The following is a 230,686-nucleotide window of genomic DNA, read 5'->3' on the forward strand; positions in this document are numbered from 1 at the left end:
GGGTCTGTATAAAGCTGCGCTGCTGCCCGCAACGGGCGGAAACGCTGATATTACCCCAGCGGCGCGCGTTGCTGGCCAAGGCCAGCTGCGGGCGTGCGCAGGGCGGCCATTGCGCGGCAGGGGTGCGAACCCGTACCGTCACCGCGACCGGGCTAGCGCCGAACTGCGCCTTGATAAAACTGTCGATCTGCGCCGCCAGATCCTCGGCGCGTGCGTTGAAGCTAAACAGCAGCGCCATCAGCAACAGATATCCTCTCTTCATCCCGGCTCCTCGACGTTGATGACAGTGGCGTGCGCCATGTCCCAAGCGCGGTCGATTGTCTCCGTGCCAAGTGTACCCCGAGTGTTGGCCGGCTAAGCAGACAAATAGCGACGCATTTTGCCCTTATTCCCGCGATAGCGTGGCAAGGGGGGCGTTTATGCTGTCGGCTCCAAATTCCAACCTCGTGAGGGAGCATGCTCGACAAACTGGACGCTGCTCTGCGTTTTGGGCAGGAGGCGCTGAACCTGCGCGCCCAGCGGCAGGAAATTCTGGCGGGCAATATTGCCAACGCAGACACCCCCGGCTATCAGGCACGGGACATCGATTTTGCCAGCCAGTTGAACAAGGTGATGGCGCAAGGGCGCGCCAGCGGTAGCGGCGTGGCGCTTAGCCTGACGTCGGCGCGGCACATTCCGGCGCAAAACCTGCAGCCGCCGCAGCTGGATTTGCTGTTCCGCGTGCCGGATCAGCCATCGATCGACGGCAATACGGTGGATATGGATCGCGAACGTACCAATTTCGCCGATAACAGCCTGAAATACCAAACCGATCTGACGCTGCTCAACGGCCAGATCAAGGGAATGATGTCAGTGTTGCAATCAGGATAAAACCTATGTCGTTACTCAATATTTTTGATATTTCCGGCTCGGCGTTGTCAGCCCAATCGCAGCGTCTGAACGTCAGCGCCAGCAACATGGCCAACGCCGACAGCGTCAGTGGGCCGGATGGGCAACCTTACCGCGCCAAGCAGGTGGTGTTTGAGGTGGCCGCCGCGCCCGGCCAGTCAACCGGCGGCGTGCGCGTGGCCAGCATCGTCGACGATCCCGCGCCGGAGCGCCTGGTGTTTCAACCGGGCAACCCGCTGGCGGATGCCAAAGGTTATGTGCGTATGCCCAACGTCGACGTGGTGGGCGAAATGGTCAACACCATTTCCGCCTCGCGCAGCTATCAGGCCAACGTTGAAGTTCTCAACACCACCAAATCGATGATGATGAAAACCCTGACGCTGGGTCAATAACCGGAGCTCCCCATGGGCATTGCCGCAACCACCAATGAACCACTGGACAACACCGTCGCCGGCGTTAACGCCAACCGCAGCGTCGGCGGCAACACCAGCCAGGATCTGCACAACAGTTTCCTGACGCTGCTGGTGGCGCAGTTGAAAAATCAGGATCCCACCAACCCGATGCAGAACAATGAGCTGACCTCGCAATTGGCGCAGATCAATACCGTCAGCGGCATCGAAAAACTCAATACCACGCTCGGTGCCATTTCCGGCCAGATCAACAGCAACCAGTCGCTGCAGGCCAGTGCGCTGATCGGCCACGGAGTGATGGTGCCGGGGAAAGACATTCTGGTTGGCAGCAAAGAAGGCAAAGTCAGCACCACGCCGTTCGGCGTCGAGCTGGAACGGGCGGCGGACAGCGTCACTGCCACCATCAGTGACGCCAGCGGCAAGGTGGTACGCACCATCGAGGTCGGCGGGCTGACCGCCGGCGTGCATGCGTTCACCTGGGACGGCACGCTGGAAGACGGCAGCAACGCGCCGGACGGCGCCTATAGCGTGGCGCTGAACGCCAAGAGCAACGGCGAACAGTTGGTGGCAAACCCGTTGCGCTTTGCGATGGTGAACGGCGTTACCCGCAACGGCGACGGCGCCTTGCTGGATCTTGGTCTGGCGGGCAGCGCGTCGCTTGAAGACGTGCGACAGATCTTGTAAAGGGGCGGTATGCAGCCTCGACACGCAGTATTTCAGCTGCGGCTATTTCAATTGATATTCGTTTTGGAGACTACACATGGCCTTTTCTCAGGCGGTCAGCGGCTTAAATGCGGCGGCCACTAATCTGGACGTGATCGGTAACAATATTGCCAACTCGGCGACCGCCGGCTTCAAGTCCGGCAGCGTGTCCTTTGCCGACATGTTTGCCGGTTCACAGGTCGGGCTGGGCGTCAAAGTGGCTGGCATCACCCAGAACTTCAACGGTGGCACGACCACCAGCACCAACCGTGCACTGGACGTTGCCATCACCGAAAACGGCTTCTTCCGCATGCAGGACAGCGACGGCGGCATTTTCTACAGCCGCAATGGCCAGTTCAAGCTGGATGAAAACCGCAACCTGGTCAACATGCAGGGGCTGAATCTGACCGGTTATCCGGCGGCCGGTACACCACCGACCATTCAGCAGGGGGCGGATCCGGTGCCGCTGAGCATTCCGGAAGGCATGATGAACGCCAAATCGACTACCTCCGGCAGCATGGTCGCCAACCTGAAATCGACCCACAGCGTACCAGCCAACGGCACCTTCGATCCGAACAAATCGGATTCTTACAACTATGTAAACACCATTACTACCTACGACTCATTGGGCAATGCGCATAACGTGAACGCCTATTTTGTCAAAACCGCCGACAACAAATGGGATGTCTATACCCAGGACGGCAGCGTCACCGGCGCCCCGGCCGCCAAGGCCGGTAGCCTGAACTTCAATACAAGCGGCGCGCTGACCGAAACGCTGGATGCCAATGGTGTGGCAACCGCCGACTTCAATCTGACCATCCCGATGTCTGCCAAAGACGGTGCACCAGCACAGAACTTCACGCTCAGCTTTGCCGGCAGCATGCAGCAGAACGTTGGCAGCGACTCGGTGAGCAAAGTGGCGCAGAACGGCTATACCGCCGGGGAATACAACAACTTCCAGATCGAAAAAGACGGCACCGTGGTTGGCATTTACTCCAACCAGCAGAAACAGGTACTGGGTCAAATCGTGCTGGCCAATTTCTCCAACCCGGAAGGTCTGGCGTCGAAGGGCGATAACGTGTGGCAGGAAACCGGAGCATCCGGGCAGCCGCGGGTCGGCACTGCCGGCGGTGGCGGGTTCGGCAACCTGACCAGCGGCGCGCTGGAAGCTTCCAACGTCGATCTGAGCCAGGAACTGGTCAACATGATCGTCGCGCAGCGTAACTATCAGTCAAACGCGCAAACCATCAAAACCCAGGATTCGATCCTGCAAACGCTGGTCAGCCTGCGTTAATCGCGTCAAGGGGTAAGCAATGGACCACGCGATTTATACCGCCATGGGCGCGGCGCGGCAGACGTTAGATCAGCAGGCGATTACCGCCAATAACCTGGCCAACGCCTCGACGCCGGGCTTCCGCGCGCAGCTGGCGGCGCTGCGTGCGGTGCCGGTGGACGGCCCGAGCCTGCAAACGCGCACGCTGGTCACCGCCTCGACGCCGGGCGCCGACATGAGTCAGGGGGCGCTGAACTACACCGGACGCCCGCTCGACGTGGCGCTGCAACAGGATGGTTTCCTGGCCTTGCAGCAGGCGGATGGCAGCGAAGCCTATACCCGCAACGGTAATATCCAGATTTCGTCCACCGGGCAGCTGACGGTGCAGGGCGTGCCGTTGATGGGCGACGGCGGCCCGATTGAGGTGCCGCCGCAGGCAGAAATCACCATCGCCGCCGACGGCACCATTTCAGCGCTCAACCCTGGCGATCCACCCAACACCATTGCGCAAATCGGCCGGCTGAAGCTGGTCAGGGCCGACGCCACAGAAGTGATGCGCGGCGATGACGGCCTGTTCCATCTGACGCCGGCCACTCGCCAGCAACGCGGTAACCAGCTGCAAAACGATCCGCTGGTGCGGGTAATGCCGGGGGTGATTGAGGGCAGCAATGTCAAGCCGATGGAAACCATGGTCGACATGATCGCCAATGCCCGACGCTTTGAAATGCAGATGAAGGTCATCCACAGCGTGGATGAGAATGAACAACGCGCCAACTCATTGTTGTCAATGAGCTGAGCCAGGCTGTCATGCCGCCGTTCATGCGCCGTCCGAGGCTTGATGCGGCGGCGGTGATGCCTGAACGACCCGCTCCAGGAGAGCAGAATGATCCCATCATTATGGATTGCCAAAACCGGTCTCGATGCGCAGCAGACCAATATGGACGTGATTGCCAACAATCTGGCGAACGTCAGTACCAACGGTTTCAAGCGCCAGCGTGCGGTATTTGAAGATTTGCTGTATCAAACCATGCGTCAGCCAGGGGCGCAGTCCTCCGAGCAAACCACCTTGCCGTCCGGCCTGCAGATCGGCACCGGCGTGCGTCCGGTGGCCACCGAACGGCTGCACAGCCAGGGTAACCTGTCGCAGACCAATAACAGCAAAGACGTGGCTATCAAGGGGCAAGGCTATTTTCAGGTGATGTTGCCAGACGGCAGCCAGGCCTATACCCGCGACGGGTCGTTCCAGATCGATCAGAACGGCCAGTTGGTCACCGCCAGCGGTTTTCAGGTGCAACCGGCGATCACCATTCCCGCCAACGCCCTGAGCATTACCGTTGGGCGCGACGGTATCGTCAGCGTCACCCAGCAGGGCCAGACGGCGGCACAGCAGGTTGGTCAACTGACGCTGACCACCTTTATCAACGACAGCGGCCTGGAAAGCGTTGGCGAGAATCTGTATCAGGAAACCGAGAGCTCCGGCGCGCCGAATGAAAGCACCCCGGGTCTCAACGGCGCCGGGCTGCTGTATCAGGGGTATGTTGAAACCTCTAACGTCAACGTGGCGGAAGAGTTGGTCAATATGATCCAGGTGCAGCGCGCGTATGAAATCAACAGCAAGGCGGTTTCCACCTCCGATCAGATGCTGCAGAAACTGACGCAGCTGTAAGCGGCGCGGGCACTGGCGGCCTGGGGGCGCAGCATGCTGTGCCCGTTGTAACACCCCTGGTAAACAAAGGCGATATTTGTGGGCACCACACTTTTGACGGCTAACCTGCCGCAGCAGGCAACACGCGTTTTGGCAGGCATGCTGATGTTGACTATCGGCGGCTGCGCCTATATTCCGCATAAACCGCTGGTCGACGGTTCAACCAGCGCACAGCCGGCGCCGGCCAGCGCGCCGATGCCCAACGGTTCGATTTTCCAGACCGTGCAGCCGATGAACTACGGCTATCAGCCGCTGTTTGAGGATCGTCGGCCGCGTAACATCGGCGATACCCTGACTATCGTGCTGCAGGAAAATGTCAGCGCCAGCAAAAGTTCTTCGGCCAATGCCAGCCGCAATGGCAGCAGCAAGTTCGGCGTTGCCACCGCCCCGCGCTACCTTGACGGCCTGTTTGGCAACGCGCGCGCCGACATGGAAATGTCCGGTGACAACACGTTTGGTGGCAAGGGGGGCGCCAATGCCAACAATACCTTCAATGGCACCATTACCGTCACCGTCAATCAGGTATTGGCCAACGGCAATCTGCACGTGGTGGGGGAAAAACAGATCGCCATCAATCAGGGCACTGAATTCATCCGCTTCTCCGGCGTGGTCAATCCACGCACCATTAGCGGCAACAACTCGGTGACCTCGACCCAGGTGGCGGACGCTCGCATTGAATACGTCGGCAACGGCTATATCAATGAAGCGCAGACCATGGGGTGGTTACAACGCTTCTTCCTGAACCTGTCACCGTATTAAGGATTGCACGATGCTGAAAAATTTACTCATGGCGCTGCTGGCGGCGGCAATCAGCCTGCCAGTGGCGGCGGAACGCATTCGCGATCTGGTCACGGTGCAGGGCGTTCGCGACAACGCATTGATCGGCTATGGGCTGGTGGTGGGGCTGGACGGTTCCGGCGACCAGACCATGCAGACGCCGTTCACTACCCAGAGCCTGAGCAACATGCTGTCGCAGTTGGGGATCACCGTGCCGCCGGGAACCAATATGCAACTGAAAAACGTTGCCGCGGTGATGGTTACCGCCAAGCTGCCGCCGTTTGCCCGCAGCGGACAGAACATTGACGTGGTGGTGTCCTCGATGGGCAACGCCAAAAGCCTGCGCGGCGGCACTTTGCTGATGACGCCGCTAAAGGGGGCGGATAATCAGGTCTATGCGCTGGCGCAGGGTAACGTGCTGGTGGGCGGCGCCGGTGCGGCGGCCGGCGGCAGCAGCGTGCAGGTGAATCAGCTGAACGGCGGGCGCATCAGCAACGGGGCGGTAATTGAGCGTGAATTGCCGAGCACCTTTGGCCAGAGTGGTGAAATCAACCTGCAACTGAATGATGAAGACTTTACGCTGGCCCAGCAGATCAGCGACGCCATCAACCGTCAGCGCGGCTATGGCACCGCCACGCCGCTGGATGCGCGTACCGTCAAGGTGCTGGTGCCTGCTGGCAATAGTTCACAGGTGCGCTTCCTGGCGGATATTCAGAATATCAACGTCAACGTCAGCGCGATGGACGCCAAGGTGATCATCAATTCGCGCACCGGCTCGGTGGTGATGAATCGTGAAGTGATACTGGATTCCTGCGCGGTGGCGCAGGGTAATCTGTCAGTGGTGGTCGATCGGCAGAATACGGTCAGCCAGCCGAATACGCCGTTCGGCGGCGGGCAAACGGTGGTGACGCCAAATACCCAGATTTCCATGCAGCAGCAGGGCGGTTCGCTGCAAAAAATCAACGCCAGCGCCAATCTGAACAATGTGATCCGCGCCCTGAACGCGCTCGGGGCAACGCCGATCGATTTGATGTCGATTTTGCAGGCGATGCAGAGCGCCGGCTGTCTGCGAGCCAAATTGGAAATTATCTGATGAGTCGCGATCTGATGAGCCTGTCCGGGGCGGCGTACGACGCTCAGGCGCTGAATGGGCTAAAAACCGCCGCCGCCGCCGATCCGCACGGCAATCTGAAGCAGGTTGCCCAGCAGGTGGAAGGGATGTTCGTGCAGATGATGCTGAAAAGCATGCGTGCCGCGCTGCCGCAGGACGGTGCGCTGAGCAGCGATCAGACCCGGTTGTATACCTCGCTGTACGATCAGCAAATTGCCCAGCAGATGTCGCAAAAAGGCCTGGGGTTGGCGGAAATGATGGTGAAACAGCTGGGCAGCGCCGGCGCGCGACCGAGCGAAGCCGCCGGTACGCGGCCGATGGCGCTGGATAGCTTTACGCCGGCGCAGTTGACGTTTGACAGGCAGACGCTGCAAAGCTTGCCGAACCAGACGCTGGAGCAACTGGTGCGGCGCGCCATGCCGCAAACGCCGCCGACGGTGCCGTCGTTGACCAACGGCAACTTTGTGGCCCGACTGTCGATGCCGGCACGGGTGGCCAGTCAGCAAAGCGGTATTCCGCATCAGTTGATCGTCGCGCAGGCGGCGCTGGAATCCGGCTGGGGCCAGCGTGAGATCCCGACCGCCGACGGTTCGCCAAGCTACAACCTGTTCGGCATCAAGGCCGGCAGCAGTTGGGACGGGCCGGTGACGGAGATCGTTACCAGCGAATTCGAGCAGGGCGCGGCCAAGAAGATCAAGGCGCGTTTCCGGGTGTACGGCTCCTACGTCGAGGCGATAGCCGATTACGTCAAACTGCTGACCGGCAATCCGCGTTACGCCAGCGTTGCCGCCGCGCGCAGTCCGGAACAGGCGGCCTATGCGCTGCAACAGGCCGGTTACGCCACCGATCCGCAGTACGCCAAAAAGCTGGTCAGCGTGATCCAGCAAATAAAGAACGCCGGGGAACAGGTGGCAAAGGCCTATAGTCACGATCTGCAAGAACTGTTCTAGGCGTATTTTGCTCTCAAGTTCTGCGCTTTGCGGCCGATAACCCAGACAGGCTGAGCGCAGAGGTTCAGCAGCATGATTAAACCCTGTGGGCCAGCGACAAGGAACCCCAATGTCTAATAGCTTAATCAACACCGCGATGAGTGGTCTGAATGCGGCGCAGGTGGCGCTTAGCACCGTCAGCAACAATATTTCCAATTACAACGTTGCCGGCTACAACCGGCAGACGGCGATTCTGGCGCAAAACGGCGGGATGGGCACCATGTCCGGTTTTATCGGCAACGGCGTCACCGTGACCAGCGTCAACCGTGAATACAATCAGTTCATCACCAATCAGTTGCGCGGCGCGCAAAGCCAGGCTGGTGCGCACGATGCGTATTTCGAAAAGGTGTCGCAAATCGATAATCTGCTGGCGGATAAAACCAATACCTTGTCCACCAGCATGCAGGACTTCTTCAGCAATCTGCAAAACCTGGTCAGCAATGCCGGTGACGATGCGTCGCGCAATACCGTGCTGGGCAAGGCCAACGGCCTGGTGAACCAGTTTAACAACACCGATAAATACCTGCGCGACATGGAAAGCGGCGTCAATCAGCAACTGAGCGACAGTGCGGTACAAATCAACAACTACAGTCAGCAGATTGCCAAACTGAACCAGGACATCACGCGCTTGCGCGGCAGCGGCGGCGGTGAGCCGAACGCATTGCTCGATCAGCGCGACCAGCTGGTGAGCGAACTGAATCAGATAGTCGGCGTGCAGGTGACCCAGCAGGACGGCGATGCGTATAGCGTCTCTTTCGCCAATGGCCTGACGCTGGTGCAGGGCAACAACGCCTATCAGGTGGAGGCGATACCGTCCAGCCAGGATCCGTCGCGTTTGACGCTGGGCTATAACCGCGGCTCGGGCGCCAGCGAAATCCCGCAAGGGCAGATCGTCAGCGGCAGCGTCAGCGGCGTGTTGAAGTTCCGCAGCGAAGCGCTGGACAGCGCGCGTAACCAGCTTGGGCAGATTGCCCTGGCGATGGCGGACAATTTTAACCGGCAACACCGGGACGGTTTTGACATCAACGGCGACGCCGGTGGCGATTTCTTCAGCTTCAGCGGCGGCAGGGTGGTGGAAAACACCCGCAACGCTGGCGACGCCACCCTCGGCGTGTCCTATACCGACACCGGCAAGGTGAAAGCCAGCGATTACCGCGTGGAGTTCGACGGTAACAACTGGCAGGTCACGCGCCTGTCGGACAACACCCCGGTTACCGCCAGCGCCGGTACCGACGCCAGCGGCAAGCCGACGCTGGAATTTGAGGGGTTGCAGGTCAGCATTGACGGCAACGCGCAAAAGAATGACAGCTTTACCGTGAAACCGGTCAGCGACGTGGCGGGCAGCCTGAAGGTGGCCATCAGCGATGCCGGAAAAATTGCCGCCGCAGGTAGCGATGATGGCGGGCGTGGCGATAACGACAACGCCAAAAAACTGCTCGACCTGCAAACCCGGAAACTGGTGGATGGCAAGGCGACGCTGACCGGCGCTTACGCCAGTCTGGTGAGCAACGTCGGCAACCAGACCGCCACCGCCAAAAGCAACAGCGCGGCGCAGGGCAACATCGTCAAGCAGTTGACGGTACAGCAACAGTCGGTGTCCGGCGTCAACCTGGACGAAGAATACGGCGAACTGCTGCGTTTCCAGCAGTACTACATGGCTAACGCCCAGGTGATCCAAACCGCCAGTTCGCTGTTTGACGCCATCCTGTCCATTCGCTGATAGCAGAAGGAATCCACACCATGCGCATGAGTACCAGCATGATGTATCAACAAAACATGAGCGGCCTTACCGATAATCAATCGCTGTGGATGAAATCGGCGCAGCAGTTATCCAGCGGTAAAAAGGTGCTGACGCCGTCGGACGATCCTCTGGCGGCTTCGCAGGCGATTATGGTGTCGCAGGCGCAAGCGGAAAACGGCCAGTACGCCCTGGCGCGCACCTTCGCGCGGCAGAGCGTGTCGATGGAAGAAACCGTGCTGTCGAACGTCACCGGCGGTATCAAGGACATGAAGGCGCTGATCGTCAACGCCGGCGACGGCACGCTGAGCGATAACGATCGTGCTTCGCTGGCGACCCAGTTGCAGGGGATGAAGGATCAGTTGCTGAGCCAGGCCAACAGCACCGACGGCAATGGCCGCTACATGTTCGCCGGTTTTAAAAACGACCAGCCGCCGTTTGTGCAGCAGGCCGACGGTTCGGTCCGCTACCAGGGCGGTTCGACGCCGATCGAACAAAAGGTGGATGCCAATCGCACCATGACCGTTGGCCATACCGGTGACGCCATTTTCATGACGCTGACCAGCAATCCGAAGCCGGAGCCAGACGGTAGCACGCCGGTCGCCAACGTGTTTGACAGCATCGACACGGCGCTGGCGGCGTTGAAAACGCCGTTGCAGGGTGCGGATGACGCCACCCGCGAAAAAGTCAGCGCAGCGTTGGACAAGGCCAACCGCGGTCTGGACAACTCTTACAACAACGTGTTGAGCGTGCGCGCCGAGCTGGGCACGCAATTGCAGGAAATGGATACGCTGGACAGCATTGGCAAAGATCGCGATATGACCAATCAGGCGCAATTAAGCGCGCTGGTGGATGTGGATATGGTCGAGGCAATCTCGTCCTACTTTATGCAGCAGGCCGCGCTGCAAGCCTCCTATAAAACCTTCAGCGATATGCAGGGCATGTCGCTGTTCCAGATGAATCGCTAACCCCGTTCTATCCTGCCGACTACTTCGCGTCTCGGCAGGCTCCTTTTGGCGCGCTGAGAAGACGCTGCCGGCCAACGCGCCGCGTGGGGAATTCTTAAACCGGGCGCGCTGTTTGGCCCGTCGTTCTTTCTCCCACCAAGGCTTGAGCGACGGGCTTTTTTTATGTCGTCGTGGTAACCGGCCGCTCAAGCGGGCATAACCCGCGGTTCAGCTTGCCATACCGCCAATCACCGTTGCCAACCGATCAAACACTTCACCAAACAGGTGCTCGCAGAACGGTGCCAGCATCGGCATCATCAGGCCGAGGGTGAGAATGCCGATGGTCATGGTCACCGGGAAGCCGATGACAAACACTGACAGTTGCGGCGTTACACGGTTAAGCAGGCCGAGCGACAGGTTGAGCGTCAGCAGCAGACAGATCAGCGGCAATGCCAGCATCAGGCCATTGATGAAAATCAGCGAGCCGGCCTGTGTCAGCGCCAGAAAACCGTTACCGTTTAGCGGCTGTGCCTGGATCGGCAGCGTGTGGAAGCTGTCCGCCAGCAGTGAAATCAGCCATAAATGGCCGTCAAAAGCCAGAAACAGCAGCAGCGCCAACAGATTGAGCAAGCGCGCCAGTACCGGCATGTTCGGCCCGCCGGACGGATCGAAGAAGGTGGCGAACGACAGCCCCATCTGCATGCCGATCACCTCACCGGCGGTACGTACTGCGGCGAAGGCGAATTGCATGGTCAACCCGAGCGCGACGCCGATCAGTATCTGCTGTATGGCCAGCCACAGGCCGTCGACGGAAAAAATCGCTATGTTATTGGCGGGGAGGGTGGGCGCCACCAGCAGCACGATCAGGCCGCCGAGGCCGATCTTCACTTTTTTGCTGATTTGTTTTTCGCTGAACACTGGCGCGGTGGCGATCAGCGCTAACACGCGCAACAACGGCCAGAAATACTGGCTGAGCCAGACGCCGATTTGCCCGCTGTCGAAGGTCAGCATATTCAGCCAATCAGATTGGGCAGATTGCTGAACAGCATGCGCATATAATCCAGCAGTAAATTAAGCATCCACGGCCCGGCGATGATGATGGTGGCGACTACCGCCAGGATTTTGGGAATAAAAGACAGCGTCATTTCGTTGATCTGGGTGGCGGCCTGCAACAGGCTGACCACCAAACCGCTGATCAACGCTGCCAACAGCAGCGGCGCGGCCAGCGCCAGCGCAACTTTCATTGCCTCGGTGCCGAGCGCCATTACGGATTCAGGTGTCATTGCGCTCTCCGTTACGAATAAAAACTCTGTGCCAGCGAGCCGAGCAGCAATTGCCAGCCGTCCACCAGCACAAACAGCATCAGTTTGAACGGTAAGGAGATGGTGGCCGGGGGTACCATCATCATCCCCAGCGCCATCAGTACGCTGGCGACTACCAGGTCGATAATCAGGAACGGAATGAACACCGTGAAGCCAATCTGGAAGGCGGTTTTCAGTTCGCTGGTGACGTAGGCGGGCAGTAAAATGCGCATCGGCACCGCCTCCGGCCCGGCCAGCGGTGGCAGATTGGCCAGGCGAGCATATAACGCCAGGTCGGCTTCACGCGTCTGGCGCAGCATGAACTCGCGCAGCGGCTGCGCGCCCTGATCGATTGCCGTCTCCATGCTGATCTTATCCTGGCTGAACGGCAGATAAGCGTCCTGATACACCTTGTCGAACACCGGCGCCATAATGAAAAAGCTCAGAAACAGCGCCAGCCCCAGCATTACCTGATTGGGTGGCGCCGTTGGCGTACCCAGCGCGTTGCGCAGCAGACCGAGTACGATGATGATGCGCGTGAAGCTGGTCATCATCAACAGCATCGCCGGCAGGAAACTGAGGGAAGTCAGCAGCACCAGCGTTTGCACCGGCAGCGTCCAGCTTTGTCCACCGCCGGCCAGCGGCTGGCTGATCAGCCCCGGCAACTGCGCCATGGCCGACGGGCTTAACGCCAGCAGAACCAGGGCAAGCAGCGGGGCGAGAGCGCGGCTGCGCAGCGGCGTCGCAGGTGGGAGAGACCGAGTGTGGTTCATGCCGATTTTTCCGGGTGTTGCAGAATTTTGTGCATCAATTGGCGAAAGTCCGCCGCCGGCGCGGCTTTGGCCGCAGCGGGCGGCGTGCTTAGCGTATGCAACGGCGTGATACTTTGCGCGGTAACGCCCAGCACCAGCCAGGTATTATCCACTTCAACCACCACTACCCGCTCGCGCTGGCCGACCTGACAGCTGGCACGGAGGTTGAGCAACGCGGCGTTGCGCGCCTGCGGGGCAAATCCCAACCGGCGAAACAGCCAGCCGGCCAGCAGGATCAGCAGGAGGATCGCGCCGAGTGCGCTGCCCACCTGGGTCAATACCGAACCGGCCGGCAACGCCGGGGCGGCTGCCGGTTGCACGGTGTGCGTCTGCACGCTGGCGTTGGCGTTCATTAGCGGCTCAGGCGGCGCATACGTTCGGACGGCGTGATGATGTCGGTAATGCGTACGCCGAACTTGTCGGCGACCACCACCACTTCACCCTGTGCGATCAGGTAACCGTTAATCAGGATATCCAGCGGTTCGCCGGCCAGCCCGTCGAGCGCGACCACCGAACCTTGCGACAGACGCAATAGCTCTTTGATGGTCATTTTGGTACGGCCAAGCTCTACCGTCAGCTTGACCGGAATATCCAGGATCAGATCGATATCTTGCAGGCTGCCGATGGCGTCCTGCGCTTCCAGCGTTTTAAACACGCCCTCGGTGGCGGCACTCGCCTTCTCGGACGACTGCTGTTCGTCAAACGCGTCAGCCCACAGGGAGTCTACGGATTCCTTTCCTTCGCCAGACGGTTGCTTAGGATCACTCATTGGGCTGTTCCTCACTCAGAGCATTCAGGATTGGGTTAATCAAATGTTCAACACGCAGGGCATATTGCCCGTTCAGGGTGCCGTATTGGCTGGTCAGTACCGGCACGCCGTCGACGTGGGCTATCAGGCGTTCCGGCTTATCAATCGGTAACACGTCGCCCGGTTGCAGTTTCAGCACTTTCGACAGCCGCATCGGGATATCGACAAAATTGGCAGTAAGCGTAAGTTCGGAGTGCTGCACCTGATTTACCAGCGTCTCTCGCCAACGGCTGTCTTCCTGACGGGAGTTTTCCAGCGGCGGATTGGTCAGCAGCTCGCGCAGCGGCTCGATCATGGCGAACGGGATGCAGATATTGAATTCGCCACTCAGCGCGCCGATTTCCACCTGGAATGGCGTGGTGACCACGATGTCGTTCGGCGAGGTGGTGATATTGGTGAATTTCACCTGCATTTCGGCGCGCACGTATTCCACATCAATCTGGTAAATGGCGCTCCAGGCATCGCCATAGGCGTCCAGCGCCAAGCGCAGCATGCGCTTGATCACGCGCTGTTCGGTCGGGGTGAACTCGCGGCCTTCCACTTTGGTCGGGAAGCGGCCATCGCCGCCGAACAGGTTGTCGACTGCAATAAACACCAGGCTGGGTGCAAACACGAACAGTGCGGTACCGCGCAATGGGTTGAGATGCACCAGGTTCAGGTTGGTCGGCACCGGCAGATTGCGGGCGAATTCGTGGTACGGCTGGATCCTGATCGGCCCGACGGTGATGTCCGGGCTGCGGCGCAGCAGATTGAACAGTCCCATGCGGAACTGCCGGGCAAAACGTTCGTTGATGATTTCCAGCGCGTGCAGACGCTCGCGTACCACGCGGCGCTGGGTGGTAGGATCGTAAGGCTTGACGTCGCTGTCGTTACCGACAATCACCGCAGGCTCATCGCCTTCGGCTTCGCCGTTGAGCAAGGCATCAATCTCTGCCTGTGAAAGAATACTGTCGCCCATGGATAATTACCGCAGTATGAACGCGGTGAACAGCACATCGCTGACCACCTGCTTAGGTTGGCCTTTAACCAGCGGTGGACTGAGTACGTCCTTGATCTGCGCCACCAGTTGCTGTTTTCCTTGTTCGTTCGCCAATTGTGCGGCCTCCTGACGGGACAGCAGCATCAGCAGACGGCTGCGTACCTCCGGCAGGAAATCGTTCAATTGACGGCGGGTCGCTTCGTCCGGCAGACGCAGCGTCAGACCGATATACAGCACCCGATCCGGATTGTTGTCCGGCGTCAGCAGATTGACGGTAAAGGTATCGAGCGGCATGAATACCGGCGCCGCCGGCGGCTGCGGTTTGGCGGCGGCCGGAGCACCGTCATTGTTCTGCTGCAATAGCCACCAGCTGTAACCCGCGGCGCCACAGGCCGCGACGGTAATCAACAGCAGCAATATAACCAGTAGCGGGCGCTTTTTCGGTGCGGTTGCTAGGGTGTTCTGGGACATTAGCTAATCAAATTCCTGTTATTGACACGGGGAACGTCGCCCGTGAATACCCGCCATGGTTAACGCGCATCAGGTCGGGTATGACCCCCAAACCGTAAGGGGGAAACGATGGCCGTATTATCCCGTCAATTTGGCCGTGCAATGGCCTGAATAGACGGGAAAAAGCCTCTCAGCTTCAGCGTTAGCCGCGACTCAGGCGAAAATATCGACGCCGTCCACCGCCCGTGCCATGGCCTGCAGGCCGACCGGTGCGGCTACGCCGTCAGGAGGCGCATCGCTGTCGCCGTGCTGCGGCTGATAAGACGGCTGCCCGCTGCCATTGAACGCCTGCTGCTGCGGTTGTGACATCGATTCGCCGCCGACGCTGCTCTGACCCAGGTTGATACCGCTTTCCGCCAACGCATGACGCAGTTGCGGCATTGACGCCTCCACCGCTGCGCGCACCTGGCCGTGCGCCGAGGCGATATGCAGCTGCGCCTGGTTATCGTCAAGCTTCAGGGTAATCTGCAATGCGCCCAGCTCTTGCGGATGCAAACGCAGTTCTGCACTTTGCTGGCCGTTGCGGTGGAACATCAGCACCTGCTGACTCAGGGCCTGCTGCCATTCCGGGCTGCCGAGTTGTGCGTTCAACTGCGGCGGCGTCGGAGCGGCGACCAGTGCGCCTGGCTGGGGATTGGCGACGGCCGGGCTGGACACCGGCGGCATCATGGTCGGCGACAACGCGCTGTGGAATGAGGAGGGACTGTCAGTCGGCATGCGATGTCCAGCACCGTTGGCCGCTTCGCTAGCGGTGACTAACGCCGCATCCGTCTGTGACGCGGCGGCGCTCAATGCCAGCTCCGGCTGGCGATGGGGCGATGCGTTGGCCTGGCCGGACGGGGCTGGCGTCACGGCGGGGCGCAGGGAAGGCAATGCGCGCTCGGTGGTAGTGAGAGGCACCCTTGTCCCGCTGGCGTCGTCGGGCGGCGTTGGCGGGGGCTGCTGCGACGGCGGGCTGGCCGGCAGCATGGTGAGCAGCGCTTGCAGGGTGGCGGCGTCCAGCGTTTCTACCGCCTTCAGCGGCGAGCTGTCGCCGTGGTGCGATACCAGCAATGCGTCATCGGATATCGGGGTGACGCCCGTCAGCGTCGGGTCCGCGTCCGGCGGCGTCAGCGCCGACAGCAACGCCTCAAGCGACTGACGGGTCAGCGGCGACGCGGGTTGCTGTTCGGCTGGCAGGGGCTCGGCCGTCAATTGGCCAGCGCGGTTCGCCGTCGGCAGCAGCCGTACGCCGAGCAGTTGCGCGAAACCCGCAGGCCATTGCGTGGCCTCCAGCGGCAGCGCTGCCCGATCGGGCATGGTGCTATCAACGGCCGGTGTCAGGCCGGTCAACAGGGTCAGATTCATGGGGTGGTATTCCTATGTGAGCAACGTTGAGCGAACTCATCCATCAATTTTTGGTCACGTTTGTTATCCAGCAGCCGTTCGGCGTCAAGCGCGCGGGTGCGCAGCGTTTCGAAGGCATTTAATCGCTGCTGTTTGTCCTGCCATTGCTTGACCGCCTGGTCCACTTTTTGACTCCACTGCAACAATTGTTGCCGGTGTTGGCTTATCGCCTGCTCCAGGGTGGCGATAAATTGCTGATAATTTTGCCAACTGGCGGCACCCATGCCACCGCTCAGCGTGCTGTTCAACTTATGGCGATATTCGTCCTGATAATTGAGCAGCATCGACAGCTGCTGCTCTGCGGCCTGCTGCGCCTGGCGTAATTGACCGAGCTGCTGCGCCGCCTGTTGGACGGCATCTTGCGCCAAATCGCGCAACGTAATCAGCGGTGATGATGAATTCATGCTGCTCTCCGCCAGGTTAAACAATCAATTGCCGCAATTGCTCGCACGCGTCGTCATAGCCGCTGCGTTCGAAAATGCCCTGTTGCAGATAGGCCTCCATCTGCGGGTAGAGCGTCATCGCCTTGTCGAGCAACGGGTCGCTGCCGGCGACATAGGCACCGACGCTGATCAGATCGCGGTTGCGCTGATAGCTGGCCAGCATCTGCTTGAAATTGCGTACGCGCCGATAGTGCTCATCATCGATCAGGGCGGTCATCGCACGGCTGATCGACGCTTCGATGTCTATCGCCGGATAGTGACCGGCCTCGGCCAGGCGGCGTGACAGCACCACGTGGCCATCAAGAATGGCGCGTGCGGAATCGGCGATCGGATCCTGCTGATCGTCACCTTCGGTCAACACGGTATAAAACGCGGTGATTGAGCCGCCGCCGCTGATGCCGTTGCCGGCGCGTTCTACCAGCGCCGGCAGTTTGGCGAATACCGACGGCGGGTAGCCTTTGGTGGCCGGCGGTTCACCGATCGCCAGGGCGATTTCGCGCTGCGCCATGGCATAGCGGGTGAGGGAATCCATAATCAGCAGCACGTGCTGGCCGCGATCGCGGAAGTCTTCGGCGATGCGCGTGGCATAGGCGGCACCCTGCATGCGCAGCAGCGGCGACACGTCGGCCGGCGCGGCGATCACCACCGCACGCGCGCGACCCGCAGCACCGAGAATGTTTTCAATGAAGTCTTTGACTTCGCGACCGCGTTCGCCGATTAAACCGACCACAATCACATCGGCCTGGGTATAACGCGCCATCATGCCGAGCAGCACGCTTTTGCCAACGCCGGAACCGGCGAACAGCCCCATACGCTGGCCGCGGCCGACGGTGAGCAAGCCGTTGATGGTGCGCACGCCAACGTCCAGCACCTGCTCTATCGGGGTTCGTTGCAGCGGGTTGAACGGCGCGGTGGCAAGCGGCGCGCGGTAGCCGGTATCGGGAGCAGGCAGTCCGTCGAGCGGCTTGGCGCTGCCGTCCAATACGCGCCCGAGCAGTGCCGGCCCCAGTGGCAGCCGTTTGCCGGCATGTTGGCCTTCGGGAGTAACGCGGGCGTAGACGCGTGCGCCGGGCACAATGCCTTCGACATCTTCCAGCGGCATCAGAAACAGATGCTGGCCGTTAAAGCCGACCACTTCGCTTTCCACCTCTTGCACCTCGCCGGCGTGGTGCCGTTCGATCAGGCAGGTGGCACCGAGCGGCAGTTGCAACCCGGTGGCCTCCAGCACCAGGCCGGTGGCGCGGGTCAGGCGACCGTAACGGCGCACCGCCGGCGCCTGCGCGATGCGCTGTTCCAGCGTATCCAGGCTGGTTAGCCAGCGGTTGAGGCGCTGAGTCATTACAGCTCTCCCGGCGCGGCCAAACGGCACAGTTCATGCCAGCGGGTAGCCAGCGTGGCATCGAGGTCTCCGTCTTGTGCGCTGACCTTGCAACCGCCCGGGTGTAGCTGTCCATCCGCCAGCAATCGCCAACCGTGCAGGCTCAGCGTGACGCCAAGCTGTTGTTCGACACGCTCGTAGTCGTCCGGGTGCACGCGCAACTGCGGTTTACCGCTGAACATCGGCTCTTGTTGAATCAACTGCTGAATTTGCGCCAGCAGAGCGCTGCCGTCGCACACCGGCGGCTGGCCGAGCACCTGCCTGGCAGCGGTCAGCGCCAGCTGCATCAGGCGTGAGGCGATCACGCTGTCCAGCGCGTCCAGCGTATGCTGGAACTCGTTCACCAGGTTTTGCCAATGCTCGGTCAGCGGCTGCTGCTGTTGCTGTCCTTGCAGGATGCCCTGCTGGCGGCCTTCTTCCAGACCGGCCTGGAAACCGGCCTCGTAACCTTTTTGCTGACCCTCGGCATAGCCCAATTGCTGTCCCTGCTGTTGCGCCTGCAAACGCAGCGTTTCCAACTGCCGTTGCGGGTCAGCAGGTTCGTCAAGCGGCAACGGCTCCTGATCCGGCGTCGCCGGCAGCTGTGGTGATGCCACCGCTGCCGGCGACGCCAGGTCGTTGAGCGCCCACGGTTGCCAGGCCAGGCTGTTGATGCGATCAGACATAGGTGTCCTCGCCACCGCCAATGATCATTTCGCCGCTTTCCGCCAAACGACGCACGATCAGCAAAATCGCCTTCTGTTCGTTTTCCACCTGCGACATGCGCACCGGGCCGCGGTTGGCCAGATCGTCGCGCAGAATATCGGCGGCGCGCTGCGACATATTGCGCAGGAACTTCTCGCGCAGCGGTTGTTCGGCCCCTTTCAGCGCGATCAGCAGCGACTCGCCTTCCACTTCCTGCAACAGGCGCTGGATGCTGCGGTCGTCGACTTCGACCAGATTTTCGAACAGGAACATCTCGTCGATGATCTTCTGCGCCAGTTCGCCGTCGTATTCACGCATTGCGTCAATGACCGCTTCTTCCTGCTGGGTTTTCATCAGGTTGATGATCTCGGCGGCGGTGCGTACGCCGCCCATTTTGCTGCGTTTGAGGTTTTGGCCATCGAGCAGGTTGTTCAGTACCTCGGTCAACTCCGCCAGTGCGGCCGGCTGTACGCCGCCGAAGGTGGCGATACGCAACATGACATCGTTGCGCAGCCGTTCGTCGAACTGCGCCAGAATATCCGCCGCCTGCCCACGCTTCAGGTGCACCAGAATGGTGGCGATGATCTGCGGGTGTTCGTCGCGGATCAGATCGGCGGCGCTCTGTGGCTCCATAAAGTTGAGCGTTTCCATACCGGTCGTGGTTTCGCGCGACTCGAGAATATCCTCCAGCAGGCTGGCGGCACGTTCTTCGCCCAGCGCCTTGACCAGTACCGATCGCAGATAGTCGCTGGCATTGACGCTGAGCGCTGCGTACTGCTCGGCGTCGTCTTCGAACTCGCGCAGTATCTCGCTCAACTGCTTGTGTGATACCTGGCGCATGCTGGCCATGGTGCCGCTCAACTGCTGAACTTCACGCGATGAAAGGTGTTTGAACACCTCGGCGGCGCGATCCTCTCCCAGCGTCATCAGCAGAATGGCGCTCTTTTCTGTACCTGTCAGACTCATATCTCGTTACTCATCCATTGGCGGATTACCAGAGCGACCACGCGGGGATCCTTGTCCGCCAGATCGCGGATCCGCTGGCTCTGGACTTCGGCGCTGACGCGCTGTTGCGAACGCTTGTGCTGTACCAGTTCGTCATTGCTCGGCTTGCCGGCTTCGGCAGGGCGGGCGGTGGGCGCACTGGCGGCGGCAATGGCGGCCTGCTGCGCCGCCTGACGCTGTTGCAGCTGCGGGCGAACCAGCTTGCGCCACAGCAGCCAGGCCACCAGCAGGATCAGCAGATAACGGCCGGCGTTCAGCAACTGGTCGATAAACGCCTGCGTTTGCCAGAACGGCAGTTCGCCACCGGTCATTTCCATCTCGGTAAACGGGGAATTGACCACGTTCAGCGTGTCGCCGCGGGCGCTGGAATAGCCCATCGCTTCCCGTACCAGCGACTCAATCTGCGCCAGTTGCTGTTTGCTCATCGGTAGCGGCTTGCCGTCCTTGTCGCTACCGAGCGTGTTCAGCACCACTGCAACCGACAGGCGTTGCACCGCTCCTGATTTATGCTGGGTATGGCGAATGGTGCGATCCACTTCATAGTTGGTGGTTTCATCGCGGCGACTGTTTTGCGGCTGGCGGTTGCCGTTGTCGGTAGTTGCGCTGCTGGCGCTGGTTTGCCGCGCGGCAGGGGCGTTGTTGGCGGCGGTATTGGCCTTCGCCGTGGCGTCGGCCGCTGGCGTTTCAATTGGCGCGCTGGGCGCTGCGCTCGGCTGGTTGGATAATGCCCCTGGTACGCCGCCGATCGGCTGGCCGCCCACCTGATCGCTCAGGCTTAGCTGTCGTGAACGAATCGCGGCCTTTTCCGGCGTCGTGTTCGGCTGATACTGTTCGTCGGTCTGTTCGCGGGTGGAAAAATCTATTTGCGCGGTGACCTGCGCCCGCACGTTGGCGCTGCCGACGATTGGCGCCAGTATTGCTTCAATACGGCGTTGGTAGCGATTTTCGACTTCACTGGCGTATTTCAACTGGGTGGCGTTGAGATCGCGTCCGCTGCCGTCGGATTGGGTCAGCAAACGGCCGGCCTGATCGACCACCGTGACGTTGCCGGGTGGCAAACCGGCGACGCTGCTGGCAACCATATATACGATGGCGTTGATTTGGCCGTCATCGAGCGCACGGCCCGGCTGCAGGTTCAGGGTCACCGAGGCGGAAGGGGATTTTTGTTCACGCACGAACAGCGACGGCTTTGGCAGCGCCAGATGCACGCGGGCGTTTTGCACCGGGCCGAGGGATTCGATGGTGCGCGACAGTTCGCCTTCCAGGGCGCGCTGATAATTGATCTGTTCGCTGAACTGGCTGATGCCGAACTTTTCCTGATCCAGCAGTTCAAACCCGACCGCGCCGCCTTTCGGCAAGCCCTGTTGTGCCAGGCGCAGGCGGGTTTCATGCACTTTTTCTGCCGGGATCATCAGCGCCGCGCCGTTTTCGGCAAAACGGTAGGGAATGTTCATTTGCGTCAACTGCGTGACGATGGCACCGCCGTCACGGTCGTTAAGATTGCTGTACAGCACGCGATAATCCGGGCTTTTCGCCCATAACAACAATGCGACAACGATGGCTATCGCTGCCGAGGCCGCCACCAGCAACGGGATTTTGGGGTTGGCGCGCAGGCGATTCCACTGGGCCTGTAGGCCATTTTCACGATTTTCGCCGGCGGAGAGTGACGCGCTCATGCTTGCCCCTTGCCTGACAGATGAACGATATGGTTAGCGTTGTGTGGTGACAAAACTGGCTCCCTGATGCACATAACTTAACGGACTACGCCCTTTGTCTTTCAGCTGTTTGGTTGTTGGTTGCGCGTGGTCGCAGAGATACAACTCGAAATCCATTGGGTAGATAGCGTCCCCATTTTCGGGATGTCATCTTTGCATTTAACGCCAGGTTTGATGGCTCGATAAGCCGTGTTTTTTGCAGTTAATTAGCCGCTTTAGCGCCATTGGGGTGTGTTAGGGTGTGCAACATCGGAATTGTATCGGGTGCAAACCTGCCCGACAAAAAGCCAATCGGGGGAAGCGTGGCGATTCAAGGTATCGAAGGGGTATTACAACAACTACAGGCAACGGCTCTCCAGGCCAGCGGCGTCACCAACGCCCCTGCGGCGCAGGGAGTCGGCTTTGCCGGTGAACTGAAGGCGGCAATCGGCAAGATTAGCGGCATCCAGCAAACCGCGCGCCAGCAGGCGCAGAATTTTGAAATGGGCGTGTCGGGCATCAGCCTCAACGACGTCATGGTGGATCTGCAAAAGTCGTCGGTGTCGCTGCAAATGGGGATTCAGGTACGCAACAAGCTGGTTGCGGCCTATCAAGATGTAATGAATATGCAAGTGTAGTGCGCCAGCACGGGGATGAGGTTCATCCCCGCCACGGTTAATCAATCACGATATTCCGCTGGTAGATCAATAGGCTTTTTTCATTAACGGCAATCACCCTGACGGGATCGCCATAATGGCTTTTAATCAACTCTGCCATCTCCGGGCTATCCGCGATAAAAAAGTCGCCGCCGCGTGTATACCACCGTTCGTGAGACAACCATCTGCTGGCGGAAATTTTACGCGTATTTTGGTCTATCTCGACCGGCGCAATGGAAATATCACCGTCAATAGACACCGATGAAGCATACCAAAAAGTAGCATAGCCTCGTTGCAGGTGGTTATTTCTGATCGCATCTTTCAACTGATTGACAATTTCGACCGGATTGCTGCGCACGGGCTCAACCCGCCAGCTTCCTGCGGCGGCAATAATAAACACCGCCGTCAGCAAATATGACAACTTTGCGTTCATCTCGATGTTTCTGGCAATAAAGATGGCGCCAAAAATAAATACCGGCACCAAATAACGCACGGCAAAAACGTCGATGGGTCTGTTGCTGGTCAGATAGGCCGGGATCATGATCAATGCTGCCAGCCCCAGGGCGATATCCAACGGGGAAAGGCGCTTGATTTTCTTTGCGACCAGCGCAAGGTTCAGGAAAAAAAGCAGCATGCCAAACAGATTTATCAGGTAAAACACGGCTTGCTTGCTGGCCGGCGACTTGCCAAAGATATCCGCATTGAAATAGAGAATTATCCCCTTGGTGAACAGGTACAGGTTGTTGCCGATATCATCAAAATTGACGAAGGTGGGCGAGGGAATGCCGGGGAGATAAAATCCGCCCAGCGCATCAAACCCGGCAGCAATCATTTTGGCCAGCAGATAGGACAGGATCGCCATGGCCACGACGCCAGCATGCTTCGCTGATTTTCGCTGGTATGCCGCATAGCCGTAGGATAAACACAGTGGCACGACCGCCAGATAGCTGCTGATATCGTCGCTGAACAGGGTAACGGCAAGCAACGCGACCAACGCGGCCAGACAGCCGACGCCACCGCGATTGGCATATCTGTCGGCCAGCATAAAGCAACCGAGTATGTAGATATACGTTCCGATATGTATCACTGGCATCAGGGTGTTTAATGCGGCAAATGCGCCAGGGGCGGCGAAGCCGATAACGATCGGCCACAGATTTTTTTTGCCGTCTTTTACCGCTAGGTAAATTGCAAACACGCTCAATATTGCCAGCATTATTGATGGCAACAGCGAGGATTGCCAGCCACCATAGCCTGCCAGCAGCGTGGCTGTCGCATACCAGATGAGATCGGTAAAATAAAACGAAACGGTAGACAGACTCCAGCCACGGAGCAGAATATTGCCGGCGGCCAGATCCCGCCCCTCTAACAGACCAGACGCACCATCGGAGCTGGCAATAATCCCGCTGGTAATTTGCAGGTATATAAAGCAAAGCAGCACAAACAACGCGAGATACAATGCAGGCTTTTTAATCATTATGATTTTTCTTCCTTAAAATTTTTCTTTATATATCTGGGCCTTTTTTTTGCTTCGGTGTAAATCCTGCCGATATATTCGCCCAGTATGCCGATGCCTATCAGCTGAACGCCGCCGAGGAACAGAATTGATATCAATAATGAGGGGTAGCCGCGCACCGGATTACCAAAGGCCAGGGTATCGAGTATCATCCATGCGCCGTAAAAAAAAGAGATGCCGGCGATGACAAAGCCGATATAAGACCAGATGCGCAATGGAAAGGTCGAAAATGAGGTTATTCCTTCCAGCGCCAGATTCCACAGTTTCCAACCGTTAAATTTGCTGGCGCCGGCAATGCGAGCGTCGCGGGTGTATTCAACAATGGCAATCTTGCCGCCCACCCAGGATAAGACGCCTTTCATAAATAAGTTGCGCTCTGGCAACTGCTTTATATTGTCCACCGTTTCGCGCGACATCAGTCGAAAATCACCGACGTTTTCTTCTATTTTGGGGGTGCTTATTCTATTGTGCAGTCGATAAAACCATTCCGCCGTTTTCCGTTTCATTCGGCCATCGCAGGATCGATCGCTCCGCTTTGCCAATACCACGTCTGCGCCGCGTTGCCATTTTTCCAGCAATAAGGGAATAACGTCGAGCGGGTCTTGCAGATCGACGTCAATAGGGATGATGACCTCGCCGCAAGCCGCTTCCAGGCCGGCGAACAGCGCCGCCTCTTTGCCAAAGTTTCTGGTAAAGGAAATGATTTTCACCAGGGGATCGTCGGCGGCAAGACCGGCAATGAGGGTTTCGGTAGCATCTGTGCTGCCATCATTAATAAAAATGATTTCTACCGGTTGCCGGCTCAACGCTGTATGAGTCCGTACCGAACGATAGAATATAGGTACCGCTTCCTGCTCATTGAATACTGGTACTACCAGAGATATTTTCATTTTCTTTCCTTGAAAACGATATGTTTGGCATAGATATAGCCGCAAAACAGACTGATGCCAGAAAATGCAATAAGCGTTACCCATGGGGTAATGGTGAGTCTATCGGCGACGGCCCCGGTAGCGATGCTCAGCAAACCCATAAAGGCGACGTACATGACATATCTGGCGGTGGTCGCCGTAGCGTTAAACGTCAGCGTGCTATTGGCGAAAAACGAAAAGGTCACCGCCACGCAAAAAGCCACAAAATTACTCAGAGCCTGATCGGCCTTGACCAAGCTGAGCATGGCAAAAAATATTGCCCAATGTATTGCCGTGTTAACCACGCCGATGGCGACATACTTGAAAAAGGACTTGTCCATAAGATTACCCCTAAAGACTCCAGGGGCAGATCCTACCACCTGCCCGGGTTATGGCAACAATGGCCAATGCTTTTGCTGCCATGCTGTTGCCCGCGCATCCGTTTACCCGGCAAATCGGGATCGTTGGTGTAATGCGGGGCGAGCTGGATGAGGCAGGCACCCCTGCGCACGCGTTACGCCAGCCAGCCCCGCCGCGTATGAGATTCACACTGGCCAACATCGCGGTTAATCGCCATGACGCGCTGGCGGTGGCGGCTTATTCGGGGCGCTGATGGCCGCGAATGGCGGTAGGGACAAAGCCAAAGCGTTTGCGAAAACGTTCGGCAAAGCGGGAAGAACTTTCATAGCCGACGTGTTGTGCAATGAGCGAAATCGGCCAGTCGGTGGATTGCAACAATGCCAGTGCGCTGTTCATGCGCACGTCAATCATCAAATTGCGCAGCGCGGTATTTTCTGCCGACAGCTTGCGCCGCAGCATGACTTCACTCATCGACAGACTCTCGGCGACTTTGGCGGCGGTCCATATACTGTGTGGATCGGTTGCCAGGCAACGGCGTACGCGCTGGGTCAGATCCTTCACCTCATTGTGCACGAACTTGATGCCAAACTGCGTCAGCCATAACAGGATCTCCAGCACTTTATGCCGGGTGATCGCCAGCGGAAAGCTGTTGTTCAGCGCCAGTGCCAGATGGGTGGTTTCAAAACTGTGGATAAAGCCGCAGGGGAGATTGCGCAGTGTTTGCACGCCGGCGAAGGCATGGTCCGACATCGCAGGGCCGGGCGGTCTGGTGGCAGCGAACAGTAACGGATCGCAGGTCAGCAACTGGCAGCTGAATACGCCATCATCCGAAAGGCCATTAATGATATCAACGGTTTGGCCTCCGTCTATCATCATCAGCTCCCCAGGGTACGCCACCAGTTCCTGCTGTTGCCAGCGGATGCGCTTGTGGCCTTGTTGGATCAGATATAGATGCGGTTGCTCGAAATATACCGAAGAAAATAATAATTCAGTATGCTGAATAAGGTGCGCTGAAGCGCCAATTCCAGGGCAAAGATTAATTGTACGTTCCATCGATATTCGTTTCGCTGCCAGTCTCTAAGAATATCTTTACGCGTTGCGGTGCGTTGGAGCAACTGTTTTCCATGCGTTGGGCAGTACAACGCCATGTGTCAATGGTCAAAAATCAATTTCCTGCTGAACAGAAAACGTCCGTGTTGAAGTAATAAATATCCATAATATATATGCCAATACGCGCATCGCGATAATTACGCGGTGGGGAATAATTCAAACGCTAATGATATAAACCCCTTTAGGGTGATTGTGTCGCTACCCAATCCATTAGCCCCCTTGAGGGAGGACCATCAGCGGATCTGCGGCTCGCCTAACAGCAATGCGCGATCGTGAAATTGCCCGTAAGTGCTGTTAACGACATTTTGCCGCGTCGACTGGCCGATCAATTCACGTAGTTCGTCCATCCGCGCCTGTAGCAAGGCGCGCAATTGCGTTTCGTTGTCCAGGATCTGCTGCAATTTATTGCGCAGCAGTTCTTGCAAGGCGAGTGACGATTCCATCACGCCGGCGAAGTCGGCGGTTTTTTCCACCGAGGTCACATAGGTCAATTCCAGTTCCACCAACTGATCCCAGTGACCGGTTTTAGCCAGAGCGATCATTTGGCTGCTCAGGGTATATATTTGCTGATAGGCGGATAGCAGTTGCTGTTGACGTTCCATTAAACGGCGTCCTGAGAAGGTTGATAGTTGGGGCCAATCTGGCGCCAGGCGTCGGCAATATTGTCCAGCAGCTTGACCACCTCTTCAATAAGCTGTGGATCGTTATGCAGATTAGCCTGTAACAATCGACGTTTCATATAGTCATACAGCGCGGCAAGATTATCCGCTACCTCGCCGCCCCGCTGGTGATCGAGACTGTTTTTCAGACCATTGTCGATAATATTGATTGCCTTGGATATCGCCTGACCCTTGCCGGCAATATCGCCCTGATCCATCAGAATTCGTGCGCGAGACAGGGCGCTCTGCGCCCCGTCGAATAGCATTACGATTAACTGATGCGGGCTGGCACTCATTACGCCACTTTCCAGACTGACCTGTGCGTAGGCCTGCGTTCCGCTACGGTTGTACATGCTGTTTTTACCTGGTGAAAATCTATTTATTTGGATGAGAACTGTTGGGTTAAATACGTACTGGTGCCATTCAGTTTCGACATCATGGTATCGAGCTGAACGAACTGTTGTTTATACCGATCGATGGTGTCCTGAATACTTTCCGTCACGCGGGTAATTTGCGTATTCAACCGATCGAGATTGCTGTTAATGCTTTTGGTCGAGTTTTCTATTACGCCGCCGGCTTTGATATAAGTCTGAATTTCATTATGGATCTCGGTGGCCATACCGGTGTCTTTACCGTTGCCGGCAAAGAAATTTGCTACCTGCTCCGGCTTTTCATCCACCGCTTTTTTCAGCTTTTCATCATCGACTTCCAGTTTGCCGGTTTTGACGTTGGTGGTAATACCCAGGTTGCCAAGGCCTTTTAATTCCGGGTTATCCTGCGCCGCGCTTAACGCGCTTTTAATCGAAGACTGCACGCCACGCAGGGTGTTGTCGCCCAGCAACGCACCGTTTTTTGCCGATTGTTCTTCACCACTTTTTACCGGGGTGTATTTGCTGAGTGAGGTAAAGGTATCCAGCAGCGAGTTATAGCTGTCGACCCAGGCTTTGATTTTTTCGGTGGAGCCGTTTTTATCGGTGCCGATCACCAGATTTTGCGGTTCGCCGGGTTTGGTGGTGGTTTTCAGATCCAGCGTAACGCCCTGCAACGCATCGGCGATCGAATTAGTGCTGCGCTTGATTTTGGTGCCGTTGACGGTGATTTCAGCGTCCTGGCCGGCCACCGTCTCTTTCATCGCGCCGGTGCCGCTGGCGGAGTCGTAATTGAGAATGCCGCCGAGCTTGGCGTCGTTGTTGACCGTCAGGCTTACCTTATTGTTGGCACCGGTGGTGGTAGAGCTGATGGCCAGTTTGTACTCGTTGTCGCCAACGCGCATAATGCTGGCATTGACGCCGGCTTTGGCACCGTTGATTGCATCACGCATTTCGACCAGCGAGGTTTGATCGTCACCGAGCGGTATATTCACCTGTTTTGGTGGGTGGCCGGCGGTGATCGAAATCGAGCGATCGGCGGCACCGCTGCTACCGAGCGGGCTGGTCTGATCGGCAATGCTGGCCTGGGTGGTCAGCGTTTGCGGCTGTGCCAGTTTGTCGACGGTAATGGTGTAGTTGCCCGGTACCGTTTTGGCGTTGGTGGTGACGCCGAACTGGTCGTGTGCGCTTGCCGTGGTGTTGTTGAAAAACTCTGGTTTGGCCAGGTCCTTGCTCAGATTGTCAAACTTCTCCAGTGCACCCTTTAACGTGCCGTAGGCCGTCAGTTTGGCGTTGTAGCTGGTCTGTTGGCTGGTATACGGCGTCAGGCGCTGCTGTTCCGCTTTGCTCAGCTTGTCCAGCAGGCCGTTGAGGTCAAGTCCTGAGCCGATGCCTAATGAACTGATCGATGCCATTCGTAATTCTCCTAAGGTCAATGACTTTATTCGCTTTACGCGTTATCGGCCAGATGAGGGAAAAGTTTACGAGGAAAATCAAAAAACGATGGCGTAATAGAAGAGGGAAATCATGCGTTGTTTAGCGCATTGGCAGCGAGCAGAAAAATAAATAAAAAATTGCTAAAGGTTGCCGGGGCAGGGCCGATACCTGAGGGGACGGTGGTTGACGCCGTGGGCAAATGCCCGAACCTTTTAATTGTGAATGCGAATGTCGCAACTTCGTACTGATTCGTAAGGAAAGCACACTATGGCACAAGTAATTAATACCAACAGCCTGTCGCTGATGGCGCAGAACAACCTGAACAAATCTCAGTCTTCTTTGGGTACCGCGATTGAGCGTCTGTCTTCCGGTCTGCGTATCAACAGCGCCAAAGATGACGCTGCGGGTCAGGCGATCTCCAACCGCTTCACCGCCAACATCAAGGGGCTGACCCAGGCATCTCGTAATGCCAACGATGGTATCTCTCTGGCGCAGACCACTGAAGGCGCGCTGAACGAAGTGAATGACAACCTGCAAAATATTCGTCGTCTGACCGTTCAGTCCCAAAACGGCTCCAACTCATCCAGCGATCTGCAATCAATCCAGGACGAGATCTCCCAGCGTCTGTCTGAAATCAACCGCATCTCCGAGCAGACTGATTTCAACGGCGTTAAAGTGCTGAGCAGCGATCAGAAACTGACCATTCAGGTTGGCGCCAACGACAACGAAACCATCGATATCGAGCTGAAGGACATCAACGCCAAAACGCTGGGTCTGGAGAAGTTCAGCGTTGCCGACGCCCTGGACACCACCAAAGTGGGTACCACCGCGCTGACCGCCATTGACAAAATGGGTGCACCAACCATTGCCGCTGATACCAACACGACAACGCCAAAAACCTCTACCGACGGCAAAGTGTACTCCGACGGTACCGATTCCTACATCCAGACCGGCGCCAGCGAGTGGGTTAAAGGTACCGTAGGTGCCACCGGCGAGTTCACCTTCGACTCCGGTACCGCAGCCAACGTGGTCACCACCAAGCCTACCGGCCTGACTGAATCCACTCAGGTAAAAGTCGGCTCCACTACCGTTAGCGGTCTGAGCACCGGTGAAGAACTGCGTTCTTACACCGATCCCGCCGGCAAGGCCGGTTACGTCGTCAAAGGCAAAGATGCTGACGGTAACGACGCTTTCTTCAAGGCCTCCGTTGATGCGACCGGTAAAGTGACCAAGGGCGCACAGCAGTCTACCGAACCAAAAACTGCCGATCCGCTGGCAACTCTGGATAAGGCGCTGTCACAGGTTGATTCCCTGCGTTCTTCCCTGGGTGCGGTACAGAACCGTTTCGATTCTGTTATCAACAACCTGAACAGCACCGTGAACAACCTGTCTGCTTCCCAGTCACGTATTCAGGATGCCGATTACGCGACCGAAGTGTCTAACATGAGCCGAGCCAACATTCTGCAACAGGCGGGCACTTCGGTGCTGGCACAGGCTAACCAGTCTACCCAGAACGTGCTGTCGCTGCTGCGTTAATCGACTCTCTCCGATTAATCTGTTGCAAGAGAACCCCGCCAGCGCGGGGTTTTTTTATGCCTGCCTGATCCTCTGGCCGAGCGTGTCCACATCTGGCTTTGGTCGATGGTACGGCAATGAGCGAGAGGAATCAGCGGGCAAAACGGCAGACCGACCGGGCAGCAACCTTGATACAGCTGGCGCCCCGACGGGCTATCAGCGCCAAATGGCGACATGACGCAAATAAGGCCCGTTTTGTACGGCTGTTCTGTCGATTGGCATTGCTCCCCCTACGGATAATAGCGCTGACTCCCTTATCCGCAGGTTTTAGACATAGTGAGCGATCTGTATACCGCCGACGGCGTGATGGACAAACATTCTCTCTGGTTGCGTTATGTGCCGCTGGTGCGCCACGAAGCATTGCGCCTGCAGGTCAGGCTACCCGCCAGCGTGGAGCTTGACGATCTGCTGCAAGCCGGGGGAATCGGGTTGCTGAACGCGGTTGAGCGCTACGACGCCCTACAGGGGACCGCCTTCACCACCTATGCCGTGCAACGCATTCGCGGCGCCATGCTGGACGAACTGCGCAGCCGCGACTGGGTACCGCGCAGCGTACGGCGTCACGCCCGTGACGTGGCGCAGACCATGCAACGGCTTGAGCAGCAGTTGGGACGTCCGGCCGGCGAACTGGAAGTGGCACAGGCGATGAACATTTCCCTGGAAGACTATCGCCAAATCCTGATGGATACCAACAATAGTCAGTTGTTTTCCTATGACGAATGGCGCGAAGAGCAGGGGGAAAACGCCGAGCCGCTGCTGGAAGGACATGCAGAGGCCAATCCGCTGCATCAGTTGCTGGAGCAGAACCTGCGCCAGCGGGTGATCGATGCCATCGAAGCCCTGCCGGAACGAGAAAAGCTGGTGCTGACGCTGTATTACCAGGAAGAGTTGAATCTGAAAGAGATTGGCGCGGTGCTGGAGGTAGGCGAGTCGCGCGTCAGCCAATTACACAGCCAGGCCATCAAGCGCTTGCGCGCCCGTCTGGCGAACAATGCCTGATGTTTAACCCGATGTTGAGAACCGGATCGTACTATGCCAGCAACAATGATAAAAAAGCGGCCGTTGAGCCGCTATCTGAAAGATTTCAAACACAGTCAGAGCCATTGCTCGCAATGTGGCAAGCAGCTGGATCGCATGGCGCTGGTGTTTCGCGGCAAGATAATCAATAAAGAAGCAATAGCGCGCATGGACCAGCCGATCGACGATCAGGTATGGCAAACCGTGCAGACCGAACTGACGGCGCTGTGCCGCTTTTGCAGCGAGATCTCCTGCAACAGCCAGCCGAGCTATTTCGATATCATGTCGTTCAAGCAGTATCTGTTCGAGCAGACCGAAATGAGCCACAGTACGGTGCGCGAATACGTGGTACGTCTGCGGCGGCTGGATGAAATGCTGGTGGCGCGCAACTACCCGGCAGACCAGTTTGTCAACGGCATCAGTCCTCAGCGTATCATTGACGATCTGCCTGGCGCGGCGCATAACAATTATCGTATCGCGCTGCGCAAGTACGATCAGTATCTCGCCTGGCAAAACCGCTATTAGCCCGTAGCCCCGGCGGTGGCCGGGGTAAAACGCTTTTCCCTATCGTTAATAAAGGTGAATATTGCAGCCACATCTGCTAAATCTAACGGTTATCCGTTGCTACTCACCTCCAGGGAGACGCTGTGAATCTAAAACAGCAATTGGCGCAGTTTCCGCGCCTCGACTTTGTTGGCTCCGCCACACCGCTTGAAAAGCTGTCTCGCCTTTCTGATTACCTTGGCCGCGAAATTTACATTAAACGTGACGACGTCACGCCGATGGCGATGGGCGGTAACAAGCTAAGAAAACTAGAGTTTTTAGCCGCAGACGCTTTGCGTCAGGGAGCCGATACGCTGGTCACCGCCGGCGCCATCCAGTCCAATCACGTACGACAAACCGCCGCCGTGGCGGCAAAGCTTGGCTTGCATTGCGTCGCCTTGCTGGAAAACCCGATCGCCACCCAGGCAGAAAACTACCTGACCAACGGTAACCGCCTATTGCTGAATCTGTTCAATGTCGAGGTGCAGATGTGCGATGCGCTGGACGATCCGCAACGGCAGTTGGCCGATGTGGCGATACGGCTGGAAGCACAGGGATTTCGCCCTTATGTGGTGCCGGTCGGTGGCTCGAACGCGCTCGGGGCGCTGGGTTATGTCCAATGCGCGCTGGAAATTGCCGAGCAGGCGCGCGAAGTCGCGTTCGGTTCGGTGGTGGTGGCCTCTGGCAGCGCCGGCACCCATGCCGGACTGGCGGTTGGCCTGCAACAGCTGCTGCCCGAATGCGAACTGGTTGGGGTCACCGTGTCGCGTAAAGCGCCAGAGCAATTGCCCAAGGTCGAGCAGATCCAGCAGGAATTAACTGCCCTGTTGCACGTTGGCGAACCTTCACCGATCGTGCTGTGGGATGACTATTTTGCACCACAGTACGGTATGCCGAACGATGAAGGCACGGCGGCGGTGCAACTGTTGGCGCAGCAGGAAGGGATTTTGCTTGATCCGGTGTATACCGGCAAGGCGATGGCCGGACTGATCGACGGCATTGCGCAGCAGCGTTACCGTAATGCAGGTCCGATTCTGTTCGTGCATACCGGTGGGGCGCCGGCGTTATTTGCATATCACCCGCACGTCTAGTTATGTTATATAACTTTTTGAACTATATTTATTAAGTAATATTCCTGCAAGAAGTCAGCCGAGTTGTTAGTGTGCTGATATCAAAAAAGATAACGCCAAACAAGGGGTATTTATGATGTTTTCCAAAGTTCGACGCCAACTGCTTCTGGGTGTAATGGCGGTAACGCTCACCGCCGGTATCAATGCGCAAACCTTCGCCGCGCAAAATCTGCTGGATCAGGTCAAACAGCGCGGTACGCTGATCGTCGGTTTGGAAGGGACCTATCCGCCGTTCAGTTTCCAGGGTGAAGACGGCAAACTGACCGGTTTCGAAGTCGACTTCGCCAACGCTCTGGCACAGCACCTGGGCGTGAAAGCCAAGCTGAATCCGACCAAATGGGACGGCATGCTGGCCTCGTTGGAATCCAAGCGCATTGACGTGGTGATCAACCAGGTGACCATTTCCGATGAGCGTAAGAAAAAATACGATTTCTCTACCCCCTATACCGTTTCCGGCATTCAGGCGCTGGTGAAAAAAGGCAACGAAGCCAGCATCACCAAGCCGCAAGATCTGCAAGGCAAAAAGGTCGGCGTCGGCCTGGGTACCAACTATGAGCAATGGCTGCGCGAAAACGTGCAGGGCGTTGACGTACGCACCTACGATGACGACCCGACCAAATACCAGGATCTGCGCGTTGGCCGCATCAATGCCATTCTGGTCGATCGTCTGGCGGCGCTTGATCTGGTGAAGAAAACCGGTGATACGCTGGCGGTGGCCGGCCCGGCGTTCTCGCGTCAGGAATCGGGCGTAGCGCTGCGCAAAAACAACCCTGAACTGCTGAAAGCTGTCGATCAGGCGATCGCCAAGATGCAACAAGACGGTACTCTGGCAAAAATTTCTGATAAGTGGTTTGGCGCGGACGTAACTAAATAATGCAAGAAAGTATTCAACTGGCGCTGGACTCAGCGCCATTTTTATTGAAAGGCGCCATACTTACCCTCCAGCTCAGTCTGGGGGGGATGGCGTTGGGGCTGGTGTTGGGCTTCGTATTGGCGCTGATGCGCCTTTCGCGTTTTTGGCCGCTGTCATGGCTGTCGCGTATCTACGTGTCGCTGTTTCGCGGTACGCCGCTGATAGCCCAACTGTTCATGATCTACTACGGTCTGCCACAGTTCGGCATTGAGCTGGATCCGTTCCCGGCGGCGCTGATCGGCCTGTCGCTCAACACCGCGGCCTACACCTCCGAAACGCTGCGCGCGGCGATTGCCTCGATCGACAAAGGGCAGTGGGAGGCCGCCGCCAGTATCGGCATGACGCCGTGGCAAACCCTGCGGCGGGTGATCCTGCCGCAGGCGGCGCGTACCGCCTTGCCGCCGTTGGGCAACAGCTTTATCGGCCTGGTGAAGGACACCTCGCTGGCGGCGACCATTCAGGTACCGGAGCTGTTCCGTCAGGCACAGTTGATCACCTCGCGTACGCTGGAAGTTTTCACCATGTATCTGGCGGCCTCGCTGATTTACTGGGTGATGGCGACGCTGCTTTCCGCGCTGCAAAACCGCCTGGAAGCGCATGTAAACCGTCAGGATAAGGAATAACGCATGAGTGCCATCGAAGTGAAAGGCCTGGTCAAACAGTTTAACGGCCAGACGGTACTGCACGGTATTGACCTTGAAGTGAATGCTGGCGAAGTGGTGGCGATTATCGGGCCGAGCGGTTCGGGCAAAACCACGCTGTTGCGCAGTATCAACCTGCTGGAGGTCCCGGATGCAGGTACCATCCGCGTCGGCGATATCCAGATTGACGGTGCGCGCTCGCTAGGCAAGCAAAAAAACCAGGTGCGCGAGCTGCGTCAGCAGGTAGGTTTTGTCTTTCAGAGCTTTAACCTGTTTCCGCACCGTTCGGTGCTGGAAAACATCATTGAGGGGCCGGTGATCGTCAAGGGTGAAGAGCGCGGCGCGGCGGAACAACGTGCCCGCGCATTGTTGGCGAAGGTAGGGCTGAACGGCAAGGAAACGGCCTATCCGAAGCGTTTGTCCGGCGGGCAGCAGCAGCGCGTGGCGATTGCGCGCGCCTTGGCGATGCAGCCGCAGGTGATTCTGTTTGATGAACCGACCTCGGCTCTTGACCCGGAACTGGTTGGTGAGGTGCTGAATACCATTCGGGCGCTGGCGGAAGAAAAGCGCACCATGGTGATTGTCACCCATGAAATGAGCTTCGCCCGCGACGTCGCCGACCGGGCGATCTTTATGGATCACGGCCGCATCGTTGAGCAAGGGCCGGCCAGAGAGCTGTTCACCCATCCGCAGCATCAACGTACCCAGCAGTTCCTCGACAAATTCCTCAATCAGTGATGGCGGCCTAGCCGACAAGGGGCGATGCCGGCTGGCTCGTCCCATACGCTGAACATCACACACGCCTATTGAACTTAATGGCCCGCCAGGTGGTCAGGCTATCGCTCGCGCTACCGGGCCGTCGCGTTGCGTCGAGCCTCGTCGCCGTTGCCGATAAAAAATGCCGCCCGGGGTTAACCGGGCGGCATGTCGTGCAATGCGTCATCATCGCAGCCTGGGCTGCAAACGCAGTCTAGCCGATTGACATCAGGCTGGCGTTGCCACCGGCCGCGGCGGTGTTGACGCTCAACGAGCGTTCCACCAGCAGGCGTTCCAGCAGGATATTGGTTTCGCCGCGCGCGAAGCCCTGCACCGAGACAATGGCACCGCCGCGCTGGGCAATCTGTTCGCACAGGGTGCGCAACTGATCGGCATCACCATGGTAGATGGCCGCGTCAAATTCCAGCTTGTCGTTCTGCCAGTCCTTGCTAAAGCGGATGCATGCCTGGACTTCGGCCGGCAGGCGGCGATACAGCGTGCGTTGCAGCTCGGTATCGGCCCACAGCGCCTGACTGCCTACCGCCAGCACCGCCGCCAACTGCGTCAGCGCATCGGCCTCATTGTCAGCCAGGCACAGCACGCGTTCACGCGGCAGCAGGGCGTAGGTATTGCGCTCGCCGGTCGGGCCTGGCAGTGGGCGTACGGTACCGCCCTGGCCAAGCTCGGCATAACGTTGCGCCAGCGTTGCCAGATCGCGCAGGTTTTCCGCCGTTGCCCATTTTTCCAGTGCCTGATGCGGCATCAGCAACGCCGGGCGCGCGGTGGCTTCCAGCGGCCGTTCGGCGTCCTGACGGTTCAGCGTACGCTGCACCGCATCCTCTGGACGGTGCGCCAGCAGGCGGTAGAGATACAGCGGACCACCGGCCTTTGGCCCGGTACCGGACAGACCTTCGCCACCGAACGGTTGCACGCCGACCACTGCGCCGACCATATTGCGGTTCACGTACAGGTTGCCCACTTTGGCACGCTCGGTAACGCGTGCGATGGTTTCGTCAATACGGGTGTGAATGCCCAACGTCAGGCCATAGCCGGCAGCGTTGATCTGATCGACCAGCGCTTCCAGGTTGGCACGCTGGAAGCGCACCACGTGCAGCACCGGGCCAAAGATCTCTTTTTGCAGCTCGTCAAAGCTCTCCAGTTCGATTAGCGTCGGTTTGATAAAGGTGCCGCGTGGCCACTCTTTTTCGTCCTGCGCGTTGCTTTGCGCGGCCTGATACACTTTGCGGCCCTTGGCGCGCATTGCCTGAATATGACGTTCAATGCCGGTTTTGGCGTCGGCATCGATCACCGGGCCAATGTCGGTCGACAGACGCTCGGGGTTGCCCATGCGGCATTCGGCCATTGCGCCACGCAGCATCTGCAAGGTGTGTTCCGCCACGTCTTCCTGAATGCACAGGATGCGCAGCGCGGAACAGCGCTGCCCGGCGCTGTCGAAGGCCGACGCCACCACGTCGGTCACTACCTGCTCGGTCAGCGCCGACGAGTCGACGATCATGGCGTTCAGACCCCCGGTCTCAGCGATCAGCGGCGTTGGACGACCCTGCGGATCCAGACGACCGGCGATACTGCGTTGCAGAATGCCTGCCACGTCGGTCGAGCCGGTGAACATCACGCCGCGTACCCGCGCATCGTTGACCAGCCGAGCGCCAACCGATTCACCCTGGCCGGGCAGCAATTGCAGCACCCCTTGCGGAATGCCGGCTTCCAGCAGAATGCGCACCGCCTGCGCCGCCACCAGCGGAGTCTGTTCGGCCGGTTTCGCCAGTACGCTGTTACCGGCCGCCAGCGCGGCGGCAATCTGACCGGTGAAAATCGCCAGCGGGAAGTTCCACGGGCTGATGCACACCACCGGGCCGAGTGGGCGATGGCTGTCGTTGGCGAAGTCGTCGCGCACCTGGCCGGCGTAGTAATGCAGGAAATCAACCGCTTCGCGCACTTCGGCGATGGCGTTATTAAAGGTTTTGCCGGCTTCGCGCACCAGTATGCCCAGCAGGTTTTGCAACTGACTTTCCATTAGCTCGGCGGCGCGCTCCAGCACTGCGGCGCGCTGTTCCGGCGGGGTGGCGAACCAGATTGGCCCGGCGGCAGCGGCGGCGTCCAATGCACGGCTGACTTCGTCTTCTGTGGCTTCACGCACATGGCCGACGATGTCGCTCGGCTCGGCCGGGTTGATCACCGGCTGTTCGACGCCCTGATCCAGTTCGGCATCAATGATCGGTTCGGCACGCCATTGCTGAGCGGCGCTGGTGAGTAGCGCGCTGGAAAGCGAAGCCAGGCGCTGTTCGTTTGACAGGTCCAGCCCGCTGGAATTAACGCGCTTCTCGCCGTACAGTTCACGCGGCAGCGGAATGCGCGGGTGCGGCAGGCCAAGCTGGCCTTCGGTAGCAGCCAGCGCTTCGACCGCCAGCACCGGGTCGGCCACCAGCTCGTCCAGCGGCAGCGTGGCGTCGGCAATGCGGTTGACGAACGAGGTATTGGCGCCGTTTTCCAGCAGGCGGCGCACCAGATAGGCCAGCAGCGTTTCGTGGGTGCCCACCGGTGCGTAAATGCGGCATGGCCGGTTCAGTTTGCCGTCCGCCACTTTGCCCACGACCTGTTCATACAGCGGTTCGCCCATGCCGTGCAGGCACTGGAACTCGTATTGTCCCGGGTAATAGTTATTGCCCGCCATATGGTAGATGGCGCTCAGGGTGTGGGCGTTGTGGGTGGCGAACTGCGGATAAATCAGGTTCGGCACCGACAGCAGTTTGCGCGCGCAGGCCAGATACGAGACGTCGGTATACACTTTGCGGGTGTACACCGGGTAGCCTTCCAGCCCGTCAACCTGCGCACGTTTGATTTCGCTGTCCCAGTAGGCGCCTTTCACCAGGCGAATCATCAGGCGCCGACGGCTGCGCTGCGCCATGTCGATGACCGCGTCAATGGCAAACGGACAACGCTTCTGATAGGCCTGGATCACGAAACCGATGCCGTTCCAGCCGGCCAGTTGCGGTTCGAAGCACAGTTTTTCCAGCAGATCGAGCGAGATCTCCAGACGATCCGCTTCTTCGGCGTCAATATTGATGCCGATGTCATATTGGCGTGCTTGCAGCGTCAGCGACAGCAGGCGAGGATACAGCTCTTCCATTACCCGATCGTACTGCGCGCGGCTGTAACGCGGGTGCAGCGCGGACAGCTTGATGGAAATGCCGGGGCCTTCATAGATGCCACGGCCGTTGGAGGCTTTGCCGATAGCGTGGATGGCCTGCTGATAGGACACCAGATAGGCCTGCGCGTCGGCTTCGGTCAGCGCGGCTTCTCCCAGCATGTCGTAAGAGTAGCGGAAACCCTTGTCTTCCAGCTTGCGCGCGTTGGCCAGCGCTTCGGCGATGGTTTCGCCGGTAACGAACTGCTCGCCCATCAGGCGCATCGCCATATCCACGCCTTTACGGATCAGCGGTTCACCGCTCTTGCCGATAATGCGGTTCAGCGAGCGCGACAGATTGGCTTCATTATGGGTGGAAACCAGCTTGCCGGTGAACAGCAGACCCCAGGTAGCGGCGTTGACGAACAGCGAAGGGCTGCGACCCAGGTGCGAATGCCAGTTACCGTTGCTGATTTTGTCACGGATCAGCGCGTCGCGGGTCGGTTTGTCGGGAATACGCAACAACGCCTCCGCCAGACACATCAACGCCACGCCTTCCTGCGACGACAGCGAGAACTCTTGCAGCAGGCCTTGCACCATACCGGCGCGTCCATGTGCACTCTTTTGGTTGCGCAGCTTCTCGGCGATGCCATAGGCCATCTTGTGCGTGGCCTGTGCAAGATCGGCGGGTAAACGCGCCTGTTCGAGCAACATCGGCACTACTTCGCTCTCCGGACGACGATAGGCGGCGGTAATGGCGGCGCGATTGACCGACTGCGGCAGAATTTGTTCTGCAAAATCAAGGAACGGCTGGTGTGACTCTTCCTGCGGTTGCGGCATAATGTCGTCCGCGTCACTTTGGTTGGCGGCAGCCAGTGCTGGAATTTCGGGAATCTCGGAGCCGCTTTCAAGGCGTTCAAGGTAATTAAAAATGGCTTGCTTGATCAGCCAGTGCGGGGTGCGATCGATACGCTGTGCCGCGCTTTTGATGCGATCGCGTGTTGCCTCGTCAAGTTTCACGCCCATTGTGGTAGTGCCCATGCCAATCCAACTCCTGTGTGTTTAGAACCTATCCCATCAGGCTATTCAATTACCGGGCCAGCTTAGCCTGTTGGGATAGGTTCGTGAGATGTGTTGTGTGTGTCTTGAATGCTGACAATATCCTGCATGTTGCAACTTTGTGCAACCTTGTTAAATCAGGCCGGTGAGTGAAATGTGAGACACCTCGATTTTTTAACACCGCAGAGCGGCACGATTCTTGCTGCATAACTCAGGTGATAACCAGTGCAGCCGTCAGTGGCGGGGAAATAGGCGCTTGGAACGGAGGTGCTACCGGATTGGCGGGGTGCGAGTACAACCCGCAGGGCGGTTAAATGTGACGCAGGGTAAACTTTGTGTAACTTTGTTGTTAAAAGTGTTGTTGATTTCGGAAAGGGTCATCTAGGATAGCCAACGGTTTCGTATTACCAGGCAGAAACTATTTTACCCGCAGCACATGCGCATACCGCCTCGTTCCGGCGGTTTGGCAAATGATGATACATCGCGATTCTGCGCAAAAAGCGTGGAGCGAATAATAATGAGTGGAGAGTTTATGACAATGAGCACACCTATGCTGGTGACCTTCCTGGTGTACATTTTCGGGATGGTACTGATCGGCCTGCTTGCCTACCGGGCAACCAATAACTTTGACGATTATATCCTCGGTGGCCGCAGTCTGGGCAGCGTGGTGACCGCCTTGTCCGCCGGCGCCTCCGACATGAGCGGCTGGTTGCTGATGGGGTTGCCTGGGGCGATTTTCCTGTCTGGCATTTCCGAGAGCTGGATTGCCATCGGCCTGACCATCGGCGCCTATCTGAACTGGAAACTGGTGGCGGGGCGCCTGCGGGTGCACACCGAAGCCAACAACAATGCCCTGACGCTACCGGATTACTTCACCAGCCGTTTTGAAGACAACAGCAAACTGCTGCGGGTGATTTCCGCCATCGTCATTCTGGTGTTCTTCACCATCTACTGCGCTTCCGGCATTGTGGCCGGCGCGCGCCTGTTTGAAAGCACCTTCGGCATGAGTTATGAAACGGCGCTGTGGGCCGGTGCCGCAGCCACCATTCTGTATACCTTTATCGGTGGTTTTCTGGCGGTTAGCTGGACCGACACCGTACAGGCCAGCCTGATGATCTTTGCGCTGATCCTGACGCCGGTGTTCGTGATCCTGGCGGTGGGCGGCATTGACACCTCCATGATGGTGATCGAAGCCAAGAACCCGGCCAATATCGACATGTTCAAGGGGCTGAATCTGGTAGCCATCCTGTCGCTGCTGGGCTGGGGGCTGGGCTATTTCGGCCAGCCGCACATTCTGGCGCGCTTTATGGCGGCGGATTCGCACCGTACCATTCGCAGCGCCCGTCGCATCAGTATGGCCTGGATGATCCTCTGTCTGGTCGGTACCGTGGCGGTCGGTTTCTTCGGCATAGCCTATTTTGCCAATAACCCGGATCAGGCCGGCAATGTGTCGCAAAACGGCGAGCGGGTGTTTATCGAACTGGCCAGACTGCTGTTCAACCCATGGGTGGCCGGTATTCTGCTGTCGGCCATTCTGGCGGCGGTGATGAGTACCCTGAGCTGCCAGCTGCTGGTGTGTTCCAGTGCGATTACCGAAGACCTGTACAAGGCTTTCCTGCGCAAGGGGGCCAGCCAGCGTGAGCTGGTGTGGGTAGGGCGTCTGATGGTGCTGGTGGTGGCGTTGATCGCCATCGCGCTGGCGGCCAACCCGGACAACCGCGTGTTGGGTCTGGTGAGCTATGCCTGGGCCGGTTTTGGCGCGGCATTCGGTCCAGTGGTGCTGATTTCGGTGATGTGGTCGCGCATGACGCGCAACGGCGCGCTGGCCGGTATGCTGGTTGGAGCGGTGACGGTGCTGGTCTGGAAGCAGTATGGCTGGCTGGATCTGTACGAAATCATTCCCGGCTTCCTGTTCGCCAGCATCGCTATCGTGCTGGTCAGCCTGATGGGGCGTAAGCCGTCAGTCACCATCACCGAACGTTTCGATCAGGCGGAAGCGGAGTTCAAAACCGTTTAAGCTGCGCTCGACCCGAACTTGCAACGGCTCCCTGACGGAGCCGTTTTTCGTTTGGACTCTGGCCAGATATACCTGTCTGCAACACCCGTTTCCCAGCGGCGGCAAACACGAATCGTGGCCGTTGCGACGCCATGACGGCGCGCCGGAATATCGACTTTATGGTCGCAACGCTGTTTACGGATACCGCCAGCAAAGCGTGGGGCAACCGCCGAGACTCGCGCCAGCCCGGCGCGAGGTCGCTCATCCGCTATGGTTACAACTGGCGACAATTTGATAAGAAAAAATCACCCTTCGCGCACTTGTATTTCTTCTTGGGAGAATGATAATCACTATCGTTCTGGTTTACTTTTCTTTACATTAACGGCCGCCGAATTTCTCGCCGGCCAATCGACGATCGTCGTCATCTCAGAGGTTATCAACCTATGTTTGTACCCTTTCTTATCATGTTCCGTGAGGGCCTTGAGGCCGCGCTGATCGTCAGTCTGATCGCCAGCTACCTCAAGCGCACCCAGCGCGGGCAATGGCTCGGTGCCATGTGGATTGGGGTGGTGGCTGCTGCCGCACTGTGCCTGGCACTGGGGATCTTTATCAATGAAACCACCGGCGAGTTCCCGCAGAAACAGCAGGAACTGTTTGAGGGGTTGGTGGCGGTGGTGGCGGTGCTGATCCTGACCTACATGGTGTTTTGGATGCGTAAGGTATCCCGCTCGGTGAAGGTGCACCTGGAAGGGGCTATCGACAACGCGCTGGCTTCTGCCAGGGGACAGGGGTGGGCATTGATTGCCATGGTGTTCTTTGCGGTGGCGCGCGAAGGGCTGGAGTCGGTGTTCTTCCTGCTGGCGGCGTTCCAGCAGGACGTTGGCATCGGCGCGCCGGTTGGCGCCATGCTCGGTCTGGTCTGCGCCATCGCGCTGGGCATGATGATTTACTGGGGCGGCGTCAAGCTGCATCTGGCGAAATTCTTCAAATGGACCAGCCTGTTCATTCTGTTTGTCGCCGCCGGTCTGGCGGCCGGTGCGATCCGCGCTTTCCACGAAGCGGGACTGTGGAACCACTTCCAGGCCGTGGCATTCGATCTCAGCGCCACGCTTTCCACCCATTCGCTGTTTGGCACGCTGCTCGAGGGCATGTTCGGCTATCAGGAAGCGCCGTCGGTCAGCGAAGTGACGGTGTATTTCCTCTACCTGATCCCGGCACTGGTGTGCTTCGCGCTGCCGCCGCGTGCGGCCGCGGGTGCGGTAGCGACACAACGTAAAATCAACCATTAACTTTAACAGGGAATCTTGCATGACGACTCAATACCGCCGTAAGGCATTACATGCAGCACTACTGGCCGCACCGGCGTTGGCGTTCAGCGTCGGCGCGTCGGCGGCCGATGTACCGCAGGTGAAGATTAGCGTTAACGACAAGCAGTGCGAGCCGATGCAACTGAGCGTGCCGGCCGGCAAAACCCAGTTCGTGGTGCGTAACGCCAGCCAGAAAAACCTGGAATGGGAAATCCTCAAAGGCGTGATGGTGGTGGAAGAGCGTGAAAATATTGCGCCGGGGTTCACGCAAAAAATGACCGCCAATCTCGAGCCCGGCGAGTATGAGATGACCTGCGGTCTGCTCAGCAATCCTAAGGGTAAGCTGACGGTGACCACGGCTGCCGCTGCCGCCGGTGACGGCAAGCCGAACGTGCTGGATCTGGTGGGGCCGATTGCCGAATACAAGGTGTACGTCAGCCAAGAGGTCGATGGCCTGGTCAAACAGACCAAACGGTTTACCGATGCGATCAAGTCCGGCAACCTGGCAGAGGCGCGCAAACTGTATGCGCCGACGCGGCAGCATTATGAACGTATCGAGCCGATCGCCGAACTGTTCTCCGATCTGGACGGCAGCATTGACGCCCGTGAAGACGATTACGAGAAAAAAGCCGAAGATGCCAACTTCACCGGCTTCCACCGTTTGGAAAAGGCGCTGTTCGCTGATAACACCACCACCGGCATGAACGACTATGCCGATCGGTTGTACCGAGACACCGTCGAACTGCAAAAACGTATTACCGATCTGACGTTCCCCCCGAACAAGGTGGTGGGGGGGGCCGCGGGTCTGATCGAGGAAGTCGCCGCCAGTAAAATCAGTGGCGAAGAGGATCGTTACAGCCGTACCGATCTGTGGGATTTCCAGGCCAATGTCGATGGCGCCCAGAAGATAGTCAACCTGTTGCGTCCATTGCTGGTCAAGGCCAACGCGCCGCTGCTGGGCAAAATTGACGCCAACTTCAAAACCGTCGATGGCGTGCTGGCGAAATACAAAACCGAGGATGGGTACGCCTCTTACGAAAAACTGACCGATGCCGATCGCAACGCGTTGAAAGGACCTATTACCGCGCTGGCGGAAGATTTGTCGCAGTTGCGCGGCGTGTTGGGACTGGATTGAGGCAACGGGCGATGAGCAAGCAAATCGTCGGCCCGCAGGACGGGCCGCATTCGCAACCGCCGGAGGCACCGTCGCCGTCGCGCCGCCGTCTGCTGCTGGGGATGGGCATGGCGAGCGGCGCATTGGCGCTAGGGGGCAACCCGCTGGCGCGTGCCGCCGACCGCGCTGCCGCCAGCGCCGAACCCCGGGATGAACGCTGGCAAACGCAGCCGTTTTATGGCGAACATCAGGCCGGGGTACTGACGCCGCAGCAGGCGGCCATGATGCTGGTGGCGTTCGACGTCCTGGCCACCAACCGCCAGGATCTGGCGCGGTTATTCCGGTTGCTGACCGACCGCATTGCGTTTCTGACTCATGGTGGCAAGGCGCCGGAGGTGGACGCCAGGCTGCCGCCGCTGGATTCCGGCATCATGGGGTCGGAGATTTACCCGGATAACCTGACCATTACGGTATCGGTCGGCGCCTCGCTGTTTGATGCGCGTTTCGGGCTGGCGGCGCAAAAACCGTTGCGTTTGCAGCGCATGACGCGTTTCCCCAACGATTCGCTCGATGCCAGTCTGTGCCATGGCGATCTGCTGTTGCAGATTTGCGCCAATACCCATGAAACGGTGATCCACGCGTTGCGCGATATCATCAAGCATGCGCCGGATCTGCTCAGCGTACGCTGGAAACGCGAGGGATTTATTTCCACCCATGCGGCGCGCAGCAAGGGTAAGGAAACGCCGATCAATCTGCTGGGCTTCAAGGACGGCACTGCCAATCCCAAAACCAGTGACAAGCCGTTGATGGACAAGGTGGTGTGGGTGGGCGACGACGCCGGAGAACCCGCCTGGGCGGTGGGCGGCAGTTACCAGGCGGCGCGTATTATCCGCTTCCACGTCGAGTTTTGGGACCGTACGCCGTTACAGGAACAACAGACTATCTTCGGCCGTGACAAGCACAGTGGTGCGCCGCTGGGCATGCAACACGAGCATGACGAACCCGATTACGCCAACGATCCGCACGGCGAGATCATCCCGATGGATGCGCATATTCGGCTGGCCAACCCGCGCACGCCGGCAAGCCAGAGCAACCTGATGTTGCGCCGCGGATATAGCTATTCGCTTGGGGTGTCCAATTCCGGGCAACTGGAAATGGGGCTGCTGTTTGTGTGTTATCAGGCGGATCTGGAAAAGGGCTTTTTGACGGTGCAAAAACGCCTCAACGGCGAGGCGTTGGAAGAGTATGTCAAGCCGATTGGCGGCGGCTATTTCTTTGTCCTGCCTGGCGTTAAGCACCACCAGGACTCCCTCGGCAGCGCCCTGCTAGCGAGCTGATGGCGGCAATGTACTGTTAATACCGGGCTGCCGGTCGCTGATGCCGACCGGCAGCCGCAGCTCGGCACCACCGTCGCCGAGCGTCGCCTTTGGCGTTTTATGCGCCGCCACGGCACGACTTTTGCACGATCCTCTCCATTATCCCCAATCGGAAACTGCATCATGAGCCGTAATCCTGCTTTTCCGCCCAGCGCCGGCGATTTTCTGCTGGCATCAAAACGCTGTGAAATCATCGTGCTGCGACAGTTGTTGCAAATGGGGCAACTGGTGGGACGGATCAGTCAGTTGATCCACGTGCTGCAACGCGAGCGCGGTACGGTAAATATCTATCTGTGCTCCCACGGTGCACTGTTTGGCGAACGGTTGGCAGCCCGCACCCGCGACGTCGAACAGGCCGAGTTGGCGGTGCATCGCCAGTTGGCGCAACTGGACGCCAACACCGCACCGTTGGCCGGTGCCAGCCGGCTGTTCAACAGCATCGCCTGCGTGTTGCATAACCTGACCACGCTGTCGACGCTGCGTCGTCAGGTCCAGTTGCAACAGATTGCGCAACCGGATGCCATGCATACCTTTAACGGAATTATCCGCAGCCTGTTGGCGCTGGTGTTTGAAGCCGCTGACGCCTGCGTCGAGCCGGCGATTGCGCGCCGCTTGATCGCCATGTTCAGTTTTATGCAGGGCAAGGAGCTGGCCGGGCAGGAACGCGCCATCGGCGCCGCCGGGTTTGCCGCTCGGCAATTCAGCCTCGAGGCGCAGCAGAAATTATTGCAACTGATCGAGGCTCAGGAGCGCTGTTTTCAGAGTTTTATCGAATTTGCCGATCCGCAGTCGCTGGCCCAGTGGCAGCGTATGCAGCAACAGGGCGATCGGGAGTTTGAACGGCTGCGGCGCATTGCCTGCACTCAGACGCGGCCTGGTGATGGCAACGACACCAGTCTGCGCTGGTTCGATATCACCACCGCGCGTATCGATCTGATGAAGCAGATCGAGGATCGGCTGGAAGAGGCGCTGATGAGCGGTTGTCGCGACGCATTGACCGCGGCCAGCGACGCGCTGACGCAAGACGGTGGCGGGTTGCAAGGCCGCTTACAACCGCAGGCCGACGGCTACACGGTGTTTATCTCCGCCTCGCAGGACGAACCGATGCTCAGCGACGGTATCAACCCGCGCCTGGGACGCTCGATGGTCGAGATGATCCGCCAGCAATCCCAGCGACTGCAGGCGCTGTCGCAAGAACTGGCGGCAACGCGCGCCACCTTGCAGGAGCGTGGCGAAATCGAATGCGCCAAGGGGCTGCTGATTCAGCATCGCGGCATGACGGAAGACGGCGCACACCAGCTGCTGCGCAAAATGGCGATGGACCAGAACAAACGGCTGATCGATATAGCCCGCGCCATGCTGGCAGTAGCGGATATCCTGCCGGGAAAATAGCGTTACTCCCTAGGGAGTATATGCACACCACCAGTGCAGCTAATGCCTCCGGATTGTGCATGAGGTGGCAGCAGAGCCGGCCCAAGGCAGGGAAAACCCGTGCCAGTCCGTCATATGCAAACCTGGCACGCAAGCTGCATTAATCAGATTGTCTCTGAGCCAATGGCGGTTCAGTGAACAACGATACCCAGCAGCCAACGGGCCGCAGGTAGATTGGATAAAGGCGTCCTTTCAGCACGTTCACCCCAACGGTGGAACGTGCTGACTGGACGCCTTTTTGTTTTTATCGCAACGCGTGAAGGATTGGCTGATGACGCACACCAAACACTCCGGGATGAAACTGTCGCGCCGCCGTTTTCTGGTCGGCAGCGCAGCGCTGGGCGGCGGCATGATGCTGCCGGGCCTGATGAATGCAGCCTGGGCGGCAGGTTCCGATGCGCCGGAGAAAAAAGAAATCCGCGTCGGCTTCATCCCGCTTACCGACTGCGCCTCGGTGGTCATGGCGGCAGTGAACAAGTTTGATGAAAAGTACGGCATCAAAATCATCCCGAGCAAAGAGGCCAGTTGGGCAGCGGTGCGCGACAAGCTGCTGTCCGGCGAGCTGGACGCCGCGCACGCGCTGTACGGCATGATTTATGGGCTGCAACTGGGGGCTGCCGGGCCGCAGCATGATATGGCGGTGTTGATGACGCTCAACAACAACGGCCAGGCGATCACCTTATCCAACCAGTTCAGGCAGGCCGGCGTCACCGATGCGGCCACGCTGAAAAAACACATCGATGCCAGCGCCAAGGGCACCTATACCTTCGCGCAAACCTTCCCGACCGGCACCCATGCCATGTGGCTCTATTACTGGCTGGCAAACGCCGGTATTCACCCGTTCAACGACGTGCGCAACGTGGTGGTGCCGCCGCCGCAAATGGTGATGAACATGAAGATCGGCAACATGAGCGGCTTCTGCGTTGGCGAACCGTGGAACCAGCGGGCGATAGCCGAAGACATCGGTTTCACCGCGGTCACCACGCAGCAGATTTGGCCGGATCATCCGGAAAAAGTGCTGGGCACCCGCGCCGCCTGGGTCAGCGCCAACCCGAACAGCGCCAGGGCGTTGACCGCAGCGGTGCTGGATGCTGCGCGCTGGATCGACAGTTCCGACGCCAACCGCCAGCAAACCGCGCAGGTGGTGGCGGGGCGCGCCTATATCAACACCCGGCCCGAGATCATCACCGGCCGCATGCTTGGCAAGTATGACAACGGCCTGGGCAACAGCTGGCAGGACCCACACGGTATGCGCTTTTTCCATGACGGCGAAGTCAGCTTCCCGTATCTGTCCGACGGCATGTGGTTCTTGACCCAGCAGCAACGCTGGGGGCTGTTGAGCGCCGAACCGGACTATCTGGCGGTGGCGAAGCAGATCAACCGGATCGACGTGTATCGCCAGGCGGCAACCGCCGTTGGCGGCGTCAATCTGCCGGCCAGCGAAATGCGCGTCAGTACCCTGATCGACGGCAAGCGCTGGGACGGCAGTAACCCGGCGGAATATGCCAACAGTTTTGCTGTTAAACGTTGAGAGGTAGGCAATGAAGAATCTGGCACAACGAATTGAACCCGCGCAGCCGATAAGCGCACGGATTGTCCCGCTGAAGGAGGCCAAACCCGTGGCGTTGCCTACTTCGGCACCGCTCGGCAAACCGCGCGGCAGCCTGCGCTGGCAGCAGGCGTTTCGCCGTGCGGTGCCAGCGGCGCTGGGTATGGTGCTGGTGCTGGCGGTGTGGCAAATCGCCGCGCTCAACAGCCGGGGTTTTCCGACGCCGCTGGCCACCTGGCAGGCGGCGCTGACGCTGTTTGCCGATCCGTTTTATTCGGCCGGGCCAAACGACCAGGGCATCGGCTGGAACGTGCTCGCCTCCTTGCAGCGGGTGGCGACCGGGTTTGGTCTGGCGGCGTTGGTCGGCATTCCCGCCGGTTTTCTGCTGGGGCGCTTTGCGTTTCTGGCGCAGATGCTCAATCCGATCATTTCACTGTTGCGTCCGGTTAGCCCGCTGGCCTGGCTGCCGATCGGCCTGCTGCTGTTTCAGCGTGCTGAACCGGCGTCGACCTGGACCATCTTCATCTGTTCGATCTGGCCGATGATCCTCAACACTGCCGAAGGCGTAACGCGCATTCCGCAGGATTACCTCAACGTGGCGCGGGTGCTGAAACTGTCGGAGTGGACGGTGATGCGCAAGATCCTGTTCCCGGCGGTGCTGCCGTTTGTGCTGACCGGCGTGCGTCTGTCGATCGGCATTGCCTGGCTGGTGATTGTGGCGGCGGAAATGCTGACCGGTGGCGTTGGCATCGGTTTTTGGATCTGGAACGAGTGGAACAATCTCAACGTGGAAAACATCATCATCGCCATCGTGGTGATTGGCGTGGTCGGACTGTTGCTCGAGCAGGGGTTGATGCTGCTGGCCAAACGTTTCAACTATCAAAACCATTAAGGAGCGCGCCATGAAACCGATTATCCAGGTGCAGAACGTTAGCCAGCGGTTCAATACCCCGCAGGGTGAATTTATCGCGTTGCAACAGGTGAGTTTTGATATCCAGCCGGGGGAAACCGTCAGCCTGATTGGCCATTCCGGCTGCGGCAAATCGACGTTGCTCAACTTGATCGCTGGACTGACGCTGCCGAGCGACGGCGTGCTGTTGTGTGACAACCAGCAGATCGTCGGCCCCGGTCCCGAGCGTGGCGTGGTGTTTCAAAACCATTCGCTGCTGCCGTGGCTGACCACCTATGAAAATGTGGCGCTGGCGGTGCATCAGGTGTTCCGCCAGCAGATGAACAAAAGCGAAATGCGTGACTGGATCGAACACAACCTCGAACTGGTGCACATGGGGCATGCACTGCATAAACGGCCGCACGAAATTTCCGGCGGGATGAAACAGCGTGTCGGCATTGCCCGCGCGCTGGCGATGAAGCCGAAAGTGCTGCTGATGGACGAACCGTTTGGCGCGCTGGACGCCTTGACCCGAGCGCATTTGCAGGACGCGGTGATGGACATTCAACAGCGACTGCATACCACCATCGTGCTGATTACCCATGACGTTGACGAAGCGGTGCTGTTGTCCGATCGGGTGATGATGATGACCAACGGTCCGGCGGCCACCGTCGGTGAAATCCTGTCGGTGGAACTGCCGCGTCCACGTTCGCGCGTGGCATTGGCGGACGATGCGGCCTATCACCATTACCGTCAGCAGGTGTTGAAGTTCCTGTACGAAAAACACGCCAAGGCGGCATAGGCCGCGGTAAGGCGCAGAGGAGCGGCCCGATGAAGCAACAACGTTTGGTGGTGATAGGCAATGGCATGGCAGGCATGCGGCTGGTGGAAACCCTCTGCCAGCTGGCGCCGCAGCGCTACGCCATCACGGTGATCGGCGCAGAGCCGCGCGGTAACTACAACCGCATTCTACTTTCGCCGGTGCTGTCGGGCGAGAAGACGTTTGACGATACCGTGCTGCACCCCCTGTCCTGGTACGCCGAGCAGGGCGTACGGCTGCTGGCCGGGGAAGCGGCGCTGGCTGTCGACCGGCAGGCGAAACGGGTGACCACCGCACGCCGTTGCGTAGCCTATGACCTGCTGGTGTTGGCCACCGGTTCGCACCCCTGGCTGCCGCCGACGCCGGGGATCGATCTGCGTGGCATATACGGTTTTCGTACCCTGGACGACGTACAGGCGATGCTTGGCCACTGCCGTCCTGACGGCAGGGCACTGGTGGTCGGCGGTGGGGTGCTGGGCATCGAGGCAGCGGCAGCGCTGGCGGTGCGAGGCATGCACTGCACGGTGGTGCACCGTGGGCAGTACCTGATGGAACGTCAGTTGGACGCCAGGGCGGCGCTGATGTTGCAGCGCAATCTGGCGACGCGTGGCATCGATTGTCAGGTCGATTGCCAGGTCAGCGCCTTTCACGGTGCGGCGCAGGTGCAGGCCGCCAGTTTGAGTAACGGTGATCAACTGGTCTGCGATCTGGTGGTGATCGCCGCCGGAGTACAGCCGGCGGTGCGGCTGGCGCGTGAGGCCGGGCTAACCTGCCGGCGCGGCATTGTCGTCGACTCAGGCATGCGCACCAGTGACCCGGCGATTTACGCCGTCGGCGAATGCAGTCAACTGGGTGACACCACCTTTGGCCTGGTGGCGCCATGCTGGCAACAGGCGGCGTTACTGGCGCAGCGACTGGCGGGGCAGACGGTGGCACCGTACCAGCCTGCGCCATTGCATACCCGACTGAAGGTCAGCGGCATCGATATGCTGTGCGCTGGCGAGATTGAACCGAACAATGCGGCAGAGATTCATTATGCCGAGGATCCGCAGGCGCAACATTATCGCCGCCTGCTGGTGCGCGACGGCGTGCTGCACGGCGTGCTGCTGTATGGCGACGTCGGCGACAGTCAATTTTATTTGCGGCAGTTGGGCCAGCCGGTGAACGACCCGGCCGCGCTGCTGTTTGGCAGTATAGAACCCGAAGCCGCGCAGGCGGTGAGCGAGAGGACACCCGAAATGCACAAGCCCGTTTTGCTGGTTGCCGGTCACGGCATGGTTGGCCATCATTTTCTGGAACAGTTGGTGGCGCGCGAGCTGCACCTGCGCTACCACATAGTGGTGTTTGGCGAAGAATCGGTGGCGGCTTATGACCGCGTGCACCTGTCCGAATTCTTCTCCGGGCGCAGCGCGCAGTCATTGTCGATGGTGGAGGAGGGGTTCTTCGAGCGTAGCGGTATTGAGCTACGGCTTGGGCAGCCGGTGTGCGCCATCGATCGTCAACGCAAGTGCGTGATTGACGCTGCCGGCCGCGAAACCGCATACGATCTATTAGTGCTGGCTACCGGTTCTTATCCGTTTGTACCGCCGATTGCTGGCAATCAACGGCCGGGCTGTCTGGTTTACCGTACGCTGGACGACCTGGCGGCAATCGCCGACAGCGCCAAAGACGCTCAGGTGGGCGTGGTGGTCGGCGGCGGGTTGCTGGGGCTGGAAGCGGCCAATGCCTTGCAGCAGCTGGGGTTGAAAACCCATGTGGTGGAGTTTGCGCCACGGCTGATGGGAGTACAACTGGATGACGGCGGTGCCGCCATGCTGCGTAAAAAGATTGAAGCGTTGGGCGTCAGCGTGCATACCGGCAAGGAAACCCGGGCGATAAAAGACGGTTTGTTACACCGTCACAGTCTCGATTTTGCCGACGGTGAGCGGCTGGAGGCGGACGTGATCCTGTTCTCCGCCGGCATTCGCCCGCGCGATAATCTGGCGCGCGACGCCGACCTGACGTTGGGTCCCCGTGGCGGTATCGTGATCGACGACCAGTGCCGTACCAGCGACGAGGCCATTTTTGCCATAGGCGAATGCGCCTTGTGGAACGGGCAAATTTTTGGCCTGGTGGCGCCGGGCTATCAGATGGCACGCACGCTGGCGGATACGCTGGCCGGACGCGAAAGCGCGTTCTGCGGCGCGGATATGAGCACCAAACTGAAGCTGCTGGGGGTGGAGGTGGCCTCGATCGGTGACGCGCATGGTCGCACCGCCGACAGCCAAAGCTACAGCTGGGTCGACGGCCCGGCCGAGGTGTACAAAAAGCTGGTGGTGTCCGGCGACGGCAAACGTCTGCTGGGGGCGGTGCTGGTGGGAGACAGCGCTGAATACGGCACGCTGTTGCAACTGATGCTGAACGCGCTGCCGCTGCCGTCTGCGCCGGAAAGCCTGATCCTGCCGGCCACCGGCGGCGCAGCGCCGAAAGCGCTTGGCGTGGCCGCCTTGCCGGCCAGCGCACAGATTTGCTCCTGCCATAACGTCAGCAAGGGCGATATCAGTACGGCGGTAGAGCACGGCTGTGCCGATCTGGCGGCGGTGAAATCCTGCACCCGGGCGGCAACCGGCTGCGGCGGTTGCGCGGCGTTGGTAAAGCAGGTGATGGAGCATGAGCTGGTTGCGCGTGGCGTGACGGTGAAAAAAGACCTTTGCGAACACTTTGCCTATACGCGTCAGGAACTGTATCACCTGGTACGGGTCGGCGACATTCGCACTTTCGAACAGCTGGTGGCCAGGTACGGTCACGGTCACGGCTGCGAGGTGTGCAAGCCGCTGGTCGGCTCGATTCTGGCATCGTGCTGGAACGAATATCTGCTCAAACCGCAGCATTTGCCTTTGCAGGACACCAACGACCGATTTTTCGCCAATATTCAAAAAGACGGTACCTATTCGGTAGTTCCGCGGGTGCCGGCTGGTGAAATCACGCCACAGGGACTGATCGCCATTGGCCAGATTGCGCAACGTTATCAGCTGTACACCAAAATAACCGGCGGTCAGCGGGTGGATATGTTCGGCGCCCGTCTGGAACAGTTGCCGGAAATCTGGCAACAGCTGGTGGACGCCGGGTTTGAAACCGGCCACGCCTACGGCAAATCGCTGCGCACGGTGAAATCCTGCGTCGGCTCCAGTTGGTGCCGCTACGGCGTGCAGGATTCCACCGGTTTGGCCATTGCGCTGGAGAATCGTTACAAGGGCCTGCGTTCACCGCACAAAATCAAAATGGCGGTTTCCGGCTGCACGCGTGAATGCGCCGAAGCGCAGAGCAAGGACGTCGGCGTGATCGCCACCGACAAAGGCTGGAACCTGTACCTGTGCGGCAATGGCGGCATGAAGCCGCGTCACGCGGATCTGTTCGCCAGCGATCTGGACACTGAAACGCTGATCCGTACCGTCGATCGTTTCCTGATGTTTTACATACGCACTGCCGATCGACTGCAACGCACCAGCACCTGGATGGAGAATCTCGAAGGCGGGCTGGATTACCTGCGCGAAGTGGTGCTGGCAGACAGTCTCGGCATCGCCGCTGAACTGGAAAGCGAGATGCAGGCGGTGGTAACCAGTTACCAGTGTGAATGGCAAACCACCCTGGCAAGTCCGGAACGTTTGCAGCTGTTCCGCGCCTTTGTTAACAGCAAACAGCCGGACGAGGCGGTGGTCTGGCAAGCGGAACGCGGGCAACGCCGCCCGGCCGGCGCAGAAGAACGTGCTCAGGCGATCGAGGTACAACCGGCGTGGCCGCGCGAGGGGCAGTGGGAAGACATCTGTGCGTTGGACGACATTCCACCGCACGGCGGCATGGCGGCGCGGATCGGCGGGCAGCAGATTGCCCTGTTTCATCTGCCGGGCAGCGGCGTCTATGCGCTGGCCAACCGTGAGCCGGGCAGTGACGCCAACGTGCTGGCGCGTGGCCTGCTGGGCGACGTGGCGGGTGAACCGGTGGTGATTTCACCGTTGTACAAGCAGCGTTTTCGCCTGCGTGACGGCGTTGGCGTCGACGATCTCTCATTGCGTATTGCCGCCTGGCCGGTGCGGGTGGAACAGGGACGGGTGCGGGTATACAGCCAGCCGATGCAGGCGGCGGTTGCCGAGCCGGAAACGGCGGGGGCGACATCGTGAACGCGGCACACTGCACCACCTGCCCGTACTGCGGCGTTGGTTGCGGCGTGGCGATCGCCGAGCAAAACGGTACGCTAACCGTTACCGGCGATCAACATCACCCGGCCAATCAGGGGCGGCTGTGCGTCAAGGGCAGCGCGCTGGCGGAAACGCTTGATCTCGACGGTCGCCTGCTGCACCCGCAGCTGGACGGTCAGACCGTCGGTTGGTCACAGGCGCTGGACGCGGTAGCCGAACGATTCAGCCACATCATCGCGCAACATGGCCCGCAGGCGGTGGCGTTTTATGCCTCGGGCCAATTGCTGACTGAGGATTACTACGTCGCCAACAAGCTGATGAAAGGCTATATCGGCGCCGCCAATATCGATACCAATTCCCGCCTGTGCATGGCGTCGGCGGTGGTGGGCTATAAGCGGGCGTTTGGCGGTGACGCGGTGCCGTGCAGCTATCAGGATATCGAATTGGCCGATCTGGTGATCCTGTGCGGATCGAATGCCGCCTGGGCGCACCCGGTGGCCTACCAGCGGCTGACCGCTGCTCGCCGGCTGCGACCGCAGATGAAAGTGGTGGTGATCGACCCGCGTGAAACTGCGACCTGCGAGGATGCCGATTTGCATTTGCCGCTGCGCCCCGGCAGCGATGCCGCATTGTTCAACGGGGCGCTGCAGTGGCTGGCGCAACGGCAGCGACTGGATCAGGGGTTCTTGCAGCGTCATACCCGCGGTGCGTCCGATACGCTGGCTGCCGCTGCATCATGGACGCCATCACGGGTGGCCGAGTTCTGCGGTTTGCCGCTTGGCGCGGTGCTGGCCTTTTATCGCCTGCTGGCCGGGACGGAAAACTGGTTGACGCTGTATTCGATGGGCGTCAACCAGTCTTCCAGCGGGGCAGATAAATGCAATGCCATCATCAACCTGCATCTGGCTGGCGGGCGCATCGGCAAGCCGGGCTGTGGGCCGTTTTCGATTACCGGTCAGCCGAATGCCATGGGGGGGCGTGAAGTGGGCGGGCTGGCCAACCAGTTGGCCGCGCACATGGGGTTCAGTGAGGCAGACACCGACCGGGTACAGCGTTTTTGGCGCTCGCCGCAAATGGCCCGCCAGCCCGGCTTTAACGCGGTAGACTTGTTCCGCGCGGTGGCTACCGGGCAGGTAAAGGCGGTGTGGATCATGGGCACCAATCCGGTGGTATCGCTGCCGGATGCAGACGTGGTGCGGCAGGGGTTAAAAAACTGCCCGTTGGTGGTGGTGTCTGACGTGATGGCCGCCACCGACACCGCTGCACTGGCGCATATTCGCCTGCCGGCGCTGGCCTGGGGAGAAAAGGAAGGCAGCGTCAGCAATTCCGAGCGCTGCATTTCACGCCAGCGTGCCTTTTTGCCTGCGCCTGGCGAAGCAAAGGCCGACTGGTGGATCATTAGCCAGGTTGCGGCGCGCATGGGGTTTGCCGAGGCGTTTGCCTATCAGCATCCGGCTGATATTTTCCGTGAGCATGCGGCGCTGTCCGGCTTTGAAAATCACGGCAGCCGCGCTTTTGATATCAGCGGATTGGCAGCATACAGCCGCCAGCAATGGTATCAGATGCCACCGATGCAGTGGCCGATCAACGCGCTGCACCCGCAGGGCTGTCAGCGGTTATTCGCCGATGGCCACTTTTTGCATGCGGACGGCAAGGCGCGCTTATTGCCGATCACCCCGCGGTTGCCGCTTTCTGCGCCGTCGCCGCAGTATCCGCTGGTGCTCAATACCGGGCGCATTCGCGATCAGTGGCACACCATGACGCGTACCGGCAAGGCCGCGCGGCTGATGCGTCACATCAGTGAGCCGTTTTGCGAGATCCATCCGCAGGATGCTGCGCCTTTGGGCATTGACGACGGCCATCTGGTGCGCCTGAGTTCGCCACATGGCTGGATGATCGCGCGCGCGCAGCTCAGCGCTGGCCAACGGCGCGGCAGCCTGTTTGTGCCAATGCACTGGAACGCACAATTCACCGCGCAGGGGCGGGTGGACAGTCTGATCCCGCCAGTGGTGGACGCCGAGTCTGGCCAGCCGGAAAGCAAACATGCGCCGGTACGCGTCAGTCGCTGGCACAGCCGCTGGCAGGCCGAAATTTTCCTGCGCGGCGGCGCGGCGCCGCCGCACGGGGTGTATTGGAGCCGCGTGACGCAGCAGTCGGTCAACCATTTCATCATGGCTGGTCAACGGCAGGTCGACGACTGGCCAGCATGGTTGCAACAGCACTTTGGGCTGGATGGCCTGACGCTGCAAACCGCCATTTTTTCGCAGCATGGCTTCCATGCGATCGGTTGGCGCCAGGGGGAAGTGCAGTTGGCCTTTTATACCCGACGCCATGCGCCGACGCTGGATCGCAACGCGATCCTGGCGGCGTTTGATCGTGCACCGAACGCTGGTCCGCAGCGGCTTGCGCTGTTAGGCGGCCGTAGCGCCCCGGGGCAGACGGCGCCCGGGGCTACGGTGTGCAGCTGCTTTGGCGTAGGGGAGAACCGCATCATTGCGGCGATACGCCAAGGCTGTCACAGCACGGCGGCGCTGGGCGAACAACTTCAATGCGGTACCAACTGCGGTTCCTGCTTGCCGGAACTGAAAAAACTGATTCAACAGCATGCGACCCAGCGGGTGGCGTAGCGGAGGGTAAGTCGATGAAAGCGATTGATATGCTGATCGAATGCGCGCAGCAGCGCCAGCCGGTGGTTGGCGGCGAGGTGTGGCTGGTCGGTGCCGGGCCAGGCGATGCCGAACTGTTGACCATCAAGGCGTTGCGGGTGATCAGCCAGGCCGATGTGCTGGTGTTTGACCGCCTGGTGTCGCCGGCGGTAATGGCGCTGGTGCCACAGCAGGCACTGCGCATCGACGTGGGCAAATCCACCCGTTGCCACACGCTGTCGCAGTCGGAGATCAATTCGTTGCTGGTGGAGCTGGCGCAGGCCGGTAACCGTGTCGTGCGGCTGAAGGGCGGTGACCCGTTTATCTTCGGTCGCGGCGGTGAGGAAATGGCGGCGTTGCAGCGCTGCGGCATCCCCTGTCATATCGTGCCGGGCATTACTGCCGCCAGCGGTTGCGCCGCAGCGACCGGCATTCCGCTGACCCACCGTGACCATGCGCAGTCGGTGCGCTTTGTCACCGGCCATTGCCGTGACGGCGAACCCGATCTGGATTGGCGCGCGTTGGTCAGCGACGGGCAGACGCTGGTGTTTTATATGGGGCTGGCGTTCGGTGGCACTATTGCCAAGCAACTGATGCGTCACGGTATGGGTGGCGAGACGCCGCTGGTGATTATCGAACGAGGCACTCAGCCGCAGCAGCGGGTATTGACTGCCACGTTGGCCGAACTGCCCGCGCTGCTGGCGCGGGAACGCCCGCAGCCACCCAGTTTATTGGTGATTGGCGCAGTGGCGGGCCTGTACCGCACCGGCCATTGGCCGGCGCAGAACGTTATGCCGGCGATGGCGGTTTAAGCTGCCGGTGGGCGCTGTTGTTCCAACAGCGCGATAAATCGCAGCGTCAGCGCGTTCAGGCGTAGCAGCGCTACCGGCGGTTCCACACCGGCCGGCGGCTCTTGTTCCAGCTGCTGGCAGACGGTGACACCGCTTTGGTAGCCTGCCAGCGCAAAACTGCCTTTCTGCCGGTGCAGCACCGCGGCGAATGCCTCCGGTTGCCCGGCGCTGGCAAGCAGTTGCTGTCGGTCGGCTTCACTACTGCGTTGCAGTTCATCGATCAGCGTTGACAGCACCTGCGGCTGCCCGTCACTCATCGCCCGTATTTCCTGCATGTTCAAACGAATCGCCTGCTGTTCCTGCAGCAGATTGCGCAAGTCTGTTTGGGTAAGCGGTTTGATCAATACCGCGTCCATGCCGGCGGCCAGACAGCGGCGCTGCTCATCGTTAAAGGCATTGGCGGTGCAGCCAACGATCGGCTGGTAGCGCCGCCGGCCGTGCTCGCGTTGGCGCTGGGCCTGGGCCAGTTGGTAGCCGCTGAGGGTCGGCATCTGGCAATCGGTCAACACCAGATCGGCGTGTTGTTGTTCCAGCCACTGCAACGCCAGCATGCCGTTATCACAGGTGATGACGTGGTGGCCGAGCTTTTCCAGTTGCAGCTTCATCACCGTCAGGTTGGCCGGCAGATCGTCCACTACTAGGATACGCAGCGCGGGATCAGTCGCGCTGGCTGCCAACGGGGGCGCTGGTTCGGTATGGGCGACGCTGCGCGGCAGGTTCAGCGTAAAGGAGAAACACGAGCCGTGCTGCGGCGCAGAATCAATCTGCAGTTCTCCGCCCAGCAATTGCACCAGCTGGGTACAGATTGCCAGGCCGAGCCCGGTGCTGGCTGGAGTATTGGGATCGCCCTGGACATATGGCTGCAACATCTTTTGCTGCACTTGCGGGGCAATGCCGATGCCGCTGTCGCTGATGCCGAACGTGACGCGATCGTGTTGCGCATCCTGTGGCTGAACGCTTACCTGCAACGCCACGAAACCGCGTTCGGTATATTTGATGGCGTTGCTCAGCAGGTTATTGAGCACCTGCGTCAGCTTTGCACCGTCCAGCAGGTAATGACACTGCCAGGCGGCTTCAATGTCACTGTCCAGCCGCAGCGCTTTTTGCGCCGCCAGCGTAGCGTAGGTTTCCAGCACCTGGGTCAGCAACGAATACAGCGCGGTGGGCTGCGGTTGAAGATGCAGTTCTCCAGCTTCGATTTTCGAGATGTCCAGCACGTCGCCGACGATTTGCAACAGCTGTCGTGAAGCGGCATAGGCAATCGGTAGCGAAGAATCTGTTGCGTCTTGGCGCTGGCTTTCCAGTTCCAGAATGCCGAGGATGGCGTTCATCGGTGAACGGATCTCATGGCTCATACGCGCCAGAAAATCACTTTTTTCGCGGCTGGCGTTGGTGGCCTGTTGCAATGCGTCGGCCAGATCGCGCTCCAGCCGCTTGCGTTCGCTGATGTCATACCAGCCTAGCAGCAGCCCCTGAGGCGTCATGCGGCTGTCGCTGTAGGCCGCCAGCCATTGGGCGATTTCCCGTTGTTCGCCGCGTATCACCATGGCACGGTCGGAAAACTGCGGTTGCATGCTGCCAATGGCGGCAATACGTTCTCGGTGGCCGATCGGTGGGGTGATAGGATGTTGCTCGGTGAATTGCTCCAGCGTACTGCCAATAACCTTTTGATGGGGCAGCGCCAGCGACGTTAACAATGCCTGATTGCAATGGGTAATCTTGCCGAGTGGGTCGCACACCAGCAGCGGGGTAGGAATACTGTTCAGCAGGGTTTGCCAATATTTGAGCGCATCGCGCAACCCGCGTTCCGCCCGGCGCCGGCGGAAGATCTCGCTGAGCAGGAAGCCGATCAGGAATAGCGACAGCGCGGCGCTGACCACCGCCAGCGGCGTCAGCCAATGGCGGCTACCGGCAGGAACGAGCTGCATGCCGTTGAGTGCCGCGTTGAGCAGCCAGCGTTGGTTGATAGACTGCGCCATACCCTCGGGCAGGGCGTCGATCGCCTGATTGATACGGCCGAGCAACGCCTGCTGGTCAGCAGCCAGCCACAGGCGCTGGGTGCTGACGATCGTCGGCAGCGGGCGCACCTGCAACTGGCCGGGATAAAGATTGCTGGCTAGCAGTGCCGCCTGGGTAGCATCGCAAACGATGCCCTGAGCGGCACCGGCATTCAACAGTCTGAGTGCTTCATGCAGGGTTGCCGCTTCGCCGAGTGCCACGCCGGGGTACGCCGTCAGCAAGGCGGCCTTCACCGGACTGTGTCGCAAGGACAGCAAACGCTGATGGCGCAGATCCGGCATCAACTGATGCTGCAACGGCAGGCTATCCTGGCGCACCACCAGCGCCCAATGCTGTTGCCATAGCGGTTTGGAAACCAGGATGCCGGTCGGTGGCGGTGAACTTTGCGGCGGCGGCAGACCCAGTTGGATATGCTGCTGGTTGAGCATTTGCGCCAGTTGGCCGTTGCTGGATGCTGCCTGGGCGCTGAAGCGCAGCCCGCTCTGGGCCGACAGTGCGTTCAGCAGGTCGCTGGCGGCGCCCTGCGGTTGGCGTTGGGAGTCCAGATCGCTATAGGGCAGGCGATCGCGCAACAGGCCGATCTGTATCTGTTCTGCCGACCATCCCCAGAGCGGCAGAAACAGCAACACCAACAGCCAGCGTGTGCGATTCATAGTCCAGATTCGCGCAGATATTCAAACAGTTCAGCGTCGGAACTGACGCCGATCTTCAACATGGCGCTTTTCTTTTGTGCGCTGATGGTCTGCTTGGTACGACTAAGCATGGCGGCGATGTCATTAACGCTATGTCCCTGCGTCAGCAGGCGTACCACCTCAAGTTCACGCGGGCTCATGGCTGCCATGCTGGGCGGTGCTGCGTTGGGTGCTGCGCTTACGCTGGTGGGGTGTCGCCCTTGCTGTAATGCTTTCAGGCAGGCGGTCAGTTCGCTGGTCAGACTCTGCTTATTGATCACCGCCCGCGCGCCGGCGGCTAGAATGGTCTTCACCAATCCGGGGTTGGTCATCATGGTGATCACCACGATCGGCAACTGCGGATATTTACGCCGCAACGTTTCAATCAACCTCAAGCCATCGCTTTGTCGATCGCCGGGCATGTTGAAGTCGGTGAGCAGCACGTCCGGCTGTTTTTCCGCCAGCAGGGTCAGCAATTGATCTACCGTTTGCGCTTCGCCACTGATGACAAAATCATCACCGAAGCTGGTAGTGACCACGGTGCGTAGCCCAATCAGGAACACCGGATGATCGTCGGCTATTACCACGGTTTTTTGCATGCAACGCTCCTTGAAACAACAATAAAGACGGCAGGATTAATTGGCCGTTACCAATGCCAGTACGCCGCTTATCCCGTGTTGCGGATGAGCTAACAGCCGGCATTCAATCTGATGATAAGCCGCATCGGGCAACAGCAACCGCAAAGCGCAGCATTGTACCGGCTGCGCCGAGGCGGCCGGATGACGCAGCAGGTTGGCCAACGACTCGCGATCGTCGGGGTGTACATGCGCCAGCAGCAGTGTCAGGTTGGCCAACTGACGCGGCGGTATGCCGAAAATCGCTTTATGCGGCTGCCAGTCGAGGCTTTCCGCCCCAGGCGTCAGGCAAAAAAAGGTCGGCTGCCGCGCCTGTAGCAAGCTGCCCAGTAGTTGCAAGCGCTGCTGGCCCTGTTGGCTAAGCGTTCGGTGTTGCTGCTCGCGTGTGGCGATCAGCAGTCCGAGTGAAATAATCACCAATAAATATAGCTGCGACGCTTCGACCGCCCGGATGCCCGACAGCGTAGCGGCAAAGGGGCCGTAACCGTAAAGCGTCGCCAGGCTGACCAGCAGCGTCAACAGGATAAAGTACAGCGCCAGCGGCAGCAGCGGCCACAACGCGGCCAATAGCAAGGACAATGTCAGCGCCATATACAGCAAGGCATGGTTCAACAACGCATGATGTAACAGGTTGGCCGGCAGGCAAAATATCGCTGCCACCAGTGGTAACACCCAGGCTGCGGTATACGCCTGTTGGCGGGTTAGCCAACGACCGCGGTTGAGGCGATGAATGATAAACAGTGGGGCGATTGCCAGGCAGCCGGTAGCGTTGGAAATGCTCCAGATAACGAAATGCGACACTACGATCGGGTAACCGAGGGCCTTGAGCAACAGATCGCTTATCAACCCGCCGACGGCGCTGCCGAGATACACGCTGCCCAGCAGCAGCAGCGTTTCCCCGCGATAAGACAGATCGTTTGCATAGCGATGCATGCTGTTCCAGATAAGGGCTAGCGGGCACAGTATCAGTGGATCGGCCAGCGCGAAAGCCAGTGCAATATCCACCGGGCGATCGTGCAGCAAACTGACCGAAAAATGCATCACGCCGGCGCTGATGACCCACATCGGCCATTGGGCCGGTTGCCGAATACATAAAATCCCTAGTAGCAGGCCAGCTGGCAGCCAGACGGCGCTGGACAAGCTCCAGGGGTCACGCGTTGCAAGACTGATGGTCGCGAGCAGAAAGTAAACCGCGATAAAAATAAGCCAATGTAATAGACCGTAACGAAAAGACGTACGCCCGGCATCCATGTGTTTCTCCCTTGTCGCTGCCGTGGTGAATAATAATAGCAATCTTCTGCGTTTAGCAGTGGTTTGCTTTTCTGATTAGTCAAATATCCGCCGTCAGGTCGTGTCTTTATACTTCGTTTCACGTTACGGCATCCGCTGGACGCTCAAGGGTTATCACTTAATTCACGAGGTTTTGTCGGCTATGAAAAATATTAAATTGCTTGGTGGTATTGCTGTGGTTTTCGCAACGTCATTGGTGCTGTTCTGCTCCCTGGGCTCGGTCGGCCATAGCGCACGTCTCAGCGGGCCGGTAGTGGTGATGAAAGAAGGAACGGTATTGTTCGCGCTGAATGCATCGATGCAACAAAACCGTCAGCTGGACGGCCAATACCAACATGCACGTGGCCTGATTCATCAGGTGGGCGGCAAATTGCATGGCGGTATGGAACACCTGATCGGCAGCGGCTATTTTGCCTGATGACACGCGACCTGCTCATTGATTAAACGCGAGGATACAAAAATGAAATTAGTCATCTGTTCCGGTGCGGTATTGGGCCTGATCTGTCTGTTGAGCGGCTGCGTGTCTCCTGAACAGCAGGCGGCGATGGACCGGGCGCAGTGCAGCGGTTACGGTTTTAAAGCCGATAGCGTCGAATTTGCCCAATGTATGCAAAAAATCGATATTCATCGTGATGAGATGCTGGCGGCTGAAAATGCGCAGTGGCAGCAGCGCATGGCGCTGGAAGAGAGAAAAAAAGCGCGGCAAGACGACAAACGCAATAGCACCAATACCGTGGTGGTGATCCACCGTGACACTGAAGAAACTCTGGATAAAACGCCGGCCTTTGACAGGCAGGGCAATCCGAATTTTGATGCCGACGGCAATTATCAAGGGCCGCATGGCATTGGTGCGCTGGTCGGTCCGGAAGACAATCCGGATTTGAACCCCAACCTCGGCGGTTAACTGAGGTGAGATATTTTCGCTACCCGCTGGTGTGGTCATTGGGAATATCCACCCGCTGACAGCGCCAGCGTCAGTCCACCAGCCAGCGCCAGAAAGCAGCCGAACGGCATCGGCGTTTGGCCGCTTGGGCGTTGCGCGCCAGAGCGGGGCAACCAGAACGCCAGAGCACACAGCGAGGCCAGCAGCAACATGCCGGGGAGCAATGGCCAGCCGCCCCAGGCCCCCAGTGCCGCCAGCAGCTTGAAGTCGCCCTGACCGATCCCCTGACGTTGGCGATAAACCATATACAGTCGATTGGTACTCCATAACAACAGATAGCCACCCGCCGCGCCCAAAACGCTGTCGGCAAGGGGGACTAACGCCCCATGCAGATTGACCAGTAAACCCGCCCACAGCAGCGGCAGGGTTAAACTGTCCGGTAGCCAGAGAGAGCGATAGTCAATGAAAGCGAGTGCGATCAGCAGGGTGGCCATTGCCATCAGTATCAGGAGCCGACCGCCGGTTGCCGGGCCCAGGGCAATCAGCAGGGCGGCGCAGCTGCAGCAGCCGACCATGACAACCCACCTTACCGGCGGCACCGTTGCGGTGCGCACATCATGCCAGCGCCAACGCAGCAGTGCCGGTGACCGCCATATCAGCTGCTGCGCCAGCCACGATGCCGGTAATACCGACAGCCACAACAGCGGTAACCATGCGTCATCCATCCGCGTTTCCCTCTTCCCGAATGCGCAGAAGATAACCTTTCATATCAGCTTCGCCGAGCGGTTTTTAGCACATCTTGGCAAGCTTGCGAGCGGCTGCGCAGCATCGGTACCGAGCCATCCCCGCGCGATGAAAATCGTGCAATCTGACCAATTGTGACGTCGTCACCTAATTTTTTGAGTTTTATCTGATTGTTTACCCTGGCAAATAATCTAACCTGGGTGGTTAAAATGGCTCCGATGAATACGTGCGGGGCCGCGCTGGGGAATGATGGGCAGCAGCGCTGTGCTATAGTGAGCGAAAGTGAGGTTGTCTGTCGTCGGGAGTGGCTGCAGCAGGAAAAGGTGGTAGGTCGTGTCCCGCGGATGGGGTCAGGGCGCCAGTCTGATGACAGAAGTGATTCAAATTATCCGCAGTAGAGTAACCGTTCAAACGGGTAAAACAGCTCGGCAGCGCTGGCCGTTGTTGCTGTGGCCGTTAGCCCTGGCATTTGCGGCACAGGCGGAATCACCGCCGGCGCCGGACTCGCTGACCAGCTCTGCGCCAGACGGCTCCAGCGCGTTGCCCGACCTGGGCAGCAGCGCGGTGAACGATCAACAGCGTGAAAAAGAGTGGGCCACCATGGCCAAGCAACTGGGCGAACGCAATCTGAATGAGGTCTCTGGTCAACAGGTGCGTACACGCGCCGAGAGCTACGTTATCGGCCAGGCAACCAGCCTGTTGCAACAGCAGGCGCAAGATCTGCTGTCGCCGTTGGGCACCGCTACGCTGTCGTTGACGGTATCGCCGGAAGGCGACTTTTCCGGCAGTCGCGGCCAGTTATTCAGCCCGCTGTATGATGTCGACGGTCTGCTGACCTATAGCCAGGTCAGCGTGCTGCAACAGACCGACAGTTCGTTGGCCAACCTGGGGCTGGGTCAGCGCTGGGTAGCAGGTGACTGGCTGTTGGGCTACAACACGGTGTTTGACAGCGATATCGGCAATCAGCGCAACCGTGGCAGCATTGGCGCGGAAGCCTGGGGCGATTACCTGCGTTTTTCTGCCAATTATTATCATCCGTTGTCAGCCATGTCGGCGCGGCAAGACGAAGCGGTGTTCCGCAGCCGTCCGGCGCGCGGCTATGACATCAGCACGCAGGGCTATTTGCCGTTTTACCGCCAGTTGGGCGCTTCGTTGAGTTTTGAACAATACCGTGGCAATGATGTGGATCTGTTCGGCAGCGGCAACAAGCAGGACGATCCGCGCGCCATGCAACTGGGGTTGAGCTATACGCCGGTGCCGCTGGTAACGTTGAAGGCGCAGCATAAACTGGGCGAGGGCGGCGAAACGCAAGACACGGTGGAACTGGGGTTGAGCTATCGGCTGGGCGTACCGTTGGTGAAGCAGATTTCGCCGGAGTACGTGGCGCAGGCCAAGTCGCTGCGCGGTAGCCGCTACGATAATATCGAGCGCAGAAACGTACCGGTGCTGGAATTCCAGCAACGCAAGACGTTGCAGGTGTTCCTGGCGACGCCACCGTGGAGTCTACATGCCGGCGAAACTCTGCCGCTGATGCTGGAAATCAAAACCGGCAATAAAATCACCCGCGTCAGTTGGCAAGGAGACACTCAGGCGCTGAGCCTGACGCCACCGCACAATAACAACGATCCGCATGGTTGGAGCGTGATCATGCCAGCATGGGATAGCAGTCCAGGTGCGGAAAATCGCTACCGGCTGTCGGTAACGCTGGAAGATGACCAGCAGCAGCGGGTGACCTCGAACTGGATCACGCTGCAGGTGACGCCGCCGCTGTCGTTGTCGGGCGGTGAGGAATCATCAATGCCGGCAGTGCAGACGCTGCAAACCCCGGCGGTGCCTGCCGCTACCGGACCGTTTGGCGGTTAGACGTTCTTGCCTTGCAGCACCCAGACCGCGGCTTCGACACGTGATTTCAGCTTCAGCTTCTTCAACAGATGCTTGACGTGCACTTTCACCGTGCTTTCGGTGATCGTCAGCTTGCGGGCGATCAGTTTATTCGGCAGCCCCTGGGCGATCAGCTTGAGGATATCGCGTTCGCGCGGCGTCAACTGCTGGATGTCACGTTCGGCTGCCGGGCGGCTTTCGCGCAGGCTGGCCGCCAGTATCGGCGTCAGCGTGTCGCTGAGCACCATTTGCCCGGCGGCGGCCTGATGCAGCGCTTTCAGTAATTCTTCCGGTTCCATATCCTTCAGTAAATAGCCGTCGGCGCCGCGTTTGAGCGCGCTCACCACATCGTCTTCGTGATTGGAAACGCTGAATACCACCACGCGCCCCGACAGCGCGGTCAAACGCAGGCGGTCGAGCGTTTCCAGACCGTTCATGCCCGGCATATTGAGATCGAGCAGGATCAGGTCGGGATCGAGCTGTTCCGCCAGCTCAACGCCACGCTCGCCATTGCTGGCTTCGGCAATCACCTGCAGTCGTGAATCCATGCTAATCAATTGTTTCACGCCGTTGCGCAGCATCGGGTGGTCGTCAATCAGCAAAATGGTGGCGGCCTCTTCGGTAGTCATACTGTCTCCTATTAATCGATGGCGTGGTTATCCGGGCGGAAGGCCACCCGGACTTCGGTGCCGCCGCCGCTGCGCGTGATGATGTCGCAGCGGCCATGCAGACTTTTTGCGCGATCGCGCATGATAATCAGGCCGTAATGATCCGGCCGCTCACAGTGCTCAGGCAGACCACGGCCGTTGTCGCTGACCGACAGGGTGACTTCACCCTGCTGATTGGTTACCTGAATCCGTACCTGGCTGGCCTGAGCGTGTTTATGGATATTGCTCAATGCCTCGCGGCTAATCTGCAACAGGTGGATGGCCTGATAGGCCGGTACGGTACGCGGCCCCAACTGGTAATCCAGCTCAATGGCAATCCCCAGCCGGGCATTGAATTCCTGTACCGTAGACTGCAATGCCGCCAATAGCCCCGGTTCGCTTAACCGCAACCGGAAGGTGGTCAGCAGTTCGCGTAACTGTCGATAGGCGGTGTTAAGCTCTTCGCGCATTTGCTGCACCAGCGTCAGGCTGGCGGCCGGCAGCGCATTGCCCTGCATTTGCAGGCAACTGGCCTGCATCTTCAGACATGATAGCGATTGTGCAATGGAATCATGCAGTTCACGGGCGATGGCCGCGCGCTCTTCCATCAGCATCAGTTGCTGCTGATGGTCAACCTGGCGCTCTATTGCCAACACGCTGGTCAACTGTTCGACCAGGGTATCTATCAACTGGTGGTGATCGTCATTCAGCGGTTGTTGACACTGCGCCATCAACACGCCGTAGTTGCCCAGTTTATCGCTCAGACTCCAGCTTAGCGACGGGCGCTGATGCGCCGGGTAGCGCTCTTCGTTCAAACAGGCGCTGCACGCCAGGTTGTTGCAATATTCCGGCCGCAGCGGCTGATTGTTGCTCAACAGCAAAAACTGTTCCTGGCTGTTGTTTTCGTACAGCCGCAGCTGGATCGCCCGCAGCGGGGTGAGAGCCTGCAATTGGCTCAGCACCGGCGTCAGGCGGCTACACAACGGTTCGCTGGTGTGCAACTGGCGGCTGGTATGGTACAGAAAACCCAACACCTGATTTTTCTGTTGCAGATCGGCGGTTTTATCCGCAACCCGCTGCTCCAGTCCGCTATACATGGCGGAAAGTTCGTCCGACATGGTATTTAGCGCGCCGCCGAGCGAGGCCATTTCATCCTGATGCCCGCGCTGCGCGAAACGTCGGCTGAAATCACCGTGCCCGACCGCCTGCGCCATCGCCACCAACTGGCGCCATGGGTGCAGCAAACGGCGGCGCAGGTAGCATATGGTGCCGATCAGCAGCAACAGCGTCAGCGCAATGAACACCCATTGCACCAGCATTACCGTCAACAGGCGGCGTTCGGTATGGCGATCGATGTCGGATACCAGCTTGTCCAGCAGTTTGACGAAGTGCGCAACCTGCGGCGCGGCGTCGGCCGGTCGTTGCGCCTGCCACAGCCGTGGTTGCAGCGTCTGCTGCCAGTAGGCGCGCAGCGCCTGAAATTGCGGCGTCAAGCCTTCCTGCTCCACCGCCCGCTGTAAATCGCTGCTGTTTTCATCGGCGGCCAGCTCGTCGAGCAGCGCCTCGCTTTGTTCTCCGAGCGGCACCTGCGCCAACAGGCGATAACTCTGCATGCGCAAAGATCCGGCTTTGTTGATGGCATGCGCATTGCCTTGAATGCTTTGCGACATCCAGGCCGAGGTGCTCATGCCGGCAATCCCCAACAGGCCCAGCAGCAGCATCAGCGCGGCAACCTGATTAACGATCGACAGCGGGGCCAGTAATCGTTTCATAAAGGCAAATCCCTGAAGGTATAACACGTTGGCAGCAAGAAACACGGGGCGTCAGCAGGTGGTTCCAGTAACGATTCAGCCTTATTTTTCATTATCCCCAGGAATAACCCCATACCCCTAACGAAGTACCCATTAGTTTCCCGCGTGGCGGCATGCCGTCGCCACTGTGATTAACCTGGCGATTAGTTTTTTGATTTGTATATGGTTTATTTAATGCGCTGGCTTACTCCTTAGGGGATGTAGGGTTGTTTTGACCGTATTGCTACCTGCGGCTGCGTTGATTTGCATCAACTTTGGCGTGCGGAGGGATCTCTAGGGTGAGCGAAGTTATCACCGTGTGTCAGAGGTTTTTATGTCGCAAACTGCAACGCCATCATTAAAGAAAAATACGGGCGCGGTTATTCAGGATTGGCAACCCGAGAATACTGAATTCTGGCAACGCCGGGGCCACCGTATCGCCAGTCGCAATCTGTGGATCTCCGTTCCCTGTCTATTATTGGCTTTCTGCGTCTGGATGCTGTTCAGCGCCGTTGCCGTGAATCTCAACAAGGTCGGTTTTGATTTTTCAACCGACCAACTGTTCCTGCTCACCGCATTACCTTCGGTTTCCGGTGCGATTTTACGCGTGCCGTACTCGTTCGTGATCCCGATATTCGGCGGTCGTCGCTGGACGGCGATCAGCACCGGCTTGCTGATTGTTCCCTGTCTGTGGCTGGGCTATGCGGTACAGGATACCAGCACCGCCTTCAATACCTTCGTCGTTATCTCGCTGTTGTGCGGTTTTGCCGGCGCCAACTTTGCTTCCAGCATGGCCAATATCAGCTTCTTCTTCCCAAAGGCCAAACAGGGCGGGGCGCTGGGCGTTAACGGCGGGCTCGGCAATCTGGGCGTGAGCGTAATGCAGCTGATTGCGCCGCTGGCGATTGCCATAGGCATGTTTGGCATCTTTGGCGGCAATGGCCACCCACAGGCGGATGGCAGCCAGCTTTGGCTGGAAAACGCCGCCTGGATCTGGGTACCGTTCTTGGTCATCGCTACGCTGGCTGCCTGGTTCGGCATGAACGATCTGGCAGCGTCCAAAGCGTCGCTCAGCCAGCAACTGCCGGTATTGAAACGTGGCCACCTCTGGATCCTCAGCCTGCTGTATCTGGCGACCTTCGGCTCGTTTATCGGTTTTTCCGCCGGCTTCGCCATGCTGTCCAAAACCCAGTTTCCGGACGTGGTGATTCTGCACTATGCCTTCTTTGGTCCGTTCCTCGGCGCGTTGGCGCGCCCGGCCGGCGGGGCATTGTCCGACCGCTTTGGCGGCATCCGCGTCACGCTGATCAACTTTGTGTTGATGGCGGTGTTTGCCGGCCTGCTGTTCCTGACCTTGCCGGGGGAAAGTTCGCAGGGGTCATTCATCGCCTTTTATAGCGTCTTTATGTTGCTGTTCCTGACTGCTGGCCTTGGCAGCGGCTCGACCTTCCAGATGATTGCGGTTATCTTCCGTAAAATCACCATCGATCGGGTCAAGGCGCAGGGCGGTTCGGATGAACTGGCGCAACGCGAGGCGGTGACCGACTCTGCTGCGGCGCTGGGCTTTATTTCTGCCATTGGTGCCATTGGTGGCTTCTTTATTCCAAAAGCGTTCGGTACCTCACTGGCGATGACCGGATCGCCGGCTGGAGCGATGAAGCTGTTCCTGGTGTTTTATATTGTCTGCGTTGCCATTACCTGGCTGGTGTACGGCCGTAAGGCTCGCTGATCGCTATTTGCGGGTATCTTGCCAAAGAGAGATACCCGCAATCTATATTCGCTCCCTGGCCTTATTTTCTTCATTTCACTTCCCGCCGTTGCCGCCGATTTTCCAGCTGCGCTTGCCATCGCCAACCCTGAAGCCGATTCGCGAAGCGTTAATCGCGCTTATCTCTGTAAAATAATCGAATAAGATAAATCTCATTCTTTTCTGTCAGTCTTTTTATGCTTTTATTTACAATAGGAATAAACGGAAAGTGCTGCGCAAATGCCGTGGTGAAGGGGAAATTTCACAAGTTTATAAATATAACACTCCGCTAACAAATTGTTTTTTGTTTGTATTTCATGCGGTTAAAGTTATTGTGGCGTTGTTTTCAGTAACGGTGAAATCCACACGCGGTTAATGGTTAATCGGTGATTGGCGCTCTGGCAGGGGAAAATATGCCGTATCCCAAAAAATGAAATCGGTTTTTTTTATATTTATCTTTGGCAAATATAACAACCCGTTGAGTTTACATTTAATTTCTTGAACATTTTTTCATATTTCTATACAAAGTGTGCAGGACAGGCACGTTAAGGAAATTAAAAGTGGATCTTGATAAAAGAATAAAGATTAGGAATCTGGATGTTTTAATCCCTTCCAGGAAAAAATCTCGCCTGCGCTGGAAAGAGTATCAGATACTTTCACTGCTGGTTGCCCGTTCGCCTGAATTGGTTAGCCGTGCGGAAATTATAGAAAATATTTGGAAAGGAACCTATTGCTCGGATTCGACGATAAATCAAACCATTAAATCAATTAGGCAGAAAATCGGCGATAAGGAGCACCTGCTTATCAGAACCATTCCCCGGCTGGGTTATAAAGTTGAAAATAGCGGGGCGTTCCATTTTATCAACGAAGAAACCGATAACGACGCTGATGATATTTACCCTGAAGGAACGGTGGATAAGGATAATATTCAAGCAGAAATGTCTGAAAAAGAAAGTCACTTGCAGACGGTGAACCAGGATAAAGTGAGCACCGTGGCTGATAACATGGCACAGACGGAAACAAACACGGCCAGCCCCTTGCGGAGAAATAGCGATTCAGCGCAAGAAAGCAGGCGCAGTCGTGGTTTTTTTTCTCTGCCGACGGCGAGAGTGGTGACCTATCTGTCGGTGTTGGCTTCATTGCTGGTTATTTCACATCTTGCATTCTTGCTGGGGAATCAGGTGCGACCGCCGATCGTCAATGACATACAAAACAATACACGTGTCATGCTGGCCCTGACGCTGAACGATCCGCACGCCAAAGCGCCGCAGACGTTGTTGTGTCTGTATCAGGGAGAACGGCAGACGCTGGCGACGCTGGAATGCATCGATCCCAGGCGTGGTCAGTTTCGCCAGCCGGTGAAATATGATGCCGAAAACGCATTTGATGGCGGCTTACTCAAACTTATCTTGCCCGATAGTAACCTGGAATATCGAGTGGCGTACGATGTTAAAAATTAAGATTGTCTGAAATTTTATATTAGCCATAATTTCACATGCTGTGGAAATTACTATTTCATTATTTGTTATTTGAATAGTCACTATCATTTGTCCAGTCTGTTAATCATCACCTAACGCGTATTTGCGATCCGATCGCTGATGCGACAGGAATAATGGAAACAGGCTGAGTGACAAATTATGGACAAGCGTAAAGTAGCGATTATTGGCGGCTCGGGTTTTATTGGCACGCGGTTGGTTCAACGCCTGCAATCCCGCAGCGATCTGGCGTTGACCATTATCGACAAGCGGCCAAGCGAGGCGTTTGCCCAGCTTTATCAGTTCGGTGACATCACCGAGCCGCAGAGCTTGCAGTCGGCCCTGGCCGGCTGTGACGCGGTGATTAATCTGGCGGCCGAGCATCAGGATAATGTCGAACCGATCTCGTTGTATTACCAGGTCAACGTGGAGGGGGCGCGCAATCTCTGCAAGCTCGCGTCGATGCTTAATATCCGCCAGCTGGTGTTTACCTCTTCGGTGGCGGTTTATGGTTTTGTCAAACAGGAAACCGGCGAAGATGGAGCATTTGCACCGTTTAATCATTACGGAAAATCCAAGCTGGAAGCGGAATACGTTTATGAGGCCTGGCGCAAGGCGAACGAGGCAAATCGCTTGACCATTATCCGGCCAACGGTGGTATTCGGCGAAGGCAACCGTGGCAATGTCTATAATCTGTTTCGGCAAATTGCCAGCGGCCGTTTCGTAATGATTGGTAGCGGCAATAACATGAAGTCGATGGCCTATGTCGAAAATATCGCCGCCAGGCTCGAGTACGCACTGGATCAGCAATTACATTATCAGGTCAGCAACTACGCCGATAAACCTGATTTCACCATGAACCAACTGGTCGGCGTTATTTCCTCTTCGCTGGGCCGTAATAATATGACCGTGCGGATCCCTTATGCCGTCGGGGTGTGCGCTGCGAGCGTATTCGACCTGCTGGCAAAAATAACCCGCCGTAAATTCCCCATTAGCCGAGTACGGGTGCAAAAATTTTGTGCCAGAACACAATTTACCTCCAACCAGCAAAACGATTTTATTGCACCGGTTGATTTGAACTCGGCGATCGAAAAAACCGTTCGGCATGAATTTATTGGCAATTGACTACCGCCGACGGTAATACGTTTTGCTTGATGGCGGCCAGGTCGCTGAATCGACAATAAGCAGGAATAACCCATGCTGATCTATATTCTGGCAGCATAGACTTTATTTTTGTTAATAGCGCATTGGGAGCTGTAACTCAAGGGCGGTAGCGTGCTTAATCGCTGGAGGAGTCATGTTATATCAACTGAGCGTGATATTTATTTTGGCGTTGGTATTACTGGTGGTCAGCCGACGTTTGGCTCTGGCCATCGGGCTGGTGGATAAACCCAGCGTGCGTAAACGCCACCATGGGCATATTCCGCTGGTTGGCGGCATTGCCATTTATCTGACCCTGGCGCTGCTGTACTGCTGGCGTCCGGGGTTGCTAGCGCACGGTGACATCTATTTCGCCTGCGTGACGGCGTTGCTGTTGTTGGGGGTAATGGACGACCGCTTCGACTTGCCGGTGACGCCGCGTGTGGCAGTGCAGGGCGCGGTAGCGCTGGCAATGATGCTGATGGCGGATCTGCAGCTTGCTTCGCTGGGTCAGCTATGGGGACAGGATACGCTGTTGTTGGGCAACGGCGCGCTGTGGCTGACGCCGCTGGCGGTATGGGCTGCAATCAATGCCTACAACATGATCGACGGCATCGACGGTCAATTGGGGACGCTTTCCTGCGTGACCTTCGCCGCATTGGCGCTGCTGTTTACCCTTGGTGGCCGAGTTGCCGCCGCGCTGTGGTGTCTGAGTCTGATCGCGGCACTGGCCGCCTACCTGTTATTCAATCTCGGCGTCTTTGGCAGGCGCAACAAAATCTTTATGGGCGATGCCGGCAGCATGGTGATTGGCTTTAGCGTGCTGTGGCTGTTGCTCAGCGCTTCCCAGGGCGCCGCGCCGGTTATGCGACCGGTGACCGCCTTATGGCTGATCGCCATTCCGTTGATGGACATGGTGTCGGTGATGGCTGGTCGATTGTTACGCGGCCAAAATCCGTTTCGCGCCGGGCGTGACCATCTGCATCACATGCTGATGCGCCGCGGTTTGAGTGCGCGTCAGGCGCTGGGCATGAGTAGCCTGCTGGCAGTGGCGCTGGCCTGCCTTGGCGTGCTCGGCGAGATGCTGTGGCTGCCGGAAAACCTGATGCTGCTGGCTTTTGTCCTCTGTTTTGGCGGTTACCTGCTGCTGCTGCGTCAACCGCGCGAGCCGGCGGCACTGACCGACTCACCCTCTGCCGATCGTTAACCGTCAACAGGCCGTAACCGGCCATCGCCCGCAGGGCATCAAGGATAGACAATGAACAATCATGCATTGCCAGCGGCGCTGGCCGATCGCGATGAAAACCTCGACTGGGAGCGGTTGATCGGCCCGCTGTGGGACAATCGTTGGCGCATTATGCTGGTCACCGGCCTGGTCGCGGCGTTGGGCATCGGCTATGCACTGCTGGCAACGCCGGTGTATCAGGCCACCACCTTGATCCAGGTAGATCAGCCGAGCAGCGGTGCATCGTTGTTGCAGGCGACGCTGGAAAGTTCCATTGGCCAGAATTCCGCCATCCAGGATGAGGTGGCGCTGGTCAACTCGCGCCAGGTGCTGGGGAAAACGGTCGACGACCAGCGACTGACGGTGCGCATCAGCGCCGACTATTTCCCGCTGCTGGGCAAGGGGATCGCCCGTTTGCGTGGTGCAACCGTTCCCAGCCTAACCCTCGCCGAACTGGCGGTGCCAGACGTGATGTTGGGGGAGACGCTGACGCTCAGCGTGCTGGAAAACCGGCGGGTCAGCCTGCGCCATGGACAGCACACCGTGCTGGTGGGGGCTAGCGACCAACCGCTGAGCCAGGGAGCATGGCGCCTGCAAATCGATGCGCTGAACGCCCCGGCTGGCACCAGCTTCACCGTCAGCAAGGTGGCGCGGCAGCAGGCGATCGACGATTTGCGCGACAGCCTGAACATTGCGCTGGCCGGCAAGGACAGCGGCATCATGACCTTTCGGCTGGAAAGCGAGGATCCCCAACGTGCCCAGCGCGTATTGCGCAGTATCAGCGAAAACTACCAGCAACAGAACGTCGATCGCAAAACCGAAGAGGCGCAGCGAATGCTGGCGTTTCTTGCAGAGCAATTGCCGCAGACCCAGGCGGCGTTGACCAATGCCGAAAACCAGCTCAACCGGTTTCGTCAGCAAAACGACTCGGTGGATCTGTCGCTCGAGGCCAAATCGGTGTTGGATACGCAGGTACAACTGGAGGCACAGCTCAACGAACTGACGTTTAAAGAGTCGGAAATTTCCAAGTTATATACCCGAGCTCACCCGGCGTATCGCGCGCTACTGGAAAAGCGCGCCACCCTGGAGGAGGAGAGGGCGCGGTTGGGCAAGCAGGTGCAGGCGCTGCCGAAAACCCAGCAGGAAATCTTGCGTCTGACCCGTGACGTGCAGGTGGATCAGCAGGTTTATATTCAACTGATGAATAAACAGCAGGAACTGAGCATCAGCAAGGCCGGCACGGTGGGCAACATTCGTATTATCGACCCAGCGGAAACCGGGTTGAAACCGGTAAAACCGCAAAAAATGCTGATCGTTATCCTGGCGGTACTGATGGGCGGGCTGCTGTCTTGTTCCGTGGTGCTGTTGCGTGCTGCCTTCCATCGTGGCGTCAATAATACCGATGCGCTGGAAAGACGCGGCATCAGCGTTTACGCCACGGTGCCGCTGTCGCCATGGCAGATCAAGCGCAACCGCGGGCAGCGGCAGCTATTGGCGAAACCCGCTGCGGCGCGGCTGCCGATCCTGGCGCAGGCACGGCCGGAGGATCTGTCGGTTGAAGCGATCCGCAGTCTGCGAACCAGTCTGCATTTCGCCATGATGGAGGCCAAGAACAACGTTCTGATGATATCCGGCGCCAGTCCGGCCAGTGGCAAGAGCTTCACCAGTTCCAATCTGGCGGTAGTGATAGCGCAGGCCGGACAGCGTGTGCTGCTGATCGATGCCGATATGCGCAAGGGCTTTTTGCATCGCTGGTTGAGCGACAGTCCGTATCAGGGGTTATCGGATATGCTGGCTGGCAAGATAACGCCGGCGCAGACGGTGAAATCGACCGACATTGCCAACCTGGACTTCGTGCCGCGCGGCCAGGTGCCGCCCAACCCTTCCGAGTTATTGATGCACCCGCGTTTTGCCGATTTCCTGCACTGGGCTGGGCCGCGCTATGACCTGATATTGATCGATACGCCGCCGGTACTGGCGGTAACCGATGCGGCGATCGTCGGCCATCATGCAGGAACTGCGCTGATGGTGGTGCGTTTTGAGGTCAACACCGTCAAGCAAATCGAAACCAGCCTGCGTCGATTTGAACAAAACGGCGTGTCGATCAAAGGCGTAATTCTCAACGGCGTGGTGAAGAAAACCGCCGACGTCGCCGGTTATTACGCATTTGCCTACCCGAGCCACCAGGACGATGCGGCAACGGCGACGGGTAACTGAGTGATGAAAACCATTGTAGTCAACGCGCTGTGGCTGATGCTGGAACGCGTGTCGCTGAGCCTGTCGGGGATTTTCGTCTCGATATACGTGGCGCGCTATCTGGGGCCGGCGCAGTTTGGCACGCTGAATTACCTGTTGGCGACTATCGCTATCGTGGTGCCGGTGGCGCAGCTTGGTGCAGACAGCGTGGTCTTCAATCGTCTTGCGCGTCGGCAGGCCAGTGGCATACGGCTAATGATGGCGTCGCGGCGATTACGTCGGCGGGTGTTTCTGCTGGTGGCGTTGCCGCTGTTGGTCTGGGGGCAGTTCGGCCAGCCGCCGGCACAACGGTTGATGACGCTGCTATTGCTGACGAGCGCCTATTTTTCGGTGCAGGACGTGTACAAGATTTACTACGACGCGCGGCTGCAATCGAAGCGCAACACGCTGATCAATAATCTGGCGCTGCTGCTGTCGATCGGCATGCGGCTGGCGCTGGTGAGCGCAGCGCTGCCGCTGGCGTGGTTTGCCTTGCCGTATATCGTCAGCAGCGCATTGCCGTATGGCGTACGCCGTCTGCTGTTTCACCGTGAACTGCGTCAGTTACCGCGCGTGGCGTTGCGACCATCGCGTCGCTATGACCGTTATCTGTTGCGGGTCGGCATGCCGTTGGCGCTCGCCAGCCTGTCGATCGTGATCTATACCCGCATCGATCAGATCATGCTAGGTGCGCTGATTGGCGAACAGGCGGTGGGCTGGTACAGCGCTGCGACCACGCTGAGCCAGGGATGGCTATTTGTGCCGTTGGCGCTGATCACCTCGCTGATGCCGGGCATCGTCGGCTGCCGCAGGCTGGCGGAACAGGAATATCGCATTCGCCTGCTGTACCTGGCGGTGCTGGCCATGGCGCTGCCGGTGCTGCTGTGGCTGTACCTGTTTGCGACACCGCTGATTGATTGGCTGTATGGCGCGGCGTTTCAACCCGCGGCTACCGTGCTTGGCCTGTGTGGCCTGACCTCGCTGTTTTCGGTACTGGGCACGGTGTCGTACCGCAGCATGGTGCTGTTTGCCGGCTATCGCTTCATCGCAATAAAAATGCCGTTGGTGGCGTTGGCCAACGTGGCGATGAACCTGTTGCTGATACCTCGCTTCGGGCTGGTTGGCGCCGCAGTGTCGACGCTGTTGGCCGAATTCTTCTCATTCTTTGTCTTGAACCGTTTTTTCCGTGGCGGAAAAATTACCCGTTTGCAACTCGGCTGCTTCCAGGCGGCGCCACGGTTTATCAGCACGCTAAGGAGACAGCATGTTAAACGCCCTGATTAAGGGAATTTCCCGCCGTTTGCCGGATGCATGGCATCATAAAATAAAATATGTCATGTATTTCAAAAGGTTGCCTAGCCTTGCCCACCCGCGCGGTTTCAGCGAAAAGATCATGCGGCGCAAGGTATATCCACGCAGCATCTACAGCACGCTGTCGGACAAGTACAAGGTGCGCGAGTTCATTGCCGGTCTGTGGGGAGAGGACTACCTGATAGAGTTGTATGCCGAGGGGCGTGAACTGAGCTATGGCATGTTCCAGCGGCTGCCGCAGGCGTTTGTTCTCAAGGCCAATCACGGCAGCGGCTATAACCGACTGGTGTTTGACAAGCAACGGGTCAGCTACGCCGAACTGTACGATTTGTCCCGCCGTTGGTTGCGCAGCAACTTTTATCAACAAAGCCGCGAAAGGCACTATCAGGAGATCGAACCGCGCATCATGGTGGAGCGGCTGTTGCTGGATAACGGCGAGGTACCGAACGATCTCAAGTTTCACTGTTTCAACCGCGATGGCGAAATACGCATATTCATTCAGGTGGATTATCAGCGCTTTGGCCAGCACCGGCGTGACCTGTTCGATGAACGCTGGAACCGCACCGAAATCCGCATTTGTCTGCCCAATGCCGAGCAGCCTGCGCCACGGCCGAGCCGGCTCGATGACATGCTACGCCTGGCCCGGCTTACCGCGCAGCAGTTTTCCTACCTGCGGGTGGATATGTATCAGGTTGGCGAGCGGGTGTACTTCGGCGAGTTGACGTTTACCCCGGGTGCCGGACTTAGCCGGCTGATGCCAAAAAATATCGAGCAGGAATGGGGCAGTTATTTCACCGAGTGAAGCCGATGCACAAGTCAATTTCCGCCGCACAGCGGCAATGCGCCGACCGGGCAGGGGGATCGCAACGGGTTATCGACCAGACGGTAATGTTGACCTTTTTGCTGATCTTCTTTTGCAAAACCTTTTTAACCTCCGGTGCGTTTGATAAGGCGCCGATCGCTCAGGCGGTGAGCCTGCTGAACGGCATCATGCTGCTGTACGTCGGCTATGCGTTCACCGTCGCCACGCGCCGGGAACGGGGCCTGCTGGGCGGTTTTATACTGCTTTTCATCCTGAATCTGGCAACCGGACATGGGGATTACCTGTTCGGCGTGGTGTTCAGCATTACCTTTCTGATCCTGTCACGTGTCGATCTGCCACGCGCCGGAGCAATTTTTGTCATCGCCTACCTCGGCAGCGCGGCGCTGGTGGCGTTGCCATATCTGTTATACACCGACAGCTCCGTTTACCTGGACGAACGCTACGGCAATCGCCTGACGCTGGGATTTGATAATCCCAATACGCTGGCGTATTACCTGTTCGCGCTGTTGGCGATGCTGTTATGCCTGCTGGATCGCGCTGCGCTCAGCCGTGGCATCAAGAACCTGGCCGCCTTGTTGCTGGCGCTGTTGCTGTTGCCGATCCTGATGTACTCCTATTCGCGCACCTATTTGCTGCTGGCGCTGTTGCTGGTGGTGCTGTTCTGGCTGGCGCCGCTGTGGCGCCTGGCGCCTGGCCGCAAGTTCTGCAGCGTATTGCTGTTGACGCTGTTGCTGATCCAGTTTGCCAGCGTACTGCGCTGGGGAGCCAACCCGGCGCTGGATGCGCTGCTTAATCAGGCCTTGACCGGGCGCATCTGGTTTTCCTGGCAGATGTTCCAGGCGTTAGGGCTGCCCAATCCGCTATTTGGCCAGAATATTGACGCCTACAAGCCGGTCGATTTCTTCTATTTTGCACTGTTTTATTCCGCTGGTGCTCTCGCCTCGCTGTGGTTGCTGTGGGTTTACTGCCGTCTGCTGGGCAGTTTGGCTTTTCTAAGCCGTTTTATGCGCTGGGTGGTCGCAGTGTTTTTATTGACCACCTTTACTGAAACCTATTTTTTGGTCCCGGTATTCAATATTTCCCTGTTGCTGTTGTACCGGGCGAAAAAAGATTCCCCTCCCTTAACGTTGAGGTAAGAAATGGACTTCTCAATTGTTATTCCCATCTATAACAGCGCCGGTTATTTACCGACCACGCTGACACGGATTTTCAACGCCTGCCAGGGGTTCGATTACCAGATCGTATTGGTGGATGACTGCTCGGATGCCGAAGATATCGCGCAGGTGCGGCAACTGGCGGCGGCCAACAGTCAGGTGATGCTGCACGAAAAGACGCAAAAAAGTAATGCCGCGGTTTCGCGCAATCTGGGGGTGCAACTGGCGCAGGCCGAGGTGGTGTTTTTCCTCGACTCGGATGATTATTTCACCACCAATTATATTATCCGCCGCCTCAAGCGCCACGAGGATGTCAGCATCGACATCATTTTTGGCAACTATGCCGAAGTGCGCGGCGAGTCGATACGCGACTACGCCTACCAGTATAAAAGCGGTTCGGCCGGAGAGGACTTTCTGTTTCTGGAGATGGGCGATATCCGTTCGTCGACCATCAGCATGCGCATACACGGCGACCGCCGTTTCCCGTTTCCGGAGTTCCTTTATAAACACCAGGACTGGGGATTTCTGGTCAACGCCACCAACCTCGGCGCCAATGTGGTGCACGATGCCGGCAGCGGGGTATTTCTGAATGTCGGGCGCAGCGGACGCATGACCGGCACGTTGAACCTGGACGCCAGCGACCGTTTTATCGATACCTTTTTACGCCCCAGCGATCGCCACATCAGCGGCTTTGCCTGCAAGCACCTGCTGGCGTCACTGTACAGCGAAAATCAGCAGGCGTTCACCTATTACTCATCGCGTATCGTGCGCCATACCCTGAGCGGCAAATTCAAGATGATAAAACTGTATGGCGACTGGCTGGCGCGGCTGGGGCTGTTCCCGATCGGCGGTCGACTGTTGCGCAACGCGCGTAATGGCTTCAGGAGGTGATATGCCGCAGCGAAACATTGCCATAGTGATTGAAAACATGGCGGGCAAGGGGGGCACTGAACGGGTCGCCAGCGGGCTGGCCAATGCGCTGGCACAGCAGACCGGGCAGCGGGTGACGCTGTTTTCCCTCAGCGGCGATCGCGCCTTTTTTCCGTTGGAGGATGCGGTATCGCTGCGCTTTATGGCCGGTCGCACGCCACTCTGGCCGTGGCGGCTGGCCTGGACGCTGCGGCGCGGGCGCTTTGACGTCATCATCGTTGTTTCCATGGGCCGTCTGTCGGCGATTAGCGTGCCGTACCTGCGTCTGCTGTGCCCGCACAGCCGGTTGGTGTTGAGCGAACACGTCAGTTTCCACCAATACCCCTGGCCGATGAAGTGGCTGAAGTTGCTGGTTTACCGCCTGAGCGACCAGGTGGTTTTCCTTACCCGGCAAGATCGCGACGCTATCGCCCGGCGCATCGGCGGCGCCAAATGTCAGGTGATCGAGAACGTGTCGCCGTTTGCGACACAGCCGCCAGATTTCGCACAGCGAGGCAAGGTGGCGTTGGCGATGGGCCGGCTCAGCCCGCAGAAGGGCTTCGATCGGCTGATTGACATTTGGTACAGCGTGGCGCAGCAGGCACCGGACTGGCAGTTGCTGATTGTCGGCGACGGGCCGGATCGCGCCGCGCTGCAACGGCAGATTATCGAAAGCGGCCTGCAACGACAGGTGCATCTGCTGCCGGCAACCCTGGATGTGGCTGCGTATTACCGCCGCGCCAGCCTGGCGCTGATGACCTCGCGCTACGAAGGTCTGCCAATGGTATTGATTGAATCGATGAGTTTCGGGCTGCCGCTGGTGGCCTATGACTGTCCGACCGGGCCGGCGCAGCTGATCGAGCCTGACGTCAACGGCTACCTGGTGCCGGAGGGCGATCGGCAACAGTTTTGCCAACGCGTGCTGACGCTGATCGACGATGAAACACTGCGCCGGCGGTTTTCTGCCGCGTCACTGGCCAAGGCGCCGCGTTTTGCGCCAGAACGTATTTATCCCCAATGGCAGCACATCATTACGTGAGGAAAACATGGAAAAAGTGTCAATCATCATGCCGGCCTATAATGCTGCGGCCTCGATCAATGCGTCGATACTCGGCGTGCTCAACCAGCGCTTTGACGATTATCACCTGTACGTGATTGATGATGCCTCTACCGACAACACCGCCGAGATGGTCAAACCGTATATTCACGATCGGTTGACCTATATTCGCAATCGGCAGAACTACGGAGTCGCGGAGACGCGTAATATTGGCATAGAGGCGGCGCGCGGCGATTATCTGGCCTTTTGCGACAGTGATGATGTCTGGCACGGCAGCAAACTGGCGCGTCAGGTTGAAATACTGCAATCCGAGCGTTATGACGTGGTGTGTTCGCATTATTACACCTTTGAAAACGATCCGCAGTGCGTCAAGAATTATCGCGGCGCAGAAGAGATCATCGGCTATCAGGATATGTTGAAGAGCAACTGGATCGGCAATCTGACCGGTATTTATAACCAGCGCCGCACCGGCAAGGTGTATCAGCAAAACCTGGGGCATGAAGACTATTTGATGTGGCTGGCGATTCTGCGCAAGGCGCGCAACAGCCTGGCTTATTGCATTCCCGAACCGCTGGCGTTTTATCGGCTTTCCAGCCAGTCGCTGTCAGGCAATAAAATCAGGGCGGCGGACTGGCAGTGGAAAATCTATCGCCACCATCTGGGTCTGTCGTATCAAAAATCCTGCCTGCTGTTCTTTGCCTATCTGTTCAATGCAGCGATGAAAAGACAATGAGCGCCTGCAATCCGTATCGCGTGCTGCTGGCCTGCTGCTGGCTGGCCGGGGGGGCACAGGCAAATCCCTGCGCGCCGAACCTGCTGGTCAATCCCGGCTTTGAACAGGGTACGCAAGGTTGGCGCAGCGCAGGGGCGCGGGTTGTGGCAGCCGGGCGCGGCGGTGGCGCGGCGCTGTATTATCGGCATTCGCCAACCGAGCCTTACCGCACCTTTAGTCAGCGGCTGTCGGTGCAGCCGGGGCAGGCGATCGACTTTGGTGCCTGGATCCGCGTGCATAACGTGCGCGGAGCCTCGGGTGACAACGGCGCCAGCGTCTATCTGCAAAGCTTCGATGCGCAGGGGCGGTTTCTGGAGGGGAGCTACCCGCGGGGCGTTAGCGGCAGTACCGACTGGCAGCCTATCCGCGCCCGTTATACCGTGCCGGCGCAGGCGGCTCGGGTTACGCTGGGAGTCTACCTGCGCCGGCATACCAGCGGTGAGGCGTGGTTTGACGATCTGTATGCCTGCGTGCGGCCGTCCCAACCGGTGCTGTATCCGCTGGGGATCGGGCAAAACGGTAACCCGCAGACGCTGATCGAGGTCGCGTCGGCGCAGCGCGTACGGCTGGACAGTCGATTGCTTGACCGCCAGGGACATACGGTCAAAAGCAGTTCGCAGCAGTTGCAGATAGATCAACGGCATCGGTTGCAGTTTGAGCTGCCGCCGGCGCTGCCCGCCGGGGAGTATCGTCTGCGTCAGCACGTTACGGCGACGATGGCGCCGCAGGGGCAAAGCAGCGAAATACCGCTTGAACTGGGCCAGCCGTTGGCGGCGGTGAGCATCGACGCCGACGGGTTTACCCGCAAGGCCGGGCAGCGCATTTTCCCGTTGGGCATCTATGCCGACATAACCAGCGAGCGGCATCTGGCGCGTATCGCCGCCGCCGGGTTCAATAGCGTGCTGAATTACAACTATGGCAACGGCAAAGACCCCTATGGTTTTTTCCGTCGCGCACGGCGCCAGGGGTTGCAGGTGATCTATTCGCTGAAAGATCTGTATCCCGGCAGCCGCTTTGCACCGCCGACGCGCTCAGGCTATCCGGCGTTGGCCGCCTGGCAGGTGAGGCGGCTGAAAGACCAGCCCAACCTGCTGGCCTGGTATATCAACGATGAATTGGGGCCGGAATACCTAGGGCAGATTGTTGCCAGGCAGCGGCAAATTCGCCGCCTGGACCGCGACCATCCGACCTTCCAGGTGTTGAACAAGACCGCGGATCTGGACGCCTATTTCAATGGTGCAGATATCCTGGCGACCGATCCGTACCCGGTGGGCGTGGATGACGATCTGACCCGTACCACACGCTATACTGCGTTGACGGTGCAGGCTGCAAGGCAGGTCAAGGGAGCCTGGGTGGTGATTCAAATCATGGATCATGCCGCCTATGATCCACGCCGCCGGCCACACCAACCCAATGAAGACGAGATCCGCAGTCAGGCCTGGCAGGCGCTGATCGGCGGTGCCAACGGCCTGCTGTTTTACTCCTATACCGACCTGTTCTATCGGCGCCAGGGCGGTCGTCTCTATCCACAGGCGCAGACCGACAGCTGGCGCGGCGTGGCGGCGGTGGCGTTGCAGATCAGGAGTTTTACCCCGTATCTGCTTAGCGGTCAGCGTTTAGCGCCGATCGGCAGCAACCCGGCGATCCCGGCGCGCATTTTTGTCGACCAGCGGCGCGCCTTGCTGTTGGTAACCAACCCGTTTTATCACCCGGTTACGCTGCGGCTGCAATTGCCGGCGGGCTGGTATCATCAGGGGACGACGACGCTGACCCTGTCGCTGCCGGCGGTCGGTTCCCGCAGCCTGTGGCTGAACCGTTAAGCAACCGTTCAGACGCGCGATGTCACCGACGGCATAGCGCGTCTACCCCCAAATATCCCTCCCCATTACGTTACCCGCCACCTGGCAAGGATATGCTTATCATCCTGTTGTTAATCAACAGATAAGGTCATTTTGTGGCGTTAATCCCTTGGTGGTATTTCCTGTTTTCCGCCGCCTTTTCACCGGTATTCCCTTGATCACAATCAAATTGTTGGCACTGAGGCAAAAGTAGGCTGGCCGCAGAGTGAGCAATGTCGATACCCGTCGTTTGCACCCTGTCAGATATTGGTTGAGCGCCCGGGTATACCTACAACGAGAGAGCCTTCAGGAGAACTCCGGATGAGCAAGTTTTTAGACCGGTTCCGCTATTTCAAGCAGTTGGCCGAGCCGTTTTCCGGCGAGCATGGCCAGACGCTGAACGCCAACCGCGACTGGGAAGACGGCTATCGCAGCCGCTGGCAGCACGATAAAGTGGTGCGTTCCACCCATGGCGTAAACTGTACCGGCTCGTGCAGCTGGAAAATTTACGTGAAGAATGGCCTGGTCACCTGGGAAACCCAGCAGACCGATTATCCGCGTACCCGTCCCGATCTGCCCAACCACGAGCCGCGCGGCTGCCCGCGTGGCGCCAGCTATTCGTGGTATCTGTACAGTGCCAACCGTCTGAAGTATCCGCTGATGCGCAAACGCCTGATGAAACTGTGGCGCGAAGCCAAAGCACAGCACAGCGATCCGGTCGATGCCTGGGGCTCGATCGTTGCCGACCCGGAAAAAGCCAAAAGCTATAAAGTGGCGCGTGGACGCGGTGGTTTTGTGCGTTCCAGCTGGCAAGAGGTCAACGAACTGATCGCCGCGTCTAACGTCTACACCGCCAAAACCTTTGGTCCGGACCGGATTATCGGCTTTTCGCCAATTCCGGCGATGTCGATGGTGTCCTATGCCGCCGGGGCGCGTTATCTGTCGCTGATTGGCGGGACCTGCCTGAGTTTCTACGATTGGTACTGCGATTTGCCACCGGCCTCGCCGATGACCTGGGGTGAACAGACCGACGTGCCGGAATCCGCTGACTGGTACAATTCGTCTTATATCATTGCCTGGGGTTCCAACGTGCCACAGACGCGTACCCCGGATGCGCACTTCTTTACCGAAGTGCGTTACAAAGGCACCAAAACCGTGGCGGTCACGCCAGACTATGCGGAAGTTGCCAAGCTGTGCGACCACTGGCTGAACCCGAAGCAGGGCACCGACAGCGCCATGGCGCTGGCGATGGGCCACGTGATGCTGAAGGAGTTTCACCTCGATCGTCAGGTCGGTTATTTCCGCGACTATCTGCGCCGTTACACCGATATGCCGATGCTGGTGCTGCTGGAGCCGCGCGAAGCTGGCCACTATGCCGCCGGCCGCATGCTGCGTGCCAGCGATCTGGTCGACGCCCTGGGGCAGGACAACAATCCGGAATGGAAAACCATTGCGCTCGATCGGCACACCGGCGAACTGGTAGCGCCGCAAGGCTCTATCGGTTTCCGTTGGGGCGAGCAGGGCAAATGGAATCTTGAACAGCGTGAAGGTCAGCATCAGCAAGAGGTCGAACTGCAACTGAGCCTGCTGGATGCGCATGATGAGGTGGTCGAGGTCGGCTTCCCGTATTTTGGCGGTGCGGAAAGCGAACATTTCAACAGCGTGGCGCTGCAACAGATCCTGCTGCATAAGCTACCGGTCAAGCGTCTGCAACTGGCGGACGGCAGCGAGGCGCTGGTTACCAGCGTATACGATCTGACGCTGGCCAACTACGGTCTCGAGCGCGGGCTGAACGACGACAACTGCGCGGCAGACTACGACGATATCAAGGCCTATTCCCCCGCCTGGGCGGAGCAAATCACCGGCGTTTCTCGCCAGAACATTATTCGAATTGCTCGCGAATTTGCCGAAAACGCCGAAAAAACCCACGGCCGTTCGATGATCATCGTCGGTGCCGGCATGAACCACTGGTATCACATGGACATGAACTACCGTGGGCTGATCAATATGCTGATCTTCTGCGGCTGCGTTGGCCAGAGTGGCGGCGGTTGGGCGCACTACGTCGGCCAGGAAAAACTGCGCCCGCAGACCGGCTGGCTACCGCTGGCGTTCGGACTGGACTGGCAGCGGCCGCCGCGCCAGATGAACGGCACCTCGTTCTTCTACAACCACTCCAGTCAGTGGCGCTACGAAACCGTCGGCACCGAAGAACTGTTGTCGCCGCTGGCGGATAAATCGCGCTTCGGCGGCAGTCTGATTGACCTCAACGTGCGCGCCGAGCGCATGGGCTGGTTGCCGTCGGCACCGCAGCTGGACGTCAACCCGCTGCATATCGCCGCGCAGGCCAAGGCCGCCGGGCAGTCGCCGCTGGATTACACCGTCGACAGCCTTAAACGGGGGACGCTGCGCTTTGCCGCCGAACAGCCGGACAATCCGCAGAACTTCCCGCGTAACCTGTTTGTCTGGCGCTCCAATCTGTTGGGCTCCTCCGGCAAGGGTCACGAATACATGCTGAAGTACCTGCTGGGGACGGAAAACGGCATTCAAGGTCAGGATCTGGGCCAGCAGGGCGGTGTGAAACCGCAAGAGGTGGAATGGCAGGATAACGGCGGCGAAGGCAAACTGGATCTGGTGGTGACGCTTGATTTCCGCATGTCCAGCACCTGCCTGTATTCCGATATCGTGTTGCCAACCGCCACCTGGTATGAAAAGGACGACATGAATACTTCGGATATGCATCCGTTTATTCACCCGCTGTCGGCGGCGGTCGATCCGGCCTGGGAATCGAAAAGCGACTGGGAGATCTACAAAGGCATTGCCAAAACCTTTTCTGAGCTGTGCGTCGGCCATCTGGGACAGGAAACCGACGTGGTGACCTTGCCTATCCAGCATGATTCCGCCGCCGAATTGGCGCAGCCGTTTGGCGTGCAGGACTGGAAACGCGGTGAATGCGATCTGATCCCGGGGAAAACTGCGCCGCACATCATGCTGGTGGAGCGTGACTATCCGGCCACCTACCAGCGTTTTACCTCGCTTGGCCCGCTGCTGGATCGGCTCGGCAACGGCGGTAAAGGCATCGGCTGGAATACCCAGACCGAAGTCGATTTCCTGAAAAAACTCAATTACGTCAAGACCGACGGCCCGGCTATCGGACGGCCGAAGATCGAAAGCGCCATAGACGCCGCCGAGGTGATCCTGTCGCTGGCGCCAGAAACCAACGGCCAGGTCGCGGTCAAGGCCTGGCAGGCGCTGAGCAAGGTTACCGGCCGTGACCATAGTCACCTGGCGCTGAACAAGGAAGACGAAAAAATTCGCTTCCGCGATATCCAGGCCCAACCGCGCAAGATTATTTCCAGCCCGACCTGGTCTGGCCTGGAAGATGAACACGTGTCGTACAACGCCTGCTACACCAACGTACACGAGCTGATCCCCTGGCGCACTCTCAGCGGCCGCCAACAGATTTATCAGGATCACGAATGGATGCGCGCCTTCGGCGAAAGCCTGTTGGTTTACCGCCCGCCGATCGATACCCGAGCCGCGCAGCCGCTGCTGAACCGTAAGCCGAACGGCAATAAAGAGAAGGCGCTCAACTTCCTGACGCCGCACCAGAAGTGGGGCATTCACTCCACCTACAGCGACAACCTGTTAATGCTGACGCTGTCGCGTGGTGGACCGATCGTCTGGCTGAGCGAGGATGACGCCAAAGATCTGGGCATTGCCGATAACGACTGGATCGAAGCGTTCAACGCCAACGGCGCGCTGACTGCGCGAGCGGTGGTCAGCCAGCGTATTCCGGCCGGCATGACCATGATGTATCACGCCCAGGAACGCATCGTGAATATTCCGGGCTCTGAAATCACCAGCCAGCGCGGTGGTATTCACAACTCGGTGACCCGGGTTTGCCCGAAACCGACCCATATGATCGGTGGCTACGCACAGCTGAGCTATGGCTTCAACTATTACGGCACCGTCGGCTCCAATCGCGATGAGTTCGTGGTAGTGCGCAAAATGAACCGCATCGATTGGCTGGACGGGGAAGGTAACGACGATATGCAGGGCAGCCAGCAGGAGAAAACCCAATGAAAATACGTTCGCAAGTCGGCATGGTGCTGAATCTGGACAAATGCATCGGCTGCCACACCTGTTCGGTGACCTGTAAAAATGTCTGGACCAGCCGGGAAGGCGTGGAGTATGCCTGGTTCAACAACGTCGAAAGCAAGCCGGGCGTCGGTTACCCGCACGCCTGGGAAGATCAGGAAAAATGGCGTGGCGGCTGGATCCGTAAAATCAACGGTAAACTGGAACCGCGCATGGGAGGGCGGGTGGGTCTGTTGTCGAAGATTTTCGCCAACCCGGACGTGCCGGCGCTGGATGACTACTACGAGCCGTTCGACTACGACTACCAGAATTTGCACACCGCGCCTCAGGGCAAGCATCAGCCGATCGCCCGCCCGCGTTCGCTGATTACCGGTCAGCGGATGAAAAAGATCGAAAACGGCCCGAACTGGGAAGAGATCCTCGGCGGTGAGTTCGACAAACGTTCGAAGGATAAAAACTTCGACAATATGCAAAAGGCGATGTACGGCCAGTTCGAAAATACCTTCATGATGTATTTGCCGCGCCTGTGTGAGCATTGCCTCAATCCGGCGTGCGTGGCGACCTGCCCAAGCGGCGCTATCTATAAGCGCGGCGAGGACGGTATTGTGCTGATCGATCAGGACAAATGCCGGGGTTGGCGGATGTGTCTGACCGGGTGCCCGTACAAGAAAATCTATTTCAACTGGAAGAGCGGCAAGTCTGAAAAATGCATTTTCTGCTATCCGCGCATTGAAGCGGGGCAACCGACCGTGTGTTCCGAAACCTGCGTTGGTCGCATTCGCTACCTCGGCGTGCTGCTGTATGACGCCGACCGCATTGAGCAGGCGGCGGCAGCGGAGAACGAGCAGGATCTGTACCAGCGTCAACTGGATATCTTCCTCGATCCAAACGACCCGGCGGTGATTGCCCAGGCGTTGGCGGACGGCATTCCGCAGAGCGTCATCGACGCGGCCCAGCAATCGCCGGTCTACAAGATGGCCATGGACTGGAAGCTGGCGCTGCCGCTGCACCCGGAATACCGTACTTTGCCAATGGTGTGGTACGTGCCGCCATTATCGCCGATTCAGTCGGCGGCGGATGCCGGCGAACTGGCACACAGCGGCGTGCTGCCGGAGGTCGAAAGCCTGCGTATTCCGGTACAGTACCTGGCCAATCTGCTGACCGCCGGCGATACCGCGCCGGTGCTGCTGGCGCTCAAGCGCATGCTGGCAATGCGCCACTACAAACGTGCCGAAACCGTCGACGGCGTGGTGGATACCCGTGCACTGGAGCAGGTCGGTCTGAGCGAAGCGCAGGCGCAGGAAATGTACCGTTATCTGGCGATTGCCAATTACGAAGACCGCTTCGTGGTGCCCTCCAGCCACCGTGAGCTGGCGCGTGAAGCCTTCCCGGAAAGCAAGGGCTGCGGTTTCAGTTTCGGTGACGGTTGCCACGGCAGCGACGGCAAGTTCAATCTGTTCAACAGCCGTCGTATCGACGCTATCGATATCAGCCCGAAAACGACGCGCAGGGAGGAGATGTGATGATTGCTCTACGCATAATTGCACGCCTGCTGGATTATCCCGACCGTCAACTTTGGGATCATCATCCGGAGCTGCTGGCAGCGCTGGAGTCGGCCAACGAGCTGGATTTGCACCATAGCGCCCAGTTGATTGGCTTTATCCACGCGTTCTGTTCGCGGCCATTGCTCGATGTGCAGGCGGAGTACTGCGAGCTGTTCGATCGCGGTCGCGCCACTTCGCTGCTGCTGTTTGAGCACGTGCACGGCGAGTCCCGCGATCGCGGCCAGGCGATGGTTGATCTGATGGCGCAGTACCGCGCCGAGGGTCTGGAGATCGACAGCCGCGAACTGCCGGATTTCCTGCCGCTGTACCTTGAATACCTCTCCGGCCGGGATAGCGGCCAGGCGCGCGATGGTCTGCTGGACATTGCACCGATTCTGGCACTGCTGGGTGCCCGTTTGCACCAGCGGCAAAGTCCGTATGGCGTGCTGTTCGATGTGCTGCTGGCACTGTCCGGCAGCAGCGTGCAAACGCAGGCGCTAACAACGCAGGTGGCACAAGAAGCGCGCGACGACACGCCGCAGGCGTTGGATGCGGTATGGGAAGAGGAGCAAATCCGCTTCCTTGGCGAACAGCCAGGCTGCGGTTCCGAACAGCAGAGCGCGCACCAGCGGCGTTTCGCCGGTGCGGTAGCGCCGCAATATCTGGATCTGGCGGCAACGGCAACCAAAGGAAGATAACCATGCAATATTTGAATCAGTTTTTCTTTGATATTTATCCATATCTGGCAGGGGCGGTTTTCCTGATCGGCAGTTGGTTGCGTTACGATTATGGCCAATACAGCTGGCGTGCCGGCTCCAGCCAGATGCTGGACAAAAAAGGCATGCGTCTGGCGTCCAACCTGTTTCACATTGGCATTATCGGCATCTTTGCCGGGCACCTGTTTGGCATGCTGACGCCGCACTGGATGTATGCGTCTTTCTTGCCGATTGATGTGAAACAGAAACTGGCGATGATCGCCGGTGGAGCCTGCGGCGTGATGACGCTGATCGGTGGCGGACTGTTGCTGAAACGTCGGCTGACCAACCCGCGGGTGCGTGCCACCAGCAGCACCGGTGACATTCTGATCCTGACGCTGCTGGTGATACAAGTCTGTCTGGGTTTGCTGACTATTCCGTTCTCGGCACAGCATATGGACGGCAGCGAGATGATGAAGCTGGTAGGTTGGGCGCAGGCGGTGGTGACCTTCCACGCAGGGGCATCGCAGCATCTGGTCGGGGTGGCGCCGATCTTCAAACTGCACATGGTGTTGGGCATGACGCTGTTCGTACTGTTCCCGTTCTGCCGCCTGGTGCATATCTGGAGCGCGCCGGTGGAATACCTGACGCGCCGCTACCAACTGGTGCGCAATCGCCGCTAAACCTTCGTATGATATGTTGAAATATAAGCCGTATGATATGCTCATACGGCTTTTTTACTTTTAGCGTCGAAGCATTCCAGATATTCTTGTGATTGTTGTTTGAATTACTCCATTACGCTGCATTTAACGCTTTGCCTTAGGTGAACCTGATATTTGGCAAGATGGGATTCTGTGGGCTGAAAATCATTCTAATTAACATAAAAGAGACGCTATGTTCAGTAAATCATTTCTGGTGTTGTTAGCCATTTCGCTCACGGGGTGTTCCGCAAAATACAGCGAAAATGTGCTTGATAAGGCCGAGGTCCGTTTAGTAAAAGATACAGGTATTATCATTGCTGAGCCGACCCCTGGATTTTATGGCAGTATCCAATATCCTGATTCTGGAAGAATGACTGCCGATGCCGTTAAGGCTGCGTTCTCCCATTATTCGGATAAGGTTTCAGTTGCGGCAAATTGCAGCAGTTTATCGTGCCTGGCTCAGTCGAAAGCAACTTTGAATGGTTACTACGTTGTACCGGAGATCCTTCACTGGGAAGATCGGGCGACAGAATGGTCAGGTATACCGGATAAATTGGATATAAAGCTTACCCTGTATGACGGATTAAGCCAAAAGAGAATTGCATCCACCATTCTTTCGGGAAAAAGTAAATGGATGACTTTTGGTGGCGATCATCCTCAAGATCTACTCGCAGAACCTATCAATAACTATGTTAATTCGTTATATCAATAGCTAATTATTATCAGACTATGCGTGTGGCCTTGAAAATGTTTTGCACTATTTTTTCGGTTGTGCATCAGCTTGAAATGTTATTGTGATAGTCGATATTACCAGAGTTACTTGATCAACTACGCAAGTTCTTAATGTCAGAATTCTATCGCGGAGCAGTCAACGAGATAATGCGATGTTGATTCACTCGCAGTGGATACAGGGGCCGTAACAGGCCCCTGCATTGAGGCTCGATCAGTGCGATTTCATGCCCGCAGCGCCCATCAGCAGGCGGAACAGCGAGGCGACAACGAACAGGCCCAAGACGCTGGCACTCCAGATAATCACCAGCCAGCCGAGTCGTTTCCACCACGGGGTGGCGTTGTTGTTATCCTTCATGGTGGCCTCCTTGCTCAATGATAGCCGTGCTCATGGCTGACCTTGCCGCGAAACACGTAGTAGCTCCAGAAGGTGTAAACCAGAATAATCGGGATGATAAACAGCGCGCCAATCAGCATAAAGCCCAGGCTCTGCGGCGGCGAAGCCGCTTCCCACAGGCTGATTGATGGCGGGATCAGCAGCGGCCAGATACTAATGCCCAACCCGCTCAAACCGAGGAATACCAGCAATAGCGTCAGCATAAACGGCGAATAATGGGCGTTGCGCTGTACGCCGCGGCGGATCCCCCAGGCGCTGAGCAATACCAGCAACGGTACCGGCAGCAGCCAGAACAGGTTTGGCAGGCTGAACCAGCGCTGGGCAATTTCCTCGTGTGCGATGGGCGTCCAGATGCTGACGCCGGCCAGGATCGCCAACAGGATCAGTAGCAGCGGGACTGCCAGCTGATACATGCGTGCCTGCAGTTCGCCGGCGGTTTTCATCACCAGCCAGGTGCAGCCGAGCAGGGCGTAGGCTATCACCAGCCCCAGACCGCAAAACAGCGCGAACGGCGTCAGCCAGTCGAGCGCGCCGCCGGCGTAACCGCGGTTTTCCACCGGGAAACCGTTAAGTATTGCGCCAACGACCATCCCCTGGCAGAAAGTCGCCAGCAATGAGCCGCTGATAAACGCCTTGTCCCAGATGTGCCGGCGATTTTCGCTGGCCTTGAAGCGAAACTCGAACGCCACGCCGCGGAAAATCAGGCCGATCAGCATCAGGGTCAGCGGGATTGCCAAGGCGTCAAGGATCACCGCGTAGGCCAATGGGAAAGCGCCAAACAGTCCGGCACCGCCCAGCACCAGCCAGGTTTCGTTACCATCCCACACCGGCGCGACGGTGTTCATCATCACATCACGGTCGCGGCTGGCTTTTACCCAGGGGAACAGGATGCCGATCCCCAAATCGAAACCGTCCATCACCACGTACATCATGATGCTGAACACGATAATCAAAAACCAGATAAGCGGAAGATCGATACCCATGTTCAGCTCCTGTCGTCCAGATTTTCTTTTACGGCGGACAGCGGGCGCGCCGGTCGGCCGTCGGTGTCGTCGGGCTGATGGCCCTCGTGGGTTTGCGGCCCCTTGCGAATCAGCCTCATCATGTAAACGTAACCGACGCCGAACACCGAGCAATAGACCACGATAAACGCCAACAGGCTGATGCTCATGTGCAGTTCGCCGTGGGCGGAGACCGCATCCCTGGTACGCAGCAATCCGTAAACCACCCAGGGTTGACGGCCGATTTCAGTGGTGAACCAACCGGCAAGCAGGGCGATCAGGCCTGATGGCCCCATCCACAAAATGAAGTGCAGGAACGGTCTGGAATGATACAGCCCACCGCGCCAGCGTAACCACAGGCTCCAGACGCCGGCCAGGATCATCAGCATGCCCATGCCGACCATGATGCGGAAAGTCCAGAACACGATGGTGGAATTGGGCCGGTCTTCAGGCGGAAAGGACTTCAGCGCCGGAATTTGCTCGGTCAGGCTATGTGTCAGGATCAGGCTGCCGAGTACCGGTATTTCCAGTTTGTAACGGGTTTCTTCCCGCTGCATATCCGGCCAGCCAACCAGGATCAGCGGCGTGGCCTCTCCCGGTGGATTCTCCCAGTGTCCCTCGATCGCCGCGATTTTTGCCGGTTGGTGTTTGAGGGTGTTCAAACCGTGGGCGTCGCCGATAAACGCCTGTATCGGGGCGACAATCAGCGCCATCCACATCGCCATCGACAGCATGGTGCGCATTGCCGGTGTATCGCGGCCGCGTAGCAGGTGCCAGGCGGCAGAGGCACCGACAAAGAATGCCGACGACAGAAACGCGGCGGTAGACATATGCAGCAAACGGTAAGGGAACGACGGGTTGAAGATCACTTTCAGCCAGTCAACCGGGACGACCTGACCGTTGATGATTTCATGGCCCTGGGGCGTTTGCATCCAGCTGTTGGAGGCCAGGATCCAGAAGGTGGAAATCAGCGTGCCGAGCGCCACCATACAGGTGGCGAAAAAGTGCAGGCCCGGACCAACGCGGTTCCAGCCAAACAGCATAACGCCGAGGAAACCGGCCTCCAGGAAAAAGGCGGTCAGGACTTCATAGGTCAGCAGCGGGCCGGTGATGCTGCCGGCAAATTCGGAGAAGAAGCTCCAGTTGGTGCCGAACTGATAGGCCATGACCAAGCCTGAAACTACGCCCATGCCAAAGTTGACCGCGAATATTTTCGACCAGAAATGGTACAGATCGCGATAGGCTTCATTGTGCGTCTTCAACCATAACCCTTCCAGCACCGCCAGATAACTGGCTAAGCCAATGGTGATGGCCGGGAATAGGATATGGAAGGACACGGTAAAGGCGAACTGTATTCTGGCAAGCTCTAGTGCATCAAGACCCAGCATGGCGCCCCCTTGGTTTGAACATAATTTAACCTCTTCAGTATAGCGTTAATTTTAATAGGGAAAGCTTGGCGCCAAGTTAAGCATGGAGTACAGTGACTATAATAGTGACAGTTATTTCACTTTTACCTATAACAGTTTCTGGGTGACGCGATATGACAAGATATGAACAACTGGCGCAGCAGATCCGCGAGCAGATCCAGAATCGGGTATGGCGCGCCGGTGACAAATTGCCGTCGTTGCGTGAGAGTGGCAAACGCGCCGGGTTGAGTTTGATGACGGTAGTTCAGTCTTATCAACTACTGGAAAGTCAGGGATGGATCGTGGCGCGCCCGCAGTCGGGCTACTATGTGGCAGCGCGGCCACAGCCGTTGCCGCAGGCCGAACGCGGCGAAAAACTGCTGTTGAGTGAACAGGTCGATATTAACGCCTTTATCTTCGATGTGCTGCAGGCATGCAAGGATCCCGATATCGTGCCCTTCGGCTCGGCTTTCCCGGATGCCACGCTGTTTGTGCAACCCAAACTGGCGCGCGCATTGAGTAGCGTTGCGCGCAAGTTTACCCCGCACAGTTCGCTGGCCAACCTGCCGCCGGGCAATGATGCGCTGCGACGGAATATCGCACAGCGCTATGCCTTGAGCGGTATGCAGGTATCGCCGGACGAAATCGTGATTACCGCCGGCGCCATGGAATCGCTGAGCCTCAGTTTGCAGGCGGTAACGCAGCCCGGAGATTATGTGGCGATCGAGTCGCCGGCGTTCTATGGTGCGCTGCAAGCGCTGGAGCGGCTGCGACTGAAGGCGGTGGCGATTGCCACGCATCCGCAGTACGGCATTGATTTGGTCTCGCTTGAGCAGGCGTTGGCGCAATACCCGATCAAGGCCTGTTGGCTGATGACCCAGTTCCAGAATCCGCAGGGCGCCAGCATGCCGGCAGCCAACAAACAGCGGCTGGTGACGATGCTGCGCCAGCGGCAGATTGCGCTGATTGAAGATGACGTCTACGGCGAACTGTATTTCAGCGCCGAACGGCCATTGCCGGCCAAGGCGCTGGATAGCGACGGGCATATTTTACACTGTTCATCATTTTCCAAATGTCTGGCGCCAGGGTTTCGCGTGGGCTGGGTGGCAGCAGGACAGCACGCGCCGCAGATTCAGCGTTTGCAATTGATGAGCACCGTGTCGGCCAGCGTACCGACCCAGTTGGCCATCGCCGACTATCTGCTGCACGGGGGGTACGATACCCATCTGCGGCGCCTGCGTCGGCTGCTGGCGCAGCGTCAAAGCGCCATGCGGCAGGCGATCGCCCAATATTTTCCGCCAACGGTCAAAGTCAGTCAGCCGGACGGCGGCTATTTTCTCTGGCTGGAGCTGGAGCCTTCGCTGTCGGCGATGGAGCTGTATCAGCGTGCGTTGGCATTGGGGGTCAGCATCGCGCCTGGCCGGATGTTTACTACCGGCAGCCACTTTAATCACTGTTTTCGTCTTAATGCCTCGTTCGAATGGAACGACAGGCTGGATGCGGCGATCGCCACGCTGGCCACGCTGATCCTTGCATTGAAACCGCAGTCGACCAGCTCAACGTAGATAGTGTTTCAATGCCTGCCCGGCCTGGTGCAGCGCCGAATGTACCGCAGGCAGATGCGCCAGCGGGTTGAGCAGGCCGTAATCATGGATCAGCCCATTGTAGCGGGTGGCGGTTACCTCGACGCCAGCGGCGTTAAGTCGGCGGGCATAGGCTTCGCCTTCATCGCGCAGCACGTCCAGCTCTGCCGTCTGTATCAGCGCCGGCGGCAGGCCGGCAAGCTGGTGCAGGTTGGCATTGAGCGGCGAGGCATGGATCTCAGTGCGCTGCGCCTTGTCCGGCAGGTAACGCTGCCAAAATCCCTTCATCATGCTGCGCGTCAGAAAATGCCCGTCGGCAAACTCTCGGTAGGAGTCGCTGTCGACATCGGCCCGTGTTGCCGGCCATAGCAAAATCTGGCAGCGCAGTGCCGGAAAGCCTTTCTCTTTTGCCATCAGACAGACGGCGGTGGCCAGGGTGCCGCCGACGTCGTTACCGACCACCGCCAACCGATTACCGTCAACGTTGATTTTTTCGCCGTATTCGGCCACCCATTCGGTGGCGGCGTAAGCCTGATGAAGAGCGAGCGGATAATGGGCTTCGGGCGTGCGGGTGTAATTAACGAACACCGCCGCCGCGCCGGCGCTGTACACCAGATCGCGAACCAATCGCTCGTGCGTGGCAAAGTCACCCAACATCCAGCCGCCGCCGTGGAAGAACATAAATACGGGCAATCTGCTGCCGTTTTGCGCCGGCCGCACGATATGCAGCAGCAGGCTCTGGCCGGCGACATGCAGCGTTTTTTCACTGATTTCTACCTCGCGCAGCGGAACCTCGACGCTTTTTTGCAGTTCCTCCAGTGAGTTACGCGCCTCTTTTGGCTTGAGAGGATCGATGGGCCTGACGCCGCCGTCATGCAGGGTCTGCAAAAAAGCGGCCACCTCGCGGTCAGCGTGAGCCTGTACTGGCGTAGATTTTTTGGTCATTGTTTTCTCCCTCAGGGGCGCTGTTATACGCCGTCAGCCGGGTGTCGGCCCGCAGTGCAAGTGTAGCCTGTAGCTGAGGGATGAGCGCGTCGGGCAACCGCCGTTGCGCACTGCAACAGCGCGCGGCTGCACCGGGATGGAGCAAAAGTAGGATTTTAGCCTGATGGAGCGAATTATTTTTTTGCGATCGCGATCAGAAAAAACGAAACTTTTTGTCAATGAATAGGATTTCGCAGCCAATGATGATTTTAGGCGCTATTTTTGCGTTTATTCATTATGAATGCATAAAAAATGAATATTTATGCATTATAACTTGTTGTTTTAACGAAAAAAAATGAGAAATGGCTCCCAAATCCCGCGTTGGCATGATAGCTGCTCTACACTCTTTATCAAACGGCATGTATTTTAACTACCCGTTAACATTTATTCCCCGTTACTGAGGTCGTCAGGCGGCAGATATAGCGGAAAAGCGCATATATGTAACAGATTTGTGTTTAAACGTCGGTAGATAAGGAGAATTATCATCGGCACAACGATACGGATCGTAATGCGGTTTTTTGTCTGGTTGTCGCCGTTACGGCGCAGGATCGGCCCTTACAGTCAAAATTCAGCCTTTGCTGAAGTGATGAGGTCACTATGGAACAGCCAATCGCAGTTACCCGCCGGTCTTTTGATGACTGGATGATCCCGGTTTATGCTCCCGCTGATTTTATTTTGGTGCGCGGTGAAGGCTCACACGTCTGGGATCAGCAGGGGAAACAGTATATCGATTTTGCCGGCGGTATTGCGGTGAATGCGTTGGGACATGCCCACCCGGTGGTGAAGGCGGCGCTGGTCGAGCAGGCCGGCAAATTGTGGCATCTCGGCAACGGCTATACCAATGAACCGGTGCTGCGTTTGGCAAAACAGCTGATCGACGCCACCTTTGCAGACAAGGTGTTTTTCTGTAATTCCGGTGCCGAGGCTAACGAAGCGGCACTGAAGCTGGCGCGTAAATATGCGCTGGATAACTACGGCAGCGAGAAAAATCGCATTGTGGCGTTCAATAATGCCTTCCATGGCCGCACGCTGTTCACCGTTTCTGCTGGCGGACAGCCAAAGTATTCTCAGGACTTTGCGCCGTTGCCAGGCGGCATCACCCATACCGCCTACAACGACCTTGCCGCCGCTGCGCAGGCGATCAATGACCAAACCTGTGCGGTCATCGTTGAGCCGATTCAGGGCGAAGGCGGCGTGCTGCCGGCGGACGGCGAATTCCTGCAGGGGTTGCGTGAGCTGTGTGACCGCCATAACGCATTGCTGATCTTCGATGAAGTGCAAACCGGCGTCGGGCGCACTGGCGCTCTGTACGCCTACATGCAATACGGCGTCGTGCCCGATGTGCTGACCACCGCCAAGGCGCTGGGCGGCGGCTTCCCGATTGGCGCGATGCTGACCACCGACGCGTTGGCCAGCACGCTGGGCGTCGGTACCCATGGCACTACCTACGGCGGCAACCCGTTGGCAACGGCGGTGGCGGGGGCGGTATTGTCGCTGATCAATACGCCAGAGGTGCTCAACGGCGTCAAACAGCGCCATTTGTGGTTTATCGAACAGTTGAATGCGATTAACCAGCGTTATCCGATTTTCTCGGAGATCCGCGGTGGTGGCCTGCTGATTGGTTGCGTACTGAACCAGGATTTCGCCGGCAAGGCCAAGCAAATCACGCAATATGCCAATGAGGAGGGGGTTATCGCGTTGATCGCCGGGCCGAACGTGGTGCGATTCACGCCTTCCCTGATCGTGCCTGAAGCGGATATCAACGAGGGGCTGGCGCGTTTTGCGCGAGCGGTGGCGCGTATTTGCAGCTGATACCACGGTGGCGCTCGCAAGGGCGCCACCGGATGACTTAGAGGTTCGCATTATGATGATTATTCGCCCGATAGAGCGTCGCGATCTGGCCGATTTACTGACGCTTGCCGGTAAATCCGGCATTGGTCTCACCTCCTTGCCGCAAAATGAAGACACCTTGTCGGCACGCATTGAGCGGGCGCTGAAAACCTGGCAAGGCGAACTTCCACCGAGCGACCAGTGTTATCTGTTTGTGCTGGAGGACAGTGAGCGCCAGCAGGTAGTTGGCGTCAGCGCCATTGAAGTGGCGGTTGGCCTGACAGAGCCATGGTACAGCTTCCGCGTTGGCACGCAGGTGCATGCCTCGAAGCAGCTTGGGGTGTACAAGTCAGTGCCGACGCTGTTCCTCAGTAACGATCACACCGGCCATTCCGAGCTATGTACGCTGTTTCTCGACCCGGACTACCGCCACGGTGAAAACGGCAAGCTGCTTTCCAAGGTGCGCTTTTTGTTCATCGCCGCTTTCCGTGAACACTTCTCCCGCAAGGTGATCGCCGAAATGCGCGGCTTTTCGGATGAAAACGGCCGTTCGCCGTTTTGGGAAAGCGTGGGGCGGCACTTCTTTTCTATTGAATTCGCCAAGGCCGACTACCTGAGTGGCACGGGCCAGAAAGCGTTTATCGCCGAACTGATGCCCAAACACCCGCTGTACGTCGACTTTCTGGCAGAAGACGCGCAGAAAGTGATTGGCGAAGTGCATCCGCAGACCGCGCCGGCGCGGCGTCTGCTGGAGGCCGAAGGCTTGCGCTATCAGGGCTACGTCGACATTTTCGACGGCGGGCCGACGCTGGAGGCGGAAATCGACGAGATCCGCGCCATCAAACGCAGCCAACTGGTCAAGGTGGTGCTTGATGCGACGCCGATGCGCGCCGACGCGCCGCTGTATCTGGTGGCCAACGATAACTATCAACATTACCGCGCACTGCTGATGCCCGCCGATCTGTATGACGGCCGGTTACATCTTGATGCCGATACGGCGACGGCGCTGGGCGTCGAGCAAGGTAGCCCGGTGCGAGTTACCCCTCTTACTGGACAGGAGAACGTCTGATGTCACATCCTGCACTGCTTATTAATGGCGCATGGCGGCCGGGCCGCGGCGTCGCATTCAGCAAACACGATCCGATTGACAACCAGCCGCTGTGGCAGGCCAACGCCGCCGACGGCCGGGATGTGGCCGATGCCTGCGACGCTGCGCGTAGCGCTTTCCCGACCTGGGCGCGCACGCCGTTCGTCGAGCGTGAACAATTGGTGAAGCGCTTTGCCGCGCTGTTGGAAGAAAATAAAGCGCGACTGGCGGAAACCATCAGTCGCGAGACCGGTAAGCCACGTTGGGAAACGCTGACCGAAGTACAGGCGATGATCGGCAAAGTGGCCATTTCGTTGCAGGCCTATCAGGCACGTACCGGCGAGAGCCACAGCGCAATGGCCGACGGCGCTTCGGTGTTGCGTCACCGTCCGCATGGCGTACTGGCGATATTTGGCCCGTATAACTTCCCCGGTCACCTGCCGAATGGCCATATCGTGCCAGCGTTGCTGGCAGGCAACAGCGTGGTTTTCAAACCGAGCGAACTGACGCCGTTGACGGCGGAGGTTACGCTGCGGCTGTGGCTTGACGCCGGACTGCCGAACGGCGTAATCAATCTGGTTCAAGGCGGGCGGGCCACCGGCGAGGCGCTGGCGTCCAGTCAGGCTATCGATGGGCTGCTGTTCACCGGCAGCGCTGCTACCGGTTACCAGTTGCATCGTCAGTTGGCCGGTCAGCCAGAGAAAATACTGGCTCTGGAAATGGGCGGCAATAACGCGCTGATCGTCGAACAGATCGATGATTGCGACGCGGCGGTCAACCTGGCGATCCAGTCGGCATTTATCTCCGCCGGCCAGCGCTGTACCTGCTCGCGCCGTATTCTGGTCAAGCGCGGTCAGCAGGGCGATGCGTTTATCGAACGGTTGGTACAGGTGGCTGGCGCATTGCGCATTGGCCGCTGGGATGCCGAACCTCAGCCGTTTATGGGGGGGGTGATCTCGTCGTCGGCGGCGGAAAACATGCTGGCGGCGCAGCAGAAGCTGCTCACATTGGGTGGCAAGGCCCTGCTGACCATGCGGCAACTGGAAAGCGGCAGTACGCTGCTCAGCCCCGGCATCATCGATGTCACCGGCGTGGCGGGGGTACCCGACGAAGAGTACTTTGGTCCTTTGACCACCGTTATTCGCTATGACGATTTCGACCAGGCGTTGCAGATCGCCAACCAGACGCGCTACGGCCTGTCGGTGGGGCTGGTGTCACCGCAGCGGGCGCAGTTCGAACGACTGCTGCTGGAAGCGCGTGCCGGTATCGTCAATTGGAACAAACCGCTGACCGGTGCGTCGAGCGCGGCACCGTTTGGCGGCGTCGGCGCCTCGGGCAACCATCGCCCAAGCGCCTATTACGCAGCGGATTACTGCGCCTGGCCGATGGCGTCGCTGGAAAGCGAAAGTTTGACGCTGCCGGCCAGTCTGTCTCCGGGGTTGTCGTTCAATTAATCGTCAGGGCCGGCTTGCCGCCGGCCAGGAGAGCCGCATGGCGGGATATGAAGTCAATTTCGACGGACTGGTGGGGTTAACCCACCATTACGCCGGATTATCATTTGGTAATGAAGCCTCCACCCTGTATCAAAATCGCGTTTCCAACCCGAAACTGGCGGCCAAGCAGGGACTGTTGAAAATGAAGGCGCTGGCGGACCTTGGCTTCCAGCAGGGCGTGTTGCCACCGCAAGAACGGCCGCATTTGCCAATGCTGCGGCGGTTGGGGTTTAGCGGCAGCGACGAAGCGGTGCTGGCTCAGGTACGGCGTAGTGCGCCGCGGCTGTTGTCCGCATTGGGTTCTGCTTCGTCAATGTGGACGGCCAATGCCGCGACCGTTTCGCCGTCGGCAGACAGCGCTGACGGCAAGGTACATTTCACCGCCGCCAACCTGAACAATAAATTTCACCGCGCGATCGAGGCACCGACCACCAGCGCGGCGTTGCAGGCGATCTTCAACGATGAGCGCCATTTTATGCACCACCCGGCCTTGCCGCAGGTGGCGCTATTTGGTGATGAAGGCGCGGCCAACCATAACCGACTGGGGGGCGATTATGACACGCGCAGCGTGCAGGTGTTCGTCTACGGCCGCCAGGAGTTCGGCGGCGAAGCCGGTCCGACGCGCTATCCGGCACGCCAGACGCGCGAAGCCAGCGAAGCCATCGCCCGGTTGCATCAACTGGATGAGCGCCACACGGTGTTCATTCAGCAGCACCCGGCGGTAATCGATCAGGGGGTGTTCCATAATGACGTGATTGCGGTGAGCAATCAGCAGGTGCTGTTCCATCATCAACAGGCCTTTTTGCATCAGCAGTCGGCATTGGATGAGTTGCGGCGCAAAATGGCCGGGCTGGATGCGGAGCTGGTGGCGATAGAAGTGCCCTCGGCGCGTGTTTCGGTGGCAGATGCCGTGGCGACCTATTTATTCAACAGTCAAATACTGACTAAACCCGATGGCAAAATGATGATCGTGGTACCGGAAGAGTCGCGTCAGCACCCCGGAGTATGGGGATATCTGAACGAGATGATCACCAGCGGTGGCCCGATCGATAAAATCAGTGTGTTCGATTTGCGCGAAAGCATGCGCAACGGTGGTGGCCCGGCCTGTTTGCGGCTGCGAGTGGCGCTGAACGGTGATGAGCTGCGCGCGGTCAACCCACGGGCAATGATGAACGATACGTTGTTCACCACGCTTAATGCCTGGGTCGATCGCTACTATCGCGACCGGTTGACCGCAGATGATTTGGCCGATCCGCAATTGCTGCGCGAAGGGCGTGAAGCGCTGGATGCATTGACGTCAATCATGGGGCTGGGGTCTATTTACCCGTTCCAGCAATAACAGAGGATGGCATGGTGGACTTATTGGCACTGACGCTGGCGGGGCAGGTGCCCGCCAACCAGCAGGGCGAAAACGCGCAGTTGCGCTGGCGCTGGCTGGGAGAAGGGTTGCTGGAAATAACGCCGCAGCAGGGCTACCAACGCGCGGTGGTGCTGTCGGCAGGTATTCATGGCAATGAAACGGCACCGATTGAGCTGCTCAATCGGCTGGTTATCGATCTGCTGGCCGGCAGCCGCCATCTGGCGGTACGTCTCCTGGTGATTTTGGGGAACCCGGCGGCGATGCGCGCCGGCAAACGTTACCTGCACAGCGATATGAATCGTATGTTCGGCGGCCGCCATCGTGACTTCCCGGCCAGTGGCGAAACGGCGCGAGCCTTGCAGCTGGAGCAACTGGTGGCCAGCTTCTTCGAACGGGAGTCGGCAGCGCGTGACCATTACGATCTGCATACGGCAATCCGCGAATCACGCTTGCCGCGCTTTGGCATTTTGCCGTATCAGACGAGGGCATATGATCCTTCGCAGTTGGCATTGCTGGATGCCGCCGAGCTGGACGCGCTGGTGATACACCGGGCTCCGGGAGGCACTTTCAGCCATTTTTCCAGCGAGCAGGCCATGGCGTCCAGTTGCACGCTGGAGCTGGGCAAGGCGCGACCGTTTGGCGACAACGATTTACAGCAGTTTGCCGCCATTAATCGCGCCTTGCAGCGTCTGGTCAGCGGTGGGGAATTGCCCGTGCGTAGCGGTGCGGCGATGCGTATTTTCCAGGTCGAAAAATCGCTGATCAAACGTAGTGAAGATTTCCGGCTTCATGTGGCTGATGATGCGGCCAATTTTACCGTGCTGCCGCAGGGAACGCTGGTGTGTGAACAGGCGGGGGAGCAATACCGCGTGCAGCATGCGCAGGAATGGATATTATTCCCCAATCCCCAGGTAGCCATTGGCCTGCGTGCCGGTATGCTGTTGACCGAAGTCCCCCGAGATTCCTTATTTTAAGCTGTTTTCTGCAACCGCCGATATTACCGCGGCGGTTCATCCTACCTTGCTTCACGTTAAAATTAACAACGTCGTTTATCGGTGAAAGTATTTTAATTATTGATGGAATAACCCCTCGTGATTTATTTTATCAATGCTTCCATTGTATGACTGCTGCTATTAAGCGTGACGATGCATCACTTTACCGCCAAAGTCGGTAAATCACTTTAGTAAGTTAAAAATGTGAAATAAATAACGCCATTAATAACCATGCTAATTTTCATGTTAATTTTTAATCGGTCAATAAATGGACGATAAAGCATGCCACTGCACCAAGTTGGTGCGTTGCATCCTGGCATGGATAAGAGTTTCCTTATAAGATAAATAGAATCAATGATTTGTGATGATTTTTGTTTGAATCATTTTGTTACAATTAAACATGGATTATCAACGTTGTTTTATGAACTTTTTTATTTGCACTTTGGAATCATGGTGCTAATGTCACATGGCCCTTTATTGGGCAGCTCATAAAGATTAAATGATAAAGGTCACAGCCCAAAAGATAAATTGGGCGTGATGGGCAGTCTTTAATTAAAATATCTAGGAAAATAAATGATGAAACGCAGTGTAATAGCTTTGGCGGTAGCGCTTGGCGCAATCTCCTCTTTTGCCAACGCGGCAGAAATTTATAATAAGGATGGCAATAAGCTCGATCTTTATGGCCGAGTGAATGCCAAACATTACTTTGTCCACAACAGCACTTCCGACGGCGACAAATCCTACGTGCGTTTAGGCTTCAAAGGGGAAACCCAGATCAACGATAGCCTGACCGGGTTTGGCCAGTGGGAGTACAACATTCAGGCAAACAACTCGGAAGGCGCAGATGCAACGGCGAACACCAAAACGCGTCTGGGCTTTGCCGGCCTGAAATTTGGCGATTACGGCTCCTTTGACTATGGCCGCAACTACGGTGTGGTTTACGACGCGGAAGCCTATACCGATATGCTGCCGGAATTCGGCGGTGACTCATATAGCAAAGCCGACAACTTTATGACCGGCCGTTCCACCGGTTTGGCGACATACCGCAACCGTGACTTCTTTGGCCTGGTTGAGGGGCTGAACGTTGCAATTCAGTATCAGGGTAAAAACGAAGGCCGCGAGCTGACGCGTCAGAACGGCGACGGCTACGGCCTGTCACTCGACTACCAGGATATCGGCGGTAGCGGCATTGGTTTCGCTGCGGCGTATTCTGATTCCAATCGTACCAGCGCGCAAAAGCAGGCGGCCTATGGCAGAGGCGACAGTGCCAGCGCCTGGACCACCGCGCTTAAATACGATGCAAATCAGGTTTATCTGGCCGCGATGTATGCTGAAACGCGTAACATGACGCCGATCACCGTCAACAGCGTGAAAGGTTTCGCCAATAAAACGCAAAACTTTGAACTGGTTGCGCAGTATCAGTTCGAAAACGGCCTGCGTCCGTCATTGGGGTATGTGCAGTCGGAAGGTAAAGATATCGAAGGTATCGGTGATGCCGATCTGGTGAAATACGTGGATATCGGTGCCACCTATTACTTCAACAAAAACATGTACACCTATGTTGATTATCAGATCAACCAGTTGAGCGACGATAACAAGCTGAAACTGAGCAATGACGACATCGTGGCCGTCAGTCTGACCTACCGCTTCTAAGCGGTTGGGGTTGGTCGATTACTCTCTGTCCTGTGTCGGGAAGAGGGAGGCAGCAGGCAGGGCACGCGCCCTGCCTGTTTGTTATCGTCGGCGAACAGCAGCGCATATGCGCCCGGACGTGTCAAAACGGCGCATATTCACTGGCGGGTAGCCAGAAACCATCAATAAAATCCTCTACCGGATAGCAGCCGGCGTGACGGAGATTCTGTTCCTTCATCGCCACCAGACATTGTTGTTCATCGCGCAGGATGTCCACCATGATATCGACGCAGCCTCCGTCCAGATAACAAACAAACATCACCAATGCATACATAAAATCAGCATCCTCCACGGCCATTGCTTGCCCGGTCAGTGTAGCCATTCTGGCACGATTTTCCGCGTTAATCTTCTTTAGGCCGTCTGCCGGCAACTGAACGTGACAGTTCCGGCGGACGGCAATGACTCAATTCTGCCGACCAATTGAATATCTGCCCGACGCTGCTAAGCTTAACAGGACTTATCAACACAAGTGGTTACCTTTCATATACAAGCATCAAACGGGAGTGAATATGGGATTGTTTAACTTCGTCAAAGAAGCGGGCGAAAAACTGTGGGACGCAGTGGCTGGCAACGCGAATGCTGCCGAGCAAAGCGCCAAATTGAAAGAGCACCTCAACAAAACCGGTTTGCCAGACACCGATAAAGTGGACGTGCAGGTGGTTGATGGCAAAGCGGTCGTCACCGGAGACGGTATTAGCCAGGAGCTGAAAGAGAAAATTCTGGTGGCGGTTGGCAACGTTGCCGGCATCAGCGGCGTTGAAGATAAAGTCACCGTAGCGCAGGGCGGTACCGAGAGCAAATTCCATACCGTGAAAAAGGGCGATACGCTGAGCGCCATTTCCAAAGAAGTGTACGGCGACGCCAATCAGTACAACAAAATTTTTGAGGCTAACAAGCCAATGTTGTCCAGCCCGGATAAAATTTACCCGGGGCAGGTGTTGCGTATACCGCAATAATTTCTCCTTTCTGACTGAGGCCCGGTTTGCTACCGGGCTTTTTTATTGTTGAATATAAGTTACTCTAATTTCAGCTGGATTTTCATAATACTTATGAATGTTTTATACTGGCATCGGTTCTCTGGCCAGCCTGATGTTGACCCTATGTGTGAAAGTTGATAGCGTCAGCGACATTCGAGGTTTACATGGTTGTTTCTGCAGAATCTTCAGTCCGTTGCGCCATGGCGGTAATCATCCAGTACGGCAACTTTCAGACCTGATGAACTAAGACAGATTTTGTGAAAGAACAGCGTAATACCTCGCACGATAAAAAATACCGTGAAACCCTCGGAGATGCACAGTTCGCCATTTTGGTGTTGGCGATCGCGTCGGGTTCATTGCTATTCTTTACGCTTGCGGTCACGTTGTGGCTGATGTGACCCCTAAACAACAGGAGAGAAAATGGAGCATAATCTCCACCATGAAACCAAACTGATTGCCATCATCGGCCTGCTGGTTTCGGCGCTACTGGTGGTATCGGTACTGTTTGGCGTAACCTATCTTTCCGATCTTAAACACGCTAACGATCCGGTCGATACAAAAAACTGTTACTTCAAGACGCCTTAGTGCGACGCTCCGCCTTCGTGGCGATGAACCCCTGGTCGCTGCTGTGCTAAGCTGGGCATCAAGTGGGTAAAATTCATCGTCTGGAGGCGTCTCTATGCAAGATTCCGATTCGTTCGATAGCTCTTCCTCTGATTCATCCCGTAGCCATCCAATCCAACGCATTGCAGTGCGTCACGCCGACGTTGGCGGTATTGCCATTCAACGTGCCTTGCCAACCCGTGAGCGTCGTACGGTTGGTGCCTGGTGTTTTCTCGACCATGCCGGACCGGCGGTGTTCAATGGTCCCTCGGAAGGCATGGATGTCGGGCCGCACCCGCATATTGGCCTGCAAACGTTCACCTGGATGATCGAAGGGGAAGTGCTGCATCGCGATAGCCTCGGCAGCGAACAGATTATCCGCCCCGGGCAGGTGAATCTGATGACCGCCGGCCATGGCATTGCCCATACTGAGCAGACCACCGGTGAGCCGCGCCAATTACACGCTGCGCAGTTATGGATTGCTTTGCCAGCAGAATATGCGCAAATGGCTCCGCGTTTTGACCATTACCCCGATCTCCCACGCTGGGAAAAAGGCGTGGTAACTCAGACATTACTAATTGGAGAATTTGAGCAATACCGTTCACCGGTATTTACCGTCTCACCACTCATCGCACTGGATTTACAATGGGACGACGATGGTCATTTGGAATTACCATTGCGCAACGATTTTGAAATGGGTCTTTTGCCCCTTATTGGTGCATTTGAGGTTAATGATGAAAAAATTTCATCGGGTGAGTTTGCCTATTTGGGAATGAATCTTAATACGCTGAGGTTAACGGCAGAAAAGGGCAGCAAGGCATTATTGATTGGCGGCGAGCCGATTAAACAACCGATAACCATCTGGTGGAATTTTGTTGCTCATAGCAAGCAAGAGATCGTGATGGCACAGCGAGATTGGCAGCAAGGAAACGCGCGTTTTCCTGAGGTCAAAGGCTATGACGGTCCGCGGATGACCGCGCCAGACCTGCCTTGGCGGACAGATTGATATCTGAAGGCTATATCATTTGTCATTTTTTTAAAAAATTGCTCTATTAAGGTTTAATTAATGTGATCAAAACTCCATGTTTTTGATTGAATATAGCTTCGGCAAAAAAAAGTGATCCAAAGCAAATTATTAATGGCGGGTAAAAGTTATTATCTTTCCTATAGAAATACTGTAACTCCCGTTAGTAAGAAGCAAGAGAGGTCATCATGAGCCAAATACTCTATCGTGCAAGATTATCCCATGTTGTTATTGCAACGGCGGCGTTTTGGGTCTCAATAGCAGTCCTGTTGTTCGTTGCTTTCATCTAACCTCAGGCCTAGGTCACTATCATAAAACCCGCATCGCGGGTTTTTTTATATCAATAAATTGTCGAACGTCGGTTGCGGTATATACTTAATTACCTTTCGCTGCCATTAACCACATAAAATATGATGGTAATTATTGCTGATATTTTATTGCTCACCATCGCCGTGCTGCATATTTATATTCTGCTGCTGGAAATGTTCCTCTGGCAGCGCCCTGCCGGCTTGCGCGCGTTTGGTACTACGCGGGAGTTTGCCAGCGCCACGCGTACGTTGGCGGCCAACCAGGGGCTGTATAACGGTTTTCTCGCCGCCGGGCTGATATGGAGTTGGTGGCTGTCGCAGCCGGCATGGCAGCTGTTCTTCCTGGGCTGCGTGCTGATCGCCGGGCTGTTTGGCGGGCTGACCGCCAACCGTAAAATCCTGTGGGTGCAAGCTCTGCCGGCGTTGATTGCCATGGTAGCGGTATTGGCCGCGCATTGAGCCGCTCACTCCAGCGGGGGATGTGTCAGGCGAGCTTTTGGTGGATGATGTGCAGCGGCGGGTCGATATGCAAGTCTACGCTCAGATCCTGCCGGAAATCATAAGGCGTTATATTGAATCGCTTGCGGAACATATAAGTAAAGTGGGACTGTGAGCCAAAGCCAAAATCCAGCGCGATGTCAAAAATCGAGGCATCGCTACTGCGCAATTGGTAAACCGCGCCCGCCAGCCGGCGTTCGCGAATGTATTTGCCGAGCGAGATCCCTGTCGCTTCCTTGAATAGCTTCTGCATGTGCCAGAGGGAGTAACCGGAATACTCGGCCAGCTCCTCCAGATGGATCACGCGCCCGAGATGAGTTTCAACCCATTTGCTGAGGGCGCAAACCAATGAGAGGTGATGTTCTTGTATCATCAGTGCATCTGTGTGAGAACGACATAGTGCGAAGTATACACAACTTGCCGTCTTCGACAAAAACCACCGTGCAGCAGTGCATTTTAATCAATCACGCAGCTTGTCAGCCGCAGGTCAAAACGGCTAATCTGCATACTGCCGCTAACATCAGGGCATTCAAACCGTGCAACACACAAACGACCGAGAATCCGCCGTAGCAACGTGACGTTGATGAGGTGATCGCATGTTAATGACAGTGATTATTACTCTGGTTGTCGTCGTGGGGGTTGCCGTATTTATGGCCGTCCCGGCGATGAGGGTGAATAAAGCGGAAAGTGTGGGAGGTGAAGACCAGTGAGAGCGGTATCCATTGCGCATTGAAGCACCGGCGAAAAAGCCTGGGTTTCGCACCCGGGCTTTTTGTTTTCCGGCTGCTTAGACGTTTTTACGTTCCACCATTTCTTCGCCCCAATACAGCTGGTCGGCCTCGGTTTTGGCAAAGGCCATTTGCAGCGCTTCGTCACTGCCTTCCTCCCAGATTTTCTGCGCCAGCGCCTCATCGTTCCCTGCAAGTTCAAAGATTGCCTCGGCTATCTCGACGGAGGTTTCACGTACCGTCGCCCAAGATTTAACGTTGTGATTGGCCATAACTCATCTCCTGTCCGGTTTTGGCTGGGGTTAACACCAGTATAGGCCAAATGTGCAGGTGGTTTTAACCTCGCATGCCCAATAGCGCCGTAAATTCAGCGCGATCGCCGTTAGCAAGCGGCAAAGCGTCTGACGGCGTGATATTCTGTGCGGCGTTTGAATAAAGAGGAAATGATTATGTCCAATGCATTAAGCAACGATCAGGAACTGGTTTCCGATCTGGTGGCCTGCCAACTGGTGATCAAACAGATTCTGGATGTTATTGATGTGATTGCGCCGACCGAGGTGCGAGACAAAATGGCCAGTCAACTGAAGAATATTGATTTTTCAACGCATCCTGCGGGTGCCGACCCGGTCACCAAGCGGGCGATTGAAAAAGCGATAGCGCTGATCGAGCTGAAGTTCAGCCGCGATTAAGCGAGGCCGCCGCTGCCGGCGGCCAGACGGTGGTGCGGTTAATCCACCACCGTTTCAATCTTTTTGAACAGCGGGCAGTTAGAGATACCGATAACGCCATTGTCACCATGAATATACTGCGCCGTAACCACGTTGCGTGCCGTCAGGTATTTGCACTGCAATCCCAGCCCGCCAACGTTTTGGTCACTGCCAATCAATACGCCGTAACCTGAAAAAAGCAGCACGCCATACACCACGGCGACCACCACTACCAATTTGATTAACTTACCCATTTTATTCCCTCGTAGCATCCTGTTGCTGCAATCTAGCCATGATGCCGCACTTAGGCAACGCCATTATTCTGAAAACGGCGTCGCGGACAGAAATCTAAACGACCGGTTAAAGTTTGTTTATGTTTCGTGTGATAATCTATAGTTCGATTAACAAGGTAACAATGAGGCAGCTAAGTTTGTTGCGAAACAAAATCCTGGTGATCGTTGCGACCGTGGTGGCATGCCTGATTTTTTATCTGCTTGCTCTCGACAGTTATTGCGATCAGGGCGAGAGCTTTGCGTTGGGGATCTGTTCGATCACGCGCTTTGTTCCGTGGTGACGAAGGGGGCAATGAGCTACAAGGATGTTCGTGCCCATCTCAGGGGTGTTAAGATGGGGACCCGTTTTGGCAGTGAGTAGGATAGTTCATGTTTGATTCAGTTTTTGGCTCGTCGGGGTCGTTGGTGCTGGTCGCGGTGCCGATTGCACTGGTGGTAGGCCTGTGGGTATGGTTTTTGATCAATCGCGCTAGCGTGCGTGCTAACGAACAGGTGCGCCTGTTGCAGGAAATTGCCGATCAGCAGCGCCAGCAAACCGCGTTGTTGCAACGTCTGGCTGGTAACGCACGCGGCGACCAGACGCCGTTGGGCGACGATGACGAGCTTAACCCGGCGCTGGATTTCAAAGGATTTATTCCCGAACGCTAGTCACGCTTCGATAGGGTGAAAGGGCCACGGATTGGCTGGTTATCACACGCGTGGTTTCTCACGCCTTGTCTTCAAAAAACGCCATGCCCTGATACGGCGTAGCTCGACAGGCTGCCAAGCGGCTGGCCAAGTCGCCGCAATGAATCTCCAACTGATGTCCGTCCGGATCGAGAAAATACAGTGATTCACCTTCGCTGCGGTTGCTTTTCCACTGGCGAACGCCGGCCTGTTGCAGGTGCGCTGTCATCGCAGGAAAGTCTGCCGGGGTGATGCTAAACGCATAGTGGGTATAGTCGCGTGGTGCGCACGCTGCGCGCGTATCGTCCAACGACAGGCATAACCACAGCTCCCCCAGCGTCAGATAGGCACCTTGTTGCCAGCACGCATGCAGACTAAAGCCCAACGTTTGCCGATAAAATTCGATACTGCGTTCTACGTCGCGCACCGCGAGCGTCAGATGATTAAGTCCGCTGAGCATGAAGACTCCAAAATGGCGACGATAAAAGTGCAGCGTAACCGGTCGATGTGTAAAGGTAACACGATAAAACATTAGTACAGATAATATAAAAACCGCTCTGGTCGTCATAAAACTGTCGTATTAGCATCGTAATGTAGCGCGAACGTAACGAAAGATGGATAGAGCCGATGATTAAATGGTATGAAGAAAGCGACGCCGAAGTAAACCGCAATATTGCCCTGATTACCGGAGAAAACCCGGACAAGTGGTATCCTTACGGCGGCGTTAAGGGTAAAGATTATTGCAAGAACCCCTCCGATGCCTGGCCGATTATCTGCGCCCATAAAATCAGTCTGAACCCAGATAGCCACGGCGACAGCCCGCAGTGGCAAGCACGGATCTGCTCTGCGGACGGCGAATGGCTGGCCGACAGCAGCAGCCCGTTGCGTGCAGCGATGATCTGTTTTCTGCTCAGTCAGCAAAATCAGGAGATCACGCGTTAAGTGCCCATTACTGATGACCGATTAATGTTTTCCATAATCTGACAACGGAACTGTCTTTGGCGGAGCCTGTTTATGAAGCGCATTATCAAAGGTGACAAAAACCTCTCTCATCTGGTGGTTGCCCATGCGGCAATTGACCGACACGCCGAAAGTTTCGGTCAGCGCCGGCAGGGCTGGCCCTCAACCTATCTGGTTAAATATCAAAATGACCGCGTGGCGGTTGAAGTAGTGACCCGCCGCCAGTCTTATGTGGCAACCCTGATGATAGGTGCGCGCAATCTGAGCAAACTGTGCGATCTGCCTGGCTGATAGCCGCTCAAAGTTTCCGCAATTCCTGCCCATACCTGCGCCGGGAGCATAGCCTGTCCGGCGCTAACCCTTGATGCTCACGGGGTTAAGTGTTAAAAAGCCGCCCGCAGATACTTTTTTTGACTGGCGAAATCTTGTGCAGTGATGGCAAGGCCTTTTGCCATATGAGGACAAGATGGGCGACCAGCAGCAGGATACCCCGCTAAAACGCGGCTTGAAAAACAGACATATACAACTCATCGCCTTGGGGGGTGCCATTGGTACCGGGCTATTTCTCGGTATTGCCCAGACCATTAAAATGGCGGGGCCTTCGGTATTGCTTGGTTATGCCATTGGCGGCTTTATTGCCTTTTTGATCATGCGTCAGTTGGGGGAAATGGTAGTGGAAGAGCCGGTCGCCGGTTCATTCAGCCATTTTGCCTATAAATACTGGGGTGACTTTGCCGGTTTCCTGTCAGGCTGGAACTACTGGGCGATGTTTATCCTGGTCGGTATGGCGGAACTGACGGCGGTGGGGATCTATATTCAGTACTGGTGGCCGGAAATTCCAACCTGGGCGTCGGCTGCGGCGTTCTTTGTGCTGATCAATCTGATCAATCTGGTCAACGTGCGCATTTATGGCGAAACCGAATTCTGGTTTGCCATTATCAAGGTGGCGGCCATCATGGGCATGATTGTGTTCGGCGCCTATCTGCTGGCCAGCGGCAGCGGTGGTCCGGAAGCCGATATCAGTAATCTGTGGGCGCAAGGTGGGTTCTTTCCGCATGGGGTCATGGGGTTGGTCATGGCGATGGCGGTGATCATGTTTTCGTTCGGCGGGTTGGAAATGGTGGGCATTACCGCCGCCGAAGCTGCCGATCCGCGCCATAGCATCCCCAAAGCCACCAATCAGGTGGTGTACCGCATACTGATCTTCTATATTGGCTCGCTGACCGTGCTGCTGTCGCTGTATCCCTGGGGCAAGGTGGTGGAGGGTGGCAGCCCGTTCGTGATGATTTTCCACGCGCTGAATAGCAATCTGGTGGCGACCCTGCTCAACGTGGTGGTGCTGACGGCGGCTCTGTCGGTTTACAATAGCGGGGTGTATGCCAATAGCCGTATGCTGTTCGGCCTGGCGACACAAGGCAATGCGCCAAAGGTGCTGACGCGTGTCAACCCACGCGGCGTACCGGTCTTGTCAATTGCGCTATCGGCGCTGGTGACTTCGATTGGCGTGCTGATCAACTATGTGATGCCCGGCAAGGCGTTTGAATTGCTGATGGCGTTGGTGGTTTCAACGCTGGTGATCAATTGGGTGATGATCTGTCTGGCGCACCTGAAGTTCCGTGCGGCCAAGAATCGGCAGGGCGTTATTCCACATTTCAAGGCTTTCTGGTATCCGTTCGGCAACTATCTGTGCCTGACGTTTTTGGCGATGATCCTGGTTATCATGTATCTCACCGACGGTATCCGTATTTCGGTGTTACTGATCCCGGTGTGGATCGGGCTGTTGTGGCTCGGGTTCACGCTGACGCGGCGCAAAACCGGCAACCGGCCACAGCGTAGGCGTTAATGCCGTATCAGGGAGGCGCGGCAGCGCCTCCTTGTTGATCTAGCCGCGCGGCATAAAGGCGTTGCCGGTATCCGCTCGATCGCGGCCCAGCATCTTCCTGCACAGCAGCAACAGGGTAGTGATGATGTCAATGGCTACTACGCTGAGCATCAGCAACCCCAGAACAAAAAAGCTCACCATCGCTGCGAACAGTACCGCCAGTGGCGCCGGTATGCGCAGGCGTCGCAGCTTCATCGTAGCGTACATTTTCCAATACTGGACTTGCGCCAGCATCGCGCTGCGAATTCGGCTCATACGGACGCGCGATTTGCGTGATGTAGAACGGCCCATAACTTCTCCTTTATTGATTGTCCTGACAAGTAAAACATAAAGTTCTTAAGAGATGCTTAACAGGCTCTTGGCGGCCGTTGCTTTCTCACAGCAACTCAGACAACGGGATAAGCGAAAAGGTCAGCGCGGCTGAGCACTGTTTTCCACGCGTCAAAACGACTAACTTGATAGGGTGAGAATCGTTTCCCTGTGAGGTTGCTCAAACAGCATGAACAAGAACACCAATCGTTATTATGATGCCAGCAAGGCGCACCATACGCCGCAGGGTTTTCGCAATCCGGAACCGTCGCAGCGTCAGGAGGGCGATCTGCGCCGCTGGCAGGATGAGCGGAAAAAACTGGGTCTGCCAAAGCCCCCGAGCGAGGGCTATCAGCAGTTCACCGCCAACTGGTGGCAGCAAGCCGATCTCGGCGGCGAACAGGATTGTATCTGGTGGTTGGGGCACGCCAGCATATTGTTGCGTCTGGGCGGGCGTTATGTGCTGATAGATCCGGTGCTGTCGCCACGCGCCTCACCGCTGAGCTTCTATGGCCCCAAACGCCGCACCCCGCCGCCGCTGACGGTCCGGCAATTGCCGGCGGTGGATGTGGTGCTGATATCGCATAACCACTATGACCATCTGGACCGCCGCACGGTACGTCAGCTGGCCCGGCGTTTTCCGCAGGCGACGTTCATTGTGCCACTGGGGCTGAAAGACTGGTTTCGCCGCTATCGCTTCGCGCGGGTAGAGGAACTGGATTGGTGGGATAGTCTGTCAGTGGGTGAAATGACATTTCACGCTACGCCGGCACGCCACTGGAGCATGCGTTCGCTTTGGGATCGTAATCGTTCATTATGGTGTGGTTGGGTGATCCATCATCCGTCACTGCGGTTTTATTTCTCCGGTGACAGTGGCTATTCCGAGCGGTTGGCAGAGATTGGTGACCGGTTGGGGCCATTCGAGGTGGCAGCGCTGCCGATTGGCGCTTATGCACCACGCTGGTTCATGCAAGAGCAACATATGGATCCACAACAATCGGTAAAACTGTATCAGCAATTAAAACAGCCGCGGGTTATTCCTATTCATTGGGGCGTATTTGAATTAGCTGATGAATCGCTGGATGATCCTCCACGGCAACTGGCATTGGCATTGAGCGACGCCGGCCTACGGCAGCATCAGTTTGAGCCGCTGAAGATTGGCCAGCGTATTGAGCTGACGCGTTAATCACCAGGCGTGAAACAGGGCGGTGGTCAAGCGCCGCCGCTCGATAAACAAGGGCTTCGACGCCAACGTGCGAGGCGCTGGCTCGCCAGGTCAATGGCTGGTTTCGACGCTGTCGGCCGGCTGTTGCGTCAAAATCTGCGCGCTAACGATAATATCCGCTAGCCCACAATATTGTGCCGGATTAATAATATCGTTTTTATTCAAAAATAAGCAGAAATATATTTTTGACCCCTAATGGGATTAATTAAATCCCGCGCTTCGCTGCGTTGCCGATATTCCACGTTGCCTGCGCCGTGATGGTGCAATCTTTCGTCAGCTGGTCGCCGACTGCACCAGAATGCAGCGAGTAGGCCTTTGGCAAAACGGCTGTCATGCCCATGCAACACGCTTGTAGCATCAATGTGATAGTTCATCGGCTGAGCGGTTCTGATTTTTCTTACCCGTTCATCGTTATACAAATGATGCATATGAAATTTCATATGGCTTCAAAAATTTTAACGGTTCAGGCGCCGAAGGGCGCTATATGCCACCGCTGATAAGTCTCGAGTGGTTGAAAGTTTTGTTAAATTTCAGGCAGGGCGCGGAGTGTAGCGCGGCGTCTTTACAAAGCAGAAAATAGAGAGAGCTTCAATAGATTTTAGTCTATTTATGCGCTTGTTGCTCTCGACCGTTTCAATTATGTGCGACACGTCCACCGGTGATTAAAAATGGCTTGCCATTGAATACAGAGTATGTGATAACGCATCTGGGTAAAACGAGGTACAGTTCTGTATATGTGTGGCATTTTCAGTAAAGAAGTTCTGAGTAAAGACGTTAGCGTTGAATACCGCTTCTCTGCCGATCCTTATCTTAGTGCCTCAAGCAGTAACGACTCTAGTTTGTCTATGTAACGCCTCCGGGCGGTTTAAACAATCCAAAGGAAATACTCAAGATGGCAAAGATCAAAGGTCAAGTTAAGTGGTTCAACGAGTCTAAAGGTTTCGGTTTCATCACCCCGGCTGACGGCAGCAAAGACGTGTTCGTACACTTCTCTGCAATCCAGGGTAACGGCTTCAAAACCCTGGCTGAAGGCCAGAACGTTGAGTTCGAAATCCAAGATGGCCAGAAAGGTCCATCAGCAGTAAACGTTACTGCTATCTAATCAGCGTCAGCTGTACAAAAAGCCCGCCTCCGTGCGGGCTTTTTCGTTTTTACTCAGTTGGTAATGATAATTCCGGCGTATTGATTACGCCCCTTGATGCCTGGATGCGCTGGGTCCTGCGCTCTACGATGGCTGTTACGGCGAAAACTGGTGTATTTGAAGCGCTGTGGCTGCTGTGGATCGTGATTTAACGTACAAATGGTACAACTGCCTGCATTGTCGACTGCGGCGAACCCCAGGTTGCGCAATTTGTATTGGGCTATTGCTGTCAAATCAAGGTGGCGTGTCTGCGGGCTGATTAATTTTGCCGGCAAGGACAAGCGCTGCTGAAACAGTTCAACCAGTTCCTGATTGACTTGATAACAACAGGCGCCGGCCGCCGGACCAATCGCCGCCACCCAGGCGCTGGTCGAATCGTCCTGCTCGATACGTGCCGCCATGTGCTCGAGAATACCATCAAGCAATCCTCGCCAACCGGCATGTACAACGCCAATGGCGCTGCCGTCGCGCCGGCTGAAGATCACCGGCAGGCAATCGGCGGTAAGCACGCTGAGCAGAATGCCCGGCTGAGCGGTATATAAGCCGTCGGCGTCGCCACAGGCTTGGGCTGGCTGGTTAACATCAACGATGCGAGTGCCATGCACCTGCCTTTTTTCCGGCTGCGTGTCACGGTAGTGTTGCAAGTCCGTCGGCAGTAGGGCGCTTTTATTGCCAAAACCGTGCCGAATGGCAGGAATGGCGCTGAGTAACGCAGAATAGTCAGTCATAACTGATGATTAACCTGTGTTGAGGCGAAGCTGACAGTGTATACCCTGCGATTGCCGCTGACACGGCTCTTGCCGGTGATTGGATGATTTATTGGTGTCGTCCGACGCTGCACGGCCTGTGTCGCTGTTGCTGCGCAGAGCGGCGTTGGGATGCGCCTTGCATCGACTCGCCGGCTTATTTAGACTAGCCGCGCCGCATTTCTCTGGAACTCAATACATGTCTTATCTTTGCCCCTTATGCCATCACGTTCTCCATTTCACCGCCCCGCAGTGGCGCTGTGAGAATAACCATCAGTTCGATTGCGCAAGGGAAGGTTACGTTAATCTATTGCCGGTGCAGCATAAGCGGTCGAAACAGCCTGGAGACAGCGTTGAAATGATGCAGGCGCGCCGCGCGTTTCTCGACGGCGGTTTTTATCAGCCCTTGCAGCAGCGGGTCGCCGAACTGCTGGATAACGCGCTCGGCAGCGATGCGCAGGCCTTGCTGGATATCGGCTGTGGCGAAGGCTATTACACCGCGGCGGTGGCGCAGAGGCTCAATCAGGCGCGAGCAATGCGTATCTATGGCCTGGACGTGGCGAAGGTGGCGGTCCGTTATGCTGCCAAACGCTATCCGACGGTGTCGTTCTGCGTGGCCTCCAGCCATCGGCTACCTTTCGCCGACGCGTCGCTGGATGCGGTGTTGCGCATCTACGCTCCTTGCAAAGGGCAGGAACTGGCCAGGGTGGTGCGGCCGGGTGGGGTGGTTGTGACGGTGTCACCAGGGCCGCGGCACCTATATCAGTTAAAAGAGATTATTTATCAAGAGGTTCAATTACATGCTGAACAGGATGAGCAACTGCCCGGTTTTGACACGGTGCGCAATGAGTCACTAGCCTATCCGATGCAGTTATCGGGCGCACAGGCGGCAAATCTACTGCAAATGACGCCTTTCGCCTGGCGAGCCTCGCTAGAGACGCAACGGCAACTGGCGGCCAGCGCCAGCTTCGCCTGTGAGACCGATTTTGCCATCAGCGTGTATCGCCGTCACGCCTGAGATAAAAAAAAACCTGCCAGCGGCAGGTTTTTTTGCCCACAGTACGCACTAGGCGAGGTAGCCAAGGTGCTCAAGCAGAATATTGCCGCCGATGCCAATCAGCACTACGCCGCCGATAATCTCCGCCCGCTTGCCCAGCAGCGGGCCGATAAAGCGGCCAAGCATCATGCCGAGGGTGGCCATGATCATCGTTGCGCAGCCAATCGCCATAGCGGTATGAACAATATTGACCTGCAGGAAGGCCAGGCCAACGCCGATGGCCATCGCGTCCAGGCTGGTGGCAATGGCGGTGGCAACCAGTAGCCAGAAACCGTGCTGTTTCACCTTGACGGTTTCCTGTTGACGGTTACGAACCCCTTCAATAATCATACGCATGCCGAGAATGAACAGCAGGCTGAAGGCAACCCAGTGATCCCATTCCATGATGTACTGACTGGCAAACAGGCCCAGCGCCCAGCCGATGAGCGGGGTAATGGCTTCGATAACGCCAAAAATGAGTCCGGTGCGGAGTGCTTCGCGAAAACGCGGTTGATGCAGGCTGGCACCTTTGCCGATTGACGCAGCAAACGCGTCCATAGACATGCCAAAAGCCAGAATGAGTGTTGCGGAAAGATTCATGTGAAATAGCCTCGGCCGGGCGGCTCCATATACACGTAACCCACCCCCAACCAAACGACGGAGTTACGTGTCTATGGTCTCGCCAACCTTACCTGGCTGCCCGCACCACGTTTCGGACTGCAAAACGAGTATGTTGATACGGGCGTTTCTGACAAATACTATTCAGAAACCGGCTACTCCCCAATGACGGGCGCAACCTTAGCATATTATTTTTCCCGGATACAACCATTAATTGCAATGCACTGGCTTTAATGAAAGTGAGAATTGTTTTCATTGCTATTGGTGCGTCAAAAATATAAGCGGTAGTGGCAATCTTATTGTGGAAATAATAAACAAAAAAAGGCAGCGTTACTAATGGATTAAACTACCTCGCTGCCATCAGGAAGGTTGCTTCTCGATGGGCTAGCTTTTTATTGATTGATTTTCAACAAAAAAATTATAAATACGTTCCAGGTCGTCTAGCTGGGTAACCTGTATCAATAAGCGACGTTTCTCCAAATCGATGGCTAAAACGCCATCCTCGGACAAATTCATGGCTTTAATTCGCCGATATTGAATAAAGGCATTGGCATAATAAAAACCCTGCGTTTTGAATAACAATTTGGGCCAGCGAATATAGGAAATATAAACGGCAACCAACGCCAGAGATATTAATAACCATGTCGTCAGCGGTTCACCGTGGTCGACGATATTGCGGTACACCAGAATGCCCAGCAGCACGACAAAAATCAGACAGTCGATGCGGTTGCTACGCTTGAGTTGAACCTTGAGCAGCGTCGCGCCGCGCATTTTGTCCATGCCGAACTCGTCATACAGCGCATACAGCAGCAACAGCACGATAAACACCATGATGGCAATGTCCGTCAGCGACATCTTACAGCTCCACAGATTAAAAAGCCGGGGGAGAGGCCCCCCGGCGGTCAAACGACGTTACACGCCCAGCAGGCCAATCCAGTAACCAAAAATACCGATCACGAAGAAGCCCAGAATAATCCACAGCGCGTTGACTTTACGACGCAACAGCCACATACAGCCGAAGGTCAGCAACAGCGGGATCAGCCCCGGCATCAGTTGGTCAAGAATGGTTTGCACCGTCGTGACCGTGGTATGGCCAGTCTGGTCGGTAATTTTCGATACCACCAACGGGATATTGACGTGGGTCCACTTGTTAACCAGTGCCCCCATGACAAACAGGCCGAGAATCGACGCCCCTTCCGTCAGTTTTTGCAGGAAGCCACCGCCCATATCGTTGACGATATCGGCCCCTTTGCGATAGCCATAGGCCACGCCATAGTAGCGCACCAGCAGGCGCACCAGGTTAAACAGCACAAAGAACAGAATCGGTCCGAGCAGGCTGCCGGTCAGGGCTATGCCGGCACCCAGCGCGGCAAATACCGGGCGCATGGTTCCCCAGAAAATCGGGTCGCCCACGCCGGCCAGTGGCCCCATCAGACCAACCTTGATGCCGTTGATCGCCGCATCGTCAATCGGCGCGCCGTTGGCACGTTGTTCTTCCATCGCCAGGGTGACGCCAAGGATCGGCGCGGCGACATAAGGGTGGGTATTGAAGAATTCTAGGTGGCGCTTGATCGCCTGTTTGCGATCGTCGTTGTTTTCCGGATAAAGGCGGCGGATCGCCGGCACCATCGAAAAACAGAAACCCAGCGCCTGCATACGTTCGAAGTTCCAGGAACCCTGGAACAGGTTCGAGCGCAGGAACACGCCGCGGATATCAGCCGGCGTCAGTTTCTTTTGAGCAGCAGTTGTATCAACCATTTCTCTCACCTATTCCTAGTCCAGTTCGTTATCAAGATCGTTTGGTTGAGCAGGGCCACCCTGAACAACCTGCGGCTTGTTGTATTTCGGGCTGAGCTGGATATACAGCACGGCCATAACGACGCCAATCACCCCCAATGCCACCAGGTTGAAGTTGGTGAAGGCGGCGGTAACGAAACCGGCATAGAAGAACGGCATCAGGTAACCGGCACGCATCATGTTGATGACCATGGCGTAACCGACCACCACGATCATGCCGCCGGCGATGTTCAGACCGGTGGTAACCACTTCAGGAATGGAGTTCAACAACGCGTGTACGCCGGCTGTGCCCACCGAAACGGCAACGATAACGGCTGGAATGGCAATACGCATTGCCTGCAACAGCAGGGCAGAAACGTGCAGCCAGGTGATGGCACGCAGGCTGCCGCGTTCGGCCGCGCTGTCTGCCGCGTGCTGGAAGGCCACGGTCAGGGTACGAACGATAATGGTCAGCACCTGACCGGCTGCGGCCAACGGAATGGCCAGTGCGATACCGGCACCGACGCTCTGGCCGCCGGCTACCACCAGAATGGTGGAAATGATCGACGCCAGAGCGGCGTCTGGTGCAACGGCAGCACCGATATTCATCCAGCCGAGGGCGATCATTTCCAGCGTACCGCCGATAATGATGCCGGTCTTGATATCACCGAGGATAAAGCCGATCAACGTACAGGCGACCAACGGGCGGTGGAACTGGAACTCGTCCAGAACGGAACCCATCCCGGCAATACATGCGACGATAAATATCAGCACAATCTGAAGAGTGGTAATCTCCATTGTACTTCTCCTATGACCAAGAGCTCTGAGTAAGAATAATTATTGGCAACCGCCATTAATTAAGTTTGTTTATCAGGTCCATCATTTTTAAACGGGTGTCGGACGAGACTTTGCGAACTTCCAATTCGATACCGCGATCGTTTAATTTCTTAAACGCTTCGATGTCTTTTGCGTCAACGGAGACCGCGTTGTTGACCTGGGTTTTACCCTGTCGGAATGCCATGCCGCCGATATTCACCGATTTGATTTCCACGCCGGCCTCCACCAGACGCCAGACATCGGTTGGATTGGTGAACAGCAGCATGACTCGGTCATTGGCATACTTCGGGTTGTTCCACACGCGAATCGCCTTGGCGACATCAACCACGTGGGCTGTGACACCCGGTGGTGCAACCTGCGTCAGCAGAGTCTTACGCAGATTGTCGGCTGCAACTTCGTCACTGATGACGATGATGCGGCTGACGTTGGTTTCCTTGGTCCAGCGAGTGGCGACCTGGCCGTGAATCAATCGGTCATCGATACGCGCCAAGCCGATCTTCATATGATCGTCTGGGCCAAGCGGCGCTTGTGGAGCAACGGCAGCCGGAGCAGGCGCACTTTTGGCCGCGGGTTTGACGGGCTCATCCTCGGGTTTGTTCAGTGCTCTGACGCCTTCACGGCCGGTTTCCAGCGCCAGCGCGACCAGTTCGCCAAAGGCGGGGTCGTCGTCACGCGCCATGAAGGTCTCTACCAGCATCGGAATGTTGACGCCGGTGATCACTTCATAATCCGCCTTGTCGAGCGCCAGGCGGCTGGCTGCGTTGAACGGGCTGCCGCCCCAGGTGTCGACCAGGAACAGGACGCCGCCACTGGTGTCTAATTCACTGATTTTTAGTTTATATTTCTCAATTAATGTTTCGGCGTTTTCTCCGGGAACGAAATCGATAAAGGCGACGTTATCCTGCTCGCCCAATAGCATTTCCGCGGTTTTCAGCAACTGTTCCGCTGCGCTCCCGTGTGTGCCGATGATAATAGCTATTGCCACTCGCTACCTCCTCATTAAACCTCTGACACGGAATGTGTCATTGCTCGCTGCCTTCCTGGCGGTCACTCTCGATGTTCAGATCCATTATGGTAGAAATTAACCAATGCACCCGGAACCTTTGTCACGCAGTATCAAAAGCCTGGATGCGGCAATGCACGTTTTCGCCATTTATTTTAGTGAGTGAAAAAATAAATTATGTGACGTCGCTCAGCTATTACGCGTTAAACGTTCACGCAATACGCGTTTGAGGAATTAAACAGCAACCGCGCGACCAATGGTCTTGCCGGTAAAAAAGCGCGTTGACGGTAATAAAATTCCTGATAAAGTAATTTGTTCTTTCATAACCAAGGAGTGAAGGGCCTCAGCCCACCCTATGGACTGTCACCGAAGTTACTGTTTTCCTCGGATTTACCCGCCACCTGCTGGCGTTAATGCTTTCTCACGGCCGCTCGGCCATCCCCCGGTAGTATCATCCCGATCTCTTGCTGTGTTTGTTATCTCACGCCCTGCGTGTGATGCACTTCGCCTGCGCGCGACTCAGCGAACCTGTCTTTTTTCCGGAGTCTGATAATGGAATTTTTAATGGACCCCTCAATCTGGGCCGGGTTATTGACGTTAGTGGTGCTGGAGATCGTACTGGGCATCGACAACCTGGTGTTTATCGCCATCCTGGCCGATAAACTGCCGCCGAAACAGCGTGACAAAGCGCGCATTCTCGGTCTGTCGCTGGCGCTGATCATGCGCCTGGGACTGTTGTCGGTGATCTCGTGGATGGTAACGCTGACCACGCCGCTGTTTAGCGTAGGGGAGTTCAGCTTTTCGGGCCGAGATTTGATTTTGCTGTTTGGTGGCGTATTCCTGCTGTTCAAGGCCACCATGGAGCTGCACGAACGACTGGAAGGGCAAACCCACCAGGAGGGCGGTAACCGCGGCTATGCCAAGTTCTGGGCGGTAGTGGTGCAGATTGTCATCCTTGATGCGGTGTTCTCCCTCGACGCGGTAATTACCGCCGTTGGCATGGTGAACGATCTGCCGGTAATGATGACGGCGGTAGTGATCGCCATGGTAGTGATGCTACTGGCCTCCAAGCCGTTAACCAACTTCGTCAATGCCCACCCAACCATTGTGGTGCTGTGCCTGAGCTTCCTGCTGATGATCGGCCTGAGCCTGATTGCCGAAGGATTTGGTCTGCATATTCCGAAGGGCTACCTGTATGCGGCGATTGGCTTCTCGATCCTGATCGAGCTGTTCAACCAGATCGCACGACGCAACTTTATCAAGCATCAGGCGCGGCGCCCGATGCGTGAACGTACTGCCGAAGCGATCATGCGTCTGATGGGCCAGCAGCGTGCACAACAACAGACGGCGGAAGATTCACCGCAGCCGGTGGATGAAACCTTTGCCGAGGAAGAGCGCTATATGATCAGCGGCGTATTGACGCTGGCATCTCGTTCGATTCGCAGCGTGATGACGCCGCGCACCGAGATCTCGTGGGTCGATTGCGATCGCTCGTTGGATGAGGTACGCGCCCAGTTGCTGGACACGCCGCACAGCCTGTTCCCGGTTTGCCGGGATGAGCTGGATGAAATCGTCGGCGTAGTGCGTGCCAAAGATCTGTTGATTGCGCTGGAGCAGGGTGAGGACATCGCCGAATTTGCTGCGCGCACGCCGCCGATCGTAGTGCCGGACACCATGGACGTGATTAATCTGCTGCCGGTGCTGCGCCGTGCCAAGGGGCGCCTGGTCGTGGTGTCCAACGAGTTTGGCGTGGTGCAGGGGCTGGTTACGCCGCTGGACGTGCTGGAAGCGATTGCCGGTGAATTCCCTGACGAAGATGAAACGCCGGACATTGTGGCGGATGGCGATAGCTGGTTGGTGCAGGGCGGGGCCGATGTGCATTCGCTTGAGCAGGCGCTGAACTGTGACGATCTGGTGAGCCCTACTGCGGACTACGCCTCGCTGGCGGGGTTCCTGTTGGCGCATTATGGTCAAATGCCGACGGTGGGCGCGGTAGTAGAACTCAATCATCTGCGCTTTGAAATTCTCGAAGCGTCGGATTATCGCATCGAACTGGTGCGTATCAGTAAAGTGCCGCCATCCTTCGACCAGCAGTAACGCCGGAGCCGGGGGCTTATGCCTCCGGCTTATTCCCACTTTTTTGTTGTTCCTCTTGCTGATGCAATACTCGCTGGCGTGTCTCATAACGCGCTAACCATAGCGGAAAAACGTTTATTGGCATTGGTTTGGCAAAGTAATAGCCCTGCATGGCATTCACCTGGCGCGAGCACAGATAGGCTGCCTGTTCGGCGCTTTCAACCCCCTCGGCCACCAGTTTCAACTTCAGACGATGCGCCAGCGTAATAATGGTGTCAGTCACGGTGGCGTTAATCGCATCGGTACCAATGGCGGCGGTAAAACCCCGATCGATTTTCAGTACATCGGGACTGAGGGTTTTCAGATAACTCAACGAGCTGTGGCCGGTGCCGAAATCATCGATCGCCAGCATGATGCCCAAGGCTTTCAGCGCCTTGATCTGATCGTTTTGAATGTCAGACAGTGCCGAGCGCTCCGTGAGTTCGAGCATTAGGGAAGGCATTGGATTGGCCGGCAGCCAAATACGCCGGATATCATCAATAATACATTGCGAATTGAAATGCTCGGCTGCGACGTTAATGCTGATGTAAAACGAGGGGCGTGGCGGGAACAGCCGCAGGTTATCGACCACCGTGGTCATCAAAAATCGGGTCAGCGTAACGATCAGGCCATGCTGTTCCGCCAGGGGGATAAACACGTCCGGCGATACCCAGCCTTGTCGCTTGTTCTTCCAGCGTAGCAGGGTTTCAACCCCCACACAGCGCCCGGTTTCCCCGTTGATGATCGGCTGGCAATACACGCGGAATTCACGATGGTTGATGGCATGGCTAATATGATACGCCAGACTCATGCGGCTGGCGGTCATTAGATATACGACATAGGCAGCCAACAAGCTTATCAGCAGCGCCAACGGCACGTGGCCCGGCAGAGTGGCTAACGCCAGCGAGGTGCTGTCTGGGCTAAACAGCGAAATGGAGAACGGATAGCGATCTGACGCGGCGGTATAGCGCAAGTCTTGCGTCAGCGCTTCGGTACGGACGATTTCGCGGTCGCCGTAGCCCAGACTGTTGCCGTTGACGTTCAGCACCACCCGTTGGGCGTAGGGCATCTGTGGTTCGAGCAGGAAGCTGGCCAGCATTTCGATATTGTAGACGTACAGCACTCCGCTGACCTGAGCGTCGGGCTGGGGCAACCACAGCACCAGCGACGGCAGCCCGCGCGAGACGGCGATCGAAGGGCGCAAGGCCAGTTGCGGACCGGCATGGACATCAATATGTGGGAAAATGGCGCTGAACTGATAATTGCGCTGGCCAAACAGACTGGAACAATAAATATTGCCATTTTGCACCAGTAATAATGAACGTAACGCCTGATTTTGCGCCATACGATAACGTAGCGTAGGGATCGATTTTTCACACGTCTGACCAATCAGCGGCGTAATGTGCAGCGCCTGCCGTGTTGCGGGATTCAGCAGATTATCAAGCTTGTGGACAATGCGCGCTGCAAAGACCTGTTGATCACGCTCGATACTTTTAACTTGTTGATAATAGCGAATGCACAGCGACACCATCAGCACCGCCAACCCAACCGCGCCGGCGAGCAGCCAGCGGTAATGGCGGTATTTCGTGACGGCAAGTTGAGACATCAACATCGGCTAAATCCTTGTTCGCTAAGCCAGCCCGATGCCACCATCAGACTCTTTTCCCCTTAATGATCTTTGGCTAATTCTAGCCTGTCACGGGTTAACAATTGATGATAACGCAATAATATATTTCAGTTTACCGGAACAGAAGGGTATTTCGGTGGTTTAATGACGGATAAAGCGAGGCCAAAACGGCTAGGTGATAAGTGACGACGTCACTGATTTGTAGTTTATGCTGTTGATTTTTTAAATAAAAACCCCGCCTGGAGGCGGGGTTGGGGGATCAGTCGCACTGTACCTTGATAGCCAGCCCGCCGCGTGAGGTTTCGCGGTATTTGGCATTCATGTCCTTGCCGGTTTCGTACATGGTTTCAATCACCTTATCCAGCGATACGCGTGGTTCACTGGTGCGGCGCAGTGCCATACGTGCGGAGTTGATCGCCTTGACCGAGGCAATGGCGTTACGTTCGATGCACGGCACCTGAACCTGGCCGGCCACCGGATCGCAGGTTAGACCCAGGTTGTGTTCCATGCCGATTTCCGCCGCTACGCACACCTGTTCCGGACTGCCGCCCAACAGTTCTGCCAGACCGGCCGCCGCCATTGAACAGGCCACGCCGACCTCACCCTGACAGCCGACTTCCGCGCCGGAAATCGACGCGTTCATCTTGTACAGTGCACCGATGGCACCGGATGCCAGGAAGTAACGAATGTAGATATCCGGGCTAACCGATTCGATAAAGTGATCGTAATAGGCCAGCACCGCCGGCACGATGCCGCAGGCACCATTGGTCGGTGCGGTGACTACGCGGCCACCGGCGGCGTTTTCTTCGTTGACCGCCAGCGCGAACATGTTAACCCAGTCAATCACGTTCATCGGATCGCTGGACAGCTTGTCGGATGACACCAGCATGCGTCGCAGCGCGGAAGCACGGCGTGGTACGCGTAGCGGACCAGGCAGTACGCCCTCGGTATTCAGGCCCCGATCGATACAGGCGCGCATGGTTTGCCAGATATCGCCAAAATAGGCTTCGATCTCTGGTTTGCTATGCAGCGCCAGTTCATTTTGCATCACCATGCCGGACAACGACATGCCGGTGTCACGGCAGTGATCGAGCATTTCGCGAGCGGAATGGAATGGATACGGCACGATGACTTCGTTGGCGTCAGCCTTGCCGAAGTGTTCTTCGTCGACGATAAAGCCGCCGCCGATCGAGTAATAGGTTTTGCTGTACACCGGCTTTTCACCGGCGTAGGCGTGGATTTGCATGCCGTTTTCATGCAGCGGCAGGTTGTCGCTGCGAAACACCATGCCGCCGTCACGCGGGAAATCGACTTCATGCAGGCCACTGGCCAGCATCAGGCGTTGACGTTGTTCTACATCGCGAATAAATCCGGGAATGCTGTCGATATCCACGGTATCCGGCATATTGCCGGCCAGGCCGAGGATAATGGCAATATCGGTATGGTGACCTTTACCGGTCAATGAGAGTGAGCCGTAAACATCTACGGCAACACGCGTGATAGAAGGCATCAAGCCTTTATTTACCAGATCGTCGACAAACTGTTTGCCGGCTTTCATCGGTCCAACCGTATGAGAGCTGGACGGGCCGATGCCGATCTTAAACATGTCGAAAACGCTAATCACGCTAAAACTCCTTAAAGAGGCATATTGTTATGGCTGCAGCGGTCAAAAACCACGCAGGGAACAGCGATATTGTAAAAGGGCCGTACGGGTTCGGTTGCCTTTTTCGCATGAAATAAAATAATCCTTGGTGTTACTTTTTTTGCTGTCGGTTGCCGTCGGCGTAGACCCTGCTTTTGCAGTGGTTTATACCGGTCAGGCGTATTTTACAGTTATTTCGTAAGGTTGAAGAGAGGGTTTACAGTTTTTTTAAAACCCTGATAGCGTGGAAGGTAGTCGAAAAAGCAAACCGATGAAGTGATGGCGATCGCTTTACCGTTGAAAGTCGCCAAATAACCCCGACAGGATGTGACCGAGGTCACTGGTTGACGGCCTCAGAGGCTCACTTGCTGCGCCAGGCGGCGGATGATGGCGGCGGTGAGTCCCCAGACAAACTGGCTCTGATACCAGGACAGATAGACCCGGTGCGCACGTCCGGCGCGGTGAATATCCAGCGGATAGTAGCGCGATAGCGTCAACGCTTCATGCAACGGCATCTCGAACACGTCGGCCACTTCGTCTTCATTGGCATGAAACTGCACGTCTGGCGCGATCAGGCCAACGATTGGCGTGACCTGAAAGCCGGTGCTGCTGTCGAGCGGTGCCATTTGGCCGAGTACGGTGACCGCCGCCGGAGGAATGGCTACCTCTTCATGCGCTTCGCGCAGCGCGGTGAAGATGGCTGAAATGTCGCTGGCATCGGTTTTGCCGCCGGGGAAGGCTACCTGGCCGGCATGTTTGCGCAAGGTGTCGGCACGGCGGGTCAACAGCAGCGTCGGTTCCGGCCGACAGATAATCGGGACTAATACCGCCGCCGGGCGCACATTATGCGAAACCCGCGACGCCTGCGGCAACTGCAATTGGAAGCGGCTGATAAAATCGCCCAGCGAGGACGGATAGGTCGGTTGGCTCACGAAACGGTAAACTCCCCCAGTTGCGGCAAGATGCGACCCAGTTTATCAAAGGTTTCCTGATATTCCGCCTGTTCCTGACTGTCGGCAACGATCCCGCCGCCGGCCGAACAATACAGCCGACCCTGTTCGGCGATCAGCGTGCGGATGGCAATATTGGTATCCATGGTTCCGCAGGCGCTGAGATAGCCGATGCTGCCGCAGTAGGCATTACGCCGCTGTGGTTCCAGTTCTTCAATGATCTGCATTGCCCGTACCTTGGGGGCGCCGGTGATCGAACCGCCGGGGAAACAGGCGCGCAACAGTGCGCTGGCCGGCGTTGTGCTGGGCAGCGTTGCGGTCACGGTACTTACCAGGTGGTGTACTGCCGGGAACGGTTCAACCACGAACAGCTCTGGCACCCGTACGCTACCGGGTTGCGCCACGCGGCCGATATCGTTACGCAGCAGATCGACGATCATCAGGTTTTCGGCCCGATCTTTCGCCGAGGTTGCCAGCCGTTGTGCCTGAGCGGCGTCCTGTTCGGTATCGGCCAGCCGCGGCAGCGTGCCTTTGATCGGCCGGGTTTGAATCTGGCTGTTTTCCAGCCAGAGGAAGCGCTCGGGTGAAACGCTCAATACCGCGCTGTCTGGCAGCCGCAGGAAGGCTGAAAATGGCGCGCAATTGCTGGCGCTCAGCTGCAGGAATGCTTGCCATTCATCGCCTTGATACGAAGCAGAAAACCGCTGAGCCAAATTGATTTGATAACAATCGCCGCTGCGTAGGTAATGCTGGATCTGGCGAAACTTCTCGCCGTACTGCGCTCGGGTCATGTTTGCCTGCCACTGGCTGGTCAGGGTAAACGGTTTGGCTACTGGCGCTGGCTGCTGCGTTAGCCACTGCCAGCGTTGTTCTACATCGTCATGGCTCAGCAAGGTCAAGGTTTGCAGATGATGGTCGGCAATCAGCGCCCAGTCATAGATTCCTACCGCCATGTCCGGCAGCGCGATATCGGCCTGTGCCACCTGCGGCAGGGTTTCTACCCGCCGGCCCAGATCATAGCCAAACAGGCCCAGCGCGCCGCCTTGAAACGGCAGTTCGGCCCGTGCCTCTGGCGCAAACGCCAGGGAGGCCAGCTGCTGCTGCAGCAAGGCAAAGGGATCTTCTGGCGACTCAACGACGCTGGAACCCTCGATAATCTGCGTTCGTTCGCCATGAGTGGTCAGGGTAACGCGAGGATCGGCGACCAAAATATCAAATCGATTGTGCGAATGCTCGGCGAACCCCGAATGCAGCAGCATGGCCCATGGTTGAGACGCTAGAGGAGCAAATCGTTCCAGCACCGCTTGGCGATGATACGGCAACGATTTGAGGTTTGGCACTGATTGAGTCATGGATTGCTATAAACCTGGCTTACGGGGCGGCTGTTCCTGAGGGATATTCTGCCATATTCCCTGCATCGGTGCATGCGAACTCGTTTAATGTGATAAATCAATGATAAGCAAGCTAAGCATTTTTTGCGACTTTCGTTGTATATAAACATGCAAAAATTAGATTTCTTTTACGCAACCTTGTTAAACGCGATCGTCGTGGGCTTTCGGCCGTCATTATTCCGGCGTTTCGCTGATTAGCAATATGTGCCTTTTTTCACATTCTTTTCCTGGCAACGGGTAAGGGAAGCGCAAATTATGCCTTTAATGTTGAGCGTGATCGTCCCAATGCACAATGCGGGCGAATTATTGGAGCCATTTTTACAATCGCTGCTGGCACAAAATGAACGTCGGTTAGAAGTGATTGTTATTAATGATGGTTCGACCGATGGTTCAGCCGAAATTGCCCGCAGTTACGCTGAGCGTTATTCTCATATTACGGTGATCGACCAGACTAACGCCGGTGTTTCGGTGGCCCGCAACGCCGGGCTGGCGGTGGCGCGCGGCAAATATGTCGCCTTTCCCGACGCCGACGATCTGCTGGCGCCGGAGATGTATTCCACGCTGATCGAAATGGCCGAGAATAATCAGCTGGATGTCATGCAGTGCAACGGGGAGCGTTATTTTACCCAGCAGAATGAATTAAAAGAAATTATTCCCACCGCTCGCCTGTCATCGACCGGGGTAATTAGCGGCGTGCAATGGCTTGAGCGCGCCTTGAAGACACGAAGATTTATTCATGTGGTATGGCTGGCAATATATCGGCTTGATTTTATTAAACAGCATCGACTTTATTTTGAACCCGGCCTGCACCATCAAGATATTCCCTGGACTACTGAAGTGATGTTTAATGCCCAGCGGGTACAATATCTCAGCACGCCGTTGTATCGGCAGCGAGTACATGACCGCTCGATCAGCAATCGGCGCCGTACCGGCGTGGCCAACGTTGAATATCAGCGTCATTATATGAAGATCGTCGAAATGCTGGTGGCGCTCAACCGCCGCTATGCTGACAAGATTAGGCTGCGTCCGGCGTTTCACTGGCAGATTGCCCGCGAAGCGCTGGGCATTTGTCACAGTATTCGTCGTGAGCCGGATCCGCTGGCGCAACAGCAGATTACCCGCGAGTTCTACCGTCGCGGTATCGACCGATTGATGACCGCCAACGCGCGCGGCCTGAAACAGGCCTGGCACGTCCTGTTATGGCGCTCACGGCTGAAACAGTGGCACCTTGACGCTCACAGTACCGAACCGGTCGCGCAATAATAACCGGGCGGCGTGGTTGCGGCGTACCGCAGGCAGGGTATAATCCTCCTCCAATCAGCTGGAGATAAACACATGCTTGCAGGTATGCCGTCACTGAATCATCTGGAGCAGCAGGAAGCTGCGGATCGCATCCGTCAATTGATGGAGCAGGGCATGAGCAGCGGTGAAGCGATTGCCGTGGTAGCGCAGCAGATCCGCGAACAGCATCAAGGTGCCCGGGTTGCCGTCATGTTTGACGATGAAGACGAGGATGCGCCGAGTGTGCCATCGGATGTCGAACCGCAAGATGACGAAGACGAAGACGATTATTGAGCCTTGAACAGACGGGAGCTTGTTCATCGGACCAAAGCCCGGGGTAACCGGGCTTTGGCTATTTTAGCCGCCAATTATCCTTGAACCGTTACCGCCGCGGCAGCCTGCGTGGCGATGTCAACCGCCTGTTCGGTAGTCGGTGCACAGGCCAGCGCCACGCCCAGACGGCGTTTGCCGCTGATTTCAGGCTTGGCGAACAGCCGCAGTTGATTGTGGCCCTGCAATGCCTGCTCCAAACCGCCAAAGCGCAGATCGCTGCCGGTCATTTCCGGCAGGATAACCGCCGATGCCGCCGGTCCGAACTGGCGAATAGCGCCGATCGGCAGACCCAGGAACGCGCGAACGTGCAGGGCAAACTCTGACAGATCCTGTGAAATCAGCGTCACCATGCCGGTATCGTGCGGGCGAGGGGAGACTTCGCTGAAAATGACCTCATCGCCGCAAACGAACAGTTCAACGCCAAACAGCCCGTAGCCGCCGAGTGCCGTGACCACACGTTCGGCAATCGCCTGGGCGCGTTGCAACGCCAGCGGCGACATGCATTGCGGCTGCCAGGATTCGCGGTAATCGCCATCTTCCTGACGGTGGCCGATAGGCGCGCAAAAATGTACCCCATCCACCGCGCTGATGGTCAGCAAAGTGATTTCAAAATCAAACTTGACCAGCCCTTCGACAATCACCCGTCCACCACCGGCGCGACCGCCCTGTTGCGCATATTCCCAGTCTGCCGCCAACTGTGAGGCGTCACGGATCAGGCTCTGGCCCTTGCCGGATGAGCTCATCACCGGTTTGATAATGCAGGGGTAGCCGATGTCGTCGACCGCGTGATAAAAGGCGTCCTGGCTATCGGCAAAGCGGTAGCTGGAGGTCGGCAGGGCGAGGCTTTCAGCCGCCAGACGGCGAATGCCTTCACGGTTCATGGTCAGGCGAGTGGCTTCGGCACAGGGCACGACGTGGTGTCCCTGCTGTTCCAGCTGCACCAGCATGTCGGTGGCGATGGCTTCAATTTCCGGCACGATGTAGTCAGGACGCTCCTGCTCGATCAGGGTCTTCAACGCCTGACCGTCCAGCATGTTAATCACGTGGCTGCGATGCGCGACGTGCATGGCCGGGGCATTGGCATAGCGATCGACGGCTATCACTTCCAGCCCAAGGCGCTGGCATTCGATTGCCACCTCTTTACCCAGTTCGCCGGAGCCGAGCAGCATGACACGGGTGGCGGAAGGGCGCAGTGCGGTTCCAATAGTTAACATAGTCTGGTACCTGATGTGTAAATTGACGGTGCTCAAAACAGGCGCGCAGTATATACGAAAACGATTGCGCTGGCATCTCTGCGGCGAAAGCGCGCAGAGAGTTTTGCCAAACGAGCCCTGTAACCTGCTGTTTTAATAAGGAACGAAAAAATTTGCCCTGTCTGGACGATTATGCGTTAATAATTGGCGGCGAAAGAAGACCTACAGAACGCAGGGCCTTCGCGCCGCAAGTGCCGTCAAGGCAGGTTTATCAAGTAAAGGAAAGTCAAATGACTAAGATCACCGGTCACGTAAAATGGTTCAACGAAAGCAAAGGCTTCGGCTTTATCACCCCAGCCGATGGCTCTAAAGATGTTTTCGTGCATTTTTCCGCTATCGTCAGCGATGGTTTCAAAACTCTGGCAGAAGGCCAGCAGGTTGAATTCTCCATTCAGGACAGCCAACGTGGCCCAGCCGCAGCCAACGTTGTTGCCATCTAACGCAACGTCGCTGCCAAAAAACCCGCTTCCGGCGGGTTTTTTTATGGCCGCAATCCAGAAAGGTCGCTATCTCTGCTATCATCACGCCTTATTACGGTGCCGGCCAGTCGGTCGCGCCGCCTTTCCATCTGCCATATAAGAGTTATCGCCGTGAGCACAGTTTCCTTTTCTTCCCTGCCGCTGCCAGCCGAACAGTTGGCCAACCTCAATGAACTGGGGTATGCCGAAATGACACCGGTACAGGCTGCCGCGCTGCCAGCCATCCTTAACGGGCAAGACGTGCGCGCCAAGGCAAAAACCGGCAGCGGCAAGACGGCGGCGTTCGGTATTGGCCTGCTGGACAAAATCAACGTCAGCCAGGTAGCGACGCAGGCGCTGATTTTGTGCCCAACGCGTGAATTGGCCGATCAGGTCAGCAAAGAGCTGCGCCGCTTGGCGCGTTTCACGCAAAACATCAAAATCCTTACCCTGTGCGGTGGCCAGCCGATGGGCGCTCAGCTGGATTCGCTGGTGCATGCGCCGCATATCGTGGTGGGAACGCCGGGCCGCATCCAGGAACACCTGCGTAAGAAGACCCTGGTGCTGGATCAGGTGAAAGTGCTGGTGCTGGACGAAGCCGACCGCATGCTGGACATGGGCTTTGCCGACGATATTGATCAGGTTATCGGCTATACGCCGTCACAGCGCCAAACGCTGCTGTTTTCCGCGACTTACCCCGCTGGCATCGAGCGCATCAGCGACCGGGTGCAACGCGCGCCATTGAGCGTGGAAGTTGACGACGGCGACGCGCCAACCACTATCGCGCAGCGTTTTTACGAAACCACCCGCGATCAGCGTCCGGCGTTGCTGGTGGCCGCCATTCGCCATTTTCAACCAACGTCTTGCGTGGTGTTCTGCAATACCAAGCGCGATTGTCAGAGCGTATTTGAAGCGTTGGAGGCGCGCGGCATCAGCGTGCTGGCACTGCATGGCGATCTGGAGCAGCGCGATCGCGATCAGGTCCTGGTGCGGTTTGCCAACCGCAGCTGTCGCGTGCTGGTAGCGACCGACGTCGCCGCACGCGGTCTGGATATCAAGGATCTTGAACTGGTGGTCAATTACGAACTGTCGTTCGACCCGGAAGTGCATGTGCACCGCATTGGCCGTACCGGCCGTGCCGGCATGAGCGGGCTGGCCATCAGCCTGTGTGCGCCGCAGGAAATGACACGCGCTCACGCGCTGGAAGAGTACCTGGACTGCAAGTTGCAATGGGCGTCAGTCAGTGAACTGAGCGGTGCGTCAACGGCGCCGCTGGAGGCGGAAATGGCCACGCTGTGCATTGATGGCGGCCGCAAGGCGAAGATTCGCCCCGGTGATATTCTCGGGGCATTGACTGGAGATGCGGGACTGACCGCGGCCGAGGTCGGAAAAATCGATATGTTCCCGGTGCACGCCTACGTGGCTATCCGCAAGGCCAGCGCGCGCAAGGCGTTGCAACAATTGCAGCAGGGCAAGATCAAAGGCAAAAGCTGCAAGGCGCGGCTGCTGAAATAATAACAGGCGGGGGCGCTTGAACCCCCGCACCATAACGCCTTATACTGTATATAAATACAGTGTTTAAACCTTTGAGGAATACACAGATGGCAGTTGAAGTAAAATACCTGGTGGTCAGAAACGGTGAGGAAAAAATGACGTTCGCAAGCAAGAAAGAAGCCGATGCCTACGACAAAATGCTCGATCTGGCCGACAGCCTTGGCGAGTGGCTACAACAGGCGCCACTAACGTTGGAGGAAGATCAACGCGAAGCCCTGAGCTTCTATCTGGCAGAACATAAAGAAGCGCTGACGCAAATTCTGCGTGGTGCAGCGCCGCAGGCGGTGAGCCAAAAACCGGCCAAGGCCAAGGGCGACAAGCCGGCCGCGAGCAAGGATCCCCAGTCGCGCACAGAAAAGCAGGCGGCGTAGCGGTTTATGTTGCAGCATTGTAATGAAAAAGAGTCTAGAATGAGCCGCGGAATAACTTTCTTCAGCCGCTTTGAGCAGGATATCGTGGCTGGGCGCAAAACCATCACTCTACGGGACGCCAGTGAATCGCACTTCCAGCCTGGGGAGGTCTTGCGCGTCAGCCGTCATGAGGACGGCGTGTTTTTCTGTCTGATTGAAGTGCTGTCGGTGACGCCAATCCGTCTGGACGCGTTGACCGAACAACACGCTAAACAGGAAAACATGCCGCTTGGCGAGCTGAAGCAGGTTATCAAGGAAATCTATCCGGGGTTGGACGAACTGTTTGTGATTGCCTTTATCAAACGCTAGCCCATGGCTTGACCCGTTGTTCGCTGCGGGGCTGCCCCCGGATGGTGATAACCACAACGGGAGGTCATATGAACAAAACGAAATGGTCATGGATGGTCGCGCTGGTGGCGGTAGCTGGATTGACCGGTACGGCACAGGCGCAACAACTGCGTAGCGCCAAGGTTGCGCAATGCAGCGGCCTGCAGGCGGCGGACGTAGCTGCACAGGTAAAACGCGATTTCTTGCAAAATCGCATTACGCGCTGGGATGCTGACAAAAAGCAACTGGGCACCGCAACACCGATTGTCTGGGTCAGTCCGGACGCCATCGTCGGCAAAGACAATGTCTGGCAGGTACCGCTAACGGTGCGTGGCAGCAAGATGGACAAAATCTACAACGTAACGCTCAACTGCAACCAGGGCGAAATCGCTTACAGCGTCGCGGAGTAACTTCCTGCGATTACCGTAACCGCTATGCCAAGGGCGCCTGCGCGCCCTGATTATGACCGCACTTACTCCTCAGTGGAGCCGATCTCCGCCTGCGCAACACAAGTTTTCATCCCCATACGTAAGTTGACAAAAGATCCCCTAATCTGGTGGCTAACTGCGCGTGGCCTGGCAATGCCGTTACGCGCCGACATACTGGTGAGGAGCGACAATGAAAAACAACTGGATGCAGCAGATTCAATCGATGTTGGGGCAGAAAGCCGGGGCAGCAGGCGGAAGTGAAGGCATCGGCAAGCTGTTGGCGCCCACCGCGCTGGGTGGTTTGGTCGGCGTACTGCTAGCCAACAAGTCGTCACGCAAACTGGTGGGCAAATTTGGCAAAAACGCGCTGATTATCGGTGGTAGCGCCGCGGTGGGTGCAGTGATTTGGAACAAATACAAGGCGCGGGTCAAGGAAAGCCATCAGGATGAGCCGCAATACGGCAGCCAGATTACACCGGTTGACCAACGCGCCAGGCGGTTGGTTCAGGCATTGGTGTTTGCTGCCAAGAGTGATGGCCATATTGATGCTGAAGAACGCCGCGCCATCGACCATAGCCTGGAACAGCTGCAGGTAGGCGAAGAAGCGCAGGCCTGGGTGCAACAGGCGATCGATCAGCCGCTGAATCCGGATTTGATCGCGCAAAGCGTCAAAAACGAAGACGAAGCGCTGGAGGTGTACTACCTGAGTTGCATGGTTATCGACGTCGATCATTTTATGGAGCGCGGCTATCTGGATGCGCTGGCGCAGTCGCTGAAAATCCCGGCGGACGTCAAGCAGGGCATCGAAAGCGACGTGAACCAGAAAAAGCGCGAATTGGTCTAACCGTACCGCTTTTTATCCTAAAGAAAACGTGCCACCCTTACAGTAATGTTTGTAAGCGGATGATTTAGTAATGATGACACCTCCAAAAGCCGAGAAACGACCGTATCCTATCACCACGCACGGCGATACCCGTGTTGACGATTATTATTGGCTACGCGATGACGAACGCACCGATTCGCAGGTGCTGGACTACTTGCGGGCGGAGAATGCGTTCACCGAGGCCGCGTTGCAACCGCAGCAGGCGTTGCGCGAAGCGCTGTTTGAGGAAATGGTGGCACGTATTCCACAGCAAGAGCATTCGGTGCCGCACGTCCGCCATGGCTATCGTTACCAGACCCGTTACGAGCCGGGCAATGAATATGCGTTATACGTGCGCCAGCCAGCGGCTGAAACCGAGCAGTGGGAGATGCTGCTTGACTGCAATCAGCGGGCTGAAGGGCGGGAGTTTTATACCCTCGGCGGGCTGGAAGTCAGCCCGAACAATCAAGTCATGGCGCTGGCGGAGGACTTTTTGTCTCGTCGCCAGTACGATATTCGATTCAAGTACCTGCAAGAACAGCGTTGGGCCGAGGAAGTGTTGGAAAATACCTCCGGCAGCTTTGAATGGGCCAACGATTCCGCCAGCGTCTATTACGTGCGCAAACATGCCAAAACGCTGCTGCCGTATCAGGTCTATCGCCATGTGATCGGCACCGACCCGTTGCTGGACGTGCTGATTTACGAAGAAACCGACGACACTTTCTATGTCAGTCTGGAGAAGACTACCTCTGAACGCTATATCCTGATCCACCTCAGCAGTACTACCACCTCAGAAATACTGCTGCTGGACGCCGACAGCGCTGAAACCATGCCGCAGCTGTTCGTGCCGCGCCGCAAGGATCATGAATACGGTCTCGATCACTATCATCAGCATTTTTATATTCGTTCCAATAAGGACGGCAAGAACTTTGGCCTGTATCAAAGCATTCAGCCAGACGAAGCGCAGTGGCAAACGCTGATCGCGCCGCGTGACGAGGTAATGCTGGAAGGCTTCAACCTGTTCCGCGACTGGCTGGTGGTTGAGGAGCGTGCAGCCGGCTTGACCCAACTGCGACAGATTCATTGGAACAGCGGCGAAGAAAAACGCATTGCGTTCGACGACCCCACGTATGTCACCTGGCTGGCTTACAATCCGGAACCGGAAACCGCGCTGCTGCGCTATGGCTATTCGTCGATGACCACGCCGACCACCTTATATCAGCTGGATCTCGACAGCGGCGAACGGGTGATGCTCAAACAGCAGGAAGTGAAGAACTTCACGCCGGAAAACTACCGCAGCGAGCGGGTATGGGTAAAGGCGCGCGACGGGGTTGAGGTACCGGTATCGCTGGTGTACCGCGCAGACCGGTTTACACGTGCGGGCAATCCGCTGCTGGTTTATGGCTACGGCTCGTACGGCAGTAGCATGGACCCGGCATTCAGCGGCAGTCGCCTGAGCTTGCTGGATCGCGGTTTTGTCTTTGCGCTGGCGCACATTCGCGGCGGCGGCGAACTGGGGCAGCTATGGTATGAAGATGGCAAGCTGTTCAACAAGCAGAACACCTTTAATGATTTTATCGACGTCACCCACAGCCTGATAGAGCAGGGTTATGGCAATGCCGAACGGGTGTTTGCCATGGGCGGCAGCGCCGGTGGCCTGCTGATGGGTGCGGTGATCAACCAGGCGCCGACGCTATACCATGGTATCGTGGCGCAGGTTCCCTTCGTTGACGTGGTGACCACTATGCTTGATGAGTCCATTCCGCTGACCACCGGCGAATACGACGAATGGGGCAACCCCAACGAACAGCCCTATTACGATTACATCAAACAGTACAGCCCGTACGATCGGGTCAGCGCACAGGATTACCCGCATATGCTGGTAACCACCGGTTTGCATGATTCACAGGTGCAGTATTGGGAGCCGGCCAAGTGGGTAGCAAAACTGCGCGATCTGAAAACCGATAACCACCAGTTATTGCTGCACACCGACATGGATTCCGGGCATGGCGGTAAATCAGGCCGTTTCAAAGCCTACGAAGACATTGCGCTGGAGTACGCTTTCATCCTGTCGTTGGCAGAATAACGCCAACGCTGGCAGCATGCGTTGGCCGCGCTTTTACCCCACCAGGTAGTACTTCAGCGTGTGCTTCATGTCTGGGCTGAGGTCGGCAATCGACTTCAGCATCCAGCGCAGATAGCCAGGATCTTCCTGGGCAATGCGATCGATGGGCTGGCCGCGATACTTACCGAACTTGAAGGTCTTCAACAGCACCGGCTGTTCGGTAATATTGGCCATTTCTTCCGCTGACCAGCCTGAATCCTTGATGATGCGCTGCAACAGTGCGGCGGTGACGTAGCAGTCGTACAGTGCGCGATGCGGATACAGGGTGGTGTCCTGTGGCAGTTGCACCTCGAGATTTAGCGCATAACGCAAATATTGGTTGCCGTATTTGATACCAGGGTAGAGTGTGCGTGCCAGCTTGACGGTACAGATCCAGCGGCCGTTCATTTCCGGCAAAACGCCGCGATCGAAAGCGGCATTGTGCGCCACGTAATATTCGCTCCCCATATAACGGCCGATAGCGACGGCGATGCGCGGCTTGTCTTCCACCATCGCCTCGGTGATATGGTGTATTGCCATCGCCTCGATGCCAATCGGACGGTCTGGGCAAACCAGATCGCTCATCGGATTGGCGAGCTGGCCATCAATGATATCTATCGAGGCTACCTCGACAATACCGCCATCCAACCCGCAGGTTTCGGTATCTATTACTCGTAACGTCATGCTGTCCTCGCGAAATTTTCCCCATTAGCTTAACGGCAGCCAGCAGCGCTGCCAATCACCTTTTACCGCGTCGGAGCATCACGCAGTGGCGTAAAGTAAAGCAAGTCGTATTGATTTTAAGCAATCGAACGCGCCGGGTCTGCTATCGGTGGGAGTTTTGCGGTTTTGCCGTTGACCTGATGCAGCGCTTGGGCTTTGATGGAGGCATAACTCACCAAGAGACGGAAGCGCCATGGAACAATTACGAGGTTTGTACCCACCGTTGGCAGCGTATGACAGCGGTTGGCTGGATACTGGGGATGGCCACCGGATCTACTGGGAATTAAGCGGTAATCCAAATGGCAAGCCGGCGGTGTTTATCCACGGCGGCCCGGGCGGTGGCATCTCTCCCCATCATCGTCAGCTGTTCGATCCGCAACGTTATAAAGTGCTGCTGTTCGATCAGCGTGGCTGCGGCCGTTCCCGCCCTCATGCCAGCCTGGACAACAACACCACCTGGCACCTGGTGGCAGATATCGAGCGTCTGCGTGAAATGGCCGGCGTGGAACAGTGGCTGGTGTTCGGTGGTTCATGGGGGTCAACCCTGGCGCTGGCCTATGCCCAACGGCATCCGCAGCGCGTCAGCGAAATGGTGCTGCGCGGCATCTTCACGCTGCGTCGCCAAGAGCTGCTGTGGTACTACCAGGACGGAGCGTCACGTTTTTTCCCGGAAAAATGGGAGCGGGTGCTGTCGATCTTGTCCGAGGAAGAACGCAAGGACGTGATCGCCGCCTACCGTCAACGGTTGACCTCATCGGATCCTGAGGTGCAGTTGGAGGCCGCCAAACTGTGGAGTGTATGGGAAGGGGAAACCGTGACGTTGCTGCCAAGCAAGGAGTCGGCATCGTTTGGCGAGGACGATTTTGCACTGGCATTTGCACGCATCGAAAATCACTATTTCACCCATCTTGGTTTCCTCGACGCTGACGATCAGCTGCTGCGCGACGTGTCACTGATTCGCCACATTCCGGCGGTGATTGTCCATGGGCGCTATGATATGGCCTGTCAGGTGCAAAACGCCTGGGATCTGGCCAAAGCCTGGCCAGAGGCGCAACTGCACATTGTCGAAGGCGCGGGTCACTCATTTGATGAGCCGGGCATATTGCATCAGTTGATGCTGGCAACCGACAACTTTGCCGGCAACTGATGCCAGCCCACAGGCGGTGAAGCAACGGGTGTCGTATAGCGCGCCCGTCATTTACCGCTATTTCATTTTCGGTTCATAGGGTAGACGAGAAAACTTGTGTGACTCCATGCGATAGTGCGTCACGCGTTCGCGGAAGTAATCGCGCAAATGTGACGGCTGCTCGCGTTCCACCACCTCAGGGATCACCGGCATATTGTAGCGTTCTTTAAATGCTACGCCAGAGGCGGCCAAATCCACGTTTACCTTATCCATTTCATCTTTGGAAAGCTCTGCCAGATTGTATCCCACGCTGTTCTCCTTACTGTTACCGCATGCAAACAGCGCAGAAGGTAATCCACTCCAGGGCGCTTGGCAAGTCTGGAAAAGCACGAAGAATAGCGGCATTCATACACGGCCGTTATCCTTGTCATCATATTGCCGCAATTTATTTATTAATTTAAATAAGAATGATTCGTTTTTAATTAAATTCGGAGATGTAAATGGTTATCATATTTATTAGCATAATTGTCGGTTGGTTTATTTTATCTTTTTGATATTTAAAGTATTAAAAATTAATTCACCAGGAATGTAAATCAACTGTTTTTATTCTGTTCTTCTCAAGGCATAATGCGGAAAATTTAAAGAATGACCTGCAAAAATAAAAGGAAAACGTATGCTGACGCAAGAAATGGCAAAACAGTTAAATGAACAGCTCAACCTGGAATTTTATTCTGCCAACCTGTATCTGCAAATGAGCGCATGGTGCAGCGACAAAGGTTTCGAGGGCGCTGCGGCCTTTTTGAAGGAACACTCTCAGGAAGAGATGCAGCATATGCAGCGTCTGTTTGATTACCTGAGCGATACCGGTTCGCTGCCGTTGCTGGGCACCATTGCGGCACCACCAATCGAGTTTGCATCGCTGGCCGACGTGTTCCAGCAAACCTATGAGCATGAACAGCTGATCACCCGTCAGATCAACGAACTGGCGCATGTGGCAATGACCACCCGTGACTACTCTACCTTCAACTTCCTGCAATGGTACGTCGCCGAACAGCACGAAGAAGAGAAACTGTTCAAATCGGTGCTGGATAAACTGGCTCTGGTTGGTAACAGCGGTAAGGCATTGTTCTTCATCGATAAAGACTTGAAGAAAATGGGTGCCGCAGCCGAAGGCAATCACGGCCAGGCCTGATCGGGCGGCCAGTCAAAAAAAACCGCGTTTCTGTTCGCAGAGCGCGGTTTTTTTATACCCTGCATTTAGCCGGGTTACCCAGCGATACGTGCTACGAGATCGTAAAATGGCAGTGATGCGCTCGACTTGCTGCGGGGGCGTGGTTATCATTTGTCCCGCTATGTTACAGGGATGGCCTCGATTCTGACCCTGTTTACCTCATCATTTACATTAAGGACGCCGTTATGATCGGTAAAATTCGTTCCTCTTATCGCCTGCTTTCCACGCTGTTGGTGTTGTTTGTCGGCCTGTCATCGCAGCAGGCATTGGCTCATGCGCATCTGAAAGTGCAGACGCCGGCCGCAGACGCCGCCGTCAGCCCGGCGCCACAGGCGCTAACCCTCAGTTTCTCTGAAGGCATTGAACCCAACTTCAGCGGTGTGAAAATCACCGGGCCAGATAACGGTGAAGTGAAAACCGGTAAACTGAATCTTGATCCCAACAATAATACCCAGCTTAACGTGCCAATCGAAGGCCAGTTGCCGGCCGGAAAATATCAGGTTAACTGGCACGTGGTGTCGGTTGATGGCCACAAAACCAAAGGTCAATACAGCTTCACCGTAAAATAACCAATGACATTAGCGACTCTGTTTGTCCTGTGTCGCTTGGTGCACTTTGTGGCGGTGATGCTGATGTTTGGCATCAGCCTGTTCACCGCCTTGTTGTCGCCACAGCGCCTTGCTCCATTACTTTCCCGCGATGCACGCCCACTACTGATCGTCTCGACGCTCACTGCCGCGCTTTCGGCGCTGGCGATGGTGGCGGTACAGGCCGGGCAGATGGGCGACGGTTGGGCAGATACCTACCGGCCCGAGATTTGGTTAGCGGTGCTTGGCACCACGTTCGGCGACATATGGCGCTGGCATATCGGCTTGGCATTGCTGTCGCTGCTGGCGCTGTGGTTGCCGGCCAGGTGGCGCAATGTGGCCTGCGCAATCCTCAGTCTGTTGCTGTTGGCCAGCATGGCGTTGATTGGCCACGCCGCGATGCATGACGGTGCGCTAGGGGTATTGCATCGTTCCAATCATGTACTGCATTTGTTGGCGGCCGGTTATTGGTTTGGGAGCCTGTTGCCGCTATTGCTGTGCCTGCGTTATTTGCAACAACCGCAATGGCGGGCCGACGCCATCATCACCCTGATTCGCTTTTCCCGCTGGGGACACCTCGCGGTAATAGTGGTGGTCGTCACCGGCGTGATCAACAGCCTGATTATTCTTGGCGGTTGGCCGCTTAATCTGGCATTGCCGTATCAGCGCCTGCTGCTGTTTAAAATTGCGCTGGTGGCGCTGATGGTGGTAGTCGCGCTGGCCAATCGTTATGCGGTGGTGCCGGCGATGGGTCGCATGCCAAAGCTGGCGCAGCGCGGTTTGCTACTGGCCTGCTGGATCGAGATTGTCTTGGGGGCTGTGGTGCTGTGGCTGGTCAGTTTGTTTGCAACCTATGCGCCGAAATGAGACTGCCGCTTGCGGCAGGCCCCCGAATTGCGGGAAAATTGCCTCAAGGCATCACCTTAGGGTCATATTATGAAACGTGCATTACTTGGCATCATGCTGCTGGGCAGCGTTACCGGCGCGTTGGCGTCAGAAGGGCTGGAAAACGTCACCAAGCTGGAGTTCGGCAAACAGTGGGCGTTTACCAAAGAAGAAGTGACATTGCAGTGCCGCAAGGGTGGGGCGCTATTTGTTCTCAACAACAGCACGTTGATGCAGTATCCACTCAACGATGTGGCAGAGGCACAGGTGAAATCAGGCCAGCAACGCGCACAGCCGCTGGAGATGATATTGCTGGATGACGCTGCCAACCCTGGTCACAAGATGAGCGTGGCACCTTTTCGTGCTCGCGCAGAAACGCTCTGTGCCCGATGATCCGCGTTAAGCGTCCATCTAATCAACAGGTTAACCCGTGAAGGCAGCAGGCAAAGAAATGGTTTCTGCCGTGAACTATCACTTGCCGTGTGCATGGCTGGCAAAAATAGCGCTGTAAGCTACTCTTAAAGTGCATGGCTCAACAAGCCCTGCATTAAATGCCAACTTTTAGCGCACGGCTCTCTCCCAAGAGCCATTTCCCTAGACCGAATATAGGAATCGTATTCGGTCTTTTTTTATCTTGTTGATTTTTAAGGTTTTATTTTCGATTGTCCGAAGATGTCCGAATTTCGTCCGAATTTCTGTATTCGGTCTTTTATAACATCACGTACTCTTTCCCCCGTGAATCCAGGTATTTTCCCGTCATTGCTTCGGATTTATGTCCTAATAGCTTCTGAGCAAATTCCTTTCCTTTTTCCCGCTCATACAGCCGGCCGGCAAGGCTCCGGATCTCATGGAACGTTGGCGGGCTATCTGCAAACTCAATCCCGGCAGTCCGCCGCGCCGTGACAAATTTTTTCGTCAACCCATCAGGGTGAAGCGAGCCATCAGGGCTGTTTTTGCGAATGCCGGCGCTGATCATGAAATCGGTGGTACTGGCCAGTCGGCAACGGTCTATCACCGCGCGCAGTTGCAGGCCGGTGGCCGCGAGTTCAAGATCCAGTGGTAGCGACAACCTGGCGCCGCCTTTCCCCTGCTCGAGCTGCAGACGTCCCTCGGTGACGTTGTCGAACCGCATTAGAGCGACGTCCGTAACAATGATAACTCTGGCCTGCAGATTTACTGCACTGGCAAGGGCATCAAGGAAAGCCTGTTGTATCAGCGCGTTCTGTTGCTTTTCTGTGGGAACTATCCAGCTTAACAAGGGGATTGAGCGGCCGTCGCAAATCAGACTGGCGCGAAGTACATGATGCTCCTGAGATGGATAGTGGCATGTTCAGAGAGAGTCAGGCAGTGTTGTAGCCACTCGGCAGGCAGATGTTCCGCAAACATCTGAGCTGAAGGTGGTGGCATAAGGGGATGGTCGCTGAACTCGAGCAGGTCATTGAGAAGTGGCATAAGAAAACGGCTCCCTGTAGTGGAAGCCGTTATAGTGCCGCAGTTTAAGGATCGGTCAACCGATCTTTAACCGATCGGCATTGCGCGCGCAGCGGGCTTTTATGGTTCAGTTGGATGATAGTTCGTGCCGCGCAGCCTCGGCAATAAAGTGGCTGCGATCGCGATATGCTGTCGGATTTTCTTTAACCCGATTATCAATACGGCGGATCAGAGTATCCGGCAACGCGATGTTTATGCGTTGTTGCTTACCCTCGAATTCAGATAAATCAATATCGATAACAAACCAGCTATCGAAATCTGCATATTCAGGGTTTGCAGCATAGACCAGGTGCCCGGCATCTTTTATCTGGTCAACTGACCATTTACCGCTGGAAACCATATCCTCAACGGTCAACAGGATCGCCTCTCTCACCATCGAGGCGATTTGCTCCTGTGTATCAGCTGCTGAGAAACACCCATAATCGTAAGCTGAAAATGCAGGAACAATCAGGCCGTATGCTGTGTTTTCATCTTTTGGCGTTTCGACGCCTACTGAGAAGAACATGTTCACCTCCAAAGTCGGCGGGGATTAGATCCCCGCCATTTTCTTGATGGATTTGACAGTGCCGAGGGGTAAATCTTTTTTCGGATGCGGAACCGGGAAAGTTTTTCCGGTTATTGGTGACCACCATATCTGATGGCTTCCCCCGTTATGCCGTTTAAGTTCACACCCGGCAGCAGACAATTCCTTTATCAGGTCAGTCGATTTCATAATTCCTCCTAACCTGGAATTTATTATACACACATATACACACAAAACAAGAGGTGTGTGTATTTATGTCCATAGAAGCTTTTACTTGGCGAGTGCTGGGGCAGCCGGAGGGGAACCCGAAGCAACGGGTGCGAACGGCGCAATTTGGTGACGGTTACAAACAGGTCTCCGGCGACGGGATTAACCCTGAAACCCAAACTTGATCGATGGCGTTTACCGTGTCTCTGGCATGCTCGGTTTTAACGCTGACGCGCAACAAATAGCCACCAATCTGGGTTGATTATGAGGTGGAGCCGAGCGGCGACCTGCTGATCAAAATCTACCACCGCACACACCCGACTGCGCCAGCGTTCGCCTGCAATGAAATTCTGGGTTATGACGAAGGGATGCCAATCAATATCCCTGCCGGACGCTGGGTAGATCTACGCGTTGAGATGCCGGCACGTGAGAAAATGGAGGCGACACCAGCGAATGTGCTCACAGAGCCTGTTGGTGAAACGTAATATAAAATGCCGGGGAAACCCGGCTTAATACAACCAGCGCCCAGTTTTGGCTGATTCTATTAGCATTCCTGCTGTTAGTTTTGGTGGTGGCTCTGCTTTGGCCACACCAAAGAGGCGGAGGAGCGGGCGCAGCGGTTGCTGTTTTGGGTAATAGGTTATCAATTCATATTTACCCGGTTCGATGTGGAATTTTTCGAAATACTCCCCCATCATATCGTTGATATCGCCTGTTAACGTTGGGAGAGGGAATGGTAATCGCTGGGGTAAGTTACGTCTAAAGCATAAAGATGCCCTGGATGTTCCGGCTGTTGCTCCCCGAGGCTTTCCGGGAACGGGGATGCTGTTGCGTCCGGAGATAATTGCCGCTACAGCTACTGCTACTGCATCATCAACTCCTAATTGTGTCATGGTTTCATCAACCATTACCCAGAAGAACAGCTCTTTGGTCGATAGGTTACGCAGCCCCCATAAAAATACGTCCCGCCTAATTCCTCAACAGTATCCATCAATTTTCCTTGTCAATCGGCATTGTCGTAACATAACGGACCTAGGGGATGTTTCAATATTTGACTGACATGATAGTTTGTTCAAAAATCACACATCAAAGGTTATGGTATGGAAATTGATGATGAAAGAGCGATGTTTATCGCAAATGAAATCGGCGCTGCTGTCATTGAGTTAATCTCAAATGGCATGTAAGTGAATCGCCAAAACACCGTGGATAACATGGAACGGAAACGTAGGCTTGTCGGTAACACAATCCACAAAGGGGTTTTGAGAGATGCTGCCACTCTGGTACGCGAGAAAAAATAACGATGGTCGGTTTTTTCTTGTTGATTTGTAAGTGAATTCCTCATCCGCGTTACTAACGTAAGCCATCAGTTTCCTCCAGCCGCGCGAGCCTGACTTTGGTGGTTTAGATGCCGCTCTCTTGGCAACAGCTGGCCGTTGCTCCGCCCGGCCTCAACGTATTCTATAATGCCGGCTTTGGCCTTTGGCGTCCTAAGCGAGATTTGTTATCATTTGGCAAATTACTGCCTATAAGGATATAGCGATGCCAAAGACACTATTGATTGTCCTGAGCGTGATTGCGCTTGCCGGCTGTGGGAGCCATAACGATAACTATACGCTGGACGAGGAGTCTACTGCCGACACGTCGGCCGATAAACAGTGGAAAGAGTTCGTTGCCCCTTTGTCGGTCAAAACGCAGTCGCCGAATGACCGCATGATCAAGCGCGCTGAAAGGCAGCGCTAAGCGAACAGGCCCAGCGCAGTGGGCTTGTTGCTTATGCTGCCAACCGATTATTTTTTCAACGTTTGTATAATGTCATACACCGCGGTCACGCGTTGATCGTTGGGGAATGATTTGTTGGCCAGCATCACCACCGCAATCTTCTGTGCGGGAATAAATACCGCATAGGTCGAGAAGCCGTTGGTGGAGCCGGTTTTGTTATACCATGCCTGCTGTACCGGCGGCTGTGGCGGGGTAATCGCAAGCGCCGGCACGCCGTTCAGGATCACCTTGCCATCATTGCCAGCCAGCAGTTTTTCCAGCGTGACCGGATAGGGATAACTTTCCCACATCATGTTCTGTGTGAACTCGCTGGCGCGGTAATAGCCTTTGTGGCTGTCGTTAAGCGCCTGCTGCCAGCTCGGATCGATCTTACCCAACCCCATGTTGGCATTCAGATAGCGGATCAGATCGCCGGAGCTGGACTTCAAGCCGTATGACTCGGCGTCAAGCGGGCCCGGCGTCACGCGCACCGGTTGGTCTTCTTTGTTATAACCCTGGGCGTAATCCGCCATCGCGCGCGGCGGCACGTTGACAAAGCTGTGCTTCATGCCCAATCCAGCCAACAGGCGTTGCTCCATTGCGTCGGCAAACGGCTGATTCAGGCTTTTGGCTGTGATCATGCCCAGCATGCCAATGCCCAGGTTGGAATAGACGCGGTAGCTACCTACCGTATGCGTCGGCGTCCAGTTTTTGTAATAGTCCATCAACTGCGTGGTATTGGTGACGTTATCTGGTACAAACAGCGGCAGGCCGGAGGTGTGGGTCGCCAGGTTTTGCAACGTCACCCGATCAAATGCGCTGCCGCGCAGCTGTGGCAAATAGCGGCTGGCGGGATCGGCCAGCGAAAATTTTCCGGCGTTTTGCGCGTAAGCCGCCAGCGTAGCGGTGAAAGTCTTGCTTAATGAGCCGATTTCGAACAGCGTCTGGTTGGTAATGGGCTGCTTGTTCTGTTTTGAGGCTACGCCGTAGTTATAAAAATGCGTCTTACCGTCTACCGATACGGCGATCGCCATCCCGGGCACGGCATATTTTTGCATCAAGGGCTGCACGATTTGGTCGATTTTAAGGTTATCACTGGCATCAGCCAAAGCGGGCAGCGCCGTCAGGCACAGCGAAAGTAAAGCCAGGCGTTTAATTAGCATACATATCTCATCCGGTTAGCGTCGTTAGGGTCAATGACGGGGTTCGCCAACAGTTTTATTAAGGGATAAGGGCGCGAGCAAAACTACCATCATCCCTGAACTTAACCTCATGCGGCGGTTTTTTTGCTTTCCTACAATTCAGGTGCGCAATTTATCGTTATTATATTCACACTGACAATCGATAAATTTTTCATCGAGCATAAAGAAAAACTAATGGCTAAAATCCATGCGTGACTGGTTACCCCTCAACGCGCTGCGGGCGTTTGAATCTTCCGCTCGCCACCTTAATTTTACTCGTGCCGCGCGCGAACTGAACGTTACGCAGGCGGCGGTCAGTCAGCAGGTGCGCATGCTGGAGGAGCGGTTAAGTATTCGGCTGTTCAAGCGGCTGCCTCGCGGGCTGGATCTCACCGATGAAGGGCTGGCCTTGCTGCCGGTGCTGACCGAGTCGTTTGATCGTATTGAATCGGTGTTGCAGCAGTTTGACGGCGGGCATTTTCACGAAGCGTTGACAGTGGCGGCGGTGGGGACCTTTGCCGTTGGTTGGCTGATACCGCGTCTGGGCGAATTCCATCGCAAGCATCCATTTATCGACCTGCGGGTGATGACCCACAACAATGTGATCAATCTGGCGGCAGAAGGGCTGGATTTCGCCATCTGTTTCGGTGACGGTGCCTGGCCTGCCACGCGCAGCGTCAAACTGCTGGATGCACCGCTAACGGCGTTGTGCCCACCGCAGTTGGCAGCCCGGCTCACCACGCCGGCATCGTTGCGGCATCAGCGGTTGCTGCGTTCTTACCGCCGCGATGAATGGGATCGTTGGCTGGCGGCGGCGGGAGTGACTCCGTGGCGCATCAATGGCCCGGTGTTTGACTCGTCACAACTGATGGTGGAGGCCGCGATTTATGGCGGTGGCGTGGCGTTGGCTCCGGCGGCGATGTTTAGCCAGGCGTTGCAGGAGGCACGACTGGTGCGTCCGTTTGATGTTGAAGTGAATCTTGGTGCTTATTGGCTCACCAGCCTGAAGTCGCGAGCGATGACGCCGGCAATGAAAGCGTTTGAACACTGGCTGCTGCAAGAAAGCGCTGACAGAGGTTAGGGCGCTGGCCCATCGCGCAGCCTGCTTGCAGCATGTCGATCAATAATTGGCGGCTTCGTCAATCAGTGCCACGATGTCATCGGCGTGGCTGGCCAGCGAGGCATGGCTGGCGTCCAGCACCAGGGTTTTTTTCGGTTGCATGCGTTCGGCAAACCAGCGCTGGGTCTCCGGCGGGATCATGCGATCCTGGGCAGAAATCTGATACCAGCTGGGTTTGTTTTTCCACGCTGCCGGGCCGGATTTATCGGTAAAGCAGCGCGCGGCGATCGGCTTTTGCGTCGCGGCCAAAATTGCGGATTCCTGTTTGTCCACGTCCTGGCAAAATGCTTCATGGTACATCGCGTTATCCAACCACAGAAAACCATGACCATCGGGGTGAATTGCCGCAGCGCCCGATGGCGCCTCGCGCAGAGCGAACAGCCCGGCCGGATCTTCGCCTTCGTCTGGCGCAAAGGCGGCGATATATACCAGCCCGATCACGTTCTCCACATTGCCGGCCCCGGTAATCACCATACCGCCGTAGGAATGTCCGACCAGCAGCGTCGGGCCTTTCAGATCGCCGGCAACTTGCACCGTGCGCCGGATATCGTCTTCCAATGACGTCAGCGGGTTTTGCACCGCAATCACCGGATAGCCTTTGGCCTGCAGTTTGGCAATCACCTGACGCCAATGTGAGCCGTCGGCCCAGGCCCCATGAACCAATACGATATTTGGCTTGTTCATTATGCTCTCCATAGTGAATAGGCGTGAAATCCATGCCGTAACAGCAGCACGGACATGCCAAGTATAGCGGGAATGGCGCAGGGAGCAGGGAGAGCGAGGTAAACAGCCGGCCGCGGGGGCGACCGGTATGGGGGGAACGACGTCAGGAGGCCAGCGCTTTTTCTACAAAGAAATAGTCGTTTAGCACGTTGCTGACGCATTGTGCAGCGGGGCGGCTTTCCATATCAAGGAAATGACCAGCTTCCGGCACGGTAATAAAGTCGCAATCGCGAATATAATTGCCGATTTCGCGAATATCTTGTGCGGTAGTGTATTCATCCCGTTCGCCATTAACAAACATGATCGGCGTTTCTATCTTGCGGAAAATTTCAACGTAATCTTCATGACGCAATGATGAAATTTGTCCTATATGGAAACTGGCCTGGCGATAGGTTTCATGATCGAGGTTTTTAATGTGTTCGTGGTTGGCCTGCTTGAGCAAACTAGGCAAATATTTGCCAACCTCGTCATTGAGCAATGTGGCGACGTCGTGATTACGTCCTGCATCAAGTAGCACTTTGGCTCGCTCGATATAATTGTGCATTGCTGGCGTAATGCGGGTCGAAAAAGAGGCAACAACCGCTTTGCGGATTGACGAAGGGCGCGTTGACAGCGCCATCAGCGCGGCCAGGCCTCCCCAGGAGACCGAAAGAATATACGATGGCTGATATTGTTCGATCAGGGTTTGCAAAATCACCACCTCTTCGCTTTTTGGCAAAGGACGGCTCAGTCGGTTGTGCGGTCTTGATTTACCGATGAACGGCAAGTCAAACAAGATAACGTTGACGCGGTTCTTAAAGTTTTTTACGCAGTTACGAAAGGCTAACGTTGTCGATAATGCACCGTTGACGCAGATTACCGATTCGCTTACGCCAGGGTAAATATAACGCTCGACGTAAACCTGCCATTCACCGACGCGAACAATTGCTGTTTCCGGTTTCATTTCCCACCCCCATAAAAACAAAGTAAATAACGCTGACTAACAAACATGGCAAAGCGAATCCCTGGCGAAGATATTCTATTGCTATCCAATTGTTGTATTACTGCCAGCCAGGCCAGCAGGGAGGTATTATTTAATTGGCATTAAGCAACGTGATGCACGGCAGCATCGGCAGCATCGGCAGCGCCGGCAACGCCGTTGACTTCTACCGCCACCGGGGCTGCGGCTGTCTGAGCGTCGCCGCCGGTATGTTGCAGGGCTGCGATCAACGCGTCGGTGGCGTCGGTCACGGTGTCGGTTGCGCCATCGGTGACATGGTCAACCACATCGGTTACGTCGCCGATTTTGTCCAGTACGCCGGTGACAAAATCGGTGACGTTGCCGGCCAGATCGCTAACACCGCCGCTAATATCACTGACCAGGCCCAGTACCGATTTGGCCAGATTGCCTGCCAGATCGCCGACGCTGCCCGCAATGCCGGTCAACACACCCCAAAAGCCGCCGGTACCGGAAGTCACTGCGTCAACTACGCCACCGATTGCTTCAGTGCCGCTGTCTACGGTGGAATCGACAAAATCGCTCACGCTGCCCACTACGTCTTTCACGATATTATTAGCCATATTTACTCCTGAAATATTGCCAGATTATTGAAGTTACAGAGTGTGCTTCCCTGCCCAAGAGATTCATCCTTCGCCAATAAAGTTAGAACCTGATCACGGTTATAATCAAAGTTTAATTAAGTATCAAATCCACGCACATAAAGCGGATAATAAATAGAATTTAAATTTAATTAATTAAAATCAATTGGATGAATTGGATTGCAACTTGTCCGATGAGAGATTTTTTTAGGATTAGTTCTATATGCACACTGTTTTTAGTTTTATAAATCTAATTGATTATGGCAAAAAAACTAAATGGTCATAAATTCTGTAATTTATAGTTATGGCGTTACTTATGGCTGGAGGTGCGCTTTTTGGCAGGGTTATGCGTGATGTAGGGCTTTGGCCGGGGTCGGCAAAGAAGACGCTTTGCCGACAGGAAAAAGAACTAACGACAATAGGCTTGCAGCAGCGCACGGGCATCCGCTTTGAGCTGATATAAATACACCGGACGTCCGGTTGTGCCGTAGAGAATACGTGTCGCAAGGATGTCACTTTCTGCTAAGTAAATCAGGTATTTGCGGCATGAAACCCGTGAAATTCCAATGGCATTGGCCAGGTTGTCGGTGGAAAACTCGCCGTCATGCTGTTGATCGATCCACTCACATACCGTGCTGAGGGTGATGTTGGTCAACCCCTTTGGCAATTTCTTGCTTTCAACGCTGTCAGGTTGGCGGCGCAGCAGATTATCAACGTCCGCCTGGGCACAGAATTCACGCTGCGCCAAAATCTGCGATTGCTGCTGATAATTGCTCAGCGCCTGTTTGAAACGGGTGAATTGAAAGGGTTTAATCAGGTAATCCACCACGCCGTAATGCAGCGCTTTTTGCACGGTATCCACATCGCTGGCGGAGGAGATGATGATGACGTCGGTTTTTTCGCCCAGCTCTCGCAGGGCTGGCAGTAAATCCAGCCCGTTTTCCTGCTGCATATAGATGTCCAGCAGCACCAGATCAATGCTGGTGCTGGCGTCAGTCAGTAATGCGCGTGCCTGCGCCAGCGTGGCCACCGTAGCCTGGCAATGAAAGCCGCTCACCTGGCTCAGGTAATATTTATTCAGTTCCGCCACCATCGGGTCGTCATCGACAATCAATACGTTAATCATGTGTTCAGCTCTTGGCCTGATAGGGAATGCGTACATAAAACTGGGTCATTTCACCCGGTTCAGAGTCAAAATCAATGCTGCCGCCGAGTTTTTCCAGGCGACTGCGGATCAGCGCCAGCCCAATACCACGGCCTGACCCTTTGGTTGAAAATCCCTGTTCGAATATCCGCGTACCGATCGCTGGGTCGATACCGGGGCCGTCATCGCTGACGATACAGTGTAAGTGATTATCATGATGATGAAAGCTTAGGGTAATTTCATGCCCTTCGGCACCGTCGATGGCGTCGAAGGCATTTTCTATCAAATTGCCCAGTACGCTGATCAACACATGGGTGGCTTCGGCATCGTCGGTTTCCGGCAGCATGCTGGTTTCGTCGAGAGTCAACGCAATACCGGCCTCGTGGGCGCGGTTAATTTTGGCAATGAAAAAACCGGCCACTTCGGGTGATTTAATCATCCGCAGTAGCGCGCCGATTTCTTGCTGGTAGTTACTGGCGGTATTGATGACGTAGTTTTCCAGTTGTTGGTAGGCTTTCATGTGCAGCATGCCCAGGATCACGTGCAGCTTGTTCATAAATTCATGCGATTGTACCCGTAGCGCGTCAGCATATTGCGCCATTCCGCTCAAACGCTGCAGCAGGCGGCTGACTTCGGTCTTGTCACGGAAAGTGGCAATCGCGCCAATAACCTGGCCGTTGACGATCACCGGTACGGTATTGGTCAGCAGTTCACTGCCGTTGAAGGTAATTTGCCGATCGCGCAGCGGTTTGCCACTGGCCAGCACTTCGGCCAGATGCAGCTGCGCCGGCCAATGCTTGCTGGCGGCATCCTGCAATAGGTTCTCAAAAGGCCCGCTTTGCCGCAGCAGGCGCTTCGCTTCGTCATTGACGATGGTAATGCGCGATTGGCCGTCAACGGCGATTACCCCTTCCTTGATTGATTGCAACATGGCGTTGCGCTGTTCAAACAGGTTGGAAATTTCATAAGGCTCAAAGCCGAGCATGATACGCTTGAGCGCTTTCACCAGGAAAAAGGTTCCCAGTGTGCCGACCAGCGCGGCAAAGGCCAGCGTCCAGTAAATAATCCAGCGGCTTTCGCCAATCACCCGTTGCACGGTATCCAGCGCTATGCCAAGCGCGACGACGCCGATCTGTTGCTGTTGCGCATCGTACACCGGCACAAACACCCGCAGTGCAGGTGCCAGCGCGCCGCGATTAATCGCGCTGTTCGATTTGCCCAGCAATGCCGGCGCCAGATCGTTGCCGATAAAATGTTTACCGATCAGCCACGGCTTGGGGTGGGAATAACGAATACCTTTCATATCCAGCACCACCACGAACAGCAGTTCGTTTTTACTGCGTACCCGTTCGGCAAATTGCTGGATAACCCCACTGCGATCCTGATGCTGCAAACCGTCGATCACCGTGTTTGACAGCGCCAGCGTCTCGGCTATCGCCATGGCTTTTTGACGCAGTTGATCCTGCCCCTCGTGGTTCATCTGCACGAAGAATAGCGCGTAAACCACCAGCAACACCGAGGCAATGATGGCGGAAACCATCAGGATAAGTGAAGTGCTGAGCTTTAGCGGCAGCCGTTGTCTGGGCATCAGGGTTCTCCGGATGGGGTTATGGTAACGCGCTAGTCGAACGAGGAACTCGGGGATGGGGCACCGGCAGCAGATTACCACATGCCGCTGCCGGTTTTGCGGCTTACTTTAGTTACAAAAGCCCGGTTTACTCCTGCTGATAAATCGCCAGCGCCTGTTCGCCGCTGGCACCGGCATGGATGATTGCCATCAATGCGCTGACCACCCGTGAGGGATTGGCATGCTGATAAACGTTACGGCCATACACCATACCACTGGCGCCTTGCGCCATTAGCGCGGCTGATTTTTCCAGCACTGCGCCCAGCTCGCCTTTGCCACCGCCGCGTACCAGGGTCGGGCAGCGTGCGGTTTCTACGATGCGGTGAAAATCGGCAATATGTTCGGTGGGATCGGCCTTGATGATATCCGCGCCCAGCTCACGCGCCAGCCGCACCAGTGGCACCATTTTTTCTACGTCGCCCAACGAGCCGTAGGCCGCACCTTGCCCGGCTGGCGCCATCACCAGCGGCTCAATCATCAACGGCATGGCGTATTTATCACAGGCGTGGCGCAAGCGACCGATGTTTTCCACGCACTGTCGAAAAATACCGGGTTCGTTCGGGATCATATACAGATTTACCACCACCGCGGCGGCGTCCATTTGCAGCGCCCCGAGGATGGGTGCCTCCGGATTGTGCAGCACCGCCCACATTTCGCGATGACGCTCGGCATTATAGGCATTGCCGACGTCGGTGCGCATCACCAGCGCAGGCTTGTCGCGTCGCGTACTTCGTTGCAGCAGATCGGCCTGGCCATAATTGACCTGAATTGCGTCCGGTTGTGCATCGATAAGGTTGTGCATTACCCGTTCGATATCTTCCAGCCCGTGCAGAAAATCCGGCTCATTGGCGATGCCGTGATCGATGGCCACGTCCAGGCATTTGCCGTGGTTAAACAATCGGTTCATCCGTACTTTGGCGCTGTTATGCATGCCGTCGCTCCCGTCAGAAAGTTATCCTAACAGTATTGGCGACGATGGGCGGGGCAACAAGGCGAAACGCCGCACGAAACGTCCCGGGCTGCTGGTGCATTTTTCGTCATTTGTTAGATCCGTGTCATGTTTCTGTAAATCAGTCATTCCAAAACGCATGTTCCGCTTGTTTGGATGTAAAAGTTTCAATAATCTAAATTTTGAAATAAACATTTAATAAACGCCGCGAGCATTTTGAGTGTAAGGCGAGGGTTTATTTCAATGCATTGTTTTAGCTCTATTTTGAGACCTTGATCAATCTTTTTAATGCCCAGAAATACTGTCCGAAAAACGGTAATTCAGTGGTTTCAAAGAAATAACACCGGACGGATTGTTGTTTGAATGTAAAAATTATTTTTCATTAGCTGTCAAATCAACAGGCCTCTTCATTCTAACGATTAAAGGGTACAGAACATGAAGCTGAAGAAACTGATCGTCTCGTCGCTGTTAGTGTGCATGTTGCCGGCCAGTGCCTTGGCCAAGGACATAAAAATCGGCGTTTCCATGGCTTATTTTGATGACAACTTCCTTACTATCCTCCGCCAGTCGATGCAGAACAAAATGAAACAGGATGGCAACGTCAGCGGCCAGTTCGAAGACGCCAAAGGGGATATCGCGCAACAGGTACAACAGGTTGAAAACTTCGTTAGCCAGGGGGTGGATGCCATCATCCTTAACCCGGTCGATACCCAGGGCGTCAAGCCGATGATCAAGCTGGCGGAAAGCGCCAAGATCCCGCTGGTGTTTGTTAACCGTCGCCCGGAAGTGACGTTGCCGGCCGGCATGGCTTATGTCGGTTCCGACTCCAAGCTGGCTGGCAAATTGCAAATGGAAGAACTGGCCAAGCTGATGAACGGCAAAGGCAACGTGATGATCCTGATGGGAGAGTTGTCCAGCGAGGCGACGCGCGACCGTACCCGTGGTGTGGAAGAGGTTGCAGCCAGATTTCCGGACATCAAGATTATCGACAAGCAAACCGCCAAGTTCTTCCGCAAGGAGGCGGTTGACGTCACCACCGACTGGATCCTGTCCGGCCAGCAAATTGACGCCATCGCCTCCAATAACGATGAAATGGCGATTGGCGCGATCCTGGCGCTGAAACAATCGAAGAAAAGCGGGGTGCTGGTGGCAGGCATTGACGGCACGCCAGACGCGCTGGAGTTCATCAAGAAGGGCGATTTGAACGTCAGCGTGTTCCAGGACGCCAAGGGACAGGGCGAAGGAGCGGTACAGGCGGCAATCCAACTGGTGAAAGGGGAAAAGGTCGAGAGCAGCGTGCTGATCCCTTATCAGCTGATTACCAAGGATAACTATCAGCAGTTTGCCGATAAGAACAAAAAGTAAACATAGCGTCATCGAAGGCCTGACGTCGTGCTTGCGCCGGCGCCAGGCCGCAGGACGGCAGCGGAGGTTATCAGTATGTATCCCTATGTTCTTGAGGCCGAAGGCATCAGCAAGCAGTTCCCCGGCGTCAAAGCGCTGGATAACGTGTCGATTAAAATCAGGCCGGGCAGCGTACATGCCTTGATGGGGGAAAACGGTGCCGGCAAGTCAACCCTGATGAAATGCCTGATAGGCATTTACCACCCGGATCGCGGCTCGATCAAAATCAAAGGCCAGTCGGTGAAATTCGCCGATACGCTCGAAGCGCTGCATGCCGGTATTTCGATGATTCACCAGGAGTTGAATCTGGTGCCGCATATGACGGTAGCGGAAAATATCTGGCTAGGGCGGGAGCCGGCCCGGCTGGGGTTCGTTAACCATGACGCGCTGAATAAACAAACTCAGGCCTTGTTGACGCGACTCAATATCAAATTGCAACCGGGCATGATGGTCGGGGAATTAAGTATCGCCAGCCAGCAAATGGTGGAAATTGCCAAGGCGGTGTCCTACAACGCCGATGTGCTGATTATGGATGAACCCACATCGGCATTGACCGAAGCCGAGGTAGGCCACCTGTTCGCCATTATTCGTGAACTGCGTGACCAGGGTAAGGGCATTATTTATATCAGCCATAAGATGGATGAAATATTTGCCATTACCGATGAGGTGAGTATTTTCCGCGACGGCAAGTTTATCGCCAGCGACAACACCGGCAATCTGACCAAACAGTCGTTGATCACCATGATGGTCGGGCGTGAATTGACGCAGATGTTTCCCAAGTTCAACAACAATATCGGCGAAGAAGTGCTGCGCGTCGCCGGGTTGCGGCGCGAGGGGTGGTTTGATGACATTTCATTCAGCCTGAAACGCGGTGAAATCCTCGGCGTCGCCGGGCTGGTGGGCGCCGGACGCAGTGAGGTGATGGAAAGCCTGTTCGGCATGCACCCGGCTGACGGCGGTGAAATATATGTCGAAGGTCTGCCGGTGCGGGTCGACTCTCCCTCCAGAGCGATCGAGCATGGCCTGGCCTTTTTAACCGAAGATCGCAAGAAATCCGGTTTGTTCCTGGTGTTGTCGGTGGTGGAAAACATGAGCATTGTCAATCTCACCAATTACATCGGCAAAAATGGTTTCGTCAGTCATGTGCAAATGGCCAAGGACTGTATGGAGCAAATCAAAAAACTGAACATCAAAACGCCGACCATGGATCAGATTATTAATAATCTTAGCGGCGGTAATCAGCAGAAAGTATTAATTGCCCGCTGGCTGCTGGCGCAGCCAAAAATATTGATCCTTGATGAGCCCACGCGCGGTATTGATGTCGGCGCCAAGGCGGAGATCTACCGTTTGATTAGCGAACTTGCCAATCGTGGTGTGGCCATCATTTTAGTGTCTTCGGAATTACCGGAAATTCTCGGTATGAGCGACCGGATAATGGTGATGCACGGTGGGCGCATCACCGGCATTCTGGATAAAGACGACGCCGATCAGGAAAAAATCATGGCGCTGGCCTCTGAATAACGCAAAGGTGAACCCAATGAGTAACGTAAAAATTGAGAAGACGCTCAGCGGCGAGCAGACGCGCAAAGGCCTGCTGTTTTCCGGCCTGAGCGGCAAAATGCCCAAAGACGTGGGGATTTTTATCGTCATGCTGGGCATTGCCTTGATCTTTGAACTGCTTGGCTGGTATATCCGCGACCAGTCGTTTCTGATGAACCCGAGCCGTCTGCTACTGATTGTGTTGCAGGTGGCTATCATCGGCATTATCGCCGTCGGCGTCACTCAGGTAATCATTACTACCGGCATCGATCTGTCTTCCGGTTCGCTGATCGCGCTGAGCGCAGTGGTGGCGGCCAGCCTGGCACAAACCGCCGACAGTATTTCGCCAATGTATCCCGGCCTGCTGGACTTGCCGGCGGCAGTACCGATTGGCGCCGGGATTGGCATTGGCATACTGTGCGGGTTTATCAACGGTTTCTTGATTACGCGCACTGGCATCCCGCCGTTTATTGCCACTTTGGGCATGATGGTGTCGGCTCGCGGACTGGCGCAGTATTACACCAAAGGCAACCCGATCAGTTTCCTGTCGGATGATTTTACCGCCATCGGTCAGGGCGCGATGCCGGTGATTATCTTCCTGGTGATTGCGGCGGTGTTCCACATCGCGCTCAAGCACACCCGCTACGGTAAATATGTCTATGCCATCGGCGGCAACATGGTGTCGGCGAAAGTGTCCGGCATCAACGTCAATAAATACCTGGTGATCGTGTATACCATTGCCGGCGGGCTGGCTGGATTGGCGGGCGTGGTATTGGCGGCGCGCGTCAGCAGCGGCCAGTCGAGCATGGGGATGTCTTACGAACTGGATGCCATCGCCGCGGCGGTTATCGGTGGCAGTAGCCTGATGGGCGGCGTTGGCCGGATCACCGGTACGCTGATTGGTGCGGTGATCCTGGGTCTGATCAAGAGCGGTTTCACCTTTATCGGCGTCGACTCTTACATCCAGGACATTATCAAGGGCATCATTATCGTTGCCGCGGTGGCGATCGATATGCGCCGCAACCGCAAGAAAAGCTGATTTTGCCGTGAATTTCCGCCGGTGCCGTTTGGCCGGCGGTTTTTTTTAGCTTGGGGAAACCATCATGAAATCGTTGAAAATCCTGTTGCTGGTTGCCGGATTAGGCTGTTCTACGCCGCTACTGGCGGAAACCATCGGTGTCTCGATGGCCTATTTTGATCAGAACTTCCTGACCATTATTCGCCATTCGATTGATAAAGAGGCCAAGGCGCGCGGCATCACCGTGCAATTCGAAGACGCGCGCGGTGACGTCGGGCGTCAGACCGATCAAGTGCAGAATTTTATCAGCGCCGGCGTTGATGCGATTATCGTCGATCCGGTCAACTCTGCCAGCACCCCGGCGATCAGCAAGATGGTGACGCGTGCGGCAATACCCTTGGTGTATGTGAACCGTACTCCCGGTGACAGCCAGTTACCGCCCGGCGTGGTGTTTGTCGGCTCGGATGAAAAAGAGTCCGGCACCTTGCAGATGGAGGAACTGGCTCGATTGGCCAATTACCAGGGCAATGTGGCGGTGATGATCGGCAACCTGACGGATGCCGGTGCGCTACAACGCACCCGCGATGTTGAACGGATAGTGGCCAAGTATCCAAAGATGAAAATAGTGCAGAAACAGAGCGCCAACTATTCACGCAGCGAAGGCATGGATCTGATGATGAACTGGCTCACCAACGGCGAGTCGATCGACATCGTGGCGGCCAATAATGATGAAATGGCCATTGGCGCCATTATGGCGCTGCAACAGGCCGGTAAAAAGGATGACAAGGTATTGATTGGCGGTATCGATGCCACCCCGGATGGTCTGCAAGCCATGGCGTCCGGCAAATTGCAGGTGACGGTGTTCCAGGATGCCGTCGGCCAGGGCAAGGCGGCAGTGGCGGTGGCGCAGCGTATGATCAAAGGCGAGAAACTGGAGCCTTATTACTGGATCCCGTTTGAGCTGGTGACCCCGGCCAATCGGCAGCAGTATGCGGCGAAGCCATGACGGCCACTGACACCCGTTAACGCTAAATGCCATTCGGCTCTTGCCGAATGGCATCGCATGCCGCGTGTATCGGCGATGCCGTTCGTCGTTACAGCGCCGACAGGTGCTGGCGCACGATTTCTCGGCCGATTTCCAGTGAGGCGGTGGCCGCCGGGGAGGGGGCGTTGCAGACATGCAGCGAGCGGCTGCCTTTGACAAAATGGAAGTCATCCACCAATTTGCCGTCGACGGTCAGCGCCTGGGCGCGCACGCCGGCAGGCCCGGGGAGCAAGTCACTCGCCTGCAACGCCGGGATCAGGCGCTGCGCGTTTTCGGTAAACAGCCGGCGTGACAGCGAGCGGCGGATCTCGGCAACCCCTTCGCCGAGATAATTGCCGGCAATCTTCCAAAAACCGCGATAGCTCAATACCTCGGCCAGGTCTTTCAGGTTGATGTCACGTTTGCGATACCCTTCGCGTTTGAATGCCAATACCGCATTGGGGCCTACATCACGCTTGCCGTTATGCATGCGGGTAAAATGCACTCCGAGGAACGGAAAGTCCGGGTTGGGAACCGGATACACCAGATGGTTGACCAGGTGATTCTTGTCGCTGTTCAACACATAATACTCGCCGCGAAACGGCACGATTTTCATACCGGTGTCGTAGCCCGCCAGTTTGGCGATGCGGTCGCTGAACAAGCCGGCGCAGTTCACCAGCCATTTCCCCCGGTAGCTGGCGTTCGCTGTGCGCACCTCGACTCTGTCGGTGTATTCGTCGATGGCCTCGACTCGTTGACGGTAGGCTATCTCTCCGCCGCGCTGCTGGATGAGTTCTGCCAGTTTGGCGGCTACCTGCGCGTAGTTGACGATGCCGGCGTCCGGCACCAGCAACGCCTCCAGCCCGTTGACGTGCGGCTCGCGCTGTTTAAGTTCCGCCTGGCTCAGGCGTGAAACCGCCAGGCCGTTTTCCAGCCCGCGCCGATAAATGTTTTCCAGCGCATCCAGTTCGTTCAGCTGGGTGGCGACAATCACTTTGCCGCACTGGTCGTAATACAGGTCGTGTTGGCGACAGAAGTCAAACAGGGTTTTATTGCCCTGCTTGGCCAACCGAGCCTTCAGACTGCCAGGGGTATAGTAAATACCGGAGTGCACTACATTACTGTTGTGGCCGCTCTGATGCGCCGCCGGCCCGGCTTCTTTGTCAATAATCAGAATGCGCCGCTGCGGGTCGCTTTCCTGCAGCGCGTTCGCCACGCCGAGCCCAACCAGCCCGGCGCCAATCACGATAACGTCATACATGCTTTATTCCATATTTTCGTTTTCAAGTCGGCGCAGTTTGCCGCGTACGTTGCTCAGGTGGCGTTGCATGCAGCGAATGGCCGCAGCCGGATCGCCGGCCTTGATCGCCAACAACACCTGGCGATGCTCCTCGATTACCCGTTGCCGTTCCGCCAGGCGACCACGGTTCTTGCGGAGGGAATAAATCAGCACGCCCAGATACAGTTCGTGCATGTTGTCGAGTATCTGCACGAAAAACGGATTGTGTGACGCCTGCATGATGGCGCGGTGAAACAGATAGTCCTGTTGGTAACCGAGCTGCTGTTCATGCAGCGTGGCGTCACGAAACGCGATAAACGCCTGTTCGATGGCCTGTAGTTCCTCTGCGCTACGGCGTTCGGCGGCCATGCCGGCAGCCTGCTGTTCGATGACTTCACGCATTTCCAGCAGCGCTTCGACTTCGTCGCGGTTGGCTATCTCCATCATTAACGGTTCGTACTTGCTCAGCAGCGAATGCTGCTCAACCCGATGCCCACCGCCCTGGCGCGAGGAGATAATGCCGCTGACTTCGAGCACGCCTAGGGCTTCGCGCACCGGCACCCGGCTGACGCCAAAGGCGTCGGCCAGGATATTTTCCGACGGCAATTTTTCGCCCACCGGAAAAGTGCCGTCACTAATTCCGGCTTTTAACTGCGCCAAAACCTGATGCGATGCTTTCTGGCGCGTGACCTTGTGAATCATTCATTGCTCTCCGGCAGGTTGGCGGCCAGCGGGGCGCGTTGTTTATAGCGCAGCAGGTGCATCACGCCAGCGCTGACAATCAGCGCGGCACCGGCCAGGTCGGTCAACAGGCCGGGCTTGATCAGCATGATGGCGGCAACGATAAACAGTAGCCGCTCCAGCCAGTGGGTTTTCATCAGCCAGAAATTGGCGCTGGCAATTGACAGCGCATAGATGCCAACCAGCGCGGTGACGATCATGTGAATCATGGAAAAGACGTTCATATCCTCGCCCTGCATCAGCAGCGCCGGGTTATAAACCAGAATGAACGGAATGATAAAGCCCGGCAGCGCCAGCCGCACCGCATCCCACGAGGTCTGCATCGGATCGGCGCGGGCGATGCTGGCTGCGGTATAGCTTGCCAGCGCCACCGGCGGGGTAATGTTCGACAGCGCGCCAAACCAGAACACGAAGAAGTGCGCGGCCAACGGCATCACGCCGGCCTTGATCAGGATCGGCGATACGGTAACCGCCACCACGATATACAACGCGGTCGAGGGCAGTCCCATGCTCAGCACAATACACACCAGCATCACCACCAGCAGTATCATCCACAAGGTATTGTTGGTCATTGAAACGATATTGAACGCCAGCGTAGAACCGATACCGGTCATGGTTACCACGCAGATAATGACGCCAATGGCGGCACAGGCGATGGTTACCTGAATGGAACCGCGTGCCGCTTCATTCAGCGCTTCGGCGATTTTCTTCGGCGTCATGCGCACCGTGCTGTCCGGCGTGATCCAGCTGGCGACGATAATGGCAACAATGCCCAGGAAGCCGGCATAAATCGGCGTTTTGCCCATCAGCAGAGTGCCGATGACGATCACCAGCGGCAGCAGTAATAACCCACGCGCCTTCAGCACCGCTTTGACCTGCGGAATATGCTCTTTGCTGAGGCCTTTCAGGCCCTGTTTTTTCGCTTCCAGATCGATGGCCATGATCAGCGCCGCGTAGTAAAGCAGTGCCGGCACGATGGCTGCAATCACGATGGTGGTATAAGAAATGCCAAGGAAACCGGCCATAATGAATGCGGCTGCGCCCATAATCGGCGGCATGATCATGCCACCGGTCGACGCGGTGGCTTCAACCGCACCGGCGAAACGCGGCGACAGGCCGATGCTTTTCATCAGCGGAATGGTGAAGGTGCCGGTAGTGGCAACGTTGGCCACCGCGCTACCGCTCAGCGAGCCGGTCAACGCCGATGAGATCACCGCCACCTGCGCCGGTCCGCCACGACGACGACCGGCCATCGCCAGCGCCAAATCGTTAAACAGTTGGGTGGCGCCGCTGACGCTGAGAAACGCGCCGAACAGGATAAAGACCACGATGGCGGTTGAGGCGGTAGACAGGGTAATGCCAAATATCCCTTCGCTGGTCATAAACAGCCGGTACAGCAAGCGCTCAACCGAAAAACCGCCGTGGCCGAATATACCCATGAAATATTGCCCGAACAGGGCATAGACGATGGCAAAGGTCGCCAGACCGGGGATGAAATAGCCGGTTGTACGCCGTGCGGCTTCGAATAATACCGCAATGCCCAATGCCGCCATCAGGTAATCGGTAGTATTGGGAATGCTTTTGCGTACCACGTGCAGATCGACGTAGTTAAAGTAAAAATAGCCGTAACTCACCAGCGTCAGCGTGATGAATAAGTAATCCCAGCGGTTGAACGCGCTGGTGGCGTGTTTTTTGGAGAACGGGAACAGGATGAATCCCAGGATCAGGATCCCGCTCAGAAAGGTGGTGTTGCGATAGAATTCCTGGGTATTGGCCAATGCATTGGAATAAATGGCATATAGCGAAATGGCCATCGCCAGTAGCGTAGCCAGTCGCAAGGTGATGCCGGCCAGCGGGCGACTACCCGTGCCGGCTTCTTTATCCAGATCGACCACCGGCGGTGGCGTCAGTTTTTCAGCGTTCATAACGCCTCCGTTTTTTTAGACGCATCGTCTGCGCTAGCCGCTTCTGGCGGCACCAGATAATCAGGTACGTTGATGCCGACTTCGCGGAAATAGCGATAGGCGCCCAAATGCAGCGGCACAGAAACGCCCTTTAGCGCATTTTCCAACGAAATGTATTTGGCAGAACTGTGCACCTGATGCACTTCCGGCAGGTTTTCGAACATGGTTTTGGTCAGGTCATAAACGATCTTTTCATCTATTTGCCGGATGGAAACCAGAATGTTTGGCTGGGCGATGGTGGTGACCGCCTTGCTCTGCCGCGGATAGGTATTCGGCTTTATTTCAAAGCGGAACCAGGCATTGGCAATGGCGTTGATACTGGCCAGTTGCTGGTCGGTAACGTCCAGAATGCGCGCCGGAACGCCGCTGGCGTACATATCGGTGACCGCGGCGGCCGGTACGCCAGCGGGTAATGCGCCGCCATCAAGTCGGCCATCACGCATCGCCGAAACGGTATCTCCATAGCCGAGGTACTCAGGTGAAATGGATTTTTTGCTCAACTTGATGCCTTGCAGGATCACCACCGTGGATTGTTCGGTGCCGCTGGCCTGCGGGCCTACCGAAAAACGGCTGCCGGCAATGTCGTTTAAGGTGCCGTCTTTCACCTTGCTTTCCAGCATCACGAAGTGTTCCACGTTGGGCCATAGCATCGAAATGGAGCGCAGGTCTTTATAGGCTCGCCGGTCGAAATTGCGCACCCCTTCATAGGCTTCGGTGGCAATCAGACTTTGCAGAATGGCCAGCTGCGCCTCATCTTTCTGCAATAAATCGATGTTTTCTATCGAACCGGCCGAGGACTGTCCGGTGACCTGGATACCGTCCTGCTTCAGCAGATTGCTCCAGACGTTAGCCAGTCCGACGCCCATCGGGTAGTAAGTGCCGCCGGTAGAGGCGGTAGCTACTGACAAAAAGGTCTTGTCGGCATTCTCCGCCTTGCCGGCGATAGCTAGCGCCACCACGGCGATGGCCGCAGTGATACCTGCTAATAGCTTGATTTTTCTATTTTTCATAGTAAGTACCAGAGGTTGAAACAAATGGATAACATTTGCTGCAACTTGTATACAACATGGCAGATTGGTTGGCCTAATGGCAGCGACGGGATTTGTGATCGTGTTGGGCAAAAAATGGCCGATATATGTTGCAGAATGTGACGCAGGTTAAAACAAATGCATTAGCCGCGGCGTTGCTGCCGCGGCGAAGGGACAGGATGGGGGCGAGGTATAACTAAGGTAAAAAGTCTTCGCGCTGCGGGGTGAAGGTATCCAGCAAGGTACCGGGTTCCAGGCAGACGCAACCGTGTACCACGTTGGGTTGCTTATACAGCGTATCGCCTGCCGCCACCTGATGGGTTTCGTCACCGATGGTGAATTCAAAGCGGCCGGACAGCACATAGGTGAGCTGTTCGTGTGGATGGCTGTGCAGGGGGCCTACCGCCCCTGCGCTGAAGTTGACCTCCACCGCCATCATGGTGCCGCCGTGGGCCAGAATGCGCCGTGACACACCGCCGCCAAGATCCTCCAGACGGGTATCTTGTTTGAACGTGAACATACTGAAACCTCGTAGTGAACAGGATGAGTTTAAAATTGAAACATTGTTTTATTTATCTGGAAATATAATGTCGTTGACTGCATTTGTCGAGCGCTATAAACCTATCAACGTGCTCAGCAGGCGGTGTAATTTATTGCGCCAATGGTGCCATCGGTTTGCCGGAGGGCGTTTGTGCCGAACGTATGTGCGTAAAACCTGCCTCAGGTATCTGGTAAATTGCGGATTAGCTGCTAATTTTTAGCTGAACTCATTTGATTTAGCCAAGTAAGTGATTTTCTGCATCTTATCGTGCGCGCCAGTGAGGTTGATGTCGTTCAGTCAGTAGCTTATCCGTCGTCTGCCACCTGGCAGTCGTCAGTAAAATGATAAGGGGTTAATCATAGTGTCATTTCTTCGCAATAAAATCGGCGTGCTGCTCGCGGCGATGATCTTTGGCTTGACCTATGGCCTGAGTGCACCGCTGATTGCCATCAAGCTGGCGAACATGAATTACAGCGAAGCCTTTATCGGCGTCAATGCGGCACTGCATGCGGTTGGCGTGTTTATTGTCGCGCCACTGTTGCCCCGGCTGTGCCGGCGCTACTCCGCCAAAGCGCTGATGTTGAGTGCGTTGCTGATTTCAGCGTTGGTGCTGTGTCTGTTTCCCTATACGCCGATCGCCATCTGGTTTTTGCTGCGGCTATTGCTGGGGGCAATGAGCGAAATCATGCTGGTGGTGACTGAGACCTGGCTGAACTTTATGGCGGAAGAAACGGTACGTGCACGGGTGCTAGCCGCCTATACCGCCAGTCTGTCCTGCGGTTTTGCACTGGGACCGTTGATTCTGGCCGGCGTTGGCAGCAGTGGTGCTATCGCCTTCTTTATTGGCGCGGTGATTGCGCTACTGGCGGCGAGCGTAGTGGCCTGTTCGGCGATCAAACCCCTGCCGGCGGAATCCCATCAGTCCAAACCGGCAATGCTGTATCTGCGCCTGGCGCCGGTTGCCGTTGCGGCGACGGTATTGAACGCCGGGCTGGAGTCGGCTGGCATGAACCTGCTTTCTGTCTACGCGATGAATTTGGGCTGGAATGAACCGTCAGCCACCTCGCTGATTTCAGTATTAATGATTGGCGCTATCCTGCTGCAATTGCCCATTGGCTGGCTGGCCGACCGTTTCAACCGCCAGCGATTGATCGTGGTGCTGGCGGCGCTGTCAACGCTGGGCGCGTTGCTGTGGCCGATGTCGCTCAATTATCCGTGGCTGGCGTATACGCTGCTGTTCGTTTGGGGTGGGGTGTTTGTCGGTATTTACACCGTGATGATTACCCTGGTTGGGGAGCGTTTCAACGGTGGCGAGCTGGTGGGGATTTACTCGCTGCTGTCGGTGGCATGGGGGCTGGGCGCGCTGCTTGGCCCGACGCTGGGCGGCGTCGCGATGGCCTTCAATACTCACGGGCTGCCGTTGATGGCAGCGTTGATGTGTGCGGTGTTTACGCTGTTTGCCCTCAAAAATAAGCGTCGTGGCGTTTAACGCAACGCTAACGATCATTTTTAACGTGGAGGATGCTGGGCGATGGTTCAGTTAGTGATGATTCTGTTGGGGGTTGATTATCTGCGCGCGCGCTGGCGTGGTCTGATGGTGATCGGCTGGCTGGGAATACTGGCCGGCCTGGTGATCTTCATCGACGCGCTGGACAATGCGCTCTATTTTCCGCTCAACCCGTTTGCCTGGCTACTGCTGGCGGAAGGGATAGCAACGCTGATGGTGGCGCACACCGGCATTGGCGGGCAGCGCACGCTGCGCTACGTCAAGGGTGGGGCCTTTGTGCTGGCGGCGCTGCTGATTCTGGCCGGTCATCATCATGGCCATTTTGTGCTGTCGATGATCTTTGGCACGCTGTTTTTGGCCGATGGCCTGTTGCAAACCATCAGCGCCACGGTGGTGCGTTACAAAAACTGGAGGTTGGCGGTGGTGGGCGGTGTGATAGAGATAGCACTGGCGATCTTTTTCTACCAGCCATATCCGACGCATTACGTTGGCACCGTACCCTATTGCCTCGGCCTGGGGCTGATCTTTGGCGGCTGGAACATGTTGATGCTGGCGATGCGTGTCAAGCGCATGGACATCAACCCGGCGGTACAGGGCAACGAGGCGGCTGAAGAGTCCAGCAGTGCGGATACCCGGCCCCAACTGACCCTCTGGGAAGGGCCGCCGGCCGATGATGAGCCGGCGCTGACGGTACACGTCTGGACGCCGGTGGGATCGTCAAAAAACGCCACGGTGCCGCACCCGGTGATCGACCGATATATTGCCGCGGTAGATAAAGACGGGGTGATCTCCACCGGTCACGCCGCGCTGGAAGCGCCTGAAGGCGTGTATATCAGTCTGTATCCGGCCGAAGACATTGACCGTTCCCCGGAGCAGTTTACCCGCCTGTTGCGCGCCACCGAGGAAAACAATGTCGCCGGGGTGTTCCAACCTGATTACATGACCGAATCCAGCGAATGGTGCCCGTCAACGGTGCGGGTGCGTATTCGTAATTACGACGCCGCCCGGCTGCAACGTTTTTGGCAGGTATACCGCCAGGACAAAACCTACAACCTGACGCATCGAAATTGCTCCAGCAGCGTGGCGCTGGCGCTGGAAGCTGCATTGGAGGGGGTGGCCGGCAAAATTTGGGGCCGGCACGGTCACTGGCGCGCCTTGACCAAGATTTTGACCACTCCGGAGCTTTGGGTTGCGGTGCAGATCCGCAAGCGGGCAAAAACCATGGCCTGGACACCAGGCCTGACGCTGGATTATGCCCGCGCACTCAGCATGCTGGCGGATCCACGGCCTACCGGTTGGCTGACCACGGCGCAGCGTGCGGTGCGTAAAATCTTCTCGCTACGTAAACAGTGGCGGGAAGACAAGCCAAACGCCTCGGCGGTGCAGGCTGAGGTGGACGGCAAAGGCGTTTCGCAATAATGGCTCCGTTGCGCTGGCCGGCGTCAAAGCCGAGCAACGAACGCGACTGGCTGACGGAATATGCCAGATTGCCGACGGTGGAGTGGGGTGTGCAGGGCAAGGTGACATTGCGTAACGTGCGTAATTTCACCTATCGCACCCGTGATGATTATTCCCCGGATTGGTACGACGCCGAATACGATCTTAATCAGGCTGCAACCGTGGATGTCATCGCATCCTATTGGTCGGGAAAATCAATTGCGCACCTTTTTTTGAGCTTTGGCTTTCAGGATGGCCGCCATCTGGCGATTTCCATCGAAACCCGCCGTAGCCGTGGCCAGTTTTTTTCCACCTGGCGCGGCTTTTTCAACTATTACATGCTGACTTATGTGGTTGCCGATGAACGTGACCTGATCGGCGTAAGAACCGACGTTCGCCGCGAGCAGGTGTATCTCTACCCGGTGCAGATCGCGGCGCCAACCGTGCGCCAGCTGTTGCTGGAGTATCTGCGGCGTATCGATCAACTTAGCCAGCGGCCCGAGTTTTATCACACGCTGTACAACAATTGCACCAGCAATATCCTGCGGCATGCCGCCGCCGTTTCTCCGGCCATTCGTTACCACTGGCGGGTGCTGGTTAGCGGCTATGCCGACCGCTATGTCTACGATCTCGGCCTGTTGAACAATGACCTGCCGTTTGAGCAACTCAAGCAACGCAGTCTGATCGTGCGCCCGCCTGACGCGGTAATTGATGCGGACTTTTCACGACAGATCCGCCGCTCTAGGGCCTGATGAAGGTAACCAGACCCGCAGGATCGGGCGGCACGCAATGCCGACGCTGCGCGTTTTGCCTTATCGCCGGTTGTCATACCAAGGCAAAATGGTCGCTTGACAAGCGCTGCCGCCAGTCAACGCGGTGATAACCCATATCCTGTTCAGCACTGGCGCACGAAACATGGCCAAATAGGTAACTGATAATAACGCCGTGGAAAAGCCCTGAGCCGTAGCCATTCCATGGCGGTAATAACCAATGGCAAAAACAATTAATCCGCTGCGCCAGCGTTAAACTGTTTAAAATTAAATTTCATCTGCTATAAGAACAAACGAAAGCGCTGGACAACGCTGAGCAATAAATTTAATTATAATAAACAGAGTAAACCAGATATTCCTGAGGAACCGTGATGATTATGCAACCCGTTCGGCCTGAAGCGTCGATCCAGCGTTTGCTTGATGCGTTGGAACCCCTGGCGAAGCCAATGAGCGTGATGCCGCGTAAGCGCCTGAACTGGGAATACAAGGGTGAGCCGCAGTTTTACATTGTCAAGAGTGGTGAGCTGTCGATACTGCGGGTGTCTGACGGTTTGCTGATCGCTACAGCCTATGAACAAACGCTGTTTGGCCTGGCCGAAAGTATTCAGCCGCTGCGCTGCCATATTTTGCGGGTGGAGACGCCGTCAACCCTGCTGCGGTTGAACGCCAGTGACGCCAAGGCGGTGTTTACCGCGCAAGGCCTTTGGCAGGACGCCACGGTGTTGCTCTCCTATTACACCAGCTATCTCTTTTACCGCGATGCGCTGCTGGTGCAGCAGCGAACCTATTTGATCATCCGCGATCATCTGCTTGAGCTGATTAAGTTGCCGTTGGATACGCGCTTGAGGACGTCAATCTTGGAATATATGCAGGAAAGAACGTTGCTTTCGCGCAGCAGTATATTGAACGTTATTGCTGAACTGAAAAACAATAATCACATCGAGATAAAGCGCGGTGGCTATCTGTTGAGCATCACTACCTTGCCTGACCGGTGTTGAGCCATCATTATTGCGCCAAGTTCAGGGGCTAGCCTCTTTATTTTTTAATAATTTAAAATTAAACCATAAAATAATAGAGGCGTCCCAACGCTTGTTTTATTATTTCCGCTAACAATCCACCTTGCCGTCAATATTTCATCGACGGCGAGTGTAATTATAGCCAGGGAATATTATGAAAAAAACACTTGTCGCGCTCATTGTATTAAATGCTTGCGCTGTGTCTCAAGCCTTCGCCGCCGCAGATACCGGTACCTGGTACGGTGGCGCGAAACTTGGTTGGTCGCATTATTTTGATGCCAGCGCGGATAAAGACTTTAGCGATAACCTGGATCATGCCACCGATTTTGACTTTAACAAAGACAACACCGCCGGCGGCGTATTTGCCGGTTATCAGATTAACTCGTGGTTGGCTGTTGAAGGCGGCTATGATTATCTCGGCAATATGCAGATCAACGGCAATAACGGCGTCGCCGGCACAAAATTGGCCAGCCAGGGGTTACAATTATCAATGAAAGCCAGTTACGGCCTGACCGATAACTGGGATCTCTATGGCCGTGCCGGCGCTATGGCCTACCGGGCAGAAACCGACCATGCCGGCCACAGCGAGTTCGAAACCGGCGTTCGACCGCTGGCTGCGGTGGGCACCGAGTATGCCTTTAACGATAACTGGGCGGGACGCGTTGAATATCAGTGGGTAAGCAACGTTGGTAACGTCAATCAGATTGGTGCCAGCGCCGACGTCAGCTCCCTGACCGCGGGCGTGGTGTATCGCTTCGGTCAACATGCGGCCCCGGTCGCCGCAGTGGTCGTCGCGCCGGTGGCCGGGCCGGTTGAACCCGAGCGTTTCAATCTGAAGTCGGACGTCATGTTCGGCTACAACTCCGCCGAACTGTCGCCGCAGGGGCAGGCCGCGGTGCGTGACCTGTATAACCGTCCGGAAATCCAGTCAGCCAAAGATCAGACCACCATGGTGATTGGTTACAGCGACCGCATCGGTTCCGCCGACTATAACCAGCAACTGTCGTCCCGTCGGGCCCAGGCGGTAGCCGATGAGCTGGTTCGTTTGGGTATGCCAGCGGCCAATGTGCAAGCTCAGGGACGTGGTGCCAGCGAATCGGTAACCGGAACCCAGTGTGATGGTATCAGCGCGCGCAGCCAACGTATCGACTGCCTGGCGCCAGACCGCCGGGTAGTGGTTGAAATCGCCGGGCAACACGCACCTCAGGCGTAAGCCACACCTCAGATAAAACTTTTGATGTATTGCCCGAGCTTTCCGTCGGGCTTTTTTTGCGTTCGTAACAGGCATTTTGCCAACGGTGGGGATAAGTATGAAGTGGATAAAAACCGGGTGTTTACTGGGGGGAGTGTTAATGTCGGCGTCGGCGTTGGCCGTTGGTGTGCACGGTGAGGCCGGCGAAAACTGGACTGACGTTAGCGTTGATTTCGGTAGTCGCGATCCCGGGTTGACCTTCAGTGGGAACTGGGCGCACAGCGATGACGATGGCGACGTCGCGGGACTCGGAATGGGGCTGAATTTACCCTTGGGGCCGGTGTTGTTCACCATGGGCGGCAAGGCGTTGTACCTCAATCCCGACGACGGCGATGAAGGCTATGCACTGGCGGTTGGCGGCGGCGCACAGCTGCCGCTGGGTGAGCACTTTACCGTCTTCGGCGATGCCTATTATTCTCCGGATTCGCTGTCCAGCGGCGTGGAGGAGTACGTAGAAAGCAATGCCGGAGTGCGTTGGCAGGTGATTCCGCTGATGGCGGTAGAGGCCGGGTATCGTTATATCGATCTGAAGGGCAAAAATGGTCATCGCAATAACACCTTGGCGGATGGCATTTATACCTCGGTGAGCCTGGTGTTCTAAACGGGGATCATCCCGGTGAATGCCGGGAGGTCGACGGTTGGGTTATGTGCCATCACGATCCCCCGGTACCCATCATGGCGGGCGTTGGGGGATCGTTGCAGGTTACGAAAGGTGGGCTGTCAGCGGTTTTAATGCCGTATTGATTTGTGCCAATCCGTCTCTATTCTGCTGTTTAAGAAACATCTCGTTCAGTTCACCAAACTGTTCAAGTTTGGTCAGCGCGTTGAAGGCGGGGCGTGCCTGACTGCGTATATTCAATACTTCCGCCTGGCTAATGGGATCGATACAGGCTTTTCTTATCTGATTGCTGAATTGGTCAATAATGCGTTTATTGTCGCGGTACAGGGGCTGCAAGCTGGCAGCATCGCCGTTGTTGCTGGCTGCTTCGAGGTTTGCCGGGAAGGAGATGGCATTGACTTCACTGACTACCGGGTTATCGTTGCTGGCGCACCCTGCCAGCAACAGCGTGGCAATCAGCACTTTTTTGATATGGGGGGTATTAACGACTGCGAACATGAGGAAAGTATCCATAAAGTAAAACTGTGGGAAACTTACCTTCACAGCCAGCTGCGTTGCCAGCATAGAACTGTTTATTTATAAATTTTACCTTATGTCTGGCGTGCACATCCCCGATGTTCGCCTGGCTGAACACTTGCAACCGCTACGGCTCTGGTACATGCTGCGTAGGCCGTAGCAGGTTGATAATACGGCTTTATATCTCATCAGCACCAAAAGGAACCGTCGGCAATGTCCCGCGAACAACGCAAAGCGAGCGCTTCAACTCTGCCCGTCTGGGGCAGCAGGGCAGAAATGGTCAGCCAGGCGCTTGCGCGCAGTATGCCCTGGTTTGCCTTCGTCAATATCAGTTTTGCGTTGATTATCATCTTCCGTAATGTGTTGTTCTATCACTTTGATCAAACGTTGGCGACGCGCAGCGACATGTTGCACGAGATCGATATGTTGATGCTGGCGATCGTGGCTATTTCGCTGGGCATGTTAAGCAGCCTGTTGCGCACCGAAGCCAGGCTATCGCCTGGCTGGCAAACGCTGCTGGCGCTATTGTTGTTCGCCTTGAGCTGTCTGTGGTCTTTTTGCTGTTTCTACTTCGTCACCGTGTGGCGTCTGCCGTTTTCTTATCCATTGACCATTATTTTAATGCTGACGGCGCTCGGCGCGCTGTATTTTTACCCCAAGGGATTGTTGCTGTTTCTGTTGCCAATCTGGCTGACCTGCCTGATGGCCAGCGTAAGGCTCAACGCCGGGCTGAATATGCGGTTTGTAATTATCTGGCTGTTGCTGGCGTTCATTTTGCTGTACGGGCGTTACATTCTGCTGCACTGGTTTAATGAAAACTGGCAGCGATATCAGGATAACCGGCTGTTGATTTCCCGTCTGGAAACCATGGCCAATCAGGATGCATTGACCGAAACCGCCAATCGACGCGCAATGGAACACCATCTTGCCGTTGCCGCCGACCGCCAGCGTCCCTTTGCGCTAATCATGATCGACGTCGATTTTTTCAAGCGTTACAACGATCGTTACGGCCACCCTGCCGGTGACCGCTGCTTGCGTGATATTGCCGCGATCTTGAAATCGTCGGTGCGCTCACCGGAAGACGTGGTTGCACGTTACGGTGGCGAGGAGTTCTTGCTGTTGCTGTTCGATGCGTCGCTCGCCGGTGCACAGGTGGTGGCAGAGCGCATCCAGCAGCGTATCCGCCGCCAGGCATTGCCACACGCCGCGTCGGAGGTTAGCGAGGTGGTCAGCGTCAGCATGGGGCTTGCTGCCTCGGCGGGGAACAAAAGCGACGCGCAACTGCTGTTAGAAGCCGATGCGGCGCTATACCGCGCCAAGCAGGGCGGCCGAGACCGTTGGCAAGCCTAACCCGCCAGCCTGTCATGGCTGCGCCGGCGGGCTGTACCAGTGTTCCTTTTTCACCAGTACCGGCAGTTCAGGCTGGCTGACAAAGTTCGGTGACATAATCTGCACGTCAAACTCGTTGAATACATCCTGAATATGCGCGTGCAGCTCGCTACGTACTCCGGCCAGGGATTCACCTGCCAGCAGTCTGACCTGAAGTTCATAGGCGATGTACCAGTCCATCAGACTGAGCTGGCGTACGATCGGTGGCTGGCTGTTATCCAATCCGTGGGTACGGCTGGCGGCCAGTTCCAGCATCGCATGTACCTGGCGCCACGGCGTATCATAACCAATAGTAACGCTGGTGGTCATGTTGACGCCGGGGGGGCCGTCGTGGATGCTGAGATTGATGATTCTGCCGCTGACCACCACCGCGTTGGGGACGGTGACCTCGTAGTTTTCCCGCGTGACGATCTTGGTGGCCAGCATACCGACCTCGCTGACCACCCCTTCATTATCGGCAACGCGAATAATGTCGCCTTTACGCAACGCGCGTGAATAGGTCAGTACCAGGCCACTCATGGCGTGGTTCATGACGCCGGCAGAACCGAGCGTCAACATCAGGCCGAAAAACACGCTGATGCCCTTGAAGGCCAGCGAATTGGCGCCGGGTAAAAACGGGTAGGCCGCAGACAGGGCAAACAGCCAGACTGCCACGCTGATCAATTTCCGCGTGACGCCGACGGTTTGTGGATGCAGGCCGGGAATATGCAGCATGCCGCGTTCCACTCGCAGTAACACCACTTTAATCAGTTTGACAATAAAACCGGTGATGACAAAAATGGCGATCACCACGCATAAACCGGGCAGGGCAGACAGGATCACCAGACCAATGCGCTGGAACAGCTGCAGGGTGTATTGGCCCAGTTCCATCCCCCATATCCGCGTATACGGGAAGAGCCGCAATACCCAGCTAATCCATAGATAAAACCCCAGCACGCACAGGATACCCATCAGCCAGGCGTAGAGCCGCACCTCAAACTGCCCGAGGAAACTGCGTAACTGCGGGAATAGACCGGGTTTGTTTTGTTGTTTTCTGGCGGCGTAATACCGTCTTACATACGCCAGCGAGCGGTAGGCGAACCAGCACACCGTCACTAACGCGGCGGCTCCCGCCACGCTTTTCAGCGCAGACAGCAGGAGATAATGCGGGGAATACTGTTCGATTAATGCGTGACGGAGGTTTTCCAGCCGTTGCAGTACCAACCGGCTGGCCTGCGCCAGATTGAGATCGTCTCCCTCGTCGAGATCGCCCTGCGCCAATAGCATAAACGGCTTTTTATTGATCGAAAACACCACCGCCTGTTGCTGATAGCGGGTGATGGTAGCGATCTCAACCGGCTGTTGCAGATCCTGCTGGTTGAGCGCGCGCAGGTTGCGCACGATGCGCTGCACGCGCTCTTCCGGCGTCGTCAGGCCGAATTTGGCTTGCAGCATCACCACCGGCTGGTTAAGCAGCGTCAGGGTGCGCGCCTGTTCCGCCGCGCTGGGGGTCTGGCGTGGTTCAGCGCTCCACAACAGGCTGGAATAGCACAACAGTATGCAGCACAACAAGTATGAAAGTTTTTTGGTCATCACTATTCGCACCATCCACATAGAACGATTGATACCCTGTCATCAAAACCGATAAACGCCGTGAAATACCAAGGCAAGCCGCATCCTGAGGCGTCGCTGGGTGCGCTCATTACAGTGTAGTGATAGTTAGCCGTTTCGATACGTGGCAAGTGGTTATTTTAATTGCCTGAAAGCGAAGGGGTTATGGATCGTAAATAACATTACCGAACGTTGGCCATCACAGCAAGGTGGTTGCAGAGAGCTGGCACCGAGGTACATGCCAGGAGCGGGAGAGTGCCCGTGCCGTAGTGCCAGGCAGCTCTTTATGATGCGCAACTTATTATAAGCTAATTGTATATGGGACATTTTTATTTGTTCTGCATTATTTCTAATAGGATGGTTCCACGGGTATGAGTTATGTGTCCGAGTGGCTATTATGGCGTTCGATACGTTATTTTCAGGGATGGTTTTCTGATAATTTCATAGCTAACAATAGACATGATTAGCCCGCTTCTATCACTATAATGAAAAATTACTGATTAATTACCATCGTCGACTGATATGCCATGAGGGTGTAATCAAGTTATGTTTAGAGTCTGACATCAACGGGTAACATACATCAAGGAGAATGACGTTACTGTATTGCGCATCTCTAGGCCGGTTACTTTATAAAAAAACAGCCAACGGTATTTTCTGATTTTTATCATGGTGCGCAGATTAATTTAATTTTTTCAGGCTGTTAGTATCTCTCTCGCAACGCCAACGGCCGTGGCGTATCAGAGGAGTCTTTTCATGGACAATCATTTTTTTATTCAACGGCGAGTTATTCTCAACGCCGGCGATGTCATCTGCATTCACTGTTCTCACCCGGTGGTGATTTTACTGCGCAGAAATCGTAGGGAATATAAAACTTATGCTGTTGGACAAGAGGGACGCTTCAATCATGGGTGTTTTACCCATTTTCCGGTAAATCTGCGAATTCCGCAGGCTGGAGTTTGGGATATCCTGTTAGAGCCGATGCCAGTTTATCGAGAGCGTTTCAAGTATGCGCTGAACTTTATTGGCCATCAGGAACTGTCCGCTCCGGCGCTGTTAAAGAAAAACTTGATGCTGGTGGACGTGTGTGACTGAAGGGAAAAGGGGGGACATCCCCCCTCTATTAACGATATTGCAACTGATATTTAAAGCGTTGGGTTGGTTCGAGTGTTATAGAAGAAGCTGATTGCGCCAGCATTGGTCTGTTTGCCTTTTTCTGAAAATATATTGTCGACGAAGGCAGAGCCTACAGCCAGATCGTTTCTGCCGTTACCATTGAAGTCGCCGACGGCAATGGAAGTACCGAACTTGCCGTTAGGCACTTCTCCCCAATAAACCTCGGCCAGCGGATCTTTCCCATTTAATTTTTTGGCTGCCAGCAGATCCTGAATATTGACCTTGCCATTCTGTTTAATCACTTTTGCATCCACCAGATCTGCTTGGCCACCATAGACGACATATACCGCACCAACCGGGGTTTGCTCTGCGTCACGTATGGCGTTGGGATCGCTGATCACCAGATCCATTATGCCGTCGCCGTCCATATCGACGTTGCCGATGATATTCTGGCCAAAGCCGTCCAGTTTTCCGCCAACGTTGCCGACGCGGTTGGAGTGGATGACGAACCCTTTGTCTTTAGTGAAATCTTTGGCGGTGGTGCTGGCTGAATCCAGGAACAAGCTGCCGGAATTGCCGTTCAACCCGCCATGTTGACCCTTGATCACCCACACCAGACCCGAGTGTTCGTTCGGATTGCCATTGTCTGAAGGAGAGCTGATGGCGAGCGAGTCTGTTTTGCCAAAGAAGTTGCCCAGGGCACTGATGGTGCCATTGTTGCTGGTCGTTTCGAGGTGATTGTGGAAGCTCTTATCATTGCTCCAGAAGTAGGTGGCCCCGCCCAGGAATGCCCCCGGCATGCCGTGAATGCGAGTGGCCTCTTTACTATTCAAGTCGGCCAGCCTCAGCAGTTTATTGCTACTGTAGTCATCGCCGTAAATCAGATAGCCAGTGCCGGCGTTGCCGCCTTTGCTGTTCTGCGCCACAGAATCGATAATCAAAAAGTCTTCTTTGCCATCGCCGTTGATATCGCCAACGCGGCTGACTTGTCCACCGAGATTGACGTTGTTGGAGTGCAGCGGCGACAGAATACCGGCCTCTGGACGGATATAGGCGCCCATGCCTTCACCGGTCCATTGATTGTTTTTGAACTCCAGATCGATATTTTTCCAGGTTTTTGGCGTGCCGGCTTTAGCGCCGTAAATCACTACTACGCCGCCTCGTCCATCCGTGGCATGGATGTCGCCAATAGCCAGGTCAACGGCACCGTCCTGATTGTAGTCGATAGCGCCGACCGTAGTGCCGAACCAGCCACCGATGTTCGGAGTACCGTTGGAGAAGGCTGCGCGGATACGGATGCCGATGTCACTGTTGCCGTTATCAATATCGTTCAGATCGATGGTGCGGGAAAGACGCGTATGGTTTGAACGATGTTGCGGACCGCCCCAGATAACATAAACCTGATCGAACAAATGAGAAGCGATTACCAGGTCGTCATGGCCATCACCATTCAGATCGCCAATTTTACGCACTGACCATCCCATCAGCTTGGTGCCAATGGAGTTGGAGGGTCTGCTATGGAAGATCTTGATGGCGTTGCTGCGGCTGAATTGGCCGATATCTTGCACGTTTTCAAAATCCTGGCCGTAATGCGTACCCAGAATAACGTATGCCACGCCTTTGTCCGCTTCAGCAAAGGGAGCCGTTACCACAATATCTTCGGTGCCATCATCGGAGAAGTTACCGATATTGGTCATGCTCCAACCCAGAAAATTATTGGTAGCCTCACCAAAGATGGTATGGTCAGACACGGCATAAGGTTTAACACCGGTATTTTCAGCTGCGTTGGCTCCGACACAACAACTGAACAGGGCGGTAACTAACAGGGCGATTTTGGTTTTATTCATGATCTTCATATCTACTTCCTTGATTACTGTTTAGGGTAAAAAGCTTTATGGTGAAATATTCCGTTTCTTTTATTTTTATCCATAAAATACCGTGTGGATGAGCAGAAACATCTCTCATCGCTAAAGAACGTATTCCTGGTGGCTCAGTATTTTGCGATTAATTCATTTCAATGTTGAGAGTTGCTGTAGCGGTGAAATCAGCAATTGCCGGTTTCTCCTCTCCTGATTGCGTCGGCGTGGCGTATATTGTGGCTTCGCCATGGTTAAGCAATATCTCGCTGTCTCCCTTTAACTGAGAGTTTCCTTGTTCCAGTTTGATACCCAGATTCCGATCGTTGGTGGCGATCAGATCGTTTTTAAAATCGGTTGGTTTAAACGTGATTTTGGCGTTGGCAACATCCTCCGAGTTTTTACAGGTGACTTTTAGTGGCACGCTTTGCGTGCCTGTTCCTTTGCCCTTGGCGAAATCGGCGGCAGCTAGCTTGCCAAAGTCGACGGTAATTATGCCCGGCTCCAGCTGACACTGCGCCGGAATTGACAGGTCGATCGCAAAACTCACCGTTGCCAGTAATTTACTATAATCAAAGTTTGCCGCACTTTTTGTTTTGGCAAAAATGGAGAGTACCTCATTAAAAGTTTGTGTGTACCTTCCGGTAATAGGTTTGCCAAAATACAAATGCATCATGCCATGATTACCGGTTCCCCATCCTTGCGGGTTACCCTCATCATAACAATCTTTTACGGTGGCCTGATGGTTGTCCACCACAAAATCGGGATCGGAAAATATAAGTGGTTCGGTCGATCCTGCTCCTCCCATAACGTTGACGTCAAAGGCGGAGTAAATCTCTTTGTTGGCATCTAATAATAAATATTCTTTACTGTTTGAGGGGCCTGCGGGATTTTGCTGCTGATATTTTGACTTGAATTTAAAAACGATTGATTCATTATGGGTATCCATTGAGCAATTGCAACGTGCCACGAACGTTGTAGGGGTACTCCATGCGATAGATGTCTCTTTTTCTGGCATATCTCCTGTAATGGATGCGAGGTGGCGGTTATTTCCATTAAGGTAATAACAGATACCATCCAGATCGCCCGGATCGGCGTGCGCCGTTGCCGATATAATCATTGCACCGCTCCCCAGCAGCAACGCCAGTAATTTCTTGTTCATGAACATTCCCTCGAATCGCTAGTGAATTAAATGCACTGCTGTGTTAGCTGAACGATGCCGCTGGCTGCATGGTCCTGTTCGCTCAGTTGATAGTCGACCTGGCATTGTTGATCCGGCTGTTTACCCCATTGCACCAGCAACTTTCCTCGCGGTTCCATACCTGTAAGGAATACTTCCCCCCGATCGCCGACAATGCTGCCTTTGTCGGTTCTGGCATCAGGCACGTTGACAATGGCGCCAAACGGCACCGGCTCGCCTTGCTGGCGGGTCAAAGTCATCAGTAGTCGTTTACCTACCGCCGGCGCAAAGCTGGCGCGCACTACGGCACCACGTGTTGGCACCAGTGTCTGGCTGTTGATTTCCAGTTCGACATTCTCTGGCAGGGTATCTGGCCGCAGGCGTAAGGTGTTCTCGCGGTATGGCGTCAGATAAGGCACTACGGTATAGCCGCGGAAGTCGGTGGCGACGCCGGTTTGGTTGCTGACCTGCACCCCACCGGCTTTTGGCGCGGCGATCAGTGCCGTTGTTTCGCCCAGCGGTTGCGACAGCGTCAGGCCGTTGGCATGGACCAGCATGCCGCCTTGCAGGTTGTAGCTCAGGCGACGGTTGTCGCGGCTGTAGCCGTAACCGGCACCGATTTGGCCGTAACCGCCACGGTAGCTGAGCGAGGCGTCGCTGCCATTGCTATTGCCCTGGCTGTCTAGACTCTGTTGCAGACTCCAGTTCAGGTTGTTGTCCGCCAGCGCCGTACCGTTCAGGCCCACGGAGTGAGTGGCATGCTGGTGATCGCCCACGCTGCTGCGATAGCTGGCCCAGCTACCAGCCAGCCATTTATTTAACGGAACGCTGAGGCTGAAGCTGAACAGGTTGTCATTGTTGTACCTGCGGCTGCCGCTGCCATCATAATCACTGGTGTTTCGATTGAGGCTATAGCTCAGGTTGTAGCTGATATTGTTCCAGCTATTGCCGTAGCTCAAGCTGGCGGAGGTGGTGGTGCGCTCGCTGTTCCAATAGTCTTCGTTGATCAGGCTGGCCGTCAGATAGCCCCGCGTTTTGCCCAGATTCTGGTTTACCCGCAACTCGGTACGGTTACGGCGCCGCTCCGGCAGATGATTACCATTGCCATTACGGTAGCTACTCAAGGTTTCTCCGAGGGTGTAAAAGCCAGTGGTGGAATAGCGATAGCCAGCTACCGCAACGTTGGTACCGGTGGTCAGCATGTTTTTGTTGTAGCGCAGCCTCAGCGACTGGCCACGGCTTTTGGACTGCTCCTCCAGGCGAGCCCAGCTCTGGGTGGCATCGGCGGAGAGCGCGCCAATATTGCCGAGGTTTTTACCCATCCCCAGCAGTAATGACTGATATTTGCTGGCGGTCTGCATGCCTCCATACAATGTCATGTCCCATGGCAGCCCATAGATCAGACTGCCCTGGCTGAACGGCGTTGACTCGACATTGCTGTTGTAGGAACGGTAGCTACCACTGGTCGCTTCGTACTTAAACTGACCTTCACGCTGCATCACAGCCACTGAGGCATAGGGCACCAATGAAACCTGCTTACTGCCGTCGGCCTCAAGGATTGTTACCTTCAGCTCTCCGCTGCTGCTGGGATACAGGTCGTCAATAACGAACTCGCCGGGCGGTACGTAGCTATGGTAAATGGTAAAGTCGTTTTGAGTGATGGTGACCTGTGCGTTGGTGCGTGCCACGCCGCGGATAATCGGTGCATAACCGCGCAGGCTGTCCGGCAGCATCTGGTCATCGGTACTGAGTTGTGCACCACGAAACGGTACGCTGTCAAACAGGTCGGGGGAAGTGCTGCTGTCACCCAGAACCAGTTGGCTACGCAACGCGGCGATATCCCGCTGTAGGTAGGTATAGGCAGATTGCCATTTGCCGCCGTCATTACTCCAGGTGGAGTAGTTTCGCAGCCGCCAAGCACCTAGGTTGAAACCGGGACGCAGATTGAGATAATTGCTGTTGCTGCTTTTACCATGATGATCCCGGCTGGTGGCACCGCTATAGCTGTAGTTTAACAGTAGGGCAGTAATGCCCTGGTCCCAGCGTTCCGGCGCGACAAAACCGCGCGCCTGGCTGTTCATTGCCGCCAGCGGAATGCTCAGCATCAACCGCTGCTGGCTGAAGTCAAATTCGGCGCTGGCCTGTGGAATCACCGCCAGGTTGGCGCATCCGTGTATGCTGTTTTGCAGCATTGGGAAGGCGGCGGTTTTTACGCCTAGGGAGTCAAGTGTGCCAATGTCCAGGCAGGGCTGTAGATGTGCGCCCGTTACGTTATCCTGTTGCAAGAAGAAATCAAAATCATAGGAGCCGGCGAACTGCTTGTTGACATAGAGATCGACGCGATAAGTACCGGGCGTTTGGCTGCCTTCATTTTCAAAGACGGAAAGATCGGCCTGTATTTGTTGCGCATTATTGCCATCCAAAAAGGCCGGATTAAAATAGTCGCGCGCCTGCAATGGAGAAGCAAACAGGCTTAGCAGGCAAAAAGCCGGGCAGGCCACCAGCTTCAGGCGTGCTGGTGCGGAGACTCCCTGGAAAATAGTCATAATAGTGATGTCCGTATGTCTGCGGGCGCCAGAAGATAGATAACGCCCTGGTATCGGCGTGATTAATTTAATTTTTTCTGTATCAGTGCGCTGCCGCCGCCATAGTCGTTAATAATTTTCCAACTTATTTCACCGCTGGTTTTTATGGCTTTATTTAATTTGAATATGCTGGTGCTTTTCGGCGGTGCCATAGTGGCGGCGTCAATATTCTGCCCGTTAATTTTCACACTTTGGAAGTTAATATAATAAGGAGAATCATTGACGACTTTCAGTTGATCGTTTTCCAGTTGCCAGTTCAGCGCTTTTGCTGCTTCGTCCAGGGTACCGGGCAAATTTTTGGGGCGGTACAGCAATTTTATCTGGGTATTGACGGCAATTTGCAGCGTATTGGCGTCGATATCCGTAGATTTGGGGATCGCCTTGACATTTAACCAGAACAGCGATTCGCGATCCTGTGGCAAATCTCCTCCGGTATTGATAATACGCAGGACATTCTCTTTTTTACCGTCCAGGCGGAACAGGGGCGGAGTGACGATAAAGGGGGCCTTGGCGCCGGTGTGTTCGTCGTTTTTTACCCAGCTTTGTACCAGAAATGGGGTTTTTGTCGGGTTCTTGACGTTGATATTACTCTCTTTTTTACCTGCGTCATAAATTACACGAGTGCCGCCCAATACCACGCTGCCTTGTGCCAGACTGGAAACCATCATTAATGCGATCAGGGTTAGACTTCGGGTTCTGCTCATGGTTTGTCCTTATACAGGCTGCACCGGGTGCAGCCTGGGAATGGCAGGGTTTAGTTATACACGATGGTGTAATCGGCAACGGCGTTGGCTGTACCGACACTGGCAGCACCCGTCGCTTTATAGCGGGCAAAGTACAGCAGGGTTGCTTCACCATTGTTGATGCTTTCGCTGTATTGAGGGGCGGCGCCCAGCGGTAATGGCTGATTGTTTTTCTCGGTAAATTCGATAGCGACGTTTTTAGCAGTGGTGTCCGCATCCGGGGATGTCAATTGCAGTAATGTATTATCCGCAGTATCAACTGCGCCTGCGAACCGAGCGCTTACTGTTGTTGGACTCTCGTTTTCCGTCGGGCAATCAGTCAGTTTTATCTCAATACGATGGGCTGCTGACGTTGCACCGGCCGTTGCCAATGTTGCTTTATCGATCTTCCCTAAAATAATGGTAGGATTTGTGCCTTGGCCGTTGATATTTACGGTACAGGTATTTTCGATGATTGCTCCCTGAAATTGAATTGTACCGGTCGCCGCCAGCGTGACCGACGAATAAGTTGTACAAGCGGTCATAATCATGCCCATGGCGATAAGTGTTTTTTTCATAGCAATAATTCCTTATGTATGTGATTGCATTTTTTAATGTGTAGCGCTTTGCTTTGCTGCCATTCCATTTCTACACATATCCAATTGTGTCGCGATGTAACTCTCAGTAAACGTCGCCAGAATAGTTGCATTGTTATGGTCTGAACAATGCTCTCAATGTGATGAATTGATAAAGTGATCGTGATTTTTATATGAATGATGGCTTGTTTTAAAAACTGATGTATATTGTGAGGAGTAATGAGAATACTGTTGCAAGTGATATCCATCTTCTATTTTTAAATTAAACGATTAGTCGAATTTTCGGTTTTTTCAGAATAAAAAGCCAGAATGGCTGAGGGGAGGGGAAGGTCACAATGTTACATGAAATGAACCCCAAATTGTTCGGCCTGGCTCGGCGAGGGGCGTGAGCCAGGGAGGCCTAAGCCTTTATTTCCTGCTATGTTCAGAGGTTGGCATACGGTTATTGCACAGGTTATCAATAACCATGCTCAGATACACGTTAGTGGCAGATAATATGGTCTGTATTAAACGGTTCGTTTAATTTCTGGTGTTCATGGCGAAGCCGATCCACTCGCAATGGCCTAATCACGTTGTCTCTTTAGCCGGGTTCGGTGCGACACTCGGAAAGTATGCCATTCTGGTGAAACTGCGCATCTTTCCGTCAGACGTCGACGGCAGATGACTTGCGGCGCCTGCTGTTCTAAGCGTCTAGCTCGGTGTCGAGCTGTCCCGCCGCCATAGCTTGCGCGAACAGCGTGTGACACATCTTCCTGCCACTGAGCGGTTGACGCAGGCGGTAGTTGACCATAGTGGGGCAGCGTTGTAGCAATATGCCAGCCAGATCAGGGCGTCGAGACGCACGCTGAGATTGCATTTTTCTAATCGCAGCGCTGCGCTGTGGCACCAGTACCGCATTCCATCCCCACCATCCCCGCCACGCCCGGCAGGCGAGCTTTATCATCGCCCTTGTCGCCGCTCAATTCAGCCAATGAATCGACACCCAGACTGGCGTGGCATCAGCCCTCCATTTGTCTCAGTAGCCGGGTACCCGCTCGCCATTACCGCCACGATAGTCACTGGTGTGTAATTTGCCGCTGCTAACTGGATAAAGGCTCAGAGGGTGTTTCATTGGCTGTTTTCGCATAATTCTGTCAGCGGCAATAAGACTTTAGGAACTGATGATTGCCTCGCGGTTATCTTGAGGCTGGGCAGTGGAAAGTAAAATAATGTCCGAATGCTACGTTCTGAAATCGTCTGAAGAATGCTTGGAGTGTTGAGAATGAGAGCGGTCGAACGAAGGAAATTCCTCTGGATTTGAGTGAAAATCTGATTTCTATTATGAATTAATCATAAATTGTTTGGATCTGCATTCGTAAGGTTGGGATATTCTGTGCTACGGCGGCATATGAAAAACAGGTAAAGCAGGACGTTGTATTTCCCTACTTTCAATATGCCCTCTTCGAGACACGGTTCTCTACGCCAGCGGGAGCATTTTTTCATGTCATGAATGTTTGTTAGGTAGTTAATAGATGCTTGTCGCGTGAATCAGGCTATGAGAAATCTCTATGCCAATCAGGAATTATAAGGATGCGTTTTATGGATGAAATCATTCCCTTGAGTGAGGAGGTTTTTTATAACCCTGCACATTCTAGCCTGGAAATGGTATCTGGCGCGGAGAGTATACATCTTACGCCCAACGAGAAAAAACTACTGGAGCTGGTACTGGAAAATCGCGGTCGCAAAGAAACCATCATTGACGAAATATGGACTCGACAAGGGGTCGTCGTCAGTGAGTCCAGCTATCACCAATTGGTAAAAATGCTACGCAGAAAATTCCAAGACGCTTCTTTATCTCCCTTGTCCCTGAAGACCATTCCACGATACGGCATTGTGCTGGTTACCTGTAAGAAAGAGGGGGGAACTTCCGCAGCCGACGATCGGGCAGAAACGCAGCATAACGAAGTGGCTATTGCGGTGTCGGAACCGGCTGTTGCGCCAGAATTGTGGCCGGAATTGCAACAACGACAGGACGACTCGGCGGTGCCACTTGACCATTCAACGGTGCCGCTGTCGACAATTCTGACGGCGCGATGTCCCATTTGGCTGTTTGCCGTGTTGGCTTCAGTGATGATTTTCGCGCCAGCGGTCTGGGTTTATGTACAGAATGACAGTACGTTATTTGCCCACCGTCTGGTTAAAAACAATGTGACCTACCACGCCACCTCATCCGCCTATTTTGGCAAAGGCGCGATGACCCGGATTGCTCGTGATTTGGACAATACCACCAAAGAGATTTATATATCCGGCAATGGGCCGAAAATATGGGTGGCGTATTGTCAGAATAAAATAGATAAGGAAGATGCCAGATGCGCGTATACACATTTTTCGGCCTACTGATGCTTTCGCTGGCGTTGGGCGGTGCCGGAGCCGTAGCGATGAAAAAATTGCTTTCATGGCGCATGTTGCCTTCGGCTCCTTGTTCCAGCGTAATCGAAAACGGTGATTTTATCGGTGATGATATGCAGCGTTATGCGTTTAATGGCACGGTGACTTTTTGGCTAGATGAGCGGATGATCTCTATTTTCGGCGTAACGGAATCTGCCCAGCAGGGAAAAAAGAAGCTGCGGCGCGTACTGCATATGAGCCAGGTCAGTAGCAGCGGACCTGTGGTTACAGGAAAAGTCGTTGAAATCAAAGTGTCACCCAGTGACGACGTTGGCGGTAGCTCGACGCTATTCAGCGCTAGAGACGAGTCGATCAACCTTGTGTTCAGGCGCCTTCGCGCCCAAATGTATCTGGTAACGGTTAATGACAATTGGATCATGATGTGCGAAGAGAAGTAATCCCGCCGCCGGCCTATGGTAGCGCTTTATTAAAAGGTAATACCGACCAGCCGGTTCTTGGTCAGTAAGTCGTTAGACATCGCGTGGCAAGCCAATGATGTCAATTGATTGCTACGCGACGACCAGGCTGGATATTTAATGAGTATTCAAGGCAAAGTGATTTTACACTATTTTCCGCAAGAGGAGCTATCAGCACTGACGGCGTTTCTTATGACTCGGCAGTCATGGTGGTGTAATGAGCCTAACTCGCCTCCTTAAGCGGAAGTCACATGTTAATCTGGTTGAGTTTCTCAAAGCATAAACTTGTTGTGCTGTTAAAAAACATCAGAAAGCACGCCATTAATTTGTTGTTGTCTATTTATTGATAATCGCATTGCTTCTAGCTGCCATACTTTCTGATTGGTCAGATTCTAATCATCCTGCGCATAGGATTACAGTTATTCCCTTGTCAAATATTTTCATCTTCAGATACCGGGAAATTTTACGCCATGAAGTCGGGTTTTAGGAAAATAGATACTTTTCTGGCCGTGGTCGAAACGGGCAGTTTCGAGGGGGCGGCAAAAAAACTCTTTATTACCTCTTCTGCCGTTTCCCTTCGTATTAGTACGCTTGAAAGCGAAATGGGAACGCTGTTGCTGTTGCGTCGCCGGCCTTGCGTACTTACGCCGCAAGGCCACATTTTTTACCGTCATGCCAACCAGCTTCACCAGGTCAAACAGTTGATGGAAAACGAATTGGCGTCATGTTGCAAAAAGGATAGCTGATAGGCAGCGTGGCACCCTGCATGGTGAGCTCCGGTGGCCTACACTGGTGGAAACGATTACGATCTGATGCATTCAGCGCGGTGAGTGGCATTGTGCGGGCAGAGGTGCACCGGCATCTTCTTCTACTTTGAATTGCCAGTCGGTATAGCTTTTGGCTTTTTTGAAGCGTTCCTCATACAGCGGCGCAAAGCCGCTTTTTTTCAGCGGCTGACCCTTCCCCTGACTGTAAACGCCAATCCAGCGTTGTTGTGCGTCATAAATCATTCCCCATTCCTGTCGGCCGGTGAGTGGATCTCGGTATAGCCGGCGTAAGTGATATTCTGAGCGACCGCTGCGCCTATCGTCCAATAGCTGCTGAAAATTCAAAGGGAAACAGGTTCCGGCGCTGCTTTTTTTTCGGTAGCTTGCAATAGCTGCGCGGATTTGGTCACCGCTGAACAGTAATTGGTCCTCCTTCTCTTGTCGCCACTGGACTTGCCGATACTCTTCACTGCGCAACATCATGAGAGCCAGTACGCTCAACCAGGCCAATAGTAGCAGGTAACTGAAGCCGCCTTCTCGACTACCATTCGGCATAGGCGGTGCCTTCCAACGATTTTTCGGTTGCCCCACTGTGTACGTTGATGATTTGTCCCTGTTCATCAGCGTCAACCTTCCAGCTATCGTTTCTATGCGTCATTGGATCCAGCGGCAGCTGCCGCAGATAACCTTTATCGACCAAATCATACAGACTTTCCGGCCCGTCGATACGATCGCGGCGATATTGGTCCAGCGACAGGCGCAGCGTATTCAGGTTGTGCTTCAATACCACTTCTCGGGCGCGCTCGGTTTGCTGGAAATAGCGTGGCGCTACCAGCGTCATCAGGGTGGCAATGATTGCCATTACGACCAGCAGTTCGATCAGGGTAAAACCGTTTTCACCATTGCGCATAGGGTACTCCGTTCAGGCCTGTAGCCCTGCTTGATGAGGCTACGTCATACACATCCTTTCCGCCGCTAAAATCCCCGGGGGGGGCGGTGGAACTGCGGGTAAGCCAGGTTTCGGCGTCTGGCGTGCCAACGCAGTCGCACATTGGATCTCGCGGAATGCGGCGCAGGAAATAGATCTTGCGTCTATTAGGCGATTTTTTATCGCTGACGCCTTCCACCAGGACGTGCAGATTTTTGGGGTAGCCGAGCGTATCGGCATCCTTTTCAATCCTGCCGTCAACCCCGGCCTGTTGGTAACGATCCAGCGCCTCGCGGATTTGGCGCAGCGCCAGCCGCAGTTCATCTTCTTTCTGGCGTTGGCCATATTTTTCCACCAGCGGCAATGCGGCGGCGGTCAGGCAGGCCAGCAGGCTGAGCGTCACCATCATTTCTACTAGCGTAAAACCCCGTTGGCGTTTCATCCTGGTGTCTGTTCCCGTGGGGCTTCATTGAGCGATACCGGCGGTGGAAGTTCTCCCCGCACCTCAGGAATACTGGTCGGAGGTGCCAAAGGCGGTACGTTCGGATCTTCGCTACCGAGTCGAATCTTGCCGGCCGAATGAAGGGTGGTGTTTTGCTCCCCCGGCATATCGTCGGTACCGGCTGGAATGGTGCTGATGTGCCCCCCCGGCAGATCGAGATTGCGTTCGATATGCGGGGTGATCAGCAGGATCACCTCGGTACGTTTGGCATCATTTGAGGAACTGCGGAACAGACCACCAATCAAGGGAATATCACTAAGCCAGGGCAGACCACTTTTTTCCTGCTTGCTGTCCTGGTTTATCAGCCCGGCCAACATCTGGGTTTCCCCATCTCGGCTGCTGAGTATGGTCTTGGCCGTACGGTTATTGGTACCGTAATATTTCAGTCCTTTATCACTGGTTTCTGGCTGACCCAGGCTGCTGAGGGTAAAGTCGACGTCCATGCCGATTTCGCCGTCCAGGCTGATGTCCGGCGTAACTTCGAGCTTTAGACCAACGTCCTGATATGTAACCTGTTCGGAGGTCTGTTCGCCATTGAGTACAGCGGTGATGACCGGCAGTTTTTCGCCGATCTCAATCAGCGCTTTTTTATTGTTTTTTACACGGATGCGTGGATTGGCCAGCACCTGTGCGTGGCTGCGAACTTTTTTGATATCAATAGTGACAGCATTTCCTGCGCCAAGATTGACGAACAGGTTGTCTTTGCGGAACGTGTCGAGTGGCATCCTGTCTCCTTTCTCCAACGGTTGGAAGCCGACACCGACGCTTTGCGGGTAACTGATACCGAGTTTTTCCGCATCGTTGCTTTTTATCTCCAGCACTTCCACTTCCAGCATCACTTCGGCCTCAGGCCGATCCAGCGTCATTAGCAATCGTTCGGCCATGTCTACGCTCTCGCGTGGGCCGCGTACCGTGATGGTATTGGTGCGTTCGTCGACATGAATGTCTTTCAATTTAAGCATGTTGCGGATGGCGACATTCACTTCTTTCGCTTTGGCGTAGCCAAGGAAAAAGGTTCTAACCACGATGTCGCGATAGGTTCTTTCCTTGGCCTGGCCGGCCGGGTAGACCAGCAGCGTATTGCCGTTCAGCACTTTCTTGCGCAGCTGGTTAGACATCAATAACAGATTGATGGCATCTTCCGCCGTGGTGTTATCCGCCATGATGCTGGCAGTGATGTCTTTGGGTACGTCGTTATCGAAGATAAAGCTGACACCGGTCATCTGTGAAATGGTGTTGAAAATCTGGATGAGATTGTGTGATCGAAAGTGCAGTGACACCGGTTTTTGCAGCTCGGCGTTTAACACATCGAACGGCTGTTTGCTGGCGGATAACTTGCGCAATAGCTGGTCACGCAACGCAACGGCCTGCGGCCAACCAGGCTCCTCTTGCAGCACCAGATTGATTTTCTGTAGCGCCTGAGCAGGTTGGTTGGCGGCCAGGTTACTGGCCTGGAGAAACAGGGCGTCAAGTGAACGGTAGGTATTGATGCGTCGCAGCCCTTGCCGTGCACGCAAATTTCCAGGTTGATAGCGCAGGGCGGCGCGCCAGAGACGCGCGGCTTCCTGATAATCATTGCGTGTTGCAGCGGCGTCAGCCTGTTTGAGGTAACTATTTACCAACAGGGTGCTTTCCAACTGTTCGCGGCTTTTCAGCTTCAGATCCTGTGGAGCGGCGCGCCGCTGCTGCGCCAGCTCGTCCAGCGAGCGGATCAGCTGCTGTTGTTCATTGAGTTCGGCTTGTGGCGCGGTGTCGGCACAGCCAGCCAGCAGCATTGCGCCAATGGTCAGTGCAAGTATGTTTTTTTTCAGCATCATTAGAATTTCGGTTTGAAAGTCATGTCACCCAGCGCCAGGCGCTGGTCGTGACGTTGTGGCAACCAGCGGATGGTCAGAAAGTCGGCACCAACCTCTACCAACTGCCAGTTGTGCTCCAGGATATCGCCGGTCCAAATTTTGTCGCGCGCCCGGCACTGGCGGCAGATGACCCATTGCCGTTCGCCGTTGGTCAGCACTAGCGCACGCTGTTGCCGCTCCCACCATGCCCCGCTGATCTGGAACGGTAACGGTGGCGCGCTAGTCATAGCCACTTCTGGTGCTGGGGACGACGCGGCTCGCTGTGGCGGTTCGACCGTGAGCCCCTGGAAGGGGAATAGGTTAACCGAGTTTGTCACGGCGGTAGTGGTGCGGGTATGGGAAGAGGAAGCAACGATGGCCGGGCGACCCTGTACCAGCAACCTTTCCTCTTGGGGCTGGGGTTCCGGCGTCGAAAAAACGCTCCATAGGCAAAGCAGAACGCTTGCTGCGAGAGCAATTTGCAGATAGCGCGGCAATTTCATGGCTGGCCCTCCGCCAGTGTCACGCGCAGTAATATCGTCAACTGTACGTTGTCGGGTGCAATGCGGCTGATCTTCAGGGTATCCACCTGTAGTGGCATCGCAGCGCCCAGTTCTTGCAGCGCCGCGTACAGCTGGGTATATTCGCCGAGCAGCGGGATCTCCAGTGCCAACTGGTCGGCTGCGGAATTTTTGCTATCGGCCAGCAGTTGATAGCGACTCTCTTTAGCCTGTAATCGGTGTTTTTCCAGAATGGCGAACAGCGCTTTTACTTGCTGGTATTCAGTGGCGTTGAGCTTTTGCTCCGCGTCTGCGTTTTCCGGCGCGATGACGGGCAGAGGAATACTGAGTTGTCGTTGAATTTCCTGCTGTTGCAGGCGCATATCCGCCAAATCCGGACGCAACACCACACACCAGTAAATCACCAGCATCAGCCAGACGGCGCCAATCAACAACGGCAGCAAGCCGAGCCGTTCATACAGTCGGCTGGTGTGCCAGCGTACTTGGTTGCCCAACAGGTGCGGTTGACGTAACAGCCTGGAGTTAAGACGCATGATCATACTCCAAATTCAGCGTGGCGCGGATCTGCCACGGCGCTGGTAATGCCCGTTCGCGGGTATGATTTTCCAGTTCGACTTTTGCCGGGGTTCGCTGTAGACGAGAGACGAAATCCAGCAGTGAACTCAAAGATCGGCTGGTCAGCTCAAGATGCATACGTTGCTGACGGGTATCTAAATCCAGCGAAAGCAGCGCGATGTCGTCTGACAATGCATCGGCCAGTTTTGCCAGCACCCACAGGCGTGCGGAGGAAGGCTGTGGAATCGTTGGCGCCGTGCTGAATGCCCGCTGTCGGGCGCGTATGGCTTCTGCCGCTTGTTGATGAGCCAGCAATTGTCGCTGTTGATCGGCCAATTGGCTCGACAGCGTACGTTGGCGCTGGTATTCGGTCTGAATGCCCAGCAGTACCGGCGCCATCAGCGCTAACAATAGCAGGCTGAATTTGACGGTGAGTGGCGGCAAGGCGTAAAAATGATGGTTGTTCATGGCGATCACTCTGTACCCGTCGGCGGCAGGCCATGCTTTAGGGTTACCGGTCCTGGCATGTTTTGCTGCATATGCATCACGTATCGCTCCAGTGGCGGTAGGCCTGCCAATCGGTTGGCAATATCCAGCTGCCGGCTACTTTCTTCTGGCGGCAGGCTCAGGCTGAAAACGCTGTGCCAACGGCCTTGATAGCGTGCAGCGAAGTTGCTTTCATGCTCGCTGATGCAGGCGAATAGCGCGTCGCTTGGCAACCTGCGGCCAAAAGCGTTCAACATGCGGCTGAATGGGGTGTTGCAGCCTCGAAAACGCAAACGATACTTTTTGGCAATGGTCTTCAATTCGATGAACAAGGCGTCATTCAACACGGCGGCAAAGACATTTGCTCCGTATTCGGTACCGAAGAAGCTGACCTGGCTCTTATTTGGTGATTCGCCGCTCTGTTCTGCCAGCAGCATACGTGCATATTGCCGCAACTCTGCCGGGGTGGTGACGCCTTGCGGCCAGGGCACCAGCAGGTAGTGCACATGGGGGGCATCAAGTTCGAATCCTATGCTGTCCAGCCAAGGACACTTACCGCGCAGTGGGGAGAGCAAGCGATCAAGTTGTTCAGCCAGCGGAATGCTGGGTTGCCATATCTGCTGGCTATGCAGCTCTTCGCCTTGGCAAAGCTGAATATGGCGGCGTTGCAATTGACAGCACCACTGCTCAGCGCGTGGAAATAACACGTTTGACCTCCTGCAAGGTGGTAAAACCGTTGCTGGCGGCGTTGACAGCAATTTGCTGCAAACAGACAAAACCCTCCTGCTGAGCGCATTCGCGCAGTTGTCGCAGCGGTGCTCGTGCCAGCAGCGCTTCCTTCATGGCGTCGCTGAAATGCAGTACTTCAGCCAGCGCCAAGCGTCCGTGATAACCGCTGTTACGACAGTGTGCACAGCCTTTACCGACGGCCCAGTCCCCTTGCGTGATTTGCTCGGACGTCAACTGCCATAGTTCTGCATCTTGTTGCTCCGGTGTACTAGGTTCGCGGCAATGTGGGCAAATCTGCCTGACCAGGCGCTGTGCCACTACGCCGTTGAGGGCAGAAATCAGGCTGCCTGGCTCTACCTGCATGTACATAAATCGCTCCAGTACGCTGAATACGCTATTGGCATGCACAGATGAAAGTACCAGGTGGCCGGTCAGTGCAGCCTGTACGGCGATGCCGGCCGTTTCTCCATCGCGAATTTCCCCCACCAGAATAATGTCGGGGTCGTGACGCAGAATGGCACGCAGCCCACGGGCAAAGGTCAGGCCTTTCTTGTCGTTAACCGGGATTTGCAGCACACCTTCCAATTGATATTCCACCGGATCTTCGATGGTAATGATTTTGCTTGTGCCGCTGTTGAGTTCGCTGAGAACCGAATACAGAGTGGTGGATTTGCCGCTGCCGGTTGGGCCGGTGACCAGTACCATGCCATGCGGAATTTGTGTCAGTTGACGTATGGCGAGCAGGGTGTGGGCATCAAACCCCAGCGTTTCCAGACGTAATTTTTGTTCATGCGATTTGTCGAGAACGCGCAGCACGGCGTCTTCGCCGTGAATACTGGGCATTATAGACACCCGAAAATCCACGTTGCGCTGTTGGATATGCGCCTTGAAGCGCCCGTCCTGTGGGATACGCCGCTCAGAAATATCCATGCTTCCCAGCACCTTCAGGCGGGATATCACCTGTTCTGCGGTATGGCTGCCATTACAGCGCGTGATGGGATGCAATACGCCGTCGATGCGGTATTTCACTACCAGCCCGTCTGGTATGCTTTCTAGATGAATGTCGCTGGCGCGGCTTTGCAACGCGTCGTACAGCGTGGCGTTAACCAGCTTGATAACCGGGCTCTGTTCCTGGGAAATACCGACCATCGAGATCTCTAGCGTCGTATCTTCTGCCGTGCCGTCAAAGTCTTGCGTGTTGACCTGATCCATGGTTCGCTGCTGGCGTGCAAGAATATCCAGTTGTTCATGTAACCAGCCTGGCAATCCGAGCGCCAGACGCTCGGCGTGTTTTTGCGCCCACTGTCGCTGCGGTAGCGAAAACGGGTCTGCCAGCAGCAAATAAGCATGGCCGTCGATCTCGAGCGGCAACAGGCGGCGTGACAGTGCCTGAGGTAGCGTGACATGGGCGAAATTCAGTTTGCCCCGCAACAGCTGTTCCACGGTGAGCGGGTACAGTCCAAGATCGGCAGCCAGCGCCGGCAGGCATTGCGGATGCTGAGTCAGCATGTTGTCCAGCCATTCAACTCGCGCGTCAGGCGGTAGACTCTGCCATTCGGTGACGGCACTCAAGGGGGATGATGTCATTGTGTCAATCCTCCGGCCATTTCAAAGATTGGCATGTAAAGCAGGAATACCACTAACCCAACCAAACCGCCGACGATCAACATCAGTAGTGGCTCGAAGATCTTGCTGAAGGTTTCGATGGCGCGCTCGAGGCTTTCGTCATAAAACGCCGCGATACGTTCACACAGTGCGGGCAGATCTCCGCTGCGTTCACCCACCGCCAGTAACCGACTGGCGACGGGGGTAGTAAGTTGTTGCGATTCGAGGCTGGATGACAGGGTTTTGCCGGCCTGTATATCAGCCAAAGCCTGTTGCAAGTTCGGTTGATAGCGCGGGGGGAGCAGGCTGCCGGTCAACGTCAGGGCATTTACGGCTGGCATGCCACCTTGCAACAACAAGCCAAGGGTGCGATAGAAGCGCACCAGAATGGCTAACTGATGCTGATGTTGTAATTGCGGGATACGCAGCAGTTGTTCCAACAGTATTTGTCGCACCTTTTTATTGCTACTGCCGTTGACCAGCAGTATGACACCGAACACCGTCATCGCCAGTAGCAACGGGCCATGACTGTGTGTCAGATGGCCCCACCAGACGATAAATCTTGCACTGCCGTTCAGGTCTCTCATGCCTTCGAAAACTATGGCGAAGCGCGGAATGATAAATCCCAGCAGGAAAAACAGAATCAGGCAGCCGATGCTTATCACCACCGAGGGATAGAGCAACGTGTTGCGGATGCGCTTGCGCAGCGCTTCCATGCGTTTTTCGTAGTGCAGAAAACGCCCGAGCGCGGTAGCTAATTGTCCCGTTTGTTCGGAGGATGCGACGGTGCTGACCAGTAGAGGGGGAAACAGTGCAGGTAGCGCTGCCAGAGCTTGAGAAAGCTGCTGCCCGCGGTAAAGCGTTTTCAGCAGCGCATCAAGCACGCGGCGTTGCTCGGTATCTCGGCTGCTTTCGCTGAGCGCTTCGATTGCCTCGACGATCACCAACCCGGCCTCCAGCAGGGCAATAAGTTCCTGGATGAATAGCGTCAGCGGAAAGGGTTTGGCACGGCGTGCCAGGCGGCTACGGGGTTTTACTTTCAGCACCAGAGCGCCTGTGAGCTCGGCCTGCATGCGAGCCTGTTCAGCACTGTCTGCCTGGAACCTCTGCGTGCTGCGTACGCCGTGGCGCAGCAAGATAATGTCGAAACTTTTCATTATTGCGTCATTCTTTCTGGCGCAGGATGTTGCTGCAGCCGTTGATAGTGTGTTTGCACGCGTCGGGCGTAGTGCTGACGCAGAGCGTTGCGCTTTGGTGCGCTGCCCGCATTGTAGGCTCCGACCGCTTCCCAGCTATAACCATGCCGACGCATAAAGCCGGCCAGGATCCACGCGCCGGTCATTACGCTCAGGCAAGGGTCATTCAATAAACGGCGCTGCGATATTTGATATTTTTTCAGCGCCGGTAAGTTGTTGCTGTTGATCTGCATCAGGCCAATGTCATAGCTGCCGTCTTTGTTTTGGTTTATCGCGGCAGGATCCAGACTGGATTCGGTGATGGCGATTGCCTGTAACAGGGTCGGCTCGATGCCATATCGCTCACCGGCCTGCTTCCAACAGGTAGCGTCGACCGTTGCTGTCAACAGCAATAGGGTAAATAAAACGGCGCGCATTATCAGAATCCGTAGCTCACGGCCTTGCCGCCGTTACCGGTGGCGAGCAGCTCAACTTCATAAACTGCATTTTTGTTACGGGTCGGATTGTGCCATTGATACGGGTTGCCCCAGGGATCATTGGGCACGCCTTTGCTCAGATATGGGCCATGCCAATTGTTAACCCCACTCGGGCGTTCCGTCAGCGCTTGCAGCCCCTGAGCCTCGCTGGGATATTGGCCGACGTCCAGTCGGTACTGGCTCAATGCATCGGACAGACTCTTCATTTGGCTCAGCGCCGTTTTATCTTTGGCTTGGTCGATCTGTGAAAATAGTCGGGGACCGACAAAACCGGCCAGAAGTGCAATAATCATCAACACAACCAGTAATTCAAGCAGTGTAAAACCTTGCTGCTGGCGGTAATGTATTAATAATGTTCTTCTCATAAAATACTCATATGTTAAATTGCTGGCGCTATTACGGCTTATGCTATTCTCCATATTTAGAGGTGAATAAATCTTATCCACATCTATTTTTATGGGAATGCAATTGTAATAATGTTTTTTTGTTTTATCGTGAAGGCGATATATGCCAGTTGATACGGCGCATTATATTTACCTAAGTGCTGAGGCTTTGTAAACTTTAATATTGCCCACCTATAAAATTAATAAGGTACCCATCAGGTTATTATCATGACGATGATGTTTATATCATCATGAATTAATCAATCTCCTCGAATTTCATAGTCTGCGAGTTTTACATGCATGTGATATTTTCTTTTATTTTGGGAGCCATTATCGGCAGCTTTCTTAATGTGGTGATTTATCGTCTGCCATCGATCATGATTGGCGAACGGATAACGCTAAGCTATCCGGCTTCGTTTTGCCCGCATTGTGGCGCGGGCATTCGCTGGCGTCATAATCTGCCGCTGCTCGGTTGGCTATCCCTGGGCGGACGCTGCGCCGATTGCCGAAATCCCATTCCCTGGCGTTATCCATTGGTAGAGCTATTGACTGCACTATTGTTTGCTCTGCTGACTCAGCGGTACGGGTTGTCGTTGCAGGGGGGATTTATATTAGCAGCAGCTTGCCTGCTGGTGACGTTGGCCGGGATTGATCTGCGCACCATGCTGTTGCCAGACAGATTGACATTGCCATTGTGGGCACTCGGTGCTTGTGCGGCCTTTATGGATGCTGGCAGGGTGAGTGGCATGGAGGCCATGACGGCATCCGCATTGGGATTCATGCTTCCCTGGTTGCTGGATCGCCTGTTTTATCTATGGCGTCGTCAGCCGGGAATGGGGATGGGAGATATGAAACTGTTTGCCGCGCTGGGGGCGTGGTTCGGTGTAGAAACGTTATGGCGCATCATGGCTATATCCCCACTGTTGGCGATGTTTAGCGCGCTGTTGGTATTGCGGACCAAACTGGGAGAACGATTCCCTTTCGGACCTTATCCGATCGCCGTAGCATTGGTGTTTATGATCTGGAGATAGCAAGGCTTGAGCCGGGGGAGGCTCAAGTCAAAAACGGTGAGGTATCAAATAGATCTCAATTACGGACGCACGTTAATCATCTAGGTTGCTCGTGGTTGCATATTTTCCGCCCTGCGTATCACTGGCGCGTTCTGTTGCATGTCAGCACGGACGGTAGTTTTCATGTCGTCATCTTTTTGTTTCATTATTAGACGATACGCTGCCTCACCGGTTTCCTGCCTGCTGCATCGGGGCTGCTGAGCCTGCATACTGTGGTGATATGCGGCATCACACCGTTGCAAAAACAGTTATCCGCATGCTCCAATACTTTGAGCCATTATCGAGGAGGCAGAGGAAGGTGATAGAATCATTTTATTATCATGCTTTGCTGATAACTTTTATTATCTTATAAAAGGTGATTTTGCTTAAATAATGATTTCTACTTTGGTCAAGAAAATGGGCACTCGGCGCTGGAACATGGCAGATTCAAACATTAAGGTGGTTATGAATGAACTCCGAGTGCCCGTGTCTTCTGTGAAGACATGGCTATAATAGCAGGCAGCAAGCTGTTTGTGTCTGAGTAATTATTAACATTGTTCATCTTTTAAACTAAGGGTGCAGTATGATGCCGCGCTTTGGTGGCCTTGTTTCAGGCGATGTCTCTTCATCGCATAACCTCCTATAAAATGCCGGATGTTGCCTAGTTCCACCATCGGCAGATTACTACTTGCGGGATAATCCGGGGGGCAGGTGGTGTTATACCGTCGCCCGGCTTCGTTGCCCGATGAAGTTCACCGGGCATTAGCAGGCGGCAAGCCTCAATCCAGACAGGATTGACCCGCTACGGTTATTGCGTAACGCCGACGACCTGTAGTTCGTAGATCATGGTCGCACCGGGCGGTATGGACGGTGGGCTGCCACTATCGCCATAGGCCAGCTCCGGCGGAACCACGATGGTGATGGCCCCCTGTTTGCCGATCAACGACAGCGCGTCCTGAAACAGTGGCGGGTAATCGCCAAATCGCTGCGAAATGACGGCACCGGAGCGGATCATGTCATTAATTACCGTGCCATTGGTTAGGCTCTCCTTCACTTGAATGTCCACATGCGCTTGGGCGGGGATTTTTCCACCTCCCCGGCGATTCACGCGATAATAAAAACCGGCTGGCGCCCGGTGCGCGCCAGGACGTTTAATAAATTGCTCGACGTATTTTGCCCCTTCCTGACGATGTCGATGGGCATAGGCTTCCGTTGCCTCCTGCAAAGCAGAATCTATTTCTTCCAGCAAACTGTTCCCTTCGCTTTCAGACAAAAGGCTGGCGTTATTGAGATAATCGTTTATGCCAGCCAACACCGTGTTGTTATCCATCTTGATATTCAGAGCCTGGTTTCGTTGCTGCATCAGTAAAATGTTTTTACCTAACAGCATGCCGGTGGCGTAATCGACCTTTTGTTCTTCACGCAAAGGAGTTTTCGGCGTCGCCCTGGCGTTGGGGATGGAAATGCCCAGGCTGCGGGCGAGGCTGCCGGGCATTGGCGAAAGCAGTGCTACCGCAGTGCTTAACGCTGGGCCAATGGGGAACAGTGTGGGGTTACGCTGCGATTGAACGCGCCGCGCGTTAGCATCCTGTAGTTGAGTAATTTGCTGTTGCAATTTTTTCGCTTGCCGCCTGCTGTTGTTTTGTTCTTGAATCAGCTTTTTCTTTAGCTGCGAGATCTGGCGGTTTTTGCTTTCCAATTGCTTTGCCAGCGAATCTTCGTAGCGGTGATGAGCAGGTTTTTCCGATGGCGGTGTCGGGGCGGAGAAAAAGCGTGCAGTGTCAGCGTGGTTGTGCTGAGCAGGGGTGCCGGTATGGGCCCAGGAATAGCCGTCGGATTGGGCGACGCAAGGAATGAAGGCCAGAATGAGTAACGACAGTCTTCCTTTTAATACCATCGGAGACACTCCCTGATAGTAGCAGCGTAATAAAACATATGCGCATTCCCTTTTATTAGTTAAAAAACAGTATGCAGTTAAAAATTAACTTTTCTATTATTCTGAATGTGTTTTTATTTTGCAATTATACGTAAGTTAGCTAATACACTGTCTTTTATTGTATTAATTGATGGGAATTTAATATTTTCCGAAATGTTAATCAGTTGGTGGTAATAACTTATTTCTTAATTGGAAATTTCATTGCCCCTTTTGCCGCAATATTATAGCAGAGCCTCCTGAGAACGTTCTTTTACCGAATGCCCACCCGTCATTCGGGGTTCTCGGGAGGTAAACAGTAAATTCTGACTAATATGAGACTATGAAAATGCGAATGAAAATAATGGCGGCGGCGCTGCTGGCCGCAGGTATCAGCGTTTCGGTGGCACAGGCGGCAACTGATGGCGGCGGCGGCAATTTGACGATCAGCGGTTCGATCGTTCAACCGCCATGCAGTATTCATCCTAGTTCGGTTGACCAACTGGTAGAACTGGGGGCGGTAAGCAGCAGTACCATCAATGGAGGTAAGGTCGGAAGAAAAGTCCCATTTGAAATCAAATTGCAGGATTGCGATGCGCCCTCAACCGTCAGGGTTTCCATCTGGGGCGTAGAGGATAAGTACGATAGTACGTTATTGCACCTTGGGAGCGGTACCGCGACGGGGGCGGGCATAGCCTTCTTCGATTCCACCGAGAGTCAAATCAAGCTGGGCGAAAACTCCAGAGATATTCAGGTGCCTATTGGTGACTTCACATTGGCCTTGTCCGCAGCCCTGAAGGGCAACTCGACCGATTCCGTGGCAGAGCCAGGTCCTTTCAGCAGCACCGCGACTTTCAAGCTGGAATATAACTGATTATTGCCAGTGTTAAACCCTCTCGATTGAGTGATGGTTACATCACTCAATTTTGCCCTGAAAAGGTGAGTGAAATGCGAAAGACATGGCAATTCTGTCTGGGGATGGCAGTACTACTGTTGTCATCAATCGCACAGGCTGAGGATCGGCAGGGCCAGGTGCAGGTTAACGGGATCATTCATGAGGGTGCCTGTGGTATCGATAGCGATAGCCTTGAACAGACCGTAGATTTTGGTCAGCTACCCTTAAGGCTAGATGGTACAGGGCGCAACGGCAACATAGTCAACGGCCAAAGGCAGTTTTCCATTCGATTGGTTAACTGCGAGCCGCTAGTGGCGCGCAAGCATGATTTTGAGATCTTGCTGCAAGGGGTGCCAAGCAGTCTTGACCCCCGTTTTCTACAAGCAGGCGGCACGGCCAAAGGTGTGGCTATCGAGCTGACCAATAATCGCGGACGCCTAATACCGTTAGAGACCTGGGTAACTCTCGATGAGTTGATGGCGGAACGCGGGTTGCTGATATTTCATGCGGCCCTGCGTGGTTTTGGCTACCGTCTTGGCGCCGGCGAGATCAACGGCATGGCGCAATTGACCCTGAGATATTTTTGACCTCCAAGCTTGCCGTATTTCGCGATGGCAATATGGCGAACGGGCGGCCCTGTGCGTAGCGTCTGATTTTGAGATAAGCGAATATTCCTTATGATGTCCTTGAATGCGAAAAAGAAATTACTTGCCGTGTGCATCAGCCTGCCGTTTTGTAAAAGCGATCCCGTTGAGGCGGTCACCGAATTCAATACCGATGTGCTGGATGTCAATGAGCGTAGCCGTATCGATCTGAGCAATTTCGCCAATGACGGCTATGTGTTGCCCGGCGACTATCTGCTGGACGTTAAAATAAACAATACCACCCTGAATCAGCGCACCATCCGTTATTTATCCGATCCCCAAAGCAAAAATGATTCGCGGCTTTGTCTGCCACCCGATCTGATCAAAATGATGGCCTTGAAAAAAGAAGCCAGCGATAAGGTCAGCTATTGGCACAATCGGCAATGTGCGGATATTAGCGGTATTGAAGGGGCGTCGGTTTCCAACCGCATCGGTCAGGGGGTACTGCAAGTGACAGTGCCGCAGGCATGGATGAAGTACTCCGATCCGAACTGGATACCGCCGGAGCAGTGGGATCAGGGCATTCCCGGGTTGCTGCTGGATTACAATGTCACCGGTCAGATCGGCAAGCGGTATGGTCATGGAGAAACCCACAGCTCTTACAATAGCCTCAGTAGTTACGGCACTCTGGGAGCCAATGCCGGCGCCTGGCGCTTGCGCGCAGATTACCAGGCTTATTCGGCGCGTAATCGGCTACAGGATAAAGGCGGGTTCACCTGGAACCAGATTTACGGTTTCCGTCCAATGCCGGAACAGGGCGCACGCTTGGCGGCTGGTGAACTGTTTCTGGATTCCAGCGTGTTCAGCAACTTCCGGATGACCGGGATAAACCTGCGCAGCGACGAACGTATGTTGCCGCCCAGTCTACAGGGATATGCGCCAGAAGTGCGCGGCGTGGCCAACAGTAATGCCAAGGTCAGCATCTTGCAGGAAGGGCGGGTACTGTATGAAACCACGGTGCCTGCCGGTCCCTTCGTTATCCAGGATCTCAGTAATGCGGTACGCGGCAAGTTACAGGTGCGAATCGAGGAAGAAAACGGTCGAATCAGCAACTTTGAGGTCAATACCGCATCGGTGCCGTACCTGACGCGGCCAGGGCAGATACGCTACAACGCGGCGCTGGGGATGCCGTCGAACCTCAACCATCGGGTATATGGTCAGGGCGTCGCTATGACGGACTTTTCCTGGGGGTTGAACAATACCTGGTCGCTGTATGGTGGGGCGATGCTGGCCGGTAATTACAATGCGCTCAATGCCGGTGCCGGGGTCAACCTGAACTCGCTGGGGGCGATGTCGTTGGACGTCACCCAGTCCCGCGCCAAGTTGCCGGGGCGTCGCACCGACAACGGCATGTCGCTCAAACTCCAATATGCCAAACGTTTTGACCGGTACAACAGCCAGATTACCTTCGCGGGCTACCGTTTCTCCCAACGCAAATATATGGATATGTCGCAATATCTGGACGTGCGTTACGGCGATAAGTTTGATGATTATGGTCGTCGGGAAAAACAGAGTTATACCCTGACCGCGAATAAAACATTCTGGGTGAACGAACCGGCAAAAACCTTCACTGCTTATTTGAGCTATAACCATCAGGAATATTGGAACAGCAACACGCGGCAGAGAATGGATCTTTCTCTGAGCAAGATGGTTAACCTCGGCGCGATGAAGGACATATCAGTTTCACTGAGCGCCTACCAGTCGAAATATAACCGCGTCGACGATTACGGCGGTGCGTTGAATATTTCCCTGCCGTTTGGCAATGGGCGGCGCGGCGGCTACAACCTACAGATGGCCGAGCGTAGCATTACGCAGACCGCCTCCTATAGCGACTATTCGGATCCGAACAACAACTGGCAGCTCACCGCCGGAGCCAATCAGCGTGGCAAAGCGGTAGCGAGTGGTGTTTACACCCATGAATCACCCTATGCTTCGCTGGGCTTGAGCAGTTCTTACCAACAGGACAGCTATACCTCTTTGAGCGGCACTCTGCGGGGTGGTATGACCGCCACTGCGCGTGGTGCAGCGTTGCACCGCAATGGCTTTAGCGGGGGAAGCCGCATTATGGTCAGCGCCGGCGATATCGCCGGGGTGCCGATCGACGGCGGACAGGTGGTCACCAACCGGTTTGGAGTGGCGGTGGTGCCAGACGTGTCCAGCTACTATGACACCACCACGCGTATCGATGTCAACAATCTGGCCGATGACGTAGAAGCAACGCGTGCAGTGGTACAAGGCACGCTAACGGAGGGAGCCATCGGTTACCGCAGTTTCGGTGTGGTGCAGGGTGCCAAAATGTTTGCCGCGTTGCGCACCGTTGACGGCATGGCACCGCCGTTTGGTGCAGTCGTAATGAACGGCAATGGCCGCGAAGTGTCGGTGGTCAACGACGACGGCAGCGTTTATCTCACCGGAGTGCAGAAAGAAGAAATATTGGATGTCGCCTGGGGGGGCCGCAAACAGTGTCGAATTAAAGTGCCAGGCGATTATCAGAGCCTGTCGCAGCTTCTTTTACCTTGTGAATAATCGGAAATATGAGCTCATTATGATAAATGCTTTCAGTAAGGCGGGATTATTGCTGGCGCTCTCTGTCGCTAGCGTTACCGCGCAAGCCGCGCTGACTCTGGATCGGACCCGGGTTATTTATAATGCCGATCAGAAATCCATTAGTCTGAATATATACAACGACAATAAGAAATTGCCGTTTCTGGCTCAGGCCTGGATTGAAGACAGCGAAAACCGCAAGGTGACCTCACCGCTGGTCGTCATGCCACCATTGCAGCGCGTCAACGCCGGTGAACGCAGTCTGGTGCGCATTGCCAAGTCTCAGGCGACGGCGTCGTTACCCGCCGATCGTGAAACACTGTTTTATTTTAACCTGCGCGAGATCCCGCCACGGCCGGAGAAGAGCAATGTAATGCAGATAGCGTTGCAGTCACAGATCAAACTGTTCTATCGCCCGGCAGCGTTGGTGACTGAAAAAAACGTGGTCTGGCAGGACAAGCTGGTATTCAACAAGCTTGCAAGTGGACTGCGTATCGAAAATCCGACGCCTTATTACGTGACTCTCAGCAGTATGAAACGCAAGACACGCAAGGAGGGGGGCGGCGAGATCCGCGGATTCAAGCCGACGATGATCGCGCCTAAATCCAGTGTTTCCGTCACCTTGGAAACTCAGCTCCCAGACAGCTTTGTTGTTACTTATATCAATGATTATGGCGGACAGCCTGAGCTTAAATTCGGCTGCCGGGGCGGCATGGTATGTACGGTTTTACCTTAATAACAACGGTGGACTGAGGAGGCAACAAAATGCGCTATAACCCGCAAGTGGCAAATATGATGGGCTTATTGTTGTTGGGCGGAGCGTTGTATGTCCCCCAACTCGCCAGATCCGGCGAACCGAAGGAGATCGCCCAGCCGCGTCTTGAAATGTTTGAAACGGCCAGGGTGCATTTCGTCGGCGAGCTGCTGAGTACCCCCTGTTCATTGGCGGTAGATTCGCAGGAACAGCTGGTGGATTTGGGCGCGATCAGCGCCAAGCAGTTCCGCAATCAGGGTGACAGAAGCCAGAGCGTTGATTTTACCCTGCGTTTTCAAGATTGCCTGATGGGGGCGCATGAGTATCGTGCCGGCGTGGATCCGGCTCGCTATTCGGGGAATGCGGCTTACGTCAACGGCGAACAGACGGTAGCACTTTCGTTCATCGGTGTGCCGGACGACTATCGTAGCGACTTGCTCAAGTTGAATGGCACGCGTGGCGTAGGCCTGCGGTTGCAGGACGCACGCGGGGCAGCAGTGCCGCTGAATCAACAGGTGCCCGCCGCGTTCCTGCAACCAGGAGATAATCAGCTACATTTCAGCGCCAGCCTTGAGTCGACGCAGAAATTTGTGCAGGCCGACTATGTGGATGCCATCGTCAATGTGAACGTCTATTACTTTTAACGGAGCGAAAACGTGAGGCTGAATAGAATGACCTTACTGTTGGCTGGCGCACTTTTCTCTACCCTGGGCGCTCAGGCGGCGGAGCAGGGGGAGATAAGAATGGAGGGCGGAGCGGCGGTGCAGCAAAACGTTACCCTGAACGGGACAGATATCGGCCCGGGGGACAATGTACCAGGCAACGAATTTACGCGCCCTTTGCCTGATAATTCACAATATATGGGAATCGCCTATTGCCCAACGGCTGATATAAAGGGATCGAGTATTTCGTATAATTCGGAGATTAATCTCCCACCTTCCGAGTTAAACCCTGGTTTTTACAAACTGAGTGAGTATATCGACGTTAAGGTTGCTGTAAAAATTGGTGGCCATGTAGCAAGTGAGCAGGATGTGCCATTCCATGATATCGATAATAAAGATCCAGATTATGACTGTATAAAAAATACAGGTTCAAACCTGCTGGGAAAGGTATTCGCTACGGGGTCTAGTGGACGAGTAATCTTTAAACTACGAAAAAGCATTGATGGTGACGCAGGAGCGAGCAATCCAGGGACGATAAATATTTTTGGCAGAATGACCAGTGGTGGGAGCTACGGTGCTGAGCCGCTATTCAAAATAAATCTCGGTACCAACATCGATTATCTACCGGAAAAATGTATTTTTAACCAGGGGCTACCACTGGTTGTCGATTTCAATAATATCGGCACCGAAGGGTTGAACGGCAGCAAGTATGTGCGCCCGCTAAATATTGAGTTTGCGTGCAGCGGCGGCAGTTTTGACGGTAGCGATAGGCCGATTCGGCTTTCTTTGCGGAGCAAATCGGTGGACGGGGACTATTTTCAAACCGATATACAGGGGCTAGGCATCGTGGTGAAAGAGAAAGGAGCAGTGATCAAGCCTAATGACAGATACCCGGTTAGCAGCCCTGGCAACCGAGGCGTCTGGTCGCTGGAGGCGGCGCCCATCGCCAAACCGGGCGCGGCGCTGCAAGAGGATGAATTCAATGCTTCGGCAACCCTGGTCGCCAGTTTTGAATAAGGAGAAAACCATGCGAATCGCGTATGCCTGGCTGATGATAGGCGTATTGACCTGTTGCACTGCCGCACGGGCAGAAATTGAATCGGTTGGCGGCGACGTCAGTTTTCGTGGTCGGCTGGTGGCACAGCCCTGCGGGATCGTCACCGATTCCATCGAGGTGGAGATGCCTCCCCTCAATGCCAGAGAACTGGAACAGAACGGTGGTAAAGGGCCGCCCAAGGCATTTAATATCGAACTGACCCAGTGTAGCACCAGCGTACTCTCGTCCGTAGTCGTGCTGTTTGAAGGCAAGCAGGATGCGGTGCTCAGCGGCCGTCTGGAAACCCGTGGTAAAGCGAAAGGCATCGCTTTGCGTTTATTGAACGGCAAGGATGGCTCGGCCATTGATATCAATCAGCCGGCGAAGGCTCTGGATTTGCAGACCGGAGATAATTTGCTGCCCTTTGCCGTTCATGTCGAAGCGCAAAAAAATCCACCTGTCGAAGGCGGCGATTTTATGGCGAATGCCAGCTTTAAATTAATTTATCAATAAACTGGGATTACATAATTTCCTGTCGTTAAAGAGTTGTTAGCCTGGTTTCAATGGAAAATTAACACCGAAAACTTAATACTTAACGCATAAGTTTTAAATACGGCGAATCAAGTCCTAATATTGCCGGTAACGGTTATTGATGGATTTCTCGGGGAGTATGAGCAATGAGTACCATCATTTTTAACCACATTGATGGCGTTGAATATGATCCGTTATACAACGAAATATTATTGGCGCTATCAGAATATGATAACTCAGCCGATCCGTTGAATAACTCGGAAAATATAGCGACAGTAAATTGGAGCGACATCAGGGAAAAAAGCGAACGTCTGCTGGATGTCTGTCAAGATCTGCGCGTAATGATGTGGCATCTGCGTGCCAGCCTGCATACCCAGGGGATAATAGCGTTATACCGGGGCATGTGCCGAATCGATGGCGCTTTGGCGGCTGGCGGGACGATTTATCCGCAAATGCCGGATGAACCGGCCGGCAGCAGCCATGCCGCAGCGTTGGGCTGGTTGTCGACGGTTTCCTGCCTGTCCGAATTGCGAAAGGCACGTCTGGCGCCAGAATTGCCTCTGTCGTTGGAGGCGGTACAAGCCAGTTTGGCGCAGGAAGGCGAGTCGTCGATCTCATTTTCTGAACTGGTGGTGGTGTTGGAAAACAGTGCCGTGCATTACCAGGAGCTGGATTGTCCGCCATTGCAGCCGCAATTGCTTTTCGTGGTGGAAGCGCTCAAACGCATTGAGCATTACGCTAATCAGAACAGCGATGGCTATCAGTTAGATTGCCGCAACCTGCGTGCATTGCTGACGAAAACGGCAGAGCAATTAATGGTGCTTTACGCCAGTGAAACCAACCTGGCAGAAGTCGAGGGGGCGGATGAGATTTGGCCGAGTCAGGCGGGGGCCAGCAGGGGAGAAGGAAAGGTTAGAAGCCGGCAAGATGCCATTTTGCTGCTGGATAAGGTTATCGATTATTTTAAAACTTATGAACCCAGCCATCCGGCACCGATATTTATTCGCCGATCGCAAAAAATGATCGGCATGGAGTTTGAAGAAATTGTGGAAGAGTTAATGCCGGATGCAATGGGAGCGCTGGCATCGTTTATTGGGAAATCACAGGGATAATCCTTACTGGAGAATGTAATGGCCAAAGATTCAAGCTCGCAGAAGTTTATTGGCAAAATTAATGCACCTCGGGTCCAGATTGAATATGACGTAGAAGTTTATGGCGAACAGAAAAAAGTGGAGCTGCCCTTTGTTACTGGCGTGATGGCTGATTTATCCGGGCACCGCGCAGAACCACTGGTGCCGATTGCGGAACGAAAATTTCTGACGTTTGACCAGGATAATTTCGATGCCCGTATGAGAGCGATTAAACCCCGGTTGGCGATGAATGTGAACAATACCTTGGGTGATGATGACAGCCTGCTTAGCGTAGAGCTCGAATTTGAATCAATGGATGATTTTTCTCCTGGTGCCATTGCCAATAACGTGCCGGAGCTGACCAAGTTGCTGGAAACCCGTTCCCGACTGGCTGAGCTGATAACTTATATGGACGGCAAGGCCAGTGCGGAAGAGGTGATCAAGAGCCTGTTGGAGGATCCGGATTTCCTGCAACGCAACCTTGGTGCAACGCGCAATCCGTTTAATGGTTCATCTGCCGTGGATGGCAAAACGGCCCTGCCGGGGGAGTCTGAATAATGGAAAACATGCAAGCAAGCGCAGCCACTACGCTGACCGAGCAGACGTTTGACGATGGAAGCAATGTGCTCGATGACATCCTCAAACGCTCTTTCCGCCCACGCACTGATGAAGCCAGCGATGCGGTGCGTCGCGCCGTGGGTGCATTAATGGACTATGCAGGCAGCAGCCAGACCCGGGTCAGCCGCGATGTTGTACTAACCGTGGAGTCACTGATAGCTGAAATTGACGAGAAGATTAGCGCCCAGGTTAATGAGATCCTGCATCATGCTGAATTCCAGAAGCTGGAGTCGGCCTGGCGCGGCTTGAGTTATCTGATCAACAACGCCGAGACGACTGAACACCTGAAAATCCGTGTGATGAATGTCAGCAAGGACGAGCTGGCACGCGATCTGCGACGATATCGCGGTGCTGCTTGGGATCAAAGCCCGATCTTCAAACAGATCTACGAACACGAATATGGTCAGTTCGGTGGTGAGCCTTTTGGCTGTCTGATTGGGGACTTCGAGTTTGATCACAGCCAGCAGAGCGTTTCCCTGTTGACTGAAATGGCCAAGATCGCTGCCGCAGCGCATTGCCCTTTTATTTCTGCTGCCTCACCTTCGCTCATGCAGATGAGCAATTGGAACGAACTGGCGAACCCGCGCGATATTGGCAAGATTTTTACTACGCCGGAATATGCAGCCTGGCGTAGCCTGCGGGAAAGCAATGACTCGCGCTATCTGGTTTTGACGATGCCGCGTTTTCTTTCACGCCTGCCTTATGGTGCCAAAACCAACCCCGTCGAGGAGTTCGCCTTTGAAGAGCAGGTAAGGCCCGATGCCGTGGAAGATTTTGCCTGGGCCAATTCTGCCTACGCGATGGGGGTGAATATTAACCGTGCTTTCCATCAATATGGTTGGTGCTCGCGTATTAGAGGTATCGAATCCGGCGGGGCGGTAGAAGAGCTGCCAGAATACACCTTCCCCTCCGATGAGGGTGGCTATGAATTGATCTGTCCGACGGAAATCGCCATTTCCGATCGGCGCGAACATGAACTGTCCGAGGCTGGTTTTTTACCGCTGGTTTATCGCAAGAACAGTGATTTCGCCGCCTTTATCGGCTCTGGCACGTTACACAATGCGGCGACCTATGACGATGCGGATGCGACGGCCAATGCCAAACTGTCGGCGCGTCTGCCGTATATTTTTGCCACCTGTCGGTTCGCCCATTATTTGAAATGTATCGTGCGCGACAAAATTGGTTCATTCCGTTCGCGTGACGATATGCAACGTTGGTTGAATGACTGGCTGATGAATTATGTTGATGGCGATCCGACAGTTTCGACCGAAGCCACCAAGGCCAGACGTCCACTGTCTGCCGCTGAAGTGAATGTAGAAGAAGTGGCTGACGATCCGGGGTATTACCGTGCGCATTTCTATTTGCGTCCGCATTACCAACTGGAGGGTATGACGGTATCTTTACGTCTGGTCTCCAAATTACCTTCGGCGCGTACTGACGGTAATTGATTTTATTATTTATTTAATTTCCAAGTTTATTGATTCGGGATTTTACCCCGTACGTTGTTTTATCTCCACTGTAGCCTGTGGTTTATTGTTGTTTAACGTTAGTGTAACTTTTAAATATTATTAAGGAGTATTGAATGGCAACTGCAAGCAAATTTGAGCAGAGCATGACCGGTTTAGTTGATTATTTCCTGCAAATTGATGGCGTGGACGGCGAATCTCAGGATTCCAAATATCCTAACTGGATCCAGGTTCAGGCTTGGCAATGGGCGCAGGAAAACTCCGGTCGTTGGGGGCTGGGTGGTGGTGGCGGCACCGGCAAGGTTAACATGACGGATTTTGAATTCCGCATGGCGAGCAACAAGGCTTCACCAAAGTTGTTCCAGATGTGCGCCACCGGCGATCACATCAGCCAGGCCAAGCTGGTATGCCGTAAGGCGGGTAAGGGGCAGCAGGATTTCCTGACCATCACCTTCAAAGATTGCCTGGTTTCTTCTTATCGCACCGTAGGCAACATGCCGCTGGGCCTTGGCTCCAGTAGCATGGTTGATTCGGTACTGCCAACTGAAATGCTGAGCTTGAACTTTGCCAAGATCGAGATTGAATATCGTCAGCAGAATAACGATGGCACAATGGGGCCAGTAATTAAAGCGGGTTACGATCTGAAAGCCAATAAGCGTATTTAACGCTGAGTGCCAGGCCACTGCATCGCAGTGGCCTGGAATATAATAATGAGGTTATTGTGAAACAATTGCCGCTGGCATTATTTGATAAATTAAGCTTTCGCCATGATAACCATAAGAATTCAGGCTGGCGGGAAATAATATTGCGAGATCTTGAGTTTTTACTTAATGATGCATCACGTAGTGCTGATTTGAAATTATCGCCGTTTAAATATTGTGCGGCGTCGGTAATTAATTACGGTTTACCATCGCTGAGTAAACGTATTCCTATCAATACAGATCCAATTTTATTGGCTAGACATATACAGAGAATTATTTCTGTTTTTGAGCCTCGTCTGGAACCCGACAGTATCAAGGTGATTCCATTGGTGGATGTTGAACAACCTTATGTACTAGCCATTCTTTTTGACATTTATGGCGTTTGTTTATTTTCCGGAGAACCGGAACCCGTCAATTTGCGTATCGCCCTAGATTATTCTTGTGGGGCAGTGCGCGTATTTTGAGACTTAAAAGGTGGGACCCGCGATGCTGAGTGAACGTTTCCTGGGATTATACAATGAGGAGTTGCGTTATCTGCGCGAATCCGGCCAGCAGTTTGCCGAGCGCCACCCGCAGGTCGCTCAGCACCTTGGCATGCACACGGAGGGTATTCAGGATCCTTTTGTGGAGCGTTTGCTGGAAGGTACGGCATTTCTCAGCGCGCGTGTCCATGAGCGAATAGATAATGAATACCCGGAGTTCGCCTTGCAGATGCTCTCCCGGCTGGCACCACTTTGGTACACCCCCATGCCATCGATCGCCACCGTGGTATTTGAACCGGACTTTACCTCCCCGCTTTGGCAAGCGCCGGTTGCGTTGCCCAAAGGCAGCCGGATTTCATTGTCCGATGCATCGTTGAAAAATAAAGCGGCCACCTTTATTACCGGTCGGGAGCTACATATGGAACCGATCGACATTTGTACCGCTGAGTGCAGTGGCAGCATAGCGGCTGATTTACCGGCGTCGGTTGCTGCTTGTTTGCACGGTACGCAGTCCTGTATACGTCTGCGTCTGACGACTCGGGGAATTAAACCATTGTCGGCGGTCAACTTTAATCCCTTACACCTCACCTTTGCCGGCGATGCCGGGCGTGCCAATCAACTGCTGCTGATGCTGTTGAACCACTGCCGGCGGGTGGTGTTGTGGGCTAGGCAGCAGCCGGTGCCGCTGGTAAGGAGCCTTGGGAGCGAAAGCTTGCGTCTGAGTGGCGTCGCGGAAGATGAAGCATTACTGCCAAGCTGCATTGGTGAACTGCCGGGCAGCAGACTGATGCGCGAGTATTTCGCTGCGCCGTCGCGTTTTTATGCTGTGGAACTGCATGGATTGAATGATTTTCTCGCTCATTGTGGCGAACTGCATGAGTTCGAGATCATTTTTGCCCTGGACTCCGTACCGTCGCAGCTGATCGGACGGGTTACTGCACAGGACTTCTGCCTATTTGCCACGCCGGTGGTGAATCTGTTCCCCCGGCGCTGCGATCCGCAGGCTCTGAATGCCGATCGCACCGAACATCAGGTAGTGGTCGATCGCCTGAATCCAACGCTGTACGAAATTCACCATTTGCAGACGGTACAGGGAATGTTGCGCGACGGCGGCAACGTACGGTTTTCGATGTTGCCGGAGGAAGCGCAGTTTGATCGCAAACAGCCCCAGGCGGGGTATGCGCTCCGTCGCCAGGCGTTGGCCGGCGGCCGCAACCGGCAGCGCTCGGTTTTTGGCGACGATGCGCTGTTTATTACGCTCTCTCCAGGCGCCAGCGGGATTGCGCTGGATGATGTTATCGCGCTGTCGGTGGTCGCGATGGTTAGCGACGGCCAGCTGCGGCCTGAACATTTGCAGCAACCTACATTGCAGACAGGGATCGCACTGCCTATGCGACAAACGACGTTGTTGCGTATGCCGTCGTCGCCGCGGCCAGTACCAGACATGCGTCAGGCCTGGCAGGCGGTGCAACTGATGGCGGTCAACCCGTTGCGTTATGCCAAACCAGACGTCAACGACTGTGCTGCGCTCTTGCGGCAATGGTTGTCATTGTTTTCCTGGCAGGAAGATGCCAGCCAACGCAAACGCATCGCCAGCTTGGCTGAGGCAACGTTTTCGCACAGTTTCGAACAACATCAGGGGCCGGGGCCGATCGCCTGGAATCGCGGTATGAAAGCCTGCCTGAATATTCATGCCGATCATCATGCCGACCAGGGAGGCTTTCTGTTTGGCCTGCTGCTGCATTATGCCCTGTCGGAATACTGTCAACTGAATCAAACGCTGCGCACGACTCTGCATATGGATACGCAACCCGTAGCGGAATGGGGGCCGGTCGATGGTCTATAGCAGTAAGCCTCGTGGAGAAGGGCAGATTTATCGCTATCCGCTGATGCCTGACCCGGCGCCCGCGTTTCCAGGGTTGTCTAATCGGCTGGATTTTTTTGAACTGCTGCGGCGACTGGAGCGGGACGGCGGTTTATGTGCTCGTGTGGGTAGTGTAGGTGAACGGGCTGAGATCGACTTGCGGGTGATCCAACCGGCGGATCTCTCCTTTGCCCCGCGTGAGGTGGTTAGCGTGGAGCAGGAGCGGCCTGATGGGCGGCAACCAAGGCTGGTGGTGACCTGTCGTCATTTTGGCATGTTCGCTCCCTATGGTCCGTTGCCGATCCATATGACAGAACATGCGCGTCAGGAAAATCTGAGTTTGCGCAACCGGGCCTTTGAGGAATTTACTTCGCTGTTCAGCCAACGGCTGGCGATATGGCATTACCGCGCCTGGGCACAAATGAACGTTGCTCTGGGTCATGACAGGCCGCAGAACAATGCCTTTTTGCAGCGTGTCAGCCAAATTAGCGGCACGCATCAGGCCGTGGCAGCCAATGAACATGTTCAGCGTTTAAGGACGTGTTTTGCTGGTGCCTATTTGCCGGGGCGTATGGGATTGCAGTCGCTCAGGCGTTTGCTGACGGATTATTTTCGCCTGCCCGTCAGCATTATCCCGCGTTTTGCGCGTTGGATCGATGACGGTGAAGGCGGCATCCGGCAGAAAATGGGGATATTGGGTCGTACTCGAGTCGGACGGCGATTCTTTGACGCCCAGCACACGGCCAGGATAACTCTTGGCCCCTTGCCAGCTCCATATTATCAGGCATATCAGCCGGGCGGTGAGCGTCTGGCGGCATTGCTGGCAATCTGCCGCGACTATGTCGGGCAGCAGATATTGTTCGATGTCGCTTTGGACATCATTACTCAGCCTGAAATGTCCGGACGGCTGGGGCAGGCGCGTCTTAGCAAAGACGGTTGGTTGAAGGCCGGCCATGGGCTTTACACACAAGAAGTATTTCAGCAGACAATTTAAACACAGGGGATTTTTTGTGTATCAACGTGAGCGGTTATTCTCCCGATTAGGGCACTTCGCCTACCAGTCCGTCGTTCAGGCGACAAAAACTTGCCGGACATTCCGGCACGAATATGTGGAGCTGGAACACTGGCTCAAAGTGGTGCTTGAGCAACCCAATGGCGACGTGCCGGCACTGCTCTCTCACTATGGTATCAACGTGGTCAGACTCGACGAACAGTTGACGCATCTGCTCAGCCATATGCCGACCCGCAACGCTGCGGCGCAGGATTTATCCGCCCGCCTGGAGCAGGCTGTCGAACGTGGTTTGTTGATGAGCCAGGTAATGGATGACAGTGGTTCGGTCAGAACGGTGCATATCCTGTTGGGCATCCTACAGGACAGTGGTATGCAACGCTGGCTGTACCGTTTGAGCGATGAATTCAGGAAACTGCCGATCCCGCAGATTATGGAGGAATTCGCCGATTTGCTGGTGAACTCCATTGAACACGAAGAAATCAGTCTGGCGCAGGAGGTGCAGGTAAAGCCCAGCATGCAGGAAAACCAGGCTGCATTGGACAAGTGGTGCAGCGATCTGACCCGGCAGGCACAGGACGGGAAAATAGATCCGGTGATCGCTCGCGACAGCGAGTTGCGGCAAGTAGTAGATATTCTGTTACGACGTCGGCAAAACAACCCAATTCTGGTGGGTGAAGCCGGGGTGGGGAAAACGGCGGTGGTTGAGGCGCTGGCCTGCAAAATTGCCGCCGGTGATGTACCACCGCTGCTGAAAGGCGCACGGTTACTGTCATTGGATCTGGGTCGTATGCAAGCGGGGGCCAGTATGCGCGGCGAGTTCGAATCACGACTCAAGGCACTGATAGATGCCATTGCCCAGTCGGATACGCCGGTTATCCTGTTCTGCGACGAGGCGCATACCTTGGTGGGGGCGGGTGGTCAGGCAGGAACCGGCGACGCAGTGAACCTGTTGAAACCCATGCTGGCCCGTGGATCGCTGCGGATGATCGCTGCCACTACCTGGTCTGAATACAAACAGTTTATCGAGCCTGATGCCGCGCTGACGCGTCGATTTCAGCGGGTGTTAGTTGGTGAACCGGATGAAGAGGCCGCGGTGAATATGCTGAGGGCCATCGCACCTTTCTTCTCGCGTCATCATGGTGTGACGATTCGTGATGCAGCTATCCGTGCCGCAGTGCGCCTGTCGTTGCGTAATTTGCCGTCGCGCCAGCTGCCGGATAAGGCTATCAGTCTGTTGGATACTGCCTGTGCTCGCGTTTCCCTTAGCCAGCATATGACTCCGCAACGCATTGAATTACTGGGGGCGTCACTGAATGCTCAGGAGACGGAGATCGCGGCGCTTAATGCGGAGATCCCGCTGGGCGGCAACGTCCAGGAGCGATTGGGGTGGCTGCGGCAGAATGTGCAGCATGCGCGTGGAGAACTGGAACAGCTTGGGGCGCGTCGCGAGCAAGAGCAGCTGTTGGTAAGCCGGCTACAGGAAGCCGGGCGCCAGGAAAATGGTCAGGTACAGCCGGCCCTGACCGACTTGGCTGCGTTGCAGGATGGCGAGCCGCTGATTCATCCCTGGGTGGATGAACAGGTGGTGGCGGAGGTTCTGTCCGACTGGACCGGCATTCCTTCCGGACGCATGATCCAGGACGATTTGGACAATGCCTTACAGTTGGAACAGCGTCTGGGGGCCAGGGTATTTGGCCAGAAGGCTGCGGTTAATGAGATAGCTCAGGCGGTGCGCATCAGCCGCGCCGGCATTCAGCATCCTGAGCGACCGCTGGGCGTATTCCTGTTGGCTGGGCCAACCGGCACCGGTAAAACGGAAACTGCCGCTGCATTGGCGGAGGCCATGTACTCCGGCGCGCATAATTTGATCACATTTAATATGAGCGAATTTCAGGAGGCGCATACTGTCTCGACTTTGAAAGGCGCGCCGCCGGGGTATGTTGGCTATGGCAAAGGAGGCAAACTGACAGAGGCGGTACGTCGCAAACCGTATTCCGTGATTTTGCTCGATGAGTTCGACAAGGCGCACCCGGACGTGTATGACCTGTTTTATCAAGTGTTTGACAAAGGCTGGATGGAGGACGGAGAGGGGCGGATTATCAGTTTCCGTCACTGCTTCATCCTGCTGACCTGCAATCAGGGCGCCAATGAGATCGAGAAGGCATTGAGCCTAGAACCGGAGATGTCGCTGGCAGCGTTGCGTCCGCTGGTGCATGGCGCATTGCAGCGCAAGTTCGCACCGGCGCTGCTGGCCAGGATGAACGTGATCCCCTACTGGCCGCTGGGAGAAACGGCGTTGGAACAGATTGCCTGTAAACACCTTGCCGCCTTGCAACGGCGATTGAAGGAGGATGTCGGGGTAGATTTTGTTTTCGAAATGGAAGTGGGGCAATGGGTAGCGAGTCGTGTTTGCGATCATCCGCATCGTGGCCGTGCGGTAGAAGATCTGCTGCGGCAAACGGTGCTGCCGGCGATTGGCAACGAGCTGTTGCGGCGAAAGAAAAAGGAACAGGAAACCAAAAGTATTCACCTGATTATTGAAGGCGAAGAGTTAAGCATGGCTTTCGCCTGATGGCTTTCACATTAGTTCTGATCATTGTCCTTGTTGGGAAATTTAACTCCCGGCGCAGGGAACACATTTATTCCTTTTGATAAAGCGAGGTTGCTATGTCCTTTCTGGCAGAAACAGACAGGATTTTTTCTCTGGCGATAGACAATGCCCGGCTATTATCGCCGGGGATACAAGCTCATCCCATCAGCTTTAAGACTGAGGAGTGCCTTTCCCACAGTCAGAAGTTTCTGTTGGAATTTGAGTCGCCTCATCCAGATGTGGATTTGGATAGTCTATTGGGAGAAGAGGTAAAAATCTGGGTGCGTTACCGCAGCGGCGTGTTGCCATTTTCTGCGTTGCATGAGGAGATGGCGCCGGCGGAATATTATCGACGTCATTATTATGCCTATGTCACTGCCGGGTACGACGTCAGACAGCATGGAGAAAAATATGTTTACCAGTTGGAGATGAGTACCTGGCTGTGGTTTCTGGGCCAAAATCGCAACAGCCGAATTTTTCAGGAAAAGAATATTCTTACGGTGATTGAGGAAACTTTTTCTCGCTATAAACAAATTGCCGACTACGTACTGGAAATAGAAGAAGATTATCCTGAACGGGAATATTGCGTGCAGTTCGGTGAGACCGATCTCGACTTTATTAACCGTTTGCTGGAGGAGGAAGGCGTCTGGTATTACTTCCGCCATCAGGAAGATAAGCATGTCATGGTCATCACCGACCGCCAGGCGTTCAGCGATATGCCGGATGGTTACGAGCTGCTGTCCTATCAGCCTAGTGGCTCTCAGGGGCATGTCTTTGAAGAAGGCATCCAGGAAATACAGCGTTCGCGCAAAGTACGGCCCAATGAGGTCATTCTGCGCGATTATGACTACCTGCGGCCGAGTTACGATCTACAGGTCGATCAGGAAGCGACTGGCGCCGGGCTGCCGAATGTCCAGCTGGAATGGTATGACTATGCTGCCGGTTATCATAATACCGAACGCGGCGAGAAACTGGCTCGGTTGCGGTTGCAAATGATGCAAAGCGAACGTCAGATGCTGACGGGGCAAAGTAACGCCATTGGGTTGGTGCCTGGCTATGCGTTCACATTGTATGGACATCCTGGCGCGGCCAGAAACCGGCGTTTCAAAGTGTTGGCGGCGCATTACACCTACACCCAGGGAGAGGGGGACAGCGCCAACGATGAATCGGCATCCGGCAACGTCAGTTGCAGTTTCACCGCATTGAATGACGATGTGCCGAACCGACCGCTGATGCGCACGCCACGTCCAGAGGTGTCTGGTCTGCAAAGCGCCACCGTAGTTGGCGCTCCTGGTTCTGAGGTGTATACCGATCAGCATGCGCGCATTCGCGTACATTTTCACTGGGATCGCTATAAGAGCACCGAGGAAGACAGTTCTTGCTGGGTACGAGTGGTGCAGGCATGGGCTGGCAAAGGTTGGGGGGTCATCGCCATGCCGCGTGTCGGTCAGGAGGTGCTGATCACCTATGTGGATGGCGACCTGGATCGGCCTATGGTGACCGGGATCGTCTATAACGGCGAAAATCCGCCACCTTACGATTTGCCGCGTCAGATTGGCCACACAGGCATCAGATCACGTTCGCTTAAGCATGGTTTGCCACAAAACAACAGCGAAATCACGCTGGTTGACGATCGCGGACGAGAGCAGATCATTGTCCATGCCGAACGCGACATGAACCAGAGCGTAGAGCAGGATCTGTCGATCCTGGTGGAACGTGACTGCACCGAAGAGGTAAAAAGGATTTATGACTGTACTTATAACATCCATATTTATTATACCAACCTGCGTTATAGCATTACCGGGTTGGCGGTGCAGCTGACCAATATCAAGAAGGAGATGACCGGGCTGCACGTTGGCATGACCAGTGTGGATTTTTTGTTTACCGGCATGAAAACTTCATTTACCGGGCTGGCGACTTCTGTCACCACGGTGGGCACGCATTTCACCGGGATGCAGACTAATTTCACCGGTTTGAGAACCTCGATGACTGCTATCGACAGCGAAGTGATCGCGACGAAAAATAAAGTGGCGATGATGGAAAACGATCTGCTTGCCAATAAAAACAGCTTCGTTGCCCTGAACAACGAATTCGTCGGTTCAGATAACATTGCCATCGTTAAACGCAACTGTTTGATTGGTGCCAATAATAGAATTACTGGCGTTAATACCGAACTGTACGGCATTAATACTATCCGCACAGGTAATTTCCTTAATCTCAGTGGGGCGGAGGTCAGTATTGTTGGTGTGCGCAATGAGAATTACGAGATTCACAACGGTAATATTTGCACCCGCATTGAAAATGTCGGCAAAGTAATAAGAAACTCGGGCTGCGAAGTAATTAACACCGGGCTTATGCTGATAAATTAAGGAAGATTATGCAGATAATAAAGCCGCAGCAACTTGTTTTCCTAAACGGCAGGTATCAAATTGGCCGACAAAGCCATTTGGGCATCAGCGTTTTAGCCGGTTTCTATTTATCGGACCCGCAGCATTTCGCCAATGAGGCGGAGATCTGGGCTGGGTGGGAGCAAGCTCCACTGTCGTACCGAGTGCTGGATCTAGCGGAACCGAAACCGTTTGCCGAATATCTGCTGGCTGGCCATGCGGGGGTCGGAAAAGAGGTGACGGCGCTGGATGTCAGCGCTGTGGTAGGGAACCTGTCGCGGCGCTGGTACGTCCAGGGGGAGGCCAGCCAGACATCGTTACAGGTGCAGCCTTTTTTGCGCATGCCGATGGATCATCAACAGTGTTATGGCGGTGAAGGCTGCGCGGAAAATCCTCTGGGGCGGGGATATCAGGATGGGCGTTCGCCACAGGTGATGGTGGTGCATAACGACACGTTGCAGAGGAATTCGCCGCTGGCGTCACCTGGCCCGGTGCCACAGTATTTCCCGCTGCGCAAGGTCTGGCTGGATCGAGCGGCGTCGGATATGGTCGGCAAGGACTATCTGGAAAATATTTTCCCCGGTTATCCGCAAGCGTTGGATAGGCGTTATTTTCAGTTGGCACCGCCTGAACAACGTTTGAACGAGGAGGCCTGGCCTGATGATGTGGCCTTTGACCTGGCGGGATTCCGAGCTGAGGGACAGCGAATCCAGGGGGTGATGCCGCGGGTACGCGTCCGGGGGTTCTATAGCGAAAAGGCACATTCCGATAACCTGATGCCATTGAACATGCAGCGGAAAACGCTGTGGTTGTTGCCGGATTGCGATCTTGGCCTGATGGTATTTACCGGACAGATTCCACTGGACTATCTGCTGCATGAACCGCTGGCATATCTGATGGTGGCTCTGGAACACCTGGACGCGCCACGTACAGAGGCGCATTTTCATGACGTGTTTGCCCGTCGAAAGTCGCAGAAGGCCAGCGAGTTCGAGGCGCTGTATGATCCGGACCTGATGCCGCAAGGAATGGGAATGAACGTGATTAGCGCCACTGAACATAACCCGACTTCGCTGCGTTATCGTCCCGGTGTCCGGGATGACCATGTCGCTTATTATCAACTTTTGCGCCAGAAGATTAACGAACATCAGCAGCGGACGACGGAGAAAAAGGCGGCGGAGCTGGAGCAAATTAACTGGGAGGCTTTTCCACAGGCTAATCATCGCCAACTGTATCTATTGCTACAGGAGCCGGATTCGATTCGGGCGGAGGGAGAAATATTTACCTGTCAATCGGTAAACGCGTTTCACCTCAGACAGGGGGAGTTCCGACAATGCCAGTTTATTGATTGCACCTTTTCTCAGGGGATGCTGGAAAACTGCCTGTTTGAATACTGTCAGTTTGAGAACTGCACTTTCACTACGGTCGTCTTCAAGACTTGCACACTGCGCAAAAGTCGATTTACCCATTGTCGCATTATCGAAGGCAAAATTGACGAGACTCGCTTGGAGCAGGTGAGTTTTGACTCGCTGCGGGCCGAAAATCTGATCAGCCTGGCAGCACAGTGGCAAGGCTGTCTGTTCGAGCGTTCACAGTTGAACGGTGCGACATTTACTGGCGGTACGCAGGAGGGCTGTTCATACAGTGATTGCGATCTGGGCCGTATGACGCTGTGCCGTACGGCACTGAACGGCTGTATTTTCGAAAGATGCGACATGCAGCACGGCGTTATGGCAGAAAGTGAGTTCATCAAGGGGTCACTGCTTGGCAATGATTGCCGTGATATGGCCTGGCGGCAGTGTCGGTTTGAAAGCACGGCGATCATGCATGATTGTCGTTTTTGCGGTCTGGAAATCGACAACAGCCTGTTGCAGCAGGTCGGTTTTCGCCAGACTGATTTGCAGGGCTGTCTCTTCAAATACAGCACTTTCGTCGAGGCTAATTTTGAAGGTGCAAATCTTCGGCAAGGGAAATTTTTGTGCTGTGAGATGGCCGTTGGCTGTTTTAAAGACGCTGATTTGCAAAACAGCCTGTGGCAACAATCCGCTCTGCAACAGGCGACGTTTTACCATGCTGATATCCGCGATGCTACGTTTGACGCTTGTAATCTGGTGGCGGCGAATATGGCGATGGTGAGCCGCAATAGGGAATGCCATTTTAATCACTGTCTGCTGGATGAGGTAGTTTGGCACCCAAAGTACTGTGCAAGCAGCTGAAAAGGATGAACTATGAATAAAAAAAAGCAGGGGGCCGCACTCGCTCAGCTAGCCATGGGAACGTCGCTTGACCTGGATGAGTTCGAGATCCCTGAGGCACCGGCGCAGCGAGAAAAACGCCATTACGACAACCTGTTTCTGCGAGGTGAGCAGAAAACGGTGCACCGTTACGTGGATTGCCGTTTCAGTAACGTCACCTTTGAGGGATGTCATTTCAGGACATTACATTTTGAACGTTGTGTAATGGACAATATACGCCTGGTCGCTTGTAATATCAGCGAATTGAAGCTCATCGGTTGTGATGTTCAACGGCTCGTTGCCGTGGACTGTCTGGTGAATCAATGCCTATTCCATGAAGGGAAGCAGCAGCAGATCACCTGGGGAAACAGCCTGATCGAGGGTATCAGCTTTAATCAGCACCAGGTTGAAAGCTTGCTGATTCATGACGTCAGTCTGGCTCGCTGGTCGGCGAGCGAATCATCATTCAGCCAGTTGGAAATACGCAACAGCGAGTTTAGCGATGCCGGTTGGTTTAACAGTCAATTGCAGATGAGCCGGTGGCTGGGGGGATGCGTTCGGCGGCAGGCTATGAGTGGTTGTACGCTGAACGCGGTCGATTATCAGGGCACGATCGGCAGTCATCAGGTTTGGAACGATTGCACCTTGTCACAGGTCAATTTGGCGAAAATGCCGTTGCAGGGGGCCAGTTTTCTGGGATCGCACCTGTCGGTTTGCGATATGAGTGACTGTAACCTGGCGCAGGCGGTGTTTACCCGAGGACAGTTAAACCGCTGCCGCTTGAATAGCGCCAATCTAACATTTTGCCAAGCGCAAGATGCCAGCTTCACCGACTGCGATCTTTCGGGTGCCTGTATGCGTAATGCGTATTTCAATGGCGCATTATTGGCGCAGTGCCGGGTTGATGGCAGCGATTTTACCGGGGCGGATCTGCGCGCGGCAGAGATACGGGACACGTCATTTAAGGCGATTAGCGGCGGCGACAAGATGCGTATGCATGGAGCTAGAGGCCCGGTGGCGAAAAGCGAGCCAACAGAGCCGCTGCTGACAAAAATCGATGCCTGGTATCAACGTAATCAACCAGGTTTGCCGGAGGCGTCCCCGTGGTCGCCTGGAAAACCGTTAAATGGAGGGAGTCGATATGTCTAGGATTATGCAGGCAGAAATGCCGCCAATGCAGCGCACTCTGGCGGTTAAAGATGACTATGCGATGGATTGCCGCCTGCCATCGGGAACTCAGGTGATAGCAGATGTCAGACTGGATGTGCATGGTTGCCTTTATTTAGCCTCTTATGCGGCTTATGACTTGCAGGTAGCAACCAGTTGCCTGCTAAAACCACAGGAAGGGGATCGGATCAGGGCTATCGTCGATCAGAAAAAACTGTTCGTCACCGATATATTATCCCGTAAACAAAGTGGTCCCCTGATAATTAATAGCGGGGAAAGTGAATTACATATTCAAGCGGCTGGCCTGACATTGAATGGGGGACATCATTTGGATATATATGCAGAGAAAATATCGTTGAGATCAAAAATGGCCAAATGGATTTCGGAGCAGATGAATCAGGTGGCGAAACGCTGGTTTGTGCAGGCTGATGATGCTTATCGTAAAATAAAACACAATGAAGACGTTGAGGCTAAAAATATCAGTTTTCAGGCGGAGGATATGCTGGCACTAAAGGGACGATTAACCTCAGTAAGCGGTAGCGCTGTGGTTAAGGTTGATGGCAGTCAAATTCATATGGGGTAAATAATGCCACCAGTTAATACCAATGCTTCAGGGTGTAGTATTTCAAGTTGTGACGTGCTTTGCCTAGGGCCTATCATTGTTGTCAGTTCCAATAATATGTCTAATAGCAACGGAACGGTTAATGTACCTAATTTTATGATTTGTGGTGGTTTCGTTCAGACGTTATCAACTCAATATTATACCACCAGTACGTACGGCGCAGGTGTAGGGGTGTGCTCTGGCACCAACTCGGGGAAAGGCATGCATATGATGGCATCGAGCAAGTTGATCGTGAGGGGTAGTGGCGCTTCTTATCTGGGCTGTGCCGGCATGTCGAATACCTGCAATACCGCCTGCGTGCAGTGCGCGCCAAGTCAGTATACGGTTCATGTTAGCTGTTAGCATAAAGAGGGGGTTGCTGGTTTTATTGTTATTTTCCCAGATCGGTTGCAGTAGTTTTATTTCCAGTGAAAGCCGAAATCGGTCTCAGATTATTGAGGTAGGGCTTTCCACTGCTTGGCAGGTTAATCCTGATAAATATCAATCTTCTCAGCCGGTGAAGATATGCGTCATCGAAACTCGCCGCGCCGGCTGGCTGCCGCCAAGGTTGTATGAAGGGAGAATATGCAGCGATCTTTCTAATTCTGCCGATATCATTAATTACGAAGTTTATATTTTAGCGCCGGGGCAGAATAAGACTTATCGGACCAGCGTTGAGGTGGCAGGGAAATTCAGCCGTTGGATTGTAGTAGGTGCCGAGTTTCGACGAGGTATTGGAGAGTATTCACTGATTGAAAAGGTAGTTGAACCAGGAAGCGATTTTAAAATGGATATTAATGCAGAGAATACGTCGTTGACTGTTTTATAAATAAAATAATGTGGGATGTAATATGCTGCCAACGCAACGTGTCGCCTGGGTTGAAGGAATGCTGATGGAACCTCAGCATTTCCAACAGCAGGAAAGATTTGTGGAAAATTTAATCCATACCAAGATAAAAAATCTCGGTGCCTATATTTGGGGACTGAGTGAGTTGGAAATAGATAACGACTTATTGTCTCAGGGGAAGTTGGCTATCCGCCGTGCCAAAGGCGTTTTTCCTGATGGCACGCCGTTCGAGATGCCAGGGCGTGATCCTTTGCCTATGCCGCTGGAATTGCAGGATCACCACCAGAACAAAGTGGTGTGTCTGGCCGTTGCGCTCGATATGCCTGGTAATCCGTATATCGACCTGACCCGTCAAAGCAGGGGCAGCCGCTATCGAGCGGTGGAAACGCAGGTACAGGACCGAAATCTGCTGCCGGGAACCGAAGGCAACCCGCGCAATGCGTTATTACAGTTGGGGCATCTGCAGACGCGTTTATGCCTGCAAGAGAGCAGCAGCAGCCTGGAGGCGATACTGCCTATAGCGACTATAGGTGAGCGAAGACCAGAAGGGGGACTGGTGCTGGATGGTAAGGTGCTGCCGGCGATGCTGGATTTTCGCGCTACGGGCTGGCTTCATGACGCTACAACGGAGTTGTTGGGATTGATCTCCCAGCGGCTGGCGGCGGTACGCCTGCCGGATGCTCATTATGCCGGTGGTGGCATGAATGAAGTGCTGGAGCTGATGTTGTTGCAGCTGCTGGGGGAATATCATCTATTGCTGACGCATTTGCTTAGTAGGCCGAATGTGCATCCGGAAGCACTGTTTCAGACGTTGCTGGGATTATTAGGGCGTTTATGCATCATTCCTGGCGGCGAAGCGGTACAGGCTCGTCCCGAACTGCATTACAACCATGAACGACCGGGGCAGGGTTTTTTCCAGCTGTTTGCTGCGCTGCGCCGTGCGCTGTCGCTGGTGATTGAGTCGCCAGCCGTCGCGTTGCCGTTTAAAAGTAATGGCAAGAATCTATACCTGTGTCAGAACGATGCCCAGTTGCGCCTCGATCGACTGATCTTCGCCGTCAGCGCGGACATTCCTGCAGAAGTACTGCGCAGCGAATTCCCTGGTCAGATCAAACTTGGGCCGGTGGAAAAGATGGCTCAACTGATCGACTTTCAGTTGCCCGGTGTGCGGATCAGCGCGTTGGGAGCACCGCCGCGTCATATTCCTTATTATCCCGACAGCATCTACTTCGAGGTGGATCCTGCCGATCCTCTCTATCAGGAAATGATGTCCGGTGCGGCGATGGCGTTAAGCGTAGTGGGAGATTTCCCATCCTTGCGTTTTGACGTTTGGGGGCTGCGTCCAGGGAGAGGGCGATGAACGAATTTAGCGAGAAAATCCGTGAGGCTATGTCAAATTCGCGCGCTGGCCTGCATCAGGTGAGCAGCTTGCTGAACTCTCCGCTTGGCCAGGCGGGCATTGGAAGCATGGCAGCATTCGCCGTCGGCGTGCGGCGAGATGGAGAATCAACGGCGCCCGAGCCACACTCGGCGGAGTTTCATTCCAGAGCCTTGGCGGCGGGCGGAGACGCTTATTTCACTTCGCCAGCCACGGTAGCCGAAAAAGCAATCGCACCGGGTCGCGTTGGCGTGTTGTCCGGCAGTTGGAACAACGTCTGCATCGCGGCAGCGATGCCGGTATTGTTGATCGTCGAGCGCGTCCGTGGTCAGCGCGGCGTGGACAACTTTGCGCTACGCGCGCAGCTGGTCCGCGAACTACAGAATTTTAGGCAAGTCATGCTTAAACAGCAGATCCTGCCGGAGGATGTACGCAGTATGTCTTACCTGCTGTGCACCTTTATCGACGGGGTACTCGCCGAACTGCGGGACAATGGCATAACGCCACTGAACCTGCTGATTGAATTTCATCGGGATTCCTGGGGGGGGGAGAAAAGCTTCGACGATCTGGAGCGTTATCTGCTGGATCCGCATCAATACCGTGAAATTCTTGGGCTTTACCATCTGATTTTATCGTTGGGCTTCAAGGGAAAATATCACATCCTGGAACGCGGCGAAATTTTGCTGGCTGACCTGTTTATGCGTCTGAATAGTCTGCTTTATGAGCGTGGCACGACGCAGGCACTCAATGAAATCAAAGTGAACGCTGTGGTGTGCAAACGTCACCGTTTTAGTCCGACGCGTTTGCTATCCATGGGCGTGCTGTTGTGCCTGATCGCCTATGGCGGTATCTCCTTTTATTTGCACGATAAGTCACGGGATATACGCAACGCCATCATGGCTTGGGAACCGCCGATGCCACGCAAGATCAATATTATGGAAACCCTTCCGCAGCCGCTACCGCAGATTCTGAACGAAGGCTGGCTCGAAGTACGGGAAGATCCGCGTGGCTGGCTGTTGCTGTTTACCTCCGATGGCGCGTTTCGTACCGGGAAATCCGTGCTTTCTCCCGAATTTGTCAAAAAGCGCAATATTGAACGTTTGGGCGAAGCGCTATCGGGATGGCCAGGCGATCTGGAAGTGATCGGACATACCGATGCGCAGCCTTTCCGTAGCAGCAAAGTGAAGGATCCCAATCTGCGTCTGTCCCAGGAGCGTGCTGATATGGTCGCGGACAAACTGCGGGAAGGCTCCATGGTCAACAGCAAATATCAACGCAATATCGTGGCGGTGGGCAAGGGGGATAGCGAACCTTTGGCGAGCAATGACACCGAGGAGGGGCGGCGCAAAAACCGTCGAGTGGACATCCTTTGGAAAGTCGGCGAACGCGGTGAAACCCATGACGGTAGCAGACGGCAGGAAGACAATCAGACGCCTGCGTTACTGAATAACCATAACGCAGGAGCCTCTCGTTGACGGGATGTACATTTCTATGATTCGCAGAACTTTTATTCTATTACTGGCGGTGATCCTTTCACTGGTGATCTGGTGGGTAGGGCCTCTGGTTTCGATCGGTTCATTACGACCAATAGCCGCTATCTGGGTGCGTGCCGTGCTCATTGCCGTCATCCTCGTCTGGGCTCTATGGCCCTGGGTTGCCGCCTGTCTCGGTTGGCTAGCTAGCCAAATCAGAGCGCCAAAGAGCACGTTAAAGCGCAGTTGTGCACGAGATCGTGTCTCCTCACGATTTTATGATGCCATCCGTACCTTGAAATATATCGGCATTGCCGAGCAGAAAAGCACATGGCGGCGTTTCTGTTACCGATTGAGCAGTAATTATCTTAATGACAAGCCCTGGTTTTTAATCATGGGGCCGGCCGGGTGCGGTAAAACTTCGCTGATTAATGAAAGCGGCAAACGATTTCTATTGTCGGAGCAATACGGTTTTAAACATACCGTCGATGTGGGATCTACGCGCGACTGTAATTGGTGGCTGACCGACAAGGCGGTTTATATTGATACAGCTGGAGAGTGGACCCAGATACACGGTTTGAGCGAAGAAGCGAATAAAGCGCAGGGAGTACTCTATTCATTGATTAGACGCCATCGCCGCCACCCAGGCGTGGATGGCGTGATTCTTTGCCTGGATGCTGCATGGTTACTGCATACGGCGTTGACAGAGCGTAAATCCATGGCGGATGCGCTGTGCGCCCGCATGTTGGAAACTGCCGGTTTTTTCCGCAACGATGTGGCGGTGTATCTGGCATTGAACAATATCGATTCCCTGCCAGGAGGTGAAACTTTCCTGGCGGAGATCAGTGATGAAGTTCTTTCCCAGGGCATTGGTTTTACCCTGATTTTTTCCGCAGATGGCCAGGTGGATTATGGTCGCAGCGACACTGAATATACCCGTATGGCTGCGCGTATCAGTGATCATGCGCAAGAGCTGCTGCATAACGCCCATTCGGCAGAACAGCGGCAGCAACTGCTGTTTTTCACCGAGTCGGTAGGCAATTTGCGCAAACCGCTGTTCAACCTGCTTGAGCAGGTTTTCCCCCAACTGCCGGTGGGCTACGCCGGACAAATTCGTCAGGTTTGGCTGGGCAGCACTCAGGTATTGCAGCGCGCGCAATGGGGGGGGGAATGGGATATGCGACCCTCTGGGCATCTGTATGCTCCGATGCTAGACAATGCGATCCTGGAGCGCGGTGTGCTCAGTGCGCGAGCCATGCCGTTACGCAACCGAGTGAGTTTGACGTTACGCTATGTCGCGGTGTGTGCTTTGCTGGCCTTCTCCGTCAATCTGATGGCGACCCGTTATCTATGGGAGGAGGAGTACATCGCCTATATGACCGCCAGTTTTGACGAAACCAAACGTATGGTGCGCGAAATCCCAGCGACCAATCGAGTTAGCGATGATTTGATTTCGGCTTATGAACAGTTGGGATATATGTCTGCTCAGCTGAGTAGCAATCCTTCCCCCTTGATCAATCCCTATTTCGAGCATGGTCTGATCAACAAAGAGGCGCAACAGACCTATCATCGCCATTTATTCAAGTTTTTCTGGCCGGCGATGGAACGCTATGTGTATGAAGAGCTGGGACGGGATATTACCGCGAATAATGATGACGTGTACAACACGCTGAAAATCTATTTGATGCTGGGGAAACCTGAGCATCGTTCTGCCCAGGAATTGGAAAACTGGTTTTCTTCGCGTTGGAGCAGCTTTGCGCCGCAGGGATATTCGGATGCGGATAAGCGCATTTTTATGCTGCACCTGCGCACGATTTTCTCTGAGTCTCTGCAATCTCAGGCACCGGTGACCAAGCTACAACCTGAACTGATTCGTCTGGCACGACTGAAAGCAATGGCGATACCGATCCACATGCGAGTGCTACGTGGTTTGCAAAGTCGTCTGACTTCGGGCATTGACAACGTTTCGCTAGCCAGCGCCGCGGGGGCTAACGCCTCGCTGATGCTACGCCGCAAAGGGCAGGCGGTAGTTACCGATATGGCGGTACCGGCATTTTATACGCTGGCCAGTTACCATGATGTGTTTAAACCGCAGCTTGATGGTGCAGTGGATAACATGATTCAGGAAGAAGCCTGGGTGTTGCGGGACGGCAACGGCCAAGCGGATAGGCTCAAGGCGCTGGAATTCCGACAGAAGCTTACTGATGAAGTGCGCAAGTTGTATTTATTGGAGTATGCCGATCATTGGGAAAAGTTCCTGAAGGACATCCGGGTACGCCCAATTGCCAGTCTGGACGATGCAGCCCTGTTGGCGCGGCAATTTTCAGATCCGTCCTCGCCGTTATCCAATCTGTTGCGTTTCGTGACCCGGCAGACCAACCTGACCAATACCGATCGCCGCAATGTCTCCGGCTGGTTAGATAAACGCCGCCTTGAGCTGGAAAATACCCGACGTGACATTCTTGGCGAAATTTCCGGCGAACGCAGCCATTTCCGTATTACACCAGAAAAAGAGCTGGAGCAGCGTTTCGAAGCGGTCCGTAGGCTTGGCGCACAGTTGATGCAAACTCCGACCGCTAACAATGACCCTCTGGCGCGTCGTTTCGAGGAAATGTACAACCAGCTATCGTCGTTGGCTATTGCCCTGCGTGCAGGTGAGGTGTTACCGCAGAATTCACTTAACAATTTGAAGATCGCCGCCGCGCAACAGCCTGAACCGGTGCGCAGCATTATGCAGGATCTGCTGGAGGTGGGTAATACGCAGAGTTTGCAACAGAGTAGCCACAACTTGAACAGTGGTGCTGCATCGTTTACTGCCAATGTATGCCGCAACGTTGTCTCCGGGCGTTATCCCTTCAACCGCAACGCCCGGGATGAAGTCGGGATAGGCGACTTTTCTCGCCTGTTTGGTCCTTCGGGAGCCATCAGGAGCTACTTTGATCAGCATTTGGCATC

215 protein-coding genes, 4 pseudogenes and 1 riboswitch (2 of these 220 running past the window's edge) are annotated in these 230,686 nt (G+C 55.6%); of the genes and pseudogenes, 130 read left to right on the forward strand and 89 right to left on the reverse strand.

All coding sequences use genetic code 11. The features are described 5' to 3' along the window. On the reverse strand, positions 1–262 hold the start of the coding sequence (gene flgA / locus NYE85_RS13370; protein WP_259005257.1) for a flagellar basal body P-ring formation chaperone FlgA. Its footprint begins 392 nt before the window's first position; only the first 262 of its 654 coding nucleotides appear in the window; the start codon lies at positions 260–262; the stop codon falls past the left edge of the window. A gap of 194 nt (positions 263–456) precedes the next feature. On the opposite strand from flgA, the gene flgB reads away from it, so the two are divergent. From flgB to flgL, 11 genes are all read left to right on the forward strand, one after another. Then, on the forward strand, positions 457–870 hold the full coding sequence (gene flgB / locus NYE85_RS13375) for a flagellar basal body rod protein FlgB (RefSeq protein ID WP_004961462.1): 414 nt from the start codon (positions 457–459) through the stop codon (positions 868–870). 5 nt (positions 871–875) lie between these two features. Then, the gene (gene flgC, locus NYE85_RS13380; RefSeq protein ID WP_259005258.1) at positions 876–1,280 is read left to right on the forward strand and encodes a flagellar basal body rod protein FlgC; all 405 of its coding nucleotides are present in this window, start codon (positions 876–878) and stop codon (positions 1,278–1,280) included. Positions 1,281–1,292: 12 nt separating this feature from the next. After that, the gene (gene flgD / locus NYE85_RS13385; RefSeq protein ID WP_259005259.1) at positions 1,293–1,982 is read left to right on the forward strand and encodes a flagellar hook assembly protein FlgD; all 690 of its coding nucleotides are present in this window, start codon (positions 1,293–1,295) and stop codon (positions 1,980–1,982) included. A gap of 76 nt (positions 1,983–2,058) precedes the next feature. After that, entirely contained in the window at positions 2,059–3,294 is a 1,236-nt protein-coding gene (flgE, locus tag NYE85_RS13390; RefSeq protein WP_259005260.1) for a flagellar hook protein FlgE, read from the forward strand. A gap of 19 nt (positions 3,295–3,313) precedes the next feature. Then, positions 3,314–4,069, forward strand: a complete 756-nt coding sequence (locus NYE85_RS13395; RefSeq protein WP_259005261.1) for a flagellar basal body rod protein FlgF — start codon at positions 3,314–3,316, stop codon at positions 4,067–4,069. Positions 4,070–4,156: 87 nt separating this feature from the next. Next, positions 4,157–4,939, forward strand: coding sequence for a flagellar basal-body rod protein FlgG (gene flgG, locus NYE85_RS13400; protein ID WP_004961475.1), 783 nt, complete (start codon positions 4,157–4,159; stop codon positions 4,937–4,939). Between the two features lie 138 nt (positions 4,940–5,077). Next, entirely contained in the window at positions 5,078–5,737 is a 660-nt protein-coding gene (gene flgH, locus NYE85_RS13405) for a flagellar basal body L-ring protein FlgH (RefSeq protein WP_259006325.1), read from the forward strand. Positions 5,738–5,747: 10 nt separating this feature from the next. Continuing rightward, entirely contained in the window at positions 5,748–6,848 is a 1,101-nt protein-coding gene (locus NYE85_RS13410) for a flagellar basal body P-ring protein FlgI (RefSeq protein ID WP_259005262.1), read from the forward strand. After that, positions 6,848–7,816, forward strand: coding sequence for a flagellar assembly peptidoglycan hydrolase FlgJ (flgJ, locus tag NYE85_RS13415; protein ID WP_259005263.1), 969 nt, complete (start codon positions 6,848–6,850; stop codon positions 7,814–7,816). Before NYE85_RS13410 ends, flgJ begins: the two co-directional genes overlap by 1 nt. A gap of 109 nt (positions 7,817–7,925) precedes the next feature. Next, on the forward strand, positions 7,926–9,575 hold the full coding sequence (gene flgK / locus NYE85_RS13420; protein WP_259005264.1) for a flagellar hook-associated protein FlgK: 1,650 nt from the start codon (positions 7,926–7,928) through the stop codon (positions 9,573–9,575). Between the two features lie 20 nt (positions 9,576–9,595). Then, entirely contained in the window at positions 9,596–10,561 is a 966-nt protein-coding gene (flgL, locus tag NYE85_RS13425) for a flagellar hook-associated protein FlgL (protein ID WP_259005265.1), read from the forward strand. Between the two features lie 207 nt (positions 10,562–10,768). Here the strand turns inward: flgL and fliR are convergent, their stop codons facing one another. The 13 genes from fliR to fliF form a co-directional block, all read right to left on the reverse strand. After that, on the reverse strand, positions 10,769–11,551 hold the full coding sequence (gene fliR, locus NYE85_RS13430) for a flagellar biosynthetic protein FliR (protein WP_259005266.1): 783 nt from the start codon (positions 11,549–11,551) through the stop codon (positions 10,769–10,771). Positions 11,552–11,553: 2 nt separating this feature from the next. Beyond that, a complete protein-coding gene (gene fliQ / locus NYE85_RS13435) occupies positions 11,554–11,823 on the reverse strand; it encodes a flagellar biosynthesis protein FliQ (protein WP_039991980.1) in 270 nt (89 codons plus the stop codon). Positions 11,824–11,834: 11 nt separating this feature from the next. Beyond that, positions 11,835–12,515 carry a flagellar type III secretion system pore protein FliP gene (gene fliP / locus NYE85_RS13440; protein ID WP_259006326.1) on the reverse strand — a complete coding sequence of 227 codons (681 nt, stop codon included), beginning with the start codon at positions 12,513–12,515 and terminating at the stop codon, positions 11,835–11,837. Positions 12,516–12,610: 95 nt separating this feature from the next. Beyond that, positions 12,611–13,006 carry a flagellar biosynthetic protein FliO gene (gene fliO / locus NYE85_RS13445; RefSeq protein WP_259005267.1) on the reverse strand — a complete coding sequence of 132 codons (396 nt, stop codon included), beginning with the start codon at positions 13,004–13,006 and terminating at the stop codon, positions 12,611–12,613. After that, positions 13,006–13,422, reverse strand: coding sequence for a flagellar motor switch protein FliN (gene fliN / locus NYE85_RS13450; RefSeq protein ID WP_259005268.1), 417 nt, complete (start codon positions 13,420–13,422; stop codon positions 13,006–13,008). The genes fliO and fliN overlap by 1 nt, the downstream gene beginning before the upstream one ends. Then, positions 13,415–14,419 carry a flagellar motor switch protein FliM gene (gene fliM, locus NYE85_RS13455; protein ID WP_259005269.1) on the reverse strand — a complete coding sequence of 335 codons (1,005 nt, stop codon included), beginning with the start codon at positions 14,417–14,419 and terminating at the stop codon, positions 13,415–13,417. The genes fliN and fliM overlap by 8 nt, the downstream gene beginning before the upstream one ends. A 6-nt stretch (positions 14,420–14,425) precedes the next feature. Beyond that, the gene (gene fliL / locus NYE85_RS13460; RefSeq protein ID WP_259005270.1) at positions 14,426–14,911 is read right to left on the reverse strand and encodes a flagellar basal body-associated protein FliL; all 486 of its coding nucleotides are present in this window, start codon (positions 14,909–14,911) and stop codon (positions 14,426–14,428) included. Positions 14,912–15,103: 192 nt separating this feature from the next. Next, positions 15,104–16,297 (reverse strand): flagellar hook-length control protein FliK, encoded by a 1,194-nt coding sequence (locus NYE85_RS13465; RefSeq protein WP_259005271.1) that lies wholly within the window; start codon positions 16,295–16,297, stop codon positions 15,104–15,106. Beyond that, a complete protein-coding gene (gene fliJ, locus NYE85_RS13470) occupies positions 16,294–16,740 on the reverse strand; it encodes a flagellar export protein FliJ (RefSeq protein ID WP_259005272.1) in 447 nt (148 codons plus the stop codon). The genes NYE85_RS13465 and fliJ overlap by 4 nt, the downstream gene beginning before the upstream one ends. A 16-nt stretch (positions 16,741–16,756) precedes the next feature. Then, positions 16,757–18,118 (reverse strand): flagellar protein export ATPase FliI, encoded by a 1,362-nt coding sequence (gene fliI / locus NYE85_RS13475; protein WP_259005273.1) that lies wholly within the window; start codon positions 18,116–18,118, stop codon positions 16,757–16,759. Beyond that, positions 18,118–18,822, reverse strand: a complete 705-nt coding sequence (fliH, locus tag NYE85_RS13480; protein ID WP_259005274.1) for a flagellar assembly protein FliH — start codon at positions 18,820–18,822, stop codon at positions 18,118–18,120. The genes fliI and fliH overlap by 1 nt, the downstream gene beginning before the upstream one ends. Then, positions 18,815–19,807: a flagellar motor switch protein FliG gene (fliG, locus tag NYE85_RS13485; protein ID WP_004961521.1), complete on the reverse strand. Its 993-nt coding sequence runs from the start codon at positions 19,805–19,807 to the stop codon at positions 18,815–18,817. The genes fliH and fliG overlap by 8 nt, the downstream gene beginning before the upstream one ends. Then, the gene (gene fliF, locus NYE85_RS13490; RefSeq protein ID WP_259005275.1) at positions 19,804–21,522 is read right to left on the reverse strand and encodes a flagellar basal-body MS-ring/collar protein FliF; all 1,719 of its coding nucleotides are present in this window, start codon (positions 21,520–21,522) and stop codon (positions 19,804–19,806) included. Before fliF ends, fliG begins: the two co-directional genes overlap by 4 nt. A gap of 341 nt (positions 21,523–21,863) precedes the next feature. Here fliF and fliE point away from each other — a divergent pair, with 341 nt between their 5' ends. Next, positions 21,864–22,178, forward strand: coding sequence for a flagellar hook-basal body complex protein FliE (fliE, locus tag NYE85_RS13495; protein WP_259005276.1), 315 nt, complete (start codon positions 21,864–21,866; stop codon positions 22,176–22,178). 37 nt (positions 22,179–22,215) lie between these two features. On the opposite strand, the gene NYE85_RS13500 is transcribed toward fliE, so the two are convergent. The 7 genes from NYE85_RS13500 to fliD form a co-directional block, all read right to left on the reverse strand. Then, positions 22,216–23,670, reverse strand: coding sequence for a hypothetical protein (locus NYE85_RS13500; RefSeq protein ID WP_259005277.1), 1,455 nt, complete (start codon positions 23,668–23,670; stop codon positions 22,216–22,218). Then, positions 23,670–24,599 (reverse strand): glycosyltransferase family 2 protein, encoded by a 930-nt coding sequence (locus NYE85_RS13505; RefSeq protein ID WP_259006327.1) that lies wholly within the window; start codon positions 24,597–24,599, stop codon positions 23,670–23,672. The genes NYE85_RS13500 and NYE85_RS13505 overlap by 1 nt, the downstream gene beginning before the upstream one ends. Beyond that, entirely contained in the window at positions 24,596–24,958 is a 363-nt protein-coding gene (locus tag NYE85_RS13510; protein ID WP_259005278.1) for a GtrA family protein, read from the reverse strand. Before NYE85_RS13510 ends, NYE85_RS13505 begins: the two co-directional genes overlap by 4 nt. A gap of 256 nt (positions 24,959–25,214) precedes the next feature. Continuing rightward, on the reverse strand, positions 25,215–26,030 hold the full coding sequence (locus NYE85_RS13515) for a helix-turn-helix transcriptional regulator (RefSeq protein WP_259005279.1): 816 nt from the start codon (positions 26,028–26,030) through the stop codon (positions 25,215–25,217). Between the two features lie 290 nt (positions 26,031–26,320). Next, positions 26,321–26,689 (reverse strand): flagella biosynthesis regulatory protein FliT, encoded by a 369-nt coding sequence (gene fliT / locus NYE85_RS13520; protein WP_004961541.1) that lies wholly within the window; start codon positions 26,687–26,689, stop codon positions 26,321–26,323. Then, positions 26,689–27,099 (reverse strand): flagellar export chaperone FliS, encoded by a 411-nt coding sequence (gene fliS, locus NYE85_RS13525; protein WP_259005280.1) that lies wholly within the window; start codon positions 27,097–27,099, stop codon positions 26,689–26,691. Before fliS ends, fliT begins: the two co-directional genes overlap by 1 nt. A 26-nt stretch (positions 27,100–27,125) precedes the next feature. Continuing rightward, positions 27,126–28,529: a flagellar filament capping protein FliD gene (gene fliD / locus NYE85_RS13530; protein ID WP_259005281.1), complete on the reverse strand. Its 1,404-nt coding sequence runs from the start codon at positions 28,527–28,529 to the stop codon at positions 27,126–27,128. Between the two features lie 289 nt (positions 28,530–28,818). Here fliD and NYE85_RS13535 point away from each other — a divergent pair, with 289 nt between their 5' ends. The 7 genes from NYE85_RS13535 to tcyN all read left to right on the forward strand — a co-directional run bounded on the left by NYE85_RS13535 (position 28,819) and on the right by tcyN (position 35,108). Then, on the forward strand, positions 28,819–30,087 hold the full coding sequence (locus NYE85_RS13535) for a FliC/FljB family flagellin (protein WP_259005282.1): 1,269 nt from the start codon (positions 28,819–28,821) through the stop codon (positions 30,085–30,087). A gap of 315 nt (positions 30,088–30,402) precedes the next feature. Continuing rightward, positions 30,403–31,125, forward strand: coding sequence for an RNA polymerase sigma factor FliA (locus NYE85_RS13540; RefSeq protein ID WP_259005283.1), 723 nt, complete (start codon positions 30,403–30,405; stop codon positions 31,123–31,125). Positions 31,126–31,158: 33 nt separating this feature from the next. Beyond that, positions 31,159–31,668, forward strand: a complete 510-nt coding sequence (fliZ, locus tag NYE85_RS13545; protein ID WP_259005284.1) for a flagella biosynthesis regulatory protein FliZ — start codon at positions 31,159–31,161, stop codon at positions 31,666–31,668. A gap of 122 nt (positions 31,669–31,790) precedes the next feature. Then, positions 31,791–32,777, forward strand: a complete 987-nt coding sequence (locus tag NYE85_RS13550; protein ID WP_259005285.1) for a D-cysteine desulfhydrase — start codon at positions 31,791–31,793, stop codon at positions 32,775–32,777. 112 nt (positions 32,778–32,889) lie between these two features. Continuing rightward, positions 32,890–33,690 carry a cystine ABC transporter substrate-binding protein gene (gene tcyJ / locus NYE85_RS13555; protein WP_259005286.1) on the forward strand — a complete coding sequence of 267 codons (801 nt, stop codon included), beginning with the start codon at positions 32,890–32,892 and terminating at the stop codon, positions 33,688–33,690. Further along, on the forward strand, positions 33,690–34,352 hold the full coding sequence (tcyL, locus tag NYE85_RS13560; RefSeq protein WP_004961568.1) for a cystine ABC transporter permease: 663 nt from the start codon (positions 33,690–33,692) through the stop codon (positions 34,350–34,352). Before tcyJ ends, tcyL begins: the two co-directional genes overlap by 1 nt. Positions 34,353–34,355: 3 nt before the next feature. Continuing rightward, positions 34,356–35,108 (forward strand): L-cystine ABC transporter ATP-binding protein TcyN, encoded by a 753-nt coding sequence (gene tcyN / locus NYE85_RS13565; protein WP_259005287.1) that lies wholly within the window; start codon positions 34,356–34,358, stop codon positions 35,106–35,108. A gap of 232 nt (positions 35,109–35,340) precedes the next feature. On the opposite strand, the gene putA is transcribed toward tcyN, so the two are convergent. Then, a complete protein-coding gene (putA, locus tag NYE85_RS13570) occupies positions 35,341–39,312 on the reverse strand; it encodes a trifunctional transcriptional regulator/proline dehydrogenase/L-glutamate gamma-semialdehyde dehydrogenase (protein ID WP_259005288.1) in 3,972 nt (1,323 codons plus the stop codon). Between the two features lie 550 nt (positions 39,313–39,862). On the opposite strand from putA, the gene putP reads away from it, so the two are divergent. The 11 genes from putP (at position 39,863) to cobA (ending at position 57,444) form a co-directional block, all read left to right on the forward strand. After that, the gene (gene putP / locus NYE85_RS13575; protein ID WP_259005289.1) at positions 39,863–41,347 is read left to right on the forward strand and encodes a sodium/proline symporter PutP; all 1,485 of its coding nucleotides are present in this window, start codon (positions 39,863–39,865) and stop codon (positions 41,345–41,347) included. Between the two features lie 422 nt (positions 41,348–41,769). Next, positions 41,770–42,615 carry an iron uptake transporter permease EfeU gene (gene efeU / locus NYE85_RS13580; protein WP_259005290.1) on the forward strand — a complete coding sequence of 282 codons (846 nt, stop codon included), beginning with the start codon at positions 41,770–41,772 and terminating at the stop codon, positions 42,613–42,615. A 19-nt stretch (positions 42,616–42,634) separates the two neighbouring features. Then, positions 42,635–43,768 carry an iron uptake system protein EfeO gene (gene efeO, locus NYE85_RS13585; protein WP_259005291.1) on the forward strand — a complete coding sequence of 378 codons (1,134 nt, stop codon included), beginning with the start codon at positions 42,635–42,637 and terminating at the stop codon, positions 43,766–43,768. A gap of 11 nt (positions 43,769–43,779) precedes the next feature. Continuing rightward, a complete protein-coding gene (efeB, locus tag NYE85_RS13590) occupies positions 43,780–45,084 on the forward strand; it encodes an iron uptake transporter deferrochelatase/peroxidase subunit (protein WP_259005292.1) in 1,305 nt (434 codons plus the stop codon). A gap of 162 nt (positions 45,085–45,246) precedes the next feature. Beyond that, a complete protein-coding gene (locus NYE85_RS13595) occupies positions 45,247–46,515 on the forward strand; it encodes a nitrate regulatory protein (RefSeq protein WP_259005293.1) in 1,269 nt (422 codons plus the stop codon). A gap of 310 nt (positions 46,516–46,825) precedes the next feature. After that, a complete protein-coding gene (locus NYE85_RS13600; protein ID WP_259005294.1) occupies positions 46,826–48,085 on the forward strand; it encodes a CmpA/NrtA family ABC transporter substrate-binding protein in 1,260 nt (419 codons plus the stop codon). Positions 48,086–48,095: 10 nt separating this feature from the next. After that, entirely contained in the window at positions 48,096–48,995 is a 900-nt protein-coding gene (gene ntrB, locus NYE85_RS13605) for a nitrate ABC transporter permease (RefSeq protein ID WP_259005295.1), read from the forward strand. A 10-nt stretch (positions 48,996–49,005) separates the two neighbouring features. Then, a complete protein-coding gene (locus NYE85_RS13610) occupies positions 49,006–49,794 on the forward strand; it encodes an ABC transporter ATP-binding protein (protein WP_259005296.1) in 789 nt (262 codons plus the stop codon). Between the two features lie 29 nt (positions 49,795–49,823). After that, positions 49,824–53,969: a nitrite reductase large subunit NirB gene (nirB, locus tag NYE85_RS13615; RefSeq protein ID WP_259005297.1), complete on the forward strand. Its 4,146-nt coding sequence runs from the start codon at positions 49,824–49,826 to the stop codon at positions 53,967–53,969. Continuing rightward, on the forward strand, positions 53,966–56,614 hold the full coding sequence (locus NYE85_RS13620) for a nitrate reductase (protein WP_259005298.1): 2,649 nt from the start codon (positions 53,966–53,968) through the stop codon (positions 56,612–56,614). The genes nirB and NYE85_RS13620 overlap by 4 nt, the downstream gene beginning before the upstream one ends. Positions 56,615–56,628: 14 nt before the next feature. Then, on the forward strand, positions 56,629–57,444 hold the full coding sequence (gene cobA, locus NYE85_RS13625) for a uroporphyrinogen-III C-methyltransferase (protein ID WP_259005299.1): 816 nt from the start codon (positions 56,629–56,631) through the stop codon (positions 57,442–57,444). Here cobA and NYE85_RS13630 read toward each other — a convergent pair. Genes NYE85_RS13630 through NYE85_RS13640 form a run of 3 tightly spaced genes read right to left on the reverse strand, consistent with a single transcriptional unit; the run spans position 57,441 to position 62,059 of the window. After that, complete coding sequence (locus tag NYE85_RS13630; protein ID WP_259005300.1) at positions 57,441–60,155, reverse strand: ATP-binding protein; 2,715 nt, start codon at positions 60,153–60,155, stop codon at positions 57,441–57,443. The two genes, cobA and NYE85_RS13630, sit on opposite strands and share 4 nt — an antisense overlap. Beyond that, positions 60,152–60,772, reverse strand: coding sequence for a response regulator transcription factor (locus NYE85_RS13635; protein WP_259005301.1), 621 nt, complete (start codon positions 60,770–60,772; stop codon positions 60,152–60,154). Before NYE85_RS13635 ends, NYE85_RS13630 begins: the two co-directional genes overlap by 4 nt. Positions 60,773–60,808: 36 nt before the next feature. Next, entirely contained in the window at positions 60,809–62,059 is a 1,251-nt protein-coding gene (locus NYE85_RS13640) for an MASE1 domain-containing protein (protein WP_259005302.1), read from the reverse strand. A gap of 181 nt (positions 62,060–62,240) precedes the next feature. On the opposite strand from NYE85_RS13640, the gene NYE85_RS13645 reads away from it, so the two are divergent. Together NYE85_RS13645 and NYE85_RS13650 are read left to right on the forward strand one after the other, a co-directional pair. After that, positions 62,241–62,516, forward strand: a complete 276-nt coding sequence (locus NYE85_RS13645; protein ID WP_259005303.1) for a hypothetical protein — start codon at positions 62,241–62,243, stop codon at positions 62,514–62,516. Positions 62,517–62,558: 42 nt separating this feature from the next. Further along, positions 62,559–63,002: a hypothetical protein gene (locus NYE85_RS13650; protein WP_259005304.1), complete on the forward strand. Its 444-nt coding sequence runs from the start codon at positions 62,559–62,561 to the stop codon at positions 63,000–63,002. A gap of 35 nt (positions 63,003–63,037) precedes the next feature. Here NYE85_RS13650 and NYE85_RS13655 read toward each other — a convergent pair whose 3' ends face one another. After that, positions 63,038–63,706, reverse strand: a complete 669-nt coding sequence (locus tag NYE85_RS13655; RefSeq protein WP_259005305.1) for an A24 family peptidase — start codon at positions 63,704–63,706, stop codon at positions 63,038–63,040. A 385-nt stretch (positions 63,707–64,091) separates the two neighbouring features. On the opposite strand from NYE85_RS13655, the gene NYE85_RS13660 reads away from it, so the two are divergent. After that, positions 64,092–65,588, forward strand: a complete 1,497-nt coding sequence (locus tag NYE85_RS13660; protein WP_259006328.1) for a YchO/YchP family invasin — start codon at positions 64,092–64,094, stop codon at positions 65,586–65,588. On the opposite strand, the gene narL is transcribed toward NYE85_RS13660, so the two are convergent. Continuing rightward, on the reverse strand, positions 65,585–66,235 hold the full coding sequence (narL, locus tag NYE85_RS13665) for a two-component system response regulator NarL (protein ID WP_259005306.1): 651 nt from the start codon (positions 66,233–66,235) through the stop codon (positions 65,585–65,587). The two genes, NYE85_RS13660 and narL, sit on opposite strands and share 4 nt — an antisense overlap. Positions 66,236–66,246: 11 nt before the next feature. Then, on the reverse strand, positions 66,247–68,025 hold the full coding sequence (gene narX / locus NYE85_RS13670; RefSeq protein WP_259005307.1) for a nitrate/nitrite two-component system sensor histidine kinase NarX: 1,779 nt from the start codon (positions 68,023–68,025) through the stop codon (positions 66,247–66,249). 352 nt (positions 68,026–68,377) lie between these two features. On the opposite strand from narX, the gene NYE85_RS13675 reads away from it, so the two are divergent. The 17 genes from NYE85_RS13675 (at position 68,378) to NYE85_RS13755 (ending at position 91,479) form a co-directional block, all read left to right on the forward strand. Then, entirely contained in the window at positions 68,378–69,772 is a 1,395-nt protein-coding gene (locus NYE85_RS13675; protein WP_259005308.1) for a NarK family nitrate/nitrite MFS transporter, read from the forward strand. Positions 69,773–70,350: 578 nt separating this feature from the next. Beyond that, positions 70,351–71,250: a winged helix-turn-helix domain-containing protein gene (locus NYE85_RS13680; RefSeq protein ID WP_259005309.1), complete on the forward strand. Its 900-nt coding sequence runs from the start codon at positions 70,351–70,353 to the stop codon at positions 71,248–71,250. 177 nt (positions 71,251–71,427) lie between these two features. Continuing rightward, a complete protein-coding gene (locus NYE85_RS13685; RefSeq protein ID WP_259005310.1) occupies positions 71,428–72,390 on the forward strand; it encodes an NAD(P)-dependent oxidoreductase in 963 nt (320 codons plus the stop codon). A 172-nt stretch (positions 72,391–72,562) separates the two neighbouring features. Continuing rightward, positions 72,563–73,612: a UDP-N-acetylglucosamine--undecaprenyl-phosphate N-acetylglucosaminephosphotransferase gene (wecA, locus tag NYE85_RS13690; RefSeq protein ID WP_259005311.1), complete on the forward strand. Its 1,050-nt coding sequence runs from the start codon at positions 72,563–72,565 to the stop codon at positions 73,610–73,612. Positions 73,613–73,663: 51 nt separating this feature from the next. Beyond that, positions 73,664–75,847: a polysaccharide biosynthesis tyrosine autokinase gene (locus tag NYE85_RS13695; protein ID WP_259005312.1), complete on the forward strand. Its 2,184-nt coding sequence runs from the start codon at positions 73,664–73,666 to the stop codon at positions 75,845–75,847. Positions 75,848–75,850: 3 nt separating this feature from the next. Continuing rightward, entirely contained in the window at positions 75,851–77,149 is a 1,299-nt protein-coding gene (locus NYE85_RS13700) for a flippase (RefSeq protein WP_259005313.1), read from the forward strand. After that, the gene (locus NYE85_RS13705) at positions 77,130–77,978 is read left to right on the forward strand and encodes an ATP-grasp fold amidoligase family protein (protein WP_259005314.1); all 849 of its coding nucleotides are present in this window, start codon (positions 77,130–77,132) and stop codon (positions 77,976–77,978) included. The genes NYE85_RS13700 and NYE85_RS13705 overlap by 20 nt, the downstream gene beginning before the upstream one ends. Before the next feature lie 5 nt (positions 77,979–77,983). Then, complete coding sequence (locus NYE85_RS13710; RefSeq protein WP_259005315.1) at positions 77,984–79,135, forward strand: hypothetical protein; 1,152 nt, start codon at positions 77,984–77,986, stop codon at positions 79,133–79,135. 3 nt (positions 79,136–79,138) lie between these two features. Then, positions 79,139–80,044 carry a glycosyltransferase family 2 protein gene (locus NYE85_RS13715; RefSeq protein WP_259005316.1) on the forward strand — a complete coding sequence of 302 codons (906 nt, stop codon included), beginning with the start codon at positions 79,139–79,141 and terminating at the stop codon, positions 80,042–80,044. 1 nt (position 80,045) lies between these two features. Then, positions 80,046–81,101 (forward strand): glycosyltransferase family 4 protein, encoded by a 1,056-nt coding sequence (locus NYE85_RS13720; protein WP_259005317.1) that lies wholly within the window; start codon positions 80,046–80,048, stop codon positions 81,099–81,101. A gap of 7 nt (positions 81,102–81,108) precedes the next feature. Further along, positions 81,109–81,852: a glycosyltransferase family 2 protein gene (locus NYE85_RS13725; RefSeq protein ID WP_259005318.1), complete on the forward strand. Its 744-nt coding sequence runs from the start codon at positions 81,109–81,111 to the stop codon at positions 81,850–81,852. Further along, a complete protein-coding gene (locus tag NYE85_RS13730) occupies positions 81,849–83,711 on the forward strand; it encodes a carbohydrate-binding protein CenC (protein ID WP_259005319.1) in 1,863 nt (620 codons plus the stop codon). The genes NYE85_RS13725 and NYE85_RS13730 overlap by 4 nt, the downstream gene beginning before the upstream one ends. 339 nt (positions 83,712–84,050) lie before the next feature. Next, positions 84,051–87,812, forward strand: coding sequence for a nitrate reductase subunit alpha (locus NYE85_RS13735; protein ID WP_259005320.1), 3,762 nt, complete (start codon positions 84,051–84,053; stop codon positions 87,810–87,812). Beyond that, a complete protein-coding gene (gene narH / locus NYE85_RS13740) occupies positions 87,809–89,350 on the forward strand; it encodes a nitrate reductase subunit beta (RefSeq protein WP_259005321.1) in 1,542 nt (513 codons plus the stop codon). The genes NYE85_RS13735 and narH overlap by 4 nt, the downstream gene beginning before the upstream one ends. Next, on the forward strand, positions 89,350–90,069 hold the full coding sequence (narJ, locus tag NYE85_RS13745) for a nitrate reductase molybdenum cofactor assembly chaperone (protein WP_259005322.1): 720 nt from the start codon (positions 89,350–89,352) through the stop codon (positions 90,067–90,069). The genes narH and narJ overlap by 1 nt, the downstream gene beginning before the upstream one ends. Positions 90,070–90,071: 2 nt before the next feature. Then, positions 90,072–90,749 carry a respiratory nitrate reductase subunit gamma gene (narI, locus tag NYE85_RS13750; protein WP_259005323.1) on the forward strand — a complete coding sequence of 226 codons (678 nt, stop codon included), beginning with the start codon at positions 90,072–90,074 and terminating at the stop codon, positions 90,747–90,749. A 211-nt stretch (positions 90,750–90,960) separates the two neighbouring features. Next, positions 90,961–91,479 (forward strand): DUF4823 domain-containing protein, encoded by a 519-nt coding sequence (locus NYE85_RS13755; RefSeq protein ID WP_259005324.1) that lies wholly within the window; start codon positions 90,961–90,963, stop codon positions 91,477–91,479. A gap of 231 nt (positions 91,480–91,710) precedes the next feature. Here the strand turns inward: NYE85_RS13755 and NYE85_RS13760 are convergent, their stop codons facing one another. The 3 genes from NYE85_RS13760 to NYE85_RS13770 are packed head-to-tail and all read right to left on the reverse strand — an operon-like array spanning position 91,711 to position 94,282. Beyond that, positions 91,711–91,854, reverse strand: a complete 144-nt coding sequence (locus NYE85_RS13760; RefSeq protein WP_071586707.1) for a DUF2474 domain-containing protein — start codon at positions 91,852–91,854, stop codon at positions 91,711–91,713. Positions 91,855–91,868: 14 nt separating this feature from the next. Beyond that, entirely contained in the window at positions 91,869–92,876 is a 1,008-nt protein-coding gene (gene cydB, locus NYE85_RS13765; RefSeq protein ID WP_259005325.1) for a cytochrome d ubiquinol oxidase subunit II, read from the reverse strand. A gap of 2 nt (positions 92,877–92,878) precedes the next feature. Continuing rightward, positions 92,879–94,282, reverse strand: coding sequence for a cytochrome ubiquinol oxidase subunit I (locus NYE85_RS13770; RefSeq protein WP_259005326.1), 1,404 nt, complete (start codon positions 94,280–94,282; stop codon positions 92,879–92,881). A gap of 152 nt (positions 94,283–94,434) precedes the next feature. Between NYE85_RS13770 and NYE85_RS13775 the strand changes: the two genes are divergently transcribed. After that, the gene (locus tag NYE85_RS13775) at positions 94,435–95,865 is read left to right on the forward strand and encodes a PLP-dependent aminotransferase family protein (protein WP_259005327.1); all 1,431 of its coding nucleotides are present in this window, start codon (positions 94,435–94,437) and stop codon (positions 95,863–95,865) included. Here the strand turns inward: NYE85_RS13775 and NYE85_RS13780 are convergent. Then, positions 95,857–96,828, reverse strand: coding sequence for an alpha/beta hydrolase (locus NYE85_RS13780; RefSeq protein ID WP_259005328.1), 972 nt, complete (start codon positions 96,826–96,828; stop codon positions 95,857–95,859). The genes NYE85_RS13775 and NYE85_RS13780 overlap by 9 nt on opposite strands. Positions 96,829–97,464: 636 nt before the next feature. On the opposite strand from NYE85_RS13780, the gene NYE85_RS13785 reads away from it, so the two are divergent. The 6 genes from NYE85_RS13785 (at position 97,465) to NYE85_RS13810 (ending at position 105,282) form a co-directional block, all read left to right on the forward strand. Then, positions 97,465–98,679: an aspartate aminotransferase family protein gene (locus NYE85_RS13785; protein WP_259005329.1), complete on the forward strand. Its 1,215-nt coding sequence runs from the start codon at positions 97,465–97,467 to the stop codon at positions 98,677–98,679. 52 nt (positions 98,680–98,731) lie between these two features. Beyond that, positions 98,732–99,766: an arginine N-succinyltransferase gene (gene astA / locus NYE85_RS13790; RefSeq protein WP_259005330.1), complete on the forward strand. Its 1,035-nt coding sequence runs from the start codon at positions 98,732–98,734 to the stop codon at positions 99,764–99,766. Next, positions 99,766–101,238 (forward strand): succinylglutamate-semialdehyde dehydrogenase, encoded by a 1,473-nt coding sequence (gene astD / locus NYE85_RS13795; protein ID WP_259005331.1) that lies wholly within the window; start codon positions 99,766–99,768, stop codon positions 101,236–101,238. Before astA ends, astD begins: the two co-directional genes overlap by 1 nt. A 37-nt stretch (positions 101,239–101,275) precedes the next feature. Then, positions 101,276–102,616 carry an N-succinylarginine dihydrolase gene (astB, locus tag NYE85_RS13800; RefSeq protein ID WP_259005332.1) on the forward strand — a complete coding sequence of 447 codons (1,341 nt, stop codon included), beginning with the start codon at positions 101,276–101,278 and terminating at the stop codon, positions 102,614–102,616. 11 nt (positions 102,617–102,627) lie between these two features. Next, positions 102,628–103,611, forward strand: a complete 984-nt coding sequence (gene astE / locus NYE85_RS13805; RefSeq protein WP_259005333.1) for a succinylglutamate desuccinylase — start codon at positions 102,628–102,630, stop codon at positions 103,609–103,611. 591 nt (positions 103,612–104,202) lie between these two features. After that, entirely contained in the window at positions 104,203–105,282 is a 1,080-nt protein-coding gene (locus NYE85_RS13810; protein ID WP_309600870.1) for a porin, read from the forward strand. 121 nt (positions 105,283–105,403) lie between these two features. Here NYE85_RS13810 and NYE85_RS13815 read toward each other — a convergent pair whose 3' ends face one another. Continuing rightward, the gene (locus tag NYE85_RS13815; protein WP_039992698.1) at positions 105,404–105,595 is read right to left on the reverse strand and encodes a YebW family protein; all 192 of its coding nucleotides are present in this window, start codon (positions 105,593–105,595) and stop codon (positions 105,404–105,406) included. 235 nt (positions 105,596–105,830) lie between these two features. Between NYE85_RS13815 and lysM the strand changes: the two genes are divergently transcribed. From lysM to NYE85_RS13840, 5 genes are all read left to right on the forward strand, one after another. After that, positions 105,831–106,277 (forward strand): peptidoglycan-binding protein LysM, encoded by a 447-nt coding sequence (gene lysM / locus NYE85_RS13820; protein WP_259005334.1) that lies wholly within the window; start codon positions 105,831–105,833, stop codon positions 106,275–106,277. 278 nt (positions 106,278–106,555) lie between these two features. After that, positions 106,556–106,696, forward strand: coding sequence for a hypothetical protein (locus NYE85_RS13825; RefSeq protein ID WP_004961758.1), 141 nt, complete (start codon positions 106,556–106,558; stop codon positions 106,694–106,696). Positions 106,697–106,718: 22 nt separating this feature from the next. Beyond that, positions 106,719–106,883 carry a hypothetical protein gene (locus NYE85_RS13830; protein WP_004961762.1) on the forward strand — a complete coding sequence of 55 codons (165 nt, stop codon included), beginning with the start codon at positions 106,719–106,721 and terminating at the stop codon, positions 106,881–106,883. A 94-nt stretch (positions 106,884–106,977) separates the two neighbouring features. Further along, positions 106,978–107,907: a pirin family protein gene (locus NYE85_RS13835; protein WP_259005335.1), complete on the forward strand. Its 930-nt coding sequence runs from the start codon at positions 106,978–106,980 to the stop codon at positions 107,905–107,907. A 431-nt stretch (positions 107,908–108,338) separates the two neighbouring features. Further along, positions 108,339–108,692 (forward strand): DUF1304 domain-containing protein, encoded by a 354-nt coding sequence (locus NYE85_RS13840; protein WP_405050687.1) that lies wholly within the window; start codon positions 108,339–108,341, stop codon positions 108,690–108,692. Positions 108,693–108,717: 25 nt separating this feature from the next. Here the strand turns inward: NYE85_RS13840 and NYE85_RS13845 are convergent, their stop codons facing one another. Beyond that, entirely contained in the window at positions 108,718–109,104 is a 387-nt protein-coding gene (locus tag NYE85_RS13845; protein WP_259005336.1) for a helix-turn-helix domain-containing protein, read from the reverse strand. 414 nt (positions 109,105–109,518) lie between these two features. Beyond that, on the reverse strand, positions 109,519–109,731 hold the full coding sequence (locus NYE85_RS13850) for a YccJ family protein (protein WP_259005337.1): 213 nt from the start codon (positions 109,729–109,731) through the stop codon (positions 109,519–109,521). Between the two features lie 177 nt (positions 109,732–109,908). Here NYE85_RS13850 and NYE85_RS13855 point away from each other — a divergent pair, with 177 nt between their 5' ends. Continuing rightward, on the forward strand, positions 109,909–110,148 hold the full coding sequence (locus NYE85_RS13855) for a DUF2766 domain-containing protein (RefSeq protein WP_259005338.1): 240 nt from the start codon (positions 109,909–109,911) through the stop codon (positions 110,146–110,148). 38 nt (positions 110,149–110,186) lie between these two features. Here the strand turns inward: NYE85_RS13855 and NYE85_RS13860 are convergent, their stop codons facing one another. Further along, positions 110,187–110,420, reverse strand: coding sequence for a YobH family protein (locus NYE85_RS13860; protein WP_259005339.1), 234 nt, complete (start codon positions 110,418–110,420; stop codon positions 110,187–110,189). 161 nt (positions 110,421–110,581) lie between these two features. On the opposite strand from NYE85_RS13860, the gene NYE85_RS13865 reads away from it, so the two are divergent. Beyond that, positions 110,582–110,740: a PhoP/PhoQ regulator MgrB gene (locus tag NYE85_RS13865; RefSeq protein ID WP_259005340.1), complete on the forward strand. Its 159-nt coding sequence runs from the start codon at positions 110,582–110,584 to the stop codon at positions 110,738–110,740. 88 nt (positions 110,741–110,828) lie between these two features. After that, positions 110,829–111,107 carry a YebO family protein gene (locus NYE85_RS13870; protein WP_259005341.1) on the forward strand — a complete coding sequence of 93 codons (279 nt, stop codon included), beginning with the start codon at positions 110,829–110,831 and terminating at the stop codon, positions 111,105–111,107. Positions 111,108–111,165: 58 nt separating this feature from the next. Here NYE85_RS13870 and fos read toward each other — a convergent pair whose 3' ends face one another. After that, positions 111,166–111,585 (reverse strand): fosfomycin resistance glutathione transferase, encoded by a 420-nt coding sequence (gene fos / locus NYE85_RS13875; protein WP_259005342.1) that lies wholly within the window; start codon positions 111,583–111,585, stop codon positions 111,166–111,168. A 167-nt stretch (positions 111,586–111,752) separates the two neighbouring features. On the opposite strand from fos, the gene NYE85_RS13880 reads away from it, so the two are divergent. From NYE85_RS13880 to NYE85_RS13890, 3 genes are all read left to right on the forward strand, one after another. Continuing rightward, positions 111,753–112,067, forward strand: a complete 315-nt coding sequence (locus NYE85_RS13880; RefSeq protein WP_259005343.1) for a DUF2591 domain-containing protein — start codon at positions 111,753–111,755, stop codon at positions 112,065–112,067. A 72-nt stretch (positions 112,068–112,139) separates the two neighbouring features. Further along, complete coding sequence (locus NYE85_RS13885; RefSeq protein ID WP_259005344.1) at positions 112,140–112,376, forward strand: DUF4060 family protein; 237 nt, start codon at positions 112,140–112,142, stop codon at positions 112,374–112,376. A gap of 175 nt (positions 112,377–112,551) precedes the next feature. After that, complete coding sequence (locus tag NYE85_RS13890) at positions 112,552–113,928, forward strand: amino acid permease (RefSeq protein ID WP_259005345.1); 1,377 nt, start codon at positions 112,552–112,554, stop codon at positions 113,926–113,928. 39 nt (positions 113,929–113,967) lie between these two features. Here NYE85_RS13890 and NYE85_RS13895 read toward each other — a convergent pair whose 3' ends face one another. Next, the gene (locus NYE85_RS13895; protein WP_259005346.1) at positions 113,968–114,258 is read right to left on the reverse strand and encodes a hypothetical protein; all 291 of its coding nucleotides are present in this window, start codon (positions 114,256–114,258) and stop codon (positions 113,968–113,970) included. Positions 114,259–114,466: 208 nt separating this feature from the next. Between NYE85_RS13895 and NYE85_RS13900 the strand changes: the two genes are divergently transcribed. Continuing rightward, entirely contained in the window at positions 114,467–115,462 is a 996-nt protein-coding gene (locus NYE85_RS13900; protein ID WP_259005347.1) for an MBL fold metallo-hydrolase, read from the forward strand. A gap of 200 nt (positions 115,463–115,662) precedes the next feature. Here the strand turns inward: NYE85_RS13900 and NYE85_RS13905 are convergent, their stop codons facing one another. Further along, positions 115,663–115,941, reverse strand: coding sequence for a hypothetical protein (locus tag NYE85_RS13905; RefSeq protein WP_259005348.1), 279 nt, complete (start codon positions 115,939–115,941; stop codon positions 115,663–115,665). 294 nt (positions 115,942–116,235) lie between these two features. On the opposite strand from NYE85_RS13905, the gene NYE85_RS13910 reads away from it, so the two are divergent. Beyond that, positions 116,236–116,352 (forward strand): DUF2627 domain-containing protein, encoded by a 117-nt coding sequence (locus NYE85_RS13910; protein WP_002211058.1) that lies wholly within the window; start codon positions 116,236–116,238, stop codon positions 116,350–116,352. A 41-nt stretch (positions 116,353–116,393) separates the two neighbouring features. Further along, entirely contained in the window at positions 116,394–116,603 is a 210-nt protein-coding gene (cspE, locus tag NYE85_RS13915; protein ID WP_002221949.1) for a transcription antiterminator/RNA stability regulator CspE, read from the forward strand. A 53-nt stretch (positions 116,604–116,656) separates the two neighbouring features. Here cspE and pgeF read toward each other — a convergent pair whose 3' ends face one another. Then, on the reverse strand, positions 116,657–117,370 hold the full coding sequence (gene pgeF / locus NYE85_RS13920) for a peptidoglycan editing factor PgeF (RefSeq protein WP_259005349.1): 714 nt from the start codon (positions 117,368–117,370) through the stop codon (positions 116,657–116,659). Between the two features lie 217 nt (positions 117,371–117,587). Between pgeF and rlmA the strand changes: the two genes are divergently transcribed. Continuing rightward, on the forward strand, positions 117,588–118,406 hold the full coding sequence (gene rlmA / locus NYE85_RS13925) for a 23S rRNA (guanine(745)-N(1))-methyltransferase (RefSeq protein ID WP_259005350.1): 819 nt from the start codon (positions 117,588–117,590) through the stop codon (positions 118,404–118,406). A gap of 48 nt (positions 118,407–118,454) precedes the next feature. On the opposite strand, the gene mntP is transcribed toward rlmA, so the two are convergent. The 5 genes from mntP to manX all read right to left on the reverse strand — a co-directional run bounded on the left by mntP (position 118,455) and on the right by manX (position 122,640). Continuing rightward, entirely contained in the window at positions 118,455–119,024 is a 570-nt protein-coding gene (mntP, locus tag NYE85_RS13930; RefSeq protein ID WP_259005351.1) for a manganese efflux pump MntP, read from the reverse strand. A gap of 7 nt (positions 119,025–119,031) precedes the next feature. Then, a riboswitch (yybP-ykoY riboswitch) is annotated at positions 119,032–119,218 on the reverse strand. Positions 119,219–119,426: 208 nt separating this feature from the next. Then, positions 119,427–119,897 (reverse strand): DUF986 family protein, encoded by a 471-nt coding sequence (locus NYE85_RS13935; protein ID WP_259005352.1) that lies wholly within the window; start codon positions 119,895–119,897, stop codon positions 119,427–119,429. A 57-nt stretch (positions 119,898–119,954) separates the two neighbouring features. Then, a complete protein-coding gene (locus NYE85_RS13940; protein WP_004961819.1) occupies positions 119,955–120,800 on the reverse strand; it encodes a PTS mannose transporter subunit IID in 846 nt (281 codons plus the stop codon). Positions 120,801–120,815: 15 nt separating this feature from the next. Further along, positions 120,816–121,616, reverse strand: a complete 801-nt coding sequence (locus tag NYE85_RS13945) for a PTS mannose/fructose/sorbose transporter subunit IIC (protein ID WP_004961823.1) — start codon at positions 121,614–121,616, stop codon at positions 120,816–120,818. Between the two features lie 55 nt (positions 121,617–121,671). Next, entirely contained in the window at positions 121,672–122,640 is a 969-nt protein-coding gene (gene manX, locus NYE85_RS13950) for a PTS mannose transporter subunit IIAB (RefSeq protein ID WP_259005353.1), read from the reverse strand. A 570-nt stretch (positions 122,641–123,210) separates the two neighbouring features. Between manX and NYE85_RS13955 the strand changes: the two genes are divergently transcribed. Further along, positions 123,211–124,755 (forward strand): TerC family protein, encoded by a 1,545-nt coding sequence (locus NYE85_RS13955; RefSeq protein ID WP_259005354.1) that lies wholly within the window; start codon positions 123,211–123,213, stop codon positions 124,753–124,755. A 16-nt stretch (positions 124,756–124,771) separates the two neighbouring features. Here NYE85_RS13955 and NYE85_RS13960 read toward each other — a convergent pair whose 3' ends face one another. From NYE85_RS13960 to pabB, 4 genes are all read right to left on the reverse strand, one after another. Further along, on the reverse strand, positions 124,772–126,385 hold the full coding sequence (locus NYE85_RS13960; protein WP_259005355.1) for an EAL domain-containing protein: 1,614 nt from the start codon (positions 126,383–126,385) through the stop codon (positions 124,772–124,774). A 274-nt stretch (positions 126,386–126,659) separates the two neighbouring features. Continuing rightward, complete coding sequence (gene sdaA, locus NYE85_RS13965; protein WP_259005356.1) at positions 126,660–128,024, reverse strand: L-serine ammonia-lyase; 1,365 nt, start codon at positions 128,022–128,024, stop codon at positions 126,660–126,662. 371 nt (positions 128,025–128,395) lie between these two features. Further along, positions 128,396–128,974: a CoA pyrophosphatase gene (locus NYE85_RS13970; RefSeq protein ID WP_259005357.1), complete on the reverse strand. Its 579-nt coding sequence runs from the start codon at positions 128,972–128,974 to the stop codon at positions 128,396–128,398. Then, positions 128,971–130,344, reverse strand: a complete 1,374-nt coding sequence (gene pabB / locus NYE85_RS13975; protein ID WP_259005358.1) for an aminodeoxychorismate synthase component 1 — start codon at positions 130,342–130,344, stop codon at positions 128,971–128,973. The genes NYE85_RS13970 and pabB overlap by 4 nt, the downstream gene beginning before the upstream one ends. 294 nt (positions 130,345–130,638) lie before the next feature. Here pabB and NYE85_RS13980 point away from each other — a divergent pair, with 294 nt between their 5' ends. Beyond that, the gene (locus NYE85_RS13980) at positions 130,639–131,646 is read left to right on the forward strand and encodes a glycosyltransferase (protein WP_259005359.1); all 1,008 of its coding nucleotides are present in this window, start codon (positions 130,639–130,641) and stop codon (positions 131,644–131,646) included. A 72-nt stretch (positions 131,647–131,718) separates the two neighbouring features. Continuing rightward, the gene (locus NYE85_RS13985) at positions 131,719–131,958 is read left to right on the forward strand and encodes a YoaH family protein (RefSeq protein ID WP_259005360.1); all 240 of its coding nucleotides are present in this window, start codon (positions 131,719–131,721) and stop codon (positions 131,956–131,958) included. A 74-nt stretch (positions 131,959–132,032) separates the two neighbouring features. Here NYE85_RS13985 and purT read toward each other — a convergent pair whose 3' ends face one another. Next, complete coding sequence (gene purT / locus NYE85_RS13990; RefSeq protein ID WP_259005361.1) at positions 132,033–133,211, reverse strand: formate-dependent phosphoribosylglycinamide formyltransferase; 1,179 nt, start codon at positions 133,209–133,211, stop codon at positions 132,033–132,035. A 269-nt stretch (positions 133,212–133,480) separates the two neighbouring features. On the opposite strand from purT, the gene cspC reads away from it, so the two are divergent. From cspC to NYE85_RS14025, 7 genes are all read left to right on the forward strand, one after another. Next, the gene (gene cspC / locus NYE85_RS13995; protein ID WP_004961856.1) at positions 133,481–133,690 is read left to right on the forward strand and encodes a cold shock-like protein CspC; all 210 of its coding nucleotides are present in this window, start codon (positions 133,481–133,483) and stop codon (positions 133,688–133,690) included. Positions 133,691–133,840: 150 nt separating this feature from the next. After that, positions 133,841–135,223 (forward strand): ATP-dependent RNA helicase DbpA, encoded by a 1,383-nt coding sequence (gene dbpA, locus NYE85_RS14000; protein WP_259005362.1) that lies wholly within the window; start codon positions 133,841–133,843, stop codon positions 135,221–135,223. 86 nt (positions 135,224–135,309) lie between these two features. Continuing rightward, the gene (locus tag NYE85_RS14005; protein ID WP_259005363.1) at positions 135,310–135,633 is read left to right on the forward strand and encodes a YebG family protein; all 324 of its coding nucleotides are present in this window, start codon (positions 135,310–135,312) and stop codon (positions 135,631–135,633) included. A 39-nt stretch (positions 135,634–135,672) separates the two neighbouring features. Beyond that, positions 135,673–135,981: a N(4)-acetylcytidine aminohydrolase gene (yqfB, locus tag NYE85_RS14010; protein ID WP_259005364.1), complete on the forward strand. Its 309-nt coding sequence runs from the start codon at positions 135,673–135,675 to the stop codon at positions 135,979–135,981. A gap of 68 nt (positions 135,982–136,049) precedes the next feature. Continuing rightward, entirely contained in the window at positions 136,050–136,409 is a 360-nt protein-coding gene (gene yebF, locus NYE85_RS14015) for a protein YebF (protein WP_259005365.1), read from the forward strand. A 208-nt stretch (positions 136,410–136,617) separates the two neighbouring features. Then, positions 136,618–137,271: a tellurite resistance TerB family protein gene (locus NYE85_RS14020; protein WP_259005366.1), complete on the forward strand. Its 654-nt coding sequence runs from the start codon at positions 136,618–136,620 to the stop codon at positions 137,269–137,271. 70 nt (positions 137,272–137,341) lie between these two features. Continuing rightward, positions 137,342–139,375 carry a S9 family peptidase gene (locus NYE85_RS14025; RefSeq protein ID WP_259005367.1) on the forward strand — a complete coding sequence of 678 codons (2,034 nt, stop codon included), beginning with the start codon at positions 137,342–137,344 and terminating at the stop codon, positions 139,373–139,375. Positions 139,376–139,408: 33 nt separating this feature from the next. On the opposite strand, the gene exoX is transcribed toward NYE85_RS14025, so the two are convergent. Further along, positions 139,409–140,077 (reverse strand): exodeoxyribonuclease X, encoded by a 669-nt coding sequence (exoX, locus tag NYE85_RS14030; RefSeq protein ID WP_259005368.1) that lies wholly within the window; start codon positions 140,075–140,077, stop codon positions 139,409–139,411. A gap of 232 nt (positions 140,078–140,309) precedes the next feature. On the opposite strand from exoX, the gene pip reads away from it, so the two are divergent. Next, positions 140,310–141,263: a prolyl aminopeptidase gene (gene pip, locus NYE85_RS14035; protein ID WP_259005369.1), complete on the forward strand. Its 954-nt coding sequence runs from the start codon at positions 140,310–140,312 to the stop codon at positions 141,261–141,263. A 57-nt stretch (positions 141,264–141,320) separates the two neighbouring features. Here the strand turns inward: pip and NYE85_RS14040 are convergent, their stop codons facing one another. Continuing rightward, complete coding sequence (locus NYE85_RS14040; protein ID WP_259005370.1) at positions 141,321–141,551, reverse strand: DNA polymerase III subunit theta; 231 nt, start codon at positions 141,549–141,551, stop codon at positions 141,321–141,323. A gap of 364 nt (positions 141,552–141,915) precedes the next feature. Between NYE85_RS14040 and ftnA the strand changes: the two genes are divergently transcribed. The 4 genes from ftnA to NYE85_RS14060 all read left to right on the forward strand — a co-directional run bounded on the left by ftnA (position 141,916) and on the right by NYE85_RS14060 (position 144,338). After that, complete coding sequence (ftnA, locus tag NYE85_RS14045) at positions 141,916–142,434, forward strand: non-heme ferritin (RefSeq protein ID WP_259005371.1); 519 nt, start codon at positions 141,916–141,918, stop codon at positions 142,432–142,434. A 224-nt stretch (positions 142,435–142,658) separates the two neighbouring features. After that, entirely contained in the window at positions 142,659–143,042 is a 384-nt protein-coding gene (gene yobA / locus NYE85_RS14050) for a CopC domain-containing protein YobA (RefSeq protein WP_259005372.1), read from the forward strand. Positions 143,043–143,045: 3 nt separating this feature from the next. Then, positions 143,046–143,927: a copper homeostasis membrane protein CopD gene (gene copD / locus NYE85_RS14055; protein WP_259005373.1), complete on the forward strand. Its 882-nt coding sequence runs from the start codon at positions 143,046–143,048 to the stop codon at positions 143,925–143,927. A gap of 69 nt (positions 143,928–143,996) precedes the next feature. After that, positions 143,997–144,338, forward strand: coding sequence for a YebY family protein (locus tag NYE85_RS14060; RefSeq protein ID WP_259005374.1), 342 nt, complete (start codon positions 143,997–143,999; stop codon positions 144,336–144,338). Positions 144,339–144,654: 316 nt separating this feature from the next. Here NYE85_RS14060 and NYE85_RS14065 read toward each other — a convergent pair. From NYE85_RS14065 to NYE85_RS14080, 4 genes and pseudogenes are all read right to left on the reverse strand, one after another. Continuing rightward, positions 144,655–145,266 (reverse strand): annotated as a pseudogene (locus NYE85_RS14065) (tyrosine-type recombinase/integrase); the annotation flags it as partial. Next, positions 145,248–145,397, reverse strand: a pseudogene (locus tag NYE85_RS14070) (IS4 family transposase); the annotation flags it as partial. The pseudogenes NYE85_RS14070 and NYE85_RS14065, both read right to left, overlap by 19 nt. Before the next feature lie 106 nt (positions 145,398–145,503). Beyond that, positions 145,504–145,941 carry a type II toxin-antitoxin system HicB family antitoxin gene (locus NYE85_RS14075; protein WP_259005375.1) on the reverse strand — a complete coding sequence of 146 codons (438 nt, stop codon included), beginning with the start codon at positions 145,939–145,941 and terminating at the stop codon, positions 145,504–145,506. 24 nt (positions 145,942–145,965) lie between these two features. Then, positions 145,966–146,148, reverse strand: coding sequence for a type II toxin-antitoxin system HicA family toxin (locus NYE85_RS14080; protein WP_259005376.1), 183 nt, complete (start codon positions 146,146–146,148; stop codon positions 145,966–145,968). A 65-nt stretch (positions 146,149–146,213) separates the two neighbouring features. Here NYE85_RS14080 and NYE85_RS14085 point away from each other — a divergent pair. After that, positions 146,214–146,348 (forward strand): annotated as a pseudogene (locus NYE85_RS14085) (phage tail protein); the annotation flags it as partial. 327 nt (positions 146,349–146,675) lie between these two features. On the opposite strand, the gene NYE85_RS14090 reads toward NYE85_RS14085, so the two are convergent. Beyond that, complete coding sequence (locus NYE85_RS14090) at positions 146,676–147,074, reverse strand: DUF1493 family protein (protein WP_259005377.1); 399 nt, start codon at positions 147,072–147,074, stop codon at positions 146,676–146,678. 192 nt (positions 147,075–147,266) lie between these two features. Between NYE85_RS14090 and NYE85_RS14095 the strand changes: the two are divergent. Together NYE85_RS14095 and NYE85_RS14100 are read left to right on the forward strand one after the other, a co-directional pair. After that, a pseudogene (locus NYE85_RS14095) lies at positions 147,267–147,464 on the forward strand (hypothetical protein). Positions 147,465–147,705: 241 nt separating this feature from the next. Further along, entirely contained in the window at positions 147,706–147,906 is a 201-nt protein-coding gene (locus tag NYE85_RS14100) for a hypothetical protein (RefSeq protein ID WP_259005378.1), read from the forward strand. A gap of 47 nt (positions 147,907–147,953) precedes the next feature. On the opposite strand, the gene ampC is transcribed toward NYE85_RS14100, so the two are convergent. After that, entirely contained in the window at positions 147,954–149,087 is a 1,134-nt protein-coding gene (gene ampC / locus NYE85_RS14105; RefSeq protein ID WP_259005379.1) for a class C beta-lactamase, read from the reverse strand. 226 nt (positions 149,088–149,313) lie between these two features. Between ampC and NYE85_RS14110 the strand changes: the two genes are divergently transcribed. After that, positions 149,314–150,186 carry a LysR family transcriptional regulator gene (locus NYE85_RS14110; protein ID WP_259005380.1) on the forward strand — a complete coding sequence of 291 codons (873 nt, stop codon included), beginning with the start codon at positions 149,314–149,316 and terminating at the stop codon, positions 150,184–150,186. A gap of 39 nt (positions 150,187–150,225) precedes the next feature. Here the strand turns inward: NYE85_RS14110 and NYE85_RS14115 are convergent, their stop codons facing one another. From NYE85_RS14115 to NYE85_RS14140, 6 genes are all read right to left on the reverse strand, one after another. Next, positions 150,226–150,912: an alpha/beta hydrolase gene (locus NYE85_RS14115; RefSeq protein ID WP_259006331.1), complete on the reverse strand. Its 687-nt coding sequence runs from the start codon at positions 150,910–150,912 to the stop codon at positions 150,226–150,228. A gap of 139 nt (positions 150,913–151,051) precedes the next feature. Beyond that, entirely contained in the window at positions 151,052–151,891 is an 840-nt protein-coding gene (locus tag NYE85_RS14120) for an alpha/beta fold hydrolase (RefSeq protein ID WP_259005381.1), read from the reverse strand. 140 nt (positions 151,892–152,031) lie between these two features. Continuing rightward, positions 152,032–152,508, reverse strand: a complete 477-nt coding sequence (locus NYE85_RS14125; RefSeq protein ID WP_259005382.1) for a hypothetical protein — start codon at positions 152,506–152,508, stop codon at positions 152,032–152,034. A gap of 427 nt (positions 152,509–152,935) precedes the next feature. Beyond that, entirely contained in the window at positions 152,936–153,652 is a 717-nt protein-coding gene (gene dcuR / locus NYE85_RS14130; protein WP_259005383.1) for a two-component system response regulator DcuR, read from the reverse strand. Positions 153,653–153,656: 4 nt separating this feature from the next. Beyond that, positions 153,657–155,258 (reverse strand): sensor histidine kinase, encoded by a 1,602-nt coding sequence (locus NYE85_RS14135; protein ID WP_259005384.1) that lies wholly within the window; start codon positions 155,256–155,258, stop codon positions 153,657–153,659. Between the two features lie 127 nt (positions 155,259–155,385). Next, positions 155,386–156,228, reverse strand: a complete 843-nt coding sequence (locus NYE85_RS14140) for a class I fructose-bisphosphate aldolase (protein WP_259005385.1) — start codon at positions 156,226–156,228, stop codon at positions 155,386–155,388. 453 nt (positions 156,229–156,681) lie between these two features. Here NYE85_RS14140 and NYE85_RS14145 point away from each other — a divergent pair, with 453 nt between their 5' ends. The 4 genes from NYE85_RS14145 (at position 156,682) to NYE85_RS14160 (ending at position 161,213) form a co-directional block, all read left to right on the forward strand. Then, entirely contained in the window at positions 156,682–157,611 is a 930-nt protein-coding gene (locus NYE85_RS14145; protein ID WP_259005386.1) for a sugar ABC transporter substrate-binding protein, read from the forward strand. A 75-nt stretch (positions 157,612–157,686) separates the two neighbouring features. Continuing rightward, a complete protein-coding gene (locus tag NYE85_RS14150) occupies positions 157,687–159,171 on the forward strand; it encodes a sugar ABC transporter ATP-binding protein (protein WP_259005387.1) in 1,485 nt (494 codons plus the stop codon). Positions 159,172–159,187: 16 nt separating this feature from the next. Beyond that, entirely contained in the window at positions 159,188–160,228 is a 1,041-nt protein-coding gene (locus NYE85_RS14155; RefSeq protein WP_259005388.1) for an ABC transporter permease, read from the forward strand. A 64-nt stretch (positions 160,229–160,292) separates the two neighbouring features. Continuing rightward, on the forward strand, positions 160,293–161,213 hold the full coding sequence (locus tag NYE85_RS14160) for a sugar ABC transporter substrate-binding protein (protein WP_259005389.1): 921 nt from the start codon (positions 160,293–160,295) through the stop codon (positions 161,211–161,213). A gap of 88 nt (positions 161,214–161,301) precedes the next feature. On the opposite strand, the gene lhgO is transcribed toward NYE85_RS14160, so the two are convergent. From lhgO to NYE85_RS14185, 5 genes are all read right to left on the reverse strand, one after another. Beyond that, the gene (gene lhgO, locus NYE85_RS14165) at positions 161,302–162,492 is read right to left on the reverse strand and encodes an L-2-hydroxyglutarate oxidase (protein WP_259005390.1); all 1,191 of its coding nucleotides are present in this window, start codon (positions 162,490–162,492) and stop codon (positions 161,302–161,304) included. A gap of 3 nt (positions 162,493–162,495) precedes the next feature. Continuing rightward, entirely contained in the window at positions 162,496–163,212 is a 717-nt protein-coding gene (locus NYE85_RS14170) for a FadR/GntR family transcriptional regulator (protein WP_259005391.1), read from the reverse strand. Continuing rightward, positions 163,209–165,176, reverse strand: a complete 1,968-nt coding sequence (locus NYE85_RS14175) for a TRAP transporter permease (protein ID WP_259005392.1) — start codon at positions 165,174–165,176, stop codon at positions 163,209–163,211. Before NYE85_RS14175 ends, NYE85_RS14170 begins: the two co-directional genes overlap by 4 nt. Next, positions 165,173–166,225 carry a TAXI family TRAP transporter solute-binding subunit gene (locus tag NYE85_RS14180; protein ID WP_259005393.1) on the reverse strand — a complete coding sequence of 351 codons (1,053 nt, stop codon included), beginning with the start codon at positions 166,223–166,225 and terminating at the stop codon, positions 165,173–165,175. Before NYE85_RS14180 ends, NYE85_RS14175 begins: the two co-directional genes overlap by 4 nt. 214 nt (positions 166,226–166,439) lie before the next feature. After that, a complete protein-coding gene (locus NYE85_RS14185; RefSeq protein WP_259005394.1) occupies positions 166,440–166,763 on the reverse strand; it encodes a cupin domain-containing protein in 324 nt (107 codons plus the stop codon). A gap of 382 nt (positions 166,764–167,145) precedes the next feature. On the opposite strand from NYE85_RS14185, the gene NYE85_RS14190 reads away from it, so the two are divergent. The 6 genes from NYE85_RS14190 (at position 167,146) to NYE85_RS14215 (ending at position 173,367) form a co-directional block, all read left to right on the forward strand. Further along, on the forward strand, positions 167,146–168,273 hold the full coding sequence (locus NYE85_RS14190) for an MFS transporter (RefSeq protein ID WP_309600871.1): 1,128 nt from the start codon (positions 167,146–167,148) through the stop codon (positions 168,271–168,273). 42 nt (positions 168,274–168,315) lie between these two features. Further along, on the forward strand, positions 168,316–169,710 hold the full coding sequence (locus NYE85_RS14195; protein ID WP_259005395.1) for an HdeD family acid-resistance protein: 1,395 nt from the start codon (positions 168,316–168,318) through the stop codon (positions 169,708–169,710). Continuing rightward, positions 169,710–170,480 carry a DUF4105 domain-containing protein gene (locus tag NYE85_RS14200; RefSeq protein WP_259005396.1) on the forward strand — a complete coding sequence of 257 codons (771 nt, stop codon included), beginning with the start codon at positions 169,710–169,712 and terminating at the stop codon, positions 170,478–170,480. Before NYE85_RS14195 ends, NYE85_RS14200 begins: the two co-directional genes overlap by 1 nt. Before the next feature lie 389 nt (positions 170,481–170,869). Continuing rightward, positions 170,870–171,496, forward strand: coding sequence for a helix-turn-helix domain-containing protein (locus NYE85_RS14205; RefSeq protein WP_405050672.1), 627 nt, complete (start codon positions 170,870–170,872; stop codon positions 171,494–171,496). A gap of 172 nt (positions 171,497–171,668) precedes the next feature. Next, the gene (gene ompA / locus NYE85_RS14210; RefSeq protein WP_259005398.1) at positions 171,669–172,727 is read left to right on the forward strand and encodes a porin OmpA; all 1,059 of its coding nucleotides are present in this window, start codon (positions 171,669–171,671) and stop codon (positions 172,725–172,727) included. Positions 172,728–172,824: 97 nt separating this feature from the next. Further along, on the forward strand, positions 172,825–173,367 hold the full coding sequence (locus tag NYE85_RS14215; RefSeq protein ID WP_259005399.1) for a YfaZ family protein: 543 nt from the start codon (positions 172,825–172,827) through the stop codon (positions 173,365–173,367). 102 nt (positions 173,368–173,469) lie between these two features. Here the strand turns inward: NYE85_RS14215 and NYE85_RS14220 are convergent, their stop codons facing one another. Further along, positions 173,470–173,883 (reverse strand): hypothetical protein, encoded by a 414-nt coding sequence (locus NYE85_RS14220; RefSeq protein ID WP_259005400.1) that lies wholly within the window; start codon positions 173,881–173,883, stop codon positions 173,470–173,472. A 231-nt stretch (positions 173,884–174,114) separates the two neighbouring features. Here NYE85_RS14220 and NYE85_RS14225 point away from each other — a divergent pair, with 231 nt between their 5' ends. Continuing rightward, positions 174,115–175,251: a GGDEF domain-containing protein gene (locus NYE85_RS14225; RefSeq protein ID WP_259005401.1), complete on the forward strand. Its 1,137-nt coding sequence runs from the start codon at positions 174,115–174,117 to the stop codon at positions 175,249–175,251. Between the two features lie 12 nt (positions 175,252–175,263). Here the strand turns inward: NYE85_RS14225 and NYE85_RS14230 are convergent, their stop codons facing one another. Beyond that, positions 175,264–176,862, reverse strand: coding sequence for a mechanosensitive ion channel family protein (locus NYE85_RS14230; protein ID WP_259005402.1), 1,599 nt, complete (start codon positions 176,860–176,862; stop codon positions 175,264–175,266). A gap of 771 nt (positions 176,863–177,633) precedes the next feature. Here NYE85_RS14230 and NYE85_RS14235 point away from each other — a divergent pair. Continuing rightward, on the forward strand, positions 177,634–177,972 hold the full coding sequence (locus NYE85_RS14235; RefSeq protein ID WP_259005403.1) for a DUF1883 domain-containing protein: 339 nt from the start codon (positions 177,634–177,636) through the stop codon (positions 177,970–177,972). Positions 177,973–178,022: 50 nt separating this feature from the next. Here NYE85_RS14235 and NYE85_RS14240 read toward each other — a convergent pair whose 3' ends face one another. From NYE85_RS14240 to NYE85_RS14260, 5 genes are all read right to left on the reverse strand, one after another. Continuing rightward, positions 178,023–179,849: a hypothetical protein gene (locus NYE85_RS14240; RefSeq protein ID WP_259005404.1), complete on the reverse strand. Its 1,827-nt coding sequence runs from the start codon at positions 179,847–179,849 to the stop codon at positions 178,023–178,025. A 148-nt stretch (positions 179,850–179,997) separates the two neighbouring features. Then, entirely contained in the window at positions 179,998–181,011 is a 1,014-nt protein-coding gene (locus NYE85_RS14245) for a fimbrial protein (RefSeq protein ID WP_259005405.1), read from the reverse strand. 26 nt (positions 181,012–181,037) lie between these two features. Beyond that, positions 181,038–183,575 (reverse strand): fimbria/pilus outer membrane usher protein, encoded by a 2,538-nt coding sequence (locus NYE85_RS14250; protein WP_259005406.1) that lies wholly within the window; start codon positions 183,573–183,575, stop codon positions 181,038–181,040. A 62-nt stretch (positions 183,576–183,637) separates the two neighbouring features. After that, positions 183,638–184,252, reverse strand: coding sequence for a molecular chaperone (locus tag NYE85_RS14255; protein WP_309600872.1), 615 nt, complete (start codon positions 184,250–184,252; stop codon positions 183,638–183,640). A gap of 116 nt (positions 184,253–184,368) precedes the next feature. Further along, complete coding sequence (locus NYE85_RS14260) at positions 184,369–184,914, reverse strand: fimbrial protein (protein WP_259005408.1); 546 nt, start codon at positions 184,912–184,914, stop codon at positions 184,369–184,371. A 1,596-nt stretch (positions 184,915–186,510) separates the two neighbouring features. Between NYE85_RS14260 and NYE85_RS14265 the strand changes: the two genes are divergently transcribed. From NYE85_RS14265 to NYE85_RS14275, 3 genes are all read left to right on the forward strand, one after another. Beyond that, positions 186,511–187,311 carry a winged helix-turn-helix domain-containing protein gene (locus NYE85_RS14265; protein WP_259005409.1) on the forward strand — a complete coding sequence of 267 codons (801 nt, stop codon included), beginning with the start codon at positions 186,511–186,513 and terminating at the stop codon, positions 187,309–187,311. After that, a complete protein-coding gene (locus tag NYE85_RS14270) occupies positions 187,281–187,757 on the forward strand; it encodes a hypothetical protein (protein WP_259005410.1) in 477 nt (158 codons plus the stop codon). Before NYE85_RS14265 ends, NYE85_RS14270 begins: the two co-directional genes overlap by 31 nt. A gap of 488 nt (positions 187,758–188,245) precedes the next feature. Beyond that, the gene (locus NYE85_RS14275) at positions 188,246–188,521 is read left to right on the forward strand and encodes a LysR family transcriptional regulator (protein WP_259005411.1); all 276 of its coding nucleotides are present in this window, start codon (positions 188,246–188,248) and stop codon (positions 188,519–188,521) included. A 72-nt stretch (positions 188,522–188,593) separates the two neighbouring features. Here the strand turns inward: NYE85_RS14275 and NYE85_RS14280 are convergent, their stop codons facing one another. From NYE85_RS14280 to gspG, 12 genes are all read right to left on the reverse strand, one after another. Further along, complete coding sequence (locus NYE85_RS14280; protein ID WP_259005412.1) at positions 188,594–189,097, reverse strand: hypothetical protein; 504 nt, start codon at positions 189,095–189,097, stop codon at positions 188,594–188,596. Next, positions 189,084–189,452 (reverse strand): type II secretion system protein, encoded by a 369-nt coding sequence (locus tag NYE85_RS14285; protein WP_259005413.1) that lies wholly within the window; start codon positions 189,450–189,452, stop codon positions 189,084–189,086. Before NYE85_RS14285 ends, NYE85_RS14280 begins: the two co-directional genes overlap by 14 nt. Then, positions 189,439–189,912 (reverse strand): type II secretion system protein, encoded by a 474-nt coding sequence (locus NYE85_RS14290; RefSeq protein WP_259005415.1) that lies wholly within the window; start codon positions 189,910–189,912, stop codon positions 189,439–189,441. The genes NYE85_RS14285 and NYE85_RS14290 overlap by 14 nt, the downstream gene beginning before the upstream one ends. Beyond that, positions 189,909–191,789: a secretin N-terminal domain-containing protein gene (locus NYE85_RS14295; protein ID WP_259005416.1), complete on the reverse strand. Its 1,881-nt coding sequence runs from the start codon at positions 191,787–191,789 to the stop codon at positions 189,909–189,911. The genes NYE85_RS14290 and NYE85_RS14295 overlap by 4 nt, the downstream gene beginning before the upstream one ends. After that, positions 191,789–192,055, reverse strand: coding sequence for a hypothetical protein (locus NYE85_RS14300; protein WP_259005417.1), 267 nt, complete (start codon positions 192,053–192,055; stop codon positions 191,789–191,791). Before NYE85_RS14300 ends, NYE85_RS14295 begins: the two co-directional genes overlap by 1 nt. 251 nt (positions 192,056–192,306) lie before the next feature. Continuing rightward, positions 192,307–192,861 carry a GspMb/PilO family protein gene (locus tag NYE85_RS14305; protein WP_259005418.1) on the reverse strand — a complete coding sequence of 185 codons (555 nt, stop codon included), beginning with the start codon at positions 192,859–192,861 and terminating at the stop codon, positions 192,307–192,309. Then, entirely contained in the window at positions 192,851–193,351 is a 501-nt protein-coding gene (locus tag NYE85_RS14310; RefSeq protein ID WP_259005419.1) for a hypothetical protein, read from the reverse strand. Before NYE85_RS14310 ends, NYE85_RS14305 begins: the two co-directional genes overlap by 11 nt. A gap of 5 nt (positions 193,352–193,356) precedes the next feature. Further along, positions 193,357–194,076, reverse strand: coding sequence for a hypothetical protein (locus tag NYE85_RS14315; protein WP_259005420.1), 720 nt, complete (start codon positions 194,074–194,076; stop codon positions 193,357–193,359). Further along, positions 194,057–195,685 carry a GspE/PulE family protein gene (locus NYE85_RS14320; protein ID WP_259005421.1) on the reverse strand — a complete coding sequence of 543 codons (1,629 nt, stop codon included), beginning with the start codon at positions 195,683–195,685 and terminating at the stop codon, positions 194,057–194,059. The genes NYE85_RS14315 and NYE85_RS14320 overlap by 20 nt, the downstream gene beginning before the upstream one ends. Beyond that, positions 195,682–196,860 carry a type II secretion system F family protein gene (locus tag NYE85_RS14325; RefSeq protein WP_259005422.1) on the reverse strand — a complete coding sequence of 393 codons (1,179 nt, stop codon included), beginning with the start codon at positions 196,858–196,860 and terminating at the stop codon, positions 195,682–195,684. Before NYE85_RS14325 ends, NYE85_RS14320 begins: the two co-directional genes overlap by 4 nt. Beyond that, entirely contained in the window at positions 196,860–197,315 is a 456-nt protein-coding gene (locus NYE85_RS14330; RefSeq protein WP_259005423.1) for a lytic transglycosylase domain-containing protein, read from the reverse strand. The genes NYE85_RS14325 and NYE85_RS14330 overlap by 1 nt, the downstream gene beginning before the upstream one ends. A gap of 2 nt (positions 197,316–197,317) precedes the next feature. Further along, positions 197,318–197,740 (reverse strand): type II secretion system major pseudopilin GspG, encoded by a 423-nt coding sequence (gspG, locus tag NYE85_RS14335; RefSeq protein WP_259005424.1) that lies wholly within the window; start codon positions 197,738–197,740, stop codon positions 197,318–197,320. Positions 197,741–198,054: 314 nt separating this feature from the next. Between gspG and NYE85_RS14340 the strand changes: the two genes are divergently transcribed. Further along, positions 198,055–198,789 (forward strand): A24 family peptidase, encoded by a 735-nt coding sequence (locus NYE85_RS14340; protein ID WP_259005425.1) that lies wholly within the window; start codon positions 198,055–198,057, stop codon positions 198,787–198,789. A gap of 826 nt (positions 198,790–199,615) precedes the next feature. Here NYE85_RS14340 and NYE85_RS14345 read toward each other — a convergent pair. Beyond that, positions 199,616–200,704 carry an FKBP-type peptidyl-prolyl cis-trans isomerase N-terminal domain-containing protein gene (locus NYE85_RS14345; protein ID WP_259005426.1) on the reverse strand — a complete coding sequence of 363 codons (1,089 nt, stop codon included), beginning with the start codon at positions 200,702–200,704 and terminating at the stop codon, positions 199,616–199,618. A gap of 370 nt (positions 200,705–201,074) precedes the next feature. On the opposite strand from NYE85_RS14345, the gene NYE85_RS14350 reads away from it, so the two are divergent. The 23 genes from NYE85_RS14350 to tssM all read left to right on the forward strand — a co-directional run. Then, positions 201,075–201,593, forward strand: coding sequence for a fimbrial protein (locus NYE85_RS14350; RefSeq protein WP_259005427.1), 519 nt, complete (start codon positions 201,075–201,077; stop codon positions 201,591–201,593). A 74-nt stretch (positions 201,594–201,667) separates the two neighbouring features. Then, positions 201,668–202,201 carry a fimbrial protein gene (locus tag NYE85_RS14355; RefSeq protein WP_259005428.1) on the forward strand — a complete coding sequence of 178 codons (534 nt, stop codon included), beginning with the start codon at positions 201,668–201,670 and terminating at the stop codon, positions 202,199–202,201. Between the two features lie 90 nt (positions 202,202–202,291). Further along, a complete protein-coding gene (locus NYE85_RS14360) occupies positions 202,292–204,784 on the forward strand; it encodes a fimbria/pilus outer membrane usher protein (RefSeq protein WP_259005429.1) in 2,493 nt (830 codons plus the stop codon). Positions 204,785–204,806: 22 nt separating this feature from the next. Then, entirely contained in the window at positions 204,807–205,538 is a 732-nt protein-coding gene (locus NYE85_RS14365) for a molecular chaperone (RefSeq protein ID WP_405050688.1), read from the forward strand. Positions 205,539–205,567: 29 nt separating this feature from the next. After that, entirely contained in the window at positions 205,568–206,200 is a 633-nt protein-coding gene (locus NYE85_RS14370; protein WP_259005431.1) for a fimbrial protein, read from the forward strand. A 27-nt stretch (positions 206,201–206,227) separates the two neighbouring features. Further along, entirely contained in the window at positions 206,228–207,235 is a 1,008-nt protein-coding gene (locus NYE85_RS14375) for a fimbrial protein (protein WP_259005432.1), read from the forward strand. Positions 207,236–207,245: 10 nt separating this feature from the next. After that, entirely contained in the window at positions 207,246–207,767 is a 522-nt protein-coding gene (locus tag NYE85_RS14380; protein WP_259005433.1) for a fimbrial protein, read from the forward strand. A 164-nt stretch (positions 207,768–207,931) separates the two neighbouring features. Further along, on the forward strand, positions 207,932–208,897 hold the full coding sequence (locus NYE85_RS14385) for an ImpA family type VI secretion system protein (RefSeq protein ID WP_259005434.1): 966 nt from the start codon (positions 207,932–207,934) through the stop codon (positions 208,895–208,897). An 18-nt stretch (positions 208,898–208,915) separates the two neighbouring features. Further along, a complete protein-coding gene (gene tssB / locus NYE85_RS14390) occupies positions 208,916–209,473 on the forward strand; it encodes a type VI secretion system contractile sheath small subunit (RefSeq protein WP_259005435.1) in 558 nt (185 codons plus the stop codon). Next, a complete protein-coding gene (gene tssC / locus NYE85_RS14395) occupies positions 209,473–210,981 on the forward strand; it encodes a type VI secretion system contractile sheath large subunit (protein ID WP_405050673.1) in 1,509 nt (502 codons plus the stop codon). The genes tssB and tssC overlap by 1 nt, the downstream gene beginning before the upstream one ends. Positions 210,982–211,145: 164 nt before the next feature. After that, a complete protein-coding gene (locus NYE85_RS14400; RefSeq protein WP_259006334.1) occupies positions 211,146–211,664 on the forward strand; it encodes a type VI secretion system tube protein Hcp in 519 nt (172 codons plus the stop codon). 53 nt (positions 211,665–211,717) lie between these two features. Beyond that, positions 211,718–212,164 (forward strand): GPW/gp25 family protein, encoded by a 447-nt coding sequence (locus NYE85_RS14405; RefSeq protein ID WP_309600877.1) that lies wholly within the window; start codon positions 211,718–211,720, stop codon positions 212,162–212,164. 22 nt (positions 212,165–212,186) lie between these two features. Beyond that, on the forward strand, positions 212,187–214,028 hold the full coding sequence (gene tssF / locus NYE85_RS14410) for a type VI secretion system baseplate subunit TssF (protein ID WP_259005437.1): 1,842 nt from the start codon (positions 212,187–212,189) through the stop codon (positions 214,026–214,028). A gap of 43 nt (positions 214,029–214,071) precedes the next feature. Next, positions 214,072–215,040, forward strand: a complete 969-nt coding sequence (gene tssG / locus NYE85_RS14415; protein ID WP_259005438.1) for a type VI secretion system baseplate subunit TssG — start codon at positions 214,072–214,074, stop codon at positions 215,038–215,040. Positions 215,041–215,056: 16 nt separating this feature from the next. Beyond that, positions 215,057–217,630: a type VI secretion system ATPase TssH gene (gene tssH / locus NYE85_RS14420; RefSeq protein WP_259005439.1), complete on the forward strand. Its 2,574-nt coding sequence runs from the start codon at positions 215,057–215,059 to the stop codon at positions 217,628–217,630. A gap of 95 nt (positions 217,631–217,725) precedes the next feature. After that, positions 217,726–220,017, forward strand: a complete 2,292-nt coding sequence (locus NYE85_RS14425) for a type VI secretion system Vgr family protein (protein ID WP_259005440.1) — start codon at positions 217,726–217,728, stop codon at positions 220,015–220,017. 8 nt (positions 220,018–220,025) lie between these two features. Next, positions 220,026–222,248, forward strand: coding sequence for a pentapeptide repeat-containing protein (locus NYE85_RS14430; RefSeq protein WP_259005441.1), 2,223 nt, complete (start codon positions 220,026–220,028; stop codon positions 222,246–222,248). A gap of 12 nt (positions 222,249–222,260) precedes the next feature. Then, positions 222,261–223,415, forward strand: a complete 1,155-nt coding sequence (locus tag NYE85_RS14435) for a pentapeptide repeat-containing protein (protein ID WP_259005442.1) — start codon at positions 222,261–222,263, stop codon at positions 223,413–223,415. After that, positions 223,408–224,016 (forward strand): DUF3540 domain-containing protein, encoded by a 609-nt coding sequence (locus NYE85_RS14440; protein WP_259005443.1) that lies wholly within the window; start codon positions 223,408–223,410, stop codon positions 224,014–224,016. Before NYE85_RS14435 ends, NYE85_RS14440 begins: the two co-directional genes overlap by 8 nt. Before the next feature lie 367 nt (positions 224,017–224,383). After that, positions 224,384–224,863, forward strand: coding sequence for a type VI secretion lipoprotein TssJ (locus NYE85_RS14445; protein WP_259005444.1), 480 nt, complete (start codon positions 224,384–224,386; stop codon positions 224,861–224,863). Positions 224,864–224,885: 22 nt separating this feature from the next. After that, complete coding sequence (gene tssK / locus NYE85_RS14450; RefSeq protein ID WP_259005445.1) at positions 224,886–226,241, forward strand: type VI secretion system baseplate subunit TssK; 1,356 nt, start codon at positions 224,886–224,888, stop codon at positions 226,239–226,241. Beyond that, positions 226,238–227,734, forward strand: a complete 1,497-nt coding sequence (gene icmH / locus NYE85_RS14455) for a type IVB secretion system protein IcmH/DotU (protein WP_259005446.1) — start codon at positions 226,238–226,240, stop codon at positions 227,732–227,734. Before tssK ends, icmH begins: the two co-directional genes overlap by 4 nt. 4 nt (positions 227,735–227,738) lie before the next feature. Further along, a protein-coding gene (gene tssM, locus NYE85_RS14460; RefSeq protein ID WP_259005447.1) for a type VI secretion system membrane subunit TssM crosses the window boundary here: on the forward strand, positions 227,739–230,686 show its 5' portion. 532 nt of this gene lie beyond the right edge of the window; only the first 2,948 of its 3,480 coding nucleotides appear in the window; the start codon lies at positions 227,739–227,741; its stop codon lies beyond the right edge, outside the window.

The organism is Serratia sp. AKBS12 (genome assembly GCF_024793895.1).
Taxonomy (GTDB): domain Bacteria; phylum Pseudomonadota; class Gammaproteobacteria; order Enterobacterales; family Enterobacteriaceae; genus Serratia_F.

Excerpts from the sequence above, each read along its gene's own strand:
- NYE85_RS13675 (WP_259005308.1), top strand. The coding sequence starts at position 68,378 with ATGTCGCAAACTGCAACGCCATCATTAAAGAAAAATACGGGCGCGGTT.
- NYE85_RS13640 (WP_259005302.1), bottom strand. The coding sequence starts at position 62,059 with ATGGATGCCGGGCGTACGTCTTTTCGTTACGGTCTATTACATTGGCTT.
- NYE85_RS13500 (WP_259005277.1), bottom strand. The coding sequence starts at position 23,670 with ATGATTAAAAAGCCTGCATTGTATCTCGCGTTGTTTGTGCTGCTTTGC.
- NYE85_RS13785 (WP_259005329.1), top strand. The coding sequence starts at position 97,465 with ATGGAACAGCCAATCGCAGTTACCCGCCGGTCTTTTGATGACTGGATG.
- NYE85_RS13725 (WP_259005318.1), top strand. The coding sequence starts at position 81,109 with ATGGAAAAAGTGTCAATCATCATGCCGGCCTATAATGCTGCGGCCTCG.
- NYE85_RS13810 (WP_309600870.1), top strand. The coding sequence starts at position 104,203 with ATGATGAAACGCAGTGTAATAGCTTTGGCGGTAGCGCTTGGCGCAATC.
- NYE85_RS14125 (WP_259005382.1), bottom strand. The coding sequence starts at position 152,508 with ATGGCTAATAATATCGTGAAAGACGTAGTGGGCAGCGTGAGCGATTTT.
- NYE85_RS14235 (WP_259005403.1), top strand. The coding sequence starts at position 177,634 with ATGGACAATCATTTTTTTATTCAACGGCGAGTTATTCTCAACGCCGGC.
- NYE85_RS13780 (WP_259005328.1), bottom strand. The coding sequence starts at position 96,828 with ATGACCAAAAAATCTACGCCAGTACAGGCTCACGCTGACCGCGAGGTG.
- NYE85_RS13410 (WP_259005262.1), top strand. The coding sequence starts at position 5,748 with ATGCTGAAAAATTTACTCATGGCGCTGCTGGCGGCGGCAATCAGCCTG.
- NYE85_RS13890 (WP_259005345.1), top strand. The coding sequence starts at position 112,552 with ATGGGCGACCAGCAGCAGGATACCCCGCTAAAACGCGGCTTGAAAAAC.
- NYE85_RS14300 (WP_259005417.1), bottom strand. The coding sequence starts at position 192,055 with ATGACTAGCGCGCCACCGTTACCGTTCCAGATCAGCGGGGCATGGTGG.
- NYE85_RS14280 (WP_259005412.1), bottom strand. The coding sequence starts at position 189,097 with ATGCCGAATGGTAGTCGAGAAGGCGGCTTCAGTTACCTGCTACTATTG.
- dcuR (WP_259005383.1), bottom strand. The coding sequence starts at position 153,652 with ATGATTAACGTATTGATTGTCGATGACGACCCGATGGTGGCGGAACTG.
- narJ (WP_259005322.1), top strand. The coding sequence starts at position 89,350 with ATGATTGCTCTACGCATAATTGCACGCCTGCTGGATTATCCCGACCGT.
- gspG (WP_259005424.1), bottom strand. The coding sequence starts at position 197,740 with ATGAGAAGAACATTATTAATACATTACCGCCAGCAGCAAGGTTTTACA.
- NYE85_RS14230 (WP_259005402.1), bottom strand. The coding sequence starts at position 176,862 with ATGACCAAAAAACTTTCATACTTGTTGTGCTGCATACTGTTGTGCTAT.
- cspE (WP_002221949.1), top strand. The coding sequence starts at position 116,394 with ATGGCAAAGATCAAAGGTCAAGTTAAGTGGTTCAACGAGTCTAAAGGT.
- icmH (WP_259005446.1), top strand. The coding sequence starts at position 226,238 with ATGAACGAATTTAGCGAGAAAATCCGTGAGGCTATGTCAAATTCGCGC.
- yobA (WP_259005372.1), top strand. The coding sequence starts at position 142,659 with ATGATCGGTAAAATTCGTTCCTCTTATCGCCTGCTTTCCACGCTGTTG.
- NYE85_RS14200 (WP_259005396.1), top strand. The coding sequence starts at position 169,710 with ATGGCTCCGTTGCGCTGGCCGGCGTCAAAGCCGAGCAACGAACGCGAC.
- flgG (WP_004961475.1), top strand. The coding sequence starts at position 4,157 with ATGATCCCATCATTATGGATTGCCAAAACCGGTCTCGATGCGCAGCAG.
- fliL (WP_259005270.1), bottom strand. The coding sequence starts at position 14,911 with ATGTCCCAGAACACCCTAGCAACCGCACCGAAAAAGCGCCCGCTACTG.
- NYE85_RS13695 (WP_259005312.1), top strand. The coding sequence starts at position 73,664 with ATGAACAATCATGCATTGCCAGCGGCGCTGGCCGATCGCGATGAAAAC.
- flgE (WP_259005260.1), top strand. The coding sequence starts at position 2,059 with ATGGCCTTTTCTCAGGCGGTCAGCGGCTTAAATGCGGCGGCCACTAAT.
- NYE85_RS13755 (WP_259005324.1), top strand. The coding sequence starts at position 90,961 with ATGTTCAGTAAATCATTTCTGGTGTTGTTAGCCATTTCGCTCACGGGG.
- lhgO (WP_259005390.1), bottom strand. The coding sequence starts at position 162,492 with ATGTATGACGTTATCGTGATTGGCGCCGGGCTGGTTGGGCTCGGCGTG.
- NYE85_RS14430 (WP_259005441.1), top strand. The coding sequence starts at position 220,026 with ATGCAGATAATAAAGCCGCAGCAACTTGTTTTCCTAAACGGCAGGTAT.
- NYE85_RS13845 (WP_259005336.1), bottom strand. The coding sequence starts at position 109,104 with ATGATACAAGAACATCACCTCTCATTGGTTTGCGCCCTCAGCAAATGG.
- NYE85_RS14385 (WP_259005434.1), top strand. The coding sequence starts at position 207,932 with ATGAGTACCATCATTTTTAACCACATTGATGGCGTTGAATATGATCCG.
- NYE85_RS13465 (WP_259005271.1), bottom strand. The coding sequence starts at position 16,297 with ATGAATCTGACCCTGTTGACCGGCCTGACACCGGCCGTTGATAGCACC.
- fliO (WP_259005267.1), bottom strand. The coding sequence starts at position 13,006 with ATGAACGCCAACGCCAGCGTGCAGACGCACACCGTGCAACCGGCAGCC.
- NYE85_RS13935 (WP_259005352.1), bottom strand. The coding sequence starts at position 119,897 with ATGTCGCTGACGGACATTGCCATCATGGTGTTTATCGTGCTGTTGCTG.
- NYE85_RS14020 (WP_259005366.1), top strand. The coding sequence starts at position 136,618 with ATGAAAAACAACTGGATGCAGCAGATTCAATCGATGTTGGGGCAGAAA.
- NYE85_RS13660 (WP_259006328.1), top strand. The coding sequence starts at position 64,092 with ATGACAGAAGTGATTCAAATTATCCGCAGTAGAGTAACCGTTCAAACG.
- cydB (WP_259005325.1), bottom strand. The coding sequence starts at position 92,876 with ATGGGTATCGATCTTCCGCTTATCTGGTTTTTGATTATCGTGTTCAGC.
- fliP (WP_259006326.1), bottom strand. The coding sequence starts at position 12,515 with ATGGCGCAGTTGCCGGGGCTGATCAGCCAGCCGCTGGCCGGCGGTGGA.
- NYE85_RS14440 (WP_259005443.1), top strand. The coding sequence starts at position 223,408 with ATGTCTAGGATTATGCAGGCAGAAATGCCGCCAATGCAGCGCACTCTG.
- efeO (WP_259005291.1), top strand. The coding sequence starts at position 42,635 with ATGACGACTCAATACCGCCGTAAGGCATTACATGCAGCACTACTGGCC.
- fliJ (WP_259005272.1), bottom strand. The coding sequence starts at position 16,740 with ATGAATTCATCATCACCGCTGATTACGTTGCGCGATTTGGCGCAAGAT.
- NYE85_RS14285 (WP_259005413.1), bottom strand. The coding sequence starts at position 189,452 with ATGCGCAATGGTGAAAACGGTTTTACCCTGATCGAACTGCTGGTCGTA.
- ftnA (WP_259005371.1), top strand. The coding sequence starts at position 141,916 with ATGCTGACGCAAGAAATGGCAAAACAGTTAAATGAACAGCTCAACCTG.
- NYE85_RS14340 (WP_259005425.1), top strand. The coding sequence starts at position 198,055 with ATGCATGTGATATTTTCTTTTATTTTGGGAGCCATTATCGGCAGCTTT.
- NYE85_RS14225 (WP_259005401.1), top strand. The coding sequence starts at position 174,115 with ATGTCCCGCGAACAACGCAAAGCGAGCGCTTCAACTCTGCCCGTCTGG.
- NYE85_RS13815 (WP_039992698.1), bottom strand. The coding sequence starts at position 105,595 with ATGTATGCATTGGTGATGTTTGTTTGTTATCTGGACGGAGGCTGCGTC.
- NYE85_RS13515 (WP_259005279.1), bottom strand. The coding sequence starts at position 26,030 with ATGGAACGTACAATTAATCTTTGCCCTGGAATTGGCGCTTCAGCGCAC.
- NYE85_RS13900 (WP_259005347.1), top strand. The coding sequence starts at position 114,467 with ATGAACAAGAACACCAATCGTTATTATGATGCCAGCAAGGCGCACCAT.
- NYE85_RS13835 (WP_259005335.1), top strand. The coding sequence starts at position 106,978 with ATGCAAGATTCCGATTCGTTCGATAGCTCTTCCTCTGATTCATCCCGT.
- fliN (WP_259005268.1), bottom strand. The coding sequence starts at position 13,422 with ATGAGTGATCCTAAGCAACCGTCTGGCGAAGGAAAGGAATCCGTAGAC.
- NYE85_RS14305 (WP_259005418.1), bottom strand. The coding sequence starts at position 192,861 with ATGCGTCTTAACTCCAGGCTGTTACGTCAACCGCACCTGTTGGGCAAC.
- narI (WP_259005323.1), top strand. The coding sequence starts at position 90,072 with ATGCAATATTTGAATCAGTTTTTCTTTGATATTTATCCATATCTGGCA.
- astE (WP_259005333.1), top strand. The coding sequence starts at position 102,628 with ATGGTGGACTTATTGGCACTGACGCTGGCGGGGCAGGTGCCCGCCAAC.
- NYE85_RS14380 (WP_259005433.1), top strand. The coding sequence starts at position 207,246 with ATGCGAATCGCGTATGCCTGGCTGATGATAGGCGTATTGACCTGTTGC.
- pip (WP_259005369.1), top strand. The coding sequence starts at position 140,310 with ATGGAACAATTACGAGGTTTGTACCCACCGTTGGCAGCGTATGACAGC.
- flgL (WP_259005265.1), top strand. The coding sequence starts at position 9,596 with ATGCGCATGAGTACCAGCATGATGTATCAACAAAACATGAGCGGCCTT.
- efeU (WP_259005290.1), top strand. The coding sequence starts at position 41,770 with ATGTTTGTACCCTTTCTTATCATGTTCCGTGAGGGCCTTGAGGCCGCG.
- NYE85_RS14145 (WP_259005386.1), top strand. The coding sequence starts at position 156,682 with ATGAAGCTGAAGAAACTGATCGTCTCGTCGCTGTTAGTGTGCATGTTG.
- NYE85_RS14170 (WP_259005391.1), bottom strand. The coding sequence starts at position 163,212 with ATGATTCACAAGGTCACGCGCCAGAAAGCATCGCATCAGGTTTTGGCG.
- NYE85_RS14330 (WP_259005423.1), bottom strand. The coding sequence starts at position 197,315 with ATGCGCGCCGTTTTATTTACCCTATTGCTGTTGACAGCAACGGTCGAC.
- NYE85_RS13535 (WP_259005282.1), top strand. The coding sequence starts at position 28,819 with ATGGCACAAGTAATTAATACCAACAGCCTGTCGCTGATGGCGCAGAAC.
- NYE85_RS14135 (WP_259005384.1), bottom strand. The coding sequence starts at position 155,258 with ATGCCCAGACAACGGCTGCCGCTAAAGCTCAGCACTTCACTTATCCTG.
- fliR (WP_259005266.1), bottom strand. The coding sequence starts at position 11,551 with ATGCTGACCTTCGACAGCGGGCAAATCGGCGTCTGGCTCAGCCAGTAT.
- tssC (WP_405050673.1), top strand. The coding sequence starts at position 209,473 with ATGGAAAACATGCAAGCAAGCGCAGCCACTACGCTGACCGAGCAGACG.
- NYE85_RS13855 (WP_259005338.1), top strand. The coding sequence starts at position 109,909 with ATGTCCAATGCATTAAGCAACGATCAGGAACTGGTTTCCGATCTGGTG.
- NYE85_RS13595 (WP_259005293.1), top strand. The coding sequence starts at position 45,247 with ATGAGCCGTAATCCTGCTTTTCCGCCCAGCGCCGGCGATTTTCTGCTG.
- NYE85_RS14150 (WP_259005387.1), top strand. The coding sequence starts at position 157,687 with ATGTATCCCTATGTTCTTGAGGCCGAAGGCATCAGCAAGCAGTTCCCC.
- flgC (WP_259005258.1), top strand. The coding sequence starts at position 876 with ATGTCGTTACTCAATATTTTTGATATTTCCGGCTCGGCGTTGTCAGCC.
- yebF (WP_259005365.1), top strand. The coding sequence starts at position 136,050 with ATGAACAAAACGAAATGGTCATGGATGGTCGCGCTGGTGGCGGTAGCT.
- NYE85_RS14355 (WP_259005428.1), top strand. The coding sequence starts at position 201,668 with ATGCGAAAGACATGGCAATTCTGTCTGGGGATGGCAGTACTACTGTTG.
- NYE85_RS14100 (WP_259005378.1), top strand. The coding sequence starts at position 147,706 with ATGCCAAAGACACTATTGATTGTCCTGAGCGTGATTGCGCTTGCCGGC.
- mntP (WP_259005351.1), bottom strand. The coding sequence starts at position 119,024 with ATGAATCTTTCCGCAACACTCATTCTGGCTTTTGGCATGTCTATGGAC.
- NYE85_RS14075 (WP_259005375.1), bottom strand. The coding sequence starts at position 145,941 with ATGTTCTTCTCAGTAGGCGTCGAAACGCCAAAAGATGAAAACACAGCA.
- NYE85_RS14245 (WP_259005405.1), bottom strand. The coding sequence starts at position 181,011 with ATGAACAAGAAATTACTGGCGTTGCTGCTGGGGAGCGGTGCAATGATT.
- fliH (WP_259005274.1), bottom strand. The coding sequence starts at position 18,822 with ATGTCTGATCGCATCAACAGCCTGGCCTGGCAACCGTGGGCGCTCAAC.
- astD (WP_259005331.1), top strand. The coding sequence starts at position 99,766 with ATGTCACATCCTGCACTGCTTATTAATGGCGCATGGCGGCCGGGCCGC.
- NYE85_RS13720 (WP_259005317.1), top strand. The coding sequence starts at position 80,046 with ATGCCGCAGCGAAACATTGCCATAGTGATTGAAAACATGGCGGGCAAG.
- NYE85_RS13850 (WP_259005337.1), bottom strand. The coding sequence starts at position 109,731 with ATGGCCAATCACAACGTTAAATCTTGGGCGACGGTACGTGAAACCTCC.
- NYE85_RS13830 (WP_004961762.1), top strand. The coding sequence starts at position 106,719 with ATGGAGCATAATCTCCACCATGAAACCAAACTGATTGCCATCATCGGC.
- tssG (WP_259005438.1), top strand. The coding sequence starts at position 214,072 with ATGCCTGACCCGGCGCCCGCGTTTCCAGGGTTGTCTAATCGGCTGGAT.
- rlmA (WP_259005350.1), top strand. The coding sequence starts at position 117,588 with ATGTCTTATCTTTGCCCCTTATGCCATCACGTTCTCCATTTCACCGCC.
- NYE85_RS13600 (WP_259005294.1), top strand. The coding sequence starts at position 46,826 with ATGACGCACACCAAACACTCCGGGATGAAACTGTCGCGCCGCCGTTTT.
- tcyL (WP_004961568.1), top strand. The coding sequence starts at position 33,690 with ATGCAAGAAAGTATTCAACTGGCGCTGGACTCAGCGCCATTTTTATTG.
- nirB (WP_259005297.1), top strand. The coding sequence starts at position 49,824 with ATGAAGCAACAACGTTTGGTGGTGATAGGCAATGGCATGGCAGGCATG.
- NYE85_RS14185 (WP_259005394.1), bottom strand. The coding sequence starts at position 166,763 with ATGTTCACGTTCAAACAAGATACCCGTCTGGAGGATCTTGGCGGCGGT.
- flgD (WP_259005259.1), top strand. The coding sequence starts at position 1,293 with ATGGGCATTGCCGCAACCACCAATGAACCACTGGACAACACCGTCGCC.
- NYE85_RS14270 (WP_259005410.1), top strand. The coding sequence starts at position 187,281 with ATGCGCGTATACACATTTTTCGGCCTACTGATGCTTTCGCTGGCGTTG.
- ampC (WP_259005379.1), bottom strand. The coding sequence starts at position 149,087 with ATGCTAATTAAACGCCTGGCTTTACTTTCGCTGTGCCTGACGGCGCTG.
- fliD (WP_259005281.1), bottom strand. The coding sequence starts at position 28,529 with ATGGCATCGATCAGTTCATTAGGCATCGGCTCAGGACTTGACCTCAAC.
- NYE85_RS14080 (WP_259005376.1), bottom strand. The coding sequence starts at position 146,148 with ATGAAATCGACTGACCTGATAAAGGAATTGTCTGCTGCCGGGTGTGAA.
- efeB (WP_259005292.1), top strand. The coding sequence starts at position 43,780 with ATGAGCAAGCAAATCGTCGGCCCGCAGGACGGGCCGCATTCGCAACCG.
- fos (WP_259005342.1), bottom strand. The coding sequence starts at position 111,585 with ATGCTCAGCGGACTTAATCATCTGACGCTCGCGGTGCGCGACGTAGAA.
- astA (WP_259005330.1), top strand. The coding sequence starts at position 98,732 with ATGATGATTATTCGCCCGATAGAGCGTCGCGATCTGGCCGATTTACTG.
- NYE85_RS13650 (WP_259005304.1), top strand. The coding sequence starts at position 62,559 with ATGAAATTAGTCATCTGTTCCGGTGCGGTATTGGGCCTGATCTGTCTG.
- astB (WP_259005332.1), top strand. The coding sequence starts at position 101,276 with ATGGCGGGATATGAAGTCAATTTCGACGGACTGGTGGGGTTAACCCAC.
- NYE85_RS13940 (WP_004961819.1), bottom strand. The coding sequence starts at position 120,800 with ATGGTTGATACAACTGCTGCTCAAAAGAAACTGACGCCGGCTGATATC.
- exoX (WP_259005368.1), bottom strand. The coding sequence starts at position 140,077 with ATGACGTTACGAGTAATAGATACCGAAACCTGCGGGTTGGATGGCGGT.
- flgK (WP_259005264.1), top strand. The coding sequence starts at position 7,926 with ATGTCTAATAGCTTAATCAACACCGCGATGAGTGGTCTGAATGCGGCG.
- fliG (WP_004961521.1), bottom strand. The coding sequence starts at position 19,807 with ATGAGTCTGACAGGTACAGAAAAGAGCGCCATTCTGCTGATGACGCTG.
- NYE85_RS13630 (WP_259005300.1), bottom strand. The coding sequence starts at position 60,155 with ATGAATCGCACACGCTGGCTGTTGGTGTTGCTGTTTCTGCCGCTCTGG.
- NYE85_RS13865 (WP_259005340.1), top strand. The coding sequence starts at position 110,582 with ATGAGGCAGCTAAGTTTGTTGCGAAACAAAATCCTGGTGATCGTTGCG.
- NYE85_RS14275 (WP_259005411.1), top strand. The coding sequence starts at position 188,246 with ATGAAGTCGGGTTTTAGGAAAATAGATACTTTTCTGGCCGTGGTCGAA.
- NYE85_RS14310 (WP_259005419.1), bottom strand. The coding sequence starts at position 193,351 with ATGAACAACCATCATTTTTACGCCTTGCCGCCACTCACCGTCAAATTC.
- NYE85_RS14325 (WP_259005422.1), bottom strand. The coding sequence starts at position 196,860 with ATGAAAAGTTTCGACATTATCTTGCTGCGCCACGGCGTACGCAGCACG.
- NYE85_RS13710 (WP_259005315.1), top strand. The coding sequence starts at position 77,984 with ATGCACAAGTCAATTTCCGCCGCACAGCGGCAATGCGCCGACCGGGCA.
- NYE85_RS13730 (WP_259005319.1), top strand. The coding sequence starts at position 81,849 with ATGAGCGCCTGCAATCCGTATCGCGTGCTGCTGGCCTGCTGCTGGCTG.
- NYE85_RS14160 (WP_259005389.1), top strand. The coding sequence starts at position 160,293 with ATGAAATCGTTGAAAATCCTGTTGCTGGTTGCCGGATTAGGCTGTTCT.
- NYE85_RS14375 (WP_259005432.1), top strand. The coding sequence starts at position 206,228 with ATGACCTTACTGTTGGCTGGCGCACTTTTCTCTACCCTGGGCGCTCAG.
- flgB (WP_004961462.1), top strand. The coding sequence starts at position 457 with ATGCTCGACAAACTGGACGCTGCTCTGCGTTTTGGGCAGGAGGCGCTG.
- NYE85_RS14250 (WP_259005406.1), bottom strand. The coding sequence starts at position 183,575 with ATGACTATTTTCCAGGGAGTCTCCGCACCAGCACGCCTGAAGCTGGTG.
- NYE85_RS14290 (WP_259005415.1), bottom strand. The coding sequence starts at position 189,912 with ATGAAACGCCAACGGGGTTTTACGCTAGTAGAAATGATGGTGACGCTC.
- NYE85_RS13395 (WP_259005261.1), top strand. The coding sequence starts at position 3,314 with ATGGACCACGCGATTTATACCGCCATGGGCGCGGCGCGGCAGACGTTA.
- NYE85_RS14205 (WP_405050672.1), top strand. The coding sequence starts at position 170,870 with ATGATTATGCAACCCGTTCGGCCTGAAGCGTCGATCCAGCGTTTGCTT.
- ntrB (WP_259005295.1), top strand. The coding sequence starts at position 48,096 with ATGAAGAATCTGGCACAACGAATTGAACCCGCGCAGCCGATAAGCGCA.
- NYE85_RS13635 (WP_259005301.1), bottom strand. The coding sequence starts at position 60,772 with ATGCAAAAAACCGTGGTAATAGCCGACGATCATCCGGTGTTCCTGATT.
- fliM (WP_259005269.1), bottom strand. The coding sequence starts at position 14,419 with ATGGGCGACAGTATTCTTTCACAGGCAGAGATTGATGCCTTGCTCAAC.
- NYE85_RS13610 (WP_259005296.1), top strand. The coding sequence starts at position 49,006 with ATGAAACCGATTATCCAGGTGCAGAACGTTAGCCAGCGGTTCAATACC.
- NYE85_RS13760 (WP_071586707.1), bottom strand. The coding sequence starts at position 91,854 with ATGAAGGATAACAACAACGCCACCCCGTGGTGGAAACGACTCGGCTGG.
- NYE85_RS14195 (WP_259005395.1), top strand. The coding sequence starts at position 168,316 with ATGGTTCAGTTAGTGATGATTCTGTTGGGGGTTGATTATCTGCGCGCG.
- NYE85_RS13505 (WP_259006327.1), bottom strand. The coding sequence starts at position 24,599 with ATGAAAATATCTCTGGTAGTACCAGTATTCAATGAGCAGGAAGCGGTA.
- pabB (WP_259005358.1), bottom strand. The coding sequence starts at position 130,344 with ATGACTCAATCAGTGCCAAACCTCAAATCGTTGCCGTATCATCGCCAA.
- NYE85_RS14320 (WP_259005421.1), bottom strand. The coding sequence starts at position 195,685 with ATGACATCATCCCCCTTGAGTGCCGTCACCGAATGGCAGAGTCTACCG.
- NYE85_RS14360 (WP_259005429.1), top strand. The coding sequence starts at position 202,292 with ATGATGTCCTTGAATGCGAAAAAGAAATTACTTGCCGTGTGCATCAGC.
- NYE85_RS13860 (WP_259005339.1), bottom strand. The coding sequence starts at position 110,420 with ATGGGTAAGTTAATCAAATTGGTAGTGGTGGTCGCCGTGGTGTATGGC.
- NYE85_RS13980 (WP_259005359.1), top strand. The coding sequence starts at position 130,639 with ATGCCTTTAATGTTGAGCGTGATCGTCCCAATGCACAATGCGGGCGAA.
- tssB (WP_259005435.1), top strand. The coding sequence starts at position 208,916 with ATGGCCAAAGATTCAAGCTCGCAGAAGTTTATTGGCAAAATTAATGCA.
- NYE85_RS13905 (WP_259005348.1), bottom strand. The coding sequence starts at position 115,941 with ATGAAATTTCATATGCATCATTTGTATAACGATGAACGGGTAAGAAAA.
- tcyJ (WP_259005286.1), top strand. The coding sequence starts at position 32,890 with ATGATGTTTTCCAAAGTTCGACGCCAACTGCTTCTGGGTGTAATGGCG.
- NYE85_RS13700 (WP_259005313.1), top strand. The coding sequence starts at position 75,851 with ATGAAAACCATTGTAGTCAACGCGCTGTGGCTGATGCTGGAACGCGTG.
- putP (WP_259005289.1), top strand. The coding sequence starts at position 39,863 with ATGACAATGAGCACACCTATGCTGGTGACCTTCCTGGTGTACATTTTC.
- NYE85_RS14120 (WP_259005381.1), bottom strand. The coding sequence starts at position 151,891 with ATGAAACCGGAAACAGCAATTGTTCGCGTCGGTGAATGGCAGGTTTAC.
- putA (WP_259005288.1), bottom strand. The coding sequence starts at position 39,312 with ATGGGCACTACCACAATGGGCGTGAAACTTGACGAGGCAACACGCGAT.
- NYE85_RS14175 (WP_259005392.1), bottom strand. The coding sequence starts at position 165,176 with ATGAACGCTGAAAAACTGACGCCACCGCCGGTGGTCGATCTGGATAAA.
- NYE85_RS14180 (WP_259005393.1), bottom strand. The coding sequence starts at position 166,225 with ATGAAAAATAGAAAAATCAAGCTATTAGCAGGTATCACTGCGGCCATC.
- flgJ (WP_259005263.1), top strand. The coding sequence starts at position 6,848 with ATGAGTCGCGATCTGATGAGCCTGTCCGGGGCGGCGTACGACGCTCAG.
- NYE85_RS14370 (WP_259005431.1), top strand. The coding sequence starts at position 205,568 with ATGCGCTATAACCCGCAAGTGGCAAATATGATGGGCTTATTGTTGTTG.
- NYE85_RS14400 (WP_259006334.1), top strand. The coding sequence starts at position 211,146 with ATGACCGGTTTAGTTGATTATTTCCTGCAAATTGATGGCGTGGACGGC.
- NYE85_RS14140 (WP_259005385.1), bottom strand. The coding sequence starts at position 156,228 with ATGCATAACAGCGCCAAAGTACGGATGAACCGATTGTTTAACCACGGC.
- NYE85_RS14215 (WP_259005399.1), top strand. The coding sequence starts at position 172,825 with ATGAAGTGGATAAAAACCGGGTGTTTACTGGGGGGAGTGTTAATGTCG.
- NYE85_RS14295 (WP_259005416.1), bottom strand. The coding sequence starts at position 191,789 with ATGATGCTGAAAAAAAACATACTTGCACTGACCATTGGCGCAATGCTG.
- fliT (WP_004961541.1), bottom strand. The coding sequence starts at position 26,689 with ATGGAACGTCAACAGCAACTGCTATCCGCCTATCAGCAAATATATACC.
- lysM (WP_259005334.1), top strand. The coding sequence starts at position 105,831 with ATGGGATTGTTTAACTTCGTCAAAGAAGCGGGCGAAAAACTGTGGGAC.
- NYE85_RS13910 (WP_002211058.1), top strand. The coding sequence starts at position 116,236 with ATGTGTGGCATTTTCAGTAAAGAAGTTCTGAGTAAAGACGTTAGCGTT.
- NYE85_RS14240 (WP_259005404.1), bottom strand. The coding sequence starts at position 179,849 with ATGAAGATCATGAATAAAACCAAAATCGCCCTGTTAGTTACCGCCCTG.
- NYE85_RS13960 (WP_259005355.1), bottom strand. The coding sequence starts at position 126,385 with ATGTTGATGTCTCAACTTGCCGTCACGAAATACCGCCATTACCGCTGG.
- NYE85_RS14265 (WP_259005409.1), top strand. The coding sequence starts at position 186,511 with ATGGATGAAATCATTCCCTTGAGTGAGGAGGTTTTTTATAACCCTGCA.
- NYE85_RS14155 (WP_259005388.1), top strand. The coding sequence starts at position 159,188 with ATGAGTAACGTAAAAATTGAGAAGACGCTCAGCGGCGAGCAGACGCGC.
- NYE85_RS14350 (WP_259005427.1), top strand. The coding sequence starts at position 201,075 with ATGAAAATAATGGCGGCGGCGCTGCTGGCCGCAGGTATCAGCGTTTCG.
- purT (WP_259005361.1), bottom strand. The coding sequence starts at position 133,211 with ATGTTAACTATTGGAACCGCACTGCGCCCTTCCGCCACCCGTGTCATG.
- NYE85_RS14090 (WP_259005377.1), bottom strand. The coding sequence starts at position 147,074 with ATGGTTGATGAAACCATGACACAATTAGGAGTTGATGATGCAGTAGCA.
- cspC (WP_004961856.1), top strand. The coding sequence starts at position 133,481 with ATGACTAAGATCACCGGTCACGTAAAATGGTTCAACGAAAGCAAAGGC.
- NYE85_RS13870 (WP_259005341.1), top strand. The coding sequence starts at position 110,829 with ATGTTTGATTCAGTTTTTGGCTCGTCGGGGTCGTTGGTGCTGGTCGCG.
- narL (WP_259005306.1), bottom strand. The coding sequence starts at position 66,235 with ATGACTACCGAAGAGGCCGCCACCATTTTGCTGATTGACGACCACCCG.
- NYE85_RS13645 (WP_259005303.1), top strand. The coding sequence starts at position 62,241 with ATGAAAAATATTAAATTGCTTGGTGGTATTGCTGTGGTTTTCGCAACG.
- fliQ (WP_039991980.1), bottom strand. The coding sequence starts at position 11,823 with ATGACACCTGAATCCGTAATGGCGCTCGGCACCGAGGCAATGAAAGTT.
- narX (WP_259005307.1), bottom strand. The coding sequence starts at position 68,025 with ATGAAACGATTACTGGCCCCGCTGTCGATCGTTAATCAGGTTGCCGCG.
- NYE85_RS13885 (WP_259005344.1), top strand. The coding sequence starts at position 112,140 with ATGAAGCGCATTATCAAAGGTGACAAAAACCTCTCTCATCTGGTGGTT.
- NYE85_RS13895 (WP_259005346.1), bottom strand. The coding sequence starts at position 114,258 with ATGGGCCGTTCTACATCACGCAAATCGCGCGTCCGTATGAGCCGAATT.
- NYE85_RS14220 (WP_259005400.1), bottom strand. The coding sequence starts at position 173,883 with ATGTTCGCAGTCGTTAATACCCCCCATATCAAAAAAGTGCTGATTGCC.
- pgeF (WP_259005349.1), bottom strand. The coding sequence starts at position 117,370 with ATGACTGACTATTCTGCGTTACTCAGCGCCATTCCTGCCATTCGGCAC.
- NYE85_RS14005 (WP_259005363.1), top strand. The coding sequence starts at position 135,310 with ATGGCAGTTGAAGTAAAATACCTGGTGGTCAGAAACGGTGAGGAAAAA.
- NYE85_RS13985 (WP_259005360.1), top strand. The coding sequence starts at position 131,719 with ATGCTTGCAGGTATGCCGTCACTGAATCATCTGGAGCAGCAGGAAGCT.
- narH (WP_259005321.1), top strand. The coding sequence starts at position 87,809 with ATGAAAATACGTTCGCAAGTCGGCATGGTGCTGAATCTGGACAAATGC.
- NYE85_RS14345 (WP_259005426.1), bottom strand. The coding sequence starts at position 200,704 with ATGGTATTAAAAGGAAGACTGTCGTTACTCATTCTGGCCTTCATTCCT.
- fliI (WP_259005273.1), bottom strand. The coding sequence starts at position 18,118 with ATGACTCAGCGCCTCAACCGCTGGCTAACCAGCCTGGATACGCTGGAA.
- flgH (WP_259006325.1), top strand. The coding sequence starts at position 5,078 with ATGCTGATGTTGACTATCGGCGGCTGCGCCTATATTCCGCATAAACCG.
- ompA (WP_259005398.1), top strand. The coding sequence starts at position 171,669 with ATGAAAAAAACACTTGTCGCGCTCATTGTATTAAATGCTTGCGCTGTG.
- wecA (WP_259005311.1), top strand. The coding sequence starts at position 72,563 with ATGTTATATCAACTGAGCGTGATATTTATTTTGGCGTTGGTATTACTG.
- fliF (WP_259005275.1), bottom strand. The coding sequence starts at position 21,522 with ATGAGCGCGTCACTCTCCGCCGGCGAAAATCGTGAAAATGGCCTACAG.
- NYE85_RS13955 (WP_259005354.1), top strand. The coding sequence starts at position 123,211 with ATGGAATTTTTAATGGACCCCTCAATCTGGGCCGGGTTATTGACGTTA.
- NYE85_RS14025 (WP_259005367.1), top strand. The coding sequence starts at position 137,342 with ATGATGACACCTCCAAAAGCCGAGAAACGACCGTATCCTATCACCACG.
- NYE85_RS13655 (WP_259005305.1), bottom strand. The coding sequence starts at position 63,706 with ATGGATGACGCATGGTTACCGCTGTTGTGGCTGTCGGTATTACCGGCA.
- NYE85_RS14260 (WP_259005408.1), bottom strand. The coding sequence starts at position 184,914 with ATGAAAAAAACACTTATCGCCATGGGCATGATTATGACCGCTTGTACA.
- NYE85_RS13770 (WP_259005326.1), bottom strand. The coding sequence starts at position 94,282 with ATGCTGGGTCTTGATGCACTAGAGCTTGCCAGAATACAGTTCGCCTTT.
- fliZ (WP_259005284.1), top strand. The coding sequence starts at position 31,159 with ATGCCAGCAACAATGATAAAAAAGCGGCCGTTGAGCCGCTATCTGAAA.
- NYE85_RS13775 (WP_259005327.1), top strand. The coding sequence starts at position 94,435 with ATGACAAGATATGAACAACTGGCGCAGCAGATCCGCGAGCAGATCCAG.
- tcyN (WP_259005287.1), top strand. The coding sequence starts at position 34,356 with ATGAGTGCCATCGAAGTGAAAGGCCTGGTCAAACAGTTTAACGGCCAG.
- NYE85_RS14060 (WP_259005374.1), top strand. The coding sequence starts at position 143,997 with ATGAAACGTGCATTACTTGGCATCATGCTGCTGGGCAGCGTTACCGGC.
- NYE85_RS13945 (WP_004961823.1), bottom strand. The coding sequence starts at position 121,616 with ATGGAGATTACCACTCTTCAGATTGTGCTGATATTTATCGTCGCATGT.
- NYE85_RS14445 (WP_259005444.1), top strand. The coding sequence starts at position 224,384 with ATGTTAGCTGTTAGCATAAAGAGGGGGTTGCTGGTTTTATTGTTATTT.
- copD (WP_259005373.1), top strand. The coding sequence starts at position 143,046 with ATGACATTAGCGACTCTGTTTGTCCTGTGTCGCTTGGTGCACTTTGTG.
- cobA (WP_259005299.1), top strand. The coding sequence starts at position 56,629 with ATGAAAGCGATTGATATGCTGATCGAATGCGCGCAGCAGCGCCAGCCG.
- NYE85_RS14425 (WP_259005440.1), top strand. The coding sequence starts at position 217,726 with ATGTCCTTTCTGGCAGAAACAGACAGGATTTTTTCTCTGGCGATAGAC.
- NYE85_RS13685 (WP_259005310.1), top strand. The coding sequence starts at position 71,428 with ATGGACAAGCGTAAAGTAGCGATTATTGGCGGCTCGGGTTTTATTGGC.
- NYE85_RS14110 (WP_259005380.1), top strand. The coding sequence starts at position 149,314 with ATGCGTGACTGGTTACCCCTCAACGCGCTGCGGGCGTTTGAATCTTCC.
- NYE85_RS13840 (WP_405050687.1), top strand. The coding sequence starts at position 108,339 with ATGGTAATTATTGCTGATATTTTATTGCTCACCATCGCCGTGCTGCAT.
- NYE85_RS13510 (WP_259005278.1), bottom strand. The coding sequence starts at position 24,958 with ATGGACAAGTCCTTTTTCAAGTATGTCGCCATCGGCGTGGTTAACACG.
- NYE85_RS13705 (WP_259005314.1), top strand. The coding sequence starts at position 77,130 with ATGTTAAACGCCCTGATTAAGGGAATTTCCCGCCGTTTGCCGGATGCA.
- NYE85_RS13735 (WP_259005320.1), top strand. The coding sequence starts at position 84,051 with ATGAGCAAGTTTTTAGACCGGTTCCGCTATTTCAAGCAGTTGGCCGAG.
- NYE85_RS14435 (WP_259005442.1), top strand. The coding sequence starts at position 222,261 with ATGAATAAAAAAAAGCAGGGGGCCGCACTCGCTCAGCTAGCCATGGGA.
- NYE85_RS13715 (WP_259005316.1), top strand. The coding sequence starts at position 79,139 with ATGGACTTCTCAATTGTTATTCCCATCTATAACAGCGCCGGTTATTTA.
- fliS (WP_259005280.1), bottom strand. The coding sequence starts at position 27,099 with ATGTACAACCGTAGCGGAACGCAGGCCTACGCACAGGTCAGTCTGGAA.
- tssK (WP_259005445.1), top strand. The coding sequence starts at position 224,886 with ATGCTGCCAACGCAACGTGTCGCCTGGGTTGAAGGAATGCTGATGGAA.
- yqfB (WP_259005364.1), top strand. The coding sequence starts at position 135,673 with ATGAGCCGCGGAATAACTTTCTTCAGCCGCTTTGAGCAGGATATCGTG.
- tssF (WP_259005437.1), top strand. The coding sequence starts at position 212,187 with ATGCTGAGTGAACGTTTCCTGGGATTATACAATGAGGAGTTGCGTTAT.
- NYE85_RS13880 (WP_259005343.1), top strand. The coding sequence starts at position 111,753 with ATGATTAAATGGTATGAAGAAAGCGACGCCGAAGTAAACCGCAATATT.